Source organism: Paenibacillus sp. J22P165 (genome assembly GCF_059692015.1).
Map to the genome: position 1 here is coordinate 230,685 of NZ_JCAUAP010000006.1, position 230,686 is coordinate 461,370.

The window sequence follows — 230,686 nt, forward strand, 5'->3', positions numbered from 1 at the left end:
AAGAAGTCATTCCTTGGGCATGGGAGTTCCTTACGGATCCGCAATGGATCGGTTTTGATCCAAATCGGATCTCGGTTACGGTTCATGAAGATGACGAGGAAGCATTCGAAATTTGGAACAAGCAAATTGGGATTCCAGAGGAACGTATCTATAAGCTGAAAGAAGATAATTTCTGGGATATTGGTGAAGGGCCATGCGGTCCATGTACGGAAATTTTCTACGATCGCGGCGATAAATACGGTGATTTGTCTGATCCGGAATGCTGGCCAGGCGGCGAGAATGAGCGTTTCCTTGAAGTGTGGAACTTGGTATTCACGCAATTCAACCACAATTCAGATGGCAGCTACACACCGCTTCCAAATAAGAACATTGATACAGGTGCAGGCTTAGAGCGTTTTGCTTCCATTCTGCAAGATGTGGACTCTAACTTCGACACCGACTTGTTCTTACCGATTATTGAGAAGACATGTGAGCTAACTGGTGTTGCTTACCATGTAAATGAAGAGCATGATGTTGCGCTAAAAGTGATTGCTGACCATATTCGTACGGTTGCATTTTCAGTAGGTGATGGTGTACTTCCTTCCAATGAAGGTCGCGGTTATATCATTCGTCGTTTGCTTCGTCGCGCAGTACGTTATGGGAAAGTGCTTGGGTTGGATAAACCGTTCTTGTTCAAGCTAGTGCCAACGGTTGGGGACATCATGGGGGTATATTATCCTGAGGTTGTCGATAAGCGTGAGTTCATTGAGAAGGTTATTCGTACCGAAGAAGAGCGTTTCCATGAGACGTTGAGCGATGGCTTGATCATTCTTGCCGAAATGGTACAGAAAACGCAGCAAGCTGGCACGAATCAAATCAGCGGACCTGACGCATTCAAGCTTTATGATACGTACGGCTTCCCATTTGATTTGACGGAGGATTTCGCGTCAGAGAAAGGGCTGACTGTGGATCGTGCTGGTTTCGATGCTTCCATGCAAGAGCAGCGTGATCGCGCACGTGCAGCAAGTAACAAAGAGGGCGGTATGAAGGTTCAAGGCGGGCCGCTGTCGGAATTAACGATTAAAAGCGAATTTGTTGGATATAATGAATTGGTAGTTACTGCTAATATCGTAGCCATCGTACATGAGAATGAGCTCGTAGAGCTTGTTGGTGTTGGTGAAACTTGCCAAGTCGTTCTAGACCGTACGCCTTTCTATGCAGAGAGCGGTGGTCAAGTTAGCGACCATGGTACAATTCGCAACGATCAGGTAACTTTGCAGGTTGTTGATGTGATGAAAGCTCCACATGGTCAGCATGTACACAAAGTCATCGTTGAGTCCGGTGTACTGCGCCAAGGTGAGGCTGTAGTCGCTACAGTTGCTTCTGCACCACGTACAGATATTATTAAGAACCATACGGCAACACACTTACTGCACAAAGCACTTAAGGAAGTGCTAGGGACGCATGTCAATCAAGCAGGTTCCCTTGTAGAGCCAGATCGCTTGCGTTTTGACTTCTCCCATTTCGGCTCCATCACTAGTGAAGAGCTGCAAGACGTAGAACACCGTGTGAATCAACAAATTTGGAATAGTACGAACGTAGATATTTCCCTCAAAGCAATCGCAGATGCGAAAGCAATGGGCGCAATGGCGCTATTCGGTGAGAAGTACGGCGATATCGTTCGTGTTGTACAAGTTGGCGACTACTCATTAGAGCTTTGTGGTGGCTGTCACGTTCAAAATACAGGCCAAATCGGCTTGTTCAAAATTGTAAGTGAGTCGGGAATTGGTTCCGGCGTACGTCGGATTGAAGCTGTTTCTGGGCGCAGCGCGTATGAGTATTTGGATGGTCAACTGCAATTGTTAAAAGAAGCAGCTGGCTTACTGAAATCGAACATCACGGATGTTCCCAAACGTGTGGATGCTTCTTTGCAGCAAATGAAAGAACTGGCACGTGAGAATGAGTCACTTCGTGGTAAGCTTGGTCGTATTGAGGCTGGTTCGCTTACGGATCAAGTGAAGCAAGTTGCTGGTGTTTCCGTTCTGGCTGCACAAGTCAATGCTGCGGATATGGATTCTCTTCGTAACATCGTTGATGAGATGAAAGGGAAACTGGGGTCGGCAGTCATCGTTCTAGGCGCTGCTACAGAAGATAAAGTGAATCTGGTAGCTGCTGTTACACCTGATCTCGTTTCTAAAGGCTTCCATGCGGGTAAAATTATTAAAGAGGTTGCACAGGCAGTCGGCGGAAGCGGCGGCGGTCGTCCAGATATGGCACAAGCTGGCGGTAAGGATGCAACGAAATTGCAGGCTGCTTTAGCTAGTGTCGAGGGGCTTCTATCCCAATTTGTATAATTATTTTTCTAATGGACAGGAATTTTTAAAACCATAGAGAATATATCACATGTATAACGCAAGTTTTTTACCAAATATTTTACAAGGTCACAAGGAAGTGGGGTGCTCCTGATGAGTTCCATGGACAAAACAATGAAGTTCAATGTGAAGGCGGAAGAGATCGAAACTTCGCCGAAGGATGTGTTGCTGGCGGTGTATGATGCTCTTCAGGAAAAAGGGTATAATCCGATTAACCAGATTGTTGGTTACTTGCTTTCCGGGGATCCTGCCTACATTCCGCGTCATAATAATGCCAGAAGCCTCATTCGTAAACGGGAACGGGATGAACTAATTGAAGAATTAGTTCGTGCTTATCTGGGCCAACACAAATAGAAGAAAAGAGAACCAGCATGAGATGGATGGGCTTGGATTATGGGGATAAAACCATCGGTGTCGCATTAAGCGATGAGCTCGGGTGGACGGCTCAAGGACTTGAAGTCATTCGCCGTAATAAGCCGGGAGAAGACATTGAACGGCTTATACAGATTGTGAATGAATATGGCGTATCGCAGGTTGTTGTCGGGTTGCCGAAGAATATGAATAATACCATTGGGCCCCGCGGCGAGATTGCAATTGCTTTTTCAGAAGAATTAAAACAAAAGATTAGTGTACCAGTACACCTATGGGATGAGCGTTTAACTACGGTAGCCGCTACACGGACGCTTCTAGAAGCAGATGTAAGTCGGAAGAAACGGAAGTTAGTCATTGATAAAATGGCGGCACAGCTTATTCTACAAGGGTATATGGATGCCAATATGAAGAGGTGAATGAACATGTCCAAAGAAGAATTGCGTGAAGAAGAACCAGAAATCATTTACATCCCGGACGATGAAGGCAACGAAGAAGAGTTCGAGGTTATCATGAAATTCGAAGTGGACGGTTCAGATAAGAAATATATGATGGTTGTGCCTACAGATGGCGGAGATGAAGAATCCGATGAAGTGTATGCCTTCCGTTATGAAGAAGACGACGACGGCGAGGACTTGAAGCTTTTCACCATCGATGATGAAGAAGAGTGGAACATTGTTGAAGAAACGTTCAACACCTTAATGGCGGAGTTCGATGAGGAAGAAGAAGCATGAGTTTGACAACGCCTTCTGATGTATTGCGCAAAACTTACGGGGATGATATCCTGTTGTCTGACGACCAAAGTGAGTCGACGGTATATCATCTTCTAAAAGAATTCGTCTATGAGAACCAAACGTATGCAGTTATGCAGTCCGATGCACTGAAGAAGGATGAGGAAGTTGCCCTTTTTCGTGTCATCTCGAACGATGACGGAGAATACGAACTTGTGACCATTGACGATGACGATGAGTGGGAAACAGTTTCGGAGCTTTATGACGAAATGGTTTTTCCTGAGCAAGATGACTTGTGAGAAGAAGATAACCGAGCGGAGATTATCCGCTCGGTTTTGTTGTGCATATGGTTAATGCGAGTAAGGTAACCTACAGCCAAAGACTTAACGAGCGATATTCTTAGGAGGAATCGAAGCGTTGTGAATATGGATGATGAACGAGAAGAATCACAGAGGCCTAAGCGCAGTAAACTAAAGTGGGTATTGCTGAGCATAAGTATCGTTGTGCTACTAGCTCTGGGCACGGCAGCAGGCGTAGGATTGTTTATCGCGAATGCGCTGCAGCCAGTCGATGCAACTGACCAGGAGGTTCGGGTATCGATCCCACAAGGCTCCAGCTCCATACAGATTGCCAATGAATTAGAAACCAAAGGACTTATTAAGAATTCTTCCATTTTCACGTACTATCTAAAATACAAAAAGCAGGGCTCCAAATTTCAGGCTGGTGAGTACGCGATGAAGCCTGGCATGACATTTGTAGAAATGATTGATAAACTTAACAAAGGTGAAGTTGTAAAGGAAGAAATGATTCGCATCACGATTCCTGAAGGTTACACCATCGATCAAATTGCGGCCAAAATGAGTGAGCTGAGTACTTGGAAGAAAGAGACGTTTTTGCAATTAGTTGATGATCCAGCAGGTTTCAAAGTTGATACGACAGCGTCGATTCCAGACAGTAAGAATTTAAGACATCGTTTAGAAGGCTATATCTTCCCTGAAACCTATGAGTTCAAGAAAGGCTCTACGGAAAAGGAATTCGTCGAGCGCTCCTTAGAACAATTAGACAAGATGCTTGCGACGCTTCCTTCTGATTGGAAGGACAAGCTTAAGGCTCGTAATCTTTCCATACATCAAATGCTGACGATTGCTTCCTTAATCGAACGAGAGGTTGTTGTCGATACGGAACGAGCACTTGTATCAGGTGTCATCGTGAACAGAATGAAAATGAACATGCCGCTTCAAATTGATGCGACAGTCCAATATTTATTCGATAAGTCGAAGGATCGTTTACTGGAAAAGGATTTGCAAATTCAAAGTCCATATAATACGTATTTGAATACAGGATTGCCTCCTGGGCCTATTGCAAGTCCTAGTCTAGCCTCTATTAAAGCAGCGATTTATCCAGAAGAAACGAAATATGTTTTCTATGTAACGAAAAAGGATGGAACCATGGGGCATTTATTTGCGGAAACCTTTGAGGAGCACAAGAAGAATATTGCCAATAGTAAGAAGGCGGCGAATTAAGCAAGACGAGCGAATTAAGTTGACAGAAGGTAGGTAAGCATGACGTGAAAAGACCAGAATTAGTCATCAGCTGCGGTTCAATTGCTGAGTTGAAACAAATGATCCTTGCAGGTGCAGATGCTGTTATTATAGGAGAAGATCGCTACGGGCTTCGGTTGCCTGGCGAAGTGAAGCTGAACGAAATTGGAGAAGCAGTTGCTTTCGCACACGAACGGAATGCCAAAGTCTATGTGGCGGTTAACAATATTTTAGATAATCAAACGCTTGAAGGCTTAAAAGATTACTTAACTGCCCTCCAGTCACATGGCGTAGATGCCATCATTTTCGGTGATCCAGCGGTTGTTATGACGGTACGTCAGCTGGCTGTACCATTGCCGTTGCATTGGAATGCCGAGATGACCTCTACCAACTATGCCACTGCTAATTATTGGGGGAAACAAGGCGCAGTACGCGTCGTGTTAGCGAGAGAGTTGAATATGGAGCAAGTATTAGCTTTTAAAGAAAAGGCTGAGATTACTGTAGAAGTACAAGTTCATGGGATTACGAATATTTATCATTCCAAGCGCGAGCTTGTCAAAAACTATATGGCTCATCAAGGGAAAGAAGCAGAAGAAAATCGCTCGAAGGAGCGGGGGCTATTCCTTATTGAGCATGAACGCCGCGACCAACGATATCCCGTCTATGAGGATCGCAATGGTACACACATCATGAGCTCGGAAGATTACTGTATGTTAGAAAATTTGCCGGAGTTCATCGATGGGCATATCGACAGCTTGAAAATTGAAGGATTACTCAAATCCTCACACTACAATGAAACGGTTGTAAGAAGCTATCGTGCCGCGATTGATGCGTATCTTGCGAATCCGGAAGGCTATGAATTTCAGCAAGAATGGCTGGATGCGATTGTTGAACTACAAGATCCTGAGCGTGAGTTGAGTTTCGGATTTTTCTATAAAGAACAGGTATATTGATTGAAAAAGAAAGAAGGTGCTCTCCCAGATGACGACAGCCGTAGAAGCACGAGCCAGGGGTAAGCGTGTAAGACTTGATAAGCCGGAGCTGTTAGCTCCAGCGGGTAATTTAGAGAAGCTGAAATTTGCGATCCATTATGGCGCAGATGCGGTATATATTGGCGGACAGAAATATGGTTTGCGCTCCAACGCGGATAATTTCTCCAAAGAGGAAATGCGTGAAGGCGTCGAATTTGCCAAGCAATACGGAGCTAAGGTATTCGTAGCAACGAACATCTACGCACATAATGAGGATATTGAAGGATTAGATGAGTATTTGCGTGGACTACAGGAAGTTGGTATCTCGGCGATTATTGCCGCAGACCCTATCATCATGGAAACGTGCCGACGTGTTGCCCCTGATTTAGAAGTGCATGTGAGCACACAGCAGTCAGTCATGAACTGGCAAACTGTGCAGTTCTGGAAAGATCAAGGTATCGAACGTGTCGTATTGGCGCGTGAGGTCAGCATGCAGGAAATTGATGAAATTAAGGCGCATGTAGAAGTCGAAATTGAAGCCTTTATTCATGGGGCTATGTGCAGTTCTTACTCAGGCCGTTGTGTCTTGTCCAATCACTTTACAGATCGCGATTCGAACCGCGGCGGTTGCTCGCAATCGTGCCGTTGGAAATATGATTTATTCACAAAGGATCAGCCGCTGGATGCACCTTTGGCGACGGATTTCCCTATGTTTGCCGAAGATGACGATGCCTTTACCATGGGTTCCAAGGATTTGAGTATGATTGACCACATTGCGGATATGATTGAATCGGGTGTGGACAGTTTTAAAATCGAAGGCAGAATGAAGAGTATTCATTATGTGGCTACAGTCGTGAACGCCTATCGCCAAGCGATTGATGCCTATTTCGAGGACCCAGCGCATTTCCAGCTGAATCCGCTCTGGCAGGATGAAATCCATAAAGCAGCGAATCGCCCTTTAAATGATGGATTCTTTTATGAAGCACCAGGTCATGAGGATCATATTTTTGAACCGGAAGATAAGGTTATCGGCTTCGATTTCGTAGGTTTGGTTATGGACTATAACGCAGAAACCGGAGTTGCTCTTATTCAGCAACGAAATCATTTCAAACCAGGCCAAGAGATTGAGTTCTTTGGCCCAGATGGCACGCATTTCAAGCAAACCGTTGGCGTCATTCAAGATGAAGCGGGCCAAGAATTAGCAGCTGCAAGACATCCCTTGCAATTAATTCAACTAGAAACCGTGAAACCTGTAAGAAAATGGGATATGATGCGGAAGAAAACAGGCAAATAGTACCATGGAAGCTTTCTCCAGTGTAGGTTATATTGGAGAAAGCTTCCTTTTTTATGCCTAACATGACGAGATACTTGTTGTTTCGTGTCGAAAATTGTCGTATTGATGGTAAAAATGCCTCAATATGCTTTCACTCACCCCTGAGTAGACGCGATGAAAGTTTTCTCGTGCTTCTAGATCGTTTTATAGAGGATATTGGAAATACATGTCGAAATCAGTTTATGACAAAGCATGTAAACCTTTTCATGAAGAGCGTAAGAAGTAAAAAGGTTAATTAGAAACTAATGGTGGTGAACGAAATGACAAAAAGACTTCAAGGTATCCGCGCTATTTTAAACAAAGTAGTTCAAGCAACTGGACAAGTTCGAAGGGGTCGAACTGTTGAGACTACGAATGGTGGCTCAGCATCACCGAATGGTACATATGCATTCAAAGGTCCGAGCAACATTAAGCTCGAAAATCCAGTGAAATCAGTTGGGATGAAATTATTTCTGATGTTTTTCGTAAGTATCCTGTTTTTCGTACTTACGGTAGGGATGATTTCCTATTCAGTCTCCAAAAGTGTAATTAAGAACAAGGTAGCAGAATCCAGTTTACAAACAGTGACACAAGCAGGACAGAAGTTAGATTTCCTTTATCAAACTTTTGATGATGTCTCACTGCAAATTATGCTTAACAAAGAGCTACAGGAACTTTTAGATAAGGTTCCAAAATTAGAGGCATCCTCCTATGAAGCACTGGATGTTACACGTCAATTAACGGAAAAGTTAAACGTAGTTACGTTCTCTAACAAATCCATCAAAACACTTCATTTGTACCGTCCGGATGGTAAATTGATCGTGATTACAGGCGCTGGCGGCGCTCCTGCGATTGACAATTCAGCTTCAACGGATTGGTTTAAACAAACGGTTGAGAACGCTGGTAAAGTGACATGGTTGGATAGCCAAACCAAAGGTTACTCCAGCAGCTCTACGAATACGTTTGCAATCAGCCGTCTGATGCGCAACACGCTAACGAACTCGTCAACTGCTGTACTAGTCATTGAGCTTAGCACGGATATTTTGACGAAAGAGTTAAGTGGCATGTCGTTAGGCGATGACAGTAATGTCATCATTACGAATGCGGCGAATAAGAATATTGCTGTTAAAGATTTGGCTGACATTGGGAAAGAATCATCCGTACAACTCACGAAAGAGCAACGTGAAGAAGAGCATGGATCATTTATTACGAAGGATGATCACTTAGTAGCTTTCTACAAATCAGCAATTTCGGGATGGAACTTGGTTGGTGATATTCCAGTTAGCGCACTTGTAAAAGATGCGAAGAAAATTTATAACTACACCCTCCTAATCGCATTGTTTGCGGCTATTGCTGCGGTTATTATCGGTATTATCGTTGCTAGAATGATCGGAACGCCACTTATTAATCTGCGTAATCTGATGCAGCAAGGTGCCAAAGGGAAGTTAACCGTTCGTGCCAATTATAAGACGCAAGATGAGATTGGGCAGTTGGGTGCAAGCTTTGATATGATGATGCAGCAGATTACGTCACTTGTTCAGCAAACGAGTACGTCTGCTCAAGCGGTATTTGAGACAGCGCAAGAGTTAACAAATTCCTCAAAGGTTACTGCTACAGCAGCTAGAGAAATTGCGGTAGCGACAGATGAGATTTCCAATGGCGCAGGCGGTTTGGCGACAGAGTCAGAAAAAGGTAATGAGCTGACTCACCATATTGGTATTCAGATGAAGCAAGTAATCGAGGCTAACCTAGAGATGGGAACTGCGGCAGCTGATGTACAAACGTCCAGTGAGCTTGGAACGAAGTATATGTCAGAGCTTATTGCCAAGACGAATTTGACGGAAGAAATGATTCGATCTATGGTGGATAAAGTGGATCGCTTGAAAGAAAGTACGCGTTCGATCCGTAAAATTTTGGATCTTTTGAATAACATTTCGAAGCAAACCAATATCTTGTCTTTGAATGCCACAATTGAAGCGGCACGTGCAGGTACAGCGGGCAAAGGCTTCATGGTTGTTGCGGATGAAATTCGTAAACTTGCTGATCAGTCCAAACAATCCATTGATGTTGTTGGTCAAATTACAGAAACGATTCAAGGCGAAATCGATGAAACCGTTAAAGTTCTTTCAACAGCAACCCCAATCTTCCAAGAGCAGATTATGGCTGTTAAAGAAGCGGATACGATTTTCAAACAAGTAACGAATCATATGGGCGGCTTTATTGTTCAATTAAGTACCGTTAGTGATTCGATTTCTACACTAGAACAATCACAAGTGGTGCTGTCTGATGCGATGACGAATGTCAGTGCAGTTGCCGAGGAATCGTTGGCTACTTCCGAGGAAGTTGCTTCCCTAAGTTCCGAACAGTTGAGTATTAGTGATGGTTTGGTGAAATTGTCGGACAAGCTGGATCAACTGTCCCAATCATTGACTGATACACTATCCAAATTCGAAGTGTAATAGCAAAGCTGAGTCCACTCTCCCTTAGGAGGGTGGATTTTTTGTCTTTTCGCCGTGTAGGGGCAGTTTGATGTGTTGCCAGAATGCCGATACTGGAAGCAGTGACGGTTATTTTGGAAGTTTAAAGGGGTTCATGCTATGAAGGATAATCAATTATCTGCGATGGAAAAAAGACGTATGTTTTTGCTGCTCTTTTTGATCCTACTCTTATTTCTTGGTATTTTAGGTAAGTTATTTTGGATACAAATCGTCGCATCAGAGAGCTACTCATCTCGGGGAATCAATCTGGTGAAAAATTCTGTGATACAGCGACAACGTGCCCTTGTTCTAGAAAGTGGGCGAGGTGAAATTCTGGACCGGAATCTCCAACCTTTGACCGGACAAATTGTGAAAGCATTGGTAGCGTTCCCTATAAACAGCGACTATGCGATGAATCAGCAGGATGTGAGTAAGCTAGCTCATATTTTACAGACAAGTAAAGATAGATGGGTTACTTTTGCACGTAATTTGAAAGAGCCTCAAGTATGGGGAACGCAAGATGGAGGGGAAGCGCTCTCTCTCAGCGCACAGCAAGTAACAGAGATCGATGGGTTGGGGTTAGCGAATGTGAAGGTTGTTGAAATGGAGAATCGCTATCCTGCTGGAATGACCGCGCGACAGCTAGTTGGCTTTATTGGGCAAAATCCCGATCGTGTGATGCAAATCTACGGCTCGGACCTGGACAAAGGGAAGGTTTCGCTGACAACGAAAATTGGCGGGGCTGGACTGGAGAAGTCATTCGACACTTGGCTTCGTGGTGTTGGTGAAACATCTATCTCCTACTTCACAGATGCGGGGAAGAGGCCTCTGGCAGGATTAGACGCACGGATGATTGCTCCGGACAACTCATTTTACCCTGTGAAGTTAATTACGACCTTAGACAGCGGTGTGCAGCAGCAAATAGAAGCACTGATGGATAAGCTCGGGATTCGGGAAGGTGCTGCGGTCGTTCAAGAAGCATCGGATGGCGATGTGATTGCGATGGCAAGCAGGCCCAACTATAATCCCTTGCAAGTCGATCTTGCTAGTAAGAATTGGAGTAATTATACGCTTAAAGCGACGGCACCTGGTTCTATTTTCAAGACTATTGTGGCAGCGGCAGCATTGGATGAGAAAGTGGTTACGCCCACAGAAACGTTTGATTGTGAAGGGGCGCTTGGGAAGTATGGGTTCACTTGCTGGCGGAAAGAGGGGCACGGGCCTTTAACCTTAGAAGAGGGCTTTGCGCAATCGTGCAATATTGTATTTGCCAACGTTATGCAGCGACTAACGGCTTCACAATTAGAGGCGTATGCGAATAAGCTTGGTGTTCTGAATGAAGTGGGTTGGACAGGGAAAACCGACACAAGAGCCGTGTTCGAACAATTCGATGCCGAGGAGACAGGGCAATTATTTGCTGCGCATACCCCTGAGAATGATGAAGGTGTTCTGATGCAAACTGCTATTGGACAACGGGATGTCCGAATGACGCCACTGCAAGCGTCGAATATGGTCGTGACTTTATTGAATGACGGGAAGGGCTTTATGCCTCGTGTTGTGCAAGAAATTCGCTATCAAACGGGGCGTGAGATGGAAGCATTTCCTGTGAAGTCTTTAGCAGCTAAGGAAGGCAAAATTTCAGCCGCAACGAGTCGTACACTCCTCAAATGGATGCGGGAGGTCGTTACGGAAGGAACTGGTCAAGGTTTGCAAAATGCCAAGTGGAAGCTGGCAGGCAAGTCAGGCACAGCGCAAATTCAAAATGGCACCCAAGAGAAGGTGAACCAATGGTTTATCGGCTATGGCCCTGTGGAAAGCCCTAAGTATGCAGTTTCTGTAGTAATCAAAAATACGGACCCGACGGAAAGTAATAAGGCGATTCCTTTATTCAAAGGGATCATGGACATTTTGGCAAGCCAAGGGTTGTCAAACAGCAAATAACAGGTATGATGGAGGATAAGCCTATTTGGCTGCCTACGCTGGAGACACTTATACTAAACTCAGGAGACTTAACCTTATGGCGATCCAACTGCCTTCATCCTTACGAATTCTTGATCGTTCCAATGACCAAGAACCTAGACCTATCCTATATGCTTTTGCTTTAGAAGAACTCTTGTGCCGTGCAATTGGGCAAGCAGCACCGCCCATCTTACATATATGGCGGCACCCGCGCGCCTTCGTTATGGGGCTGAGAGACAGTAGGCTGCCTAATGCAACGCTAGCTGATGAATGGCTGCGAAGCCAAGGCTATGAGACAGCTGTACGCAACTCCGGTGGAGCAGCTGTGCCGCTAGATGCGGGAGTCGTGAATATTTCGTTACTGCTTCCGAAAGAAGCTGGAGATATGGAGCATCGCAAAGATTTTGATCTTATGGTCGGATTGATTCGAGAGGTCATGGCATCTGTTACGGATCGTATTGACCAAGGGGAGATTATAGGTTCTTTCTGCCCAGGGGAATTTGATTTGAGCATTGGAGGGCGGAAATTCTGCGGAATCGCACAGCGCAGACAGCAGCTCGCCATTTCTGTACAAGCATTCCTAATCGTAGAGGGCCGCGGCGAGCAGAAGGCTGCCTTAGCTCGTGGTTTTTATGAGAGGGCTGCAGAAGCAGCTACCAAACAAGACTATCCAATTGTCGTGCAGGAGAGCATGTCGAGCCTTACAGAGTGTTTAGAACTGCCATTAACAGCAGAACAGTTTATTGAGCAGCTGCGTCAAGTGATGAATAGCCGAGGAATACAGCTTAGTCAAGCTGAGGAAATCGCCGGTTATCCCGACGAATCCCAGATTGAAGCGATGATTACGCTGATGAAGGATCGCTATGCCATCTCATCCTAAGAAATAATGCAGTGTTTCTGGCAATTCAACTTGCCAAAACCCCCATATATGCTTGCCAGGCTTCTCTATATAGTGAAGCGTGGCTTTTTTGTCTTGGAGAAAGGTGTGTGTCAGTCTGTTTTCTCGAACAAAATCGAATGTGCCGCGCTCTGTCGTCACATCCGTTTCATCGGTTCCAATGAGCATATATATTTCCAACCAAGATAAGTCGTCCTCTTGCTTGATTCGTTCACGCGTAATGTCGAAAAATGCGCCGGACAAGGATATAACTCGGCAAAAAAGGCTAGGATAATCTAAGGCGAGATGCAAGGAAACTGTTCCTCCAAGTGAATCCCCTGCAAGGATGCGTTCGGATCGCTCGGTTCGGACGGGATAACGACTTTCTACATAAGGGAGGAGCTCTTCTGCGAAGAATTGACAATAAGCATCGTGACGTTCGCCTTCAGGCGCATATTCGGATGTTCGATTCGTATTATTCACATCGACACCTACTACAATGGCAGGTTCCAAATCCTCATCAAGGATCAAACGGGTCATCGTGGTAGCAATCCGACCGAAATTGAAGAACTGTTCACCATCTTGACAGTAAATCACCGGATAGGAGAGCAGCTCGTTATAGCCAGGAGGAAGGTAGATCCGCAGGGGACGATTTTCTCCGAGCAAGCTCGAGGTTACTTCATCTTTTACAATAGTACGCTTATACAAACGGGAGTCATCTGACATTGTGGATCTCCTTGTCTTAGGGAAGGTGTATTATAGCAGTTGTTAATTCTTTGTAAACTGTATTATATATTTTCGTGAACTGTACTATTCATGATCGCGAAAAAAGGTGAGATACCCCGTCGTTGCTGGTGTACAATTCACCAAAACAGGATTATAATAATACTATAACAGAAGTCCAGATAGTAGGCACCAAAATCATATAAGAGGTGAAATGGTATGAGTAAGCCACTTGTCAGCCAAGCAAATTATGAAGTGACCACAGAAAAGGTTGAGCCATTGCAGGTTCTTGCTCCAGACGGCACAATCGTAAATCCCGATAAAATGCCTAAACTTAGCGATGAACAACTAAAAGAATTAATGAGAAGAATGGTCTTTACACGCGTGTGGGATGAAAGAGCAGTAAATCTAGGTCGTCAAGGACGCCTTGGTTTCTATGCTCCTGTTTCCGGTCAAGAAGCATCCATGATTGGTAGCGAATTTGCATTGAATAAAGATGATTTCATCTGCCCAGGATACCGCGACATGCCGCAGCTTGTATGGCACGGTCTTCCGCTATATCAAGCATTCTTGTATTCCCGCGGTCATCAACACGGCGGACAAATTCCGGAAGATGTTCATGTACTTATGCCGCAGATTATTATCGGCGCACAAATTCTTCACGCAACTGGTGTTGCTATGGCATTTAAGAAACGCAACCAACCGCGTGTAGCGATTACTTACACAGGTGACGGCGGAAGCTCAGAAGGTGACTTCTACGAAGGCATGAACTTTGCTGGAGCATTCAAGCTGCCTGTCATTTATTTTGTACAAAACAATGGTTACGCGATTACAACACCTTACTCGAAACAAACAGGAGCGCTTTCTGTTGCACATAAATCCGTTGCTGCGGGTATCAAAGGCGTGCAAGTAGACGGCATGGACGTTCTAGCTGTTGTTCAAGCTGTTACGGAAGCTGCTGAAAGAGGACGCAGAGGCGAAGGCGCTACGTTGATCGAAGCGTTGACATACCGTTTCCGTCCACATTCCTTGGCCGATGATACAACGAAATACCGTACCAAAGACGAAGAGTCCGATTGGGAGCCAAGAGATCCGCTTACACGTATGCGTTTGTTCTTGACGAAAAAAGGCCTTTGGAGCGAAGAAGAAGAAGCTCAAGTAAAAGAAGAAGCGAAAGCTACTGTTGCTGAGCATATCAAAAAAGCAGAAGAGACAGAGAAAATGACAGTCGCTGGTTTGATCGACTCCATGTTCGAAGTAACGCCTTCTCATTTGGAAGAACAAAAAGAATTATACAAATAGAGTGAACGTTCGAAACAAGTTTTCTTACGAAAACATTTAGGAGGCACAGAGTAGTCATGGCACAAATGACAATGATTCAAGCGATAAAAGACGCGATGCGCGTAGAATTAGAAAGAGATCCTAATGTTATTTTGTTCGGTGAAGACGTTGGTAACGTTGGTGGCGTGTTCCGTGCAACAGAAGGTTTACAAAAAGAATTCGGCGAAGAGCGCGTATTCGATACGCCTCTTGCTGAGTCCGCAATCGGCGGACTTGCGGTTGGTTTAGGCGTTCAAGGTTTCCGTCCTATCGCTGAGATCCAATTCGTAGGTTTCATTTACGAAGCACTTGACCAAATCTGCGTACAAGCGGCTCGTATGCGTTACCGTTCCGGTGGTCGTTACAACTCACCAATCGTATTCCGTACGCCATTTGGCGGCGGTGTAAAAGCAGCTGAGCTTCATACTGATGCACTTGAAGGTCTTTTGGTTCAAACGCCAGGGATTAAAGTCGTTGTTCCTTCCAACCCTTACGATGCAAAAGGACTTCTAATCGCAGCAATTCGTGATAATGACCCTGTATTCTTCATGGAGCATTTGAACTTATACCGTGCATTCCGCGGCGAAGTACCAGAAGGTGAATACACAGTAGAACTAGGTAAAGCCAACGTTGTTAAAGAAGGTTCTGATGTTACGATCATTACTTACGGCGCTATGGTTCACACATCCATGAAAGCTGCTGAAGAAATCGAAAAAACAGAAGGTGTAAAAGTCGAAGTTATCGATCTTCGTACACTTCTTCCTTTGGATATTGATACGATTGTGGCATCTATTAAGAAAACAAATCGTGCAATCATCGTTCAAGAAGCGCAAAAAACTTCTGGAGTAGCTGCAGAGGTAATTGCTCAAATTAATGAAAAAGCAATTCTTCATTTGGAAGCGCCAGTTCTGCGTATTTCACCACCAGATACGGTATATCCATTCGCACAAATCGAAGATGCTTGGTTGCCAAGTCCAGCTAGCGTAATCGCTGGAATTAAGAAAGTACTCGAATTTTAATTCACCCAGTCGAAGGTACAGGAGGTCGTACACGTGGCATTGTTTGAATACAAGTTCCCAGAGCTTGGTGAAGGCATACATGAAGGCGAGATCGTGAAAATGTTAGTTAAAGCGGGTGATACCGTAACTGACGAAACGATTCTTATGGAAGTACAGAATGATAAAGCAGTCGTTGAAGTTCCTTGTCCTGTCGAAGGTAAGGTTGTCAGCGTTGCTGTCAAAGATGGACAAGTCTGCACAATCGGTGAACTCGTTATGACGATTGAAGTGACTGGCGAGATGCCTGCAGCTTCGATGCATCACGGTTCCAGCCACGCGGCTCCAGCCGTGGCGGTAGCAACACCACCTGCTGCAGCACCAGCTCCGGCAGCAGCGGTAGCAGCGCCTGCACCTGCGGCAGCTGCTCCAGCACCAGCGCCGTCATCAGTTGGCGCTGGCCGTGAAGTGCTTGCGACGCCTAGCGTTCGCAAGCTTGCAAGAGAAAAAGGCATCACACTCGCAGAGGTGACGCCTACAGGTAAGCACGGCCGCGTAACACGCGAGGACGTGGAAGGCTTTGGCGGAGCTGGCACAGCCGCAGCTCCGGCAGCAAGCGAAGCAGCTCCAGCAGCAGCTGCAGCTGGTGAAACAGCACCTGCTGCTGCAGCGCAGCAGGTAGTCGTAGGCGATCGCGTCGAAGAACGGATTCCGTTCAAAGGCATCCGTAAAATCATCGCGAACGCGATGGTTAAATCCGTGTACACGGCTCCGCACGTGACATTGATGGATGAGATCGACGTGTCGGCACTTGTCGCTCTTCGTGAGCGTACGAAGCCTCTCGCAGAGAAAAAAGGCGTGAAACTGACTTACCTTCCTTTCATCGTGAAAGCATTGGTTGCAGCTTGCCGTCAATTCCCGGTTATGAACGCAATGATCGACGAAGAGAAGCAAGAAATCGTCTACAAAAAGTACTACAACATCGGGATCGCAACAGATACAGACAACGGCTTGCTCGTTCCTGTTATCCATGATGCTGACCGTAAAAATGTATGGTCCGTCGCAGCAGCGATTAAAGATTTGGCTGTTCGTGGTCGCGAAGGCAAATTGTCTCCGAACGAAATGAAAGGCGGCACTATTTCCATCACGAACATCGGTTCTGTTGGCGGTATGTTCTTCACACCAGTCATCAACTTCCCAGAAGTTGCGATCTTGGGTGCAGGCCGTATTACGCAGAAGCCAGTTGTGAAAAACGGAGAAATCGCTGTTGGACACGTTATGGCGCTTTCCTTGAGTTTCGATCACCGTATCGTAGACGGAGCGACAGCACAAAGCTTCTTGAACTACATCAAACAGCTTCTGGCTGATCCAGAGCTTCTCGTCTTGGAGGTGTAAGAACATGGTAGTGGGAGATGCTTCTCTAGATATAGATTTGTTAGTTATCGGTGCAGGCCCTGGCGGTTACGTTGCCGCCATCCGGGCTGCACAACTTGGCCAAAGCGTTCTTATTGTTGATAAAGACGCTTGGGGCGGCGTGTGTTTGAACCGCGGCTGTATCCCATCCAAGGCTTTGATCTCAGCAGCGCATACGTATGAGCACGCTCAGCATGCGGACAGCATCGGGATCTCCGTAGAGAACGTGAAAGTGGACTTTGCGAAGGTACAAGCTTGGAAAAACAGCATTGTTGCCAAACAAACTGGCGGCGTTAGCGCATTGTTGAAAGGCAACAAGATTCAAACTTTCCAAGGTGAAGCCATGTTCATCAATGAGCATGAAGCACGTGTGTTCAATGATGCTGAGGCACCTCGTTACCGCTTTAAGAACTGTATTATCGCAACGGGCTCCCGTCCGATTGAGTTGAAAGCTTTCCCTTACGGCGGAAGAATCATCTCCTCGACAGAAGCTTTGAACTTGCCAGAAATTCCGAAAAGCATGGTCGTTATCGGCGGTGGCTATATCGGAATCGAGCTTGGTCAAACGTACGCGAAATTCGGTACGAAAGTAACGGTGTTGGAAGGTTCTGATCACGTGCTTCCAGGTTTCGAAAAAGAATTGACGAAGCTGGTTGCTAAGAACTTAGAGAAAGTTGGCGTAGAGGTTCACACCGAAGCGTTAGCACAATCCTGCACGAAAACGGACAACGATGTTACGGTCACGTTCACGGTTAAAGGGGAAGAAAAACAAGTCACTGCGGATTACGTTCTCGTAACTGTAGGTCGTCGTCCGAATACAGATGGCGAGCTTGGACTAGACCTGATTAACTTGAAAATGACGGATCGCGGTTTGATCGAAGTCGATAACCAAGGCAGAACAAGCATTCCTCACATTTTCGCAATTGGTGATGTGGTTCCTGGTCTATCCTTGGCACACAAAGCTTCCTATGAAGCAAAAGTGGCGGCTGAAGCGATTGCGGGTCAGACAAGTATCGTTGATTACAAAGCAATGCCTGCTGTTGTTTTCTCCGATCCGGAGATTGCTGGTGTAGGTCTAAGCGAGACCGAAGCAAAAGCGCAAGGTATCAATGTTACCATTGGTAAATTCCCTTACGCGGCTAACGGACGTGCGAACTCTTTGAACGCTGCTCAAGGCTTTGTGAAGCTTGTTGGCGATAAAGAAACAGGTCAATTGCTTGGTGGTCAAATCGTTGGTCCAGAAGCATCAAACTTAATTGGTGAGCTTGCTCTTGCAGTTGAGATGGGTGCTAATCTGGAGGACATCGCGCTTACCATTCATGCACATCCAACATTGACTGAAATGATCATGGATGCTGCAGAAGGTGCACTTGGACACCCGATTCACCAACTTGGCAAATAAGTTGTAGTTTCTTACGGTATTTATGCCTTTAGATAAAAGTCCCGAGAGTTTGGCTGCAAAGCCACTCTACGGGACTATTTTTATACGTTAGGAAATATGGATACGTGGATTGACGCCCCGAATCGACTGCTTATATAATTTGTAGAGCAAGTCATGGAAGTTAAAACGTTGGGAGCGTTGAACATGCCTACATCGAAACCAATTGTCATCGGTCACCGCGGCGCGGCTGGGGAAGCCCCAGAGAATACACTAGCTTCTTTTGCATTAGCTTTGGAGCAAGGGGCTCAAGCCATTGAACTGGATGTTCATCTCACGAGTGATGGAAAGATCGTCGTTTGTCATGATGGGACTTTGAATCGAACTACGAATGGTTCAGGGTTAATTGCTCATCAACCATGGGAAGACATTCAGAAACTAGACGCAGGAGCTTGGTTTTCGGAGAAGTTCATAGGGGAACGCATACCGCTGTTGAGTGAAGTATTTGATTTAGTGCCGAAGGGTACGCTGATTAATGTGGAAGTGAAGGATGCTTACGAAGGACGCATGGAGAGTGCACTTCTGGCGTTCTTGCGAGAGACTGATGACCGGTACGAAGATGTCGTAGTTTCTTCTTTTGATCATAAAGTGATTCAGCGCTTAAAGCGGGCAGAACCAGCGTTGAAGGTGGGCCTGCTGTATGCAGCAAATCTCATTGACCATGCGGGCTATGCCAAATTGCTTGAGGTCGATGTCTACTCCCTGCATCCCCATTATCATTCGTTTGATGAAGCGGATATTGCTAAGGCAACGACAGCGGGGTTGGCGGTCTATCCCTATACGGTGAATGAACTTTCAGACTATCAAACGATGATTAGAGCCGGCGTCACGGGCATTATTACCGATTATCCTGGCCGATTGAAAGCATATTTGAATACATAAAAAGGTATTTCTTACGACATAGCAAGAATAAATGGGACCGAAGCATACACATGCCGAGGTCTTATTTCTTTTTCCCGCATACAATGAACTATTGACAGACTCGCGAGAGATACCAATAGGGGGAATTCCCATGATCAAATGGATGTTCGTTGCGTTAGTAAGGCTTTTACTTCCGTGCTTGCGTCTGTTTGTGCTGCTTGCTTTTAAGGTGAAAGTAACAGGGATGGACAGTCTCGTGCTGACGGGAAAAACTGTGCTTATTCCGAATCATGTGTCGTTGTTGGATGCGGTGCTGCTCGCCTTGATTTTGCCTAAAGATGTGGCCTTTGTTGTGAATACGACTATTGCGAAGCGATTTGCCTGGGTGCTCCATTTCAGGGCTCATATCACGGTGGATCCTTTGAATCCCTATTCCGTTCGTACAATGTTGAAAACAATCCAAAGTGAAACGCCGCTTGTTATTTTTCCAGAGGGACGTATTTCTACTACAGGTGGCATGATGAAAATATATGGAGGTATCGGGTATCTTGCTCTCCGCTCTCAAGCGCGTATCGTGCCAATTGCGATCGAAGGCTTGGAGTATTCGAAGTTTTCTTATCTGCGCGGAAAAATAAAACAACACTGGTTTCCACAGGTGAGCATAACGTTTGGTGAAGCTTTTCAAGTTCCGATGGGGGATGACCGGTTCACACGCAAAGTTCAAAAGGAGCAAGCGACGGAGGCGGTCCGCAACAAGTTATTGAGTCATTTGCTGGAAAGCCGACTTCAGCCAGAGGTTAACTTATTTAATGAACTGCTGTCGGCTGCGCATAAAAATGGTCAATCCACCGTCATTTGTGAAGACGTCTTAAGCCATTCTGCGTTAACTTATCGGAAGCTGCTGTTAACTAGCTATACACTTGCGGTTCCGTTAGGGAAGCTTCTGCAAGGACAGAAGCGTGTAGCCGTACTGCTGCCTAATGCCGCGGGGCATGTAGTGACGTTATTTGCTTTATATCGATTAGGCATCACACCTGCGATATTGAATTACTCTGCCGGTAGGCAGGCGATGCTGGATGCTTGTGAAACGGCTGAAGTGAGCATTGTGCTGACATCGAAGGCGTTCATAGAGAAAGCGGGTCTTTCGGATTTTATCCATACAGCAAGTAGTTCATATCGGCTTATATATCTTGAAGATGTCAAGGAAGCGCTAACTTTACCAGAGAAAGTGCATGGTTTGTTTGACTTTTTGCAGCGGAAAAAAGGGCCTGTGGGTGCTGGTCAGAATGAAGTTGTTCTCTTCACTTCAGGCAGTGAAAGTAAACCGAAGGGTGTCGTTCTGACACATCGTAATATATACGCAAATTTACAGCAGGCGAGGCTTGTTATCGCATTTAATAGCTCAGATAGCGTGCTCGGCAGCATGCCGATGTTTCACTCATTTGGGTTAACAGCAGGGACGATGCTCCCGATACTTTCGGGGGTTAAGCTGGTTTTATACCCTAATCCGTTGCACTACAAAGTGATTCCAGAGCTCGTGTATGATCGGAATATTACAATACTATTCGGCACGTCAACGTTTCTAGGTGCGTATGCGAGAACGGCGCATCCTTATGATTTTGCCCATTCGTTACGTTATGTGGTAGCAGGTGCTGAGAAGCTGAAAGAGGAAGTGCGTCAAATTTGGCAGGATAAATTCGGGATTCGCATTTTGGAGGGCTATGGTACAACGGAGACTACCCCTGTTATCTCTTTGAACACACCGATGTACACAAAGAAAGGCTCAGTCGGAAAATTACTGCCAGGTATGGACGCTGTGGTGGAAGAAGTGGAAGGAATTGCGACAGGTGGCCATTTGCTCGTTAGAGGTCCAAATGTGATGAAAGGGTATTTGATTCATAGTAAGGGCTTCGTTCCTGCTTCGGAGTGGTATAGCACCGGGGATATTGTTTCCTTGGATGATCAAGGGTACTTGTTCATTCAAGCGCGTTTGCAGTCTTTTGCTAAAATTGGTGGCGAAAAAGTTTCGCTTCTTATGGTGGAAGAGCTGGTGTCGAAGGTTTTGATGTCATCTGCAGTTTGTGCTGCGGTGCATGTGCCTGATCGGCGAAAAGGTGAGCGAATTATTGTGTTTCATACCAGTAAAGTGAGTCCTCATGAAGCGCTTCGTGAGTCGATGAGACAAGAGGGGCAACCCGCCATGTATATGCCTTCTGAGTTTCGTTATATCGAGAAGCTGCCCTTATTGGGGAGTGGGAAGATTGATTATGTGACGTTAAAGCAATGGGCTCTGAAGAGCGGAGTTGCCAATATAGATGAAGATAAACCCACAGTTTAAGCTGTGGGTTTTGCACGGATGACGGTAATGGCTGCAGGAATGAGTTCGATTTGAAGCGGAGTGGAGCCCGCGAATTCCCCGTCGGCTTGGACAAGCAATGGCTTCTCAGTCTGAATGGAGATGGATTTTCCTTTATAAAAAGATACGGCGGGATGCTTAGTATGCTTCCCTTGATATACAGTGAAAAGAACAGGCAGGAGGCGGAAGCGACCTTTGCTTTGAATCACAACAACATCGGCCATACCGTCCGTTGGACTTGCTGTTGGACAAATTTGAATGGCACCTCCGTAAAAAGGAATATTCGCTACCGCTGCCAGCCACATGTCAGGCAGCTCTGTTAGGCTGCCGTCGACTTTTAGCCATGCTGTGGAAGGTTGATAGGTTGCAAACACACGCAGGATAGAGATGAAATAAGAGAGCTTACCTAATCCGAAGCGATTAAGGAGTTTTTTGTAGCTAGCCTCGTTCGTAATTTTGGCAACCATGCCGTCAAAGCCTGCACCAATGCTATTGACAGCCACTTGATTAGGAATGGCGTGAAGAAGATCAATTTGCACCGTGGAAGGTGTGTTTAATGCAATCTGAAGAGCTTCGAGCGTATGATTCGGTATACCGTAGGCCTTCGCGAAATCATTCCCAGTCCCTGCTGGAATCACGGCGATAGAGCAGATTGGTGGGTGGGACTTATTCTGAAGCTGCCACACGCCGCCTGCTGCTTCATGAACGGTGCCATCTCCGCCAATAATGATAATCCGTTCTACATGATGTTCTTGGATCAAAGATATAGCATGCCGGGTCGCTTCGCCAGCTTTGGTCGTCAATTTTGCTACAAATGAGATTTGATGCGCTTGCAGGTAGGATTGGACTTCTCCCCAGATGTTAGCTCCTCTGCCATTGCCTGAAAGCGGGTTCACAATGATTCCGATGGATGACATGTGCATTTGCCCCTTATCTTTTGATTAAAGTGGTAGAGTTTGGTAGATGGAAGGCGTATTCTAGTAAGCTTTATACGAATTTTCCTTTACATAAGAGAGACTGTTTTGTAAAATAAACCATAGGTAAATTAATTTTTACTTATGTTAGGTTTAATGCCATGAGCAAGAATGTTGTTGATTTACACTCGGGGGGAGAATGGGTAAACTTGAAATTCAAATCGAAATTGAACAGCATGCATAGTACAGGAAAGCTCAACGTCAACTTGTCCATCCTTCGTAATCTGAAACTACGTTTTAAATTGTTATTTATGAACGCAATTGCTATCTTATTCTTATTAATTGTTGGGATTACTGGTTATCATTATATGGACAAGATGTCTAGTAATTCTACTAGAATGTACGAGGAAAGTCTGCTATCTGTCAAATGGATTAATCAATTAAAAACAAATTTCAATGAAACCGAGTCTAATTTACTAGAAATGATGCTGTCAACGGATGTGAAGTATAAGGCTAAGCTTAAAGCGAAGCTTGATGAGAACTCCGGTACAAATAAAGATTTAGTTACGAAAATCGCGGGCATCGCCCTGAATGCGGAAGAGGCTGAGGCTTTCAAAAGCTTTGAGGAGCTTAATCTGAAATATCGTGAAGTCGTGACCAAGACCATAGATCAAGCTACGCTAAACAATCAAGTGGCATATCAAGTATACAACAATGAAGTATCTCCTCAAGGGGATAAGACCGTTGAAGCACTAGATAAACTCGTTGGGCTCAAGGAATCTGCTGCGGAACAATTCCAAAAATCGAGCAGCTCCGATTCTGCGACTTCGCATTGGGTTATTATTTTAACGATTATCGTTGCGATTGTTGTGATGACTTTGGGTGCGTTAACGTTGAACATGCTCATTTCGACACCTATTCGTAAGCTGCAAGAAAGTATGGAAAAGGCAGCCAGTGGTGATTTATCGGTTAACATGGACTACCCTTATGGGGATGAGGTTGGTAAATTAACGAATTCCTTTAATGTAATGACGGGGAGCTTGCGCAGCTTAGTTATGCAAATCTCAGATAATGCGCTAACCCTTTCCGCGAGCTCAGAAGAGCTTCTGGCAAGCTCGGAACAAAGCTCATTGGCAGCTAAGCAGGTTGCAACGTCGAGTCAGCAGTTGTCGGAGGATTTTGATAAACAATTTGCTGGTGTGACGCAAGCGAATGAGGCTGTTGGTCTGATGCTAACTAGTACGAAGCAGATTGATGAGTCTGCGCAAGTGGTTGCCACACTCGTGAATCAGGCTACTAGAGCCGCGAAGAACGGTAAGCAATCGGTCGTTTCGATCGCGGGGCAGATGTCGGAGATTTCAGACGCGGTTCGTGACGTTAATGTGGTGATTGAAGCTTTGGGGAAAAACGCACACAAAATCGGTGAAATCGTCAATGTTATTAATGAGATTTCGACACAGACGAATCTGCTTTCCTTGAATGCAGCGATTGAAGCGGCACGCGCGGGGGAAGCTGGACGGGGGTTCGCAGTCGTTGCTGGGGAAGTTCGTAAGCTTGCTGAGCAGTCATCGACTTCGGCGCGTAATATTACGGAGCTGGTATCCTCGATCCAGCGGCAGATCAATCAAGCTGTGAGCTCCATGCATACAGGTGCTGGGAAAGTGCAAGAGGGATTGACGATTTCGGAGGAAGCGCAAGAATCGTTTGTACATATCGAGACTTCGGTCGAGAAAGTAAATTCCAAAGTGGAAGATGTGAATCGAAATATTCACCAACTCGTAGATGCGAACCTGCGGATTGAGCAGGTGATGCGTATTGTGAGCTCGGTTTCGGAAACTGGAATCTCCGTTAGCCAAGAGACGTCTGCCGCGAGTCAGCAGCAAATGTCGACCACGGAGGAGATTGAAAATTCCGCGAAGTCCCTGGCAGGACTAGCGGAGGAATTGCAAATTTCGCTGCAGAAATTTAAGGTGTAATTGGGGAACCCGCGGGCATTGTGCTTGCGGGTTTTTGGGTTGTCGTGATGAGACGTCAGAATACGACGTCTCGGAGGTGAATGTGCGGTGGAGTGACGCTGAGCGGTAGATAATCGTCGTCTCGGTAGGTGGAAGTGAGTTGGAGTAGCTAGTTGGTAGTACGAGACGTCGGAATTCGACGTCTCGGAGATGAAGATGCGGTAGAGTGACGCTGAGCGGTAGATAATCGTCGTCTCGGTAGGTGGAAGTGAGTTGGAGTAGCTAGTTGATAGTCTGAGAAGTCGGAATACGACGTCTCGGAGATGAAGATGAGGTGGAGTTACGCTGAGCAGTCGATAATCGTCGTCTGAGTAGGCGGAAGTGAGTTGGAGTAGCTAATTGGTAGTCTGAGACGTTGGAATATGACGTCTCGGAGGTGATGGAGCGGTGGTGTGACGCTGAGAGGTTAATAATCGACGTCTCGGTAGGCGAAAGTGAGTTGGAGTAGCTAGTTGGTAGTCTGAGACGTCAGAATACGACGTCTCGGAGGTGAATGCGAAGTAGATTGAAGCTGAGCGGTAGATAATCGTCGTCTCGGTAGGCGGAAGTGAGTTGGAGTAGCTAGTTGGTAGATCGAGACGTCCGAATATGACGTCTCGGAGGTGAAGGTGCAAGTGAAGCTGAGTGACGAAAGAGCTATTACACACACCGTATATCACCTGCGTATTGACATACTTGTACGACTGGTATATACTATTAAAGTTGATTGAAATGAAACCATATAAACACTTCATATTTAGCCTCAATTTACCCCACACGAACGATTAGCGAGAAGAAAGTAACCCCCTCTCCTTGTTTGTTTTTCTCCCAATGCGCAGTCCATCAGCTCATTTATGGTAAACCCGAGGCAACGTAAGTGTTTCGGCAGTAAGTGTTTGTAACGCAATTCGCACTGGCGCGGTCATTGGAGCCGCAAGGATGGAAGAGAGGTAGGGCTTTCATTGTTTTGATTCCAACACATGAATTACGCAATTTCATAGAGATCAATTGATTTTAGATAATCGTTTTCGTGCTGATTTGGTGCGGGAACGATTTTTTTGCTGTTGATGCGCACAGGGTGAACAGCCATTTTGCAGTTTTTTGACAGAAATCATCAAACTGCTGGTGAAGCGTGCTCTCATCCTTTACAATAAAATCAAATCAACCAGAGGTTTGGGAGTATTGAATTTTGCGAGGATTGAATTTTGTAAGTTTTGAATTGTAAGTATTGAATGATGAACAATTACATAGAGAAAGAGGCGTAGTTAGCGATGTCCGAACAAAGCTTTATGCTAAAGGCAACCTGGACAGGCGGTCTTGATGGCATAGGTCACATACAAGCGGAGGGCCTCCAAGCGCCAATTTCCGTACCTAGTCCATTTGACGGTCCCGGTGTGGGGACGAACCCCGAAGAATTGCTGCTCGGTGCCGCGGCGACCTGTTATATCATTACTCTTGGCACGATGCTCCAACGAGAAGGGATCCTATCCCTAGAGCTCAACTCCCTGATCTACGTCCATAATCGGCCTACGATGAAAGTAAATGCGATCGTTCATCGTCCACTCATCACTGTCCCGTCGGATACGACAGAAGTGCAATTGGATAAAATAAACAAAGCTGCATCCCGTGCTGAACAGACCTGTATGATTAGCAAAGCACTGCGCGGCAATGTCGCGATAAGCGTGGAGCCTGAGATTCGTTTTGTTTAATTGTCCAACTCTATCCAGAAAGAGAGCGGTGCAGCGATGAATTTGAACAAAAAAGTATTTATCGGTTTTTTGCTTTTTATTATCATCCCTTTATTCGTCCTCGGGTCCGCGGTATACACGGTCTCTCAACAACTAATTGAGAAGAAGTATGGTGATTTAACAGAAGTAACGCTGCAAGCGATCTCACGAAATATTTATTACATGTTCAAGGAAGCGAACTATTTCTCTGATTTCTGGATGGTGAAAGATAGCATTCAAGGGATTTATCGCACGATAGATTCAGCAAAACCGAACGCCGACCCTCTTTCCTCCTATGATTTGAATACGTTTGATACGCTGCTTCGCGGCTCGATCCTTACGTACTCCCCAGTACAGTCAGTTGTTATCTACAACAATGCAGGCAAATCTTTCAGTGCAGGGAGAACGAGTGGGAATGCGATTCCATGGGCGACGATTCAGCAAAGTGTGGCCTTCAAGCATATTCAAGAGCTGAACGGCAGTCCGCTTTGGATGGGACCATCCGAATTCAAAGAGTTCGGTTCAGGACGTGGGGAGTTTTATCAAGCGCGGATGGTGAAAGACTTTTGGACGATGGATAATCTCGGCTATATGCTGTTGAAATTTAAATTTAATGAGCTCGATCAAATTTTCAAATCCTTCAATACGAATGAACAAAGCTCCAAGCGTTATCTGTTGATAAATAAAAATGGACTCATTTTTTACGATAATAAGCAAAGTTTAGAAGGAGCCAATATCCTGCAATTAACCCAAGGTAAATTAGATCTTGGACTCAACAATTACAGCTTTCAGGCTCCTTTTCAAAATGAAAAAAGCCTCATTTCCTTGTATCATTTGAATATTAATCAGATGGGTGTTCAGGACTGGAGTGTTGTGTCCGTCACCTCGTGGAAATATGTCGCTGGGGAAATTGAGACGATTATGAAACTGGTAGCAGGAATTACGTTTATTTGTTTATTCTTTGCGCTCGTCTATAACCTTGTCTTCGTAAGACGGATTATTCAATTGATTCTTCGCATGCTCTCTTCTATGAAGAAAGTAGAGCGAGGGGATTTGACTACACGGATGGAAGTGAGCGGCAAGGACGAGACAACTGCGCTGGCAAGAGGTTTTAACAGTCTAGTCGTACGTGTCGAGGATCTACTCGACGAGGTGAAGCGACAGCAGGACCGGAAGAATAAGGCGGAACTCATGCTGCTGCAAGCGCAGATTAAACCTCATTTTTTATTTAACACACTCGAGTCGATCAATGTGCTGGCTATCCAAAACCAAGGGAAGAAAGTTAGTCAAATGGTCATTCGTCTTGGGAATTTGCTGCGGATCGGGATGGAAAACCGGGAAGAAATTACGCTGAAACAAGAGCTTGAGCATTTGCGCAGTTATTTGGAAATCCAAGAGTTCCGCTTTGAGGATCAGTTCCAATATACGATTGAAGCGCCGCCAGAGCTGCTCCATGAGGAGGTTTTGAAGCTGACGCTTCAGCCGCTTGTCGAGAATAGTTTGCAGCATGGTTTTGAACCTATTGATTATATGGGCTTGATTACGATAAAGGTCGTGGACGAAGGAGAGCGTATTGGGTTGTATGTGACGGATAACGGCATCGGCATAAGTAATGAGAAATTAACGAAATTCCATTATAAAACAGAGCTGGAGACGCCTTTTCATGAAATTCTCGAATCGAATGAAGAGCGTAGAGGGCTTGGGGTAAGCAATGTAGCGGATCGTGTTCGAATTCAATATGGGGAGCATTATGGCATGTTTATTTGTTCGCTCGAAGGTCATGGCACGACGATGAAGGTTGTCATTCCGAAAAGGAAGGGGAATATCACATGAGACTGAAAGCCATATTGGCAGATGATGAGCCGAACATTTTACGCAATTTGCAGGCGGTCATCTCCTGGGAAGAACTCGAAATTGATATTGTAGGCACAGCCAAAAACGGTCTGGAGGCTCTAGAACTTTGCGTGCAGCATATCCCTGACATCGTGATGAGTGATATACGGATGCCGCAAATGGACGGGATTACTTTTATCCATAAGCTCAGAGAAATTAATGAAGACTGCACCGTTCTGATGGTGACGGGGTATCAGGATTTTGAATATGTGCGTTCACTTCTAAGAGTGGGTGTCAGTGATTATATTCTGAAGCCGATCAATTACGAAGAGCTTGAGAACTCGATCCGTAGATTGGCTGTTGAAATCCGAGCTAAAAAACAGAACGAGCAAGAAGAACTGCTCAAATTGGGGAAGCTGAGAAGCTTGGCCTATGAGAAGATTCTGCAAGATATTCTGTTAGACTATACCGATATTACGGCGAGCACAAGGCTTCCCATTGATCAAGGAGATTTGGATACACTGAGATATGTGTTCGCTATGATTGACGTCGATCATTACTCTCAGAAGTCACTGCTTTGGACAGAGCAAGAACGGAAGTTGTGGAACTTTGCCGTGCGCAATGTCTTGCAAGATTCCTTGGCAGAGGAAGAATCACAGTTTACTGTTTTGCAAATGCGTGAAGGGGAATGGTCGCTGCTGATGGCGTGGGAGGGTGCTGAGCATGATTCTGTAGCGTTGAAGCTGAGCGAAGTCGCAGCCAAACTGCAACACAATGTTCTTCAGTCTGTGAAGCTAGGGATCAGCGTAGGCTATTTTCCTGGACCTGTTGGATTGCAACAACTCGCGGACACTTATCGAAAGCTGCAACGTTTCATGCAACTGAATTTAGATAAGCAGCAATCTGTGCTTCCTTACAAAGAGGTGAGAGAATCTGCTGATGCGAACAGCTCACTTTGGTTTTTGGTGGAGGAAATTGTAACCGGACTGAAGCAGTTGAACCGTCCCAAAACGGAAGATGCGTTGGATCGCCTCAAATTACTGCTGGAAGGTCTGTCAGAAGGCTCAATCGCCAGAGCTTATCAGATGCTGCACTATCTTATCTTGCATGTCCTGCGTGAGCTGCGTGAAATGAATGCCCTCGATAGTGGAGAGGAAGAGCAGATTTGGCGTGAACTGGATAAAAGCGAAAGCATTTCGCATCTCCTGCAGGTTATGGTACAGCTTGTATCAATCGGGCTGGAGGGTACGAATAAGAAAAAGAATAGTGAGCTGCTGATGGCTGCGGCCAAAGAGTATGTACGTACGAATTATTCGACGGATTTTGGCATTGAGGATATTGCAGGCAGTCTAGGGATTAGCTCTAGCTATTTCAGTTTGTTATTTAAACAACATTTTGGGGAAACCTTTGTGGAACATGTTACGAAGCATCGGATGGAGCAGGCGAAATCCTTGTTGTTGCATAGTGACAAAAGCATTACGGATATTGGGAAATGCGTAGGCTATATTGAAAGACGTTATTTTACGAAAGTATTTCAAAAGTTCACAGGTGAAATTCCTTCTGAGTATCGTGATAAACGTAAGGAAGGGAACTAGAGGAATTTGCCCCTAGATTAGGAATTTATCTATCTTTAGTACATATAAGGGTTCAATTATACTTAAAAGGTAAGCGTAAAGGAGAACCTAGTTGATGAGAAAACGAACACTGATGTTTAGCGCTGGTGCCGTAGCTCTCACGCTCACATTGTCAGCTTGCAGTATGTTTAATGACAATTCGGATGCACAGAGTGATACGGCGGGCGGTAAAGCGGGACAGAACGCACCCATTCTGCTAACTATCCGGCATACACAGGTGAAAGATACACAGAAGAAGCGTCTGGCCATGCTGCAGGAGGTTGTGAAAGCGACCGAAGCGAAGGTGCCTGGCTTGACGATTACGCTGGATGGCGTTGAGGATAAGGTGAATCGTTTCGAAAAGCTGCGAGCAGAAATGGCTGCGGGCAATCCGCCAGAAGTCTTTGATCTGTTCGGTGGCACGGATACGAAGGATTATGTGAAGGCGAATCGGTTGCTCGACCTCACTCCTATTCTGCAAGAGCTAGGCTTAACGGATAAGTTTTATAGTTTTGATGAATTCACGGTGAATGGCAAAATCTATGGGATTCCCATGGCTGGTTATGTGGAAGGCTTGTATTATAACAAAAAGATTTTGGCCGATCAGGGGATCCAAGTGCCTCAAACGTGGGATGAACTTGTCGCAGCAGCGGCGAAGCTGAAAGCTGCCAAAATCACTCCTTTTGCCATGGCAGCCAAGGATTCATGGGTTATTAATATGATGATAAATACCATGTGGGTGCGTACAGCAGGAGCGGATTCGATAGAGGGCTTCCTGAATGGAAGCAAGCATTGGACGGACCCCGATGTATTGAAAGCTTTTGAACAGTATCAGTCGCTCATTCAGAAGGACTACTTCCAAGATGGCAGTCTAGCGCTTGCCTATGCGGAACAGCAGAATACATTCAGCAGCGGAGGCGCGGCTTTCATGTTTGATGGCAGCTGGGCGAATACGCCGCTCTTGGATCCTGAGAAATCTGTGATTGCTCAGCATGTTGGCTTCATGAACTTCCCTTCCATGGGGGGACCTGGTGATGGATTTATCAATGGTGGTTGGTCAAATGCCTATGGCTTCTCTCATAAGGTCACGCCAGAGCAACTGATTGCGATCAAAGAATTTATTAAGCAAATGTACACCGAATCCATGCAGAAAAGGCAGCTCGTTGAAGAGGGAATGCCGCCTGCTATGAAGCTGCAAGATACGAATCAAGTGAATCCCTTGATTACTGAAATTTTGAATGTATTTGCGAAAAGTAAAGGAACCTTCCCTGCCTTCGATTCCCGTATTCAGACAAAGGTTCGTGAAAAGCTTGAGCGCGGGATGCAGGAGTTGCTTGGGGGAAGAACAGATCCGGCCTCGTTGATGGCGGACTTACAGAAACAGCAGGAGGCTTCGAATAAAGAAGAAACCCATTCCAAATAGTAGTAGGATGACATATGAACAAAATGGGAAGAAATGCATGGGCCTACACACTCTTTACTTTACCGACACTGTTCATGTTCGCGATATTTTTCATCTATCCCATGATCATGTCGCTTCGTTACGGTTTCACATCGTGGAACGGCATATCCCATGCAAAGTTTAATGGGCTGGACAATTTCATTGATGCTTTTCGAGATCCTTATTTTTGGATTGCTGTGCGTAATAATCTGTCTTTCATCGGTTTCTCCATCGGGATTCAAATTCCCATCATACTTGTCATTGCGCTGCTGGTGAGTCGCATAAAGCGTTGGATCGGGTTTTATAAAACGATGATTTTCCTGCCTACGATTCTGTCGACTGCAGTGATAGGCGTGCTCTGGGAATTTATTTATCATCCTCAGGCTGGACTCTTAAACCAAGCTTTGGAGGCGATCGGTTTAAAAGAGTGGCAGCATGCCTGGCTGGCTGATGGGGCGACGGCGATGCTCGCTATTTTAGTCACAAATGCTTGGCAATGGATGGGCTTTTACGTGGTACTTGTGGTATCGGCAATCTACGCCATTCCGAAACATTTGGTAGAAGCCGCCCAACTGGATGGAGCTGGAAGCTTCAGACAAGCATGGTATGTGATTCTACCGCTGCTAAGACCAGTTATTCTCGTGATGATGCTCCTATCTATTACGGGTGGCATGAAAGCGATGGATATTGTGGTGGTCATGACGGGTGGAAATCCATATGGCATCACGGAAGTTATGGCATCCTATATGATAAAAAAAGCGTATCGAATTGGCGAGTATGGCTATGCGAACAGCATTGCTGTGCTGATCCTACTCTTTACAGCCTTGTTAACATCCCTTTTTGGCTGGCTTACAAGAAAACAGGAGGAGGTGCGATTATGAGAGGAAGCCTCCTTCGTCGTGTGTTTCCACATGCGATTCTATTAATTTACATAGGGTTAATTTTATTTCCACTCGGATGGACGCTGAATTCGTCTTTTAAAACGAATAAAGAAATCATATCGGCCCCATGGTCCTTTCCGACGGATTTCTTAGTATCGAATTATTGGAACGCCTGGACAGGTGCGCATGTGGGGCAATATTTTATGAATAGTGTGATCAATTCAACGGTTTCAGCTGTTATCTCCCTTGCTTTAGGGACGGCAACGGCCTATGCACTAACGCGGATGTCATTTCCAAGGCTTAGTCTCGTTCTGAAAAGGATTTTGATCCTGGCCCTGCTTGTACCCGCGGCTTCGTTATTAGTTCCCCTCTACATGCTGATGCGGAATTTACACTTATACAATACCCCACTTGCGCTCATTTTGCCGTATGTCACCCTAGGATTGCCTTGGACCGTGTTCATGGTGAGCAGCTTCCTTACCTCGATCCCGAATGAATTGGAAGAAGCGGGCATCATAGATGGGCTTTCCATTTACGGGCTTTTGTGGCGACTGATCGTCCCGATCTCCATGCCGTCCCTGTTTACCGTATTTATGCTGAACTTTCTGACGAGTTGGAATGAATTCATCATGGCTAATTTGTTCTTGACCAAAGAGAAACTCCGGACGCTGCCAGTCAGTATGGTCGCCTTCTATGATCAATTGAATATGAACTATGGCTCTCTATGCGCGGCGATCATGATCAGCATGATTCCTGTAGTTGTGATGTATCTCCTTTTACAAAAAGGCATTATGGAAAATATGAAAGCTTAATTTAATCACTCATGGAGCGTGAATACACATGTCATCAGAACGAACTACGAACAATAAACCACTTACTTTACGTCAAAAGGTAGGACAACTCTTTGCATGTGGTTTTGATGCCCTAACACCTAATTCGCACATTAAGCAATTGATCGAGCAATATGGGATTGGTGGCGTTATTTATTTCCGTCGGAATGTGACGGATGCGCATCAGCTTGCTCAGCTGTCAGCAGATTTGCAAGAAATCAGTTTGAAAAGCGGCGGCCAACCGTTATTTATTTCTGTGGATCAAGAAGGCGGAATGGTGTCACGGGTAGAAAAAGGAGCAACGTTACTGCCAGGGAATATGGCATTGGGCGCTGCCTTTGCACCATCTGGCGTGTATGCCAGCGCGAAAGTGATGGGGAAAGAGCTTCGTCAAATGGGCGTGAACATGAACTTGGCTCCTTGCTTAGATATTAACAATAATCCACTTAATCCGGTCATTGGGGTTCGCTCGTATGGTGAAACGGCGGCAATTGTGGGGGATATGGGTACCCATGCGGTCAAAGGCTTGCAAGACATGGGCGTTATCGCAACAGTGAAACATTTCCCTGGACATGGGGATACAACTGCGGATTCTCATCATGATTTGCCCGTTGTACCACATAGCATGGAGCGACTGATGGAGCTGGAATTAGCGCCATTCATCAAGGCGATAGAGGGCGGCGTAGATGCGATCATGTCTGCGCATGTCGTGTTTGAAGCTTTGGAAAATAGCAGTGTGCCTTCCACATTGTCATATAAGATCCTAACAGAGTTACTGCGCGGCGAGCTTGGATTCAAAGGGCTTATCGTGACGGATTGCTTGGAGATGAAAGCCATTTCCGAAGGCGTTGGCGTAGCAGAAGGGGCTGTACGTGCGTTAGAAGCGGGAGCGGATATTTTGCTCGTTAGTCATGAGTTAGAGCGTCAGATTGCTGCAATGGAAGCGGTCATTGCCGCTGTGGAAAGTGGGCGTGTTTCTGAAGCACGCATTGATGAGTCGGTACTGCGTATTATGACGTATAAATATAAGCGTGACATTCGTTTTGATACACTAACACCGATTCCGGAGGGGCCGATCTCGACACCTGAGCATCAGGAGTTAGCGAAAGAACTGAGTCGTAAAAGCATCACCAAAGTCAAGGATGAAGTTGGCAAGAACCTGCAAATTAACGATAAAACGTGTGTGATTTGGACAGAAGTCCAATCGGGGACGGAAATCGATGAGGTTGTTGATCGCGAGGGAACTCTGGGCAGCGTGTTGTCCGAGTTGACTGGGGAGCCGGTTCGTGAAGTTTATTTAGGGCTCCAACCGAGTTATGAGGATATTGCAGAGATGATCAAGCTTTGTGAAAACGTAGAGCAAGTCGTTATTGTCACCTACAATGCAACATTCTCCTTAGGTCAAACCGCGCTGGTCAGAGCCTTGGCCAAATTGGAAGGGCTGCATCTGATTGTAGCAGCAGGGCGTAATCCATATGATTTGCTTGAATTCCCAGAAGTGAAAACGTACTATGCTTGTTATGAGAATCGCCCACTAGCAATGGTTTCTCTAGCTAATGTGTTGCTGGGACGTGAAGTGGCAGTTGGACGGTTACCTGTGACTTTATCTGAGCAATATCCGATTGGTTGGAGACAAGAGTAGGGGAAAATAAATATACAGAATTTATATCTAGTAACTTTCTTCATCTGCTTGTAAAATCAGTAAGGCTTGTGAAACTTTTACGCTACTTTCACGTAGGAACTATGCGCGCATTTCACGGTTCACAAGCGACCTATTTTACAAAGGGGTGTTTTCTTACTCATGAGTCTTGCAAATGCTCAATCAGAGCCAACAATGCGATCGTTTTTTAGCAATCGATTCGTTCAAACGATTATGCTTTCAGGTGTTCTCCTACAAATTGGAATATGGATACGTAATTTCGCAATTCTGCTCTATGTAACAGATATGACGAATAATGATCCTTACTCTTTATCTCTCATTTCTGTTGCTGAGTTTGCGCCGATCTTTATCTTCTCTTTTATTGGCGGGGCGTTCGCTGATCGGTGGCGGCCTAAGCTGACCATGGTCTGGTGCGATTTACTTAGCGCAGCTTCGGTGTTTGTTATTTTGATTACCTTGTATATGGGATCTTGGAAGGCAATTTTCTTTGCTACTTTAGTATCTTCTATACTTTCGCAATTCTCACAACCTTCTAATATGAAGCTATTTAAAGTACATGTTCCTGCTTCACAAATGCAAATGGGAATGTCCATGTTTCAGTCCATGATGGCGATATTCATGATTCTCGGACCTATGCTGGGCTCATTCATCTATTATCGCTTTGGGATCGAAGTGGCGGTGGCGATCATGGGAGCTTGCTTCTTACTCTCAGCCTTTGTACTTACCTTCCTTCCTAAGGATCGCAAAGATGATGCGTCATCCGAGCCGCGGACAACGCATATCTTCACAGAAATGGGTCAAGGCTTCCGTTATGTGATGAAGAACAGAATGCTTGTCATTCTTGGTGGATGTTTTGCTGCAGCAGGTTTGGCGGTTGGATTAATAAGTCCGTTAGGGATCTTCCTTGTAACAGAGCATCTGGGCTTAGAGAAAGCGAGCCTACAGTGGTTCATGGTAGCCAATGGGGCCGCTATGATCGTCGGCGGTGGCATTACAATGGCTTTTGCCAAAAAAATAACCCCGCAAGCGATGCTCACAGTCGGTATGGCAGTTAGCGCACTGACTTTTGCCATGATAGGGATGACTCACTTGGTGTGGTTAGCTCTTCTCATGCAGTTCGTCTCGGGTCTTGTGATGCCAGCCATCCAGATCGGGATTAGTACGTTGATCCTTGGGAATACCGAGGAGTCTTTCGTCGGACGTGTAAATGGTATTCTAACACCGCTCTTTATGGGGTCCATGGTCATTACCATGAGTTTGGCCGGGACGATCAAGGCAGCATTCTCACTAGAATCGATCTACCTGACGTCAGCGTTACTATTTGTAATCGGTGTGCTTATTATGGTGCCTTCTCTAAAAATGAAGTCGGCTCCAATTCCACAGACGAGCAGTGAACTGAAATAAGGATGAACAATAAAAAAGCGATATCTCTTGGCCAGATGGCTAAGGATATCGCTTTTTGCATTAAAGAAATGGCGCTCCCGATTCTTTGAAGGCCAGCTTCATTTCAGGCGTGATGGAGGAGTCGCTAATGATGCCGACGGCTTCTTGAACTTCACCAATCACAAATAGGGAGCTTCGGCTAAACTTGGAGTGATCTGCTACGAGATACGTTTCCATGGATTGTTTCATCATCCGGCGATTCGTCTCGGCTTCTAGTTCATTGTAGATCATCATGCCGCGAGAAAGGGAGATGCCGTCACAGCCCATGAACGTTTTGCGGATGCTGAGGTTCTCAAGTGTGGCATTGGCCAAAGGGCCGGATAGTTCAAAGGTTTGTGTGCGAATCACACCACCTGTCAAAATCAGCTGCAACCCTGGAGTGCCGATGAGCTCGTAAGCAATGTTCACGGCATTGGTAATGACGGTTAAGTTTTTGAATTGGTTCAGCTTTTTGGCGATAAAGGTTGTTGTCGTTCCGCCGGTTAAGCCGATAATATCGCCATCTTCGATGTATCGAAGAGCTTTGTCAGCGATTTCTTTCTTCTCGTCGGTGTAGAGGTCCATTTTATTAAAGAAAGGGACTTCCACTTTCAAACTCTCCAGTACAGCCCCGCCAAAGGTGCGGATACAGCGCTTCTCTTGCTCAAGAATTTCTAAATCTCGACGTGCTGTTGCTTCAGAGACATTGAATTGTTTCACAATATCCGTCAAGGCAATGGAGCCTTTATCTTTGATAGCGTGCATGATGGCATCTCGGCGAACATCGGTCTTTCCCATGGTACCCCCTAACAGCTTTCTGTCTGGAAAGCTAAGTAACAATTCTATGTAAACATGCTTATTCTGCCAAAAATAATACTTCTTACATCTTATCATGGGAACGAATGGTCGTCCATCTGATCCTGCGTGTAACAGCCGTTTATAGCGGTGTTTTTGCTTGAAGTGAGCATTTCTAGCAAAGCAGAGAAAAACAGAGAAAAGCAGGCATCCGTATGAAAGGGAATGCCTGCTTTCGTTCTTAGTGCGTATGCTCATTTTTTGGCTGCGAGCCAATTCGCTAATGCTTCGATATCTTCTGCTTTCAACTTGTCTTTGAAAGGCGGCATTTCGACTTTGCCGTTCATGATCTGCGCGGCGATTTGATCTTTCGATCTGCGCGAACCGACTTTCGTCAGGTTCGGACCGTAGTCACCCGTAAGGCCAGCGCCATGGCAGGCTAAGCAGTTGTCTTTGTACAGCAGCTCGGCCTTCGCGCTGGTGCTAGGCGTGGTGCTTGCCGTCGCCTCCGGCTTGACGGTAGGCACAGGGGAAGGCGATGGCGTCGCGCTTGCAGGGGCCGGCGTTGTTGTTGACTTCACCGGAGTTGGCGTAGGCGATGGTGAAGGTGTTGCCGCCGCTTGCGGTTGCGGCGAAGTGCTGGCAGCAGGCGGCGGGGTTGCCGTCGCCGCAGCTAGAGCCGACACTTGTGGAGTCGGCGTAGCAGATGCAACCGCCGTCGTTACAGGTGACGGCGAGGTGATGACAGCGGCTGGGGAGCTGGCCGCTGGTTCGGCAACTTTCTCGCTGCACCCTGTGGCAGCGAGTAGGATTATTCCACAAATGCTGATATGTATCCATTTGTTCAAAGCAATCCAACTCCTTATCGTAGATTCTACTTTAGGTAACGTTGGAAAATGGCTTTTGGTTTTCTCCTTATAGAATATGTCACAAAAATGAGTGGGAAAAGCCCAGCAAAGCCCTAGGTACCACGGGCTTGCTGGGCTGTACTCGTTGCGCTGGAAGGGCAACCGCGAGCTACACTGTAGCTCCGGTCAGATCAAGCCAGGCCAGCTCCTGTGCCGAAAGCACAAGCTCTGCGCCATCGCGGCAAGAGACCATCTCGGCCTCTGTGCGCGCTCCGATCAGCGCGCACGCCGGGAACGGCTGGCTTAGCACGTAAGCGAGCGCGATTTGAATCGCGCTGACGCCTTTCTCCTGCGCGAGCTCCTTTGCGCGCTGCAGTCGTGTCCAGTTCGCGTCGCTGTAGAATACGCGAACAAGATCAGCGTTATCGCGGACTTCCGGCGAGAAGCGGCCCGTGAAGAAACCGCGCGCTTGTGAAGACCAGGACAGCAGTGGAAACTGCTGCGCTTCGTGCCAGCGCAACGTTTCCTCGTCTGCGGATACACAGCCCGCCCAGAATGGCTCATTTGGCTTAGCGAGACTGAGGTTAGGCGAGCTGAAGCTAAAGCCGACAAGGCCATGCTTCGCGGCATAGTCATTCGCTTCTTGCAAACGCTGATGCGTCCAGTTCGAACCGCCGAAGGCACGAATACGGCCAGCTTCTAGATGCTCATTCAGCGCTTCAACAATGACACCGACAGGAGTTGCAGGGTCATCCCGATGTAAACCGTACAAATCGATATAGTCCGTGCGCATCCGATCTAGACTTGTCAGGAGGTCGTGGCGAATAGCTTCCGCATTCACACGTGGACCATTTTGATCATGGTGAGCGCCTTTCGTGAAGATCACCATTTCTTCTCTTTTACCCGTTTCTTCCAACCAAATGCCGATTGCTTGCTCGCTTTGCCCACCGCAATAAACGTGTGCAGTATCAATGGTGTTCCCGCCAATTGCGAGATAATGTTGAAGGATATCACTTACCTCTTGCTTGTTGTCCAATCTAAAAAAATCAGAGCCCATCACTAACGAAGATACCGGTTTATCTAATCCTTTAATTTGAATATGTTTCATGAGTTCCCCAGCCTCTCGATTAAATTAGTATGAAAGTTTCACGCGTGAACGTTCTGTTGCAGATTGCAAGCAGGCGTCGATTACTCGCATATTTAAAATAGCGTCTTGAGCAGGGAAACGCAGAGCTTTCTCACCCCATGCTGCATAAGCCATGTCGTCAGCTTGCAGGGAGTATTGGTTAAGGAATGGCACTTTTTCCTCGCGCTGCTCATTGCCAACAAAAACTTGGAAATGACCGGATTCTTCCGTTGGTGTTACAAAAGCCGAAGGAATAACGATGCGACCTTTTGAACCGAGAATCTCTAGCGTGTTACGGAACGAAGCCCACATCCCACAGTCAAATGTAAGAGCAACATTGCCGCTGAACTCCACAAGTCCGGACATCATCATGTCGACGTTATCATGTTCGGGGGAGAAGAAGGCATGCGTGGTAACAGCTTCAGGCTCACGCTCTAGCAGAAATCTAGCCGCACTTAACGGGTAGCAGCCAACATCATAAACCGAGCCGCCGCCCCACTCGCGGACATAACGAACGTTTTTGCTATCATTGGGATTGCTGAACGTAAACGCGCCGTGAATACCACGAATATCTCCGATTTCTCCGGATTGTATGATGGCTTTCACACGCTCGTAGCGAGGGTGGTGGCGATACATGAAAGCTTCGGCAAACAGCACGTCGGCTTCTTCACTGGCTGTTACCATTTCTTGAACTTCGGCTGTCGTCAAAGCGGCAGGCTTTTCGCAGAGCACATGCTTACCAGCTTGAGCTGCTCGGATTGTCCACTCTTTATGTAAATGGTTCGGGAGTGGAATATAGATAGCGTCGATCTCGGGATCGGCGATTAATTCTTCGTAGCTTCCATAAGCTTTCGGGATATCAAGACGAGTTGCAACCTCTTGTGATTTTTCCAAGTTGCGGCTTGCGATTGCGCTTACAACACCTGTTTGCGATTGCTGAATCCCTGGAATACAGGCACGGATGGCAATGCCCGCACATCCCAATATTCCCCAACGTAGTTTAGTCATGATCGTATTTCTCCTTTTTTTAAGCGGAATGTGTGACGTTATATTGCTATTATAAAATGAGTTATTTAAAATGAATATAACAATATATTGAATAGACTATCGTAATATTGTCATTAGAAAAGAGGCCTGATTAGATGCGTCGTCATGTCATGTTACCTACCTTACAGCAATCTTCTTACTTCCTATTCCCAGAATCCGTAGGTTGGTATCGCGAAGAATCCAATCATGAAGTGGAGCGCCCAGAGGGCTTGTGGTCGACGTATAGTTTGCATTTTGTCATCGCAGGGAAGGGGTACGTGGAACTTGAAGGGCAGCTGTACACCTTGCAGAAGGGAGATGCCTTCTTATTTCCGCCCTATCAAGAGCAGCGTTATTACAGTTCGAAAGATGATCCGTGGGATATTCGCTGGGTGCATTTTTATGGGGATCAGATTAAGGAATTTCTGTTGGAGAAAGGTTTCTTGCGCAATCTGTGGACGTTAAAACGAAGTGCTGAGCTGGAGAAAGCGTTCAACGAACTGCTTTTAGAAGCCGAACATTACCAAATTCTTCGTCCTACACAATTGAGTACATTGAATTATATGATTTTATGTGAATTCATGAGCTATGCCACCCCGTTAACGGTCAATCGCGGAACGGAATCCGTGGATCGGATCCTAGCTTTACTTCCAGAGATGCAGAGCAGAGCATGTGAGCCTTTTAATCTGGAGGAGTGGGCGGAGCTAACAGGAGTGAGTACGTACTATTTTTGCAAAATATTCCGCAAAGCGACCTCGATGACACCCCTCTCGTTCATTACGCTCTGTCGAATTCAATTCGCGAAGCAGCGGTTAATTGAGAAAGAAAATTGGCCTATAAAGGATATCGCGATGGAAGCGGGCTATACCTCTGCGAGCTATTTCAATCAGCGATTTCATGAGCATGAAGGGATGACACCGAGTGAGTTTCGCAGCCTCTATATGAAAGGTATGTTTAGTTAAAAGAGCGAGCCGCATCGCGCGGTACTAGAAAAAGTTAGTACTTTTGAAAGGCAGGGATGCACGGTACCCTTAGTCTGTAGAGACGAAAAGGGGGCTGTGCACATGCAAAGTAAAGCGAGTAAAAAGGTTTTTAGAACCAATTGGATTTTGCATGGGATGATGGTGATCTGGTTTGGTGCTTGGGGATGGTTAGCCATTAGTCCTCATAGCCGAGGGGATTGGGTATTGGAAAATCTATTGATTTGGGCAGCATTACTTGGCATTGTGGCTACGTATAGGTTGTTTACTTTTTCAAATCTTACTTATGGATTACTTGCTAGCTTCTTGTTACTGCACAGCATTGGAGCCCATTTTTCGTACAATGGAACTTGGTTCGATCCTTGGTTGCGCAACATATTCGGTTCTGAACGCGATCATTTCGATCGCCTTGTTCATTGGTGTTTTGGGTTACTATGCGCCTATCCTATTTATGAAGGCATGGAAGCGTGGACGAAGCTTGGGAGAAGATGGATTTATGTGATGACGTGTGTTATCGTGTTGGCTATGGGTGCGTTCTATGAGCTTATCGAAATGTGGGTAGCGAAGATTGTAGCTCCAGAAATCGGTACGTTATTTGTCGGTGCACAAGGGGATCCTTGGGATGCGCAGCATGATATGGAGCTTGCCTTATACGGGGCGATCATCGCGATGTTGGTGACTGCATGCAGCAAGCGATGGAAAGCTAAAACTAATCCTAGTGATGTTGGGGAGGCAAAATTGTAAGATGGCAAAGTTGGTTTATATCGGTTCCTACACAAATGAAGAGCATCCGGAGGGCATTTCTTTATATAGCTTTAATGGTCAAAATGGAGAGATGACGCTGGTTGAAAGGTATAGCGATTTACCTAATGCTTCGTTCTTAGAGGTGAACAAAGAAGGAACGGTTCTATACGCTGTGAGTGAAACTGAAACGTACGAGGGTCGTTTTGGCGGCTCTGCTGCAGCGTACGCGATTGAAGCAGGCACAGGGAGATTGAGCCGAATCAATCAACAACCGGCAGATGGTTCTGCACCCTGCTATATCAGCTTGGATGCCACGAACCGCAAAGTGTATGTGGCGAATTATTTAAGCGGTGATGTGACTGTGTTCCCTGTAGAAGCGGGCGGCGGTTTGGGTGAACATTCACAACTGATGAAGCATGAAGGTGAACTTGGACCGCAAGCGGATCGCCAAGAAGCGCCGCACGCACACTCGATTGTTCCGTCTCCGGACAATCGGTTTGCGGTTGCAGCCGATCTCGGCCTGGATCGGCTGATTGTGAGCCGCATTGACGCGGAGAGCGGCGATCTGCTGCCGCACGGCACAGCGGCTTTGAAGCCGGGCGCGGGCCCGCGGCATTTGGTGTTTAACGCGAACAGTACTTACGTGTACGCAATCAATGAGCTGGACAGCACCGTCACGTTGCTGTCTTATGATGCGGCCGCGGGCCGTTTGGCCGCGGTCCAGACCTTGTCGACGCTGCCGGAGGACTTCGGAGGCGTCAGCTATTGTGCGGACATCCACCTCTCCGAGGATGGCCGTTTCTTGTATGCCTCGAACCGCGGACACGATAGTATCGCGGTTTATGGGGTTGACCGAGACAGCGGCACGCTGACGGTCGTGGGTTGGCACTCGACGCGGGGGCGGACGCCGCGGAACTTCGCCCTTTCGCCGCAGGACGAGTTCCTGCTTACGGCGAATCAGGATTCGAACAGCGTTGTTGTCTTCCGCAGGGATGCGGAGACAGGGATGCTGGAAGAAACAGGGCACACGGTAGCGGTATCGCGGCCGGTGTGCGTGAGGTTTTTGTAGTTAAAAGAAGGTGCAGGTAGTTCCTGCACCTTCTTTTTTTATGTTCACGCGCTGTTAGGCTGGTCAGGCTGGAATCTACTCAAATTTCCGCTAAAAATTAGTTGCAGATGCAACGTATTCGGCGTAAACTAAATTAGTGGCAAGTGCAACGATTCGGCAGGTTAGTTTGATTTCAGGAGGGGTTGCGATGATAGAAACGCGAAATTCGATACCGAGGTGGGTCTCGCTGATTTACCGGTACGGGCAGATGTACATCGGTGACCACTTAAAGGAGTTCGAGATCGGCAGAGGTCAGCATATTTTCCTCAATGCGCTCTATAAAGAGGATGGTTTGACGCAAGAGGAGCTGTCCGACTATTTGAAAATCGATAAAGGAACGACAGCGAAAGCGCTTAAAAAGCTAGAAGAGCAAGGCTACATAACGCGTAATGTAAGTGAGAAGGATAAGCGATGCAATGAAGTTTTTTTGACGGAAAAAGCTCGTGGCATTAAAGAGGATGTGCGGAAGGTACTGACCGATTGGCGGGAACGTTTGACGTTCGGCATGTCGGATGAAGAGAAGCAGATGGCCCTTATCGTTTTAGAAAAAATGGGTCATAATGCGGCACACTTTGCTGAGGAAGAGGGAGACCTATGAATGTGAGGGCTGCGGGATCTGTATTCATTAATCGTCATTTCCATGCACTGACACACAAAAATTATCGGTATATGTGGTTAGGGCAGTGTGTATCGCTCATCGGTACTTGGATGCAAAATATCGGTCAATCTTGGCTGGTGCTAACGCTAACGGGATCGTCTCTCAAACTTGGGATTGTAGCGGCATGCCAATTTCTACCCATTCTATTATTCTCGTTGTTTGCCGGTATTATTGTTGATAAATTTCCAAAAAAGAAGATTCTTATCGTGACACAAACAGTTTCAATGACACTCGCCTTCGCGTTGGCTACTTTGGTGCTTACGGATACGGTGAAATATGAATATATCCTTGTTCTGGCACTACTTCTGGGCTTAAATAATACCTTGGATATGCCAACAAGACAGTCGTTTAATGTGGAAATCGTAGGTAAAGATGATCTGATGAACGCGATTGCGCTCAACTCGACGACGTTTAACATGGCAAGAATTGTGGGACCTTCCATTGGCGCCGTGATGATGGCGTGGTTGGGGGCTGGCTGGTGCTTTTTGCTGAATGGGTTCAGCTTTCTGGCAGTTCTCTATGGATTAATTCATATTGAGGCAGCGCCTTATGTTCGTAAGATTAGAGCGAAGGAAGGCATTTTGAAGGAAATTAAGGATGGTATCGTTTATATTGCCAAAGATCCCATATTGTCGCCAACTGTCCTGCTTGTGACGGTTATTGGGACGCTTGCTTTTAATTTTAATATTCTCATTCCGGTGTTCACGAAAAATGTGCTGCACATGGGAGAGACGACTTATGGGACGCTAATGTCCTGTTTGGGTGTGGGTTCACTTGCTGGGGCACTTACAATGTCATTCCGCAGTAAGCGGGGACCGAAGCTGAAGGTGAGCATGTTTGCGAGCTGTATGGTCGCTATTTGCTTGATTCTGAATGGGCTCAGCGGCTCAGTCTGGGTGTGTGGAGCACTATTGGCATGTACGGGATTCTTTAATATTTTATTCGCAACGAATAGTAACTCTGCGCTGCAAATGTATGCGAAGGATGAGTATCGCGCCCGTGTTATGAGCGTATATGCGCTTGTATTTGCTGGATCTACGCCGATTGGCAGCTTGTTCTCTGGATTTATTGCAGATCGATTTGGGGCAAATGGGGCATTCGTGGCCTGTGGGGTCCTGACGGGGCTTCTCTGTTTGTTCATTACGTGGAAATATAAGTCGTCGCTCACTACGAAATCGCTTAACGAGCAGGAAGTAGCTTGAAATACGAGTGTAATCGATATTTTATATTATAAAGATTCTATCATTTGGGTTGTCAATTTACTAGGGATTCAGTACAATATGAGCATAAGTTCATGTGTGAGGAGGGATCTTGTGCTGGGGATATTGAAAAAATGGATGCAGAAACCTATGCAGGAACCGAAGCACACTGTGGATTACAAAACGATGGAAATCGACGTTGTCATTAAATGTTTTGTTTCGGATAAGGAGAAACCGTTTCGCGTTATTTTTAAAGTGGAGAAACAGGGATCATTCTTTTCGAAAGATATTTTTGTGAAAAATGTGGATTCTAGAACATCTCATGAGCTCGTTCATAACTTTTCCACACTTGGCATGAACAATGAAGAGTTGAACAAGTATGAAAGCACTGATTATGCTGAATACGGCTTCGCTACGTTGGAAGAAGCCAAGAAAGTGAAAGATACAACCGTCGATTACATACGCTTTCTGATCCGCGAGCATCAACAAGAGACACTTGCCAAAATTTCATAATAAGATACATGCAAAAAAGGGGCCAGCGAACATCATCGCTTAGCTCCTTTTTGTTGTTCTTACGTATGTCTGAACTTAGGCTTCAGCTTTTTGTTGAAGGACAAGTTCTTTCAGACGATATTGGCGAAGCTTAGTAACCGACGTGAATTTGGATTCGGATCCTCGAACTTCAAAAAAAACTTTGCCGTCTTGAATATGTTGGATTTTGCGTGTATTCACATAACAATCCGTGTTTACTTTGAAAAAGCTGCTGTCTGAGGTCATCTCTTGGATTTGCTCTGTATTCAAACGTTTCTTGATATGGTAGTTCTTCCCATGAAAGGAGACCAGGCCATGTTCTCCAACACGGAAATACATGATATCCTTTTCTAAAATAAAATCCTCATACGTATTCTTCACTTCGAGCGCCACATTCATTTTATCTGCCCCCTTTTTAAAATGATAACGCTTACATTACTTGAGACGGTTTTATCTTACCATAATTTGTGAGGTATGTGAAGGCTTTTTAATTTGAAAAAAACCAACATGTTTCGTCCACGAAAGGTGAAACATGTTGGTTTTATGCTGTTTTTGACGAACGAAAGACTATTTCCTCTGAAATAATTTACAGCGGAATGTTACGAGCAACCCATACGCCTGCTGCACCTGCTTGTGCTAATCCCCGCGTTATGCCTGCGCCATCGCCGCCACAGTAGAGGCCTTTGATTTCCGTCTCAAAGCTCTCACTCAGCTTAGGTCGAGCGGAGTAAAACTTCGCTTCAACACCATAGAATAGTGTGTGCTCGGATGCGATACCTGGGGTTACCTTTTCAAGAGCGTGAATCATTTCAATTAAGCTTTTCATTGTATTGTAGGGAAGTACGAGTCCCAGATCCCCAGGAACTGCTTCAGATAACGTAGGTTCCAAGAAGCCTTCGCGAATCCGTTCAGCTGTAGAGCGGCGTCCTCGCATAATATCTCCGAACTTTTGAACGATGACTCCACCACTAGATAAGTCATTCGCGTGCTTACAAATTTCTCTTGCGTACTCGTTCGGCTTATCGAATGGCTCTGTAAATTTGTGTGAAACAAGTAATGCAAAATTGGTATTACTGGATCCAAGTGCAGGATCCTTGTAAGAATGACCATTAGCTGCCATAATGCCGCTGTGATTCTCAACAACAACGTGTCCAGATGGGTTGCTGCAGAACGTCCTTACGCGTGTTCCAACTGACGTGTTATACACGAATTTACCTTCATACAAATGATGATTGATTTCACGCATGACGACATCTGAAGTTTCAACACGAACACCCACATCGACTTGATTGTTGGACATCTTGAGCCGACGTTTCTTGAGAACCTGGGTTAACCAGGCAGAACCGTCTCGGCCAGGCGCCAGCATCACATAATTGCTGTGGAGCTCGGTGCCATCCTTCAATCTAATACCTTGAACGACATTCTTATCTTCTTTCTTCGTTGTGAGGATATCATCGACTTCCGTTTTGAACTGCATATCGATGCGTGTTTTCAAATATTCATAGATGGACTTGAGGATCATGAGGTTTTGCTCCGTGCCCAAATGACGGACTTGAGCGCGCAGCAGCTTCAGACCAGCTGCATAAGAACGTTGTTCAATGTCTTTCACAGCTTCGGTAGTAGGATCGGTAATATTCTCCGTTGCGCCATGCTGCAAATTAATGTGATCGACATAGCGGATCAGTTCCATGACTTTACTCGGTGCCAAATAATCCGTCATCCAGCCACCGAATTCAGTTGTAATGTTAAATTTGCCATCGCTATAAGCGCCTGCTCCGCCAAAACCAGAGGTAATGGAACACGCAGGAAGACAACCGGAGAAGTCCTTCTTACCAGCTGGAGGAGGGCAAAGTTTGATTTTATTTTCAAGAATCGGACAACTGCGTTTATAAATATCGTGGCCTTTGTCAACGAGTAAAATGTTCGCATTCGGATGAAGTAAGGTCATTTCATAACAAGCAAAAATACCGGCAGGTCCTGCACCAACAACGATAAAATCATAAGCTTTCATATCAGTACTCTCCTCGGAACAGTCATATTTGGACGCAAAAAAACCTAGCCACACGGGTATGCAAAAAAGAGCACCCGTCGTAGCTAGGAAGTTATGGCTTCCTCTAGAGACCCCCAAGCCAATTCTTGAGGATATACGAACGTTTCATAGTTATGTGGCTGATTGGTATCGCCTTGACTATCATAATACGAACAATATTAGGTGTCAATGGGATAATGTTCGTTAATTAGATTGGGATTTGTTTCCAAAATTTTCTTTGACTCGTGCGCGGTTTCAAAATATAATTACGTAGTTATCCTTTTAATTTCGTACTCTTTTCACATTAGGGAGGTACTTTGCATTGAAATTTTGGTGGATACTTCTCAAATACATTGTTCCACCTGCATCTTTGGCCTTGTTACTTTTTGCTATTGGGCTTTGGAGTAATTACTCCGAACAGGCAAAGACTGCTGGGGAAAAGTTCATCGCACCTCTATTAGACTTCAAAGTACCCATTATCTTCTCATTTTTAATTTTGTATTATCTTTGTGTCGCATTTTATGACTACAGCAAAGGGATCGTGAACAGGAAAGATGCGGAGTTAGCTCAGAAAGATGAAGAGATGAAAGATGAATTGAGTATCGCCATTAAGCTTAACAAAAAATATTCTGCTTATAGACGAAGTGAATTGTTGTTACATACCATACAATCATTTGTTAATGATCAACCCTATATTCAAGCCATTCAGGTTTATAATTACGAAATTAATCATATTGGTAGTAAAACAAGAGTGAAAATTAAGTATCAGAATGGATTTATTGAAGAAGGCATAGATTTAAATGCGATGGACCAAGCCTATTATTTGCTGGATAAAAGGATGTTTACACACTTCCAGAGCGCGTATGATCGATTGAATGAAGGGGACTTTAATCCCATTGTGGATTTTATTCAAGAGCATGGTGAGCGTTTACGTTTAGTAACCAATCCTACAGATGATGATGTCCTTACTTTTGCCTTTGTAGAACTGGCCCTTGGTCTGATTGAAACACGATACGATTTAAGACTTCATGAAAATTACTTAACCGCGGAACAAACAGTTGCTTTGGAAGAACATAAACGCACTGGGGTCTTAAGAACTATACTATTAAAAGATGACTTTTTCATTTTCAAACATCTTGCAATTGGCTTTAAACAAGGGCGGGTGTATTCGGCTAGGCATCTCAATCTATGGGGAGATAATATCGTGTATCTGATTACCCTACACCCAGACATATTAGTCGATGGGGACTATTACCCTGATATTCGAAGAATAGACGAATTGTTTATGGAAAGATTACGTGGATTACTATATAATGGTTAGACCGACAGATTTTAAGGAGGTAGTGCTGATGCCTAAGATGAATAAGCAGAAGCAGCAATCACAATTCCAACAGCAGCAAAAAAGTATCATTGAACGCCTCAGCAAATTGGGGATTAAAGCTGAAATCGGTCGTAAAGCGCCAAATGCTGAAACGGAGTACTTCTCTGTTGTTGGTAACAGACGAGACGAAGTTATCGTATAAGTTATAGGTATAGAAGGGGGGCCAAGTGGCCCCTCTTTTCTATTTGTATAGGGCAAAGCTTAACTGTCAAAGATGAGAACACCATGTAATAAGGAGTGTTCTCAGACGAAAGAAGACATGCAACGAGATGAGATAATAAGGAAGTTAGAGGGTATTAACATTAAGATGAGTAAGGGGCATAGATTGAAAGACATACGTCCACCTTATTTTTCGATCGTAATGGGAAAAGAGTTAGAACAAAAATAAAGAGTGTACCGACTACAGCTAACCTCCTCGTGAAGAGGAGGTTTTTAGTTAATTTGCCTAGAGAAAATCGTACAGGCACATCTAGGCTTACACCTACATAGACTAATACTACTCTAAATAGCGGAGGCTACCGAAGGCAACATGCTCCGCAATACGCGCAAGGGGGTAGCTGGAATGCCAGGATTGTTTGGTACGATTGCCATGTTGATAAAACAGCTTACATTACTTGTGTCCTACGTCAAGAACAATGCGTTTCCTCAACCACTTACCGAGGCAGAAGAAGAATTACATCTGAGGCTTATGGCAGAAGGCAATGATCATTCTAGGAACAAACTGATTGAGCACAATTTAAGGTTAGTTGCCCATATAGTTAAAAAATTCGACAATACCGGAGAAGATTTGGAGGATTTGATTTCTATTGGGACGATCGGACTAATCAAAGCAATCGAGTCTTTCTCGCCGAATAAGGGCACGAAGCTGGCGACTTTTGCGGCACGATGTATTGAGAATGAGATTCTGATGCATTTGCGCTCCTTAAAGAAAACACGTAAAGACGTATCCTTGCATGACCCGATCGGAACGGATAAAGAGGGGAATGAAATTACGCTAATTGACATCCTCGGCAGTGAGGCAGATGACGTGGTAGATGCGGTTCAGTTGAAAATCGAGAAGAGCAAAATCTATCGGAATCTGGAGATATTGGACGACCGTGAGAAAGAAGTCGTGGTTGGAAGGTTCGGGTTGGAGCTCGGTGGCGAAGAGCGGACACAGCGGGAGATTGCGAAGGAGCTGGGTATTTCGCGTTCCTATGTGTCGCGGATTGAGAAGCGGGCGCTAATGAAGCTGTATCATGAATTTTATAAGGCGAAGCGGTAAAAATTGAATCGCAGACTTCATTCATTTGGCATCAAATAATGGAGGCGAAGACAATGACAGCCTTAATCCAAATGGAACATGTTAGTAAATTTTACAATATGGGTGGAGAAACGATACGGGCGTTGGATGACATATCGCTGGATATCGCACAGGGTGAGTTTGTAGCTATTATGGGGCCGTCAGGTTCAGGAAAGTCCACATTAATGAATATCATCGGGTGTTTGGATATTTCAGATGAAGGTTTGTATGTCCTAGATGGGAAGCAGATTCACTCCCTGAAGGATTCGCAACTGGCTGAGATTCGGAATCGGAAGATTGGGTTTGTTTTTCAGAGCTTCAACTTGCTGCCAAGACTAAGCGCGTATGAAAATGTGGAGTTGCCGTTGATCTATCGGGGATTATCGAGAAAACAACGGGAGCCGCTGGTTATAGAAGCGTTGGAAGCAGTGGATTTGCTGGACCGGAGGAAACACTTTCCTTCTGAGTTGTCCGGTGGACAGCAGCAACGTGTTGCGATTGCGCGAACGTTGGCAGGTGATCCGCCGATTATTTTGGCGGATGAGCCGACGGGGGCGCTGGATTCGAAGACTGGTGCTGAGATCATGGATATTTTCAGACGGCTGAACGATCAGGGGCGGACGATTATTGTGATTACGCATGATCGGCAGGTTGCGGAGCAGGCGAAGCGGGTTGTGCGGTTTCGGGATGGGCGGTTGGTTCATTAATATGAATAATATCGGCCTTACGATAAAAATCGTAGGGCTTTAATCATTCAATAATGATGAGTAAAACGATGCTCTTTTGTTTATATGAAAAATTGGAAGTGAAAACCAGTTTTTTCTCCCCACCTCAATTAAGTAAACTTAGTAAGATAATTAAATGGTGCAACTTTTCCCTACTTATTGAGTCTATAGAACGAATATCATAAAAAGGGAATCCCTTAGAGCCGTCGCTGGTTCATATACACCATTGGATACCTCTGTAGAGAACTCCGCACATGACCTGACATGTTGGACTGTTAACAGTAACATCCAAATGGAACTTTCCTCTGTCCTGTAAATCTTCTTTCAGCCAGTCCGAGGGGAGCGATTTTTTCGTGTTTTACCTAAAAAGTTAACTCGTGCATATTGCCTGCAACGCGTTCAACATCCATGATGCTAGTAAGTGTACTTTCTGACTCATAAATTTATGTATAATAAGTAGTATGGTTGCCCACGGTCTATGATTGGTTGTTTAAAGTGTATGCCTTTAAAGAATCGGTTATCGAAAGCGTATACAAGACGAAGATTAACGAGATGCAGGAGGAGAAAAGGTGAGCCGATATTTACTACGATTGCTATCCTACAGTTTGATCCTCGGTATTCTTCCTGCCGTCCTGATTGGCATTGTCTCCTATACGATTGCATCAGGAGATGTGGAGAATAAAGTGAAAGAGATGAATAAGCAGTGGTTAACCCAAACACAGATGCGGGTTGAACAAATGCTGAAATCCATTGAAAAGTCGGCGACGCAATTTGCCAATTCGACGATTGTCAAATCATCTATGCACGTCGTCTATAGTCCCACCGATTTTGAGTCGGTCCGGGAGCTCTCCAAGGAACTTTATAATCTGCAGTCCAGCGATGCAATTATTACGCAGGCTTACCTGGTAAACCTTGAGCGGAGTTGGGGCTTGAATCTGAATGTCATGAAGCCGCTCAATCAATTTGAGAATCGCAGTGAGTTCATAGATTACGCCAAAAATCCGAAGAGTATCTTGTGGTACACTGGAAAGGTTCTGGCCGGAACGAATGATGATACGGAGGAGCAGGTAGAATCGATCACTCTCGTGCATAAGATTCCGATTTTGCCGCAGACAGATAAACCGCAAGGGCTGCTTGCGGTGCGCATTATCGCTTCCGAAATTCAGGAAGCGCTGGCTTCTTCCGATACCTCGAAACGGAGCTATATTTTGGATCGTTCTGGTGTGAGCATCCTAGGTGGTGATTCCAATAACGCCCGCTATGTGGAGGTGAATCAGGCTGTCGCCAGCCGAGTGGAGTCTGATCCAGAGCGAAAGCCAGGGTTGTTCAATACGGAGCTCGGCGGTGAGGAAGTTGCGGTGCTGTACCGTGCTTCCAGCTATAATAGTTGGATTTATGTATCGGTCGTCTCGATTGGGGAAATGAAGAAGGAGACGCAAAAAATTGCCGATCTGACGCTGATTGTTTGCGCGACAATACTAATTATCGTGCTCGCTGCAGCGCTCTATGGCAGCTCCCGGATGTACAGGCCGATCGGGAATTTATTGGAATTTTCTAGGCGAATTGGCTCTTCGGGGCAAGATCAGCTTTTCTCCGCTAAGCGGGATGAGCTTGAATTTATTAAGATAAGCATGCAATCCCTGGCGGTGTCCAGAGACCGTGTGGAGCAACAGATGTTGGGCCAAGCCAGCCATTTAAAGGAGTTTTTCGTCCTGAAGCTGTTTACTGGGCAGATGACGGAGAACGATTATTTATTCCGTTCCATGTCACAGGGCTTCCCATCCGATTGGAAGAAGCTCGGCGTCCTTGCGCTGCAGATCGACAATTTGCAGGAAACGCGCTATAGCGAAGAAGACCGGGAGCTGTTGCTCTATGCGGTCAGCAATATTGCACAGGAGGTACTTCCTGCCGCCTCCCGTTTTCCGGCGATTACGTTTAATCAATCCCAAGTGACCCTGGTGGCGACGGATGAGGAAGAGACGGAAGAAGCAAGACGGAGATTCTATGAAGCGGCAGAATGTATCAAACGAAATGCCGAAAAAGTGCTGCAGCTGAAAGTGAGCATTGGCATCAGCAATCCGTTCGTACATCTTATTGATACCGTCAAGGCTTACGGAGAGTGCTTAACTGCGCTGAAGGCGAGAATAAGTCTCGGTCCAGAAATTATCGTGCATTATGGGGATATTGAGAATCATCCGGGAACAGACCGTTTTGAATATTCCCATCTGAAGGTGCTGGAAGAGAGGCTGGTTTACGCGATCCGGGAAATGCAGCCAAACAGTGCTTCAGAAATATTTCAGCAATACTTGAATGCTCTGCTCTATAAAGACGGAAGCTTGTATGAGCATCAGACGCTGCTGTTACAGCTTGTGTCCAAACTCCTGCATATTGTGCAGGACCAAGGCATTTCACTTAACAAAGTATTTGAAGATGAGGGAACACTCGCCAAACTACTGCATCTCCAGACGCGCGAAGCCATTATTCATTGGTTCGAAAGCAAACTTTTCGCTCCGCTGATTCAAACGCTCTCGGAAAAGTCTGAAGCTCAATATGTGAATATTGCAGATAAATTGGTTCGCATCATTCAAGAACAGTACGATCGGGAAATTACGCTCGAATCGTGCGCTCAGGTGCTAAATTACCATCCCGTTTATGTCAGCCGTATCTTTAAGCGGGAGATCGGGATGACGTTCAGCGATTATTTGTCGGATTTCCGGATGAAGATGTCCAAGGTCATGCTGGAAACGACTGATTTGAGATTACAGGAAATCAGCGAACGTCTGCAGTACAAGAATATCAGTTCATTTATTCGCAACTATAAGAAGACATACCAGATTACGCCGGGGCAGTACCGGGAGAAGATCATGAAGGGAGGCAAAGAATGAAAAAGCAGTTGGCGTTCTTGCTCAGTATTGTACTTGCTTCAGGGACCCTCACGGCCTGTAATCGCTACGAAAGGAGCTTGGAAAAGCAGCAAGCCGCCGCAGAGCCCTTTTATTTATCTATCGGAGCGACACTGATCGGTGAACTGCCTCCCAAAAACAATGCGGTGGAACAAGCGATCGAAGCCTACACCCATACGAATTTGCAAATTCAATGGATTCCGCTCTCGGCTTATGATGAGAAGGTGCGGCTGATGATCGCGTCCGGCGAGTTGCCCAAGCTAATCAAATTAGGTTATTCACCGACTTACATCGCCACATTGAAAGCTGGGCAGTTCTGGGAATTGGGGCCACTGCTGAAGGATTATCCTAACTTGTCTGCCGTAGACAAACGGTATTATGAGAACATCTCGGTCGACGGCAAAATCTACGGCATCCCCTTGTTCCGCAACCTCGGCCGGGCTGTTATTCAATACCGGAAGGACTGGTTTGAGCACTTGGGTCTGAGATTGCCGGTGACCCTGGAGGATTGGTACCAAGTGATTCGGGCGCTGGCTTTGGACGACCCGGACAGTAACGGAAAGAACGATACATACGGTTTCGTGCTGGAGAAGCGATACAATCAGGATGTCAGCTCCATGCTGACCCGTATTTCTGTTTCCCAGGGCGGACCGAACAAATGGCAGGTCGACAACAGACGTTTTACCCCGGAGTTCATGACACAGCCTTTCTTAGACACGATGAAGCTGTTCCGGAAGCTGTATCAAGAAAAGTTGATCAATTCGGATTTCACGGTGGTGGATACGATAGAAACGGCGAAGATTTACGATTCGGGCCGTGCCGGTCTGCAGATTACCGGCGGCAATGCCCAGACGTGGCAGGATAAGCTGGTGAAGTCTGTACCCGAGGCTGTCGTCGATGTAGCTCCGCTGTCGGGTCCTGCAGGGACGCGACTTCCAGGGGAGCCAGGTAATGCCGGATTTCTTGCGATTCCCAAGGACGCTGCCAAGACCGAGGGAGAAGTTAGAAAGATTCTTGAATTTCTAGATAAGCTCCTCGAGGTGCCGATGCAAACCTTGATTGCTAAAGGGATCGAGAACCGACATTGGAAAGATCAGGGCGCCTATACGGAAGTACTGGATCGTACGCTGGATTTGAAGGAAGTCAAGCCGTATCGCGATATGATGCCCCATTTCGGCGAGGAGGAACTTCCCATTAAGCCAAATCTGCAGCCGGATCTGTTTCGGAAGAATCAACAGATCGGCAAGTCCAACGCTTCGTATATTGTGACGAACCCAGCTCTTTTGCTGGATTCTGTGACCTTTACGGAACGTGGAGACGAGCTCGAGCTCATGATTACGGATGCTGAAACGAAGTTTATTATGGGCATGATTGATGAAGCAGGCTGGAAGGCAGAGCTGGAGAAATGGAAGAAAGCCGGCGGCGATCGGATGATACAGGAATACGAACAGTCTTACAAAGTAGCCGTAAAATAAGAACAAGTGCGATGAAGATCCTTTGGATCTAGCATCGCGCTTTTTTTTTTGCATATCAGCAAGTGCATCTTAAAAGGGGCTCTATGCATTAGTAAACCCTCCTGTCCATAAAAGGACGGCGTAGCCGTTTATTTTATTGCCAGTGGTTGCCTGAAGTACATAGCCAAGTTAACTCGTGTAGATTAACGCTGGATAGCGCTCCGAATGGCACTTGGTTGTGTGCTGCCTATAGCCTGTTACGACGATTAGTACGGATAATGGGCACGTAAGGTAACATTGACACACGGATCAGGAGGTTACGAGATGAAGCAAGACTTAGTCGCCCCGGGAAATGCGGCTGCCATTAAGGAACGCAAGTACAAGCGGAATTCCCTGCTGCAGGATCTCATAAGGGACAAGTGGATGTACCTTATGCTGCTCCCTGGCGTGCTTTACTTTTTTATTTTCAAATATGTGCCCATGTATGGGGTGACGATGGCGTTTCAAGATTATCGGCCGCATCTGGGGTTTTTAGAGAGCCCTTGGGTAGGCTTCAAACACTTTGAGCGATTTTTTAATGAGCCGCAATTCGGCATGCTGTTTCGCAATACGGTCATTCTGGCCGTATATAATTTGTTCTTTTTCTTTCCGATGCCCATTATCCTCGCCCTTATGATGAATGAAGTGAGACGGGCTGCTTTCAAAAACTTCGTACAGACGCTGGTGTACATTCCGCATTTTGTCTCCTGGGTCGTAGTTGTTGGGATCTTCTATATTCTCCTCACAACCGAGAACGGCGTTTTGAATGAGCTTCTCTATCAACTAACGGGGCACAAAATCGCGTTTCTGCTCGAAGCGGAGTGGTTCCGAACCATGATCATTACCCAATCCATTTGGAAAGAGGTAGGCTGGGGAACCGTCATTTTCTTAGCGGCGCTTGCTGGCGTGGATCTGCAGCAATATGAAGCGGCGAGAATTGACGGGGCTGGACGTTGGCGTCAGCTCTGGCATATCACGCTTCCAGCGATTCGAAGTACGATCATTATTTTGTTCATTTTGCGATTGGGCAGCTTTCTGGATTCTGGTTTCGAGCATATCTTCCTCATGCTTACACCGACGAACCGGGAAGTCGGCGAAGTGTTCGACACGTATGTCTATACCAAAGGGATGACCCAAGCCCAATACAGCTACAGCGCAGCGGTAGGTTTATTCAAGTCCTTGGTAGGCTTGGTGCTGGTCCTGGGCTCTAACTGGCTCGCCAAAAAGTTCGGGGAAGAAGGCATCTATTAATCTAATCCCGACCTACTATGAAAGGAGACTCCTTCATGATTCAAGATAAAACGATCGGCAACCGCATCTTCGATATCATTAACTATGCGCTGCTGCTTCTCATCTCACTTCTCTGCGTGCTGCCTTTTGTATATGTATTAGCCGTATCCTTCACAAGTCCCGCTGAGGTTGCGAAGGGAGGCATGATTCTATGGCCCAAGGAATGGTCGCTGGCTTCCTATCGGTACATTTTCTCCACTAATACGTTGTTTCGCAGCATGTTGGTCTCGATCTACATAACGGTTGTTGGAACGCTTATCAATTTGCTATTCACAGCGCTCATGGCGTATCCACTAGCGAAGGCGAACCTTCGTGGACGCCAGTTCATTCTACTGGCCGTGCTGTTTACGATGCTGTTCGGCGGGGGGATGATTCCGACCTATTTTGTCGTCAAGTCGCTGCATTTGACCAACACCTTATGGTCCTTGATGATCCCGAGCGCAATCTCAGCGTTCAATCTGATTGTGCTGAAAAACTTTTTCCAACAGATTCCGGATGGACTTGAAGATTCTGCAAGGATCGATGGCTGCAACGATGTGGGTGTATTGTTCCGAATTGTACTGCCGTTGTCGCTACCGGCGATGGCCACTTTCGGGCTCTTCTACGCGGTCGGTCATTGGAATCAGTTCTTTAACGCCATTTTGTATATTAACGACAACACCAAGTGGCCGATCCAAGTGCTGCTCAGGGAAATCGTCATTCTGGCTTCGAGCAGTATCGGTGACAACACGATTGATACGACAGAAATTCAACCGCTGACGATCCGGATGGCCGTTATCGTATTCGCTACCATTCCAATCTTGCTTGTATATCCGTTTCTTCAAAAACACTTTGCCAAAGGCGTCATGCTGGGCTCTGTCAAAGGTTAGCCTTATACTGCCTGCCGCCTGAACTGCTATGAACCTCCCGAACATCCAAACGATGTGCGTGAGATCACATAGAACTATAATCCGATACCGGAGGGGTACAAGAATGAGGAAAAAAGCATCTTTACTAATGGGCGTCACCCTACTTACATCCGTCGCGCTCACTGCGTGCAGCACAAGCAATGAGCCAGCGTCTGGCAGCAGCAGTCCAGCAGCAAGTGTGGCTGCGAAAGAGGATACGAAGCCGCTTGACTTGTCGATTGTCGTCACACAGGTTGGAGAGATTCCACCGAAAGGCAATACGATGGAAGAAGCGTTGGCCAAATATACGAATACGAATCTGTCTTTTCAATGGATTCCGGCTTCCGCTTACGATGATAAGATCAACGTGATGATCGCTTCCGGCGAACTTCCCAAGCTGATGAAGGTAGGTTATATACCTACGATTATTAGTGCAATGCAAGCAGGAACGTTCTGGGAGCTTGGTCCTTATCTGAAGGATTACAAGAACCTGGCCGCTCAGTCGCAAACGTATTATGACAATATCAAAGTGGACGGCAAGCTGTACGGCCTCCCGATTTTTCGTGGCGTGGGCCGCGCCGTGGTTCACTACCGCAAGGATTGGCTGGATGCAGCGGGTCTGAAGGCACCGAAGACTTTGGATGATTGGTACAACGTGCTGAAGTTCTCGGCAGAGTCCGATCCGGATAAGAACGGGAAGAATGATACTTATGGTTTTATGCTGGATAAAAACTACAACCAAGGTACGGCTTCCACATTGACCCGTCTCAGTGTTTCACAAGGCGGACCGAATAAATGGAAAGTGGATGCGCAAGGCAATTTCACTCCGGAGTTCATGACGGACGAATTCTTTGCAACAATGAAACTGTTCAAACGGTTGTATGACGAAAAGCTGATTAACACGGACTTCGCGGTAACCGATGCGACAATCTTAGATAAAACCTATGAGTCCGGCCGTGTAGCGCTGCGTATTTCCGGCGGGAATGCGCAGAGTATGCAGACGAATCTTGTGAAGGTTGTACCGACTGCGCTTGTTGACGCTACCGGATTGGAAGGCCCATCGGGTGTCCGCGTACCGGCGGAGAGCGGGAATGCAGGCATTCTGGCAATTCCGAAATCTTCCGTGAAAACCGAAGCGGAATTGAAACGCGTACTGACCTTCCTCGATAAGCTACTGGACAAAGAGATGGTTAATCTCATCAATAAAGGGATTGAAGGCAAGCACTACAAGGTAGATGGCAACTTCACCGTTACTCTCGACGCGGATGCCGATCTCAAAGAAGTGAAGCCGTATCGCGATTCGCTGCTCCAACGCGGTGAAGCTTACAACATGGACAAGCCGGCGAAGCAAACAGATCTGTTCCTCAAAAACAACAAGATCGTCAGTGACAATGATAAATACGTTGTTGGAAATCCGGCGCTTACGTTGATTTCCGCTACTTACACGGAACGCGGGAAAGAGCTGGAGCAAACGATTACGGATGCCGAGACGAAATACATTATGGGCAAAATCGACGAAGCGGGTTGGAAAGCCGAAGTCGACAAATGGAAGAAAGCCGGCGGCGACAAGCTGTTGGAAGAGTATAAGGCCGCGTACTTAAAAAATAAAAAGTAAGCATAGCGACAACCAGATCTACAGCTGAAGGCAATTGTATTGTTTTCATCAACCTTTTGTGCATGCAGAGAAAGGAGTTTAGATTGTGGGCAAACGTCGCAAAGTTGCAACTCGAAAAAGTTTCATTCTGATGCTCATAGCATCCTTACTAGTATCCATGGTGAGTACTTTTGCCTTGCCAGAGTCAAAGGTTTCAGCGGAGGAGACGGCCGTATCGGTCGCCGTTCCTTTTCAGGAGTTCAGGATTGTGGGCTCGAATGGCGATAACATCAATATTACAGGCTACAACAACAATGATCCGATTAACGTCTGGCCTACACAAAATCAAGCGAACGAACGCTGGCGTCTGGACACAGCGGACGGCATCAATTATAAGCTCGTCAATATGACGACCCAGAAGCTGCTATCACCGAAGGTGTGGACACTCGCAGGAGAAACCGTGCTCTATGAGGAGGCAGCCAAAGAGGAGCAGCTCTGGCAATTCATACCTGTGGAGCCTCTGAACGAACAGGGCTATGTCCGGTACAAAATTGCGAGCAAAACGGATATTTCTAAAGTTTTGACGCTTGATGCTGACGCACAGCGAGTACGTCTTGAAGCTTATCAAGGTTTAGAAACGCAAAAGTGGCGTTTAGTGAATGAGGGTACGCCCGCATTCCCCGGAGCTGAAGGCGGCGGTATGTACACCACTGGGGGCAGAGGCGGCAATGTCTATGAGGTGACGACGTTGGCTGATTCCGGTCCAGGCTCGCTGCGGGAAGCGGTTGCGCTAAGCAATACTACGATTGTATTCCGGGTCGGCGGCACGATCCATCTGCAATCGCCGCTGAAGATCACTGGCGCGAACTTGACTATTGCCGGACAAACGGCGCCGGGCGAAGGGATCACGGTGTCCGATTATGCTACTTATTTTGAAGCAGATAACCTTATCATGCGCTATATGCGATTCAGGCTTGGAGATCGTTATCCAAGCGAGGACGATGCTTTCGGCGGTCGATACCATAAGAACATCGTCATTGATCACAGCTCATTTAGCTGGTCGGTAGATGAAGTCCTCAGCATGTACGTGAATGAGAATACAACAGTACAGTGGTCGATTGTTTCGGAATGTATGTTGATGACGTCCCATCAAAAAGGCCGTCACGGCTATGCAGGAATTTGGGGCGGCAACAACGCCTCGTTCCATCACAATCTGATTGCGCATAACGTCAGTCGGAATCCACGGTTTGCCGGGTCTCCGAACTTCCCCACGGATATGTATAACAACGTGATTTATGATTGGGGCTTCTTCTCTTCCTATGGTGGGGAGCAGGGACGCTATAACTTGCGCAATAATTACTACAAATATGGGCCGAGCACTTATCGTAACGCTCGCGAGATGGTTTTCCTAGATGTGAGCGCAGATACCCGCCTCTTCGTTGATGGCAACATCATGCATGGTTCCCCAGCGGTAACAGCGGACAATTGGAAGGGTGTCGGGGCTCTAGCGAATCCGGCTTCCAAGCTGAGTTCGCCGGCTGTGATGCCGCAGCCGGTTGCACTTGAGTCGGCGGATGCTGCCTATGCGCATGTGCTGGCACAAGCGGGTGCGATTATGCCTATGCGGGATGCGACGGATGCTCGTATTGTTCAGGACGTTCGGAATGGAACAGGGCGTCACATTAACTCGCAGCGTGAGGTTGGCGGATATCCTGAGTTTACGCAAGCCATCTCGACGCAAGCGGACAGTGATCATGACGGCATGCCGAATGAATGGGAGTTAGCTCAGAAGCTGAACCCGAACGATCCAGCTGACCGCAATGCGATGCATGCATCAGGCTATCGTAACCTGGAAGTCTATCTGAACGGCATCACCGGTAACGGATCGGCGAATCCGACGGCGGCTATCGTGTCTCCTTCGGACAATACACTGGTGACAGCTGGTACTGACGTTGAAATTACAGCAAATGCTGCGGATGCCGACGGTTCCGTGGCGAAAGTGGAATTTTACTTGAACGATGTCAAGTTGGGCGAGGATGCAACCGCTCCGTACGCGTATACGTGGAAAAATGTCCAGGACGGCACGTATTTCCTTACGATCCGCGCCATTGATAACACCGGAACGTCCACGCAGTCTAGCAACGTTGCGGTTCATGTGAATAAACCAGGCAGCACTGCGCCATGGCAGTCCCAGGACATCGGAGCACCGGGGATCGCCGGTCACACGCAATTAGGGGCATCGGCGACAGAGGTTACGGTGAAATCGGCCGGGGATATCTGGGGCGCTGCGGACAACTTTCATTTTGCTTACCAGCCATTGACAGGAAATGGTGAGATTGTGGCCCGCGTTGACAAAGTTACGGCAACTGACGACGAAGCGGAAGCTGGTGTAATGATTCGCGAGAACCTGAGCGCTTCTTCCAAATTTGCGGCGTTGATGGTTTCCTATGTGAAATACGGCAAGCAAAGCATCGTATTCAACCGCACGTCAGAAGGTGGTACGGTGAACCGAGTTGAGCCGGAGGATTTTATCAATACGCCGTATTGGGTGAAGCTCGTTCGATTAGGCGATCAGTTCACCTCGTTAATCTCGGAAAACGGAACGGACTGGTCCGTGATTGACATGACTATGCTTCCGATGGCGGAGACTGTCTATGTCGGTTTGGCAGCAGATGCTGCCAAAGTGGACGACGATGTGAATAAATACAATGCCTCGGATTTCTCACAAGCAGCCGTACATCCGCTGGATAAGGATTTCCCGACAGCGCCTAGCGGTTTGACAGCGACAGCAGGGACCAAGTCTGTCAGCTTAGCTTGGACCGAGATTCCAAGCGCTGCAGCGTATCACATTTATCGCAGCGAAATGCCGGGCGGCCCTTATACGAAGATCGCAGAGGGGATTGCAGCACCGACTTATACGGATTTGAATTTAATTCCAGGCAAGACTTATTACTATGTCGTTACTGCCCAGAATGCTATCGGTACCAGCTTTAACTCTGCGGAGGTAAGCGCAGTTCCAGATGGGGAGCCGGAGACGATCTATTATGTCGACGAGGATTTCGAGACGGAGACGCTGGGTACGACACCTGCGGGTTATACGTTCACGCCGATACCTCAGGATGTCGATCACAAGGTTGTCGTGAGCGATGTACTTACAAGCATGACAGGCAATGCGTCTAAGCAGGCATTAATCCTGTATGACAATGGCGTCGGCAGTACAGAGCTCATCCGTAAATTTGCTCCGCAAACGGGAAAATTCGTCTTAGAGGTCGATATCGCTTCGTCAGGATGGCCGGGCACTTCGAGCGTGCTGAATCTGCAGGATGAGTCCGGCAGCAAGACGGCGCTGTCCTTCCAGCTCCGCAAGCCGACAGCACCTGTTGCAGAAGCGAATTATACCCTTGTGTATAAGAAAAATAACGCTGATTATAAGCTGATCGACCCGCCTGCGAACAATCAATGGCTCAACCTAAAGGTGGTTGCCAATGTCGGAGCGCAAATGGCGGACATTTACATCAATAACAACTTAGTTGAACAAGCGCCGCTGCAAGCGGATCTCCGAACATCAGGCATTGCCCGCATTTCGGCGAAAACGCCGGGAACAGGCAAAGGAACGATGTATTACGACAATTTAAAAGTGTACGTGGAGCCGGTTGAGACGCCAAAAGGTTTGACAGCGACTGCAGGCAACGGCAAAGTGCAACTGGCTTGGTCGGCAGCCGACGGAGCGTCCGCCTATAACGTCAAGCGGAGCACAACGGACGGTGGACCATTTACGACAGTCGCTGCTGGACTCACTGACGTTGCGTACGTCGACGAAACAGTTGTCAACGGTACGACCTACTACTATGTTGTAACAGCGACAGGCGTGACAGGGGAAAGTGCCGTGTCCAATCAAGCAACGGTGACGCCTTCGGTATCGGCCGTGAAACCAGCTGCGCCTGCAGGGTTAACGTCGGCAGGGCGCAATGCGCAGGTGGATCTGGCCTGGGAAGGCGTAACGTATGCGACGAGCCATACGGTTAAAAGAAGCACAAGCCCGACAGGTCCGTGGACCGTTGTGGGCAGCGGCATCACAACAATGTCCTATCGTGACGGTGGTCTTGATAACGAAACGACTTACTACTATGCCGTTTCGGCAACTAGTATCGGAGGTGAAGGGGCAGATTCCGCTGCCATCGCCGCCACACCGTACGACCACCTTGCCACGCCAGTTGTAACGGCACAACCGATGTCACAAGCAGTTAACCTGCAGTGGGGAACGGTAGCTGGCGCTGAGTTCTATATTGTGCAGCGCACTCAGCAGGTGAATGGGCCATTTACGGTCATAGCCGATCATGTAAGAGGAACTTCTTATGTAGGTAGCGCATTAGTGAATGGTTCACCTGTCTATTACAAGGTGATAGCGGCGAATAGCCATGCGAACAGCCTAGCTTCGGATGCGATTGGTGTACGTCCATCGGCCGAAGACGGTACATTGGCTGGTCCGGCGGGCCTAGCTGCAGAACCAGGGAACGGCAGTATCACACTCAGCTGGACATCAGTCCCTAGTGCTGCTTCCTATGCCGTGAAACGAAGCGATTCGCCGGATGGGGCTTTTGCCACCATCGCGCAAGGCTTGACTGCAGCGCGCTTTACGGACACGGGGCTGATCAACGGCAAACCGTATGTGTATCGCGTGACGGCGTTGAATGAAGCTGGGGAAGGGCAAGGCTCCGCCACCGTTCAGGAAGTGCCGGGACCGGTCATTACCGTTGCGGCGGATGGAAGCGGGCAATATACGAAGGTGCAGGACGCCATCAATGCGGTACCGGCGAATAGTGCCACACCAACGATCATTAAGATCAAGAATGGTGTTTATCGTGAAAAGCTGGATATCCCGTCTTCGAAGGTCAAGGTACGGATGATTGGCGAAATCCGAGATGGTACAGTGCTCGTCTACGGGGATGCAGCCAGCACGCTGGATGCGAATGGCAATGCGCTGGGAACGTCTGGCAGCTACAGCTTCCGCGTACAAGCGAGCGATTTCACAGCAGAGCATTTAACGATTCAGAACGATGCCGGCATCACGGCCGGTCAGGCTGTTGCGCTGTACGCGAATGCGGATCGACTTATTTTCCGCGATGTTCAGTTATTAGGCTACCAAGATACTCTCTACGCGAACAACGGACGGCACTATTATGTCGACAGCTATATTGCGGGCACAGTGGACTTCATTTTCGGGAATGCTGCGGCAGTTTTTGAAAACAGTACTATGCACAGCTTAGGCGGCGGCTATGTGACGGCAGCGTCGACGGCGGCAGGAAAGTCAGGCTATGTGTTCCTGAACAGCCGGATTACTGCGGAGCCGGGAATCACCAGCGTTGCGCTGGGCAGACCTTGGCGTGCTGATGCCAACGTCATCTATATTAACAGCTACCTCGGTGAGCATATCGCGCCAACCGGCTGGAATAACTGGGGAAATCCGCTAAACGAGCAAACAGCGCGTTACGGCGAATTCGCCAGCTACGGTCCTGGAGCGAATGCGAAGAGCCGCTTCAGCTGGGCGAAGCAATTGACGCAGGAGGAGGTAGCGCTTTATCTGCCGGCTAACGTGTTTAGCGGCAGCGATGGTTGGAATCCGATCGCGCAGGTAGCGCTGCCGGACGGAAACCGTGAGCTTACGAGTTTAACGGTGAACGGCGTCTCCGTACCTGAATTTTCGCCGATGAAGACGGTGTATCAGATCGATCTTACAGCAGTAGGCACCGTTCCTGTCGTTGCCGCAACAGCATTGTCAGGGGAATCCCGTGTTGACGTGCTTCAAGTGGCAGCAGTGCCGGGAACGGCGGTCGTTCGCGTCACAGCACAAGACGGCAGCGAACGGTCGTATCAAGTTGTCTTTGCGGCACAGGATCAAGAGGCGCCAACAACGAATGACGACGCTCCTGCGGGCTGGGTGAATCTGGAGGTTGTCGTGACACTCTCGACTTCCGATAACTTGTCAGGTGTTTCGGCTACGTATTATGCCATCGATGGAGGTGCTTTGCTAACGCTGAAGGAAGGCGATTCGATCCGCTTCTCGACAGAAGGGAAGCATACGCTGACATATTACAGTGTCGATGCGGCGGGGAATACCGAAGCTGCGCATACGTCCAATGTTTGGATCGATAAAACGCTGCCAACGGTGATCGCATCGGTATACGGGAAGCCGCTAGGCAGTGCCCTCGACATCTCGGACAGTCAGCCATTTGCACTTCAACTGCAGACATCAGACGTTTTGTCAGGCGTGAAGCAGCAATCCGTGACGGTGGATGGGAAGCCTTACGAGCTGGGAACTGCGCTGGTTTGGGCGGGTCAGCTCGGAAACCATGTGATTGAGGTGACGGTTGTGGATAACGCCGGCAATACATTAGCAGAGCAGTATACGGTCAAAGTCGTCACAAGCACGGAGTCGATCCGCAATCTGATCGAGCGCTATCGCCAATCAGGCGATGTGCGCGGGCCGATGCTGGCGCAATTAAGTAACAAATTGGATCAAGCAGAAAGTCAATGGAGGAAGGGACATGGGAATCAGGCGGTGAAGCATTTGCAGGATTTCCTCGGGCATCTGAATAACCAAGCATTGCAGCAGCATGTCTCCGAACAAGCGAAGGAGATTCTCGGCACGGACGTGAATGCCCTGATTGCCAGTTGGACGAAAGGTAGTTAGAGGGAGTGATCAAACTCTGGGGTCCTGATGGGACTCCGGAGTTTCACTTCATGTTATACGTAATAAAGGAGCTGAACTTATGCGAATGTTTCGCAATCCGATTCTGCCAGGATTCTACCCAGATCCTTCGCTTTGTCGTGTTGGTGAAGACTATTACATGGTCACGTCGACTTTTGAATATTTTCCCGGCGTGCCGCTTTTTCATAGTAAGGACTTAGTTAACTGGAGGCAAATCGGGCATGTGCTCGATCGGCCGTCCCAGTTAAATTTGGATGGAATACCTTCGTCACGCGGTATTTATGCGCCGACGATTCGGTATTATAAAGGGATGTTTTACATGATCACGACGTTTGTAGAGAGCGCGACCGGAGCACGGAAAAACTTTTTCGTCACCGCGACTGATCCTGCTGGAGACTGGTCGGAGCCGTATTGGTTAAACGATGCACCTGGTATCGATCCCTCCTTGTTTTTTGACGATGACGGGAAGGTATATTACACCGGAAACCGTGTCCCTCCTGAGGGCCAGCAATATCCGAAGCATATGGAGATCTGGCTGCAGGAGCTGGATCTGGAGACGAAGCAGCTGACGGGTCCGAAGCTGAGCTTGTGGGATGGCGCCCTGAAGCAGATTCACGCGCAGGAAGGACCGCATTTGTACAAAATCAATGGCCAATATTATCTGGTCATTGCCGAAGGGGGAACCGGCTTTACGCATTCCGTAACGATTGCTCGCAGCAACTCTCTCACAGGACCTTATGAGAATTGCAAAATGAACCCGATTCTAACCCATCGGCACCTGGGAAGCCAATACGGTATCGTCAATGTCGGTCACGCCGACCTTGTGGAAACTCAGCATGGCGAATGGTGGATGGTCTGCCTTGCCTCGCGGCCTTATGGGGGACCTTACCGGAATATGGGCCGGGAAACGTTCCTCGTGCCTTTTACGTGGGAGAACGGATGGCCGGTCGTTAATCCCGGTAGGGGCATTATCGAATGGGAGATGCCAAGTCCGAATTTGCCTGAAAAGCGTTGGCCGTCTTTGCCGATCTGCGATCATTTCGACGCACTGGAGCTGGAAGACAGGTGGAACTTTATACGGACGCCGCGTTGGCGATTTTGGAGTCTGACGGAACGTCCTGGGCATCTTCGTTTGAAGCTTAAACATGAGCCGATGACCCAGGAAGTCAATCCGAGCTTTGTCGGCCGAAGGCAGCAGCATATCTCCTATGCTGTACGTACGGCGATGGAATTCACGCCGAAGGAAACGACAGAAACCGCCGGCTTCGTGGCGCTGCAGAATCACAATTTTCAATATCGGTTCGAATGTGCCATGTTGAGCTCTGGTCAAGCTATCGTTCGCGTCATCTGTAGGGAAAATGGCGTTGAAACGGAGCTTGGTTCCAAAGTGATAGTGGCAGGAAAGATGTTCTTGAAGCTCGAAGCCACTGGGCAATCGCTTCGTTTCGATGTTGCGAAAGATGCGGAGAAGTGGGAGACGGTGGTCGAGCAGGCAGATGGGACCGTGTTAAGTACGGATAAAGCAGGCGGCTTCGTCGGGGCGTATATCGGACTGTTTGCCAGCGGGAATGGAGAGGCGAGCTCGAATTACGCGGACTTCGATTATTTTGAATACGTAGGTTTATAGTTAGGGTACACATCTTGGAGATGAGAGAGGAACGATGATGACAACGATGCTGGAGAAGATTGCTGCTCCCAAATGGGAGATGCCGGAAGTGCTGCTTCCGGAAATTCCTGATTTTACAGTGAACTTGACGAATTTCGGGGCGGTAGGCGATGGAAGAACCGACAATACGCAAGCTTTTCGCCAGGCGATTGAGACGTGCGCGCAAGCGGGTGGTGGCAAGGTATTCATTCCGGCAGGAATATGGCTAACGGGGCCGCTTACACTCACGAGTCGATTGGAGCTGCATACGGAGATTGGGGCCGTCGTGCTGTTCAGCAAGCGGTTTGAGGACTACTCGCTGATCGCGTCCACCTTTGAGGGGAAGCCGTCGGTCCGTTGTCAATCTCCGCTTGATGCGGAGGGCGCGGAGCATATTGCGTTGACGGGGCAAGGCGTTTTTGACGGAGGAGGCGAAGCGTGGCGGCCTGTGAAGCGTTGGAAAATGACGGATCTTCAGTGGGAGCGTCTAGTCGACTCTGGCGGTATCGTCGATGAAGCGGACGAGATGTGGTGGCCGTCCAAGGCGGCGATGGCGGGGCGCGCCAATGTCGAGCGGTTGTTACAGGAAGGCCAACAGGATGTGGAGGCTTACTTGCCGTATCGCGATTATTTGCGTCCGAATCTACTTAGCTTCCGGAGATGCAGCCGTATTCTGCTTGAGGGTCCGACGTTTCAGAACTCGGCGGCGTGGAATCTGCATCCGTGGGGGTCTGAACATGTTACCATCCGTCATGTCACAGTGCGGAATCCATGGTTCGCCCAAAACGGCGACGGACTTGACCTAGAGTCCTGCCGCTACGCGATCATCGAAGGGTGTACATTCGACGTAGGGGACGATGCGATCTGCTTGAAATCAGGCAAAGACGCCCCCGGTCGCGCGCTAGGCATACCGTGTGAATACATCACGATCAAGCATTGTACGGTCTATCATGGACATGGCGGCTTCGTCATCGGCAGCGAGATGTCCGGCGGTGTCCGGCGCGTTCACATCAGTGATTGCACGTTCATGGGGACGGATATCGGGCTTCGCTTCAAAAGTGCCCGCGGGCGCGGAGGCGTCGTCGAGGAGATTCTACTCGAACGGATTCGTATGACGGATATTGTCGGAGACGCCATCTCATTCAATCTCTTTTATGCTGGTGTAGAAGGTTCAGGGATCTTGCAGGAAAATCAGTTTGCGGTTACGGAGGAAACTCCGGTGTTCCGCGATATTACGTTTAGGGATATTGATTGTACAGGCGCGGAGCATGCCTTTTTAGTTAATGGACTCGCGGAAATGCCGCTTGAAGGCGTGTCCGTCTACAATTACAACGCGACAGCACGGACGGGCGTCGTGTGCCACAACGCGAAGGATCTTAAACTGGAAGACCTCCGTTTGTATACCGAGGAGGGACCGCTGGTGAAGCTGCACCAGTGCCAGGACGTAGAACTGACGCGTTTAAGCGGAACGGGAGCGCAGGGGCAAGACACGATGCTCGCGGTGTCCTGTAATTTGTCTTCTGGGATCATCTGCCGCGATCCGCTGACAGCACCGACGCTCCGCCGTGTACAGGAAGGGGACGAGGTTCCGACTAAGGTGGTGCAGACTTCAGCTTGGTATGCCGATCTGGGGAATGGGCGGTTTCGTAATCCAATTCTGTACGCAGACTACTCGGACCCGGATATCGTGCGTGTCGGGGAAGATTTCTACATGACGGCTTCCAGCTTTGCCAGCTCACCAGGGCTTCCGGTTCTGCACTCGAAGGATCTCGTGAATTGGACGCTAATCGGGCATGCGGTGGATAGACTTCCTGGGGGCTATGACGATGGCGTTCGGCATGGCGATGGCGTTTGGGCGCCGAGTATCCGATACCATGAGGGGAAATTTTGGATCTTTTTCAGCGCGCCGGATGAGGGCATCTATATGACGACGGCTGTAGATCCTGCGGGGCCGTGGACACCGCTGCATATGGTAAAAGAAGTAAAAGGATGGATAGATCCATGTCCGTTCTGGGACGATGATGGCCGGGCGTATTTGGTTCATGCGTTTGCCAATAGCCGCTGCGGGATCAAACATAAGCTCAAGCTGTGCCGAATGCATCCGGAGGGAACATCGTTGCTTGACGATGGGGAGATCGTCTTCGATGGCACACTGGCGCATCCTACGCTGGAGGGACCGAAGCTTTATAAGCGCAGCGGTTACTATTATATCTTTGCACCGGCAGGGGGCGTACCGACAGGTTGGCAGACCATTTTCCGTTCAAAGCACATTATAGGGCCTTATGAGGATAAAATCGTCCTGCACCAAGGCGAAACGGAAGTAAACGGTCCGCATCAGGGCGGCTACGTCGACCTTGATTCTGGCGAATCGTGGTTCGTTCACTTCCAGGACTGCGAAGCGTACGGGCGAATCGTTCATTTGCAGCCGATGCAGTGGGTTGACGACTGGCCGGTCATGGGTATTGATACGAACGGGGACGGGATCGGCGAACCTGTGCTTGAGCTAGCGAAGCCGAATGTTGGGCGTGAATGGCCGTTTGCCGTTCCGGCGACGAGTGATAACTTCGACAGCCAGGTCCTTGGCTTGCAATGGCAGTGGCAGGGGAATGCTAAGCCGGAATGGTACTCCCTGCATGCGAAGCCAGGGCATTTACGGTTGTATGCGCAGGAGCTTCCGACAGGCGCACGCACGCTGTACCTGGCGCCGAATGTGCTGTGTCAGAAGTTCCCAGCCCCAGTATTTACGGCGACTACGAAGCTGTCGTTTGCTTCAGCGAACCAGAACGAGCTCGCTGGATTAACGATATTCGGTCATGATTATCGTTATCTTGCGTTGCAGCCTGCTTCAAGTGGGATGAAGCTTGTTTTCGTGCAAGGGCGGGGGAGTATGAAGGGATCATCTGAGGAAACACAGGCTGAACGACCGCTTCCGGCCGGTGTGAACACGGTGTACCTCCGCGTCAACGTCATACTGGAAGCCTTATGTACGTTTGAGTATAGCTTAGACGGCAAGTCTTATTTGCCAATTGGCGACCGCTTCGAGGCGGTTCCCGGCGGCTGGGTGGGTGCCAAAGTCGGTCTGTTCTGCATCAGTCAGGGTACGGGAGCTGGCAGCGGTTACGCTGATGTAGATTGGTTACATTATTAACTTTCATGTATGTGTCCTTATTTATTATAACCAATTGTGATGCGCTTAGAAGGAAGGCGAAAGGAACAGATGAACAATAACGTAAATTGGTCAGTGAAAACTGCAAAAACCATTATGAGAAACTCAAATGAACGAGGCTTTCATCCAGAGTTGGAGCAACGTTGGATGTATGTGAATGGTATGACATTAAAAGCTTTGCTTCATGTAAGCGAGCAGACGGGAGATGACTCGTACGAGACTTACGTCAGAAGGCATATGGATTTATTCGTTCAAGAGGACGGTTCGATCCGTACATATACTCTGGAGGACTATAATCTTGACCAAATCAACCAGGGTAAAGTGCTTTTAGCTCTTTGGAAAAATACGTCCGAACAGAAATATGCCAAGGCAGCAGCTAATCTGATTCTTCAACTAAAAGGACACCCTCGAACAAGTGAAGGTGGATTCTGGCATAAAAAGATATATCCGTATCAGATGTGGCTGGACGGTTCCTATATGGCGACACCCTTCATTGCCGAGTACGCGAAGATTTTTGATGTTCCTGAGCTTTTTGATGAGGCGGCAAGACAATTAATGCTTGTAGAAAAGAATACACGTGATGCTCGCACAGGTTTGCTATACCATGGCTGGGATGAAAACCGCGAGCAGAGTTGGTGCGAAGTCACAACAGGGAAATCGAAAAATTTCTGGTGCAGGGGTATGGGCTGGTATGCCATGGCAATCGTAGATGCGCTGGAGCATTTTCCAATCGATCATCCGAAGCGGGGTACACTTATGGGCATTTTCGAAAGGTTGATAGGCGCACTAGAGAAGGTGCAAGATCCAAATACAGGATTGTGGTATCAGGTGTTAGATCGTGGAAAAGATGGATTGAACTATTTGGAGGCATCGGGAAGTAGTATGTTTGTCTATACTGTATCTAAAGGTGTACGATTAAAATATCTTTCAAAGTCATTTAATTCGGTAGCTCAAAAAGGGTATCAAGGTCTTATAAGTGAGCTTGCAGAGGAAGATGATTTAGGTGTACATGTGAACAGCATTTGTCATGGTGCAGGGCTTGGAGGTAGTCCTTATAGAAGTGGTAGCTATGAATATTACCTGCAAGAGGCAGTAGTTAGCGATATATTCATGGGAATGGCGCCTTTTTTGCTGGCAAGTGTAGAGATGGAAAGATTACAAATCGAGTAGCAACCTATGAACCTTACGAGAAATCGTAAGGTTTTGTCACGTTTCAATAGTAACGTTTATTTTGCATCCATTTGCTCAGGAGATAAAGACACAAAATTTATCAACCGAAAGCACAAAAAATATCATGTAAAAGCGCGTCCAATCTCACCATTTACATGCTACAGATAGTGAGGATAAGTTCCCTTGTGTTCATAAAACAATATTGGGCAGCATAGTTGAATGCTTTTTACCTTGCTTCGTGTCCATATCCTCAAAAAATTCGACAATACCGGAGAAGATTTGGAGGATTTGATTTCTATTGGGACGATTGGACTAATCAAAGCAATCGAGTCATTCTCGCCGAATAAGGGTACGAAGCTGGCGACTTTTGCTGCACGATGTATTGAGAATGAGATCCTTATGCATTTGCGCTCCCTGAAAAAAACACGAGAAGATGTGTCTTTGCATGACCCGATCGGAACGGATAAAGAGGGGAATGAAATTACGCTAATTGACATCCTCGGCAGTGAGGCAGATGACGTGGTAGATGCGGTTCAGTTGAAAATCGAGAAGAGCAAAATCTATCGGAATCTGGAGATATTGGACGACCGTGAGAAAGAAGTCGTGGTTGGAAGGTTCGGGTTGGAGCTCGGTGGCGAAGAGCGGACACAGCGGGAGATTGCGAAGGAGCTGGGGATTTCACGTTCGTATGTTTCGCGGATTGAGAAGCGGGCTCTAATGAAGCTGTATCATGAATTTTATAAGGCGAAGCGGTAAAAAAATTGAATCGCAGACTTCATTCATTTGGCATCAAATAATGGAAGCGAAGACAATGACAGCCTTAATCCAAATGGAACATGTTAGTAGTCGCTGGATATCCCACAGGGTGAGTTTGTAGCTATTATGGGGCCATCAGGTTCAGGAAAGTCCACATTGATGAATATCATCGGCTGCTTGGACATTTCAGATGAAGGTTTGTATGTCCTAGATGGGAATCAGATTCACTCCCTGAAGGATTCACAGTTGGCTGAGATTCGGAATCGGAAGATTGGGTTTGTTTTTCAAAGCTTCAACTTGCTGCCAAGATTAAGCGCGTATGAAAATGTGGAGTTGCCGTTGATCTATCGGGGATTATCGAGAAAACAGCGGGAGCCGCTGGTCTTGAAAGCACTAGAAGCGGTGGATTTGCTGGACCGGAGGAAACACTTTCCTTCAGAGTTGTCCGGTGGACAGCAGCAACGTGTTGCGATTGCGCGAACGTTGGCAGGCGATCCACCGATTATATTGGCGGATGAACCTACAGGGGCGCTGGATTCGAAGACTGGTGCGGAGATCATGGATACTTTCAGGCGGCTTAATGAGCAAGGGCGGACGATTATTGTGATTACGCATGATCGGCAGGTTGCGGAGCAGGCGAAGCGGGTTGTTAGGTTTCGGGATGGGAAATTGACTCATTAAAATGGATAATACTAAAAAATTAGCCTTACGATAATTAATCGTAGGGCTTTTAATTTTATATAGCTGGAGGAGCTGCTCTAACTACTTTAAAAGATGTCAGTAAAAGTGTAAAAGCTGCAGAGAAAGTTATTTTAGATAATCTCAATGGTTTTTGCGATTGTTTCACAGCTGGCACCAAAGTATTGACTCAAGACGGTCACAGAGTCGTGGAACATCTATGTAGGTGATGAACTTATTACAACGACGGACGAGCATCCGTTCTGGATTCACAGTAAAGGATGGGTTATTTAGCGTTGGATCCTCCTGGTTGAAAAAGTTGAGGTAGACAAAAAATGTGATCTACGCAGTAATACGGAAAAACGTGATGTTTGCTAGATGTGTGAATTGTGTGAAAGCGAGGCGGCGGTCTATGATGACATCAGCAAACGAGAGGGAGGAAGCAACTAATGATCGAACAAGCAGCGAGTGCTCCAGCAAGTGTTACCCGAAGAAAATGGGATCGCAAACGTTTCAGGCAAAATGTACCGATTATGCTCATGTTTTTGCCGACAATCATTTTTTTCATTATTTTTAAATACTTGCCCATTGGAGGGCTTGTCATTGCGTTTAAAAATTACAACTTTATGGATGGTATCCTCGGCAGTCCCTGGATCGGATTCAAAAATTTCAATGTCCTATTCACTCAGCCACAAATGACGCGCATCCTTCGCAACACCTTTATGCTAAGCTTCCTGCAGGTTGTGGTTGGATTCCCTTTTCCGATTCTACTGGCAATCTTAATGAACGAGGCGCGTAAAATGTGGTTCAAACGGTTCGTGCAGACAGTTGTCTACATGCCGCATTTTCTAAACTGGGTCATTGTTGGCAGCTTTGTGCTTATTATTTTCGCTCAGCAGAACGGCATTTTGAATCACTATGTTGAAAAGATATTCGGCAGTCCGATTCCATTTCTCTATAAGCAAAATTCCTGGATTAGCATTTTTATCGGCAGTTCGGTGTGGAAAGAAATGGGCTGGAACGCAATTATTTATTTGGCAGCGCTAGCCTCGGTGGACCCGTCTTTGTACGAAGCAGCAAGCATAGATGGCGCAGGCAAGCTCAGACAAATTTGGAACATTACGCTGCCAGCGATTATGCCGACGGTTGCCATCATGTTTATTTTGTCCGTAGGACACGTGATGGAGGTTGGCTTCGATCAAGTGTATATGCTGCAAAACGCAGCCGTATCGGATATCGCTGAGGTGATCTCGACTTGGAATTACAAAATGGGCATTAACGGTGGACAATTTAGCTTGGCCGCAGCTATGGGATTGTTTGAATCATTCGTTGCGCTTGTGTTGGTGCTTGGCGCCAATTTCGGAGCAAAGCGTTTTGGCCAGAGCCTGTGGTAGTGAGGAGGGAAGACATGCGGACATCAACATCTGAAAAATTCTTCTATGCTGGCAATTACATCATACTCAGCCTGATCTCGCTGACGTGCATTCTGCCGATGTTTCATCTGTTTGCATTATCGCTAAGCACGAATGATGCGATTACGTCTGGTTTCGTGAAATTTTGGCCGGTAGGCTGGAATTTTGAAACGTATCACAAGCTATTCACGGGCACGCGTATCGTGGAGGCGTTTCAAAATAGTGTGAAGCTGACGGTCGTCGGCACCTTAGGAAGTATGATCTTCACTGTACTCTGCGCATACCCGCTTTCACGCAAATATATGTACGGTCGTCGTTTCTTCTCAATCGTGATTTTGTTTACGATGATTTTCAATGGTGGTTTGATCCCTACGTACTTGGTTGTGAAGTCGCTCGGCCTCGTGAATACGTATTGGGCAATCTGGCTGCCAGGCATCATCAATGTGTACAACATGCTGGTGATGAGAACGTTTTTCTCCGGAGTTCCAGAGGAAATTGAAGAGGCAGCCCGCATCGATGGCAGCAGCGAACTGCGCTTGCTGGTGCAAATTATATTACCGCTTTCCATGCCGGTTATTGCTGCTATTACGCTGTTCTATGCTGTTGCCTACTGGAACGTATTCTTCAGCATGATGATCTACATGAACGATTCCGGGAAAGCCAATCTGGCTGTGCTAATTCAGAAAATGGTTCAAAGCCAGCAACTGTTGCAGCAAATATCCAATACATCGTCAGAGGATTTGAACTCGATTACACCAGAGTCGATCAAAGCTGCAGGTGTGTTCGTACTCATATTACCGATGCTAGTCGTCTATCCGTTTCTGCAAAAGTATTTTGTAAAGGGTGTCATGATCGGTTCTGTGAAAGGATAGGGAATTTTTACCTTGCAGCTATGTCCTAAAGGACTGCTGATAGATTATAATTCACTAAGGAGGTCAAGTAGATGAAAAAGAAAACCCTTACATCCGCAACGGTAGCCATTGCACTCATGACAACGATGGCGGTAGGCTGCTCGAAGAACGACGACACTAAAACCAATTCTGAGGCAAGCGTGAGCAAAGAACCTGCTGCAACGACAGAGGCTAAGAAGTCCCTGAACCTCAGCATGTCTTTCTATGACCGCGGCACCATTCCGCCAGAAGTTGGCAAGCCCGAGGAAAATCTGTGGACGAAGTACCTTGCAGAAAAAACGAACGTCAAACTGCAAATAGTACCCGTACCACGCAGTGAATCCGTACAGAAGCTGAATACGTTGGTAGCGTCAGGCTCTCCACCTGATCTGATTATGGAGTACGACGGAATCTTCCGGACACAGTTGTATACGCAAAAATTGCTTATGCCGATTGACGATGCGATCGATAAATATAGTAAGACGTATAAAGAATTGTTGACAAAATTCCCGCTATTGAAGAAGCTCGCCACCCGCGAAGATGGCAAAATGTACGATTTTGGCCGTGTGCTTGGCTATGTGCCGTATCATTACGTGCTTGTACGTCAAGATTGGCTCGATAAGCTGCATCTGCAAGTTCCTAAGACGACAGATGAGCTCTATCAAGTGGCGAAGGCTTTCGCCACACAGGATCCAGATGGTAACGGTAAAAACGATACGTTCGGACTCAATCTGAGTACGACGGTGCCGAGCGACGATGGCTGGGTCAATTATATGTTCCAGAACGTCGACTGGGTACTGGCTGATGGCAAATGGACGAAAGATTGGGATCGCGCGGAAGTTGCGGCTTCGTTTAAGAAGAAGCTGTTCGACGAGGGGATTGTAGACAAAGATTTCTTAACAGACAAGAACGGCAAGAAAGCGGAGCAGGATTTTGTTACAGGCAAAACCGGATTTTACGGCTCCGGAGGCAATTTGAAAGCGCTTTACACGTTGTATCAGACGCTGCGCAAAAATGTGCCTGATGCAAAGCTAGTGCCAATTGCGCTGCCGGGCAGCCAGTTCGGCCAGTTTACACCTGATTTTAACGCTCCTGTGCAGTTAACAGGTGTCATGTATACGAAAACAAAGGATCCCGAAGCTGCTGTGAAAATGGTAGACTTCCTGAGCTCGCAGGATTGGATAAAAACGACGTATTCTGGTATCGAAGGTACACACACTAAAACAGTAGACGGCAAAGCGGTTGCGATCGATCCAGACAAAAATAAGAAGGAGCTTGATTGGCTGGGAGACTACCGGATGCTGGGCGGTCAGTATGTGTATAACGAGTTTGACACAACAATGAAGAGCTTCGATCAGAGCAAACCGTTTGACAAAGAGTTTTATGATCTTGGCAAGAACTTATTCAGTATGTACATCACGAAAGATCGTCCACTGGCACGTATTACCTTGCCTGGATTCTTCCCTACACTGCCTGCGGATATGAACTTGGTTCAGAAGAACTTGCTGGATGCGAGCGGCAACCCGATTAAGGACGTGTGGAGCAAAGCAATCGTAAGCGGAAGCTCTTATAGTGTAGCTCAAGCGAAACAAGATGCGCAGAATATTTGGAAAAAATCGGATGGGGATAAGTTGGAAACGTGGTATCGCGATTGGTACACGAAAAATAAAGATTCAATGATCAGTCAGAAAGATCTGGTTAGCATGAACTTTAATTAAGCAGGATGCGAGACTGTCGGTGGTTGTCCCTCCGACAGTCTTGCCCTATAAAGGGGACAAGAGAGCATGAGACGCAAGGGACGCACCTGGTTCTACCGACTGGTTACAACGTATTTGCCAATCGTATACTTGCTGGCGTTTGTTTTGTTTTTCATTTTCTTTATGATCATCAGCCAGCTGTCGCAGAAGCAGACACTGCGAGCGAATGAAGCATTTACAAGGTATGCCCAGATGCAGCTTGACGCGCTCATGTCTAACATAGATCAAACGGTTCTAACGCAAACGCTGGACAGCAAAGTATTCAATCAGTATTTATTTAATATGTATGAAGACGGCAGTAATCCGTATTTACAGCGGAGCGAAGTGTCGGAACAGTTTCGGCAGGTTAAATCCAATTTTCCGCTTATCCAATCTATCAATTTTTATAAAAATTTGGATATGAGCGTGCTAGGCATCGATTTATTTCAGCCATTCGGCACGTTTGGCGACAGTGCTTTCATCGGAGAAGAATTCAATAAGCAAATGATTTCGGAATGGACGGGTCTCAGAACCTATAAAGAATTCCCGAATTCCTACGATAAGAGTGTGGTTTCCTTAGTCAAAAAAGTGCCGCTTCTCTCTGATCCGAAAGGCGTTTTGATTGTCAATCTGGATGCCGTGCTGCTGGACAGATGGTTCCAGACGGTGACGGATGGAGCAATCTCCTCGATCCGTTTGGAAGATCAGTCTGGGAATCGAATTGCTGAGAGCAAGGATCCTCTTCGTCACGGCATCATGACAGTGACGTCGCCAGTGACAGGGTGGAAAATTGAAAGTGGCATTAAAGAGACGTATCATTATGCGATTTTTTCGGATATGTATTACAGCTGGATCATCCTAGGAATAGCTATGGTGCTTGCGGCGTCAATCGGGATTATTTATTTGTCCAAACGCAATGCCCGGCCGGTCGATGCCAGCATGGCTCGAATTCTCGAGTTTCTACAGGGCAAGCAGCCAGGGGCGGTAAGCTCAGAGTTGATTCCTTATGTCGATGCGGCTGTGGATAGCATTATCGATTATGCAAACCGTTATCAATCGGAAAGCAAATCGAATCTGCCCTACCGGCAAAAGCATTTTTTCACAGAGTTGCTGATGGGTGAACGTACCATCGACAACGAGGAGCTTGCCGAAGAGCGCAGGCTGTTTGGGATAGGTGGCGACTGGCAAGTCTATTCGGTAGCGCTGTTGGAGATTGATCGAATGACAGATTTTGCAGGGGGCTATTCGCAGCGCGATCAATATTTACTGAAGTTCGTATTGACTAACGCGTTATCGGAGACAGCTGGGGAAGCGGGAGTGAACTGCTGGAGCGAGTGGCAGAACAATGATCGGCTCGGCATCCTGTTCGGCGCCTCGGAGCAGGTGAGTCTCGAAGCAACTCGTGATGTTTGCGAGCGCATCCGAGCCTGGGTCGAAGCTAATCTATCATTCACGATCACGATTGGTATTGGTGACGTTACGCATCAGGCTAGCGGGATCCGTCTGTCGTGTGAGCATGCGGATCAAGCATTGCAGTTCCGATCGGCGCTCGGTCGCAACCGAGTTATCGATTACTCAGAGACGGCTCGACGCGCCGAAACTGAGTTATTCGACATGTTGCAACTCATTCGTAATTTGGTTACTTCGTTCAAGAGCGGCAGCGACGATTGGGAGAAGCAACTTCGCTTCCTATTTACGGCGATTGATAAAGGGTTATACACCCATGATGAGCTAAAAAATCTGTTCAACTATTTACTATATACGTTCACGAGAGAGTTATCGGAATTCCCTCAGGAGTACTCCGAGGTATGGAGATTGGAAGGCATGTCCCCGATTTCCAAAGCAATCGATTCATTTGAAACGGTAGTTGAGCTGCGCCAGTTGATCGAAGACAGTCTGCGCCGATTATCTGAAAGGTGGAAGCAGCTTCGCGAAACGCGGAGCCAGCGGCAAATTATTCATGATGTGAAAGATTTCATTGAGGTGCAGTACAACAATTCCGAGCTTTCCTTGCAGCTATTGAGCGACACATTCAACATTAGCAAGAATTATGTTTCCAGGCTATTCAAAGACGAAACTGGTGCTAATTTCATCGATTACTTGACTGAACTTCGCATGCAGCATGCCAAAAGATTGTTGGAAGATACGAATCTCTCTATTCAGGAGATTGCGGTTCAGGTCGGATATGAACATTATTTTACATTTAATAGGGCGTTTAAGAAGCTAACAGGATTCCCGCCAAGCGATTACCGCAAGGGAATATAACGAGGATGTATTAGTAAAGGAGATTCTGCAACTGACGGTGCCGGCGGGACGACTCATGATGAGCTACGGCTAAATAAGATATTTGGTTTAGTGGGATAGAAATCCTTGCACCAGAACCACTTGATGTATCATCGAGAGGGTAATTAGGAGATCGTATACAAAAAAATGACTATAATGAATGTCCAAATACACATTCATTATAGTCATTTTAATTTATTACGAATGATTTCGTTACTTCGTAGTTTTCCAAGCGTCAATTTGCTTTTGCATTTCAGCGATGATTTTATCGGATCCTGCTGTTTTAAGTTTTGCTACAAATTCGTTGTACTTTTCTTCTGTCGTTACACCTAAGTCAATCGCTCTGGCATACTCATCAAATACGGCACTCGTCTTTCCGATTTCAGATTTAACGGGTTCTGCATCAAAGGAGAATCCTAATAATTTGGAAGGGACAGCGGATGCATTTACTTTTTTAGTATCCTCCCAGACGGTTTTAGGCATTCCCTTTTCAACATTAGCCAGATAATTGGATGCAAACATCCATGGTACATTCGGATTATATCCTTTTTGGCCATCTCCTGGAATCATAAAGCCATCCGCATCGATTTTGAAGTGCTTATCTTTAACACCGAAGTTCAAGAGATTGTAGAGGTCTTTATCTGTGTTCAAAAGCTCAAGGAGCATCATAGCTCTTTCTGGGTTCTTAGAATTTCTGTTGATAGCCTGCATCGTAGCGATGATTCCGCCTGTTGTCAGATGCGCTGTGCCTGAAGGGACTTCAACATACGGTTCTCCGCCTAAAGAGGAACTCAGGTTTTCGCCACCCGGTTTGAAGGCTCCACCGATATTTATGGCCCATTTACCGGCTTTTCCATCTGTCCATTCATCCGTTTTCTTGGAAATCCGTTCTTTGGAGTTCAGATACCCTTTGGCATTCCAATCTCTCATCGTTGCTGCGAATTTTTTAACTTGTGCGCTCTCGAACTGATTAATGACTTTAAGGTTTCCATCTGTGTATTCTACAGCACCAGGCACGTTGATACCTGCGATGGTTTCAAAAGTGAAAGCATCCGTGAATTGCACCATCCCTGAAATAAAAGATTTCTGTGGATTGTCTTTGATGACACTTTGAAGGAAAGGCTCTAATAAGTTTAAGGAGTCCGCGTTAATTTTGCCGTTGATGGCATTGAGATCTAGCTTGTATTTATCGACGAGTGCTTTCGGGATCATGACAGATGGTGTTCTGGCCGAAATTTGTTCATTGACGAATCCGTAAATTTTACCTTTTACTTTGGTGGCATCCCAGAATGATTTCGGAACGGAACCAAACGATTTCGGTGCATATTTAGCAAGTAGGTCATCTAGAGGTAGAAATGCCCCTTTAGCTACGTTTTGCGTATAATTGTTAATCCAGTTTGCTGAAAATGCGATATCATAGGGCTCGCCCGAAGCAATCACAACTTGCATTTTCTGATCATACTCACCGAAGCCTATTGGTTTAAAATCAACCGTAGCATTGAGTTTGGATTTCAACACTTTATTCACTTCTGCAAAAACTTGATCCTGGTCAGCTTGTGGAAAATTGCCTGGGAAATACCATGTTAGTTTTACCTCGGGTAGGGTAGCGGGTGTTGCTACAGTAGCAGTCCCGGCTGGTGTGACCGATGGGCTTGCAGATGGTGTGGGACTGCTTCCACATGCGGCTAATAGCATGCTGGATAGGAGAAGGATCGTGCTAACGGTCATGCCTGCTTTTCCTAATCTGAATCCTTTTAACATGTCTTAAATCCTCCCTTTTAGTTAAAGCCTTGTTATATCTTAAAATGGACATGGATCCATGTTTAAGCTATCCTTTTACTGCACCAACCGTGAGTCCTTTTACAAAGTACTTTTGAAAAAATGGAAATACAGCAAGCATAGGACCAGCTGCAAGTATTGCCATAGCCATACGAGCTGACTCGGAGGGAAGAACGGAGTTCTTGACCCCCGGAGGAATTTGATTTGTTGAACTTGTTAGGAATTGAATATTGTTCATCATTCTGTAAAGCATGAATTGCAAGGGAACCAAATTCTCTTTTTCGATATAAAGTAAGCTTAGCCACCAGTCATTCCAATAGTGCAACAGCATGAATAATGCGACTGTAGCAAGACCTGGTTTGGAAAGCGGAAGAATAATTTGAATGAAAATACGGAATTCACTAGCGCCGTCGATCATACAGGATTCGATAAGGCTAAAGGGTATCTTTTGCATAAACGAGCGTAAAATTAAGATGAACCAAGGAATGGCTAGGTAAGGTAAAATCAAGACCCAGATTGTATTTTTTAAATGCAGATAATTGGACATTAAGATGTAAGTAGGAACTAATCCGCCATTAAACAGCATTGTGAAAAACACATAAAAACTAAGTGAACTTTTGAACTTGTAGTCTTCTCGCGACAGCACATAGGAGATACCTGCCATAACTAAGACGGAAACAAATGTACCGAAGAAGCTAACAAACAAAGAAATTTTGAAAGCGCTTAATAATTGTTTGGGCTGATATAGAATATATTGATAAGCAGTTGTATCGAACAGTTTGGGGATCAAGCGGTATCCGTTTTTGATGATGTCAACTTCACTGCTCAATGAAACGGAAATAACCGAGATCAGAGGGATAATACAGGTGAGACCAAATAATATGAATATTAAATTGATTAGGATTTGTGGTAAATTTTTTTTGAGTAACATGGGCTCACCTCCTAAAATAATTTGTTTTCGTCATTTACTTTTTTAACGATAAAATTGCTCAAAAGAACGATGACGAATCCCATTGTGGATTGAAAGAGGCCTACGGCAGAAGACATGCCGATATCACCAGAGACCTTAAGCATGCGGTAGACATACGTATCAATAACTTGCGTAACGGGGAATAGTTGGCCAATCTCCCGAGGTATGAAGAAGAATAATCCGAAATCTGAGTAAAATATTTTCCCTACAGATAGCAGCGTCATGATCGTGATTAAAGGCATAAGCAAAGGAATCGTTATGTTACGGACCATTTGGAATTTGGATGCGCCATCAATGGCTGCGGCTTCGAAATACTCTTGTGAAATTCCCAGAATTCCGGCGTAAAAAATAATGCTGACATAACCAATTCCTTTCCAAATATTAATAAATGTTAGTAGGAAAGGCCAAACCCATGTATGGGTATAAAAATCAAAGCTGCCCATTCCAGCTTTCTCCATCCAAGATGTAATAACACCGTAGGGTCCGATAAATGAATAGGTCATATAGGCTACAATGATCCAGGAGAAGAAGTACGGGAAGAAGAAAATGGTTTGATACGTTTTTAATAACGTTCTGCTTACTACTTCATTTAATAGAATAGCGAAAACAACGGAAAGGAAAGTCCCGATAGCAATAAATACGATATTGTAAGCAAGTGTATTTCGTACAACTAACCAGGCATCATTAGAAGTGAAGAAGAATTTAAAATTGTCAAAACCGACCCACGGACTGTGAAAGATACCATCTATATAATTGATGTTTTTAAAAGCGATAAAGATGCCACCCATAGGAAGATAGGAAAAAACAAAGATGATAAGAATGGCTGGAAGCGCTAACAAAGTTAATTGCAAATTCTTTTTAAAATGACGTGAACGTAGGATGTTTTTGCTCATCTTAGTGTTAACTCCTTTGATCAGATTCGATACCTTAATACTAGCTACTCACAAGAAATAGTACAATTGCTGATATGATTCATGAGTTCTGTATGGAGCCAAATAGAAGTTCTCAATCGATGTTTTTGTACTAAAAATGGGTATTTAATTGCTTTTATACGTTTTGAATTGATTCATTTTAATCCGATGTGTTACTCTTTGGAGAAGAGGAGTGGTTGAAATGCTCAAGAAATTTATACTGAAAAATCCTTTTCAGCTGTTCCTAACTATTCTATTACCCTTCTTATTAAGCACATTGGTTTTACTTTTTGTACAATCGTCTTTCTTAAGCCGGAATTTCGAGAATTTTGCTTTGGATATGGTTTATAGTCAACAAAAAACGGATCTCCAAAACACGAGTAGAAATGTAAGCGTTATCGCCCAATCGGCCAAGTCAGTCTCAACTACAGCTTTTTTCGATGATACGATCAAAGACCTCCTATACTCCGATGTGCCTTCGGAAGACTTTGCTAAATATCAGCTCAAATTGGAAGCGTATAAAAATATATATCCCTTTTTAAAATCGATTTATATCTATAATGGTAACAAAATGCATGTTATTCCCAGCACTGGTTTTATTTATAATCGTTTCACCTTTGAGGATAAAGGGATATTTCCGATTTTGGATGACATTGAGCACCATAAATCACATAGCATAGTGCTGAGACGAATTCCTAACGTTCTCTACGGTATAGCCTCTGACCAGAAAGAAATTTATGTATATTCCTATCTTTTCTTTGATTCTCAAGTTTCAAGCGGCAAAGTAAGTGAAGCCATCATTCTAAATATTTCGGAAGAAGCCGTCAGTAACAGTATTAACTCCTCTGATCATAAAAACGAAAACCGTATTTTTATCGTCAATCAAGATGGTCAGTTGATGTCCAGTGATGATAAGCATCCCTTGCTGAGTGATCTTAATGGGGATGACTATATTAAAGTCATTAATGCTTCCAAGGAACCAAGTGGAACCTTGCGCATGGATGTAGAGGGCGTAGATTCATTTATTACGTATGCAGCCACAGATGCTTTTGATTGGAAATTAATCAGCATTACACCTTACCAAGACATCGTTCAAGATATAGAGAAAATGAGGAAAAAGACGTATCTCCTTGTTCTTTGTTTCATTATTGGAAGCATGTTGCTCTCGTTCTATTTTTCTAGAAGGCTGTATGCTCCGATCCTATTGGTTATTCAAAACTTCAAGGTGTTGGAGTCGGAGAAGCGGAATGAGTTCTACTATAGAAAACAAAACTTCTTACGAAAAATGGTACTCTCAGGCGATATCATCTCCGGAGATACCCTGCATTCCCGATTTGCGACCTATAAAGTAGATCTCGAACCTTCCCATTCCTATATACTTCTCTTAGTGAAATTAGATCGATTCTCTGAATTTTGTGCTAATTATAATCTGGGTGATCGAAATTTACTTAAATTCGGGATGGTTAATATCATTTCGGAAGTGGTTTCAAAGGCCTATAAACATGAATGTATTGAGGTAGAGGAAGATCAGATTTTAGTATTGATCCAATACAGATCTGAAACGTTATATCCTTCAGAGAATGAAGTACTCGTCGCCATTGCGAAAGAGATTCAACTAAACACACAACAGTTTTTACATATCGCGACATCCATCACATACGGTGAAGTGTTTGAGACCTTATATTCGTTGAATTTTCAATACTTAAAAACACTTGATTTATCCTATTACAGATTGATCTTGGGTCACCAGTGTATCATCTTTCATGAGAACATCAAGTATGTGACAGAAGACTTCAAATATCCGCAGGATCTTGAGAAAGAACTGACAGATACCTTGATTCAAGGGCAGTTCATCGAGGCCAAACAAGCCTTATCTGACATGATTAGGAGTGCTTCAAAATATAGTTTTACGATTCTCAATTCGGTACTCATTCGTATGCTGTTATCCATTCGTCACGCGATTGAAGTGGTAGAAGCGAATCAATCGCTAAAAGTGAATTTTAATTTCAATGCCTATCTGGCTAATCTTCAAAAGATGGAGACATTAGAAGATATTCAAGCGGATTTCTATCAGTTGTTTGATAATCTGTCCATGGAATTGGACGCCAAGAAAGAAAACAAATACATCAAGTTGCTTGATGATGTGAATCAAATCATGCACGAAGATTTTGCAAATCTTGCCCTATCCTTGGATACCATTGCTGAAAAAGTTCATTTATCTCCCTCTTACCTAGGCAAACTGTATAAAAAGCATCGACTCATCTCAGTAACCGATTATATGAATAACGTACGGCTTGCTTATGCTAGTGACCAGATTGCTTCCACCGAAGAGACCATTAATAACATTATGGAAAAGTCAGGGTTCACAAGTCGCAGTCATTTTTTCACACTATTTAAGAAGGCATATGGCGTGACACCTAATCAATATAGAAGTAATGCCAAAAAATCCGTACCTGTGGAATGATCGCAGGTGCGTTTTTTTTGCTAAAACACTAATTTAAGTACAAATGTATAAATTCAGTACTTCTCTTTTCCACTGTAGCGTACTTATGGAAACTCTTAGGAATTGTTCTCTATTTCATGACTGATACAATAATAAATGAGATAGAAATGGAGAAGAAAGTGGGAATGACATGAGATATTCAACTTTCGGGAACACAGGGCTAAGCGTATCTATATTGGGCTTGGGGGGCGCTCCACTTGCTGGTGATTTTGGTAAGACAGACGAAAATGAAGTACAGGCGCTCATTCATGAAGCGCTGGATTCAGGCATTAATTTCATTGATACAGCTCCTTTATATGGAAGCGGAGAATCGGAGCGTCGAATTGGTAAAGCGCTCGCAGGACGTAGGGATCAAGTTATTCTTGCCTCCAAAGCGACTAGATCTGATAGGAGCTATGATTACGACGCGACTATTCGTTCCGTGGAAGATAGCTTACAGAGGCTGCAAATGGATTATATCGATATATTACAAATACATGATGTGGAAAAGCAGTCTTATGATCTCATCATGAATGAGACAATTCCAGCGTTAGATAAGTTAAGGCAGGACGGTAAAATTCGCTATCTGGGTGTAACGACGAGGAATCTACCCCTACTTATGAGTTACATGATAACGGATCGGTTCGATTCGATTCAATTTTATGCACGATATATGCTTATTGATCATACGGCGAAGGATGAAGTGATTCCGCTAGCAAAGGTGAAAAATATGGGTGTTATAAACGGAAGTGTCCTTGGGCTTGGGATCTTGGCAGATGCTCCTGCACATTTTATCGATGCGGATATTCGGTTAAAATCTCTAAATCGGATGGCAAAGTTAGCGTTCTTACGAAAGACAGAGCCACGCGGACTCATCGAACCTGCGATGAGATTTAGCTTAAGCAATCCGAATATTCATGTGACACTTACGGGGACATCTTCGCGGAGCTCACTTCGTACTAATTTGTCCTTCTGTGATGGGAGAGGGCTAGAGGCAGAAGAACAGCAACAGGTATTTGATTTATTCCAAGATCAACCATTGCTCGACTAAGTGAAACTTAATTGAAAGGGGAAACGTGACATGATCTCATCTCAAAATGATAAGGCAATGCCATTTGTTGGTGCCTCGGTACGTGTAACTCCGCCGCAGTGGGCGATGCAGGAGCAGCTTCTTTTTGAAACATTGAATAAAGCAGCTAAGGAATTCGTGGACAGATATACACATCCGGATGGTACCCTTATTTGGTTCGAGCATTGGCCGGGTATGGACGGATCCGACGATCCGTATGAAGGGTTTATGAATTTGGCTCTTTTGTATGTGCTTGGAGGGAGCAGCGAGTTGCACGAAATATCCCGTAAAATATGGGATGGTATTACCTGGCAGTGGACGGAATATGGGCAAATCCATCGTGAATTTGATGCGTATTACGACTGGATGCATCACGGCGAAGGTTACTTGTATCTGTACTTCCTTGGCTTGGCAGGACCATCAACGCTGAAGGATCGCCAACGTGCGAAGAATTTTGCGGCGATGTACACGGGAGACGACCCAGAGGCTCCAAACTATGATAAACAATTGAAGCTGATTCGATCTCCGCTGAATGGCAGCAAAGGCCCAAGGTTTGTGGTGTCTGAAGAAGATTGGAGCACGCATCGGGGAATTTTGGATGATTATCTAGCCCCTTATGAAGATATCCCAGGTGTAGACTTCCAAAGTCTCAAATGTCATTGGAGCGATGATAAGGTCTATCAGCATCTGATTTCCATGATGAACGAGCGAATGAATCGTGGTGATGTGCCGCTTAACTTGAATGCAACGGGGCTAGTTACCCATGCTTTTATGTTTACTGGTGATGAGAGCTTGAAGAACTGGGTAATCGACTATGTGAATGCCTGGCAAGAGCGAACTCGCTTGAATGGGGGAATTATTCCCGACAACGTTGGGCTGAATGGACAAATTGGGGAATACAATGATGGGAAATGGTGGGGCGGTTACTATGGCTGGAGATGGCCTCATGGGTTCATGACGATTATTGAACCGCTTACGAACGCCTGTATGAATCGTGTCCTGCTCACGGGTGACTTACAGGGGCTCCAGCTGGCGAGGGAACAGCTCGACAGAAACTGGGAGCTCCGCATAGAGCAAGATGGGAAATGGGTTGTGCCTTACAAGTGTTTCGACAGTGGTTGGTCTGATTATCGCGGGGCAATGCCCAAGTACCCAATCTACCTCTGGTCGATGTCCATGGCGGACGAGGATTTAGAACGAATCGAACGCATCCCGAAAGACCATGACTGGAATGAGGTTATCGTACCTGCGTTCTCTGGTAGAGATCCGAAAACGGGTAGAGAGACCAAGCATTATATCGGTAATACACAGCCGTGGTATCAATATATACGTGGATATTTGCCGGATTATCCTGAGCGCATATTAGAAGCAAATTATGAGATGATTGGCAATCAACTAGCTAAAATGCGTGCACCAGAAGGTGATCCCTACAGCTGGGCAGAGCATTATAACGAAGGCATATACTCCGCCATACATATTTGGCAGGAAATGTGCCCGCTCTATTTCGAAGGTCTTGTTCAGCTTACACTTGGCGGACCTATGCATATTTCTCATGGGGGATTGCAGCATGGGCGAGTTCGATATTTTGATGCTGGAGCGAAGAGACCGGGATTGCCGACTGGCGTATCTGCCTTGGTGGAAAAGCTGACTCCGGATTCAGTGACCGTTCAGTTGGTTAATACGAACCCGTTTGAGGAGAGGGAGCTCATTATTCAAGCTGGCGTTTTTGGTGAACATCAGTTTGGAATCGGAGAGATTGTGAATGAGAACGGCGAAAAGACTGGAACCGTGGACGTGAATGGGAAGTGGTTGCATGTTTCATTGCCAGCGGGAACAGGAATCACATTACGTATAGCCATGAATCGCTACGTAAATAGTCCAACGTATGATCTGCCATGGCCGAATCTGGTTGACCAATCCATCATTTTCGGTCGAGGGGTGTAAGGTCAGTCGCTGTTAGATCGACTGACCTTCATTAGTGAATCAATCTTGCTGTTTAGTATCTTCCCTTTGGAATGTTGGCCCATTTGACTAACCATTCTTCATAGGACTGAGCGGTATCCGGTGCTTCCGCACTCTTGGCAATGAAACCCTGTGCCTTGCCACTTACGGTAGCAGTTGGCGTAGCTTCATAACGGATATCCATAGACCATCGGACGGCATCGGTATGATTAGAGAGAGCTCGATGTGGTAGTAGTTGGTTAAAACAAAGCACATCACCAGGCTCCATTTCAATCGAGATGCCTTTTAGTTGCAGCGCGTCTTTTTTACTTAAGCCCAGAAAATCCGTCGCTTCATCGACGACTCCTTCCAATAGCGTATCTGTAAAAAATCCAGGAGCCACTTGTAAGCAACTGTTCGCTTCCGTCACTTTTTGAAGTGGCATCCACATCGAAACAATATGAACATGCTCAGCATCGCGATAATATTGGGCGTCCTGATGCCAGGGTGTATCCGTCCACTTTTGATCAGGAAGTTTGGGTCTCGCATTAAAAATACCGTGTGCAGAGATTTCGGATGTACCGAGAAGATCGGAACCGATATCTAGTAGTACGGGATGTTTAAGGAACTCGAACATAGGAATACCGACAAGGTCCCTTCGGGGGCTCCGGATATACTTTGGTTTTCCAGCAGCATTCCAAAGCTCGACAAGCCTGTGTTGGAAATCTAGATCTGTCCGTTTGTCGTGGATCAGCCCTTGTTCGAGCCAAGAATCAACTAATTCGTCGACCCACTGCGAAAGAATCTCTGTAGCTAATTGCAGTAGTGGTTGTGGAATCAGACCTTTGGCATGCAAGTAATTGTTTTTTTTATAAAATGAGATCTGTTCATCTGAAAGTATAATCGCCATGTGTTGTTTTCTCCCCTTTTAAGTTTTATTACTCTCATGATAGCAACCATCTGTCTTCGTGAACACGACAGTATGACGATGAATTCGGTTGAAATTTAACCTTTTGTAGTTAACATTTGTTACTTATAAAGGAGTGTATGGATCGTTATGAATCAACCCTTTACCCTACAAGAAATCAAACCTACGGTTAAACTAGGTCAGTGCCATTTTAAAATTGTAAAGCCCACGTGGTCCTATCAAATACATGATCATGCGGGATTTGAGCTATTGTATTGTCAAAATGGACATGTGATTGAATGGATTCATGGGGATTCAGTAGAAATGAATACGGGGGATTGGTTACTGATTGGTCCAGGGGTTAGGCATAGCACGATTAATCATTCGAAGGTTGACTTTGCCTATTTCTCTATGCATTTCGACATCGAAGATATTGAAATCAGAAACTACCTAATAGATATTAATTATGCCTTCATGGAAGGTCCCGTACACAAATTACAGGATTTATTTCAGCATCTCCAAGTACAATTTGTATCTCATCAAAAGCTACTTATCCAATCAACACTTTTATTATTGTTACACGAGGCCATACAAGTTGTTGAATTCCCGAATAATCACATTCAGATAAATAAGAAAAAGTTAAATGCGCAGGAGATTGAAATGGCTTGTACGATTGAAGGCAAGCTAGGCGAATTCCCACACCGCACGATAACCATTAATCAAATCTCCAAGGAGCTTTTCATAAGCAGAAGTCATTGCAACGAAATATTTAAAAAAGTATATGGCATTGCGCCTCGGCAGTATCTCAGCATGTTGAAGTTAAAGAAGGCAGAGGAACTCATTATTCAATCTGATCTATCTTTGGATGAAATAAGTGAAAAACTGGGGTTTTCGTGTACAGGTAGCTTCAGTCGACAATTTCGCCGTTGGAGCCAACTTTCCCCGTCCCAATTCAGAAAAAAGAAAGCGCTATCATTTTTTGATGAATAAGGAGGCGAAACAATGTCTAATGTGTATAAGAAAAGGGATTATACGCTCACCGGACCGGAAAACAAGCGAGCTCAGGAAAGAGGCTTAGTAGCAGCAGATTGGTATACGAGTCCCATTCCACGTCAGCGTCTTAAGGAGCTAATGAAGCGTAAAGATGGACCCGCAATTCGGGATACGATCATTATGTTTGCATGGCTCATAGTGACAGGTTTACTTGCCTATTATTCATGGGGAACTTGGTGGGCGATACCGGCGTTTGCCCTATATGGAATTAGTTATGCTTCTACGGCCGACTCTAGATGGCACGAATGCGGCCATGGGACAGCATTCAAGACAGCTTGGATGAATGATGTTCTGTATCAAATCGCCTCATTTATGGACCTAAGACCGCCAACCCCTTGGCGCTGGAGTCATGTGCGTCATCACACGGATACGTATATTGTCGGTCGCGATCCGGAAATTGCTATGACTAGACCACCCGTATGGCGGATCATTTTTGGAGAAATCGTGCATGTCTATGGCGGCTCAAGAGATCTCAAAAGCATTATCTTACACAGTCTCGGGAAGCTAACTATGGCTGAAGAAGATTACGTGCCAAAATCAGAATATACAAAAGCTATTTGGATTTCACGAATATGGCTGCTGATCTTACTAGGTATGATTGTTTGGTCAATTCAGATTGATAGTTTGTTACCGCTCATGTTTGTGGGTCTTCCCACCTTTTATGGTCCTATTCTCCTTCTTTTAGTAGGATTGGCTCAGCATTTGGGTTTACATGAAGACGTTCTGGATCATCGCTTAAATACACGGACGATTTATTTGAATCCCTTTTTTAAATTCCTATACTGGAATATGAATTATCACATTGAGCATCACATGTTTCCAATGGTTCCCTATCACGCGTTACCAGCGTTGCATAAAGAGTTGATGTTTGATTATCCGGCACCAAGTCCGAGTCTTTGGGCTGCACTGAAAGAGGTTATTACTGCACTGATTAAACAGAAGAAAGACCCGCATTATGTGGTGGATCGTCCTCTTCCTAGTACAGCGAGACCTTATTACTACGGCGTTAAAGCCGAGAAGGCTGCAACTTCGTTAGTGAGCGATGAGCCCGAAGCAATGATTAACTAAATAACTAAATCTAATCTTACTTGGAGGTACGTATGCAGCATTTAGATGGTTGGATTGAAGTATGTGAAGTTGATGCAATTGATGAGGAAGATGTTATTCGCTTTGATCAGGGAGATCGCACGTTTGCTATTTATCGTACAGCCAAAAGCAAATATTATGCGACAGATGGATTTTGCACCCATGAGAAGATTCATCTGGCAGAGGGGCTAGTGATGGGTAATCTCATCGAGTGTCCTAAACATAATGGTCGATTTGACTATACAACGGGTGAGGCGAAGCGTAAGCCGGTATGCGTCAATTTGAAAACGTACCCTGTAAAGTTAGAAGAAAATAAGATTCTCATTAAGTTGGATTGATGAGTGAAAAGAAGAGGTGATCATGTGGAAGATTTATGTGGAAAAACGGCATTAGTAACAGGATCAACGAGTGGTATTGGGAGGGCCGCGGCTATTGAGCTTGCGCGTCATGGGGTAAAGGTAGCCGTACATGGCATGAATGAAGAACGAGGCAATCAGGTTGTAGAGGAAATCAAAGTTTTTGGCGGAGATGCTATATTTGTAAGGAAAAATCTAGCACTTTCTGAGGCTCCGCGGGAGATTATCCAACAAGTTGTTGGTATGTGGGGCGGGCTTGATATCCTTATAAATAATGCGGCGCTTATTTGTAATAAACCAATAGAAAACCTCCAACATGAAGACTGGGACTCTTTGTTTGCTGTGAATGTGAAAGCTCCTTTTTTTCTAACGCAGGAAGCGCTGCCATGGTTAAAGAAAAACGGTACTGGTGTTGTTATTAATGTCAGTTCGATTAACCGCCTAGTGAATTCACACGACAATCTCGTGTACGATACAATGAAGGCAGCGTTAAACCATATGACCCGTGGACTGTCTCTTGATTTACGCGCGGCGAACATCAGAGTAAATGCGATCATGCCGGGAGGCACAGCAACGCCGCTGTTAAATGAATGGTTGATAAAGGCGAAATATTCACCAGAAAAAATCGAGAAAATCTTTCAAGAAGCACCGAACTTAGCCACTCCCGAGCAGATTTCAAATGTAATTGTGTTTTTGGCAAGTAAACGGTCAGCATGGATTAATGGTGCGGAAATTCCAGTTGACGGAGGATATTTTATAGGTGACTAAATACAGGAAGTGAAACGATTCGGGCGGAACAGGCACGCTTTACGTGGACAACGTGAAAATTACGAACTAGATGATGAATGAAGCTGAGGCGATGCATGCTTCAATTTGCGATACTGGCTAGGCGTGAGCCCAGTCTTTTTTTTGAACACACGGTAGAAATGTGTCATATGGTTAAAGCCAGCTAGAGATGCAATTTCCTCCATGCTTTGGCTGGTCTCAAGTAGTAAGCGGAGTGCTTCCTTCAAGCGCAGCTCAGTCACATATTCCACAAAGGAGCGACCTGTAAGCAGCTTGAACATGGTTGAGAAATAATTAACGGCCATGGTCGCTTCTGCAGCCGCTTCGCTAAGCTTGATGTCTTGGCAATAGTTAGCTTCAATAAACGCAATCGCTTTATCGAAATGACTGCGGTTCGCCTGCACATGCCGTTTATCATCACGATGGGACATGAAGGCGGCGTATTCTCGTCCAGCTACGACAAGCAGCTTCTGAATCAGGGATTTGATGATAAGTGTGAAGCCTTCTTCCCTTGCGGAGAATTCTGCGTTCATCTCATGGATGAGCCCTTCAATGGTTTGCTGGCCTTGGAACGAGAGGTTCAGCTTAGGCAGCAAGCTATCATTTAATTGCACAAAAGGATGGATAAAAGCAAACTTCACAAAGCTATCCATATCGCTTAAGCCGAGTAAGGAACTGTCCAATAAATAAGGCATGAAATCCATATGCACGAGCTCAATATCCTTATCCATAAACAACTCAAAGTCATGCTCATAATGAGGGGGAATCGAAAAAAGGTCACCCTTGACGAGCGTGGCTTTTTGATGTTGAACGACATGGACACAGCTCCCTTTCTGGACATAACAGATTTGGAAGTAGTCATGGGCATGGAGCCCGACTTGCTGCAGCTGCGTTTTATTTTTCACGGTAAGGTTAAAAGGGAAATCGGGGTTCATATTTTGTTCCACGGTGTAATAGCGCATTGGGTCTGACTCACTTTCTGTTAAGTTGCCTCCATCATCATTCAAAAACGGAAGAAAGTCTACTTTTTTCTGAAAAATCAGGATGGGGAACGTCCTTGAAATGGATTATAGTTGGGGTGATTATCAGAGAAAGTTAACTTAGGAGGGTCAAAACAAGATGTCTAGATTTTCGTATGGCACAGTGTTGAAAATACAAAGGGAATTTACGCTGGCGGATATCCGCCAATCGCTCCAAAGTATGAAAGAAATTGGCATGAATACGGTTGTGATTTGGCCAGCCATTTATTGGTGGGAGGATCGCACGCTGCCGCATTATCCGTTTCATACAGGCCGTAAAATTCTGGAAATAGCCGAAGATTTGGATATGAAAATCATTATGGAACTGGAAGGCCAGGTTACCTTCCTTGAATATATGCCAGATTTCGTAATGCGACCTGAGTACTTCGCCGTTGATCCTGATGGGCATTTCACCAACAAAGGGACAGGTTATGGGGTGATGAATTACAGCCATCCGGAAGTGCGGATGCTGATTCATAAGACATTTTCAGAAGCGGCTTCCCACTATAAGGATTACTCCTCGTTGTATGGCTATGATATTTACAATGAAACACGGTTTGAGTCGTATGATTGCTTTACACTCCAGGCGTTCCGAGAATGGTTAAAAGAGAAATATGGCACAATCGGCAATCTGAATGATATCTGGGAAAAAACGTACTACGACTGGTCACAAATTCAATTCTCGAATTGGATGTGGGCGAGTGTTATGCCGGTTGTTGACTATAACCAATTTAAGAAAGCGTACATGGGCATGATCCTGAAAGACTGGGCAGCTGTGATCAAAGCGGTCGATCCTCATCACCCAACTATCGCGGATAATGTATATGCCTCCGTTTCGAAGGATGAACACTACGCGTTGCCGCAGGATGATTGGAATGTGGCTGAAAATGTGGATGAATTCGGGATTTCCCTGTATCCGAAGAATGATGCAGTGGGATTGTCCCCCTCTCAGCGTTGGCAAACACTTTCGGGTGTGCACTCGGCCTCTCGTGAGGGGAGATTTTGGATTTCGGAGCTTCAAAGCCATAATGTTGCCATGTTTAATCCCTTCTCTGTCGTTCGTCCCTATCATCTGCGGTGGTGGTGCTGGGAAGCGATTTCCCACGGTGCCAAAGGAATTATTTATTGGAAATGGGACCCCTTCACCAAAGGTGTGCAGACGATGGGGCGCGGGCTTGTAGACACGCGTGGGAACTATTCCGTCCGTGCACTTGAAGCGGGTTCAATTGCTAAGATTATTCAAAGTCACGAAAGAGAATTCACTACGTATGACCGTGAGCTCCCTAAAGTTGCGATTTTATACGATAAGCTCAATCATGATTTTACAAAAGCCTACTCACGCAATCATGGCCAAAAGCTATCCGACTCCATCTATTTGGATTCGTTGGCTGGCATGTACGATGCGCTATGGGAGGAAGGAATTCCAGCTGATTATCTCATTCCAGAAGAGATTATCGATGGCACGGTGAACGTGTACAAGGCCCTATTTATTTCTAGTCAAGTGAATGTCAGCCATGAACTCGCTGCGGCGCTCCAAAAATATGCGGAGCAAGGGGGCGTTGTCGTCTGTGATGGACGTTTCGGAGCTGTGGATAACACAGGTTTGGTGCATCAGGTGTTGCCATTTGGGCAGAAGAATGAGGTGTTGGGTTATACCTTTGAAGATATTGACCCTGAAGAATTGGACATTCGTTATGGGAAAACAGATACAGTCCTGAACGGTTATTATGAAAGACAGATACTGCAAGTCTACAATGAGGATGTTGAGATACTAGGCAAATTTGCTAATGGAGATCCAGCTATACTCTGTACGCCACATGGCGAAGGCTCGATTATAACTATAGCCACCTTCTTGTGGTATGGGTATTTTATGGAGAAGCAAGAGAGTGTCAGAGCTTTTGTGCGGGAGCTTGCGGATACGCATGGGTTAAGGCTTCATCGTGCGAATTCATTCGGACTGAAGATAACAACGTTACGTGGTGAGGATGGGCTGTTGCTATTCATCATGAATTATGGTGCAGAGTCCATATCTTCCGAAGTAAGCTTAGTAGACATTGCAGCTGAGCAGTGTGAAATCAAAGATTTGTATGCAGATACAACTTTACGATTAGAAGCTATACATGGTGAACTGACGTTTCCTGTCACGGTTGCGGGTCATGATGTACGTGTATGTAAGGTTAGTTTCGAGTAAGTAAAGGAAGGGGCTTTGATGGTCTTATGAATATAGATAACAGAGAAGCGTTACATCAAAAGGTGCTGAAGCTGTTCTCTTCTCGCGTGTGGAGGACGTATTTCGGAGGTAAAGAGCTGGAGAGATGGCAGAGGAAGAGCGAGCCGCAAGACGGTGAGCTGCCGGAAGATTGGATTGCCTCTACCGTTAGAGCCCGTAACCCAGGTCGCGAGTCCATCATGGACGAAGGTCTTAGTTATGTACAGTTGGAGAACGAAGATCCTGTGCTATTGAAAGACCTTATCGATTGTGACCCCGCTGCATTTCTTGGAGAAGGGCATGTAGCCAAATTCGGCAATCAAACCGGGGTCCTTGTGAAAATGATTGATTCGCTCAGCCGCTTAACGATTCAAGTGCATCCGGATAAACAGTTTGCCAAAGACATCTTAGATTCTGATTTTGGTAAAACTGAATCGTGGTATATCCTAGGTGGCCGCACGGTTAATGGGGAGCCGCCGCATGTATTCTTCGGCTTCAAGCCAGGTGTGACGAGAGAGCATTGGGAGAAGCTGTTCCACGAGCAGAACATCCCCGGGATGCTAGAGGCGCTGCACAAAATCGAAGTGAAGCCTGGTGATGTGTTCTTTATTGAAGGAGGCGTTCCTCATGCGATTGGGGCGGGATGCTTCTTGGTCGAAGTTCAGGAGCCAACGGATTACACCCTTCGTACGGAGCGGACAACACCAGAGGGGCGTGTGATCACCGATTTACTTATTCATCAAGGAGCAGGTTTCAAAGCGCTATTTGATTGTTTCCATTATGACAGCTACTCCGAAGCAGACACGCTAAAGCAATGGCGCCGAGAGCCACAATCCATCTATCAGAGCGTGGGGGCAGAGGAATCCATTCTTATCGGCGAAGATGCGACAAAGCTCTTCGGGATGAATCGGCTACGCGTACGTACCTCCTACGCGCCTAAGCCGCGAAACACGTTCGTGATAGCGATCGTTGTTGCAGGAGCTGGGTCCATATCTACTGGCGTAGATCATAATGCAGAACGTGTGCAGTCCATTGCACGCGGAGATTTCTTGTTTATTCCAGCTTCTGTTGGAGAAGTAAAATGGTCTGCGGAAGCCCATTCAGAATTAGAAGTTGTGCTCTGCTTTCCACCACAATCCAATTAATAAATGAGCGACAACTTACGGTACTCACGGGGCGAAATACCTTCCCATTTATGAAAGACCCGAGAGAAATAATGAAGGTCATCGTAGCCAACGGTCTGCCCGATATATTCAACGGTCCATTCGGATTCACGGAGAAGGCGTTTGGCTTCGCGGTGACGAAGCATTTGTACATATTTATTGGGGGAGGAGCCTGTGACGGCTTTGAATTGTTTGGCCAAGTAATCTTCGTTGACATTCACGCGGGCAGCAAGTGACGAATTGGAGCAATCTTCCCCATAGTGATCGGATAGCCACTTCGTTAATTCTATAATTCTTCCTCCATACAATGTATGGGCTGTCTGTGTCATATTGAACTGAGATCGAAAAAGCCCAATGATGACCTGCCCCATGAGTCCTTTGCAAATAACGTCATAACCTGGATTCCGTTCGTTCCACTCATGAATGATGCCTTCCATTTGTTCAATCATCTGTGGGGTAGGTAGAATAACAGGTCGAGCGCTTAGTGGTTCAAAACCTTGGATAACGGGTTCCCTGCAAAAAAGAAGGGGATTTACGGTTTCGTCATCCACAATAATATCTTGATCAATCAAAATTTCAAGCTCGTCAAAAAAATCAAAATGAATGCCTAGAAATTCAGCCTCTGGCTGGGTTTCTATTTGAATAAAATGCGAAATACCAGATGAGATAAACAGCATCTGTCCTTTCTTCAACGGATAGCGATGCTCGCCAAGGTAAGCGACGATACTTCCTGTTTGGACATAAAGGAGTTCGAAATCATAGATTCGACGCTCGGCATACTCATAGCCATTGCGGGTTGTATGAAGTTTGGCCCAATGTACACTAGGAGAAATATCGCTAAATTGAGCTGGGAGTTGAAGTGGGAAGATCATGTCGGAAAAGTCCAATAAGTTATCTCCTTTCTGCAAATCTATTGCGATAACTCCATGATATCATTGATATATGAGATGTTCAATTGGATGAATGGAGTGAGCAATGTGAGCGAAAAAGTTCAAGTTAATGATGAATTTTCAGAGAGTTATACCCTGGGGAAAGACGTGATCGACGCCTATGCGAGAGAGGGACACACTTTGATTCGGGGATTAGCGAGTGCGCGTATGATTAATGAATACCGCCCTAAGATTCAGGAAGTTGTGAAGAGATTAAACCGGGAGTCCCGTCCACTTGGGGAAAGAGATACGTATGGGAAAGCTTTTCTGCAGATTCAGAATATTTGGGAACAAGACGAATTCATCTGTAGATTCGTATTTGCTAGACGCTTTGCCAAAGTGGCTGCTGAGTTGATGGGCGTAGGTGGCGTTCGTATGTATCATGATCAAGCGCTTTTCAAAGAGCCAGGTGGCGGCCATACCCCTTGGCATCAAGATCAGATCTACTGGCCAGTCGATACGGACAAAACAATCACACTTTGGATGCCACTAGTGGACATTCCACAAGAGGTGGGATCTATGACATTTGCATCTGGATCTCAAGAGAGAGGCTATATTAGCCGACTGGAAATTTCGGATCAATCTCACAAAACATTAAGTGATTACATCGAAAGTGAGGGTCTGCTGCAAGTCAATTATGGCGCGATGCAAGCAGGAGATGCGACATTCCATGCGGGATGGACGTTGCACAGCGCTCCTGGGAATCCAACGGCACTCACGCGCGAAGTGATGACGATCATCTATGTAGCAGATGGGACGTGTGTTCTCGAACCCGATACGAATGCGCGTAGGACAGATCTGCATAAATGGATGCCTGGCTTGAAGGCGGGAGATACGATTGCTAGTCCTCTGAATCCATTGATGTATCGAGATGAGGATAATTAATTTCACAATGTCTATACAAAGAAAGAAGCTGGCACTGATGTGGATCAGATGTCAGCTTGTTTTCTTTTCACGGTATTCAGTGGGCGAGCAACCGACAAGTCGTTTGAACAATCGATTGAAATGACGATAGTTCGGAAAGCCAACATCTTGAGCGATTTCAAATGTTTTACGGTCTGAGGCAAGAAGGAGCATCTTCGCTCGTTCAACACGCTGATTCGTGACGAAAGGCGTTAGCGGCTCGCCCGCTATTTTTTTGAAAACTTGACCAAAGTAATTTGCACTATAGTTAATACTTTCTGCCAGTTCCTCCAGGAGGTAGTTGCGTTCGGGGTGCTCTTTAATCGTTTGAACAATGGCTGCAACCGCTCGATCAATCGAAGGTCCATGCCCCATCTTATCTGTTAAGGTGTTCGTATAAGACATGCATGTCTCATACAAGGAGCGAAAAGTTTGACGATCCTTCAGCGCCTCCATCAGGAAGGTGTCGGATTCTCCATCACCATAAGTGTGAGGCTCTTTCGCGCGAAGGAATGTCCTCAGATCAGCCATCACCTCAGCGAATAAATCACGGACTTGAGAGGGTGACCATTTATGAGCAGCAGCTTCTCGATAGAAGATTGAAGCGGTGCTATCGTTTATCCATGATGAGGTTCCACGAAGTAATCCTTGGAGCAAGCGGTCCTTCCAAATCGCGCGAGTTTCTGTGGACAAATGTGTGTAATGGAAGTGTGCATCAATGGAGGAGAAGGGGATCCTTGCAACCCACTGTTCCCCATAATAAAACAAATCGCGCTCCCGGTACGTACGTTTGATCCAGGGTAATAAGGTTGTTAGCTCAACTTGCTTTGACGTATACAAATGAAGAACATAGCTCCCCATCTTCAAAAAGCGATTCAGGATGTCGGCGATTTGACGACTGGCATCTTCTTCCAAGCTTCGCACACCTCGGCACATAAGGAGAAAGCGCCCCTTGTCGAAAGCAATAATACAGCTTGGACCCCATAAGCTAACAAATTCTCTTAGCACATTGACTGCGGCGAATTGCCAAAGCTTGAGCTCCTCTGACATGTGCAAGGAGAAGCGAAGTGAACTGCGATCGAACTCGATCCAGAAGAGAGAGTGGGGGCCGGCTTGCGTCTCGTAACCAGATAAATCAAGATGCTGCAGCCACTCCTTTTCATGTCCAAGCAGCATGTCGAGAAAATGGTTCCTTTCTATATCCAGCTCATGGATTCGCAATCTTTTTTCCATGTCCTCCCTAGCGGCTCGAGCTTCTGACTCATTCAATATGGCAGGTAGCACATTCTCCATGGTACGTGTCAGCAGATCCTCATCAAGTAGGCAGCGCTCCTTTAATAAATAGGAGCATGCGCCTAATTCAATGGCTTGCTGCGCATAATGAAAATCCTCGTGACACGTCAGAATAATGGCATAGGGGGGATTTGCGAACGAGCGTTTTACGTCACGAAGCATCTCTAATCCGTCTTTCACAGGCATTGTAATATCCGTAACAATCAGGGCTGGGTGCTTCTCTTTGATAAGCAGATAACCTTCTTCACCATTGTCAGCTTCCCCGACGATTTCAAATAGATCGCTGCGTTTGTGAAGCATTTGCCGGAAAACTTGACGGGCTGGTGGCTCATCTTCGATTAAAACCACGCTGATTTTGGACATTGTGGGGTCTCCTCCTTCAAGTTTTGTATGGGAATTGGAAGCGAAACAAGGTGCCTTTGCCTGGAGAACTCTCAATATGGTAAGTAGATGGATGACCGTAAACGAGTCCTATACGTTCCCACACATTGCGAAGTCCAATGTTCTCAACACCCTGTTCTTTGGTCAGCAGAAGTCGAATTTGGTTGATACTGCCTTCGTCCATGCCTTTGCCGTTATCGGAAACTTCGAGAATGACAGCTTCGCGATCACCGGTCGCATAGACGCGAATACATAGAAGCCCTAGAATTTGCTTTAAGGGAAGTACACCATGAAACAGTGCATTTTCGATTAGGGGTTGAAGCAGCAATTTAGGAGTGGGCATGTCCATTAACCCTTCCCCGATTTCAATCTGTAAGGTAAGCGGCCGCTCATAACGAAGTTCAAGCATATGCATGTAATCACGTACGTACTCGATTTCCTTCGATAGTGGGACGAGCTGCTCGAAATTTTCCATAGAGTAACGCAACAGTGAGATTAAGCTACCCATCAGTGATTTGATTTTGGCATTTTCCCCAAGGTGTGCGAACATCAGAATCGTATTCAGACTGTTATACAGGAAATGGGGATTGATTTGGGATTGCAGTGCTTTAATTTCAGTGCGCCGTTTTAAATCAGCTGTTACCTTTAATTCAGCAACGAGTGTTTGCAGTCGAGATGACATCGTATTGAGTACATGGCTGAGTTCGCCAATTTCATTTGAAGTGCGTATCGTCGTAACGGCTCGGAAATCGCCTTGTTTAATACGATCAATATGCCTGCGTACGGCATAAAGGGGAAGGTATAAATAATACGCGAAGCCGAGCACGAAGATGAAGCCTATCACGCCAAGCAGAATGACTAAATAGCGGACATACTGCCGTATTCGGTCTGTATCCTCAGTCAATGCATGCTGTGGTATTTCTGAAATGAGTAGAGTAGCATCATAATCACTGGACTGCTGGACGGACAGAAGGGATTGATGGAACTGAAATTGGGCTGGCTTGTTCCTGTTCATCCATTCTGACAATACTATGGCAGTTTGTGCAGCAATATCATCTTTTGAACCCAGCCGTGTTGAAGCAAGAACAGCACCATGGCCAGTAGTAATCGTGAAGAAGCCTTTATTATCCTTCTCGACATTATCGATTAAACTATGAAATAAGTCTTTCTTAATGGAGATGAGCAGGCTGCCCTTGGCATCCAGCCAAGTATCAAAGGGAATACGTCTCTGGTAGTAGACATGCTCTTCATCGGAATCTAGATATATCCAAGATTTGCCCGATCGTAAGAACGCTTTGGCGGTATCGTGATAGAGAAGCTTATTGTCATAATCGACATTCCGTGATGTCGTAATCAATTGATCGTTCCATAGACTGTATAGCGCAAGGTCATTGTTACTGCGAAGTAGGGAAGTTGCAATATCCAGTGTTGCACTCGCTTCATTCACACGGATGACATCGCTGGAAAGGCTGCCCGTCGTCGTTAATGCGGCAAGCACCGACGGTGTGGATCCGTACTGATTGCCAATGGCTTGAATCTGCGACATCGTCGTTTCGATTCGTTCCATAAGCCCTCTGACCACTTGATCATTGATGCGGTTAACCTGCTTACGAATGGCAGCATCGGCGGCTTTCTGCGTACTTCCAGCAAGTATGAGCAAGGGAATGAGCAGCACGGCAAGCATGAATAAGAGAACACGAACGAAGAAGCTTCTTTTGACAAAAGTTAGAAAACGCAAGCTGTGCACCTCCTGGAAGTTTTCGATAGAAAACTAGCTTCGTAAGCATTTCCTGACTTTATTATAACCTACTTGTGGAGCGAATTAGGTGTTCTTTTGATAGGATTCACAGATCGGGTACACAGTTCGAGGGTTACGCCATGTTAGAAGCGTTTGCATTCCTCTTATAATGACAAGGTAAGTGATAACCAAGAGATGAGAGGGGAAGATTACATGGTTTTAAAAAAAGGAATGACGATCTTAGCAGCGACGATGCTGCTTAGCAGTATAGCTGCTGGTTGCTCATCTTCAAGCAGTACACCGAGCGCTACCCCAGGAAGTTCGACAGCATCAAGTACAACAGCGGCAACGTCGGCACCAACTACACTGAAGGTGCTTGCTATTATTTTCGGACAGCTGCCGAATTCAGAGAACAACGCAGCGAAGGCTGATATCGAGAAGCGAGGCAACGTCAAGCTCGATATTGATTTCGTTCCATCGGACGCGTATTCCGACAAGCTCAGTGTCGCTCTCACCTCAGGAGCAAAGTACGATCTCGTACTATTCACGGATCCCTTTGATAAGTATCAAAGCTTTGTCAAAAGCGGCGCGTTTCAGGATTTAACCTCTTTTATCAAAGGGAAAAAGAATCTCGAATTCATTCCTGAGCAAACGTGGAAAAACATGGAGAGTAGCGGCAAGCGTTTCGGAGTTCCAAGACCGCGTGGCTTATACGGTGGCGGTGAAGCGAATGTCATTATGCGTAAAGACTGGCTGGATAAGTACAACTTGCCTGTTCCACAAACGTTGGATGAGTTGACGAATGCCCTGAAAGTATTTAAAGAGAAGGATCCGGCTGGAAGTGGGAAGACGATTCCTCTCGTCATTAACAATCAACCAGATGCTTATACACAAATCCCACCATTTGGGATGGTTAATCCAATCGCTTTCGCTTTCGGAGTTCCGAATAGCTTTAAGGTTGATGGCGCAAAGGCTATCGCAAGCTTCCAAGCTCCGCAATACAAAAACTATCTAGATTGGCTCCGCACCGCTTACGCAGATAAGTTAATTGATAAGGATGCGCCTGTTCAGAAGGCGGCGCCGGCTCAAGATAAATTTTTCGCAGGCGTAGCAGGTGCTTATGTTGGCCAGGTTCAGCATATTGATCCAGCGGGCATCAATGTCAATAAGCTAGTGAAGACAGATCCTGCCGCCAAAATCGTAGCCATCCCTTCGATCACAGGACCTAATGGCAATAAAGGTGCAGCGGTTGTGTCTGGTTATTACGGCATTTGGGTCGTGCCTCAAGGCGTGGAGAAAGCTAAGGTATCGAAGATTGTTGATTTCTTGGATTTCACAGCTTCAGAAGAAAATGACGCATTCTTCCAAACTGGTGTTGTTGGTGTTCACTCAAACGGCCTCAAGAATGGGATTGCGGAGCGTACACCTGAGCAAACGAAAGCTTTTGCAAGTGATCGTATTGATTTGTTCGTCATGGAAAATCGCTACGATCCGTATTACTATGCGAAAACGATCATCGATCCTGATGTGCTGAAAGCAAGTAGAGCAACTTTAGAAGCAATCTCCAAAATTGGTGTCGTCAACCCGTTCCTCCCGTATATCTCGACAACGGCTGGCAAAAATCCGGATCATAGCAAGCCACTAGCCGCCGCCGCAACGAAATATGTGCTTGGTGAAGGTGACTACAGCCTTGTTCAGAAAGAAATTGATGCATGGTCTGCAGGGACTGGTGGAGCTATTCTCAAAGAATACATGGAACAATATTCGAAAGATCATCCATAAAGCTTAGTTTCATATTAGACAGATAGGTGGAATTCGGATGGGAAATACGATGAAACGATCGTTGCCGTTGTATGCGTTCGCGCTGCCTGGCATGCTGTATTTTCTTGTTTTCAAATATTTTCCGGTATGGGGGCTGTTACTCGCTTTTCAGGATTACAGCCCTTTCCGGGGTTTTTTCAATAGCGAGTGGGTAGGTCTTGCCAACTTTAAGGAGCTTTTTGCTAAAGCGGATTTTCTAATACTCCTTCGAAATACATTGCTATTAAGCTTGTATAATCTCGTGTTTTATTTCCCATTTGTGATTGTGCTAGCACTATTATTGAATGATTTACGATTCAAGCTGTATAAAAAGCTGGTGCAATCTGTTCTCTATTTGCCCCATTTTGTATCCTGGGTCATTATTGCAGGCATCACATTGATTTTCTTTAGTCCTTCCGGTGTCATCAATCATGCCCTGAATGATTGGGGCAGTAACGATATTCCTTTTCTCCTTTCCGAACATTGGTTCCGGCCGATGATGGTGTTGCAGCATATATGGCGCGATATGGGGTGGGGCACGATTATTTTACTCGCAGCTCTGGCGGGTATTAATCCTGAATTATACGATGCAGCCGATGTGGATGGCGCTGGTAAACTTCGCAGTATGTGGAATGTGACATTGCCAGGCATTCGCAGCACAATTGTCGTGCTTGTACTCCTTCAATTGGGCACAGCGCTAGATTCCAATTTCCATCAAATTTTTCTAGCGGATAATCCACTTGTCCATAAGGTTGCCAATGTATTTGATTTATACGTCTATCAAGTCGGGTTAGTGCAAGGCAATTTCTCCATGGCGACAACGGTGGGTCTCTTCAAATCAGTTGTTAGTCTCATTCTCGTCGTAGGGGCCAATTATGTGGCCAAGTTGCTCGGCGAGGATGGCATTTTTTAAAAGGGGGCGGAACATGAAATCACTCAAACTTTACGATTTAGCGCTTTCCGCTTTGCTTTTTATTTTCTGCTCCTTCGTCATTATTCCATTTCTGTATATGCTGGCTGTTTCGTTTAGCTTTGCTGCAGATTCGGAGGGCGGCGCTTTTTTCTTACTTCCACCAAGATGGACAATGGATGCCTACAAATATTTGTTCTCAACACCTGTCTTCATGAAGTCGGTTGGCAATACAGTTCTAATTACGTTCGTAGGAACGCTGCTTGGCGTAGCCGTTTCTATCTTGCTCGCGTATGCCTTATCTAAAAAAGAGCTCAAAGGGCGCAATGTCATGATGTCGCTCATCTTCTTAACCTTAGTGTTTCAGGTGGGGATCATCCCTAATTATCTTGTAGTGAAATCACTCGGACTGTTGGAGTCGTATTGGGCCGTTATGCTGCCCGTGCTTACGAATGCGTTCACGATTCTCATTATGAAAACCTTTTTCCAAGGGCTTCCGCCAAGTTTGGATGAGGCTGCTCGGATGGATGGCGCAGGAGAGACGCGGATTCTATGGTCGATCGTGATTCCACTCTCCACGCCTATCATTGCGACGTTTACTATTTTTTTCATGGTCGACAGGTGGAACGAGTTTTTCCATGCGATCATTTATTTGAAATCGGAGAAATGGCCGCTGCAAGCGCTGTTGAGGCAAATGGTTGTCGTCGGCTCCTCACAGACGGGGTCAGACGCTTCAACGGAAGCGATGTCACAGAATTTAGGACTCAATGTGAAAATGGCTGCCATTCTGCTCGCTATGTTGCCACTCGTGGCTTCCTATCCCTTTTTCCAAAAGTTCTTTGAGAAGGGCGCTACGCTAGGTTCAGTCAAGGAATAATTCCAAGTGCCGAGAAAGGCGATATTCCGTTCCAATGTGAACGAAATATCGCCTTTTTGATTTATTTTTTTACATGATTAAAAACCTAAATATCCCCTCATATAGCCCAAAGATTTCCCTATATCCACATTAGATTCGATTAGCTAAAATAGTAAAAGGTAAACACAATATCCGTTTGGAATATAATGTAAAATTTGGAGAGGGGGAGTTATGTGTTTCGAAAAATGCGGAACTCACTTCAATGGAAGCTAATCGTGATGATAACTCTGATCCTATTATTTGTGATTACGGCTATAGGAAGTATTAGCTATTACAAAAGCTTGAAAGCAATTAACTCAGATGTGGTCCGATTTAGTAACCAAATTTTAATTCAGGCCAAAAATAATTTGAGTCGCTATATTGATGACAATGAACAATTTTTCCAGACGCTCGGAAGCAGCAGTGAGTATCATGATTGGTTGAGTGTTAGTGCAGGAAGAGATTACTATATTTATCAATATTATAAAAATATGTCTTCCAAAATCATCGAACCATTTGTTGAGTATCACCCAGAAACGCTAGCCATTGTTTTTTATAGTGACCGTGGATACCAGAGTGTGTTCCGCAATCCCAACGAACTGGATTATGTCCTTAATCCAAACTATTCCATGAAGGATATGCCATGGTTTAAGGAAATACCTTTTTCTGGAAAAATGTCTAGATTTGTTTCTTTTAATTCGAGCTATTCCGATCGGATCGGATTACCTACGAAGCTGCCCGTCTTAACCTATGTGCAGAAATATAGCTTTGCCGGTGAAACCGGGTATCTACAAGTCGATATTTCGTTGATGCCAACGCAAGCTATATTAGATGCAATTGAGTTGGGAGCGAATGGGGAGACTTTAATTGTCGATGAAGCTGGCACTATTCTAACCGCACCTCGAGTGGAGCGTGTTGGTGCGCATATTAAACCAGAACTTCAAAATCTACTGAATGATCATACATCTGGTTCCTTTTACCGTAAAGAAACGAAGCAAATGATCGTATATCAGGACATTCCTCGCACCAATTGGAAAGTTATTGCAATGGTCCCTTATAGTGATTTGGCTAGCAGTATATCAAGTATCCGAAATTGGACGGCATTGATGATCATCATCGGTATTGTTGCCGCCAGCATATTAGTATTTCTGGTAGCGGCTTCTATTACAAAACGGTTAAAGGAACTTCGAAGGACCATAGGGATGACGCAGATGGGGAGGCTCGATATTCGGATTGAGGTGAAGGGTACGGATGAAGTAGCAGAGGTAGGTGCTGCTTACAATAATTTACTTGATCGAATAGACACTTACATTCACCAACTAGCGGAATCTAAGACTGTACAGCAGCATGCCATCTTATCGGCACTTCAATCTCAAATTAATTCCCACTTTCTTTATAATGCACTTGAATCTATTAATTCAATGGCGAATTTGGCAAGACACCAAGGTATTCAGGACACAACAATTGCACTTTCGAACATGCTGCGTTATACGTCTAACTACCATGAAGTGCTCGTTTTTTTGGAAAATGAGATGGAGCATCTGTCCGATTATATTCATATTATGACTATCCTTTACCGTAATGAGATTCAATTTCACCTCGACATTGACGAGAACGTAAGGAAAACAAGCTGCCTGAAAGCGATCGTCCAGCCATTTGTGGAAAACAGTATTAAGCATGGCTACGAGACAACGGCTGAGCCTATGGAGGTCAGAATTGCGGCCCGAATGGAAGGCGAAAAGCATGTGCGAATTGACATATGGGATAACGGACTTGGTTTCACTGAGGACAAGCTAAAAGAGCTGCAAACGTTGCTAACTTACGAACGTCCGGTTCAGGAGTTCATGCAACTGTCCCGTGTTGGCGTGCTTAATGTGCATTATCGGCTCAAAACTTTTTACAAAGAATCTCTTTCTGGTGTTACAATCAACCATTCAAATACGGGAGGAGCACACATTTCAATTATATTCCCTTATAAAATCAAGGAGGTGACTGCTCTATGATCCGTGTATTGTTAGTTGATGATGCTCCGCTCATACGTGAAAGTTTAACGCAATCCGTGGAGGAATTTAAAGATACCATCGTTGTCGCAGGTTGTGCGGCGAATGGGCAAAAGGCATTGGAATGGTTGGAAACCCATTATGCCGATTTGTGCATAACGGATATTCGAATGCCCGTTATGGATGGACTAACTTTGATTGAACATATTAATAAACGTTTTCCTTGGATGATGACTATGGTGGTATCCAGCTATGATGATTTTGAATATGCCAAGCAAAGCATTCAACTGCAAGCACTTGATTACATTCTAAAGCCGGTCAACCGAGAACTGCTAAATAAAGCGTTAGGGAGAGTTGAGGAACGAATGAATCAGGAGCAAAGTCGTGATGCGGATTCCTTTCTACTCAAGAAGCTCCCTCAACATCGGGTCTGGATGGAGCGCTGGCTAGAACAGATCCGCACACTGCAAACGGAAACCATGCCCCTGTTAATTGTAGAGACGATGGAACTACTGGAAAGTTGGGTGGATGGCAAATATCATTTGCTCAATGCGCTATCTAACGCTTGGCTTCAAACGCTTATTGAGGAACTCACGGAAGTCAAGATTCATTTGGAGCTGGATGAGGGCGAGGATTTGGGCCTAGGGGATAAAAAACTGTCGTTAGCATCCATAAGGAGCTATTTTCGACTATGCGCTGTGCGCAGGCTGGAGGAGGGAGCTTATCACATCGTAGAGGCGATGCGGGGGGTGAGGGATCATCAAAAGGTGCGGAAGGTAGAACAGATCAAGACATACATCCAGCAGCATTTTGCTGAAAATATAAATCTGCAGGAGCTTGCACAGGTCATTGACGTGAACAAGTCTTATATGTGCACTTTGTTTAAGCACGAAACCGGGATAACGGTACTGAACTATATCATTGCGCAAAGGATGGCGTACGCCAGAAATCAATTGCTGAGTACGGATTTGAAGGTATACGAAATTGCAAGTAAAACCGGCTATGAAGATGTTGTCTATTTTTCACAAATATTTAAAAAAATGTACGGTCTTAGCCCGCTCGATTATAAAAAGAGAATGAAGTCTTGATCAGGTTAATGAGGTTAATCAGCTTCTAATTCACGCGTTGTTAAACAAAAGTAGCCCTTGATCCTTTCAGTAGAGAGATCACGGGCTTTATTTATTTGTATGCCTTAAAACGAAATATTCTCTAATAAAATATAAATATTCACTGCTACAAGCCTCTGGTTGTTACGTTCTATAATAATGGTAACAGAGAAACAGCCATTCGTAGACGAAGGAGAGTGAGGGATGGATGAACCAAGCAGGCTTATCGCAATCATCCGTAAGAGAGACAGTAGATACGATTAAGAAGATTAAAAAGGAGCCCTTAACGCGGTATATATATAAGAATTGGCCGTTATATGTCATGCTCATACCGGTATTCCTATATTTCATTACATTTAAGTATGTGCCTTTGCTAGGGAGTGTCATTGTTTTTCAGAATTACAATATTTTTAACGGTTTTTTTGATAGTGAATGGGTGGGATTACGTTGGTTTCACATCTTGTTCGAACAACCTCATTTCTTTCGGATATTCAGGAATACATTAATTATTTCCTTATATCAAATTGTGTTTGCATTCCCGGCGCCGATCATTCTGGCTCTTCTATTAAATGAGATTCGAAGATCCTCTTTTAAGCGGACTGTGCAGACCGTTGTGTATCTTCCTCATTTTCTATCTTGGGCGTTGGTGTACGGACTAGCCTATATGATGCTTTCCCAACAGACAGGGATGGTCAATCAACTGCTTTCCTATTTCGACGTGGGTCCCTTTAGCTTTCTACAGTCGGCATCTTATTTCCGATCAGTCGTTGTGGGAGCGGGGGTATGGAAAGAGATGGGATGGAGTACGATCATCTTCTTGGCTACACTTACAGGAATATCCCCTTCCTTGTACGAAGCTTCCAAAATTGATGGAGCCAGCCGCTGGAAGCAACTCTGGCATGTGACCATGCCTGGAATGCTGCCAACCGTTGTCATCCTACTGCTGCTCAAAATTGGGAATGTGCTTGATGTCGGATTTGAACAAATTTATATTTTCTTGAATCCCATCTCGTATTCCGTAGGGGAAGTTTTGGACACGTATTCTTATCGCATCGGTATTCTAAATGGACAATTCAGCATTACAACAGCCATTGGACTATTCAAGTCCATCATCGGGTTTGTGTTGCTTATCAGTGTAAATAAGGTTAGTAACAAACTAACAGGCGAAGGTTTATTTTAACAAATGATGCCAAGTTTGCTAATGTAAAGATCTCAGGAGGTAGTCAATTGCCTATCAAATTATCACGTAGCGAGCGGTTATTCGATATATGCAACATCGTGCTGCTCAGCATAGTCAGTCTTATTACACTCATTCCACTGTTACATGTTGTTGCAGGCTCATTCAGCTCTGCGCAGGCCATCCTTCACAATCGCGTTACGATCTGGCCAGTAGAACCGACGCTAGAGCATTTCAATCTTGTTATTCAGACGCCGAGCTTTTGGCATGCTGCCTGGATGACAGTTAAAGTAGTTGTTATCGGCACAGCGGTTAATATGTTTCTTACTATACTGGGTTCATATCCCCTATCTAAGAAAACGATACGCGGGCGCAAATGGATCTTGATGTTCATTGTGTTTACGATGGTGTTTCAGGCTCCAATGATACCTACTTATTTGATTGTAAAGTCTTTAGGACTTTTGAATACGTTCTGGGCGCTTATTCTTCCGGGCGCTATCTCAGCTTTTAATATGATTCTCTGCATGACCTTCTTCCGGTCCATTCCCGATGAGCTGTTTGAAGCAGCAAAGGTTGACGGGATGGGCGAGTTCCGAATTGTTTGGAAAATCGTAGTTCCTTTATCCAAGCCGATCATGGTCACTCTTCTCTTGTTTTATGCTGTTGGACATTGGAATGCCTACATGGGGCCACTATTGTACATTAATGACCGTAATATGCAAACGCTTCAGATGTATCTGTATTCTCTGATATCGATGGGGAACAGCAACGATATTGCTGCTGCGGCTTCCTCGGAAGCAAGTATTACCTTGGTTCCGGCAGCTATTGAAATGGCTACCATCGTATTGGCGACAGCCCCCATTGTGCTCATGTACCCATTTTTGCAAAACTACTTTATCAAAGGCGCCACATTAGGTTCAGTCAAAGAATAAGCCATCTATCGTTATGAGAGGCATAAAGCCTACATATATAGCTTCACTGTTAAATAATAAGGAGGTTTATCACAATGAAATTCATTAAAAAAGGGGTTCCAATCGTTTCGGCAGCAGCTATTATTATTGCTTTGACAGGCTGTGCTTCGAATACTTCAGAACCGCAAACAACTCAAGCTGCTGAAGCAACCACAACGAAACCAGCAAAGATTCGGATTTTCACATCCGATTTCTCCCAACCCGTTCCTGGTGGCAAGGCCATGGATGATCCTACACTGAAATATGCAGCGCAGAAAACAAATACAGATTTGGATATTGTATTCCTTCCCCATGGTCAGTACGATCAACAGCTGCAAACCAAGTATGCTTCAGGCGATGTAGCCGATGTGGTTATGGGCTGGGGCGTTGGCGGGGATCTATATGATAACAATCAATTGATAACGCTCAATGAGTATATTGATAAATATGGTCAAAATCTTAAAAAAGCAATCCCGCAAGCATCTTGGGACGCAGTTACTCGGAATGGGAAAATATATGCCATTCCTGAATCGGCGAACGGCAATGTGACAGAAAACCGCGTGTTATTTGTCCGCAAGGACTGGATGGATAAAGTAGGCATCAAAGACGCGCCGAAAACGCCTGAGGAGCTTCTCACGATGCTTCGTGCCTTCCGGGACAAGGATCCCAACGGCAATGGCAAGAAAGATGAAATTCCTTTTTCAGGAAGAGAAGCATTGTCTTGGGTAGAAAATATATTGGGCATGTATGGCCAAAATCAATATACCGCTAAATTTGAAAACAATGAATTTATACCAGGTTATCTTACTAGTAATATGAAACAAGGTCTTGGCTTTCTCCGCCAGATGATGGACGAGAAGCTCATAGACAGCGAATTCATGACAAACAAAAGAAATATTTGGGAACAGAAAATTCAGCAAGGTCTAGTAGGTGTATGGAATCATGATCCGGCTCTGGCATGGGATTGGCAGGATCGTTTGAACAAGTCATTGCCTGGGCAAGGGGCTAACGTTATCGCGATCCCGACACCGAAAGCTCCTGGCGTTGAGAACGTAGGATTTAAACGAGGGGCGAACAATAAGGTTTATTTAGTTACCAAGAATGCTAAGGATCCGGCAGCGGTTATTAAGTTCTTCGACTGGTTGGTAACGCAAGAGGGGCAGGAATTTGTTAACTTTGGGATACCGGGAGATACCGTTACCAAAAACGGTGGACAAATCGTATACGACAAGCAAAAGGATACGGACAATAAGACAGCTAGCTGGCGACCTCTTGTCTTAAACCTTGTCGGATTCAATGAAGAAATTCTTAGAGTCAAGCTTGGTAACGATGAAGCGTTGGCTAAGCAAAAAGCAGCTTTCGAGGTTGCACGAAATGAATCTATTCCTGACTTAGCGGAAGGAATGCCGACGATTAAATCGAATCAACCTGAAATTCAGGATTTTGGATCATTTAGCTCCCCACTATTCTTAGAAACGGCGGCAAAAATTATTTTAGGTGAAAAGCCCGTTGATTCGTTCGATGATTATGTGAAAAAATACAGATCACTTGGCGGCAACGAAGTCATCCGTCAAGCAACAGAATGGTATAACACGAAAAAGAAATAATTGCTTTGGTTAGGTAAACAGTAAAGAGAGTGTAAGAGAACTAAAGTCTCTTGCACTCCTGTTTTTTAAATTGTTGAGAAAGGGGATTGATGGATGTGTTTTCCAATATGTCTAAAACATGCTGGTCCAGAATTCTAATTGTTTGCTTACTTGTTTTTAACTTGAGTGGAGTTTTCTCGATCGGTTCTAAGGTTGTTTCGGCATCAGATGCGCTGATAACAAGTGAGGCAGATGCTTACGTAGATGCAGGGAGTGGCAATATTGCCACACAGACTCAGAACTTTAATTTTAATGAATTGCGATTAAAGGAGGATACTAATAATCAAACAAGCACTCCGTATACGAGAAGGGCATATATTCGTTTTGATTTGAGTAGTGTTCCGGCACCATCTGCTATTACCCAGGCTAAACTGAGGATATACGTAAATGCTGGTTCTGCCGTTGGTGTTAATGTTTACGGTATATCTAATGACGCGTGGATTGAAAGCGCTATTAATTGGGTGAATAAGCCTGACACGGGGAACTTACTTAGTCAAATGACGCTCGGAAACCTAGAAGGATATTACGAACTGGACGTAACGGATTATATTAAGGCTGAAAAGAGTGCAGATGGTAAAGCATCCCTTGCGTTTATGGCGACAGCGAACGTTAGCCGTACTATTTATTCTAAGGAGGCTTCCAGTATAGCTCAAAGGCCTGTGCTCGTCGTAACGTCAGACAGTACGGCCCCTGTCTATCAGAATTCCGTTGTGGATGCAACCTATCGGAACGTAACCTTGTCCTTTAATGAGCCATTATTTAATAATCGGACGGGTTCCATTAAAGATGCCGTGTATGTATCATCGGACGGTAATTCGTATCTTCCATTAGGTAGCGGAGATACCGCAAATCTGAACGGTAACTTGTTGGAAGTCAGTTTACTGGAACCACTAAATGGATTTGCCAATAAATTGAAGGTGCAGGCAAATTCCTTGCATGATGCTGCAGGTAATGTCATATCCACAGAAATTGTAACTGGTGCTCTTAGAGGACTACCAAACGGAATTGAGCCTGTTCTTATACAAACCTTATTAGGGAGTAGCGGGAAAGTCGTCAACTTGGTATTCGATCGGGAGATCAGTCGTACCGGTTCTTTGGATCATTTAAAGTCACATATACAGATTTCGACGGATGGAGGTTCGACGTATCACAGCCTTCTAGAAGCGGATCAAGTAAACGTTGCTGGTACCCACTTGGAGATCTCTTTAAGTGAAGCACTTACCGGAAGCAGCAATCGGATAAAAGTAGCAGCCGGAACACTTCAATCCATTGATTCGGGAGCTTTAACGAGCTCAGATACGATTTCCAATGTACTAAAAGGTTTGGAATCTCGTCGATCATTGGCCATACAAGCTGATGCGAAAGTGGATAGTGGGGCAAGTAATCTAACCACGAACTACGGCTCCGAGAGCTCAATGATTCTTAAAGAAGGGGGAGCCACCTTCAATCGACGTATTTTCATGAAATTCAATGCATCTGATGTCGGGATTATTAATACAGCCAAGTTGCGTTTGTATTTCACGGATGCTGGTACAGCTCCTGAATCATTGAAGATTTATGCGGTCAATAATGACAATTGGTCGGAGAACAGTATCACATATGCCTCTCAGCCTGCGTATTCAAACATGATTAATTCCACAAATGTAGGAGTCACTAATGGCTGGTATGAGTGGGATGTGACCACATATTTGCAAGAGCAAAGTCTAACGGATGGCATGGCTTCCTTTATGCTAATGGGGACCTCATCGATCAATCGTTACGTATCAAGTAAAGAAAGCGGTGCTCTAGCCCCACAGCTCATCATCGATTATGACACAGCTGCACCAGTCATTTCGGAGAGCCAAGTGAGTAATGAAAACAAAACAATAACGTTAAACTTCAATGAAAATATTTACAATCATACGGCAACGAATGCGGACCTGAAAGCCAGAATCCTCCTTTCGCAAAATAACGAAGCGTACGCCGCATTGAGTGGGCAGGATACGGTCTCTATAAACGGGAATAAACTAGTCATTTCCTTGCAGGACAGATTGAATTCAGCGGGGGCCCAGATTTCAATACTTGGCAGTACTTTACAAGATGGTTTAAATAACGTAGCTACAGAAGCTGTAGAGACAGGAACATTAACCTATGATGTTAATTCACCTTTACTAACAAACACGGTTCAACTCGATCCCACGAATACAATATTGACGGTGAATGCGAACGAACCCTTATTCAGCAATATGTCTGACAACACAGCGCTCAAAGCAACTGTTCAATTTTCTAATGACGGGATTAACTTTCACGCAATGGGAAGTGGCGACTCGGTTACTGTCACTGGTGGATCTCTGATTGTTACTATGGCGTCCCCTTTGATTGGCAATACGAACAGGGTGAAGGTTTCATCTAGTGCTTTGAAGGATGTATCTGGGAATATCGCAGCGACTGAATACATGTCATCTCCTATTCATGCAGACGCTTCCAGCCCACAGCTACAATCCTATTATGTGACTAATTTTAATAAAAAAGTGACGATTGTGTTTGATGAAGGTATCTTAAACAACATGCCGAGTGAGGCTGCATTGAAAGCTTCCGTGGAGATCTCCAGAAATGGAGGGGGGAATTACGTTTCGCTAGACGAGCAGGATAAAGTTACACTAAGCGGACGTACGCTTACTGTTCAATTGTCCGATGCATTGACAGGAGGTACTAATCGCTTCCGTCTCGCAGCAGGAACGGTGAAAGACCCAGCCAATAATGCAACTGCGGATATTATTGAGACTGGTGATATCAGTGCGTTAGCCATCGTTTACCCTTATGCACCTCCCAATGAAGAATCGCTTTATTATGCCATGATCGATTCGAAAGACATCACATTCAGCAATGCAGCCGCAGCTCTAGGCTCTACGGCAGAAGCAACAACGTCAGGTGCTTTAGCTACGCTTACAATGGCGATTGCTTCGGGAGACAGGAACCCGGATTATATCGACAGATATGTCAGCTCCATTCGAAAAATGCTTACTACCAAATTGAATATGCCTAACCTGATGGGAGGTCTCGATTCAAGATCACAGTCTCAGATGGTGTACGCGGTTGCAATGATGTGGAATGATTCGGAAATTATGAATCAATTCACTACGGATGAGAAATCCAAGCTAATCACATTTTTGAAAGCTGGGTTAATCAGTACGGCGTACACGCTAAGCGATTTTGACCAGTACGATAATACGAGACCTGGGGACAGAATTGGTGTAAACGGAGATACGAATGTATGGAATGGAGGTAATACGAATCACTCTGAACCTAATATGACTATCTTTTATGCGGCTTCCTTGGCATTAGGACTGGAGAATGTTAAACCAATCCTACAGTCGTTCGATCTTCAGACATTTATTAATGAGTTGGACAGTCAGGGACTGACTGCGATTAAGGAGTGTTTTGCTGCAACAACTACGTTTGGTTCGTTATCTGCTAAAGCGACAATGATGCAAAACATTTTGAAAAGCAATAAGTGGTCCTTCAAAGGAGTAACTTTGGAAGAATATCTGTCCAATCCTATGAAGCTCTATGAGGCGACTCAAAGCTACATGTGGTCACTTGTAGCCGAAGATGGCGACTATATGGGTTCTGCTGGTATGGCACAGGAATTCAACTCCACGGACGCTGCTGGAAACCGCCAAAGTGCAACTTATGTTGTATTGGGTATTGATCCTTCCTTATTGAATAGAATATTGCTTGATTACTATGGTTTCTGGCATGCTCCTGGTAACGAAGCAATGGCCGAGGAAATTGATGGTTGGCAAAAGGTGGGGGTTTCCGATTATTACGCTAAAGTAATTAACGGGTACTACACACAGTCGTGGATGGGGACTCATGTTGAATATTTAACAACGTTCAGGTATTTCCTGGATACAATGGTATCCTTGGGATTGTTAAATCCATCTATTTTTAACGATACGTTCAATTATGAGTCAGGTGACCTCGTTTCTGATCAATGGCAACAGCATAGCGGGAATTGGAGCGTAGTGAATGATTCGATCATTCCATTTAATACAAAGGTACCGTTAACTAGTGCAGCTGGAGCTACAGCCATTGATCCTCATGAAAAAATATTGAAGCAGACGGATATGGCCGGAACGTCATTGATCTATTCGGAGAAATCGTTTCAAGACGTAAGCTATATGGCATGGGTCAAGGCACAGCAATTTGGTGAATTTGGTTTGTTAGGAAGAGTAGTGGATGCCGATCATTATTATCTGTTGTCCTATGATGGCAGCAAAATTGCCATAAAGAAAAACAATGGCGGTGTCATAACAACGCTTCAGGAAGCAGCTTATTCATTGAAACAGGGAGACTCTTATCGGTTCCGCGGAGTGTTCACTGGCAACCAAATTGATTTTTATATCAATGGTCAAAAGCTGTTAAGCACAACAGATGCAAGCCAAGCCATTTTAAAAGGTTCAATTGGCTTATTCACAAACCATGCGGAAGTGAAGTTTGATGGAGTATTGGTACAGAACTCTATCCCACCCGTTACGCATATCAATGAATCCAAGGTTGGAAATGGCCAGGTTCAACTCTGGTTTGAAGATGTAGAAGGCGCGATGGTATACCGTGTGAAATACGGGACTCAGCCTGGCATTTATACGAACACGGTAAACACATCCAAGCATTCGCCTGTTATCACGGGGCTTACCAACAATGTCCCTTATTATTTTGTGGTAACGGCAGAAACCTCTGTCGGCGAGAGTGCGAATTCCAACGAGATAATGGTAACGCCAAGAGTTCCCACGGCAACGGTTCCAGTGTTGAACAGCTTAGTGGCTGAAGGAAATAGCGTATTCGTTAATTTCACAATGGATGCAATCAATACTTCTTATGTCATCAGAATCGGTACCGCTTCCGGTAAATATACGCAAAGTATTGCAGACGTTCCCGGTTCGGGATATGCGATTACGCTACCTGCTTCTCAAATTCCCTACTACATAGTCGTTACTGGAGAGAACGAATTTGGGGAAAGCAGCCCTTCGAATGAACAGCGTGTGGTAGGCAATGGTGATAAATTGTTTAGTGATGACTATAACGACGGGGAATTCTCTTCCGATTGGATACTATCCAACGGGAATTATAGCTTCACTGAAACGGATGGCAACAAGCGGATTATCGCAGAAGGAAACAATCCGGACCGGATGTGGATGAATCAAGGTTCCGAATGGATGGATTACAAAGTGTCCGCCCAAATTGAATTACCGCCGCAGAATGTAACAGCAACGCTTATGGAAGCTTATCTTCTGGGAAGAACAACCAATGCAAACAATTATTATCTGGTAGGGTATAAGAAAGATTGGACCACGGGTCAGGAGATGGCTGTAATCAGGAAAAAAGAAAATGGCATCCTTACAGTTATTAAAGAACAGGCTTTTTCGCTTTCTGCTGGTGAGCATTTGTTTGAAGCGGAGTTCGTTGGAGACATCATTCGTTTGCGCATAGACGGCGCACAAGCTGTTGAGGCGCAAGACGCGGGTCTTGCAAAAGGCACGGCAGGGATACTTGCTTCAAATGCTCATGTTCAATTTGATGATTTTAAGATTGAGCTATTGAATGGATTAATGCCTCCTGTAGTTACGTTAGCTGATCCAACGGAAAACGAGATTAAGGTTTTGTTCGATCCGGTTGATGGGGCAGTCGCATACCGAATTAAGTATGGAGAGGAGCCTGGGACGTACACTGGGCAAATTACTGTAACTTCCATTACACCTAATGGCGTCGTGATCCCAGGTTTGTTAACCGGGAAAACCTATTATGTAACGGTAAGTGCAGTTAGCTCTTTGTTTGAGAGCACTAATGCAACTCCTGTATCGATTACCACACTAGGTACAGAGTCTGAATCCGGTGAGAATCCAGCTTCAGGTAGTGAAGATGCTGATCAAGGCAGCTTAATAAAAGAAACTGATACTGTAGCGATAGAGCAAAATAGGATAGAGGTACAACCGCAGATACGATTGAAACTGCCTTACGAGCTTCCACTATTGGTGAGGACGGGGTAAAGTCTGTCATCATTCAAATTCAGCATGTGGATGGCGTCAATGAATATGTTCAACAGCTTCCATCACAGCTATTTCAGGCGGAGGGGCTTCATTTTAATCTGATAATTCATACAGAGATAGCTGATTTGACGGTTCCGAACACTATGTTTAAACAAGCGGACCTTGCTGGTACAGACAATATTGCGCTTACTTTTAAAGTCGCTGACAAGAATTTACTGCCTGATAAAAATCGCATTAAAATTGGTGACAAAAAGGTTATTGATGTAAATATTGAGCTAGATGGTAAGGTGTTTGAATGGACAAATAAAAGGGGGAATGTTCAAATCTCTATGGATTACTCCCCTACTGCCGAGGAATTGCGGAATCCAGAACATATCGTGGTATGGTATTTGAACAACCATGGAGATATGGTGAAGGTATCATCCGGCAGATATAACTTGTCTACAGGCAAAGTGTCATTCACAACCAGTCATTTAAGTACGTATGCTGTAGGTTATGAAATGAAAGCTTTTACGGACCTATCTGATTTCAATTGGGCAAAAAAACAGATCGAAATTCTGGCTTCTAAGGGTATTATTAACGGCATATCGGAAACGGATTTTGCTCCAAAATCCCTTATTACACGGGCCGACTTCTTGTCGCTGCTCGTTCGGACTCTAGACTTAGATGCTGATGTCACTACAGGTTTCGCAGATGTCCAGATGACTGATTACTATTATCAGGCGATTGGAATTGCGAGATCACTCGGTATTGCCCAAGGCTCAGGAGACAACATATTTAATCCATCTGCACCGATTACACGCCAAGATATGGTCGTTTTAACGACAAGAGCACTTCAAATCGCGGGTTATGAGTTGGGCGCGGGAAACACAGCGGATATGAACATGTATACGGATGCCTCGGATATCGCGGGTTATGCTGCTTCAAGTGTATCGCTGCTTGTGGGTAATGGCTTGATTGAAGGGGATGAGTCGAATAAACTCCATCCTCACACCAATACGCTCCGAGCGGAGGCTGCTGTACTGCTCTATCGGATTTATAACCAAATTCACTAAGTTGTATCGGGGCTTCTGAGGGATGTTCGGAGGGGGCCCTTTCTCTAGAGATAAATATAGCTGGCTAATTACTACCTATTATGATTAACATAGAGATTACTAACATCGTGAATAGTTGTATTTAACCACTTGAGGTAAGGTGCCCCCATGAATTCAGAACAAATTCGATATATTCTACAAGTAGCCACAGAACAATCAATACGAAAAGCAGCAAATAAGTTACATATAACTGCCTCAGCCATTAGTCAATCCATTCAATCATTAGAAAACGAACTAGGAATAACCATATTCCAACGAACTAGCAAAGGAACAATTCCAACACTTGAAGGCGAAATCGTACTATCAAAACTTTTGGATATAAAAGCTAAATATATAGAATTATACGAAGAAATTAATCGTGCAAAAAATGGGGATTATTTGAAATTGAGGATATCGTATTCTAATACATTTGGACATATCATTAAACAAGCGTTAGTTTCTTTCAAAAAGGAATTTAAAGATATCCAAATAGAGCTCCTAGAAAAATTACCTCAGCAGATTTGCGAAGAAATTACAACCAATAGCATCGATCTTGCTTTTATTCCTGAAGAAAAAGAATTAATGAATCGGAATCTTGATATTGAAACGCTATATACAAGCCATTTTTGCATTTGCGTTGGAAGAGAGTCTCGTTTTCGCTTTAAAGAATATTTAACATGGAAGGATTTAAGAAACGAATCCATCATTGTTCTCGACTCTATCTCTCATAAAGAAATGATCAAAAGAGCAAATTTAGATGGGAATTCGATTTATGTAACGGTGACCGTTACTGAACCAATGGGTGAGTTTATAATGAAATCGAATGCCTTTACAATTATGGACAATTTCACAGTAAAGGGCCATGATCACATTATTAATGGAACTCTAATTCAAATTCCATATAAAAATCCAGATTTTTTATATAGAGATATTTGGGCCGTTCATTGCAATACGAATCTAACCAGCTATACTAAGGCATTCTCAAAACATTTACGTGCTCAATTTGATTAAAAAGAGTAAGCACTTCGTGGGACAGCCCCTTTATTAATTCACTAACAGAATTCATGGGGCACCTTACCTCAAGTGGATAAATAAAACTGTACACAGTGTTAATAATATCTGGGTTGAACCTACTCATTTAAATAATATAATTACAAGATGATGGAGAAGTCTGCTTTATCATCCATTTATTATATATAAATTTAGTTTCATGAAAAAGCTGAACCGCTTCTCGAAACGGTACAATCGGCCTGTTAAGCATCTATGCTCATATAAATGATTTTGACAACATGAGAGAAATGAGGAATACAGCTTGGATGAGAATATCCATGATTACGAGAAAGCTAGCCTGAGTTTGGAGTTTGAAAGTAGACAAAAATATCTCGACGAACTTAGGCAGCAACTGGAAGTTTTGAAGGATCCTACAAACAAAATCAGCTCTAATGAGCTGATCGAACAATCGAGAGAATGGTACCGTATCGGCCATACCATCAAAGGAACCGCCCCGATTCTGGGAATGGTTCGCATGGGAAGAGTAGCTGCCCAATTCGCCGAATGCTGGGAATGGAGCTACGAAACGAATTACTTATCAGGAAACGACGTTCAAAGTCAGTTTCAGGATTGCTACATGGTCAGCCGCTCCATTTTATATGAGCTTGAAATGGAATTTGAAGCCAGCTGCAAGGAACTTCTGTTGGAACAAAAGCAAGCACCGCTCAAGGAGGTCCTCCCCTCTCAACTCTTAGGCAGCAGATTGCTGGTTGTAGATGATGACCGTGTGTTACGGTCTTATTTGGCTCGCAAGCTTAGGCTTGAGGGTTATAACGTAGATGAGGCCTCGAACGTGGAAACTGCAATTAAGCTGCTGAAAGAGAATGACTATCAGTTAATTACGCTTGATCTTATGATGCATCCGCAGAGCGGATATGAAATATTCGAGGTGCTGAAAGAAGATCCAATGATTAAATGGCTTCCCATGCTTGTGTTGTCCGGCCGCAATGATATGAAAGATGTCGTCCGATGCTTTCGAATGGGGGCTGACGATTTCGTCACCAAACCATTTCGCTATGAAGATCTAAGCGCGCGGATTCAACGGATGCTACTGCGTCACATGGAGTTTGCGCTCATGGCGTTTAACGATCCGTTGACCGGAATTCATAATCGGCGGTATTTCGACATGCAGCTTCAAGTAGAAGTAAACCGTGCACAAAGATACAATGAGCCGTTGACGCTTGTCATCATTGATATTGATTTCTTTAAAGCCATTAACGATAAACATGGTCATCCAGCTGGCGATCTCGTGCTGCAGAAATTCAGTCACTTGCTGCAAAGCTGCTTGCGAAACACCGATATACTGGCGCGCGTTGGTGGTGAAGAGTTTGCTGTCATTTTGCCGGGGATTACCGATCTTGAAGCGGAAAAAATCATGAATCGCATCTTGCAACGCGTCCGAAGAGAGCCGATTGCCCAACACGATTTTTTTGACTATTTTATTACTTTTTCGGCAGGCATCTCGTCCTGGAATTCAAACAAGTCTGTTCAGAACTGGTTTCAAGTCGCGGATTATACATTGTACAAAGCGAAATGCAACGGGCGGAATCGTGTTGTTCGAACATCCTACGGGATGACGAGAGAAAATCCGGCTGACTTGGAACTTCAATCCGAAAAGTCCAAAACAATATTGATTGCTGACGATGACCGTCTGCTCCGTACGATGATTGCCGATCAATTCAGGAAGAAGCCCTACAAGCTGATCGAAGCGCAAGACGGAGAAACTGCTTATCGGATCTTAGTCGAGGATCAGCCAGATGTTTGTATCTTGGACTGCATTATGCCGGGGATGAGCGGATTTGAAGTGCTCGATAGATTGAGAACGGAAGGCACACGTGCTGCAAAAACCCAAATCATGCTCCTATCCGGAAGAAGCAGCGAAGAGGATGTACATAGGGGGCTGGAACTTGGTGCAGATGCGTATATGTTTAAACCATTCTCCTTAATTGATGTGGAAATGAAAGTGAGCAAGATGTTGTTCGCCGCACGAAGTCATTAATTGTTCTTCTTTGCGACGACTAATAATCCGATTAATTTGTCTAAGCTATTCCGCTTGCACTAGGCTACCTAGGTTATTAATCTTGACTTGAACGAGATAGTGAACTTTTAATTTAGGATAATAATCGCTTCGCCACTTTGCAAGATTCTCGAATGGGAGTTTGCTGCGGAAATGATTCCCCAGACCCATCGGATCGGCACCTGCTTGAATTAGCTTGTTTGTGACACCCTCCAAGTCTTTCAAGAATAACTCTTCGAGATCGGACTCATGCTCGCTTTTAGGCTTCTCGATTCTCGATTCCGATAGGCTCGTCTGCAAGCTGAGCTTGCCTACCAATTCCGGACCGTTTTCCGTCACTCGGCTGCTCCAGTGCATATGGGCGGATCGAATGGTGAGGCTTGCGCTTTCCAGCACTTCGACGTCCGCGCCGTAAAAGCGGTTGGTGATCACGTTTACGACCAGCGTCTCTTTATCGCTCAGCCGGCCGATCATTTTACCTTTCTTCAGCAAGGCGGATCCATCGAACTCGAGCACCGTCTCACGGCCCGGCTTAATGATCGGGAGCAAGAGGTCCTGTGTATAAGATTGTGTCGAGGAGAAGGACTCCATTAAGCTGGCCTTCGCCGTTTTGGGAGTCCATCCGGCGCGTTTGTTCGCGAACTTGTAGAAAGTCGTGATGTCGCTCGTAATAGCCTTCTTCGTATTGCTCAACAATTCTTCCATGTCGCTGTCTGTTACGGCAAGCAATGTCTTTGGAGGGAATGCCGTAGCTCGGATCGCATTAGCCAATGCGTCTTGCAGTCCTTCCCGGGCGAGCTCTTGGCTGACGACTATTAGCTGTATGCTAAGTAAATCGATGTAATTCTCGATATCAGTACGAATGTTGTCAATGCCTTCGCTGATCGTAGAGGCTTCCCGAGAGACGACTTTGACGTTCAGCTGCCGTTCTGCTGGAATCGGGATCTGCAGCGAAACTTTATACTTCTTCTCCTGCCCTTTGGAAACGCCCATTATTACGGGTACAGTACGCTGATTGATATCATGATAATCCCAGCATCCTGTTGTAATTAGGCCGCATCCGAGCCAGACGGCGAGGAGACATATCCCTGTTCGCACTCGCTTACACACGTGGTTTTCCTCCGATCTTTACCCGATTGCGGTAATAAAAGCTGACCATCGAAAGGATGAATAGTAAGCAGAAACGCAACGGCCCTCCCGAGAGCAATAACCGTTCTAAATCTTCCAAACTGGGAACGAAATACGCGAAGACTATCGCAAATGCTCCCACGAATACTGGATTTGTAATCAGTCTTGGGACGAAGGAAGAATGATGGGCAAGCTGTCTTGTTACCCATAGCAGACCGCTGATATTAATCAACGTGCTGAACATGGTGGCCATGATGTAGAACAGGGACATCCGATCGAAGAAAAACCAATTTACTCGAACCGTGTCCAACAGCACGATCATGGGAAATCGGAGATTGTCCGCGACTTCTTGGCCGAATGCGCTGATCGGAAGATAGACGTTCAACAGATATAAGAAGAGCGAAACGACCCATGCCCCCCATAGCCAGCGCTTTTCGGATTCGGCATAAGGCCCGAAGAAGCCGATCAGGCCGAAGACATTTACGAAAATTGAGAACGCCGGCAGAATTCCCGGTTCATCCATGAAGTCCAATGTTGGCTTGATCGGAAAAATCAGGTCCAGATTCGCGTAATTTATGGCGGAAAAGATGGTTAAGGACAAAAGGGGGAGCCCGAAGCTGCCAATCACGAGTGAAAGCCGCAGCAGCGAATCGCGCTCGGCGTAAGAAATACTTAGCGCGGTTGCGATCAGCAGCACTAACAATACCCATAACGGAGTCTGAGGTAAATACAGGATGCTGAGAATTTGGGCATGTCCGCGGATCATGATCCCGATGGCAAACATATTGCTGAATATGAAAGGCCAAACCAAGCCTAAGCGAAACCATGATCCGGACTGTTGGAGCTTGGTAAGCAGATTGGTCTTATCGGCGCGAAAGCCTCCGATGAACAGACGCAGCATCAAGCCTTGAACCAGCCATCCGATGATGATGACGAACCAATGACCGCTGGGTTGGGATTGAATAATGCTTTTTGGGAACACGAATATTAACAATCCGAACTGTAGCACAAGAAAGAAGGTCGCGACACTGATTCCTCGGATCATTCTGTTCACTCCTTTTTCCCAATGGGCTCGAATGGAATCATTGGATGCCGCATTAGCGTAGCCGAGCTGACGAGCGAGAGTAATATATAGAATCCGCAAACGATGCCGAGCGGACCGAACAACGAAGCAAAGAATAGCATGATATAACGCCATAACCGGATGACGAGAGTAAAGTGATACCCAATGACGGTAAAATTGGCGATGGTAGAAGCTGCGATGATGATAATCAACAGACTGCTGACGAGACTCGCTTCGACGACAGCCTGTCCGAGAATAATGCCGCCGACCATGGTCATCGCTGGACCGATGCTCTTCGGAAGCCGAACGAGCGCTTCGAACAACATCTCGATAATGAAAAGCAGAATGAGCGCTTCCGTCAAGGAGGGGTAAGGAACGCCGACTCGGCTCAACGCGATGGAATAGATGAGCTCGATTTTCATGACGTCCGGATTCACAGATATGAGAGCAACATAAGACGCTGGCGCGCAGATGGCGATGAGTACGCCTAGAATACGGAACGTAACGATCATGAACGCGGTAGCGGGCGTATATTCGCGGTCGGTATCCGCGATGAACAGGTCAGGTAGCTCCACGGGAATGACGATGGCTTCCGGATAGCCATCGACAAGCAGTACAATTCGGCCTTTTTTCAGGAAAAAAGCGACCTCGTGTGGCGACTCCGTCTTGACGAACGATGGAAGGGGACTCCATCTTGTCGTACTGCGTAGCCAGCGGGAGACTTGCTGAAGCGAAGCGAACGGCTTGTTCGCATTCGCTTGCAGCGACTTCTCGATCTCGGTTACTAGCGCCGGATCTGCCGCGTTTGTCAATGAAAGCACGAGAATTCTTCTCTTCTCGCGTGAACCGATGTCGACATTCGCCTGCTTTAAATCCGGGGAACGAAGCTCGCTCCGGATCAGACCGAGATTGGTCGTCAGGTTTTCGATGAAACCGGTTTGCGATGAGATGAGAATGTTCTGATTGTTCGTCGTGCCGACCGGGCGATACAGCTGCTGCACTTCCGACTGCACCCAGGCTGCGCCTGTTCCTTCTGGCTGCAGAATCAGGGTCTTGCCTTCAAGAAGGCCTTGGACAAGATCCCCTCGCGGTGCTTCTGCGCCAAGCACTCCGAGCAGATCCTCCCAATTCGACGCGTCTTCTCGTCCGGCTTCCGACAGGCGTCGAGCTGTTGCTGCAACATCCACCAGACTGGTCAAAGCGATCATTTCTAACGGGATCCCGCGTATCTGAAGGGGCTGAATGTGGAAGTCTAATGCGTGCCCCAGTTGCTCAACGATCTGTTTTCGCTGCGTCTTGCTGATCTTTACAAGCATTTCCATCACCTGAGCTTTAGTATTGGCAATCGTAACCAGAAATATGTAAAAAAAAGGCATAAGAATACGGATGTCGAAGGAGAAGCGACTTCGTTGATTTGTGTGATTTACGTTGATGTGTACTTAGTTGGTCAGAGTGAAATTGCATATCATAATCAAGGCATAAATTTGGAGTGGTACAGCGTAAGAGGTTAAAGTCTTTCGTCTCTGTTATTTGGAGACAAAAGACCTTTTTGCGTTTCGTCCTAATTGGAATGGATCAACTGAAGATACTCACGAAAGGAATGACATACATGAGATGTTGAGAGATAGGCGAGAGGGTTTCTGAAACAGTGGAGATGATTGATATGACGCTAGATGAAGTGAGGGTTATACAGACTGTTCAGCCGCTCGTGCGCCAGTATATTGGGGATATTGTGGACGGTTTTTACCAAACGATCACAGGGGGAGAATCGCTCCAAGCGATCATTACAAGCAGCAGTACGGTCGAACGGCTCAGGCAAACGCTGAAGTCGCATCTGATCAAGAAAAAGCCAGCAAACCCTTGTGTTTGCTGGCTTTCTTCATTTCAAAACCAATTTGTCACCAAACATCGGTTTCTTTATCGGCAACCGGTCACAACGGCCAGAAGATCCTTGATGCTACTCAGTCTAATATTTTAATCAAATTGAGCACGTAAATGTTTTGAGAATGCCTTGGTATAGCTGGATAGATTCGTATTGCAATGAACGGCCCAAATATCTCTATATAATAAATCAGGATTTTTATATGGAATTAGAATTAAAGTTCCATTAAGAATGTGATCATGGCCTTTCATTGTAAAATTGTCGAAAATTGTAAAGGCATTCGATGTCATCATAAACTCACCCATTGGTTCAGTAACGGTTACCGTTACATAAATCGGATTCCGATCTAGATTTGCTCTTTTGAACATTTCTTTATGAGAGCTAGATTCAAGAACAATGATGGATTCGTTTCTTAAATCCTTCCATGTTAAATATTCTTTAAATCGAAAACGAGACTTTTTTCCAACGCAAATGCACAGATAGCTTGTATATAGCGTTTCAATATCAAGATTCCGATTCATTAATTCTTGTTGTTCACCAATAAAAGCAAGATCGATGCTATTGGTTGTAATTTCTTCACAAATCTGCTGAGGCAATTTTTCTAGGAGCTCTATTTGGATATCTTTAAATTCCTTTTTGAAAGAAACTAACGCTTGTTTAATGATATGTCCAAATGTATTAGAATACGATATCCTCAATTTCAAATTATTCCCATTTTTTGCGAGATTAATTTCTTCGTATAATTCTAAATATTTTGTTTTCATTTCTATAAGTTTTGACAGTACGATTTCGCCTTCAAGTGTTGGAATTGTTCCTTTGCTAGTTCGTTGGAATATGGTTATTCCTAGTTCGTTTTCTAATGATTGAATGGATTGACTAATGGCTGAGGCAGTTATATGTAATTTATCTGCTGCTTTTCGTATTGATTGTTCTGTGGCTACTTGTAGAATATATCGGATCTGTTCTGAATTCATAGGGTCACCTTACCTCAAGTGGTTAAATAAAACTATACACTGTGTTAACAATCTCTAGATTGATCATACTCATTTTAATAATGTAATGTTCATGATACTGGAGAAATAGTTAAGAGGACGTTCCCTCTAATTTTAGACAGCTTATTTTCAGCAGCTTAAAGAATTATCCATATTATATATGTAAAGGTCGAATGTGTATACGGATGATTATTTGGGAGCAGAGCCCGCAACATATTGATTTACCGCAATCACCGACAGTATTCTTGACGACACCTGATTTATTAAAATGGAACTCTACAAAGTCCAAAATGCAGTGCTGACGGGTGGAAATAGTGGAAATCCAGATGCTCCTAAGGAGTACTCGTCAAATATATAGATATAAAACAATAACTAACATGAGGAGTTGATTCATATGAAGATTACAACTTGGCTTAAGGCAACAAGTGGTGTTTTTATTTTATTATCGATTTTGAATATGGGGAGTATTTATCTACTTCATAGCAGTGTGGCGCAAGAACGATCCGCTGTGAATAAACAAGCTATATTCAAGCAATTAGGGATCGATTTAGCAAATACCTCGGACTATTTAACAAACGAAGCAAGAGCTTATACGCAGTTTGGAGATAAAATTCACTCTGACAACTACTGGACAGAAGTTAACGAAACCAAAACAAGAGATCGCGTCTTGGTTTAATTGACTACATTGGGTGCACCGAAAGAAGAACTGGATTACATTGCAAAGGCAAAACAAAATTCAGATATCCTTGTCGCAACGGAAGATGCAGCTATGAAAGCTGTGGAAAGCAAGGATTTTACTAAAGCTCGGCAGCTCATGTTTGAATGCAACTATGACTTAAACAAAAAAGTCATTATGGAATCTCTACAACAGTTTCAGCAAATTACGAGACGAGGAACAGTTATTGAGCAAGGTGCAATAACTTCTGTGCAAAATACGCTTGATGCCTACCGTGCAATTGAAGAAATGTCCAAGGGTGTGCAGCGGGTTGCGGAATCTGCAGAGGATCTTTCCGAAGCAGCATTTAATACAGAGCAAGACGCTCAAGATGGGGTAGGTTACATTCAGCAAGTCAATTCTCAGATGGCTCAAATCGGACACTCCGTTAGTGATACGGTAACTATTGTGGAACAGCTAAAAGAAAGATCAGCTCATATTGAAAATATTGTTTCCACGATATCTGAAATATCAAGGCAAACAAATTTGCTTTCACTGAATGCATCAATTGAATCGGCAAGAGCTGGAGAACATGGCAGAGGGTTTTCTGTTGTCGCAAATGAAATTCGTAAACTGGCCGAGCATTCCTCCGCGTCGGCAAAGCAAATAACGGTACTTTTAGTGGGTATCAAAAATGATTCGCTTGAAACAGAACGAGCGATGCAACAAGTGACAGAAGAGGTGTTAAACGGTCAAAAAAGGATAGAAGACACAATCGTATCATTTGAAAGTATTTTGAAATCAAGCCAGCGAGTGGCAGAGCAAGTCCAAGAAGTTTCTGCTGTTAGCGAGCAAATGGCGGCTGGCTCAGAAGAAATTGCTGCTTCCGTTGCTGATATGGCATCTGTTGCTGAAGAATCACTTAAAGGAGTAAAAAGTGTTAACGATATGACGGTAAAGCAAAATATCTTAGTTAAAGAGGTTTCAGCCTTTACCGAATTACTCAGCAAAGATTCCCGGAACTTAGAAAAACTTGTTATGAAATTTAAAGTATAGGCGCTCGAGTCGATGTTATTTAGAAATATGCGAGAATGGACATGTCCATCTTGCAGCACAAAACATGATCAGAATTAGAACAGACTATGAACAGATCAAATGAAAAGAGGGATCGTCAAATGATATTGAAACGAGATAGAATCTCTGTAGAAGACGCACAAGGACTAATTGAAAAAGAAAGGGTGAAATTTGATAAGTACATACTATGGGGTGATCCAGTAGAGGGGGAAATCTTTGTTCACCTTCCAACTGGGGGAGTACATATTGTAAAGGTTGCAGATTGTAATGAGCAGTTGGTCTTTTGTATTTACAGCAATGAAGATAGAGAATTCAAATATGAAGAATGTTTTCCCTTATTAAGTACAGGTAATCTCATTGAGCTGCTATCACTCGATTTGACTTTCGAATTTAGGACAACAGGGAATAACAAATGGCGTGCCTTTCTGGATCATGAACATTTTGAAAGTGAGAAAGGCCAAGATTTAGTTGCCTTTTTGTGGTCACTTTTAAGGAAAAGACTCAATGGAGAGGTTGTGGGCGGTAGCTGCTATTAAGTCATTTCCGAACAGAGAGTACCTAGTGGTTGTAGCTGGACAATGGAGACCTGCGGGAAGCTTTAACGCATTTTGCAGGGAGTGACTACCAACTACAGAGGACCCGGCGACGATTTTTAAAATAGTTAGAAAACAGCCGGGAACCGTGCAATCGTTCATCGATGAAAATGCATTATCCGGAGAAGAGTTCACCTACCTGGTGACCGCGCTTGATGTACGATATGTTTTTACAAACATGTTATCACGGCGAAAAGATGTATATTGAGTAAGTTCTAGTATGTGGATATGCTCGGAAGATTCAACCACTATGGGGAATTCCCAGCTTAAACAGAGTATTGGTATGTTATAAAAACTCCTTATAGCATTAAATGAGGAGCATAGGAGAAGTTTTGGTTATTTTAAAAATATGATTAGGAGGTCTACGTTTGAAAGTACAAGTAGGTATATTGGAAGGTGAGCGAGTTAAACTTATTCCGCTAACTCGTGAGCACACAATGGATTTATACACTTTTGAGTTATTGCTTTGACGTGTTAAATAGCATTTCAACCTTAATTTTATTGGTTCCAATCTTTACGCTACTGAGAACATTGTGAAGGGAAGTAATACTTATTAAATTGGACGATCTATCACGAGCTATATTTAAAGATAAAATCGAAAGCTGCTTAGTGTATAAAGATGATTCTGTGGTCTTTGAATACTATAGAAACCGTAAAATGAAGGACAAACAGCATAAGGTATACTCCATCACGAAGAGTATCTTATCAGCCTTGTATGGGATTGCGATTCAAAAAGGATATATTAAAAATGAAAATGTCCCAATAGCAGACTTTTTTGAAGATATGGAGGATGCGAAAAAAGAAATTACGATTAAACATTTACTAATGATGTCATCTGGGTTGAGATGGCAAGGGAATAAAGCAATGATACCAGCGAAAAATTGGGTGAGGTTTACGCTGGATCAACCGCTTGTGTCCGAACCTGGAATGGTAATGAAATATAGCTGTGGCAGCTCTCAAGTATTAAGTGCAATTCTGCAACGAGCAACCGGAATGGATACAGTTGCATTTGCGAAAAAGTATTTATTTACACCATTAGCCATTCATAATTTTAATTGGCATCATGATGCACAAGGTGTGGCAATTGGCGGCTTTGGCTTAACAATAAAGAGTGAAGATATGTTGAAATTTGGATTGTTGTATTTAAACAACGGAGAATGGGATTCGAAAGCTCTTATTCCTGTTGATTGGATTCGTGAATCAACAGCAATTCACATGAGTAATCTCGAGGGACCGTCGTATGGTTTTCACTGGTGGATACTAAATGATGATAGCGGTGAAACGGGTAGAACATATTTCGCTAGAGGAATGGGCGGTCAGTACATCATTGTAAATAAGGATAAGCGCATTGTTACTGTTTTTACAAGCAACACACAAAGTGATCGAACAAGTCCAATGGAATACTTTCGAAATTATATATTAAAGTGACTGGTACATACCGAAGTTCCCTCGCCGCCTTAATATGGTGATAAATGTACGGTATTCTTAGCGAGTCAATTTCATGGGGGATAATATTATGAATAATCTAACAATCGAATTGTGCGAACGTAAAAACAAATTTATCATCAATAACCTGTACCCCCTGTACTTACACGATTTAGCGGGAATTCGGAATGTACTGCCAAATAAATATGGTGTTTTCGAGGATGATGAAAAATATCATACACTTGAACAACAGATGCCTGTATTTGATATATGGTGGGAAAGAGAGGGGGTTTTGTTTCCTTATCTATTAAAAGTCGACGGATTACCTGCAGGATTTATCTTGGTTGCAACGCCACCCTATTTGTTTGATAATTGTGACTTTATGATAAACGAAATATTTATTCTAAGACCCTACAGAGGTAAAGGAGTAGGCGGAAACTCCGTAAGAGAAGTCTTCAATTTACATCGTGGAAAATGGATGCTCTTTACTACACCAACGGAAAAGAATTTGGATACTATAAGTTTCTGGAGAAAAACATTATCTGGGTATACAAATAATCAATTTACCGAAGAAGATAAAGAACTGAATGATGTCGGGTTCTCTAAAGTTTTTAAATTCAATAATTAAGTTGGATACATGATAGTTCAAATACTTTGGAAAAGTATTCCACCAACCAAATGATTATTTAAGAATTGACTACCGGTCATTAAACCCTTGACTTCCCACATCAAATCATATATCCTACTTACATCATACGATTTCAATGCAAGACACATTCCCTACGAGGTGTTTTATGAGTGTAGCAGGTTTTCAACAGGCATAACTTAAGAAAATAACATTCTATTCTATAGGTGAAGCGGGATACCGTTTCTAAAAAATCCTATATGATAGTTTTATTTAAGTTACCTATGAAGAACCCTGCGAATACATCATGAACCATGACTCGAACAGAGGAAGTAAACTGCGGCTTTGGACACAAATCCCTTGTCAGCTGTAGGCTTTTCTCTATGTGTAACGTCATGTAAATTGAGTGTAATGAGCTGTGGGTCTCCCGCAGCTTTTTTTGCGCTTATTTGGGCATAAACGTTGAAATCTTATGGTGCAGGGATCTTCATCATGATCACCCAATCGTGAGGAGAATGCAAAGATGAATCCAAGTACAAAGGACAAATTACAATATAACGAATTGAAGACACTCGTCCAAAGCTATTGTGTAAGCAGTCTGGGCAAGCAACTGATCGATCAGCTAGAACCAAGTTTAAACCTCAAAGTAGTGAAGCAACGTCTCCTTGAAACAACGGAAGCCCGCGCGATTCTGGATACCGAGGGACATGTGCCGCTGCTGGGGATTTCGAATATTAAACTCATGATGGAGAAGCTGGACAAAGGGATGGTACTGGATCCCTCCGAACTGATTGCCATTGCTGATTTTCTCCGGGGTTGCCGGAAAGTCAAGAAGTTCATGACCGAGAAGGAATTCTACGCTCCTAAGATAAGTGCTTATGCCAACTCCATGTGGGATTTCCAGAACATTGAAGATGCAATTCACCAAGCTATTAAAGGGAATCGGGTGGACTCCGGGGCGAGTAAAGAGCTCAGACGAATCCGCAAGCATATTGATATTGCCGAGGCTAAGATTGAGGAGCAGCTGCAAAAGTTTCTGAAGAACAGCGCGAACAAGGAGGTTATTCAGGAGTTTTTTGTCAGCAAAAAAAATGACCGCTTCACTATCCCGATTAAAGCTGCCTATAAGCATCAAGTGGCTGGAACGATTGTCGAAATATCTTCCAAGGGATCGACTGTGTTTATGGAGCCGTTAACTGTTGCCAAGTATAACTCAGAGCTTTCGGGACTCAAGATGGAGGAGGGGATGGAGGAGCTTCAGATTCTGTCGGCTCTATCGGATTTAGTCGCAAATCAAACCCAGCCGATAACGGTCAATATTGATTTGATTAGTCTGTACGATATGATTTTCGCCAAAGGGAAATTTAGCAAAAGCATGGATGGAATCGCACCTAAAGTGAACGACCACGGGTCGATTAAGTTGGTCCGATGCAGACATCCCTTATTGTCCGGAGGTGCGGTTCCGCTGGATTTTGAAATTGGCGATAGATATCGCAGTTTGGTTATTACGGGTCCGAATGCGGGGGGCAAGACGGTTGTCCTGAAGACGGTAGGTTTGATCGTGCTGGCTGTGATGTCCGGATTTCACATCGCGGCGGATGCGTCTACCGAAGTGGCTGTGTTTGATCGTATGTTCGTTGATATCGGGGATAATCAGAGCCTGGAGAATGCGCTTAGTACCTTTTCGTCCCATATGAAAAATATAGCCGAAATCATGCGACAAGCGAATCGGAATACGTTGTTGTTGTTTGATGAGATTGGCAGCGGAACGGAACCCAATGAGGGTGCGGCACTGGCTATTGCGATTCTGGAAGAATTTTACCAAATGGGTTGTATGACGGTTGCGACCACGCACTATGGAGAGATTAAGGAATTTTCAGAACGGCATCCGGATTTCATGAACGCAGCCATGGCATTCGACAACGAGACCTTAGAGCCGCAATATAAGCTACTGATTGGGCAATCGGGCGAGAGCAATGCGCTATGGATCTCGAAAAAGATGGAGTTGAAAGATGAGGTATTGAGGCGGGCGAAGCTGTATATGAAGAGTAAGAACTATCGGTTGGATCTCCTTCATGAAAGTAAAGTGATGAAGAAGCCGGTAGTGGCACATACGGATGAAACGGAAGTTGTACTTGAGGAGTACGGGATGGGTGATCGTGTGCGGTTATTAGAGCATGATGAACCCGCGATCGTATACAAAGGCCGAGATAGCTTCAACCATATGACGGTTTTATTTGAAGGGCAGCTCGTAGAGGTGCATGCTAAGCGGGTATCCTTAGAACTACGAGCCAGCGAGTTGTATCCTACGGGATATGATCTGAATACGCTGTTCACCAGCTATAAAGACCGCAAGTTTCAGCACGACATGGAGCGTGGCTCGAAGAAGGCGTTGCGGCAAGTGCAGAAGGAAATACGGAAGCAACGGGAGTGAAAGGATCGTAGCTTTGAGGCGTTTCCATCAAGACCATCATGTAAATGATGATCCTAAGTTAGACGGACACAGTGGAATAGAGATGCTTGCGCAGTTAGGCGGCGTCTATGATGGAGGAATATGCAGCGGCCAAATCACGACGAAGGAGACCTTAAATAGACAGTAAGAAAACCCTCCCTCTGTTCAAACAGATGGAGGATTTATTTTTGAGTCTCTTAAAAAAAGGATCACAAAACCGTCAGTACAGTCATTTTACGATATGTTGGAAATTGCGATTTACCTATATAATGGAGAGTGGATAACCCGATAGGAGGAATCGTGAATTAAAATGGTTCGAAAAAAAACATTGCAATTCAAATTCATTCTTGGTTTTTTTATCGTTACGGCTCCATTGATCTTTTTTCTGTTTTACAATAATTTTTATTCGATGAATGTCGTTCGAAATGAAGTGTCGCAGTCTTACTATGATCTTCTAGAATCCAAAGTTACCTTGCTGGATCAAACGTTGGAAGATACGAGCAATTATATTTTACGTCTAGGCACTAGTGATTTTTCCTATACCAATTTGATTCCGCTTACATTGTACCCCATGGATAGCGGCGAATATTTCATGGCCAAACAATGGTTTTTACGAAAATTCAAGGATGATCTTAGTATTTATAAAGGGATTGATACGTTTTTTGTCTATTCGAAGAAAAATAATGATATGATCACGCAACAGAATACCTATGAAGATGTGCAAAAATTCGAAGGCGTTTTACATTCATTTTTTCAAGACAATAAGCATATTGATTTTCTCAACTGGCAGATCATGTCTTGGGAACAAAAAAACTATTTGGTACGCGTCATCGAAATCAGTCCAAAGGAAATTAATCGAGAGCTTTATGTTGGTGCAGTGATTGATATCGAAAGCTTTTTGCGACCGCTTCAATTGCCTAACCGTGGACGAACTTGGAAAGAACTTCTACTTATGTCCAATGACGGGGCGCCGCTGCTGCCAACATCCTTATCGATGGAAAATGTCAATGAAATTGTTAAAAAAATGAATCATGCTGACTCGAAATATGTATCTTTCTCCAATGCCGCAAGCGGGACCAAGTATTTGCTTGTTGGGTTCCCATTTAAGTTCGCGACAATGAGTCTCTCGGTCATCATTCCTGAAAAGGTTTTACTTCAAAAGCTGCTTTATTTTCAACGTCTGCTCTTTTTGATTCCCTTAGGATTGCTCATTGTACTCATTTTTTATCTATTATTTGTAAAGCAAGTTGTTTTGCTACCAATGAATATCCTCATTAAAGGGATGCGCCGAATTACCCGTGGGGATCTGGATGTTAGACTAGAAGATAATTCGACCACAGAATTTTCCTTTTTAATCGAAACATTCAACAAAATGTCCTCCCAAATTCATACGTTGAAAATTAATGTATACGAAGAAATGCTTAAAGCGCAAAAAGCTGAATTCAATCATCTACAGACCCAAATTAACCCGCATTTTTATTTGAATTCCTTAAATATCATTTTCAGCCTATCCATGCTAGAAAAAAATAACTTAGTTCAAGAAATGACCAAACATTTGGCTAATTATTTTCGCTTTATTACTCGGGCGCATCGGGATACGATTTTACTTTCCGAAGAGCTTGGACATATCGAGCATTATTTAGAAATTCAAAAGCTGCGTTTTCCCAATAAATTGTTGTTTGATATATCCATGCCAGAGGCGTATTCGCAGCATAGCGTGCTTCCCTTAATGATTCAACCTTTTGTGGAGAATGCCATTATTCACGGGATGGATAAAGGAAAGGCCATCTTTCATATTGAAATAAAGGTACAGCCATCGGCAGGCTCACCAGACTGTTATGAGGTACTCATTATCGATAACGGAAAGGGAATTCCAGCGGATAAGTTGCACATGTTTCAAACGGGTCAATATACGGAGGGATCTGGTTCAGGCCATAACCATCTTGGCATTTGGAACGTCCACCATCGTCTACGAATAAAGTACGGCTCACAAGTGAAAATTTTGTTCGATAATGGTGTTGAGAAGGGAACCATCATCCGCTTAATCATTCCTATTCAACTGGTCGCAGCAGATCAAGGAGGCATATTGGATGAATAATTTGCTTATTGTCGATGATGAAGTGTATGCCGTAGAGGCACTTTTGAAAGGGATTCCTTGGTCTGAACTGGGGTATAGTGGCATTTATTGTGCGTACGATGCCGATGAGGCTATGGAAATTATGCGTACGGTAAACATAGATATTATGCTTAGCGATATTGAGATGCCCGGGAGTAACGGACTTGAATTGGTTGATTGGGTGAAAGAACACTACCCGCTAATTGTGACTGTCTTCTTGACAGGACACGCGGATTTCGCTTATGCACAGCAGGCTGTTCGTTTAGGAAGTTTCGAATATTTACTGAAGCCCATTGATATGGGTCAATTGCAGCAAGTGATGCTTAAAGCGCTAGACAGACTTAAGGAAGTGAAGAAGGTAGATCAATTTGATGAAACCTACCAAACGTATGTGAAGTTGTGGGAAAAGCAGAAGCCGCTGCTGACGGAGCGGTTTTGGCAAGACATTCTATCTCAGCGTGTCATTCCGAATGCGGAGAACCTGAAAGAATTGCTGCCATCCTATAATCTCTCATTTGATCCGGATACGCTGATTTTGCCAATTTTACTTAGTGTAGAACTTTGGAATAAAGAGTTTAGCTTGCGTGATGAAGAAATTATGGAGTATGCGCTTCGCAACGCCGCGGCGGAAATGTTCTTTCAATTCATGCCAGGGGATGTTATTCAAGATCGGAACGGCATTCATCTCATTTTGATCCATTTGACAGCGCATACAGACCTGCAATTGAACGAATTACACTCGATTTGTTATAAGTATATTGAAGCATGCGCACAATTATTTTATTGCAGCTTGTCTTGTTACGTGGGGAAGCCTGTTCATATCAAGGAGTTAAGTGAGAATTATCATGCATTACTTGATTTGGAAGCATGCAATATTACCAATTTGAAGGTTGTTCAATTTCAACAAGGGCAGCCAGCGAATCCTTCGGATCAGAAAAAATCAACTGTTGTGATTGATTGGGTTGACTGGGCAGTATTATTTGAACTTGGTAAAAAAGAAGAGCTCTTGAACCGAATGGAAGCCGTCTTGACAGGGCTTCAAGATCAGACGATCACTTCCGAAACGATAGACGTTTTGTATCATTCGGTGCTGCAAATGGTTTATCAGGTATCACATAAAAGAGGTTGGTCCGTAAAGGAGTTCATCGGTTCCAAAAAGTGGGTTGGGGAAGCATCAGCTACGCGCTCAATTGTTCAATTTAAATTGTGGGCATCACGTATTATCACAGCTGGGGTCGACTATATTCATTGCCAAGAGCTGGATAATTCCTCATTAATCGAAAAAATCAAACAATATGTGCATGCCAACTTAAAGGATGCGACCAGAGAAAGCATTGCCTCCTATGTTTACTTGAATTCTGCCTATTTATCACGGCTGTTCAAAAAAGAAACAGGGCAAACCTTGATGGATTTTATCATCTATGCCAAAATGATGAAAGTCAAAACCATGCTGACCGAATCGAATCTTAAAATAAGTGAAATCTGCGAAGCTATGGGTTATGATAACTTCTCTCATTTTGCCAAAATGTTCAAGAAACAAGTCGGGATTAGTCCACAAGAATTTCGCAAGCATTACCAAAATATAGGTTAACTCCGTAGATAAACCCTTGAATGAATGTCTTAATTCATCCAAGGGTTTATCTATGTTTACATGAAGATTTCTTATAGATATTGATTGTCATAAAACCGTCAGGGAGGTCATTTTACTTCGTAGGAACCTTGATTTCTCACCTTTATAATAAGGGTAACAGAGATGTTCGACTATAGAGGGAGGTGATTACGATGTTTCAAAAATCGAGAAAAGGATCATTGTTGAGAAATATCTTTAAGGAACGATACCTACTTCTCATGTTGTTACCGGGGACCATCTACTTAATTTTCAACAATTACATTCCAATGTTCGGAACGGTTGTTGCGTTCAAAAGCATTAATTATGCGTTGGGTTTTTGGAAAAGTCCATGGGTAGGTTACGACAATTTTAAATTTTTGTTTAATTCAAGTGATGCATGGGTGATCACCCGAAACACAATCTTGTACAATCTTGTATTTATTGCATCAACCTTAGTGTTTTCGGTTGCCTTCGCAATTTTATTGAATGAATTAAAAAATCGCTACTTTGCTAATCTGTACCAAAGTGTGATGTTTCTCCCGTATTTTTTATCGGCTGTCATTGTTGGATACTTGGGTTTCTCATTTCTGAGTGAGGAGTTTGGGTTTCTAAATAGGAATATTCTAGCTCCTTTGGGTATTGACCCGATTTCCTGGTACAGTGAGCCTAAATATTGGCCCTATATTTTACCCATTGTCCATATTTGGAAAAACATTGGTTACTCAACCGTTATCTATCTTGCGGCAATCGCAGGTATTGATAAAGAGTATTATGAAGCTGCCATTACGGATGGCGCTACGAAATGGCAACTAACGAAGAACATCACACTTCCCGCCATCAAGCCGATGATGATCATTCTAACCCTGCTAGCGATCGGTCACATCTTAAATGCCGATTTCGGATTATTTTATCAATTGCCTTTGGATGCAGGGGCCTTATACTCGACGACAAATGTCATTGACACCTACGTGTATCGCGCATTGCTCCGCTTAGGGGATACAGGGATGTCATCAGCTGCAGGATTATACCAAGCTGTAGTCGGTTTTGTACTAGTTTTAAGCGTGAATTATCTGGTTCGTAAAATAGATAAACAAAACGCACTCTTTTAGTAAAGGGGAAAGGAGATTATGAGCTTGGATACATCTATGGCTGCGGAAAAGCGTGTACATGATGCAACTGGCATAAAAAGGAAATATAAAGATCCGCTTGCGATTAGTAACAAAACAAACGTCATGCTTAACTTCTTTTTCCTGTTCTACAGTTGCTTAAGTCTCATGCCGGTGTTACTCGTTGTATCTGTTTCGTTCTCGGATGAAAAATGGGTAGCGCTGGAAGGATACAAGTTAATTCCTCACAAATTCAGCTTAGCTGCTTATCAATATCTCTGGTTTGATATACAGAATATAATAACCGCTTATGGGATCTCCATTCTCGTAACCGTTGTAGGCACAATTACTGGGTTATTAATCACGGCACTCTTTGCTTATCCATTATCAAGAAATGACTTTCGTTATCGTGGATTGTTCTCCTTCATCATTTTCTTTACCATGATTTTCGACGGCGGTCTTGTTCCCTGGTATTTGGTGTTTGCCAATATTCTTCATATGAAAGATACGATATTTGCTTTGATTATCCCAGGATTATTGATGAATGCCTTCTTCGTCATCGTCATGAGAACATTTTTCCAAACGACGATCCATCCCTCAATTATTGAATCGGCAAGTATAGATGGGGCAAGTGAAGGTAGAATTTTTGCGCAAATTGTGTTGCCGTTATCTCTTCCTGTTCTTGCGACGATTGGCTTGTTCTACTCCCTTGGTTATTGGAATGGTTGGTATAACAGTCTAATCTTTATTAACAATGACAAAATCATCAATCTCCAGTACATGATGTATAAGGTCTTAATCAATCTACAGTTTTTAATATCGAATGCGCAGGTCGCCTCTGGTATCAGTTCATCCGAAATCGCCAAGGTGCCGAATGAAACGGTTCGAATGGCCATGTGTATTATTGGAACGGGCCCGATGATATTCGCGTACCCTTTTTTTCAAAAGTATTTTGTAAAAGGATTGACCGTTGGTGCTGTAAAAGGCTAATTCCAGTTAAACGCTGGTTAGTATATAGTAGACATATACTTAGGAGGTCAAGTATGAAAAATACGAGAAAAACAGTCCAATTATCCATGGCAACCTTTCTTTCGTTATCCGTACTCATGACAGGCTGCAGTACTAAGAAAGAAGAAGTAATCGCAAGTGCAACACCTGTCGCGAGTGAGAAAGTAGAAACGGTCCAGCCGTCCAAGAAACCTGAGTTGGCTCCGTATACGATCAAGATGGTCGTTCCAGGTTCAGGTGCGCCTAAAGATCTAGCGCTGGTGAACCAAGAAGTAAGTAAATACTTGAAGGATAAGATCAATGCCTCCTTTGAATTATCCGTGATCGATTGGGGAAGCTGGCAGGATAAAGTCAATTTAAAGTTTGCCTCAAGTGAACCCTTTGATTTGTTACAAACCATGAACTGGGATAATTTTGGCACGAAAATTCAGCAAGGTAATATTATTGACTTGACGGCACTCATTGAAAAAAATGCACCGGATCTCAAAAAAGTAATTAATCCAGTCTTGTTGGATGGATCTAAGGTGAATGGCAAACAGTACGGTTTACCGATTAATAAAGAGATAGCTAGTCAAGCAGGGTTTATGTTGCGCAAAGATTTGGTGGATAAATACCAAATTGACCTTACTAAAATTAAAAAAGTGGAAGACCTAGAGCCCATATATCAAATGATTAAAGACAAAGAGCCTGGTGTGACTCCCTTATATTTGAATAAAGATACGAGCATCGACTGGGTACTGAACCCGTTGAATTATGAGGATTTAGGCGATAGCAGTCCTGGTTCAGTAGTGAGAGGGGCAAAAGATTACAAAGTTGTTAACGCCTTTGAAACCCAAAAAGCAAAAGATCAAATGGATTTAGCCCGCAAGTGGTATTTGGCCGGTTACGTCAATAAAGATGCTGCAACCATTGGGGATACGACAGGGGCTTTAAAGGCTGGAAAGGCATTCTCGTATGTCCAACAGCTTAAGCCTGGTAAAGATGCTGAGGATAGTTTGGCTTCCGGTGTTCATTGGGTACAAGTAGAATTAACCAAGCCGATCGTTAGAACTTCCGATACGACGGGATCCATGACTTCAATGTCTAGAACTTCGAAAGACCCAGATCGCGCGATGATGTTTTTGAATTTACTTTATACGGACAAATATTTAGTTAATTTGCTCGCTTTCGGAATCGAAGGAAAGCACTTTGTTAAAAAGAGCGACAATATTATTGACTTCCCTGCTGGCTTAGACGGTACAACATCAGGTTATGTTTTGAATGGCGCTTGGATGTTCGGTAACCAATTTAATGATTATCTGTGGGCAAATGAAAACCCGAAAAAGTGGGATAATTTCAAAAAGTTCAATGAATCTGCCGAAACAGCAAGTGTACTCGGATTTATTTTTAACCCAGAACCTGTGAAAAATGAGATTGCCGCCTTTAATAATGCGAAAAAAGAGTTTGAACCTGGTTTATTCTCAGGTACCGTTGATCCCAAAGAATATTTACCTAAATATATCAGTAAATTAAAAGCAATTGGTGTGGATAAAATTATTGCCGAAAAGCAAAAACAACTGGACGAGTGGGTCAAAACGAAGAAGTAAGACTGAATCACATTGTATAGTTAGAGGTGAGCTCATATGTTGGAGAAGGTATTAAGTTCCGAACAAATTGAACAGTTTAAGGAGCTTGGCTGGGTAAAGGTAAGCGGAGCCTTCCCACGAGAAACAGCGCTAGCTTGCCAACAGTTCCTATGGGGAAAGCTCCGCGAGAGAGGAGTTCATCAAGAGGATCCTTCAACTTGGAATAAACCCATGATTTATATCCAGGAAGCATATCGCAGTCCTGAGTTTGACCAGTGCAATACGGCACGGATGGCGGATGCGATTGAGGATTTGATTGGATGGGATCGATGGCAAGATCGCGGTGTGTATGGGATCGATGAGGTTCAATCGACGTGGGGCTGGTGGCCGGTCAACTTTGCACTTGGGGCTGACAGAGAGTGGGATGTTCCTACAGATGGTTGGCATTGGGATGGTATTCATTTCCGCCATTATGTCGATAGCCCTGAGCAAGGACTCCTATGTCTATGCATATTTTCGGAAATAGGTCCTCATGGTGGCGGAACGTTAGTGCTGGAAGGCTCACATAAGCTGGTAGCTCGGTTTCTATCTGAGCATCCAGAGGGGATGGAATCGCAAGCAGCGATTGATAGCTTAAATAGGCAGCATCCGTACTTGTCGGAATTGACGGGACTAACGAAGTCAGCGGATGAAAGTGCAGGCAGCCGAATTGATAAATTTATGAACACGAGGCATACAGATGCTGATGGTATCGAATTGCGGGTTGTTGAGACGACAGCATCCGCAGGAGATATCATTCTATGTCATCCTTTTCTTTACCACACAGCATCACAGAATCACAGTGGAATTCCACGCTTCATGTGCAATAAGACTACGCCGTTAAAAGAGCGAATGAATCTGACTCGAAGTCAGGAAGTCGATTATACGCCTTTAGAAATGAGTATTCGGAATTCATTGGGTCTTTGAATCTAATAAAGATCATCCTTGATCAAGGAAAATAAATGTATTAGTTGAAAAATAAAGTTCGTTAGTGGGTGTTCACTTTTGTGAACACCTCTTTTTTTTATTTGAGGTTCGTTATTAGTTAATGAGGAGACCGTGAAAGTAAAGATATAGACTGGCGGCCGGCATTAATGGGCAGGAAAATTTGCACATATCGCGAATACCATCTAAACGGCTTTAAAAGGAGGTGCTCTACGATGCTCTTAAAGTTTTTTGTTCCCCTTATATGTTTTTTCACAATACTCTCTTCCGTCCTATTGGGAAAAGTAACAAACATTTGGATGGTAATTATATTCGGTTCGCTCTTTGCATTATGTGTAGCGCTTCACAATAAATACCCAAGATTACATAGATTACAGATTGTGTTTCTTCTTATTTTTCATTGGTATAGTCATTTGAATTGGTGTTTGATTTTTTACTACATCTTAATTCTACTTTCTGCTCAAAAGAAACAGACTTACAATCAAAAGTTACCTATCGCATTTACGTATATCTTACTTTACTCTACGATCCGTTTAGCCTATCAACCAATAAATACTTACAATTTATTGGTTGTAGTGTATGATTTTATTGGTGCAGCTTTAATCGTGCTACTCTATCATTATTTCCTCAACTTAGAATTGGAAAAGATAAGATTGAAGGAGAAAAATGTTTTTTTAGAAACACATGACCCTCTCACAGAGCTTTTGAATTATAAAGGTTATATCAATACCCTTCAAGATCTAATAAACAAACAATATAACTTTGTTTTGATATTAATCGATTTCCAAGACTTTAAGTCCGTAAATAATCAAAGCATCAGTAATGGAAACGAGGTATTAGTAAATATCTCGCTACTTTTGAAAAGAGTGTTCTCAAATGCATTTACGATCTCCCGTTATGCAGGAGATCGGTTTGCAATTACAATCCCATCAAAAGAAAACATTATTCATGATATTGATGAATTACTGAGTTCAAATGTATTAGGATATCAGGTTACACATAGCAGTACGCAATTTCCACAAGAGTCAGCTTTGAAAGATGAACTAATCACGATAGCAGAAGAAAAATTGTTTCAAAATAAACGAAATGTTTGGTTAAAACGTGAAGAGAGCTTATTCCGTTCTGAGAAAATGAGAGCAGTGGGGGAATTGGCGGCAGGAATGGCCCATGAAATACGCAATCCGCTTACAACAATTAAAGGGTTTATGCAATTATCGACTCAAAATGGATATGATATTGGACCTTGGTTTGAAATCATTATGAGTGAAATTACACGGATGAATGAACTAACATCAGAATTCTTACAGTTCTCGAAACCAAATATTAGTAATATGAAACCTGAATTTGTAAGTAGTTGTTTAGATAGACTACTCTTCTTAACTGAATCAGATGCAGTTTCCCGTGGACATAAAATAGTTCTCGAGACTGCTGCAGACTCCTTATGTGTATATATTGATCGAGATAAAATGGTCCAAGTATTAATAAACCTTGTAAGGAATGGCTTAGAAGCAATGAATGAACCGGGGACTATTTATATTCGCTCTAAACGTGAAGACAATTATGCTGTTGTTGAAATTGAGGATACTGGACAAGGCATATCATTGGCAGAACAGGCAAAGATACTCCAACCCTTCTATACGACAAAAGACAATGGTACTGGTCTTGGGTTATCCATTTGTCAAAAAATTGCACAGGACCACGGTGGAAGTTTGGACTTTCAAAGTGTCGTCGGAAGCGGGTCGGTATTTAGATTTATATTGCCAGTTTATCATGAGCTCAATTAATGTATTTAACCTTGATTGGCTTAGTGCCATTCAAGGTTTTTTTTTTGGTTATATTAGATAGTTGAGCATTTAGTTAACTTATTAGTTAACTAATAAACTTTTTTATTGACAATAAAGTTGTTATTTAGCATAATATGACCAATAGTACATGTTTTATATATTCATTAGTTAATTTATAAGTTAATCTAAAGGAGAGATGGCAAAACATGACGAGCACACATAAGTATGTTAAAAATTACCCGCGACCGCAATGGATACGTGACGAATGGCAATTGCTAAATGGGGAGTGGAGCTTCCGCTTCGATGATTCGTTCGAGGGAGAACGAAACAATTGGTACAGCAATCTCTATGCGGATCGGACAATTCAAGTTCCATTTACATACGAGACTAAGGCAAGCGGAATCGGCGAGGAGAACTTCCATCCATGCGTTTGGTACGAACGAATCGTGCCTATACCGGCAGAAACAAATGGTAAACGTGTAATGCTTCATTTTCAAGCTGTCGACTATTTAACTAAACTTTGGGTGAATGGCACTTATATCGGCTCGCATGAGGGCGGATACTCAGCGTTCTCTTTTGATATTACGGATGCAGTTGAGTTAGGTGGTAATAACCGCATTACTGTCCGAGTTGAGGATGGCAACAGCACGATGCAGCCGCGAGGTAAGCAGCGCTGGATCGATAAGAACTATGGATGCTGGTATGTACAGACGACGGGTATCTGGCAGTCTGTATGGCTAGAATACGTCGACACTTGCTATGTAAGTAGTGCGAAGATTACGCCGAAGTTGGAGGAAGCATCCGTTTCGTTCGAATACGAACTGGGAAGTACCGTTCGATCATTCGAAGGATTGACGCTGCTGACAATTGTAAGATACGATGGCAAGCTGATTCGCTCGACCGAAATGAACGTAGATAGGAAGTTCGTGAAAGTGGATTTAAGCGTTATGAACGATGTCGGCGAATGGAAGGTACATGCTTGGCATCCCAATCATCCGAATTTGTACGATGTGGAAGTGGTTCTGAAGAAGGACGGCAAGCCAGTCGACACTGTTTACACCTATTTCGGTATGCGCCGCATTCAGATAAAGGGAAATCGAATCCTCCTCAATAACCATCCGTTTTATCAACGTCTGCTACTAGATCAAGGGTATTGGGAAGATACTCATCTGACACCGCCTAACGAGGAAGCTCTTATTGAAGATATCGAGAAAACATTAGCCCTTGGATTTAACGGTGTACGTAAGCATCAAAAACTGGAAGATCCGAGGTTCTTGTACTGGGCGGATCGCAAAGGGCTTTTGGTATGGTCGGAATTCGCATCCACGTATGAGTTTGGAGATGATGCCGTACAACGATTCACGAAGGAATGGACCGAAGTTGTGCGTCAGTATTATAATCATCCGAGCATTGTCACATGGGTGCCGTTCAATGAATCGTGGGGCATTTCAAGCATCTCTACGGACCGGAAACAGCAGCAGTTCACCGAATCGATCTATCATTTGACAAAAGCGTATGACCAAATGCGGCCAGTCGTTGTAAATGACGGTTGGGAGCACACGGTTTCGGATATTATAACGCTGCATGATTACGAGGAGCTAGGGTCCGTACTCGAAGCTCGTTACAAGAATCCAGAAGTACTACTTAGCAATGAAGTTGCTCATGACAAACATCGATATCCTTTTGCTAATGGATACAGCTACAAGGGGCAGCCGGTCATCATCAGTGAGTACGGCGGTATTGCGTTCAAGAGCGAAGAGGGTTGGGGTTATGGCAATCAAGTGAAGAATGAAGAAGAATTTTTGGCGCGGTATGAAAGCATCACGCAAGCTATTAAAAACTTAGAATACGTTAGCGGGTTCTGTTATACCCAGCTAACCGACGTGCAGCAAGAAGTGAATGGCTTGTTAACGATTCAACGTGAACCCAAGATAGAGATGGAGAAAATTAAAAAAATCAACTTACAATAGAAGAAGATTTGTAAACTTTTAAAGAGTGAATGAAAATAGAGCAGTTTGCCAAGCGGCAGCTGCTTTTTTTTAATGTTATGAAGCTGTATGAGCACGATATACCTAAAGAAAGCAGGAAGTAATACACTCCTTCGATAGAACTTTCAAAAATATGGATAGAAAAGTTCGATCCACGCTACACGGTGACGAACTGTTGATATATAGTTAGCTTATGAAATTAAATCCGATTATGCCTATTGGTATAAATGGTTAATGGGGAGTGACTATCATGTCCAAGAGACAACTCAAGCTGGGAGCTAATTTAAACGGAGTCGGAAATAGTATATCCTTTTGGCGGCACCCCGAAGTGCCAACCAATGCGAGTGTTAATTTAGCGTTCTATAAAGAGCAGGCCCTGAAGGCTGAGCAGGGAAAATTCGATCTCTTGTTTATCGCCGATGGTTTGTTTATTAATGAAAAGTCCAATCCGCATTTTCTGAATCGTTTTGAGCCGCTAACTTTGCTTTCAGCCTTAAGTGAAGCAACAACTCATATCGGTTTAGTTGCAACCTTGTCTACTTCCTACAGCGAACCGTTCACGGTGGCCAGGCAATTTGCTTCCATTGATCATCTTAGTGGAGGAAGAGCAGGCTGGAATGTAGTCACATCCCCTTTGGAGGGCTCGGCGCTTAACTTCGGCAAAGGCGACCATCCTCATCATTCGCTGCGTTACGAGATTGCTGAGGAGCATCTTGAGGTTGTGAAAGGGCTTTGGGACTCGTGGGAGGATGACGCTTTTGTCCGAGACAAAACTAGCGGTGTATTCTTCGATCCCACCAAGCTGCACACTCTGCACCATAAGGGCAAACACTTTGCTGTTCAAGGGCCACTGAATGTTGCTCGTTCCAAACAAGGGTACCCGGTCGTGTTCCAAGCAGGGTCCTCAGATTCTGGTAAAGATCTTGCTGCCAAGTCGGCGGACGCGATTTATACGGGTCACGAGACATTCGAGCAAGCGCGTGCTTTTTATCAGGATGTAAAAAGCAGAGCAGCAGCTTATGGTCGTCAGCCAGATGACATTCTAATTTTCCCAGGCATTGGTCCGATTGTAGCCAGAACGGAAGAAGAAGCAGAGCGTAAATATCAGGAAATTGTCGAACTTGTTACCATAGAACAGGCACTGAATTATTTAGGGCGTTATTTTGAGCATTATGACTTCTCGCAGCATGCATTGGATGAGCTGTTTCCAGAACTCGGCGACTTTGGCAGTAACAGCTTCCGCAGTACGACAGACAGCATTAAGCGAGAAGCCAAGGAACAAGGGCTTACACTTCGACAGGTTGCGCTGCGGGCATCCACGCCGAGAAGCGGTTTCATAGGGACACCGGAGAAGGTAGCTGATCTTATCCAGCAATGGTTTGAGGGCGGCGCAGCGGATGGCTTCAATATTAGGACCGTCGTACCGAACGGGCTTTCCGATTTCGTCGATCTAGTTGTGCCTCTGCTGCAGGAACGCGGAATTTTCCGTAAAGAGTATGAAAGTGATACGCTGCGGGGCAATCTGGGGTTAAACATTCCACTCAATCGCTATATAAAGCAGTCCGAGGTGGCACAAGGGAAATAGCATTGACCGCTAGAGAGGAGATCGTATACCTTGAAATTTGCTTTATTTAGTCTAATGATGAATATACCGAATGCTATCAGTGGAGAAATATTGACGACCCAACAGAAGTTTGAGAACGTTTTGAAACAGGCAGTATTTGCTGAAGAATTAGGCTTTGATGCTTATGGTGTGGGGGAGCGGCATGGTGCACCTTTTATTTCATCCTCGCCACCCGTCGTTCTGACCGCGATTGCTGCCAGAACCTCACGCATCCGCTTACTAACAACGGTTACTGTTCTAAGCGTGCTCGATCCAGTGCGTGTTGCTGAGGACTATGCCACACTCGATCATCTTTCAGGTGGTAGACTCGAGTTGATCATCGGAAAAGGCAACGACCCCAGGCATTATCCTTTGTTTGGAATTAAGGAAGAGGAACAGTGGGAATCTCTCGCGGAACGTTATGCACTCCTGAAGCGTTTGTGGAACGAAGAGAACGTAACCTGGCAGGGTCGCTACCGTTCGTCATTGGACCATGTGACGATACAGCCCAGACCTTTGCAACATCCAATCCCCGTATGGCATGGCAGTGCATCAAGTACATTGTCAACGGAGTTGGCAGCGAAATATGGTGAACCCATTTTCTCATCGAATACGTTTCACCCACAAGTAAAATACAAAGCGTTAATCGATCATTATCGTGAGCGATTAGCCTTTTATGGCCATGATCCACAGCAAGCCATTATTGGATCTGGATTTGGTAGTTTATATTTGGCTAACACAACGGAAGAAGCAATTCAACGCTATCGACCCTATTACGATGCATTTCATGCAACAGCAGCGTCGAAGATCAACAACTCACCGTTCAAAGATTTAGAGGACAATGTGAAGAATGGACCTGTTCTAATTGGCAGTCCAGATCAAGTGATCGAGAAGATACTGAACTATCATGAAGCCTATGGGCACGAAGTTGTCAGCATAAGTGTAGATGGCTTGAGCGAAGCGGAGCAGCGTGAGCAAATTGAGCGTTTTGCTAACGAGGTTGCACCTGTTCTGCGCCGAGAGATTCCAAGTACAGTATGGAATCATTCACCGGTGGGTGGCTTAACGGTTTGAAAACCATTTCTGGAGGGATATCGTATTTAAATCGCGATTGGATCGATGAATTTTGGGATCCCACCCCGAATGGGAAGGCGAAGGGAAAGCACTTTCTGAGGTCGATGAAGACGTAAGGAAAGCGTTATTTGATTATTTAAAGGAACAGCGCCCGCAAGCGCGTGAGTTGGAAAAGACAGCAATCCTCCAAATTATACGTTCTATTCTCGGATAGAGTCAGATCATCATAGCTACTCATGGCCCTTACAGCATCGGCTGTAAGGTTTTCTCATGCTTGGATGTTACAAAAGAGGTGACGAATGGAACGCTATTGGAAACGCAATCTACATATGTTATGGATGGGGTTATTTATTAGTCATATTGCCTATACACTCTCTGTACCGTTTTTTCCAATATTCTTACAGAATGACCTAGGCATTCAGAATAGGCTAGAATTGTGGTCAGGCATCTCCATTTCCATTAGCTTCCTCATTAGTGGTTTGTGTGCACCCTTCTGGGGGGCGTTAGCAGATAAATTTGGGAAGAAACCTATGTTAATTCGTTCAGGTATAGGCTTAGCTTTGGCCCATTTTGCCAATTATTTTGTATATGATTTATTCACTTTCATTCTTGTTCGGATATTTCAAGGACTTATGGCAGGCTTTGGCCCTGCTTCCATTGCTTTGGTTGGTACGAATACACCGGAGAAGCACGTCGGATACGCACTTGGTGTGATTTCAACGTCGACGGCAGCCGGGGGAATTATTGGACCGCTTGTCGGAGGTGTACTAAGTCATTGGATGGGATTGCGAATGTGCTTCGTTGCTTCGGGTCTCATTACCATCATTTCTGCGCTTATTGTACTAGTGGGTGTTAAGGAGGTTCACAAGCAACATGATGAAGCTCGTATAAGTGTCATCCAGGATATTAAACATGCAGCACGTAACACCCAACTGATAGGGGTATTTGGCTTAACTTTATTAGTCTCTACTTCAGTAATGATTCTGGAGCCACTGCTGACGCTCTATGTCGTGCAAATCGGTGGGAGTGTAGATAAAGCTACGCTTAGCTCGGGGATTGTTTTCTCAGCAGTTGGCGTAGCTACGGTCATTATGGGACCACGTTGGGGGATCATTGGCGGTCGAATTGGTTATGAGAAGGTATTGTTCATTGGATTGTTAGGCGGTGGCATTGGCAATTTACTGCAGCTCGGTGCTCATCATCTTATTGGCTTTGGAATCCTGCGTTTCAGTTATGGCTTGTTTTTTGCTGCTGTATTCCCAGCGCTGAATGCGCTTATCGTCAAATATGCAGAAGCTGATTTCCGTGGAAGGGCTGTGAGCTTAAACCAATCGTCGAGTCAATTTGGCATTGTGATTGGTCCTTTGCTAGGTGGGTTCTTGGGTGGGTGGCTGGGAATTCAATTCGTATTCCTGTTGACTGGAGTAACTCTTCTTGGTGCCGCATGGAATCGAAAGATGTTAAATGCGAAACGTACGGATCAGAAGTTGCTGGGGTAAAGATATTTTAAATAAGCCATTACGTCAAAAACCGTGCCCTGATCAGGGGCACGGTTTTTCAATCTATTTTAAAGCATCTTGAACAAGTTTATTTAAAAGGGATCATCACTCTTTATATTTTCCTGGAGTGACGCCTTCGTACTTTTTAAAACTGCGTATCAACGCATTACTGTTTAAATACCCTACTTTGACAGCCGCGTCGGAGATATTGAGTTTTTCGTCCCTTAATAATACTTTCGCTTTTTCCAGCCTTACCTTATTGATATAATCCGGCAAGGTTTCTCCGGTTTGTTCTTTGAAAAGCTTGGACATATAGCTTGGAGAAATCCCCAGATGTTCTGAAATCATCGCTACATTTAAGGTAACTTCTACATAGTGGCTGTTAACGAACTTAATGATATTCCTACTCAATTCGTAATAACGATTACCTGTTTTTGACTGTATGCGCTTACTTACCGATGACAATGTGTTGGTAATTTCTTCCTGTAGTTCCACTAAGGTTTCACATTCAAATAATTTTTCTACAGGCTCATCAACAGAAATTTCTTTTACTGTTTTTACAACTGTACTTGCAAGATCAAACATAAAATACCTTGTCATTTCAGCAGTGGGGGTGCTGTCAATAAAGTTAGAGTGAATAATGTCGTCAAGTAATTGCTTTCCTTTTTCAAACTCTCCAGATTTGATACAATTCACTAACTTTTGCTCTTTTTCAAGCGGATAGACATAATCTCTGACATTATATTTCAGACTTTGGAAGGGGATGATCTTTCCGTTACCGGCAATTAACTTGTATTCTAGGGCTTGGGCGGCTTCCTGATAGGCTTCTTGCATGCCATGGATACCCGAATGAGCATCACTGATGGAAACTGTAAGAGTCATATTGTAATATTTTCCAAAAAACTTTTGCAGCTCTTCTGTAAGGTTGACCATTTCTTGCACATGATCTTCCGCTTCAAGATCCTGCAGGTTTACTAGGAATACTATTTTCTCATCAATCTCTGTGGTGAAATTCTGATACCTTTGTCCCAAGAGTTCCTCAAAAACATTGGTGATTACAAAGCTAGGGAGCTTAGACTTTGCTTCAAAATCATCTCCAATTCCTAAGGAAATAAGCTTGCCCCTATCCTCTATGGATAGGAGCACTACGATAAAATCACTGGATTTAAACTGCATGTCAAGCGCGTAAAATGCATTGTGATGTACAGATATATTCCCAAACTTCCCTTTTAAAAGCTTTTGCAGAAAATCCGCTCGCACTACACTGTTTTGCTGTTTCAGTTTCAGGTTGATATGTTCCTTTTCTTGAAGTGCATCTTGGATTGCCTCATAAATAAACTGATATTCATTACTGGATCTGTCATAGGCGTTCTTAATTTTCCCATGTTGGACGATACGGATAAGATTACGAACCGGATTATAATTACGCCATGTAAGTAAAACCGATACGGCTCCTCCAAAAATTAAACATAGAATAATGCTTGCAATCATTAGTTTTTCTGCAAACTCACTTTTTTCCATCACAATCTCACGCGGAACAATGGAAACATACTTTAGGTTGGATACATCGGATTTCGTATAGGAAATGATGAACGAATCCTTTCCTTGTCCTTTTACCAGCATACTATCGCTACGCGTAAGCTCATCCACCTGTAAGATATCCGATAAATGATAAGAAGCAGTCGATGCAAGAAGGTTATTATCATTGTCTAAAATGAAGATACTTCCATACTGTGCCGATTGTAAATTTTGAATCATTTCTGTAAATCGTTCTTTTTTTAACTGGATAACGATTGTGGCAAGAGACTCCTTCTCCGAATTTGATATTGGAATTGAACGCATGTAAGCGAGCGCTCCTGGATTCTCATTTGAGCTTGTCTTATTGTCTTTTGAGATATACCTACCGCTGTATGTATGTTGAAGAGTATCTATCCATTGTTCATACCTTAGCCCATCTTTGACAAGAAAAGAGTACATATAAGTACTCCTTGAAGCTGCCGACGAAGATATCACAGCATCCAAGTTTTTAAAGTACACATAAAAATCATCGATGTAGCCATTCGTTATATTCATCCTTTTGAAATCTTTTACGATCTGAGCAACCTCATACTGCTTGTTATTCCAGTTTGTTTCCTGCGAAGTGGCCAGCATTTCAATATCCGGGTTAAAGGCAATGTCAAAACTTAAGCGCTCCGCATCCTTTAAGATATTGTCCATATTCAGCTGGACTTGCTTCAGCATAGCCAGATTTGCCCTGCTTGTTTCTTGCTCAATCGTCCTTACAGTAACAAAATAAACGATTCCAGTGAAAATGATAGGAATTAACAGAATCAATATATAAGATAAAATTTGGGTGTAAATGATACTATTTCTAGTGTTCAAGACACGCTTTATGTTCATGAGCTCCCCCTCATTCTTATGACTAGTGAGTTCAGGTATGTAAATTCCGCAAGTTCCTAAATAGTATACTACTATACAATACGAATGAAATTCCATAATTTTCCCAAAAAGCTTTATAAGACCATCAATGGCGTACAACTAGGAGCGAGCCGGTGAACCTTCTGGATCCATCGATTTTACACCGCTTTTTGTTTTTTGATGATGATTTTCCCATATTTAATATTGAATTTGGGGATATTCGATACGCATTCTGTTGGATGGAGATTGATTTACGTTTCATAGAAATACTACACTTACCCTAGCAATTGTAATTGTTGTTGAAGTTTGCAAGCATGCACCAAGTTACAATTACGTGTAGCAAAAATATGAAAATTGAGGGGAGAAAAAATGTTGAAAAGTAAAAAGGTTTTTAATAGGATGACTACGGGTTCCCTCTTAATCGTACTTTTGACATCTGCGGTGATGTCAGGATGTGTAGGAGAAGACAAAAAAGCTGAGCAAACGAATTCGACTCCAACGGGTACTGCAATAAAATTGCCTTTTGAGAAGCCGGTAAAATTCCGCGTCTGGGATCCTTTAATGAGCACTGCGCTTCCAATTATGAAGAACTATGCCGAGTCAGAGCTAAATAAAGAGTTGCAGAAGAGACTGAATGTTACGATTGAGTATATTCATCCTACAGAAGGATCGGCGAAAGAACAGTTTAACCTGATGCTTACATCCGGCGACATACCAGATTTTATTGTGGGCACCTTTGGGGATTATCCGGGTGGAAGGCAAAAGGCTTTCGAGGATGGCATACTCGTTGACGTAAAGAATGAAATCCCCAAGTATGCACCAGATCTGGCCAAAATCTATGAAGCCTATCCCGATCTGTTAATGGATGTAGAGACAGAGGAAGGAAAACAGTTCGGTGCCCCATTCCTCAAAGGTGATCAAAGTATCTTCACCTTCTTTGGAGGTTTTCTTCGTAAGGACTGGTTGACTGAACTGGGACTGCCTGTGCCGGAAACTATCGACGAATTCTATACGGTAATGAAAGCTTTCAAAGAAAAGAAGGGGGCAACGGCACCTTTTACCGGAAATGTCGGAAATATTAAAGGAACCTACTTTACCGGAGCATGGGGTATTAATCAAGATCACTTCATTGAAAATGGTAAGGTCGTATATGGGGCAACTGACCCCAGGTTTAAGGAATATACCAAGACCATGGTGAAATGGTATAAGGATGGCATATTAGACCCCGAATTGGCTACGAATAATGGAAAAACGATTGATGCCAAAATTACCGCAAATCAAGCTGGCGCAACTCTTGGAAATACCGGTTCAGGCCTTGGAAAATATTTGCCGTTGATGAAGAGCAAGGATCCCAAATTTGACTTGGTCGCTGTGCCGTACCTCGTACGTAACAAGGGTGACTTCAATCCCTTTATGCCTAAGGATGGACCTACCGTTAACAATGGAACATGGAATATTACCAGTGCAGCTAAGAATATTCCAGAAGCACTGGCATTCCTGAATTATGGATACACGAAGGAAGGCTCTATGCTCTATAACTTCGGTATTGAAGGTGTAAGTTATAAGATGGAGAATGGCTATCCGAAATATACGGATCTAGTTACGAATAATCCTAACGGACAGCCCTTTGCAACTATGGGGCAAATGTATACACGCGCTTTGAAGGATGGCCCTTTCGTACAAGACAAGAGGTATTTTGAGCAGTATATGGTCTTACCGCAGCAACAAGAGTCGCTGAAAGTCTGGACCAAATATGCTGACCAAGTCACCAAAGCCAACAAGAACTATAGAGGAAACTTGACGCCGGAGGAAGTTTCTCAGATCACTAGCAAGCAAAATGAAATTAACACGTATAAGGACGAAATGTTCCTGAAGTGGCTTATGGGTAAAGAGGATGTAGATGCCACCTGGGACAAATATGTGGAGCAAATCAAAAAACTGGGAATTGAAGATATCAACAAAGTTAGACAGAATGCCTATGATCGTTTCATTAAGAAATTCCCTCAGGCATTAAATCCGCAATCGTTTAATATCAGCGACATCTTTAAATAGTTCTAGTGAAATGGGGGAGGGGGATTTCCCCCATTTCACTTTATAGGGAGGTTCTCATAGTGCCAGAGGTAAAGATACAGCCGCAACCTTTGATATACAATAAACCAAGCCTCATTCAGGCCATAAAAAAAGATTATAAGAAAAATAAATGGTTGATCTTGATGGCCCTGCCCGTTGTAGCTTGGTATATCTTGTTTCACTACGTTCCAATGTATGGTGTTATCATCGCATTTAAACAATTTAGTCCCGTAAAAGGAATCTGGGGCAGTACCTGGGTAGGACTAAAACATTTTCATGATTTCTTCAACAGTTTCTCCGCATGGAGAGTCATCCAAAATACGTTATTGATCAATTTCTATCAGCTCCTCTTTGGTTTTCCAGCACCCATTATTCTGGCACTATTGCTGAATGAAGTGAAAAGTAAGTATTTTAAAAAGACGATCCAAACCGTTACTTATCTACCGCACTTTGTTTCCACGGTGGTTATCTGTGGTATGATTATCGACTTCTTTGCAAAAAGCGGTCTAATCAATGATATCATTGCCTTTTTTGGTGGCTCACGCACCATGTTCCTTGTGGAAGCAGAATGGTTCCGTACCATCTATGTAAGCACAGGTATTTGGCAGGGCGTAGGTTGGGGTTCAATTATCTATCTCGCTGCCCTGTCCGCTATCGACACGGAGCTATATGAGGCGGTAACCATCGACGGAGCTGGGAGGTGGAGACAGTTTATTCATATCACGCTACCGGGAATTGCTCCCACAATCGTGATCCTATTAATCATGAATTTTGGCCATATGATGAGTGAAGGATATGAAAAAATCATATTACTTTATAATCCGAGTACGTATGAAACAGCGGATATCATTTCATCCTATGTATACCGGCGCGGATTGGTGGAGGCCAATTATAGCTTTAGTGCAGCAGTGGGGCTATTTAACTCTTTGGTGAACCTGATTTTAATCGTAACAGCAAACTATGTTAGCCGGAAGGTTAATGAAACCAGCCTGTGGTAAGGAGTGGAATATATGGTTGTCAAAAAGACAGTCGGGGATTACATTTTCGATTCGATGACTGTTATTGTATTAATCGCACTGGCTGTAATAACAGCCTATCCGTTTGTTTATGTTGCTTTTGCATCCTTGAGCAGTGCAGATGAGCTTACAGCCCATAGCGGCTTGCTCCTAAAGCCATTAGCATTTAGCCTCGATGCTTATAAAGCTGTGTTAAATAATCCAATGATTTATTCCGGGTATATGAATACGCTATTCATTGTCGTGGTGGGAACGACCTACAATATTATCATGACATCTATGGGAGCTTTTGTTCTCTCTAGGAAAAATTTCTTCTGGAGAAAGCCGATCACCATCTTGATTGTCTTCACCATGTTTTTCGGTGGCGGGCTGATTCCCAGTTTCTTGTTAGTCAAGGATCTCGGTTTAATGAATTCAATATGGGCTTTGATCATTCCTGGAGCAATAGGTACCTGGAATCTGATTATCATGAGAACGGCGTTTCAGGGAATTCCCGAAAGCTTGGTAGAATCTGCCTATATCGATGGTGCACATGATTTTACAATATTATTTAGAATCATTATCCCACTGGCTTTGCCAACTATTGCCGTTATGGTGCTGTATTATGGGGTAGGCCACTGGAATGCGTGGTTTGGCGCCATGATCTACTTAAGAAATAGAGAATTATGGCCATTGCAGTTGGTGTTGAGGGAAATCCTGATTTCCAACAGTACGGATGAAATGATGACCGGAACAGTAGCTCAGGACAGAGCAGCAATCGGAGAAACGATAAAGTATGCAACAATTATGGTTGCTACACTCCCTATCTTGGCAGCATATCCCTTCTTGCAGAAGTATTTTGTTAAGGGAGTAATGGTTGGAGCGCTCAAAGGTTAAACGTGACAATTATAGTGAAAAGCGAATAAAGATTTCCCTATATTTTTAATTTATTACAAAAATCATTTAATATAGTACATTTTAATGTTTGAGCCGAAACGTATAATTACATACATGAGACAATCAAGAAAGTGAAAATGAAAGCGGTTTAATTCAGGTGAAGGAATAGGGTCGGATAGCCATTCTCCCCGTTCCAATGATTCCAAGGAGGACTGCAGATGGTCAATAAAAAGTTCAGATTTTTGTTCATTTGGCTCACGGTGCTGCTGATGCTACCGCTGCCGCAATGGAGTAATCCCGTTGCAGCAAATCAAGTGTCGTCGGAACCAATTACGAATTCAGTGTCAGATTTCTACAATGTTATCATGCAGGCGGGAGCCGACCCTTGGGTATACAAGCATAAGGACGGATATTACTACAACGTCTTTGTCAACGCTAGCGGTATCATGATCCGTAGATCGAAGACGATCACCGGCATTGATGCGGGCGAGAGGAGCCTAGCCTGGACACCGGTTCAGGGTACGAACTACAGCTCCAATGTTTGGGCGCCAGAAATGCACTATCTCAAAGATACGGATGGTAATTACAAATGGTATATTTACTTCGCAGCTGACAACGGAACCAACGCAAACCATCGCATGTACGTGCTGGAGAACACCAGTGAGAATCCAATGACCGGAAGCTGGGTATTCGAAGGAAAAATTACCGATTCCACTGACCGCTGGGCAATTGACGGCACTGTGATGACGATAAATGAGAAACACTATTTCATCTGGTCCGGGTGGGAGGAAACGGACGGGAGTTTCCAAAATTTATACATAGCTGAGATGAGCGATCCACGGACGATCAGCTCGGGGCGTGTATTGATATCGACACCTGAGCATGATTGGGAATCGTCTCCGGGCAGGATTAATGAAGGCCCCGAAGTCACGATACATGGCAACACCATTAACCTGGTCTATTCCGCAAACGGAAGCTGGACAGACAGTTACTGCCTCGGACTGATCAATGCCAAGATTGGCGACGATTTGATGAACCCCAACTCCTGGGTAAAACAGGACAAGCCCATTTTCTCCAGCGCCAACGGCGTATTCGGACCAGGTCACCACAGTCTCACCACCTCTCCCGACGGCACTGAGGACTGGATTATCTACCATTCCGCCCGCTGGCCAGGATCAGGGTGGACGCGTAATGTCCGCACTCAGAAATTCACCTGGAATGCAGACGGAACTCCGAACCTGGGCGAGCCCGTCGATCCAAACAAACCGATTGCCACTCCTTCAGGGGAGCCGGTACGTCAGCGCTATGAGGCGGAGGCAGCCCTGTTGGTGAAAGATCCCAACAGTGGAACAGGTCCCGCTATCTGGCGGGAAAGTACCGCTTCCGATGGGAAGAAGATCGCCAATATCAAGAACGCCAATGATTATGCCCAGTTTACTGTCAACGTGCCACGGTCGGGGTTTTATGTGCTGTCCGTGCGCAATGCCAACGGCTCCTCGAATGGGGCGGATGCTTCCCATATTTTGTCGGTCAACGGTAGTTCCGGTGCCAAGTTAAATATCGTGTATTCCGACTGGAATCGCTGGGGGGCATCCACGGCAAAAGTCTATCTTAAGCAAGGCGACAATAGCATCCGCTTCGGGGCGGGTATCAACCTTGCCCAAATTGACAGTATGGATGTAACCCAGCTTGAAGTTGAATCAGAATTTCTATTCGATTCTCCAGGGTACACGCTGGGGTTGGGTGAAAGTCGCAGTTTACCTGTTTATATGGTAACAGGCACGTCCAATTCACTTATTGAAAGCGGAGTTTCCTTCAGTTCTTCCAATAAGGAGATTGCTGATATTGTTGGAACTGGGATTAAGGGGCTCAAGGCGGGCAGTGCCACGATCACTGCGACATATAACGGGAAAACGACTACAACCACGGTTACTGTTGCCTCTGAACCTAAGTATGTGCAGTCTATCGCTATCAGCGGATTAGACAACGTCTTGAACAGCGGTCTGACGAAGCAATTGCAGTTAACAGCAGGCTACAACACCTATGAAATTCGGGATGTGACGGCTGGTGCCACGTATTCCAGCAGCAACTCCGGCGTGGCTAAGGTAACAGTCAACGGTCAGGTAAATGAAACATATCCGGGGGAAACAGAGCTTAAAGCTGAATACGGTGGCAAGGAAGCAAAATTCAACTTGACGGTAACGCCTAATCCGTCTCAGGTTCCTCAGATTCTTACGCAAGTAAAGACTCCCTCCGGTGTCACACCTAAATTTCCCGGCGTTGTGGACGTGGTTTACAAGGGGGAGAGTGGCATTGCTGAGGTAAGTTGGAAGCTGGAGGGAATTAGCTTCAACTCGCTTGGCCCTGTTCAAGTGCCTGTCATATTGACACTGAATGGTGAGAAGATTTCTGCTGCCGTTTCCGTGGAGGTTGTCCCAGGATGGGGCCTTGATGAAATTGTGAATCAAGTTCACAGCAGGATAGACAATTTCTCATACCCTCTAGGTGAAGGCTTGGGTAACTATAGTCAATCTGCATTTAATTCCCTTCTGGCCAAGCTGAGGCATGTGGAGGAAATATCCGCAGACGCGAGTCTGACGGAAGAGCAGTTTAACCAGGAGCGGAGTTCCCTTACTCAAGTGGAAGCAGATCTGTTAGGTTCGCTTAACAGTACACAGGATGGTGTATTTTATAACGCTTACCGAGATTTCTCCGGCGATGAGACGGGCAAGTACCCTTTCGGGATTAATATCGAAGATCTGACCAATGGCGCTACCGCCACTGTGCAGGCAGAGAACGGGAATAAATTCCTTCGGCTGACCACCATGGCTACTTCGGGCAAGGCGAACCTGTTCCTGCCATATGCAGGTGAGGTAAAGGCTGACTCGGATCAGCGCATCGTCATCGAATATCGGGCCAGATTAAACACCAGCTTTCAGTATGCCAATGGCGCGATGATGAGAAATGACAGCGGTACTAGCAATTATTCCATGGTTACGGCTTTTGATACGGGTAAAATTGTCGTGCAAAATGGAGCGTCTACGAAGGTCAAAGTCAAAGACTATCAAACCAATACATGGTACAAAATCAAGATGGTGGCCAACTGGGGCAACAAGACCTATTCCGTCTATATCGACGATGTTTTGGTGGCTACTGACTACAATTTCCGCCACACAGGGGGCAGCAAGTTGACTGGCCAACGGTTCGGTATCGACGGCTACGCCAACGCCTCCATCGACTTTGACGACTTCAAAGCCATGGTTATCGGAGGGCCGATGGTTGCGCCTAAGGATCTTAAAGGAATCAATGAAACAGCGGTTGGAGCAAATGATGGACGCATCACCGGTGTGAACCCATCCATGGAATGGTCCCATGACAATGGGGGTACCTGGTCCAATGTGGCAGGGGATACCATCGCGAATCTGCAGCCCGGGATTTATTGGGTTCGATACCGTGAGACGAATACCCATACAGCCAGTCCTCATGTGGTGTTGACCCTTACGGGCTTCAATCAACCTCCTGCCAGTCCTGACGGAGGAATTGTTTCGGAAACGGGGAAAGCTGGCGATTTCCCTTTAGCGGCTTACGGATCGGCAGCAGCCATTTGGGTTGACCCTGCGGAGGAAGCCTCGGTCAGACGCGTGGTGAAAGACCTGAAGGAGGACGTCAAGCGGGTCACCAATCTGGACTCCTTTGTGAGCAGTGCGGCTACCCTTCCCGCAGGTCCTGTGGTGATCGTTGGAACACTGGATAGAAGCGCTCAAATCAAGGCGCTAGTTGACGAAGGGAAAATCACTGAAAGTGAAGTAAACGCTATCAAAGATAGATGGGAAGCCTACTTAATCAAGGTGGTAGACGAAAATACCCTAGTCATAGCAGGATCGGATTCTCGCGGATCCATCTTTGGCGTATACGAGCTCTCGGAAAGAATGGGTGTTAACCCCTGGTATTTTTTTGCTGATGCAGCCATCAAAACGAAGAATGCAGTCTATGTAGCTGCTGGTACCTCCGTCAAAGATATGCCCGATGTGCGGTACCGTGGGGTTTTCCTCAATGATGAGGAGAAGCTCAGCCGTTGGGCATCCGAGGTGTTTAAAGACCCTGACACGATGGGGCCGAAAACGTATGCTAAAATCTTCGAGCTCATTTTGCGGCTGAAAGGCAACTACATCTGGGCTGCCATGCACGTCAATTCAATTAACAATGTACCGGGCAATATTGATCTGGTGAAGGAATATGGCATCGTGCTGGGCTCTAGTCACCCCGATATGCTCCTGCGAACGAACTCCCACGAGTGGGATGAGTGGAAAATGAACTATGCCGGACAGAAAGGTGTTAATCCCGACACGATCCAATATGACTACACCATAAGCAAGGAGGCTGTGCTTCAGTACTGGCGGGAAAACATTGAACGCCATAAAGACACCGATGCGCAATGGACACTGGGTATGCGGGGCATACATGATGAGGCCTTTAATGTAAAGAATCTCATGGAACCTACCTATAATTACTTGGGTATTGATCTGGAGGAGCGGAAAGCCGGTCTCATGAATGAGATTATCCGTGATCAGCAGCTCTTGCTTAAGGAAATACTGGGTCAGGACAAATATGCGAAGTCCTTCCAGGCGTTTATTCCTTATAAGGAAGTCTTGCCTATCTATAATCACCCCAGATTTGATCTGCCCGAGAATGTGACAGTAATCTGGACCGACGATAATCACGGAATCATGCGGGGGATGCCTGACGCTGCAGAACGCACACGCGATGCTGGACATGGGTTATACTACCACGCTTCCTACTGGGCTCCTGTCGACCAAAGCTATTTGTGGCTCAGCTCAATCCCCCTTGCCTTAATGGGTGAGGAGCTCGGCAAGTCCTGGGAGCATCATATCCAACAGTCCTGGATACTGAATGTTGGCGATATCAAGCCGCAGGAAGCCGAGATGACCTACTTTATCCGTTATGGATGGGACGTAGAGAAGTACAAAAATCAACCGGATCAATTTCTGAAAGACTGGAGTGGTGAACATTTCGGCAGTCCGTATAGCAGCGAGGTTGCTGATATTCTCACTACTTTCTACCATCATGCCAACGTTCGCAAGCTTGAGCATATGAAGGATGGTTTATTTAACCAGACTCAGTATGGGGATGAGAGCTCCAAGCGGATGGCCGTGTATCAGAATTTATTTAACCGCACTGCGGCTATTTATCAAGCGCTGCCTGCTACGCAGAAGTTGGCCTTCTATGAACTGGTGCAATCCAAAATTAACTGGGCGTACTACGTCAATAAGGCCTACTATTATGCGGATAAAAGCAATCTGGCCTTCGATCAAGGCAGAATGGCTTCCGCCGACGCTATGCTCAAACATTCTCAGGAAGCTGATCTGGCGAAGAAAGCGGAAATTGCGCGTTACAGCACGATGGCAGATGGCAAGTGGAAGGGATTCATTGATCCCGAGAATGCGTCGCCCCCTGTCATTAACCAGCTTCCCCCTGGCACGCCAGCGCTGGTGCTGGGCGAACCGTCTTTAGGTGTGATTGTACAAGGTGAGACAGCGCCTCAGGGGAACACGAAGCTTGTATTTTCTCCTTATAATCAGGATGGTAAATTCATCGACGTTTTCAATAAGGGAGCTGGCACTGTCAATTGGACTGCCGCTGCCGATCAGCCTTGGGTAAAGCTCTCTTCCTCAGCCGGAACTGTCAATGACGAGACACGTCTTTGGGTTACGATTGATCAGATGGAAGCACACAAAGGCGCAACCGCAACGATTTCGATTACCGATACTGCGACCAACACCATCAAGACCATTCAGGTGGCGATTGAGAATCCGACAATAGCCCTGTCCGCAATCACTGGATACGCAGAGGCTGACGGCTATGTATCTATTGAAACCGAGCATTACAGCCGGTTGAATACGAATGGAGATAAGACTTGGCAAATTATCCATGACGCGGGCCGTGCTTTTGGTGGTGATGTAGTGCGTGCTTATGCGCCTGACCTGAACGCTGTAGATGAGTCTGCGATAAGCTCAACTGCCCCCAGCCTGGAGTATGACATCAACCTTACCTCGACGGGTCAGTTCCCGTTGGAGATATACAGGATCCCCACGCTGAACGCGAAGGGAAAGGTGCGTTTTGCCGTATCTGTGGATGGTGGAACCCCGATTGTAGTGGAATCGGCAGCGGTCGATGAAGGGCAAGGCACCATTTGGGTGAGCAATCTCTTCCACATGATTGAGAAGCATGTTGTGAATCTGCCCGTGCTGTCAGCTGGAAAACATACCGTCAAGCTGTGGATGGTGGATAGCTTCATAATGATTGACAAGATGGTGCTGTACACGGGTCCAGAGGGTGTCATTTCCACCGAGCTTGGTCCAGACGAGAGTTATCATCATGAATTCAATACAGAGTTTAACTCGGGCACCGATGCTCTGCCCCGAATCTCAACAGCAGCCGAACCGAAAAACATCCCGGCTGGCTGGGGAGCGGGCGATTTTGTTGAAGTGGATGGAAAGGTAAGCCTTGAGGCCGAGTTCGCCATGGAACATGATCTTGCATCTGAAAGCCAGATTACAGCTGATATGAAAGCGTACACGGTTTCCAAACAGGATAAGGCTGCCCAGTTAGCAGGGAAAATTCCCAATGCCTGGCGCCTCACGCAATCAGACACCGGCATGGCAATGCGCCTTCCCGATCGGGGCGGACAGTGGTCAGAGAATGCCGAATTCCCTGTGTATAGTCCGGAATTGACGTACAAAATCAATTTTAGCAACACAGGTGCTTATAACGTCTGGGTGCGCTGGCGATATGTAGATAACGCTTCCGACTCCATTCGTGGTGGTCTTGATGGTAGTCTCGGGAACTTCTCGACTGATGTTTTTTTCTCCAATAATATGGATGAGAAATGGCACTGGAAAAACGTGGGCAAGATTAACGTCGCCACAACCGCCGAGCATTCCTTCAGCCTGTGGATGCGCGAGGACGGTCTGTATGTAGACCGTATCTACCTTACGAATAGTAGTGAGACCCCAACAGATGCCCTTTGGAAACCCTCTCTCAGGAACGAGAGCACTGTGGGACAAAGGCTTCAGGAAACTGTGAACGCAAAGCGCGCCGGGATGGCCGGAATCTCTTATCCATTAGGTGATGCTCTCGGTCGTTACCGTCAGGATGCCTATGACTCCGTTATGGGTGCTCTGAACGCAGCGGATGCCTTGGCTAAGAGTGGTACCGCTACAGTGCAGCAAGCCGATGAAGCCCTAAACGCCATTACTGCCGCCGAAACAGCTCTGAACAACGCTCTTGTCCTTACACAGAATGGCATGAGCTATCATGCATACAGAGATTTTTCCGGTGATGAGGCGGGCAAATATCCTTACGGCTTTAATATCGAAGGGATGACCAATGGCGCTACGGCTACTGTACAAGAAGAGGACGGGAATCAATTCCTGCGTCTGACGACAACGGCTACTGCCGGTAAGGCCGATCTATTCCTGCCGTATACAGGCGAAGTAAAGGCAGCTGCGGATCAGCGTATCGTCATCGAATACCGCTCCAGGTTTAACGGTAACTTTCAATATGCCAATGGCGCCATGGTGAGAAACGACAGCGGCACTAACAATTATGCCATGGTGACTGCTTTTGAGAATGCAAGTGGCGTGCATCAGATTAAAGTGCATAAGGGCACATCCAATGCAGATAAAGTTAGTGTTAAATCGTTTAATTACAATCAATGGCACACATTTAAAATGGTGGCCAACTGGGACGCCCGGACTTATACCGTCTATATGGACAATGATTCTGTCCCGGTAGCTACTGACTTTAACTTCCGCAACACAGGCGGCAGCAAGTTGACTGGACAGCGGTTTGGATTGGATAACATACCTAACGGTTCAATCGACTTCGATGACTTTAAGGTTAGTATTATTAATCCTTCTAACCCGGTTACTCCAAATGCCCCCGAGGGACTCGGGAAAATTAATGAAACAGCGGTAGGCGCCAATGATGGTCGTATCATCGGCGTAGATAGCTCCATGGAATGGTCCTCGGACTATGGTAACACTTGGTCAAGTATCGAGGGGAATACCATCCTGAATTTGCCGCCCGGGACTTATTGGGTTCGATACCGAGAAACCAATACCCATAAAGCCAGTGCCCAAATAGAGCTGAACATTCTGCGCTTTAGTCTGCCAGGCAATGTCACGGGCGTAAGCTTGGACAAAACCAATGCCCATCTGTATACCAACTATGGAAGCCTTGCTGTTCAGCTTACTGCATGGATAGAGCCTGTTGGCGCCATCAATAAGGCTGTAACGTGGAATACTTCGAATTCTGTCGTAGCTTCTGTATACGACGGTCTCGTAACAGCGCATTCCGCAGGCGTAGCCATAATCAAGGTAACGACCGTAGATGGTGGTTACTCCGATACGAGCACAGTGACAGTTAGTGTGTACAGTGGCCCTGACCATCCAGGAAATCCACCTGTCCATGTCACAGGTGTAAGTTTGGACAAAACCAATGCTCAGCTGTATACCAACTATGGAAGCTCCACCGTCCAGCTCACTGCAATTGTGCAACCTGTTGAAGCGACTAACAAGAACGTAACATGGAGCACGTCAAACCCGAATGTAGCTACGGTGGACGAAAACGGTCTCGTGAATGTCCACACCCCCGGCATGGCTGTGATTACGGCGACCACGGCAGACGGCATTTACACAGCGACTTGCATTGTGACTACGACGATATATGATCAAGATGCCAGCCCTTACGACGGACATGACGGTTCCACCGTCCCAACTGCATCTGCCACTATAATTAAGAACGATGACGGAAGTACGAGCACTATACTCACCGACCAAACGACCGGAACGTTGACCGAGACCACAACTTGGCCAAACGGAGACCATAAAGTCGTAACAAAAGAAAGCAATGGCACAGTTACGGAAGTCTTCAGTGGGCAGAATGGAAGCAAGCGTGAGGTCGTGACGAGGTCAGACGGAAGCAGCCGCTCTGTCGTCACCGATATGAAGAGGGTCATTGTTGAGACCATCACGTCTTCCCATGGGGAAGTAACAGCCGACGTTCATCTGCCCGAAGGAGTTGCACAATCGCGGATTACGATTCCCGTCAAGCATGCCTCTGCCACCACAGTTGCCTTTATTGTGAGGAAAGACGGATCTAGGCAAATCATTGGGACCTCTGTTCTAACAGAAGATGGATTGAGTTTCATAGCCTCGGGAGATATGACGGTAAAACTGATAGACAATAAGATCACTTTCAGGGATGTTCCTGACAACTATTGGGCTGCCGAGGCAATTGCCTTTAGTGCCAGTCGTGAGCTATTCCTTGGAACGGAGCAAAGGGTTTTTGCCCCCGATGCATCCATGAGCCGTGCAATGTTATTCACCGTATTGGCCCGGTTGGACGGCGCACAGGCTGAAGGCGGCGCAAATTGGTACAGCAACGCACAAGATTGGGCTGTGGCTGCCGGAATCAGCGACGGTAGCGCTCCGGAGGCTGCCATAACCCGGGAGCAGTTAATTACTCTTTTACATCGGTACGCCGGACAATCTGCTGCGAACGGCAACAGCAAAAGCTTTGTGGACAGCAACGATATTTCTGCTTGGGCAAGTGAAGCCATGAGGTGGGCTGTGGCGACGGGGATCCTGAATGGCAAGCCAGGGAACCTTCTGGAGCCAGCCAGTGTTGTCTCTCGAGCTGAAGTATCAGCAGTGCTTGCGCGCTTTATCGCTTGGAGAAGTAACAAGTAATTCAATAAATTGGAACCAATATCTTGGCCCTAAGTAACGATAAAACCTACCTAATCAACGCTCCCGTCCTTGAAAGACGGGAGCGTTGATTATTTTCCTGCTAGTTATCATTGTTAAGTTTTGCAGATTTCATATTCGATGATGCCAACAATCCGTCTCACCTCTATTTCCCGGGTAATGTCCCAGGGGCTAACCGCCACTATCTTGTCTCTGCCTGCTTATGAAGCAAATTAATTGTGCATGGATGTTGAGATTTATTGTAGAATAGACTTTAAAAAAGTTTATATCAATCTCTTTGTACAGGCTGGGGGACATTTAGTAATGGATAAAAGCATTCGCAGCAAGTTTCTACCATTTAAACGCAACCTAACCAGAGGTCACTTTTCTCGGAAGAGCTTTGCAATTGTACTTTTGATGGCCAGTCTTCCTACAGCTTTGCTTGCTGTGGCAACTTATTTCGTAGGCGTCTCCCAAATTGAACGAGAGGTTAACCGAACACATCAACTCCGGCAGCAGTATATGGCGGAGAAGCTGAACGATCAGCTGCTCCAGCTTGAAAAAATGGTGACGATGTGGAAGTTTAATCCGATTTTTCAAAATAAACTTGGCGATATGACGATGAAGGATTTTCAAAGTAATATTGTTCAGTCTCAGGATTTGGCCAAGACCTTGCTAATCATGAGTAATTCAAGCCCTTTGCTTCGAGAGGTACGGATGTATTTGCCAGACAGTGAGATTTTTCTATCCTCACTCAACACGAAATTCGTAGTTCCAATTACGGAATCTGAAATTGATTTTTTTCGTTCGCTTTTCATCAAAGATATGGAGCATTATTGGACCTATGCTGGTGGCTATTTATCCCTGGTTCAGCTAGTGCCTGAAACAGCGCCTTATGGGTATTTGCTTGCGCAATTTGATGCGAGTGCCATTAATCAATTAATTAGCCCAGATCCTAACTTGCAAGCAACGGCGTTTATTCTGAAAGCCAACGGAGACTGGTTGGACTCAAATGAGACACCTGAGTTGGAAACACACGCATTTAAGAGTTACTTAAGAGATGAAGTGAACAAGTATCAAAACAAGCAAGGTTCTTTTTTCAGCAATTGGAAAGGCGAGAAATATGCAGTAACATACGGTTTCATCGACCGAACCGGCTGGATGTATGTGTCAGCCGAGCCCATATCGAAACTTACGCAGCCGATTGTCAATGCCTCAAGGATTTTGTTAATGCTTGGCTGCATGGGTATCTTTATAGCTGTTGGTCTATCTTGGATGGCATCCAAAAGGCTGAATCAGCCTATGAATCGGCTTGTTCAATTATTCAGATCCACGAAGAAAGAATTTCCACAGCATGAAGTTGGCGATGAGTTCGAATTTATCGAGCGGCAATGGAAGTTTTTAAACAGTGAAAGCAAAATTTTACATGAACGTATGGAGAGCCACTTCGTTACATTAAGGGAATTTTTTCTGTTTCAATTGTTGAACGACCATCTCTATTTGTCAGAAGATAATTTGCGTACACGGATGGAGCAATACGGGTGGGACCTCGAAGGCAAACGGCTTGCGCTTGTTGTTATTCGCCTGCTCGGTTTTTCCAGGCTTCAGGGCCGGTTTGATAACGGGGATGAGCAGTTAGTCACCTTTGCAGCAGTCAATGTCATCAGTGAGATTGCGGAGAATCAATTTGAACAGGCAGAAGTCATAAGTGGTCAAGACTTTTCGGTTAGCTTGCTCTTGATGCTTCCTGAAGAATATGCCGACAACGGAAAGATCCATGCATTCAGTGAAGATGTGGTACGTACACTAACGACCATCCTGCAAATGAATATTTTGGTCGGAATAGCGAAGCCGATAAGCCGACTATCTGAACTTCCACTTGCTTTCCAAGAGGTGAACCAGTCATTCCGTCATCGAAATATTCAGGAATCAAACCAAATCTTGGATTTAGAGCAGCTCACCATTAATGAGCCTTCCATACCGTACCCTTTTGCAGCTGAGAAGGAACTGATGCGCTGTATACGTTCAGGAGACAGCGAGGAGACAAAGGATGCTCTCAGTCATTTTATGACTGAAATGACTGTCGTTATGGAGACGGAAATGGCCTTGCGGTTGGGGATGAACCAATTACTGGGCACTTTTCTTAACCAGATTCTATTGGCAGGCTATAGCCCTATAACTTTGTACCGTACGGATCTTTATGAAGAACTAGGCAGGATGCGTGAACCTCATGAAATGGCTCGTTGGTTTAGAGATAAAATTAACATTTATCTCAAAGCTGTAGAGGAAACCGTGACGAAGACGCAGGTGCACCTCATGAAGGAGACGATCGATACGGTAGTTGGGTTGTTGGAGGAAAATTACACAGAGGATGTATCACTCGAATGGTATGCGGAACGATTCGGCATCAGCATTTACAAGCTCAGCGCAGGCTTTAAAGAAGTGATTGGCGTTAATTTCATAGACTACTTAACCCGTTTGCGAATCAATAAGTCCAAGGAACTTCTGCTTCACTCCACCGAAAAGGTAAATGATATTGCATACCGTGTCGGCTATCAGCCCTCCTACTATTATCGTGTCTTTAAAAAGCACGAGGGTATTACACCGACGCAATACCGGGAGATTCACAAGGGAAGTATGTAAGTATTCCAAAAAGGGACAGCTTAAGTGCACTGATTCAATTCAGTGCACTTTTTTTGCGCTTTATTTGGATTGTGTACATTTTTTTGCAGCGAGTGCACATTTTTGTGAGGGGAAAAAAGTTCATGTTCCATAAAAGTTTGATGTTGTACAACAGTGGACTTTAAGGGTATCGTAATCTCACAACCTGGATGGAGGAGGAAGTTGATTCGATGGCATATGTGTCTGTAGATAAGCAATCATCGGTGAAACCATCATCGGTAAAGCCGTCATCACTCAGAAGGCAATCGTTAAAAAAATATGTGTGGCTTTACTTTTTGGCGGCCCCTGGCGTTCTGTATTTTATTATTTTTCATTATGTCCCCATGTGGGGCGTGATGCTCGCCTTTCAAGAGTACAGTCCGTACCAAGGCTTTTTTAAAAGCGAATGGGTTGGCTTTGAGCATTTCCAACGATTTTTCGCCGAACCAACTTTTTTTCAGCTTCTTAAAAATACACTCTTACTCAGTCTTTACAATTTGTTTTTTTTCTTCCCGTTTACGATTTTATTGGCATTGTTACTGAATGAAGTACACTCGGTTATGTATAAACGGTTTATACAGACTGTCGTTTATTTGCCCCATTTCGTATCATGGGTCATCATTGTAGGCATTTCGTTTATTTTCTTCGGTCCGTCAGGCGTGATTAATCACTATTTGGACATCTTGTTTGACAAAAACCTACCGTTTTTAATGAGTAACGAATGGTTTCGTCCCTTAATCGTCCTGCAGCATATATGGAAAGACGCCGGTTGGGGAACGATTATTCTTCTGGCAGCGCTGGCAGGCATTAATCCGGAACTCTATGAAGCTGTTAAGGTTGACGGGGCAAACCGTATGCAACGCATTTGGTATATTACGCTGCCCGGGATTCGAAGCACGATCGTCATTCTTTTGATTCTTCGCCTAGGATCGGTCATGGACTCTAACTTTCAACAAGTGTTTCTGATGTGGAACAATTTCAACGAAGGTGTTTCGAATGTGTTTGATCTTTACGTGTATAAGGTTGGTTTACAACGTTTTGAATTCAGCTTCAGTATCGCAGTAGGGTTGTTTAATTCGATTGTCGGCTTGATCCTCATGCTGATTGCGAACTACGCGGCTAAGCTGTTTAAAGAAGAGGGGATTTTTTAATAAAAACATGGAGGGGGGAACCTATGAATCAGCAGAGATTCTCACTGTTTGCTATTTGTAATGCTTTGTTTTTGCTGGGACTTAGCCTAGCGGTTATCGTTCCGTTTCTTTATATGTTGGCTGTATCGCTCAGTCCAGCATCTGAATCTTTGGGTGGAAAATTTTTCTTGATTCCAAAAGAATTTACGATTGAGGCATATCGGTATTTATTTTCGACGGCCCGCTTTACCCATAGTATCGTCAACACCATCTATATTACATTTGTAGGCACAATCTTCAATGTGACGATTTCGATTATGCTGGCTTATGCGATTTCAAAGAAAATGATGCCCGGAAGAAAATACATCTTATACATGATCCTATTTACAATGGTTTTTAACGGGGGATTAATTCCATCTTATTTGCTGGTTAAATGGCTTGGCTTATTAGACAGCTACTGGGCGCTGATTTTGCCGGGAGCGACGAACGCTTTTACCATTCTTGTTATGAAGACATTCTTTCAGAGTTTGCCTGAGTCTCTGGAAGAAGCGGCGCGCATTGATGGGGCAGGTGAGATTCGAACGCTTTGGTCGGTAGTCATTCCACTTTCCATGCCGATCATTGCAACCTTCTCTCTATTCTTCATGGTGTCGCATTGGAATTCGTTTTTTGGAGCTGTTATTTATATAAATGATAGCTCAAAATGGCCTATTCAAGTGCTTCTTCGTTTGATGGTCATTGCCGGTGATGCGAATATCGCCTCCGAGAACGCACTTAATTTTGAATTGGTCGGTAAGGTAGGGGATAATGTAAAAATGGCGGCGATCCTTATCGCCATGGTTCCGATTGTAACTGTCTACCCCTTCTTGCAAAAGCACTTCGCGAAGGGGGCGATGCTTGGTTCGATTAAAGAATAGACGAGGGTACCTGCACCGAAATTATATGAGGGGAGTTATTTTCAATGAAACCTAAAAAGGTAATGATGACGGTTCTTGCTTTAGCTTTAAGTGTAGGTGTAGCAACTGCTTGTTCAACTGGGGGCAATGAAAGTTCAAGCAGCCCTAAAGCGGAGGCCAACAAAAAGTCTGCCGAGCCAACAACGATTAAAGCATTGGCGATTTTGTCGGGCGGTGAGCCTCCCGTATTGGAAAACAGCCAAGCCTTGAAAGAAATAGAAAAGAAAGCAAATGTTAAGTTGAATGTAGAGTTTATTCCCGGTGATGTCTATCCGGATAAAGTGAACATCGCTATTGCTTCAGGAAGCCAGTATGATCTCATACTGCTAACTGACGGCAAAGACAGCAAATATGAAAAGCTGGTTAAGCAAGGGGCATTCCACAATCTGACTTCGGTCGTTAAAGGGATGAAGAATTTACAAAAAATTCCTCAGTACTCCTGGGACAATACGTCAGTAAAGGGTGAACTGTACGGTATTCCAAGACCGCGTCCACTAATGGCAGGAGGCAATGCCAACATTTTCATCCGCAAAGACTGGTTAGATACATATAATCTTCCTGTGCCGAAAACCGTTGATGAATTCACGAATGCGCTGAAAGTATTCAAAGAAAAAGATCCTGCTGGTGGTGGCAAAACCATTCCGCTTGTAGCGGGGCCGTACACGAGTCCATTGTTCAGTTCCATGAACCCGCTTGCTTTCGCTATGGGAGTTCCGAATACCTATAAAGTCGATGGGAATAAAGCATCTATTTATTTCCAAGATCCTGGCTATAAAAAGTTTTTGGATTGGATTCGTATGGCTACGGAGAATGGCTTGATTGACAAGGATGCTCCTGTACAAAAAGGTGGAGCGGCTTTGGATAAATTCCTTTCTGGTGCTGCTGGTGCGTTTGTGAACAACGTTAGCATTATGAATGAAAATAACATCGCCAAGATGCGTAAAACGGATCCGAAGGCGGAATTGGTAGGTATCCCTTATCTTCAAGGGCCAGAAGGCCAAAAAGGCGTTCAGAAAATTGAAGGATACTTTGGGATTTGGGTAGTGCCTTCCAATGTGAGCAAAGATAAAGTGCAAAAAATTGTGGAGTTCTTGGATTGGTCTGCTTCGGACGAAGCAACGAGCATTGGCAAAGCTGGTGTTCAAGGCATTCACTACAACAGCTTTAATAAAGATTTGGGTTTAGCAGAACGTACGGACGAACAAAAGAAATTGTATGACAAAGAAAGACCAAGTCTATTAATTTTGCAAAATGAGTACACCAAATATACGTATGCAGACTCCCAAGTTTCCGAAATAAATAAAGCGCAGAAGGGCATTCTAGACTCTTTTGATAATATCGGCGTAGAGAATCCGTTCATTGCATATTTGTCTGACACGGGAGGCAAAAATCCAGATCATGCGAAAAAAATTACGGATGCAGCGGTGAAATACGTATTAAATCAAGGTAAATGGGAAGCCGTACAGGCTGAAATCGATGCATGGAGTAGTGGCATCGGCACTCAAATCTTGAAAGAGTATTTGGACCAATATAACGAAAATAAGAAAAAATAATTGAAAGCCGGAAATGGGATCCGATTCCGTTTCCGGCTTTATACATAGGAGAGAAATTCACATGAAGCAGCTGACAGCAATTTTAATTGGCGCAGGCGCCCGAGGTGCGACCTACGCACAGTACGCACTCGATTATCCGCATGAATTGAAGATAGTTTCCGTCGCGGAACTTAATCCGGAAAGGCTGGCCAAATTTGCTGAAAAGCATAACATTCCGGCGGAGCGTCAATATAGGTCATGGGAGCAGATTCTCGAAGAGGAACAGATGGCCGATATCGCCATTATCGCAACACAGGATCGCATGCATGTTGAGCCGACAGTACAAGCATTAAAGAAAAAATATCATGTTCTACTTGAGAAACCGATGTCACCGGAACCAGCAGAATGCATCGAAATGGAGTCGGCCGCCAAGAAGAACGACCGGCTGCTTACGATCTGTCATGTGCTCAGATATACGCCTTTTTGGTCAGCAATGAAGCGACTCCTTATGGAAGGACGCATTGGCGAGGTTGTGTCTATACAGCTTAACGAGAATGTAGGTTACTGGCACATGGCTCACAGCTTTGTGCGGGGAAATTGGAACAATGCTGACACGTCGAGCCCGATGATTTTAGCTAAATCCTGTCACGACATGGATGTCTTATCCTGGCTGATGGATCAGCCCTGCCTGCGCGTTAGTTCTTACGGTTCTCTAAAGCATTTCCACGCCGGCAACGCACCAGAAGGTTCTTCGGATACTTGTCTGAGCTGTGCTGTGGAGTCAAGCTGTCCTTATTCAGCCCCGCGTTTTTATTTAGGCGAAGGGAAAAATTGGGCTCGTCATTTTACCGAAGAGCTTACGCGCGAGAACATCGTAAAGGGGCTAAAAGAAACCAATTACGGTCGATGTGTTTATAAGAGTGATAACAATGTCGTCGATCATCAAGTCGTTAACATGGAATTTGAGGGCGGCGCTACGGCAACATTTAGTATGTGCGGGTTCACTCGGCATCAGGAACGTCGTATTCAGATTATGGGGACAAAGGGCGAAATTCGTGGTGAGGAAGGCCAAATTACGGTCATGGATTTCGTTACTCACGAAAACACTATGATTCAAATCCCGGAACAGACGACGGGCCATGGTGGAGGGGACAGCGGCATTGTTCGCAGCTTGCTCAAAGAAGTACGCGGTTATAACGGAAGCGAAAGCCTTACGTCTGCATCAGCTTCGGTTCGCAGCCATCTGATGGCGTTTGCAGCGGAACAGTCACGATTACATCATGGTCAATCGATTGAACTCGACGATTTTTATAAGAAGTTATTAGTCCAGGTGTAATAGCGATAATCAGAATCAGTGGGGATAGAGAAGAGGGAGAGAAGTGCGATCTATAGCATACGAGAATGCCTCGAGCAGCTGGAATGAGGCTTTACCGCTCGGCAACGGGCATTTTGGAGGCATGGTATTTTTTGAGGATCATAAGCTAACAACGGTGTTAAATCATTATGAGATTTACTATCAAAAGCTTCATCGTTACAGCAAGAAATATCGGAATGGGGAAACCCGTGATTTTCATCGGCAATACGGTTACACGTTTGATGAATTAAAACAAAAAGCAAATGAGAAGTATCGAAATCCGGATCAGGGTCCATTTTTTCTCTACGGAGATGCCCTATCCAGCAATAGCATGTATAGAAAGTACGGCAAGCCATCCGGCGGAACATCCCATTATCCTACAGGGGAAATGCAGTTGTTTCCGTCCGAGGAATTGGCAGATCCAGACCGTTATTCACTTCGGTTAGACATTGAACAGGCAGACGTTCATTTACATATCGAAAAAGGTGATGATGAGTTAAACGTACACACGTTCATTACGCATGAAAGCGACTATGTTGTAACGAAAATCAAGCAAACGAAGGCGGATTTGTTGAAATCGGTATCCATGACTGTTCCTTTCCGAAGATACGTCGATATGAACGTTCAATATCATCAGCTCGATGAGACGACGTTTTATTATCAGGGTTCGTTCTACCCTGACGGCGAAGATAAGGAGCAATACGAACCATTTTCCTTCCTTGTCCTGATGAAAGTAATTGGCGCAAAGGGGAATGCCGAATTCACGGAAGAATCCGTTCGTGTTCACCTTCGCGATGCCGGGCAGGAGATGACACTTCTGACAACGGTTGTGACGGAAGAAGAAACGAAAGACTTGCTTGCAGCTGCGCTAGAAAGATTGCGTGTATCCATCTCACAAGTAACCGAGATGACTGTGAGGCACCAAGAACATTGGAGAGGCTTCTGGCAGCGTTCATCCATTAGCTTACCCGATAAAATGATCGAGGATTTATGGTACATCAATTTGTATGCAATCGCTTGCAGCAGCGGCAAAGGCGGCAGAATGAAGGAGCAGGCCTGCGGACTGAACGGATTATGGGACATTAAGCAGCCGACGAAGTGGGGCAGCATGTGGTATTGGGATGTGAACATTCAAGCTGCTTTCTGGCCACTCTACACGGCGAATCACCTCGAAGTAGCGGAGGCATTCAACGACGGATTACTGTCGCACACGGCTCTAGCTGAGCAAATGGCGAAGCAATTTTACCAGCTGGAAGGTGTTGCTGGGGACTACCCGCACGCTTTGTATTTAAGCATCTGGCCTTGGTGTGCGCAGTTTTTATGGGACTATTATAGGTACAGCATGGACATGGTTTTTTTGCGTGAAAACGCCTATCCGCTATTTAAGAAGATTATTCAATTTTTTGAAGGCTATCTGCAGTACGATGCTGACAAAGGGCAGTATGATGTTTTTCCAGACATTTCGCCGGAACAGGGGCCTTTGACAAGAAACTCGACATGCACACTGTCGACGGTTAACTATTTGCTGAAAATCGCGATTGAAGCGAATGTCCAGCTTGGTGAAGAGGAGGCTGACCGACAAAGGTGGACCGAATTGGCAGACGGATTGGCGCCATACCCGACCACTGTTTCAAGCAAGTACGGTGACGTTCTTTTGGATTCAGAATGGGCGCCTGCCGATCTGCATTTACGGCATCCGTCCTTGCTTATGCCGATTTATCCCATTGGGGAAATGAACAAGTATAGCGATGAAACGCTACGGAAGCGGGCAGAGAACACACTCCGCTATGCAGAGGAGAGTACGGAATTCGGCATGTTTCAGTTTGGTTGGCTTTCCTGTGCTGCTTCCAGGCTGGGCAAAGGTAATACGGCTCTCCGACTGCTGTATGAACAAGGAATCGACTTGTCATTAAGGAGCAATGGACTGTTTGCCGAGGAAACAGAGCGATGGATGAACTATTGCAATATTACGAACGAGCCTTTATATCATCCCTTCATGATGGAAGCGTCTGGAGAAATGGTAGCTGCGGTTAACGAGATGCTGCTGCAAAGCTATCATGGCTTTATTGAGGTATTTCCTGCCGTACCTTCAGGTGAACCAGAACTAGGACGGATGGTCGGCCTGTATGAGCACGATGTCGACAAGAAAGTGTATACCTACGAGAAGTGGAATGATTGTGCATTTCAAGGTTTACTGGCAGCAGGGGCATTTGAGATTAGCGCAAGTAGGGAACAGGGACGCACCATGTGGGTTAAAATCAAGAGCAAAGCTGGAAAACGTGCCGTTGTGCTAAATCCGTTCGGCGTGGACACGAAGGTCACGGTATGGCGCTCGGAGGGTTTATCGTGGGTAGAGGAGGAGCAGCAGGAGGGCAAGTATATTTCGTTTGATACCGTAAAAAACGGAGAGTATGCCATTTACCCGCAGTCTCACTATTTGCAGCCTGACTGCACCTTATCCGAAACGAATCGTGCAGCTGCTAGGAATGTGACTGGTCCTCGTGTTCATGAAGCGCACACACATCGGAGAGTGTTTCTCGGCAAGGACCAAGAAACCCACTATTACCAAACACTTGATCACTTCACGTTCGATTATTATTCCGGCAACTATCGGGAGTCAAGATTAGCCGCATACCGGCTGGATTTCGGCGTCCATTCAGATGTGCTGAACAAAGATTACTTTAGCGTGCTGCCCAGACAGGTTCATATGGACGGCGTCATCGGTCAAACGTTCCGTAAAATCTCACCGGAAACAGAGTTCACACCTTATTCTGGCATCGGCTGGGAGAAGGCGGGCGAGCTCATTGCCGTTGATCGCGTAGAGCCAGATGGTCTGCGAAGAGACTTTATCGGAGGCGCGGGTGAGTCCGTCTTTATCATGGAGCTACCGAAAGGAAGATATGATTTGCTGTTCGTGTCTGGAGACCATGACTTGCCTTCTTATACAGAGATAGAAATCGAAGGGCAAAGCGTGTGGAGGCCGGAAAAGGTGCTGAAAGCGGGCGAATATGCGACGGATATTTTGCCAGTGATGATGAGGAAAGACGGGTATGTGAGAATACATTTCCGCACGCGTGATGATTTGCAGTGGAGAATCAATGTGCTCATTATGAATAAAAATTACACCTATTTATAAAAACGTAAGAGAGGTTCGTTAATATGACTAGTAAACCTGTAAACAGCCAATCTTCAGAGCCGATTCAATTCTATGTCTCCCCAAAAGGAGGAACGGATGCAACAGGTGAGCAGCATGATCCTGCTTCGATTTTGAGGGCTCAGGAGTTAGTTAGGCATGCGGCGAAAAACATGACAGCCGATATTGAAGTCATCCTAGAGGGCGGAACGTACTATTTCGATCAAACTTTGCTATTCACCAGAGAAGATTCAGGTAAAGATGGCTTCAATATTATCTGGAAGGCGAGAGACCTAAACAATAAACCTATTTTTTCAGGCGGAAAACAGCTGGATCGAAAATGGGCATTACATGATTCGGAGAAACACATCTATAAGCTGGAAATAAATGATGATGGCTTTATTACTCGTGATCTATATGTAAATGGGGAACGATGTGTATTAGCAAGAAGCAGAAACAGTGTGATTGGTTTGGAATTTGATACGATTCAAGCGGCTTATGAGGCTACCCTGCCTGGAGGCAGCGGGACAACGGCGGGATTAGGTCTGCGTGGGACGGTTGCGGATGCTGTTCGACAATATGGAGATATCAGCCAGTTGGAAGCTGTAAGAAATGTTCGTTGGAGACATTTCGTCGTTCCCGTTGAAAAGGTAGAGAATGATATCGTTTATATGTCACAAACGGCTTGGAGAAATGCTTCCACGACCGATCGTGTACACTATGACTGGAATGGAGCCTCATGGCGAAAGTACGGCGGAGGGGTCGATTATTTTCAAAATGCATACGCATTATTAGATCAACCAGGCGAATTTTATCTGGATTATTTGGAACATGTCTTGTATTACATCCCAAGAGTAGGACAAAACATGGATACTGCCGAAGTGATAGCTCCTTTTTTGGAGAAAATCATGGTGCTGGAAGGCAGGAATTTAAGTGAAGTGACAACGCCTCAACCGGGCAGAGAAAAGGGCGGTATTGGTTCTGAAAAAATAAGACATCTGATATTTGATGGTATTGTGTTTCAGCACAATACATTTTTGAGACCGGGGACAAGCGATGGATATGTGTGTACACAAGCCGGACATACCTTAACGGGGCCGGAAGAGGAGGGGCCACGCTCTGACCCGTGGGGAAGTTATGCTGCTCCTCCGCATGGCGCGGTGTATGTTCATTCAGGTGATCATATCCAATTTATGAATTGCGAATTCTCCAAGATTGGAAGCACGGCATTAATGATTACAAATGGCAGTCGTAACAGTATCATTCATAATAATGTGTTTACCGATCTATCAGGTGGAGCCATCTATCTTGGAGATGCGAAACATACAAGCGATACTGCGACGGATCCGCATCAAGTGGGGCCTCACTTTTCAAAAACAGGCTTACTTGAGCCTCCCATCGTTCCGCTGGAAGAACGTGAGTTGTCCTACAATAACACGATTTCCAAGAACCTGGTTGAATGGACGGGGAAACAATTTAGCGATACAGTGGCCATATGGACCGGATATGAAATGAATTTAAAACTTGTGCATAATACGATTCAGCATGTGTCCTACACGGGAATTAACGTGGGTTGGGGTTGGCGTGAAACTGGCCGTGAGAGCCATATGTGCAATAACTATATTGCCTATAATCGCATTACTGACTATTTGCGCAAAGAAGCGGATATGCATGATGGCGGCGGGCTGTATATGATCAATGCAATGCCGGGAACGATTGTCGAGTACAATTATTTTAATAACAAAACGGGGACAGGCAATGCGGTTTATTTTGATGCAGGCTTAGATTATGTGGTATTACGTCACAACGTGATGACCAATATTCATCACAAATGGGTTTCTGCCAATGGAATAAGTAATCACCGAGGTATGGTAGCTTATGATAATTACACAGAAAAAGGCTATGAAATAGGTTTACATCATCATACCTTTGACGGTGAGTACACGATTATGGGTGACAATTATATTCAGATGAAAGTGCTTCCGCAGGAAGCGATTCAAATTGCCAGACAGGCAGGTCATGCTGCGCCTTACGAGGAGAGTACACTGGATCTGTTAAACGTTCACCTCGTAGATCCTAACAAGATTCCTTTCGTAAAAGATACTTCAACAAGATTTAATAAGTCTGTTCCTAACGTTATTTCATGGGATATTTTTACGTACGGGGCCGAGATATCCTTTGTTTGCTTGGATGGTCAAGCGGTTGCAGCAGGTTCATATCGACTTCTAGATAAAAAGCTGGTCAGAAATGCATTTCTTGCTTCAGATCAAATCAGTGCGTACCTGGCTTCAATGGGGGAAACGAACCCATGGTATCCGCATGTCAAGGCAACCCTGGCATGCATGAAAGATGAGCCTTCCATTGTTGATGGAAAAGCTCTTTTGTTTAATCACAATAATGTGAGAGACACGATCGAAATCGGCAACCATACCGTTACGATAGGATTTACGAATGGGATGGAATTGGTCGTTGATCTAGAGGTTTTTGAAGAAGATAGATAAGGTCACGAATATCTCTGAAATACGATGCGAAGCCATTGGGTGGCTTCGCATTTGTAAGTAACCCTCTAAGAGGATGATTGCACAGGCAGATTGATTTGTTTCGCATTTTGGGACCGAATAAATTGTAAAGAAGTAAACGGTGTTTCAATTGTTCCGTTGCCAATATGGAGCAAATCGGAAACAGTATTGATCTCAGTATCATTCACAGATAGGATCACGTCCAGCACCTTTAGCCCCACCAAGTGCTGCCAACTACCTTCAACGACAGATTCCAGCAGGACGCCGCCATCTCGTGGCAATCCGAATGCAGAAACCGCCCCTTGTCCCACAATATTTTTAATGGTACAGCTACCCCACGAATGGAGGTTGGTATCTCTCGTTGACTCATCGCCTTGAGGAACAGGGATTTTGGGTGATTTCACAATGGCTCTCAGCGCCTGAGATCGCACCCCAAACTGATCCATAGGGAAGTTACGAAAGCCAAGCTGCAGCGCTGGCGAAGATTCTGCAACGGTATAGTCGAGTGAATCGGGATTAACAAACATGGCGTTCCCTATAAGCGAGTGAGCGTCCCGATGACTTAATTGTTGAAGCGATTCGGCCGCATGCACCTCCGTAGCTTCCGGGTTGTGTAAGAGGTTGGCTTCGCACGTCTCACCCCAAGGCATGGGTACTCGAATGGGCTTATAGTTTTTAAAGACAATATTGTTTCGGAAAATATCTTGACTTCCTTCATACCAAACGTGGGGATGGAACGTATTGCCCACCATGATGTTATTTTCGCACGTTCGGTAAAATCCTTCCCGTAGTTTGATGCCTCCGGATAGGCACAAATTATTATAAATATGGTAATAACTAGAGCCGTCATCCAAATCGATATCCCAGCCATAATCACAATGCCAGCGGTTGTTACGCAGAATATTAGGTTTGAGCATATCCAACAGGGGTAATGTGCTTCGTTGTTTATCAGGGTCTATATTGAGCTGGTTTAAGTTCATATCCGATAAGCCCCAATAGCGATCTCTCCCCCAGGAATTGAATGCCCCATGATCACCCGTTTCAAGTACGGTGTCAAACACATCGCAGTGTTCAATAAGATGACCACCCCAAGTACCTTCCGAGATGTTAATACCCGCGCGGGGCACTTCGTAGATACTACAATGGCGTACCGTGATCTCATAAGCCATAGAGATTTGCACCGCTGCAGTTTGTTTCTCGATTCGTCCACTGCGATAGATTAAGCAATCTTCAACCAAACAATTCGCAGGGAAGTTTTCGGTTTTAGGACCTGGTACGAGTTCGATATCACTTAGCTGCTGTCTTTGACTATATTCAAATAATGGACTACGTACAGCTTCAGGATCTCCAACAAACGCTACACCGTTCGCACCTGCCTCCGAGATGTGGCAGTCTCTAATCGTAATTCCCTTATTAAAATTATTGACAAATATCGCATTCCCGCCTGTCTGATCGAGATGGCAGCCTTCTATTGTGCAGTCTTTGGCACCGTCAAAGAAGATAGCCCCGCCTCGGTAAATGGTCCAGTCACTGCGAAGCAGTGGTTCGCGAGTGTCCATAAATGTACGGGCAGCATGAGTCAGCGTACATCCCTTTACATGAATCTGTTCCACCGGACGATCCTGGGTACCGCTAAACGAAATAAGTTGTTTTAGTCGAACGCCTTCAACTGTAGCTTGAGTTAAATCCATATCTGCATGGGGATACACATAAAGCATGCTTGATGTGGTGTCCAAGTACCATTCGCCAGGAGAATCAAGCTCTTCAAAGATGTTCTCGACAAACTTAAATTTGACATGCATAGCTAATTGCCGATTGTTTTGCCAACCACCTTCATAGTTCAAAGAACCGTTAGCATCTTTGCTAAGGATTTTGTAATGGTAACCGCCCCACATACGGCTTTGCATCGCATGGAGATAACCGCCTTCTGGCTTGTTCCATCGGGCTACCCGTTCAGGGTGCGTGCAATCCTCAGCATATCCGTTAAAAATACGTTCATTTTCATTGAACTTAGGGTACCTGGCCATGATCATCTTGCGTCCGTTCACGAAGAGTTGGTCCGTTTTCGTCCCTTCAGGTAGACGGGCTTTCATAATACCGTTGTGATAAGGTGACCAAGTGAGGTTCAGACTCATCCCTCCGCTTAAGATTACTTTTTCACCTGGATATGCGGTGTATACAACGGGGGAGAGGGCAGTGCCGGAATCTTCTGCGGTAAATTGAAGCGTTTTATTCAAATAATAGGTGCCTTCCCTTAAAAAAACATGAATGGGTCCTCTGAGTGTTTTGCTTCTAAGCAACGCTCTAATTTCGAATTGAGCTTTCTCCAAAGTGGCAAATGGCTTGTCCAGAGACCCCTCATAATCATCCGAACCTTGAAGTGAAACATAGTAAGTTTGAGCTTCATCCGATAGTGTTGTCATAGCCTACATCCTTTCAGCTTTTCGATAAGTTCATTATAAAAAAGTTGAATCCAATCGTATAGGAAGGATAGTCATACCTTTAGGGACAAAAGTCAGATTGAATGTTCGATCCTAGGTAATTCGATCTGTTATCATGTAAATATTATTTTTTAGGATGTGTGTTAACCATGGAACATAGGAATCAGCAATGGCTCAAATCTTACTTCAACGCCTTACAAACAGAAGTCCTAGTGGTTAACCATTCGCAAATCTCTTCAAGCTGGGAAAATCGTAATGTAACACCACCTTTCAGTGTTCTCTATCTCATTGAAGATGGGGAGGGGTGGTTTCGAATTAATGGACATGAGTTTCAGCCCACAGCTGGCGATCTCGTGATTCTCCCTGCGGGGACCGTACACTCCTATTCAACTTCAGCTATAAAACCATATCGTAAATATTGGTGCCATTTTACAGCCAAGGTCGGTGAGCTGCACCTATTTCATTTGTTGAATATGCCTTATTGTTTTCGGGTGTCCGACCGTGAGAGCTTGGCCGACAAATTTAAGATGATGATCGATAGCTACAATAGCCAAGAGGTCTATGCGCCATTAAAAACCAATGCCCTTATGCTCGAAATTTTGATGGCTATTTTGCTTCAAAATGATGCTGAACGTGTACGTTTTTCGGCTACTCCGGCCGTACATAAGCTGAAAGAGATATTCCAGTATATCGATAAGCATTTAGCGGAAGATGTAACTGTGGAACATTTAGCAAGTATGGCTGGCTATAATCCCAAATACTTTATTTCTTTCTTCAAATCGAATGTAGGGATACCTCCAATTCGGTATATGAACAAAACCAGAGTTGAAAAGGCGAAGCATCTGCTATTAACGACAGATTTAGAACTAACCGAAATTTCTCGCCAAATCGGACTGGAGCCTCACTATTTTTCTAGGGTATTTAAACAATACACAAACATTACGCCAATCAGCTTTCGTACGATGAATAAATTGTATTATCAGCAGTGAGATAAGGACGAGGGACTGATCAACTGCGATTTTATTTCTGAAGGAGCTATTAGATGAAGCCGAATATTTTGTTAATTTCTGTTGATCAAATGCGAGGCGATTGCTTAAGTATCCTGAACCATCCGGTGGTAGACACGCCTAATCTGGATCAATTGGCGCGCACTGGCGTGCTGTTTCGAAACGCTTACTCCGCGACGCCAAGTTGTATCCCTGCAAGAGCAGCGATGCTTACGGGCATGAGCCAACGAAGTCACGGCAGAGTCGGCTATCAAGAGCATGTGCCGTGGGACTACGAGCATACGCTACCCTCGGTGCTGTCCGCAGCTGGATATCATACACAATGTGTCGGCAAAATGCATGTATCACCTGCGCGCAATTTATGCGGTTTTCACAATGTGATTCTGCATGACGGCTACTTGCACTATAATCGGATGCGCACAAAGACGACTTCAGCCGAATTCTTTGACAACTGCGATGATTATCTCCCTTGGCTCCGTGAGCGGGCGGGGTCGACAAGCGATCTACTGGATTTGGGTCTTGATTGCAATGCCTCCACGATGGCTAGGCCTTGGCATTTGTCCGAGTCGCTGCACCCGACGAATTGGGTAGTTACCCAATCGATTGATTTCTTGCGCCGTCGGGATCCTCGGAAACCCTTTTTTCTTAGCATGTCATTCGTTCGTCCTCACCCGCCGTTCGATCCACCGCAAGCTTTTCTCGATATGTACCTGAATGCGGATATACCAGATCCGGCAATTGGAGAATGGGTGGACGATCATGATGTAGAGCGAAGCGGCTTAGACCCCATTACCTACAAAGGTATTGTTCCTAAAAACAGGCTGAAACTGGCGAGAGCTGCGTACTATGCTTTAATTACACATGTCGACCATCAGATCGGTAGATTTATGCAAGCCATGCATGAGTACGATGTACTCAGCAATACAGTGATTCTCTTCGTATCCGATCACGGCGAACTATTAGGTGACCATCATTTATTTCGTAAGGCGATGCCATATGAAGGCAGTGTGAAGGTACCTTTTATATTAGCTGATCCGGGAGGAATGCTGAAACTGGACAAAAATTCGATGAGAAATCAAGTCGTCGAAATCAGGGACATTATGCCGACTTTGCTGGAGGCGGCCGGTGTGCCAATTCCTGAAACGGTCGATGGCATGAGTGTAATCCCGTTGGCAAAAGGAGAAAGCATCACCTGGCGCGAAGTCCTGCATGGCGAACACATGTTTAGAGAGATGTCGAACCATTACATGACAGACGGTGTCCAAAAATATATCTGGTTCTCACAAACAGGGGGAGAACAGTTGTTCGATTTAAGCGACGATCCTCAAGAACTCAAAAATTTGGTTGACGATACGCGGTATAAGGCCAGTCTGAAGAACTGGCGTGAACGACTCGTAGCTGAATTAGCAGACCGAGAGGAAGGTTACAGTGATGGAAAACAACTCATTGCTGGCAAGACTCCGCAAACGGTGCTCCAGATAGTCCATGAGCACGCGGGAAAGAAATAAAAAGCAGGGGAATTCCTGCTTTTTTTCGTTTTACCTTGCTTCGTGTTCATATCCTCAACAAATTCGACATAGGCCGGGATAGATTCATTAAAGATCTATCCCGTTGTATGGAACTTCAAAAAGAAGAACTTTCAAGTCTGAATTGTCCAGGCGTAATGTTCTCGAATTTTTTAAATACTTTGAAAAAGTGCCGTGGGTTTTCGTAACCAACTTGCTCTGCAATCGTGTTGATCGGCCATTCCGGATTCTCTTGCATAATTTGTTTGGCTTTGGTAAGTCGAAAGGTATGTAAGTAGTGAAGGAAGGTCAGCCCCATCTCTTTTCTGAACAACATGCTGATGTAATTAGGGTGCATGTGCACATGATCGGCAACCGCATCGAGCGATAAATCCAGCTTGTAGTTTTGTTCCACAAAAGCAACGATTTTATCAATGGTATGTAAGTTCGGCTGGTGGTGATTGGTCGTTCGTGTATATTGAATGAGTTGTGAGATGATCTCGGAGATCTGAGAGTTTGTATGTAAAATGCTATTCGATACGAATACATTCGTTCCTGAATGTGCACCCCAGATGGCATCAGGCGTTAGACCAACCCGTTGCAAATAAACACCAATACAGATAAGAAACTGCTCGCGAAGCTTGCTATTGCCTTCGGTATTGTTAGGGAAATGAGGCAGTATGGAAAGCACATCCTTTTCAATCTGTTCGCTAGTAAGCTGATTGTCAATGGATTGTTCAATGTATTGGACAAGATGATCAAAGTGATGATGGTCATGTTCTGATGCTGGTTGATAGAACGTTAATGGGTTCGAGGAAAAGTAGCGATTAAATAGCATCGCAGCAATTGCCTCAACATAAAGATCGTGCATTCGTTCGATATTTTTCTTCTGTACACTAACGCCAACGGAATAATCGTTGACTTGCATCCCAGTGATATCAAACATTGCGTCACAGGCAAGCTGCAACTCTTCATCAGTCGGTATCGCTTCGCAATTTGCCAACAGAATGGTTTGCCGCAAGAAGCGGGAATGAAAAATATACATTTTGTGAGGAATGTTCATTTGTTGAGTACCCATGACAGTGAGACTTTCAGCTGTTACAAGCGGTACATGCTCATTTGCTTGGGCTACGATTAACATCGTAAATGGAGCTGGAAACAGGGTGTGCAACTGTTCAGGCTTTAGCGGCAAGTCATCCAACTGTGTATTGAATAGGATGTGTTCTTTGAGCAGTTGTACATCATGCGCGATGATTCGCTGCTGTTCCTCCTGAATGGTTTTTGCTATTTTAACCAGTACGGTAATGAGCTCGTCCTTATTAATCGGCTTCAATAAATAGTCGATGACGTGGCAGCGCAGCGCTTGTCTGGCATAAGCAAAATCGTCATAACCGGTTAGAATAACGAATCGGTTGCAAAGATTCAGAGTTTGTATTTCCTTAATCAGTGTGAGTCCGTCCATTTCAGGCATATGAATATCCGTAAGGATTAAATCAGGCTGAAAGGCGGCTAACTTCTGCATGGCATCAATGCCATCCGCAGCGCCAACGATTTCGATAAACGGTGTTTGTGCCCTCTCGATCATACGGATAATCCCATTTAAGATGATGGGTTCATCATCCACTACCATCAGCTTCATGGTGTTGCCCCCTTAGCTAACTTGAGTATACATGTGGTCCCCTCATGTAGCTTACTCTCTAGTTGAATTCCGGAGCGTTCACCAAAAAACATTTTTACACGTTCGTTTACATTCATAATCCCGAGACCTCCGCCACTTTTCTGCAAACGATGGACATCCATGGTACCGCTTAATACGCCTTGGAGAAGTATAAGTCGTTCTACCTCAATGCCAATACCCGTATCTACAACGCTAATATACATGAACGCTGTATCTTCCCAAATGCGGATTGAAAGTGAACCTTGTTTTCGTACATTTGCAATCCCGTGAACAATACTATTTTCAATGATCGGTTGCAGCATGTAGTGGGGACATTGAAAATGATCGATAGCCGCGTCAATCTCATACGTTACTTTCAGCCGATCAGCTAATCTAATTTGCTGGATTTTGATATAGTCTTTAACATTTTCCACTTCTTCTCGCAGCGAAGTCTCGTTCTTCGTTCCAGATAAGCTATAACGGAATAGTTTGCCTAAGGTATAGGACATCTCAGCTGCTTCGGGGTCATCATTGGCTTCAGCGATCATGCGGATCGATTCAAGTGTATTGTAAAGAAAGTGGGGCTTGATTTGCGCCTGCATCATGAGATAGGCTGATTCTTTTCGCAGCATTTCCGAGCGATGGACCGTATTAACTAACTCATCCATGCGCCTGATCATCGCATTATAAGAAGAAGTTAAATGCCCGACTTCGTCCTTGTTAATTTCTCCGCGATAGAGAGGGAAATGATTCTCGTCAACTTGCCGCATATGCTTGGAAAGCTTCAGAATGCGCTTCGTAATCGAACTGGCGATCAGATAGTAGATACCGGAAAGTAATAATAAAAGGAGGGAGACGATTAATACGAGAATATACTTGTTTTTTTTGATCCCAATAAAGACGTTGTCTACTTGCTCCATCATCACAAACTGAAGCTTAAGGTTATCCGAATAAAAGGATTCAATCAGCAACTTATTTCCATTAACGGCATGATACGCGTATTTGGCATTAGGTTGAAAGGCTTGAGCAAGTAAGGACTTCTCGGATTCTTTGGACAAGGGGATTTTCTGAATATGAGAAATGACCTGGTTATCCTGATCAAGCACATAAAAATTGCTTCTGTTATTTAAATTAAGCGATTCCAATAAGGGTTTCATGAAATTAGAGGTTACTTTGATATCAAGAAGACCGATGTCCTGCTCAAAATTACGATTTCCAATTTTGTGGAAATAATGAAGATTGATGTCTGGATCGGTGCCATTCGTAAAGGTTAGCCATTTACCTACACCTAGCGGAAGCCTCTTAATGCTTTCGTCCAGCTTGAACTCGTCCATCTTGGCCATTTCTGGCCTGAAAATCATCCCATTCTGCTGCTCCATATAGATGGTCATCCCGTCAATCATGCGATTCGATGACAAAATATATGAAAATAAAGGTCGGATATAGGTCAAGAAATTGGAGACCTGATCAAAATCGCTCCGATAGTTCCCACTTAAATAGGCAATCGTGTTCGAATTATTTTGAAATAGCTGATAGGCAGTTTCGATTTGTACCGTACTTACATTGACGTTATTCAGGACCTGATTCACAATTTTTTGTCTGCCTTGCGCATACTCTTCGAGGAAGCTATTGTAGTTCTGATTATAAAGGAACAGGCCGAATGAAATAATCGGAATGAAGATGATGAAGATGTAGCCTATTGCCATCTTTTTCACAATCGACAAGTTCTGATAGCTGAAAGCAAGCTTCAGTTTCACGAATCACACCACCTTATAAACGGACACTACCTGCTTAAAAATGATCACTATAATTATGGAACCTACTCCGTTATTATTGGAATTGTAAGCGCTTAAAACAAGCGGATAGTCACTGCATCGAGGGGGAGTACCATGAGTATAGCACTTAAAATGGTAAAGAAAAACTGGCAACTCTATCTGATTATTCTGCCGTCACTTGTTTATTTGATCATTTTTAAATACATACCGATGGTTGGCGTACAAATCGCTTTTAAAAACTTTATGGTCACAAAAGGAATATGGGGAAGTGATTGGATTGGTTTCAAGCATTTTGTGGACTTTTTCCATCTGCCCATTTTTTGGAGGGTGATTAAAAATACGGCATTGCTCAGCCTTTACTCACTTCTTGTTGGCTTTCCGGCACCGATCATACTTGCTCTAGCTTTAAATGAACTGAAAAATGGAATCTTTAAAAGGGCAGTACAGTTAGTCACCTTTGCACCATATTTCATTTCAACGGTTATCATGGTCTCGATCATTATGCTGTTCCTTTCTCCACAGCTCGGCTTCGTTCATCTCTTAGCGGATAAGTTTGGTTTTCCAGCGGAGAATATCATGTCTAAGCCGGCGTATTTCAAAACCGTTTATGTCCTTTCGGACGTATGGCAGTTTACAGGATATGCCTCGGTCATTTATATTGCCGCTCTAGCAGGGGTAGACCCGCACTTGTATGAGGCAGCGAAAGTAGACGGTGCGTCACGGTTTCAACGGATGATCAATATTGATTTGCCGAGCCTTATGCCGACGGCGGTGATCTTACTCATTCTGAATGCTGGTCAAATTATGAACGTTGGATTCGAAAAGGTGTACCTGATGCAAAATGCGATAAATGTTGGAGCGTCCGAGGTCATATCAACATATGTTTACAAAATGGGCTTGGTCGGAGCGAATTTCAGTTTCTCTGCAGCTGTCGGACTTTTTAATTCGGTTGTCAATTTATTACTGCTCATTGTAGTTAACTATGTGGCTAAGAAAAATTCCGAGACAAGCTTGTGGTAGGAGGCAAATGAAATGGTGAATTCCGAGCAAACCGTGCTTCTCAACGCGAGAAAGCCGCCAACACGCATTCTTGAAAATAGTGTCGATAGAATGTACTTGTTCTTTGTCTATGTATTTCTCGTTATTTGTTTAATCATTGTGGCTTATCCGCTCATTTATATCATTAGTTCATCATTCAGCTCATCATCAGCTGTGATCTCAGGCAAAGTGTGGTTGTTCCCTGTTGAGCCTACCCTACGAGGTTACAAAGCCGTATTTCAAAATCCGCAAATCTTGACGGGTTACGGGAATTCTTTGTTCTATCTCTTCTTCGGGACGCTGATTAGCGTGACGTTGACGATAACAGCGGCTTACCCGCTTTCACGCAAAAGCTTTTATGGACGCAACGTCATCACTGCACTATTTATTTTTACCATGCTGTTCAACGGGGGCTTGATTCCCTATTATTTGACAGTTAAAGGAATGGGGTTGCTGGACACCAGATGGGCGATGATTATTCCTGGTGCCATCTCGGTATGGCAAGTTATTCTGGCGAGGACGTTTTTCCAAACATCGATACCTTCGGAACTAACGGAGGCGGCACATTTGGATGGATGCAGCGATTTTAAGTTTCTACTCCGTATTGTCATCCCACTGTCCAAACCGATCATTGCCGTTCTCGTGCTTATGTATGCGATTGGTTATTGGAACTCCTATTTTGAAGCGTTGATTTTCTTGAAATCGGCCAAATTGTATCCTTTGCAGCTTATTTTACGCAACATTCTAATCCTGAACTCCATTGATCCAACGATGATAAAGGATGTCAAAGAACTTGCGGATCGGCAAGGCTTAAAGGAACTTCTTAAATATTCACTGATCGTCGTAGCGAGCGCGCCTGTTCTCATGTTATATCCGTTTGTACAAAAGCATTTTGTGAAAGGACTTTTGATTGGTTCACTGAAAGGTTGAAACGAGGTACACATTGAGGGGAGGGATGCCGGGAAGCTTGTTAAGGCTGTGTCCACATGGAAATTGAATAGCTATGAATAACAAGGAGGGTTTACGCATGGTAAATAAAGGAACAAGAAAAACTTGGTTATCGGCGGTCCTGATTTTATTTATAACATTGCCTGTAGTGGGCTGCACGTCCAATGATGATCCCCAAGGTAGCGCTAATCCAACAGGGACTGCAAGCTCCGATGGTGGAAAAGGCGTTAATGCAACTGGCTTTCCGATTTCCAAAAATAAAATTACAATGAGTGCTTTCGCGCCACAATCTGCGAACATTGCGGATTTAAATACGAATTGGTTTACCAAATATTTGGAAGGAAAGACGAATATTCATTTGAACTGGCAGCTAGTGCCTGGAGAAACAGCGGCATTGAATGAGAAAAAGCAGTTGCTGCTAGCAAGTGGCGACTATCCCGACATTTTCATGCAAGGTAATTTAACGAAAGAGGAACAGTTACTTTACGGTCAGCAAGGCGTCCTTCTCCCGTTAAATAAGTTAATCGATCAATACGCACCGAATATTAAGAAAGCATTCAAAGACATTTCGTATTTGGAGAAGGCGATTACTGCGCCTGACGGCAACATTTATGCGATACCTTCCGTGAATGAATGCTATCACTGCCAGTTTTCTGCCAAAATGTGGGTAAATACGAAGTGGTTGCAAAAACTGGGCCTTAGCGCACCGAAAACGACCGATGATTTCTACAACATGCTCAAAGCGTTTAAAGAAAAGGATCCAAATGGGAATGGCAAAGCAGATGAAATTGCCTTCACGGGTTCACCGACAGGTTGGCATACGGATATAGAGACATTCGTCATGAATGCGTTCGTCTATTTCAATGCGGACAACAATTATTTCATGATGAACGGTGGCAAGTTGGCAACATCAGTCGACCAACCAGGCTTCAAAAAAGGTCTGCAATTCTTGAACAAACTATATGCGGAAGGCTTGATAGATAAGGAAGCATTTACGCAAAAATCGGATGCGCTTTCCCAAAAAGGGAATAGTCCTGGTGTAGCGATCGCTGGCGCGATTCCAGCAGGCTGGTTCGGCGAATTCACAGATGCCTCGCCAACGGCAACGCGACACAAAGACTATGATCCGATTGCACCGCTTACGGGTCCAGATGGAGCGTCTTTCGCGCCTCACTACATTGGCATCGGGAACTCGGTATTTGCTGTGACGAATAAAAACAAAAATCCAGAAGCAGCCATTCGTCTAGCTGATTATCTGTACACAGATGAGGGCACGACACTGTCCAACTTTGGGGAGGAAGGCCGCAACTGGGTGAAAGCGGATGCGAATGATAAAAACACACGCGGAACCGCTGCCAAGTTCAAGGTGAAAGAAACGACTTATGGTGTAGGTCAGGTGCAAAATGACCATTGGAATCAAATGGGGCCGGGCCTTCGTTCCTCCGAATATCGAGAAACTGCCTATGCAGCTAGCCAGGACATCTATACGATGGATGGTTTAGAAACTCGTCTGTACAAAGCTACCAAAGAATTGTATGAAGGACACCAACCGAAAGAAGAGTTCCCGACGGATATTTTCTTAACGAACGATCAGGCTAATCAAGTGAAACAATTGAAGCCGATTATTACAGATTACGTCAAACAGTCTATGCTGCAGTTCATCATGGGAGCCAAAAACATGGATAAAGATTGGGACGCTTATGTGAAAGGCCTGAAAGATTCCGGCATGGATCAATTCATCAAAATCTATCAAGATGCCTACGATAAAGTGTATAAAAAGTAATGGCAGGTAACGATTCTCGAAATTGGAGGGAAAACATGAACAAGCGTTGGGAGCGAACAGATTGGTTCCGGGAAGCACGATTCGGCATGTTTATTCACTGGGGATTGTATGCAATCCCCGCTCGGGGGGAGTGGGTCCGAAGCGTCGAGAAACTGAGTAACGAAGAGTACGAACCCTACTTCCGAGAGTTTCGACCGGACCGCTACGACCCGCGGGCTTGGGCAAAGGCAGCAAAGGCGGCGGGTCAGCAGTATGCAGTTCTAACGACGAAGCATCATGATGGCTTCTGTTTATTTGACAGCGAGTTTACGGACTACAAAGCGACCAACACACCTGCACATCGGGATTTGATCAAGGAATATGTAGAAGCCTTTCGCGATGAAGGATTGAAGGTTGGCTTTTATTATTCACTAATTGATTGGCATCACGATGATTATCCGGCCTATGGGGATCGCATTCATCCGATGAGAGATAATGAAACTTATGCAAACCGGTCCATTCAATTCGAGCGTTATGTGGATTGTTTACATGCCCAAGTAAAAGAATTAATTACAAATTATGGTAAAATTGATGTGATGTGGTTCGATTTCTCCTACGACGATATGACGGGTGAGAAGTGGAGGGCAACGGAGCTTGTAAACATGATTCGGTCTCTGCAACCAGACATTATTATTGATAACCGACTTGGCGGAGATATTAAAAAGGCAGAACCAGAGGTATATGCCGGTGACTTTTATTCCCCTGAGCAAATCGTTCCTCCCGGCGGTATTGTTGACGAAAACGGACTAAACGTACCATGGGAAGCCTGTATTACGCTCAACGACAATTGGGGCTATCATGCGAAGGATTTTGCCTATAAATCACCGAAACAGGTCGTTCGGGCTTTAGTCGAATGCATCAGTAAGAACGGCAATATGCTTCTCAATGTCGGACCAGATGCTCGAGGAGAAATTCCAGCTGAGTCCCTTCAAATATTGACGTTGGTTGGTGACTGGATGCGACGCAACAGTGAAAGTATTTATGGATGCGGAGCATCCTCACTTCCGAAGCCTGAATGGGGACGCTATACGCAAAATGGCAATATGTTATATGCCCACGTATTTGATCGCGGCATCGGACCGATTTATTTCCAGGGGCTAAAGGGGAAAATCAAAAAGGCGAGACTCCTCGCAGACGGCTCGGAACTGAAGGTGTCCACACCATGGATGGCGGAGCATTATTCGGATACCGAAAGTGGTGCCTTCATTCATTTGACGGGTGCCGAACTACCGGATGATATGGACACTGTCATCGCGCTCGAAATCGAATAAGTGGCAGAGGTGAATCAACGTTGAAAATCGGTCTTAGCACATATAGCTTACTGGGTGTCTTAAAAACAGGGGAAATGACTGTCCTTGACGTCATTCAGTGGATTGCAGATCATGGCGGAGAGCATATGGAAATCGTCCCTTATGGGTTCACACTGATTGATCAACCCGAGCTAGCAGCCGCAGCCCGATTGAAGGCGAAGGAAGCTGGCATCGAACTATCCAATTATTCGATGCCGGCGAACTTCGTTCAGGAGACGGAAGAGGCTTTCGAAGCGGAGATAGCGCGAGTTAAGCAGCATGTTGATTTGGTGAATAGGCTCGGCATGAATCATATGCGGCATGATGTGACTGCTTTTACCTTACCGTCTGACAAGATGACGATTCAATGGTTCGAAGCGAACTTACACGCGATGGTAAGAGGGAGTCGGCTCATTGCCGATTATGCAGCGCAGTACGGGATCACTACTACGATAGAAAACCACGGCTTTAGCGTACAGGCTAGTGACCGTGTACAGCGCGTACTAACGGAGGTAGATCGGTCTAACTTCAAGACGACGCTGGATATCGGCAATTTTATGTGTGTGGATGAGCAGCCGCTTATCGGGGTGCGTAAGAATTTGCCCTATGCGTCACTGATCCATGTGAAGGATTTTTATTTCAGACCGTACGATGAGCATCCTGGCGAAGGCGCATGGTTTACAACAGCGAATGGCAACTATTTAAGAGGTGCAATCGTCGGTCAAGGCGATATCGACATGCGTCGAATTATGAAGCTCATAAAGGATTCGGGCTACGATGGTTATCTTACCATTGAATTTGAAGGCATGGAGGATTGCAGATCTGCCTCGAAGATTGCGATGGACAACGCAAGACGGTTGTGGCAGGAGGCGTAGGGAGGTACGAAGCTACGAATGACGAATGCGGCATTGCTTGTGGAAGAATGGCGTGGACATCTAGTGGAATGCGAATTTTGGGGACATGTGGTTGGGATCAACCTGCAGGGTGACATCCGATATCAAGTTGGAGATCCCTATCATGTATCTTATTTACGATCAGCAGCAAAGCCTTTCCAGGCGATTCCCTTTTTTCGCAGACAACTGCATAAGAAATATGATCTAACCTTGGAGGAACAGGCTGTTCTGACAGCATCGCATCGAGGTCAGGCGTTTCATGTGAACGCTTTGGAAGCATTGCTAGATAAGCTTGGTTTAAATGAAGGGCAATTGGTTTGTGGAGCATCCTTTCCACTGCATACGCCAAGCCATTATCGGCTGCTTCAAGATGGACATCAGGAGAGGAAGCTCTATCATAACTGTTCAGGGAAGCACGTAGGATTGCTTGCAGTATGTCAGGCAGAAGGATATCCGCTTCAAGGATATGAAAAGGATGACCACCCGCTGCAGCAGGAGTTACGAGCGATCATAGGCGAAATGGCAGGTCTCCAAGGGGATCGCATACTGCTTGGCATAGACGGCTGTGGCCTTCCTGTATATGCGATGCCTTTGTACCATGCAGCGCAAGCGTTTCTGAAGCTCGCACGTCCCGAAATGATTGAGGATACTGCCACTTCAGTTGCTGTGCATGACTTGACCATAGCGATGAATAACTGTCCAGATTGGGTATCCGGAACAGGACTCATCTGTCCAGCGTTGCTTCGGGACGCGAATATTGCTGCGAAAGGTGGAGCCAAAGGCATATATTGCTTTGCGCTGAAACGAGAGGGATTGGCTTTTGCTTTAAAGGTTGCAGATGGAAGTGAAGACAAGTGGGCGTATGTCGTGGCTGCCATTCTTACTCAAATTGGATATCAGGATGAGACTACAATTGCACGTCTCCGTAAGTTGTGTCCAGATGAAATTCGCAATAGCTTAGGGGCTGTAGTTGGTCGGCATCGAATCGGATTTCAACTGGAATAAAAGGAATGGATGTACGACTCTCTAGCTTGGTAGGAACTGCTGATAAGTGGTATCAGCAGTTTTTTTGTATGCAAAAGTCGTAAAAGTGTGGTCATGTTCAACCCGTATGACTACGTAAATTCTGGCGATATTGGCTTGGAGTGAAGCCTTCATGCTTTTTAAAAATCCGATTGAAATAGGAGGGCTGATAACCGACTTGAATAGCAATATCATTGATTTTCATGTCCGTTTCAGCCAACAGATGCCGTGATTTCTCCAGACGTAAATTAGTCAGGTAATCAATGAAATTGACACCAGTTTGCAATTTGAATACCTTACTTAATGTGTAAGGATTGATTCCCACCGTGTCCGCACACCATTCCAAGGATAAGTCATCATTGGCATACAGCTCTTGTAACAAGTTTATGATTTTATCTACAGCGTAGCCTGTTTTTTCCTCTTGGGAAGAGCGTAACGCTGCGATTTCCTTCCAATACGGCCGTATGACTTTGGTCAACGCCCATCTCTGCATCGCTTTAGGCTCTCTAAGCTGAGCCCATTGTTCATAAAGGCCATCCATTTCTTGTGAACCGTAGCCCCATTTCAGCAAAGCATGAAACAAGCTGCCAAGAAATTGCATCATGCCTTGGCGGACATACATTTCCTTGCCCTCTGCTTCCAATTCTACTTCTAGACTGCTAAACAAGCGGTGGGTTTCGATCTCATCACCCATTCGGATGGATTGCAGCAACTCCCGTTCCAATTCGAATGGATACGTGAATCCCGTATGCGGCTTGGGAAGAAGCTCCTCCATGTCGAGTATTTGGTTTTGCGCGTCCAAATCCCGGAAAGTCAGCGCCTGACGGGCTTCTTCAAAGGCTTCTGGAACGCCTTGAGCGGAGGCTGTCGACTTTCCAATGACTTGGGTTACATTTAGTTTAAGTAGTTCACTCATCTTGGTCTTAATTTCTTCAGCAAGCCGGTACAGCTCGCCCCTTAGTTGCTGAGACTCCCATTCGGCCGGAAATAAAACAATCAAACCCATAGTAATATTTTGGAAGTTGATAACGCTGCCTTCCAAGCCTATTTCCTGCTCAAACAGCTCCGATACGATATTGGATGCTGAAAACGAAACGAGATGCTCGTCCCCTTCAAGGAAACGGCCATTTTGAGTCAAGTCATGAAGGCGGAATAGCATTACGCTATAGTGTTTTCCCTCCGGCTGCCAGCCAAAACTTATCATCCGTTCACGAAGCTGCTTTTCAGACAAGGAATTCAAGTGTCCCTGAAGCAACTGAAGTAGGAAGCCTTCACGCAGATAAGGAAGCTGTTCGTTGATTCGCTGCTTAAGAGAAAGAGACTCGGAGGTCATGTGCCACCACCGATTTTCAATGATATGCACTTCATCGCCATGATCCACTATCGCTGTATCTCGGACACCGCCGAAAATTCGAACGAGCCGCTTAATCGGTTCGTAAAGCTGGCGGGAGGCGAGCCAGGAGAGAATACCCGCCAGAGTCAAAGTAATGAGGCTAATCCCAATGATCAACCTGGACAGGAAGGCGACGGGCTTCGTTAACTGCGTAAGCGAAGTAGCTGTGACATAAATCCAAGGCGAATTCGTTCGGTTGAACTTTTCATAGGAAAGAGAGTATTTCTCTCCAATGGATTGAAATATGAAAGCATCGGTTTTTTTGTGATCTCTTAAAGATTCCATTAACAAAGATTTTTGTGTAGGATCTGTTGCACCCGATTTACCGCTCTTGATGGATAGTACCCAATCTCCAGCTTCATGATATAGATAAGAATCGACTTGGTTTTGACTGCCGACACCCCTCATTTGTTGGGCAAGTCGATTCTGATCCAAATAAAGAATCAGTGAGCCTTCGGGCTTCCCGGAAGCATGCGGTAGCTTATGTACAAGAGCAATGCCCGTCCGGTTTCCAGCCAATGGCGGCAAATCATTTGTCCAGAAAAGATTCTGTTTAGACTGCATTAATGAAGCAAAGGAGGCTTGGTTTGGTTGGCCATCAAGTGATGAAATGCCTTCCTCACTTGAGATAAGTGTCTTGTTATCAGATAAGTACAGATAGACTCGTTCAATTAACGGGTTCGATCCTCTGACAGTTGCTAAGGTACGATACAACTGCCAAACTTGGTCATATTGGCGTTTAAAGTCAAGCTGCTTGAGTTCATTATCAAAGGCAGGGTCGAAAGCCCATTGCGCCGTAAGAGTTTCCATCTGAGTGAAATAATTATCCAACACTTTGGTTGCTTGGCTCACCTGCAACTGATTGGATAGGTTCACTTCCTTTTCGATTCGAGATACGCCAAAATAGTAGATGCCGATACCGATCAAGATGGTAGGCAGACAGCTAATCATTAGGACGATCAGTAGACTTTTCCGATATAGAGAGCTGTGAGCTCTCGTCTCTTTTTTCATGCGGTATAGCATAGGGTACACCTCGCTCTGTAAGCGTATTCAATTACTTCAATAATTCTAGCACCGTTCACCAGTAATAGCTAGCTAACTATGGCACTGGCAAAAAAATGTGGATGTGCAAAAAAGTGCTGTTTCGAAATTCCTCTCCCAAGCTTGGAGAATGTACAGGGGAAAACGGAAAGTTGGATGTAATTACGTTGGAATTCACTCGCAACAGACTTAAAAAATCCCTGACAGCAGCAGCTGCCAGGGATTTTTGTCTCAATACCATAATTCTAAGTACGGAAGTCCTGAAGAGGCTTCACGTGTGTTGATTATGGCATGTCTGGTATCGTCACCGTTATCACTCGAGTAACGTTGTTCGCGAATTAAAGCAAACGATAGTAAGCTGTCCGGATGTTTTCTAACATACTCAGTAACATCGACTCGCATGATTTGACTGACGCCATCCGCTGACAGATGCCCGACAGGAAAAGCACCAACACCTACCCCGATCATTGCGGAAGTCGCAGGGTTTAGATTCGGAGCGTTGTTCCACGTCAAGGTAGATTCACTCCAGCTATCGTTGCTAATCCCATAGGTGTGGAAGTTCATATCCGTACTGTCGATAGGATTGTATCCGGTCACTCTTAGTACGGCTCTCTTAACAGTAGCCAAATTAATGCCAGACGTATTGAATTTGATGTAACTAACTCGATTATTGTTGGTGGACGCAGAATCGCGTTTAACTCTCATGGATGTCTCTGAACCAAAATTAGTGTTTGCACTTGCGCCACCTTGTACTTGGGCATCAGCGACAGCTGCAAGTTTGGACTCATTTAATAGTGTTCCTTTAGGCACTGTGATCAACCAGACGCTTTGTTTCGGGTGGGTTAAGGTTAGCGATTTGGAGGCTGGCATTTTAATGACCTGAGTGACTTCACCCCAATGGTCCTCACTGATTTCTTCTACTGTAACGACAGAATCAGTAGAGATCCCAACAGCGCTCATGTTGAATGTGGTCGTGTAATCTGTCGTCGTATTAGGATTGATGGCCAAAATATAATAATTATTGGTAGTGGGGTCGTAAGAGGTATAAGCGGCATAATCACTATGAGCAGAATTAGACAAAGTTTTATAGCGGTCTTTTTCGCCTTTGAAACCTTTGGCTGCGAATCGGACGACTTCTCCTGAACGTGTGACGCCTCCAATATCATAGGATCCAGAGTTCCACACGTAATTGAAGCCCGTACCCTGATAACCGTGGGCATCTGAGTAGGTATTGCTAAATTTAAAGGCTAACATACCTTTCACGTCACGAAGCATGGATTTTCCATAAATTAATGCCATATCCGTAACGGTTCCCATATCACTTAAATTGTAACTAGCATTGAGATCGAAAGTACCTGTGCTGTAGCGGTTGAACTCGGTATAATAAATTGGCAAAGCGGTGGCAGTTGGGGAGAACTGGATCATTTTGTTCTTAATCATATCAAGCTCATTGTAATAATCAGATCCAGTCATGTTGTATTTATGCGTACCAAAAATGTTGAAAATATCATAATTAACCGTATTGCCACGGTAATCCTTCCGAATGTTCATCATTGCTTTTTGACCCCAACCATACTGGTCATCACGGTTATCGGCATCCGGATCTGCGATCATATGATAGTCACCTGAGCTGCTTTGAGCATGGGTCAATACAGGAGCGCTAATTTGAGCGGTCAGCGACTTTCCATACAGGGCGTTAACATCCGCAATCGCGCAGCGAATTGCATCCGAAGAGAAACGAAGCATTTCAATGTAAGTGTCCTGGGTCAAATCGATATTGCTGCCATGATCGGGCTCATTAAATATCTCATACATCTTAACGTCATAATTTTTGGCCATATGGTAAGCCATTGCATAATCGAACTGCCACAGCTCCCAGCGGTCGCTCCAAGTGCCTGAACCGTTCCATAGTGTAGGATTCATTACTGCCAAAACATCTACGTTGAGGTTTTTTAATTCGCTCAGCATATAGTTCAGCTTAGACTGATTCGTTCCACTAGTCGTATAATTTTGAAAACGATCCTGAAAGACTGGCCAATTGATGTACGTTGTACTTTCTGGATTTGCTCGCAGGAGCGATTTCCGGGAATCAAAGGATGCTAGGTCAGTCACACCGTCACCATATGGTGCCATGTCATCCGTTGGTTCATAGTTACCCATGGACGTCCATATTCGGTAAGCATTTACGCCGGAATAATCTACCCAGGACGAAGTATTGCTGTTTGGCAAATAGTGTCCCTGATTATAACCGATATGCAGTGGGGTTTTACCCGCAATTTCGTTGTAAACCGTGACATCAGCTGAGGCTGCTGACGCAGTAGTCGGTCGAATCATGATAGTTGGCAGCAATAAGCTGAAGATAAATAGGGCTGGCACTACTTTTTTCATCTTTAACATTCGACTTCACTCCTCAAATTAATTAATTCCATTATTAAAGCGCTTACAATAAAATAGGGCTAGCCTCGCTCACTCGACTCCTTTCCAGTATACATGCTTACTATTGTTTGAGAATTCAACTATAAATAGCAGACTCAGCAACTTCAATCACACATTTTTGCCGAATGATACATTTTTGCAATCTGCTAGCTATGCCAAAAAAATTCCTACCGGCAAAAATGTGCAACAATGTGGGGGAGTCCCTATAAAATCTCACAAAATAAATGGCAAAAAAGTGAGGTTGCAGGAAATCATCGCCACGATTACGATAAATCCAAGAAACCAACGGCTAACCAAGCCGACATAGAGGAGAGTATTGAGAATGAGCCAACAGTCCGGAATTACCAATCAGAGTTTGCCGGCTCCGGTTTCCGCTAAGCTGACTAGTAAGCGGGTAAAACGTTCCGCTTTCTGGCATAATTTACGGCGTGACAAATATTTGTATCTGCTTGCGTCGCCAGCCATTTTATACTTTATTGTGTATAAATACGTTCCTATGTTTTGGCTGATCATTGCTTTCCAGAAATATTCTCCGATGCTCGGGATCTTCAAGAGTAAATGGGTTGGTTTTGAACATTTCGTTAGGTTCTTCTCAACACCAGACTTCTGGACTTTGTTCCGCAATACGATGGCGATTTCGTTCTTAAAGTTATTTTTCTTTTTTCCAATTCCAATCATTCTTTCTCTACTATTAAATGAGCTTCGCAGCACAAGGTATAAAAGAATCATTCAATCGGTCATTTATTTACCCCATTTCCTCGCTTGGGTCATTATCTCAGGAATTACGTTTCTGATGCTTTCTCATTCAGAGGGGGTTGTTAATAAAATATTCACTGCATTCGGGTGGGAAAAATTCGACTTTCTGACGAATGCCGACATTTTCTGGGGATTAATTGTAGGTCAGACGATTTGGAAAGAATGTGGTTGGGGGACAATCATCTTTCTGGCAGCGATTGCAGGTGTTGATCCTCAGCTTTATGAAGCAGCTAAGATGGATGGAGCAAACCGTTTTCGCCAAATGTGGCACGTCACACTACCTGCAATTAAATCCGTTATCGTTATCCTGCTTATTCTTAGGCTGGGCGACATCATGGATGTAGGTTTCGAGCATATCTACCTGATGCTGAACGGTGCAGTCAGTTCTGTGGGCGACGTGTTCGACACTTATGTTTTTAGAGCGGGTGTTCAGCATGGACAGTTTAGCTATAGCACGGCGATTGGATTGTTTAAATCACTCGTAGGATTAATCCTAGTTATTATTGCGAACAAAATTGCCAAAAAGGTCGGCGAGGAAGGCGTTTACTAACGTCCATCTATCGGAAAGGAGCACATACCATGAAACGAAGCTTAAGTGATAAAATCTTTGATTACATCAATGTTATTGGATTGGGAGTCATCGGTTTGATTTGCGTGTTCCCGATCTACTACGTGTTCGTCGTGTCATTCACAGAGCCTGCTGAGTATTATCGAGGCGGTCTCATCCTGTTTCCTTCAGAATGGTCGCTAAAATCCTATCAATTTCTACTCTCAACTAAGGCATTTCCAAGGGCTATCCAAGTAAGCGTCTTTCTAGCAACAGTAGGAACTTTCCTCTCTTTGTTGGTCACATCCGCTTTCTCCTATGCGCTTTCGAGAAAAAGACTGATGGGCAGAAGACTATTAATGCTAATGATTTTAATGACCATGTTGTTTAGCCCAGGACTTATTCCTCACTACTTGGTTGTCAAGGAGACGGGTCTTCTTAATAGCATATGGTCACTTATCATTCCTGGTATCACAAGTGCCTGGTATGTACTGTTAATGAAGGGCTTCTTCGATAGCATTCCAGTCTCCTTGGAAGAAGCGGCTGTCATTGACGGCGCCTCAGACATCGGGGTTTGGTGGCGAATTATTCTCCCCCTTTCTTTACCTGCGTTAGCTGCATTTGGCTTGTTCTACGCCGTGCATTATTGGAATACGTACTTCAACGCAGTTATGTATATCAATGATTTCAAAAAAGTACCGCTGCAGGTTCTCCTGCGAAACTTACTGGTCGACCCGTCAACTGCTGGCGGTGGTGAAATGGGACAGTCGGCGAATTCGGAAATGAGGCTTCCGACAGAGACGCTCAAGATGGCGGCTGTTGTTATCGCCACAGTTCCTATCATGATGGTGTACCCATTCCTTCAAAAGCATTTTGCTAAAGGAGCCATGGTTGGTTCCGTGAAGGAATGATAGCATACATATAAAGTCATTAGTCAAGAAAGATGCAACTATTATGAGGAGGTCTTCTAGATGAAAAGCAAAAAAGCTTTACTATCCGTGTTGGCACCGACATTATTTCTGTCGACTGTGCTGATGGCATGCGGAGGAACATCAACGGAAAGCACCAAAGCAAGTGTAGAGGATACAAAGCCAGTTGATATCAGTATATTTACGACCTTCTTCGGCACCGAACCTCCAGGTGAAGATAATGTAATTAAAAAAGAAATTGAAAAACGAACCAATACAAAGCTGAATATTTCTTGGACAGGTACTGAAGCTGAGCAAAAAGCCAATGTCATGCTCGCATCCGGAGACGTCCCTGACCTTATGTTTATCAGCAATATCACGACTCCACAGTTTACATCCATGGTTAGTCAAGGGGCTTTTTGGGATGTAACACCTTTTTTGAAAGATTACCCTAATTTAATGAAGTTCCCTGAAGATACTTGGATCTATACCCGGATTAACGGTAAAAATTTCGGTATTCCTCGTGTCCGTCCTACTGAAGGCGGAAGCTTTCCATATGTGCGCAAAGACTGGCTGGATAAGCTGGGTCTCAAAGTACCTCAAAATATGGATGAAGTGTATACGGTATTGAAAGCGTTCGTAGAAAAGGATCCTGACGGTAATGGCAAAGCGGATACGGTTGGTATGGTCGGCCTTGCAAGCGAAACGAGTATGAACACATTAGCATGGGTTGAAAACGTGTACAATAAGGCATTCGGTGAATATGCCATGGTGGACGGCAAGCTCGTTAATAAAAACATACTGCCAGGAACGCGTGAAGCTCTTGTCTGGCTGAACAAAGCCTACAATGAAAAGCTGATTCCTCAAGACTTTGCCGTGCTGAAATCGGCTCAAGCTTCTTCCATGATGAAATCAAACAAAGGTGGCATGTACTATGGTCCGCCAGAAGCTGCGTGGCCAGATGTGGAGGATCTTAGAAAATTAGGTATCAAAGAAGCAGATACATTACCGTTAATTTCTCTGAACGGGGTTACCTTCAGAGACGCAGGATTCTTCGGTGTGTACGCGATTCCTAAAACCGTGCCTGAAGCCAAGCTTAAGAAAATTCTGAGATTCATGGATTACGGCGCTTCGGATGAGGGTTCGACACTAGCGAATTTTGGCATTAAGGACACTCATTTCAAAGAGGAGAACGGAATCAAAATTGCGACTCCGCAAGCAACCAAAGACGTGGTGTCCTCACAAACTTTTGGTCAGATCTTCCAAAGTTACGACAAGTACTTCCGTGCTTACCGTGTAGGTATGGATGCGCAAACCTTCGAACGCAATAAGAAAATTATTGACGAGCGTGCTAAGGTGAGCGTACCGGATTTAGGTAAAGGATTGTTCTCGGAAACCGATGAGAAGCTGGGAGCCGATTATATCAAGAAGTTCATCGCTCTAAAAGTGAAAATTATTATGGGTAAAGAGCCGATTACGGCTTGGGATACGTATATCACTCAGCTTAAGAACGATGCTAACTTTAAAAAGATTGAAAATGAGATCAATGAATCTTATAAAGTCCGTATAGGTAAGAAATAATTTTTAACGATTGTAATTACGGAAGACGTCCCGCTTTTGGAGCTTAACTGCTGCGGAGCGGGACTTCTTTTTACACAAAATTAGGTTCTTGGAGGGATTACCGTGGCGTTGTCTGAAATAACAACTTTCAGTGATATAGAGAATAAACTTTCTAATTTTATTGCAAGGCAGGAACATACAGATACAATTTCATGTATCGGTGTGAATCGTGATAGCTATTTAGACTTGGTTCAAGGGAATGTTGATTTTTTTAAAATCCATCAGGATGAGCGGGGAGCCATCATTGATCCCGTTATCGGAGGCGAGAGACAGTATTCAACGCCTTGTTTTGCCGCGACCGCAGCTTCTTTGGTGAAATTTCGGGAGAGAGAAGATCTGCTGGAGCCTTCCTGCCGAGCCTTGACCTACAGTTTGGAATGCTTAATAGAAGGTAATGCGAAGTGCAATAACCACGGTAATTTCTATATGACACAGGTTGTGCATGCCTATATATGGCTTCAAGATATCGTAAAACCGACGTTGGTGGAACAGTGGAAGGAGATGTTCGGACGTATCAAGTCGGAAGTCGCTTATAAGCAGGCTTTTCATAACTGGTCTGTAGTCGCGCAGGCTGGTGAAGTGATGCGTTTGGAGCAGCGTCTTGGCGGTAATCTGGAAGAGATCGATGACAATATGGACATTCAGCTTCCCCTGGTGACGGATTTAGGTATGTATGTAGATCCGAATGGTCCTCTGTCCTATGACTTATTCTCTCGTTTGTTTTTCCAGATGATGCTCAATCACGGTTATAACGGGCGACACAAAGATTTTTTGGAAGACGCTTCTTTAAAAGGGGCTATCACATCTTTGTTCATGCAAAGTCCAACGGGCGAAATTCTGCTTGGTGGCCGCAGTGCGCAGCATCAATGGAATGAAGCGGAGCAATGTTACATATTCGAAACCTATGCGAAGCAGTATGCGTGTCAAGGCAACCATGCTATGGCAGGGGCGTTTAAGCGAGCGGCCAAGCTTTCGTTGGCTTCCATCGCACGTTGGCAAAGGCCAAGCGGAGAGCTCAATATCGTACGCAACTGGTTTGACCCTAGCGAGCGGGTCGGTTACGAAGGATATTCGTTCCACTCGCAGTACAACCTGTTATGCGCCTTCATGCTGGCGGCTTGCTATTGGCAAGCGGATGATTCCATTCAAGAGAAAGCATGCCCTGCTGAAACTGGCGGATTCGCCCTTTGGCTAGAGCCACATTTTCGCAAGCTCGTATTAAACGGTGGCGGTTACTATGCGGTCATTCAGACTAAAGGGGAAAAAGATTACAATCCCACAGGTATTATCCGTATTCAGAAGCGTGGAATGACGTTGCCGGTAGGGCCAGCAGATATGGTTCCCATTGCGAAAAACCCGGAAGGCGGAGCTATTTCTTATGCGATTAGCACGCATTATCGTGACAAATGGCAGCGTACAGCTGACATGACGCGTGGTGAGCTGGATGAAGTAAAAGTCGAAATTTTAGAAGAGAGCCCTCACCGAGTGGTAGCACAATTAACGTATATCGGAGGTATATCTGTTAATATTTGGAAAAGAAGATTGACCCTTGATTCCAGCGGGGTAACCGTGGAGGACGAAAGCTCAATGAATTTTCATGAGGAAATTCCGATTATGCTGTTTGATGGTCGGGACGAATCCCGAGTCACACTTTCTAGCCGAGAGTCTCACGTACAGCTGCGAGACGAAATACAGCAAGTAACGATTCTTGAGTCAGAAGATTCAGGATTGGCCTTGACCGAGCGAAGCGGCTTGTCGCGCAATGGGAAACTTGGTTCTTTGCAGTATGCAACGAAAGGGAAAAAGACGTCTTACCGAGTGACTTTAAGCAAAGCATAAACCAACACTATAAGACGAGGAGAGAGAAAAATATGACGCAAACAAGTACAGAAACAAAGACATGGATCGACGAAGCTTGGGAACGCACTGTACAGAAGGTAGAAAGAACGAGCCGTCGAATCGGGGGAACCTTCCCGCATATTACATTGAATGGGCAATATGATAAGATGGCGCCACAGTGGTGGACTAGCGGCTTCTGGCCAGGCCTTCTGTGGCTGATGTACCGCGAAACTGGAGATGAAAAATTGAAGGAGTATGCGGCTTCATGTGAGGAACAGTTAGATTCCGTTCTGCACGGTTTTAACCAATTAAGCCATGATATTGGGTTTATGTGGAGTCTATCGGCAGTAGCTCAGTATAAGCTGACAGGAAATGAGGAGTCAAAAAGACGCGGGATGATTGCTGCAAGCCACTTAGCTGGACGCTTTAATCTCAAAGGGAATTTTATCCGCGCTTGGCAGGACAGCAAAACAGAAAGTCGTGCGGGTTGGGCAATCATTGACTGCACGATGAATTTGCCCATCCTTTACTGGGCGTCGGAAACGCTGAACGATCCTCGCTTCAAATATATCGCTATGGCACATGCGGATACGGTAGTGAGGGAATTTGTGCGTGAAGACGGCTCCGTTCGTCACATCGTCTGTTTTGATCCAAACACGGGTGAACGCGTGAATGTGCTTGGCGGACAGGGGTATTCGGCAGATTCTGCATGGTCACGTGGCAATGCCTGGGCGCTTCATGGGCTTGCTCTTTCCTACCGCTACACGAAGGAGCAAGTATACTTGGACGCTGTAAAACGGGTAGCTCACTTTTTCATATCCGCGTTGCCTGAGACACATGTGCCATTCTGGGACTTTCGCGCACCTAAGGAAGAGCAGGACTGTGTCGATACTTCGGCTGCAGCTTGTGCAGCCAGCGGTCTTTTGGAAATTGCTAACTGGGTTCCTGAACTTGAAGCTTCCCTTTACCGGGATGCGGCCGAACGTATTATGAAATCTCTGTACGAAAATTACGGGGCGTGGGATAGCCAAGAAGAAGGTTTGGTCACTCATGGCACTATCTATAGAAATTCTGAACGATATCCGGATCATGTTTCGATCATCTACGGCGATTACTTCTTCGTGGAGGCCTTGACGAAGTTGAAAGGCAGGAGTGAAGTCCTATGGTAGAAAAAATGAAGGAAGAGCAGAATGTGGTCAGTCACGCGGGCTGGATGAATGAAGCCTGGGAGCAAGTCCTGAATAAAGTCGGCAAGACGAGCAAGCAGATCGGTGTAAGCTTCCCGCATGCTTCCAAGGACGGGGTCTATGACTCCATGCCTGCGGCATGGTGGACAGGAGGATTTTGGCCTGGTTTATTGTGGCTCATTTATCGGGAAACAGGAGATGAGTCCCTCAAACGTATTGCGACAGAAACGGAAGATCGGATGGACGAGACACTGCGTGAATTTTACAAGATAGATCATGACGCAGGGTTTATATGGAGCCTTACTTCCGTAGCGCAGTTCAAGTTGCTCAACAGTGAGGAATCGAAACGCAGAGGACTCATAGCCGCAAGTCATCTTGCGGCGAGATTCAATATGCGCGGAAGTTTCATCCGTGCTTGGAACGACAAGCCGGAGTCTATTCGAACCGGTTGGTCTATTATTGATACAATGATGAATCTGCCGCTTCTGTTCTGGGCATCTGAGACATTGAAGGATCCACGATTTGCCCAAATTGCGATGGCGCATGCGGATATGGTGCTTGAACATTTTATTCGTCCGGACGGTTCGGTTCGTCATATTGTTCATTTTGATCCGGAAACGGGTGAGGTTGTGTTGGTCAAAGGAGGGCAGGGCTATTCACCAGATTCCGCTTGGTCACGCGGAGCTGCTTGGGCACTTCATGGTATGATTTTAACCTACCGGTATACAAAAGAACCTCGTTATTTGCTAGGTGCCAAACGGGTGGCCCATTTCTATTTGGCCAATCTTCCCGAGGATTATGTGCCACACTGGGATTTCAGGGCCCCGGTAGCGACACCTCCGGGTCTTGACACGTCTGCTGCCGCTTGTGCGGCAAGCGGTTTGCTTGAAATAGCTAATGCCGTTGAGCCTCTAGAGGCTGATTTGTATCGGAATGCTGCGGTTCGAACGGTAAAGTCGCTGTATGAGAATTACGGTTCGTGGGGAGATGACGAGGAACAAGGATTAATCCGAATGGGAACCGTTAATTTCAATTCTGGAAGATATGTGAATCTCCCTCTTATCTATGGGGATTACTTCTTTGTGGAAGCACTTGCGAAATTGAGAGGTCAAGAGCAGTTGTTCTGGTAACTTCTATCGTTCAAGATAAGGCGGTTGCTTATGAGTGATACTCGTGCTTCAATTGCACTTGTTCGGGGAGCAGTCTATATTCCGGCTCGTGCCTACAATGCTTATCAGATGTGGAGAGATTACGACCCCAGCATTATTGAAAGGGATCTTAGCTTTGCCGTTAGATTAAACGTCAATGCGCTGCGGATCTGGCTATCCTACGAGTATTGGCTTGAGAACCCGGAAGCGCTGCAAATCGCTTTTAGGCACTTGCTGCAAGCTTCTTCTAGCACCGGTATCCGACTAATGCCTTGCTTATTTGAAGGCTGCGGCATCGCACCGATCTTGGATGCGTTGACTAACACGGACCCTTTAACAGCGGTTTGCGTTCATTCACCGGAAAGAGACATTTTTGAAAGTCCGACCCGTTACAAGGAGACTGCCAACTTCGTGGAGTGGTTCATGTCACAATTCGCAAACGACTCACGGCTGTTGGCTATCGAAATAATGAATGAACCTTCTGATCTAGATAGGCTGCGATTTTCCAGAGAGATGATGAAGACTGCGCTGCAAGGCAAAGGAAGTATTCCTTTGACGATAGGCTGCGCCAATTTGGAAGATCATTTGTATTTTATGGATCTCGAAGTCGATATTTTGCAAAACCATTTGAACTTTCCCTCTTCCCGCGAAGAGATTGTGCTGAGGTTGAACAAGATGAAGCTGGCCGAGGAGATACTTGGCAAGCCGTGCTGGTTAACGGAGTGGCAGAGAATCCGCACGGGTCCAAGAGGTCCAGGTGGTGCTATGCCTGTTGAAGGGGAGTGGCAACCGGCCTATGCTGAGTATGCGGCGTTGCTAGATGAATTTGGGATGTCAGGCTTTTGTTGGTCACTGATGCTGAAACCAGCGTATCTGCCGGGTCAGCGTAAGAAGGGCGTGCTGAATGGCTTTTTTCACGAAGACGGAGCTCTTTGGAGCTTGGAAGATGCCCGTACTGTCTCAGGAAATCCGAATTTGCAGGGAGAAGAACGACGGGAATGGCCGAGGTTTATCAAATGAAACTTAAAAACAGCTTTGGATAGAGTTAAAACTCTATTCAAAGCTGTTTTTCTTCAGCATTTATCCAATGATTATGTGACTAATGATTATGTCTTACCATCCTGGGGTTTTATATTGGTTTAAATTCTGAAGCGCTTTTGCAACTGCATAAGCTACTTCATTTCTCCCAAAATCTTTTTTCGCAAGATACATCATATCAAAGTTATACAGTCCTGCGGAATAAACAAAGTCCAAACTCTCCTTCGCCCATGGAGAAGCATTCATAGATTTATATGAATGATCTAACGAAATCCTTCCCTCTAACGCTCTCTTTAAAATGACGGCCAATTGCTCTCCCGTAATATTTCCGTCTGGATCGAACTTTTCCTCAGTTATTCCCTGTATTAATCCAATTTGATAGAGGTGGAAAATGTACTTGAACCCCCAATGTCCATCAATATCCTTGAATGTACTCACTTTATTAGATTCCGTACCATGAAATAGAGGCTTGAAAATCTTAGCTACCTCTGCTCTTGTAATCGTTCCATTTGGCTTAAAAGAACCATCTGGGTAGCCGTCAATGATTCCGTCCATATAAAGCTTATAGATCTCATCACGACCGAACACATCCGGTTTCATATCAACAAAGTGCTCCGGAACCGTCACTGAAACTTCTGGGCTTGCACCAGATAAATACTTTATTCTATACGTGTAAATGCCGGGTAGAAGATTCTTTTCACTATAAGTGTTGGAATATTTGCCTACAAGTACCCATTCATTTTTATTATTTTTCTTTTCAAGTAAAACATCATAACCTGTAAATTTTAAACTAACACCTTTAACCTCCTTGTCATAAGAAAATGAAGTGATCTCAGGGTAATTAGTAGTATTAGTCTTACTATTTGAATTGTCTATCGAAGCATGATTTGAAGTGCTGCTACTCTTACTATTTACAGTAATAAGAATTGTAACGTCCTTTCCTTTGTATGAAGCCGTAGCGTAAGTTCCTCCTTCTATTAAACCAACTATGAGATTTCCGTTTGTCGTTGTTGCTACTGATGGCGTATAAATTTTCCAGGACACGTTAGGTGTTACATCCGATGCGGAACCATCATTATAAAATGCAGTAACTATTATTTTAGTAGGATTCCCTTGAACGATATTGACATGATTAGCATCGATTCGTTCCAGAATAGGCGTGTAGGCTTCTACCCGAGGAAAAGAAAGTGGCAGAGTAGCCAAGATCATAGAAAAAGCTATTATTACGCATAGTACTAAATTTCTTATCTTCATGATTAAACTCCAATCTAATCTAAAGGTGATGGACATATTATAGCTGAATATCTTCTGCTCGTCTGCACGGTTGCTGTCATTCTTCATCATTTCATATACGGCTTATGGGAAGGATTGGTAGGGGGGATTAGAATAGCGCAGAGAGTGAACCGAATCCGGGCGGAGTAAAAAAATGGTAATTGGATATATTGAATATAAATCCAATTCTCAATCGTCTGATCATGGTTAGTTTGATCAGAAGGAAGGTAGTGTACGCCATGTGGATGGAAACCATAAAAGATTTCTTGCAGATCGCAGGAAGGATTGTGACGATTTACCCCCTTATGTTGATTGTTGGACTATTTATGGGGAAACGCTCCCTAGGTGAATTGCCTGTATTTGATTTTCTGGTCATCCTCTCCTTGGGCTCCGTCGTTGGCGCTGATATCGCCGAACCGAACATTAGCCATCTCCATATTGGAATAGCCATTGTATTAATCGGTCTGCTGCAACGCATTGTCTCTATATTAGCTATTAAATCAAGGAAATTCGGAAAACTAATCTCGTTCGAACCAACAACCGTGATTCATCAAGGAAACTTGTTGGTCAATAACCTCAAGAATGTACGTTATTCAATCGATAATATCCTTCAAATGTTGCGAGAGAAGGATGTTTTTCATCTCCCGGATGTCGATCTTGCCATACTAGAGGCAAACGGGAAATTGACCGTGTACAAGAAGGGGCCGAAATCTGCACCGACCCTCGAAGATTTAGGGATAGCCAAGAGGCAAATCGATTTGTCCTATCCATTAATCGTAGAAGGGACCTTATACAATGAAACGCTATCTTATATCAAGAAGGACGCGTTCTGGCTGGAGTCGCAATTGCAAGCGAAAGGAGTTTGCCAAGACGATATCTTCTATGCTTCCGTTGATGATAATGGCATCATTTACATTTCCGATAAAACTTTTTTAGATCCTCCGCCTATTCGACACTAGAGCGAAGTTTAGAGCTCTAGGGAACTTAGAACGGTCATTGTCAACAATTTATGGGCTGTCTCCTAGAGAGACAGCCCTATTTGGCCTTAGCTAACATTGCATGATTATGAAGACTTAGCATGAAGGATAGCGGTCTCGATATAGGTTCTCAAAGTCTTGATGAACGTGCGCATGGCGTATCCGACATATCTGTCACTGCGGTAGATCAGATAAATGTCTTGAGAAGGCGTAGGATTCCTCAGTTGCACGACTTTAATGTCTTTATTATGAAGATTATCCAGTAGCAATCGAGGGAGAACACAGTTACCAACGCCACTCTGTACCATCTGGAGGAGGGAAGATAACGTTGTCATCACCATATGGGGCTGTAGTGTAAACCCATTCTCCATGCAAAAACGGTCGATCAGTTTGCGGCACTGATGGTCTGGTGGGAACAGGACCATTTTCAAAGATTGCAGCTTGTTTAAGGGGATGAAGCTCTCTGTGGCAAGGGGATCATGGATACTTACCGCTAATGAAAACTCCTCGTGAAATAAGGGGATTGACGTAAGATGTTCATCAATAACAGGTCCAATAGTTACGCCAACATCAATGCTGCGGTCTAAAACTTGTTCTGTTACTTTCATGGTTTCCAGAAGGGATAACGAGATGGTGGGATAGGTCTCATGGAAGTTCAGTAGCAAGGCATTAAACATGAGATCCGCGTCACCGGGCAAGACACCAATGGATAGTGATCCGCCTTGCATCTGCTTCAGATCGGCAATGGCTTCACTCGCTTGCTGCAGATGCTTAAACACGGCAGCACCATGTTCATGAAGGATGGCTCCGGCTTCTGTAAGGACAATTTTTTTCCCCACACGATCGAACAATAGAACGCCTATCTCTTCTTCCAATCTCCTTATCTGCTGGCTGATGTTAGGTGCGCTGACTCCCATTTTTTCGGCTGCTCTCGTGAAGTGAAGCTCATCACAAATCGCCATAAAATATTGTAGTTGTTTTAATTCCATAGCTCATACCCACTTTCAATGCCATCGCTGAATACAGATGTAATGATAATTGTCACGCCATCTTCTTTTGCTGTCAATAATAATCGTTAACTTACACTTAACGTTCCGGTAAGGCCCACTGCATTGATAGTACTTTTCATGAGACCTATACTAGGAATATATCAAGCGCTTTTCATTACAAATGGAGGAAATTTATTGCGTTAACTAATAAACCTTAATGAGGAGGATTCTTTCATGGAGAATTTCGTAGGCTCAGTCCCATCCCGAACTGGTGAAGTGTTTGATGCTTTTAGGAAGGCTTTTGAAACAGGAGATACCGTTGATTTTCTTAAAAAGGTTACCGAAGAGTTTCATTTCTTCGTTCCACTCCCACTTGAGGGGTGGAATCACGAACAACAAGGCAAAGAGAGGTTCGAGGAATTGATCAAGTTCGAACGCTCCGTATTGCAAGTAAAACTAACCCCGCTCATCTTGCTTGAGAATGAGGACAATGGCATGGTGGTATTTCGCGCGGAAGGTTCGTTGAGTGGCCAACCTTATCAGAATGAGCTTTCTGTTCTCTTCGCGTATGAGGCAGAGCAGGTCCGCTTCTTCCGAGAATATGTAGGTATGCCGTTAAAAAACTACGAGACCGTGTAAATAACTGATTGTAGTCTTAGCAAGATAGTTAGGAAATGAATATATACGGATAATTCGCAAATAAGTTACGATACGTCCGTGCTCAAGAACCTTGTTAGGTTTTCCTGACGAAGGTTCTTCTTTTATTTAACGGAATAAGGAAAAGATCGTGGTCGAACATGTTGGACGTGAATGCCTATGGAAAGTGAGGGGGGATTAGCATGGGAATTTCACGGGGGTGCAGACCGGTCATCGTCGGTACCGATTGGTGGACGGACAGTGACGATGTAGTCGCGATGCGCGTGCTCGTTTGGGCGGAGCAACAAGGCATGGTGAAGATCGCTGCGATCGGGATGAGCGCATGCATGGCGTATTCGGCAGCATCGCTGGAAGCTTTTTTGACGGCGGAGGGCAGGCCGGGGGTGCGGATCGGCATCGATATTGAGGCTACAGATTTCGGCAAAGTGCCGAAGTACCAGAAAAATATGGCGGAACGCTTAAACGGAGCCAAGCGGAACGAGGACTGTGAAGATGCGGTAAGAATGTACCGTCGTACGCTTTTTGAGATGCCGAACAAGCTTGACCTCATCGAGATTGGCTACCAGCAAGTGCTGGCCGCTCTGCTGCAGAGCCCCGGGGACGACTTGTCACCGCTGACGGGCTTGGAGTTGGTGACACTGAAGGTGAACAAGCTGTGGGTGATGGCTGGGCACTGGGAGAATGAGGGGAGCGGTGTGGAAAATAATTTCGCCCGTAACCGACGCTCCATCGTCGCCGGGCATCATGTCTGTGCACACTGGCCGACTCCGATCACGTTCCTAGGCTGGGAGGTGTCGGACAAGATTTTGACGGGCGGTACGCTACCGGAGGACGACAACGTTGCACTGGCGCTGCGCGACCACGGATTCCCGAACGGCCGCAGCTCGTGGGACCCGATGCTCGTGCTGCTCGCCTGCGTCGGAGACGAGGAAGAGGCCGGCTATCGGACCGTCGTGGGCACTGCCCACGTCGATGCGGATTCCGGCAGGAACTCGTTCGACGTGCATGCAGATGGGAAGCATGCTTACGTAGTGAAGGTGCATCCGGACGAGGTGTATCGAGAGGAGATCGACCGGATATTGGAGAGTTGCGTGCGATCGGATTGATAAGGTGTAGTGATAATGGGGGAGGTCGCCAAATAGGCGGCTTTAATAGCTAAATGGTTAGGTAATGAATATATACGGATAATTCTCAAACACGTTACGATACTTTCGTGTTCATGAATCTTACTGCTGTTCATGTTAAAGGTTCTACGCTATTAAAACTAATAAAGAAAGGATCGTGGTCGAACATGTTGGATGTGAAGGCTTATGGAGCTGTCGGGGATCGATCTAAACTGGACAGCGCAGCATTTCAGGCAGCCATAGATGAATGTCACTGGAATGGCGGAGGGACGGTGAACGTTCCGGTTGGCGACTATACGATTGGAAGTATAGAGATGAAGAGCGGGGTACTGCTTCATTTGGAAATAGGGGCTACGCTTTGGGCATCACCCCAACGTGCCGATTACCGAGAAGATTGGTCAGGCGTGGACGAGAGCAAGATTTTAATTAAAGCGACGAATGCTGAGTCGTTCGGTATTACGGGCAAAGGCACGATTCGAGGGTTCGGCACAGAGAAGTTCGGTTCCTGGTGGGGGGTACCAAAGCATCCTGAACTACGGGTATGCACCATGCTCTTAGATGATTGCCGCTCGGTCACGTTGGAAGATATCTGTATTCGGGACAGCGCGTTTTGGACTATTCATTTGAAGCATTGCGATACCGTTCATATTAACCGAATTTCCATTCACAATTATCGTTATCACTTGAATACAGATGGCATCGTACCAGATGGCTGTCGAAATGTATTTATTAAGGATTGTCACCTATCGACTGGGGACGATTGCATTCCTATTAAGAGCACGGAAAATCGAGCTTGCGGGCCCATTTTCGTGACGAATTGCATCTTGGAGTCCCCGAATACAGCCATTAAGTTTGGAACGGAGATTTATGGGACGATTAGCGATGTCTATATTAGTCACTGCACCATTAAATCAGCGATTGGGATCGGTATCTTCGTCAAAGACGGAGGAACCGTGGAGAGAGTGCAAATGAGTGGGATCACAATTGAATCGGCAGATCTGTACGATATCAAGCCGGTGGTTCCCGTGTTCATTGATATTGAGAAACGGCATGCTGATTCCAAGTTGGGGAGTGTGCGAGATATTGTTTTCCGCGATCTCTTTATAAGCACGCGAAGCTCCATTGTTGTGCAAGGAGCACCGGATAGTCGAATTGACAACCTATCGTTTCAACAAATCACGATGCGCATTACAGGTTATACGCCTTTCGGCAATCGCTACAAACCTGTCACGGGCAGGCGGACGCTTAAAGAGCAACGAGATACGGAATTCATGATTAAGCCTGCTTATATGACGATTGCGTATGTAACAAATTTACGACTTGATCATATTCAAGTTTTCGATTGCACAGAGGTGGCTGGACACAAGCGTCATGACATATGCCTCGCGTATTCGACGAGTGTTACCTACAATTACACATCAGTGGAAGCTGGAGGTCACGAGCAATGGATCGGATAAAGGACGAAGTGTTGAAAGCAGAACGAATAACAAAGCAAGATGGCCATTATTTTTTCGGTTATTATGACACGCCGGCTTGGAGCGGGAATGATCGGTATCATCTCTGCCATAGAGTAGCCTTTTGTGATCGGCTCCCACGCGCGGAAGATCGGGCTGAACTTGGTTATATCGATTTAGGGAACAACATCTTCACAGCTATAGGAGAAACAACAGCGTGGAACTTCCAGCAGGGGAGCATGCTGCAATGGCATCCTGCTTATCCGGAGGATACGGTTATTTATAATGTACGGAAAGGCAGCACCTATGAAGGCGTTGTGCTGAATTTGACAACGGGCAAGTCACATTCATTGGAGAGGCCGGTAGCCAATGTCGATCCGACTGGACGCTATGCAGTAAGCATCAATTTCCCCCGTATGTACGATTTCCGTTCCGGATATGGCTATGCTGGCGAATCTGACGGTTACGCGAACGCATTATATCCGCACGACGACGGCATCTATCTGATCGATTTGTTGTCAGGAAAGAGTCAGCTGACAATTTCTTTACAGCATCTATGGGAATTTACCAAATCGTATTTTCAAGGTGAGGATAGAAAAATATTGATCAACCATATCACCTTTAATACGGACGGCTCCCGTCTTGTCGCTCTGGTGCGCTGTTTCCCTGATAAAGATAAGATATGGAAAACGGCTGTCGTGACGATGAATAGGGACGGTTCCGATCTATTCCTGCTTGCCGACTATGGGTATGCATCGCATTATCATTGGCGGGACAGCGAGCAATTAGCTATCCATGCAGGTGAATTGGCGACCAATCCTGAGGGAGAGCAGCTATATGTGTGGAAAGACAAGAAGAGTGAGGTATCGACGATAGATAAATCCTTTTTTCTAAAAGATGGACATTGCAGCTACTCCCCAGATCGACGATACATGCTCTACGACAGTTATCCTGACGAGGATTCATATCGACATTTGTATATCTATAATCTACAAACACAAAAGGGAATCAAACTCGGCTCGTATTTTTCGCTGCCTGAACTAGAAGGTGATATCCGCTGTGATTTACATCCACGCTGGAATCGAGAGGGCACGTGTATCTCATTCGATTCGACGCATGAAGGACAACGACACGTCTATCGGATGGATTTGGCTTCCATTCTAACGAATGATAATTAGGCTAACTAATGATAATCGAGTTAGAAACAGTGATATCTGGAAGGTAGTTTAGCAAAGAGGATATACCGATAATCGCTAAGCCGGTTATAGTGAGGTTGCAAGCGCTTAATCATAAGACAAGGTGGTGTTATAAGCAGTGCGATTGGAGCTAGGTAAATATCGATGGCTATATCTCATGATGATTCCTGGTATTTTATATTTTATTATTTTTCGATACTTGCCGATGTTCGGTAACATGATCGCTTTTCAAGATTATCAACCGTTTCTCGGATTTTCGGGTAGTCATTGGGTTGGATTCAAGCATTTCCACAGGTTGTTTACGGAAGATACGTTTCTTATATTGCTCCGAAACACATTGATGTTGTTCGTGTATGGATTTATATTTGCTTTTCCAATTCCTATCCTTCTCGCACTTATGTTAAATGAAGTCCGCAAGCAGTTTTTCAAGCGATTTATTCAGACGGTTATTTATATACCACATTTTCTTTCTTGGGTCGTTGTGGTCTCACTGTCTTACCTCATGCTGACGACCGAAGGCGGGATCGTTAACAATGTATTGGTATCGCTTGGCGGCAATAAAATTAACTTTATGCTCGACGCTGGATGGTTCCGCCCGTTATATACAATTCAGTCTATCTGGCATGATGCAGGGTGGGGTACGATTATTTATCTAGCTGCCATAGCCGGTGTGGACACGAGTCTTTATGAGGCAGCAGAGATCGACGGAGCGAGCAGACTACGCCAAATTTGGCATATTACCTTGCCAGGCATACGCAATGTCGTTGTCATTCTGCTCATCCTTAAAGTAGGGGATATCATGGATCTTAGCTTCGATCATGTGTTTCTGATGTCGAATGCGATGAATCGAGGTGTGGCGGATGTGTTCGATACTTACGTCTATAATGTCGGAATTCTAGGCGGTCAATTTAGCTACAGCACAGCAGTCGGTCTATTTAAATCGGTAGCGGGCTTAATTATGGTGTTTTTCGCAAACCGCTTAGCCAAACAGTTCGGAGAAGAGGGTATATGGTAATGGAACAAACGAAACCGACAACGGCAGGAAGCGTATCTGTGCCACTCATCACATCCCATAAGCGCTCGGGAAGCAAGCTATTCGATGGGATTAACTATGTGCTGTTACTTCTTTATGCACTGGTTTGTTTTATTCCGATTTTGCATGTCTTCGCGACTTCTATAGCGGCTTCTTCTCAGCTGGCAGCACATCCGTTTCTTCTTATCCCGACACAATTTAGCTTAGATGGATTCCGGTTTATTTTCTCCTCCAACACTTTGCCGCAAAGTCTCCTGAACACGATTTTCATTACCGTGATAGGGACCGCGCTTAATGTCATTGTGACATCGCTAATCGCTTATCCGCTATCAAGAAAATATTTAAAAGTCCGAAATCCGATTATGCTGATGATCTTGTTCACTATGCTGTTCAGTGGCGGACTAATTCCTAATTTCTTACTGGTAAAATCGATGGGGCTGCTAAATTCATACTGGTCGTTATGGCTTACTGGGCTAGTAAGTCCGTTCATTTTAATCATCCTAAAAAGCTTCTTTCAGGCACTCCCAGATGAATTGGAGGAATCAGCGAAGATCGATGGCGCGAGCGACCCCATAATTCTGTTTCGCATCATTCTGCCATTGTCGCTACCGGCCATTGCCACGATTTCTCTTTTCTATGCGGTGGGTCATTGGAATACTTTCCTATCTGCGATTCTGTATATGAACGATCAGTCCAAATGGCCGATTCAGGTTCTGCTCCGGCAAATCGTGACGGTCAGCACAGCTGGGATCGGGGATGATGAATTCACCTATATTCCGCCTTCAAACATCGTTCGTGCGGCTGTCATCGTAGTGGCGACGCTTCCAATCTTACTCTTATATCCGTTTCTGCAGAAATATTTTACCAAGGGCGTTTTACTCGGTTCGGTTAAAGGATGATGTAGCTACTACCTTCGGGATGCAGTTCGTCATTATTTAATATATAATTTTAATAGAAAGAGGGTATTGGTAAAAATGAAAACGGTTACTACTCAAAGCAAGAGAGCTATGCTCGTTCTAGTACTAAGCACTGCGCTATTGGCGGCATGCAGCGATGGAACTAAAAGTGGGGATACGCCGAAAGCAACTTCGGGATCCACCACAACTTCGACAGCGGGAACGACTAGTGCCAAACCAGCTGTTGCGGTGGATATCTCCATGATGGCCATGTACACCTCGCCTAATGCACCAGCAGCCGACAGTGATGTCATGAAGAAACTGATGGAGGTTACCAACTCGAAGTTAAACATCAACTGGGTGCCGAACGCGGCATACAATGACAAGCTGACCGCCTCCCTCGCGGCGGCAGATTTGCCGATGATCGTAGTTGCCGATCTCAATCTACCAGCAGTTACTAGTGCCGTCGATGCGGGTGTGTTCTGGGATTTATCGCCATATCTAAAAGATTACCCTAATTTAAAGCGCCTTGACGCTGGTGTCCTGAATAATGCTTCATATAAAGGAAAAACCTACGGCATCTACCGTTCTCGAGATAAAGCGAGAAGCGCCATCTTTATTCGTAAGGACTGGCTGGACAATATGGGGCTTAAAGTGCCGTCTACGCCGCAGGAGTTGTTAAGTACAGCAATCGCTTTCGGAACTGGGGACCCTGACAAGAATGGAAAGAACGATACGACCGGATGGGTCATGGATAATGGTGGATCGGATTTTAAAGCCTTAATGACATGGTTCGGTGGACCAAACGAATGGGCAGAAGATGGCGGGAAATTGGTTCCGGCAGTATTAACGGCACAATATACAGACGCCCTGAATGCCATGAAAAAGTTATATGACGAGCATGGCGTTAACCAGGATTTCCTACTCGTTGATTCAAACAAGAAGAACGAAATCTTCTATGGCGGCAAAGCAGGCATTTATTATCAAGTTTCGGATTCGACTCGGGAAAAGTCGGTTCAGAAAAATGATCCGAAGGCGCAAGTGGCCATGATTAACCAAATTACAGGTCCTGCTGGTATCAAGTCACGAGGTGAAGCCGGCTTTAACTTGATGATGATGATTCCAAAGAAAGTCGTAAAGACAGAGGAACAACTGCGCCAAGTATTAGGTTTTATTGATAAATTGGGCAGTAAAGAAGCGCAGCTTCTGATGAACTATGGCATCGAAGGGGTGCACTATACGTTGGACGGCGACAAAGTCGTGTGGAAGGATCAAGATGGCTTCACCAAGTCGACTGGCGCAGGTCCAGGTATCTATAACATGAATATTTTGACTGATCTGTTGCCGCAATTAAAATCGGACGATCCGCAAGTCGCCAGAGTAACAGAAATCCGCAAGGAGAATGAGAAGGTTGCTGTGTTCAATCCTGCGGCACCTTTTAAATCAGCAACCTATATCACACTCGGCAAGACGTTGGATCAAACAATCAACGACGCTCAAAGCAAATTTATTCTCGGCGAGCTTGACGCAGCAGGATGGAAAAAAGCGGTTGAGCAATGGAAGAGCAGCGGCGGCACGAAGTATATGGATGAAATAAACGCTGCTTATCAGGCGGCTAAGAAGTAGCAATTAACCAACTAGCGAACAATGCCTGGGCTTTCTTTATATCGTTTACTGGAGATAGCCCCAGTCGTCTTAACGGAGGAGTAGCGATGAAGTCTTCAAATGGATCGGGAAGAATGCGCATGAACATTGGGGTGTCTCGATACTTTACCAAGCTGCTGGCGATCAGTATATTGCTGGGTGCTATTCCGGTTATTACGCTGGGGTTACTTTCTTATGTCATTTCCTCCAATTCGATTAAAGAGAAAGTGATCCGTGGCAACGATTTGATCTTGTCTCAGATTCATCTGCGAACGGAAAGGGAATTAAGTCTGGTCGATAAGATGATGAATCAATTAATGTACTCCACGCTAGTTGCCCAGACGATAAACAAAGCCGTTACCCAACACGACTTTCAGGCTGTGGGGCAAATTCAGCAGGAAATTGCTTTTATGCAGTCCTATGAGCTTGGGATCTCGGATGTCGTGCTCGTCAATCTTCAAAAAAATTGGCTGATCAGTAGTGGCGGCCGTTTTAACAGTTTCGCATACTATTCGGATCCAGCGCTTTTTTCTCGCTATACGGATACAGGCCAGCAATTTAATCGGTATTACCTATCCGACAAAACCGTCACGGTCGTTGAAAGACTGCCACTGCATTCCCCGAATCCAATTGCCTTGTTACTCGTCGACATTTCGCTTGATGACCTTAATGCCATCCTTGCCAGAAATAAAGAGTTCGGCGAAATGTTCATTATGGACGAAGATCATAAATTTGTAGCTGGAACGAGCACGGATTCGCAATTAAAAGGGGCACTTGACTTCGTTGTGGCCCAAACAGCCAATCTTGAAAATGATAAGGCAGTTACTGCCCAATTGAACGGCAAGCCGTCCGTTATTATTCCTTACCGTTCGAGCTATAACAATTGGTTGTATTTATCGGTTATTTCGTTAGACGATATTTCGAAGGACTCAAGGGAAATTGGTCGGTACACGATTTATATTTGCACAGGCATTTTAATTCTCACCTTTCTGGTGTCACTCTACAGCTCAAGGGTTATTTATTCGCCTATCAAAAGATGGTATGGCGTGCTCCGCGATTTAGTGTCGGGCACTGACAAAGGAAACGAGATTGATATCATCAGCGGAAAGTTGAAGTCACTGCTTCACTTGCGGCAGCAAATGAGCGAACAGTTGAAGCAGTTTTTTGTCACCAAGCTCCTGCTCGGCGAATGGCGTCGTAATGAAATCGAAGAGATGATGAGGAGTTACAATTACCCAACCAATCTGAAGCACTATATGGTGTTTGTATCGGAGATTGATTCACTGGAAGGGACCAGTTATACAGAGAAAGATCGCTATCTGTTAATGTTTGCAATCAGCAATATTGCAGGTGAGATCGTTCCAGCCCATGAGCGCTTTGAATCAGTCGTAATTAACCATTCGCAAGTGTTGATCATTGGCAGTGAGGGGGCCGACCCTCAGGAGGCTCGACTTCTGGCTTTTGAACGGGCGATGGCCATTCAGCAAAAGGTAAGAGAGTTTTTGCGCTTGCCGTTAAGCATCGGTGTAAGCAGGGTACGTACAGATTTAAAAGAAATACCGAAGGCTTATTTAGAAGGATTGGAAGCTCTAAAATACCGAATTCGCTATGAGCAAGAATCGCTTCTTTTCTTTGATGAAGTTCAGCCTAACCGAGAGCTACCTCCGATTTTTCCATTGCAGATGGAGAATGACCTGATCGACTCGATTAAACTAGGCAATGAAGATGAGATCCGGCAGAAGCTTAGCGGTTTTCTTCAGGAAATTTACAAGAATGCGGCTAACCATCGGGATTACCAAATCTTTGTGGCGAGGCTTCTGACCGATCTCCTTCGTCTTCATCAGGAAATTGGTGGTGTCATGCCATACGACGGTACAGTTTCATTATTTGAAAAATTGTTTGAAATAAAGACGATTCCGGAAATTGAAGGCTGGTTTATGCACATGCTGATCACGCCTTTAGTCAAGTTGATTAGCGAGCAAAAAGACAGGGCGCATCATCGCATCTCCAAAGAAGTCTGTACGATGATTAACAAAGAAGCTGAAACCAATCTTACCTTGGAACTATGCGCTGAACGGCTAAACTATCATCCTGTCTATGTCAGCCGTGTGTTTCGACAAGAAATGGGCATTAATTTCGGCGAGTATCTGGCTAATGTTCGTCTTGGAATCGCGAAACGATGGTTACGGGAAACAGATATGACGATTAATGAGATCGCGCAGAAGCTGCATTTTAGCAATTCCGGCAATTTTATTCGCTCATTTAAAAGTTCGGAGAGCATCACACCTGGCAAGTATCGAGATCAAACGAAACAGTAAAGTACCGCCGGAGGAGGTGGTTGCTGAATGTAAATGACCCATTTGAAAAGGAGGTATAGTGTTGGATAAATTGTTTGTTGTAGGAGACAGCATATCCATCGATTACGGGATCTACTTGGCGCCAATGCTCGAAGGAGGAATGATTTATGATCGCAAGAAGGATCGAGATTCCATCAATGAAAACCAAGATCTCCCCGAGGCGATGAGAGGTGCAAACGGTGGGGACAGCGGTATGGTACTTCAATATTTAACATATCTCGTTGCTCATCGCTTGTTCGATCATAGCATACTGTTGCTTAATTGTGGTTTGCACGATATGAAACGAAATGGTTCGACTGGCGAGCTGCAAGTACCATTAGAGCAGTATGAAATCAACTTACAGGCTATCCTACAACTCATGCAGCCTCTGCCTGTTCGAATCGTTTGGGTGAGAACCACGCCTGTCGATGATGCTATCCATAAGGAACAGATGAAGAAATTTGTACGGTTTAATCGCGACGTCATTCACTACAATGAAGTTGCCGATCGAATTATGGATGAGGCTGGCGTCCAATCCATCGATTTGTACAGCTATACACTAAGCCTAGGAAATGGCTACAAGCTGTTCTGCGACCACGTGCACTACAACACGGAGATTCGCATGCGGCAGGCTGCATTCATTGCCGGCTGCTTGCACAACCTACGATAACGAAGCTCATAACGCGCAAAACGTACGAATCTGTTAGGGTCCATCACAAAGGAGGAACTACTGAATGAGTAACGTGTTGAAAAGTCGATTATGCAAGCTCATCCTGTTTTGCTTGGTATTGGGGTATATCCCGTTCGGAATGGCGAAGCCTGCTGCAGCCTATGGGAATGGAAATCTGCTGAACGGTGGGTTCGAAAGTGCAACAGGTTCAGGCATACTAGTCTTCGACGGCTGGAAGATCGATTCGACAGGGGCGAAGGCGACAAACGGCAGTCCGGCGGGTTCAACTTATGCCCGTTCAGGCAACAATGCTTTGAAGGTATCGGCAGGTTCGGGCAGCCAAAAGACGCCGGCACAGCAATTCGTGTCCGTCATTCCAGGTCAGAGCTACAACCTTTCCTTTTATTTAAATGTAACGGCTTGTACGAACTCGGCATCTTCGACGGGAATGGTCGTTCGGTTTTATGACAAGGCAGGGCCAGATAACTTCTATACAACCGGTTCCACGACAGTCGGTTCGGATGTCATCGTTGGATCGGTTACGGGGACGACGACGTCTGGATACACATTGTATCAAAATAACTTCACTGTGCCCGCGAACGCCAAATATATGCGGATCTACGTGTTTTCCAGCAGTGCTGTCAGCGGCAGCATGACCGCTTATGTCGATGATATCAGCCTCGTGCAAACCGGCGGTACGGCACCGAGCTCCGTGACAGGCGTCACTTTGAATAAGGCGTCGACGTCCATTGAGAAGGCGGCTACAGAGACGCTTATCGCTACTGTAGCTCCTTCCGGAGCACCGCAGGCAGTCGTCTGGAGCAGCAGCAATTCCTCGGTCGCTACGGTTGATGCCAACACAGGGCTTGTCACAGCGGTGAATACCGGAATTGCGACCATCGCAGCCACGTCTACGACAACTACGCCGCCGAGCACAACCCCTGCGGTATTCACCGCTTCAGCTCAAGTGACGGTGACGGCAGGAATGCCTACAGCAGTTTACGGGTTGACGCTGACGCCATCTTTTAACTCCATTAGTGCTTACATTGCAGGTGGGCGAGACGATCTGACTCGTCATCTGTTCTACAAAAAGACAGCGGACACGGTGTGGAAGAATGCACTGGATCCCATTTATATTCCAGGCAAGGAGATTTTCTCAGGCAGTATTGTGAGGTTAGATGAGAATACGTCCTACGATGTCAAGTCGGATGTGTACTATGGAAGTACACTCATCAAATCGGAGACAGGAACCGTCCAAACCTGGACCTCCACCCCCGTGATCGCGCAGACGATTTCCTTATCCAGCTTGTATTCGAGCGGCGGATTGGTCATCAACGGGCTGACCGGAACGAACAACGGATGGATCAAAATTGTTAACGATACGGGTCTCACGATCGATGCTGGTACGCTAACTCAGCATGCGGTAACGGTTACAAATACGGTTTATACGATTCTGGATGGCTTCATTGTCAAAGGTGGCAGCAAAAATGGAATCTACCTGAACAGCACGGATCACGATGTCCGGATTACAAATGCGGATATTTCCGGTTGGGGGCGCACGGCAGTCGATACCGTGCATACAGCTGCACAGTTGGCCTATATCAATAAAAGTGATGTAGGTTATGGCACACCGATCGATGCGCAGGGAGATATGCTGGAAGGTGATGCCGGCTTCCGGATTGAGGATGCAAAGAACATCGTTGTAGAACGCAGCTATGTACATGAGCCGAGGGGTTATGCCAACCCGTGGGGAGGTGTCACCTCGGATGGGCAAGTGTATAGCAATTCTCACCCACAAGGACCCGAGGCGATGTATCTTCGAAGTGCAGGCGGTATGGTGGTCAGATATAACGATTTCATCGGAACGGATGAGTATCACCGCTTCAATGACGTCATCAGCGGTTATTACAATAATCAAGAGAGCGGCGGCTTTTATAAGGATGCAGATATTTACGGCAATTTCTTCGGATATGCCAACGATGATAGTGTCGAATTTGACGGCGGACAGTCCAATATTCGGGTGTTCGATAATCGGTTTGAGATGAGCTATTCCGGTACCAGCTTCGCACCGAACATGGTGGGTCCTAGCTATGCATTCAATAATGTGTTTCATAATTTGAACGATTATCGAAGAACAGGTACGGGCTCGGTAGTTAAATTAGGCGGCAACAGCAGTACCGTGTACAAAGGTGAGACTTGGTTCTTCAACAATACGATTTATGCCGTTCCCAAAGCAATTACTGGCAGCAGTACGCCGAAGAACTGGTACGGAGGCACCCGGAATAATCTCATTGTAGTGATGAGAGATCTCATCAAGGGCTCGTCTAAATTTTACAACATTGAGGATAATAATCCGTCCGTGAATCCCGGCACGAATTTCGATTATGATGCGCTCGGACGCAGTACGGATGGGGATGGATCCGGGGATATTTATGCCAATCCGGGAGCAGAAGCACACGGATTGTTCAAAATTGGCAAAATGACGAATCCGGATGCAGGTGTTTTTACACCGACGACTTCTGGCATCAATACGGCTAGGGAAGTTGACGTTGTAGATAAAGGAACAATTGTAGACAACTTTTCAAATATGTATTCTGGCACTGCTCCTGATATCGGTGCTTTTGAGCAAGGGGCGAGCAGCTTGTTCCCGAAACGGCCGATCCCATTCCAATCAGATAAGTATTTGGTTAGTATCCCTGAAACAAGCAACTCAGCTACGTTTACGATTTCAACAGGTACACTCAGCGGATCCGGCAGTTATACGATTCGACGTAATGCGGAAGAAGATTGGTACTCGGTTACGCCTTCAACGGGAACCTTCGGAAGCAACAGTTCCGTAACGTTTACGGTTAATGTGGACCGCACGAAAGCTTCATTTAACCGGGCTGTCGAGTACTCGACTCTATTTGTGAGGCTGACCAATGGATACTCGGTACCGATTACCATCAAAGCAGAGAATAGCGCTGTTACAGTACCGCTAGGGCAAACGATTCAACTAAACTCTACGAAGCCATTCACGAGCACTTCGAATCTGAATGCCGATTGGATATCCAGCAGTTCGGCGGCTACGATTACCTCATCGTCGGTGATTGACGTAGCGTCCGTTAACGTCGCTGGCATGTATGCGGGTACAGCGACAATCACGGCAAATAGCTCGGTTAATGGTGTCAACCAAGCAGAGTACAGAGTGCGCGTGCCGGCGATGCTAGGTGATCTGCAAGTGAATGGGCAGGCAGTTGCGGGGTTCAATTCGGGTACGTATAGCTACAATGTCGTACTGCCAGCAGGCTCCGGCGTACCGACGGTGTCGGCGTCATCGCTGGATGCCAGCTCAGCATCGCCTTCTACGATTGCGTATGACTTACCGGCGAGTTTGCCGGGCACTGCAGTCGTAACGGTGACGTCTTCCGATGGAACGACGAGCAATACGTATACGCTTCAGTTTACCGTATCGTCTGGCTCTGGCTCAGTATCCCCTGTGGGGTACTGGAAGCTTGATGAAACATCGGGAACCGTCGCATCGGATTCCTCAGGCCATCTTTTGAATGGAACCTTGATTAATGGCCCTGTTTGGACAGCAGGCAAGATTGGAGCCAGCTTGGATTTCGACGGAGCGAACGATGAAGTCGATCTGGGAACTCCCACTGAACTGCAATTTACGGGTGCCATGTCTCTGGCCGCTTGGGTCTATATAGACAGCTTCGCAAATGATGGCAGAATCATCTCCAAGGAGAACGGCTCCAATTCCAGGTCATGGAGCCTGTATATGAATGCTGCAGGCAAAGGTGTCTTCCAGATCGCAACCAGTGCAACTTCTTCTATAAATGTGGTGACGGCAGGGACGCTGCCGGTTGGCGAATGGGTCCATCTGGCGGGCGTATTCGAGCCGGGAACTGCGTTAAGGCTCTATGTCAACGGCGCGTTAAGCAGCTCCAATCTGAGTTCAATTCCGTCTACGCAATATAACAACAGTCAACATGTGTTTATAGGAAGACGCCCGGATTTTTCGAATGCCTTTAACGGTAAGATTGACGAAGTATATGCTTTTAACAATGCATTAACGAGTACGGATATTGCTGCGCTTGCGGGTAATTAGGAGACAGCGTAGCAAATCATAATGGTTTTCCACCTATGGGGCTCCAACCGCGCCAGTTGTTTAGGTGTCGTGCAACGCATCGAAGCTGGCGCGAGAGTTCCAAGCAAGGAATCTCTATGATTAGAAACAAATAAACAAGGAGTGGAAAGCTATGAAAGGCGATGTCTATTACTCAACGATAACCAAAAAGCAAGACGAGTTGACGGGTGCCGAGGTGATACAGCTCACCGACAATTCCGGCGATACGTATCATCCTTATTTCACTAAAACATTAATTGATTCTGACAATAATTACATTCTTCTGGCATCTAATCGTTCAGGTTCCATGCAATTATACACACTAAGGTTCAAAGACGGCCAGATGGTGCAAATCACCGATCAGGAGGGAGTAATTCCTTTCAGTTCCGTACTTGATGCCTGGCATCATATTGTTTATTATTTTGCAGATCGCACGTTAATGCGTGTTCGCCTTGATAATCTAGAAACCGAGGAGCTCATGGAAATCCCACGAGGCTTTCATCCCAGCGATCTATCTGTCGATAATGCTGGGAAATATCTCGCTTTTTCGTATGTGGAGCATATGGAGCTATGTACGGATAGTGGTGGTACTTATTCAACACACAGAGAAAAACACTTCCGCAGACCAAGGAGCGTTGTCATCCGCTTTGATATTGAAAAAAAAGCTCCCTATGTGGTATGGGGAGAAGGACAGTATATCTCGCATGTGAATATAAGCCCGGTCGATCCGAATTTGATTTTGTTTTGCCATGAAGGTCCCTGGCTTCAGGTTCAGAGAATGTGGACGGCACGCATAGATCATGACAAGGTGTATCCGTTAGTGGATCAGAAGATAGGGTTGGAACGGATCGGACATGAATTTTTTACCGCGAGCGGAAGGGTTGGTGCCCAGTATTCATCTAGGGAGCGGGTCGGCGACGAATTTTTGTTGCATGGCGATATTTTCATAAATACAGACGGTTCGAAAGAGAGAAGATATTATTACCCTTATACTCGTCCTTCCCATGTACAGATGAACTATCAGGAAACGATGGGTGTCGGTGATCGTGCGCACATTCGCGAAGTGATGAAGGATAGCGGGAACTATATGTCCTTGTTAAAATACGAAGGGGACTCGATAGAAGTCGGCCTTCTCTGTGCGCATGGCACTTCCTGGGGCAGCCAGATGTCACATCCGCATCCCATCTTTACCCGAAATGACGAGCATATCTTGTTCTCCTCCGACAGAGGCGGCAAATCCAATGTCTACATGACTAGCGTAGATTGGGATAAAACGTTGAAGAGTGATAAGCGAATAGCAAGGTAAAACCAAAAGCGACTGGCATTACGAATAACGATTACAGGGGAATGTCCAGCTCAGCTGCCTTGCTTCGGATGAAATCGGCCGAGTCGTGAATGAGGTCCTTGATCACGGCCCCAGTATCATATACCATGCGCGGGCTCGTGATGATAATTTCCCGAAAATTATTCTGTATAAATCTAATAGGAAGACTCCTGTTCGTTACAACGTACAGGAGTCTTCTTTTCTTTAACATTTTCTTTGTAGCCGATTGTCTCATGAAAAAATACTATCTTCCTATATTCAAAACAGCAGCAGTGAACTTACAATTTGAAGTAATTGAAAGATGAAGCCTCTCTGTGTCATACTTGTAACGTTTGGTTAACTTCAATGAATTTCAGATCCGGAGGCACGCTGTTTATGTTCACTTTTATTCGTAAATCTCTTCGCTGGAAACTAATTGCCGCTACCTCCACTTTAATGTTGCTCGTCATTACCTTAATTGGATTGATTAGTTATTATGAGAGTTCAAAGACCATTCGTCATGAGATTGAACAATTCAGTAATCAGATTATTGAACAGGCGAATCTGAATTTAAATCGGTATTTGGCTGACTATGAATATGGCTTTGTCTTGGCAGGTACGAGCTTTGAATATCAAAAATGGCTGCTCGCGGAAGCGGGAAATGTGTTCGAGAATCATCAGCGGTACCGAGAGATTGAGCAGAAATATATTCTCCCTTTTGTGAATCAGCATCCGGAGATTATTTCAATGACTTTTTATAATCTGAATGGCAATGAGATTCATTACCGCAGTGCGCAGAACGTGCTTAAGCTGGATTACTCGATGACCAAGGAAACGTGGTTTAACCGCGTTCAGCTGTCCAACCAGATTGATATCTTTGTCTCCAAAAGTGACGCCTATTTCAATGGCAATCGCGATATTGATGGGCTTCCTATTATTACGATGGTTAAGCGTTTTCAATTTTATAATGGAGGAGGCTACGTCAAAATGGATATCTCACTCGAGCCCATTAAAAAAATCCTCCAGAAGATTATGCTTAGCCAGAAAAGTGTGGCACTGATTAGCGACAGCAAGGGGCAGATTATCGGTTCCCCGCAAGAAGCAGATATCTTGACGATGCTGAATCCTTATATCATTAAACAACTGCAGTCTTCGCCAAGCGGCAGCTTTTTGACGGAAAACTCAAAGGAGATGCTCGTATTTCAGACCATTCCGTATACGGGGTGGAAGTCTATTATTCGAGTTCCTTATCCCGAAATTGCTAGCGGGATCTATCGCATGCGGAATGTGACCGTGTTCATTGCTATCGTAAGCGTGGCTATCTCCATCTTGCTCATCCTTTTTATATCCGCCTCTTTTACGAGAGGAT

Annotated in this window: 157 protein-coding genes, 2 pseudogenes and 1 riboswitch (2 of these 160 only partly in view); of the genes and pseudogenes, 131 read left to right on the forward strand and 28 right to left on the reverse strand. The window is 45.0% G+C overall.

The genetic code is table 11. The features are described 5' to 3' along the window. The 11 genes from alaS to AC58QM_RS16290 all read left to right on the forward strand — a co-directional run. Positions 1 to 2,333 carry the 3' portion of an alanine--tRNA ligase gene (alaS, locus tag AC58QM_RS16240; protein ID WP_497285645.1) on the forward strand. Its footprint begins 295 nt before the window's first position, so the window shows 2,333 of its 2,628 coding nt (coding positions 296-2,628); the start codon falls outside the window, past its left edge; its stop codon occupies positions 2,331 to 2,333. 111 nt (positions 2,334 to 2,444) lie between these two features. Further along, positions 2,445 to 2,705 (forward strand): IreB family regulatory phosphoprotein, encoded by a 261-nt coding sequence (locus AC58QM_RS16245; RefSeq protein WP_028555746.1) that lies wholly within the window; start codon positions 2,445 to 2,447, stop codon positions 2,703 to 2,705. 17 nt (positions 2,706 to 2,722) lie between these two features. Next, a complete protein-coding gene (gene ruvX, locus AC58QM_RS16250; protein ID WP_068665576.1) occupies positions 2,723 to 3,139 on the forward strand; it encodes a Holliday junction resolvase RuvX in 417 nt (138 codons plus the stop codon). Positions 3,140 to 3,145: 6 nt separating this feature from the next. Further along, on the forward strand, positions 3,146 to 3,454 hold the full coding sequence (locus tag AC58QM_RS16255) for a DUF1292 domain-containing protein (protein ID WP_056610485.1): 309 nt from the start codon (positions 3,146 to 3,148) through the stop codon (positions 3,452 to 3,454). Then, a complete protein-coding gene (locus AC58QM_RS16260) occupies positions 3,451 to 3,750 on the forward strand; it encodes a DUF1292 domain-containing protein (protein WP_310502734.1) in 300 nt (99 codons plus the stop codon). Before AC58QM_RS16255 ends, AC58QM_RS16260 begins: the two co-directional genes overlap by 4 nt. A 126-nt stretch (positions 3,751 to 3,876) precedes the next feature. Next, positions 3,877 to 4,974, forward strand: a complete 1,098-nt coding sequence (mltG, locus tag AC58QM_RS16265) for an endolytic transglycosylase MltG (RefSeq protein WP_497286039.1) — start codon at positions 3,877 to 3,879, stop codon at positions 4,972 to 4,974. 44 nt (positions 4,975 to 5,018) lie between these two features. Further along, entirely contained in the window at positions 5,019 to 5,945 is a 927-nt protein-coding gene (locus tag AC58QM_RS16270) for a peptidase U32 family protein (protein ID WP_497285647.1), read from the forward strand. 28 nt (positions 5,946 to 5,973) lie between these two features. Continuing rightward, positions 5,974 to 7,257: a peptidase U32 family protein gene (locus AC58QM_RS16275; protein ID WP_497285649.1), complete on the forward strand. Its 1,284-nt coding sequence runs from the start codon at positions 5,974 to 5,976 to the stop codon at positions 7,255 to 7,257. Positions 7,258 to 7,556: 299 nt separating this feature from the next. Further along, positions 7,557 to 9,734 (forward strand): methyl-accepting chemotaxis protein, encoded by a 2,178-nt coding sequence (locus AC58QM_RS16280; RefSeq protein WP_497285650.1) that lies wholly within the window; start codon positions 7,557 to 7,559, stop codon positions 9,732 to 9,734. 138 nt (positions 9,735 to 9,872) lie between these two features. Further along, positions 9,873 to 11,693 (forward strand): peptidoglycan D,D-transpeptidase FtsI family protein, encoded by a 1,821-nt coding sequence (locus AC58QM_RS16285; RefSeq protein WP_497285652.1) that lies wholly within the window; start codon positions 9,873 to 9,875, stop codon positions 11,691 to 11,693. Positions 11,694 to 11,769: 76 nt separating this feature from the next. Continuing rightward, positions 11,770 to 12,591, forward strand: coding sequence for a lipoate--protein ligase family protein (locus AC58QM_RS16290; RefSeq protein WP_497285653.1), 822 nt, complete (start codon positions 11,770 to 11,772; stop codon positions 12,589 to 12,591). Here AC58QM_RS16290 and AC58QM_RS16295 read toward each other — a convergent pair. Then, positions 12,583 to 13,314, reverse strand: a complete 732-nt coding sequence (locus AC58QM_RS16295) for an alpha/beta hydrolase (RefSeq protein WP_497285655.1) — start codon at positions 13,312 to 13,314, stop codon at positions 12,583 to 12,585. The two genes, AC58QM_RS16290 and AC58QM_RS16295, sit on opposite strands and share 9 nt — an antisense overlap. A 216-nt stretch (positions 13,315 to 13,530) precedes the next feature. Between AC58QM_RS16295 and pdhA the strand changes: the two genes are divergently transcribed. The 6 genes from pdhA (at position 13,531) to AC58QM_RS16325 (ending at position 21,676) form a co-directional block, all read left to right on the forward strand. After that, positions 13,531 to 14,613 carry a pyruvate dehydrogenase (acetyl-transferring) E1 component subunit alpha gene (gene pdhA, locus AC58QM_RS16300; protein ID WP_310502727.1) on the forward strand — a complete coding sequence of 361 codons (1,083 nt, stop codon included), beginning with the start codon at positions 13,531 to 13,533 and terminating at the stop codon, positions 14,611 to 14,613. Between the two features lie 56 nt (positions 14,614 to 14,669). Beyond that, positions 14,670 to 15,650: an alpha-ketoacid dehydrogenase subunit beta gene (locus AC58QM_RS16305; protein WP_056610497.1), complete on the forward strand. Its 981-nt coding sequence runs from the start codon at positions 14,670 to 14,672 to the stop codon at positions 15,648 to 15,650. Positions 15,651 to 15,683: 33 nt separating this feature from the next. Next, entirely contained in the window at positions 15,684 to 17,021 is a 1,338-nt protein-coding gene (locus AC58QM_RS16310; protein WP_497285657.1) for a dihydrolipoamide acetyltransferase family protein, read from the forward strand. Between the two features lie 4 nt (positions 17,022 to 17,025). After that, positions 17,026 to 18,441 (forward strand): dihydrolipoyl dehydrogenase, encoded by a 1,416-nt coding sequence (gene lpdA / locus AC58QM_RS16315; RefSeq protein ID WP_497285659.1) that lies wholly within the window; start codon positions 17,026 to 17,028, stop codon positions 18,439 to 18,441. Between the two features lie 183 nt (positions 18,442 to 18,624). Then, positions 18,625 to 19,359, forward strand: a complete 735-nt coding sequence (locus AC58QM_RS16320; RefSeq protein WP_497285661.1) for a glycerophosphodiester phosphodiesterase — start codon at positions 18,625 to 18,627, stop codon at positions 19,357 to 19,359. 130 nt (positions 19,360 to 19,489) lie between these two features. Beyond that, entirely contained in the window at positions 19,490 to 21,676 is a 2,187-nt protein-coding gene (locus tag AC58QM_RS16325) for an AMP-binding protein (protein ID WP_497285663.1), read from the forward strand. Here AC58QM_RS16325 and AC58QM_RS16330 read toward each other — a convergent pair. After that, positions 21,673 to 22,611, reverse strand: a complete 939-nt coding sequence (locus tag AC58QM_RS16330; RefSeq protein WP_497285665.1) for a diacylglycerol/lipid kinase family protein — start codon at positions 22,609 to 22,611, stop codon at positions 21,673 to 21,675. The genes AC58QM_RS16325 and AC58QM_RS16330 overlap by 4 nt on opposite strands. Positions 22,612 to 22,817: 206 nt before the next feature. Between AC58QM_RS16330 and AC58QM_RS16335 the strand changes: the two genes are divergently transcribed. The 9 genes from AC58QM_RS16335 (at position 22,818) to AC58QM_RS16375 (ending at position 35,991) form a co-directional block, all read left to right on the forward strand. Next, positions 22,818 to 24,584: a methyl-accepting chemotaxis protein gene (locus AC58QM_RS16335; RefSeq protein WP_497285667.1), complete on the forward strand. Its 1,767-nt coding sequence runs from the start codon at positions 22,818 to 22,820 to the stop codon at positions 24,582 to 24,584. 1,289 nt (positions 24,585 to 25,873) lie between these two features. Continuing rightward, positions 25,874 to 26,311: an OsmC family protein gene (locus AC58QM_RS16340; RefSeq protein WP_497285669.1), complete on the forward strand. Its 438-nt coding sequence runs from the start codon at positions 25,874 to 25,876 to the stop codon at positions 26,309 to 26,311. 36 nt (positions 26,312 to 26,347) lie between these two features. Continuing rightward, positions 26,348 to 28,162, forward strand: a complete 1,815-nt coding sequence (locus tag AC58QM_RS16345; protein WP_497285670.1) for a cache domain-containing sensor histidine kinase — start codon at positions 26,348 to 26,350, stop codon at positions 28,160 to 28,162. Then, positions 28,159 to 29,757 (forward strand): response regulator transcription factor, encoded by a 1,599-nt coding sequence (locus tag AC58QM_RS16350; RefSeq protein WP_497285672.1) that lies wholly within the window; start codon positions 28,159 to 28,161, stop codon positions 29,755 to 29,757. The genes AC58QM_RS16345 and AC58QM_RS16350 overlap by 4 nt, the downstream gene beginning before the upstream one ends. A gap of 94 nt (positions 29,758 to 29,851) precedes the next feature. Beyond that, positions 29,852 to 31,198, forward strand: coding sequence for an extracellular solute-binding protein (locus AC58QM_RS16355; protein ID WP_497285674.1), 1,347 nt, complete (start codon positions 29,852 to 29,854; stop codon positions 31,196 to 31,198). A gap of 14 nt (positions 31,199 to 31,212) precedes the next feature. Beyond that, on the forward strand, positions 31,213 to 32,097 hold the full coding sequence (locus AC58QM_RS16360; protein WP_497285676.1) for a carbohydrate ABC transporter permease: 885 nt from the start codon (positions 31,213 to 31,215) through the stop codon (positions 32,095 to 32,097). After that, entirely contained in the window at positions 32,094 to 32,909 is an 816-nt protein-coding gene (locus AC58QM_RS16365) for a carbohydrate ABC transporter permease (RefSeq protein ID WP_497285678.1), read from the forward strand. Before AC58QM_RS16360 ends, AC58QM_RS16365 begins: the two co-directional genes overlap by 4 nt. 28 nt (positions 32,910 to 32,937) lie before the next feature. Continuing rightward, positions 32,938 to 34,569 carry a beta-N-acetylhexosaminidase gene (gene nagZ / locus AC58QM_RS16370; protein ID WP_497285679.1) on the forward strand — a complete coding sequence of 544 codons (1,632 nt, stop codon included), beginning with the start codon at positions 32,938 to 32,940 and terminating at the stop codon, positions 34,567 to 34,569. 159 nt (positions 34,570 to 34,728) lie between these two features. Beyond that, complete coding sequence (locus tag AC58QM_RS16375; protein WP_497285681.1) at positions 34,729 to 35,991, forward strand: MFS transporter; 1,263 nt, start codon at positions 34,729 to 34,731, stop codon at positions 35,989 to 35,991. A 60-nt stretch (positions 35,992 to 36,051) separates the two neighbouring features. Here AC58QM_RS16375 and AC58QM_RS16380 read toward each other — a convergent pair whose 3' ends face one another. From AC58QM_RS16380 to AC58QM_RS16395, 4 genes are all read right to left on the reverse strand, one after another. Further along, positions 36,052 to 36,807, reverse strand: coding sequence for a DeoR/GlpR family DNA-binding transcription regulator (locus AC58QM_RS16380; protein ID WP_310502840.1), 756 nt, complete (start codon positions 36,805 to 36,807; stop codon positions 36,052 to 36,054). Between the two features lie 251 nt (positions 36,808 to 37,058). Then, positions 37,059 to 37,652, reverse strand: a complete 594-nt coding sequence (locus AC58QM_RS16385; RefSeq protein WP_497285683.1) for a c-type cytochrome — start codon at positions 37,650 to 37,652, stop codon at positions 37,059 to 37,061. Positions 37,653 to 37,821: 169 nt separating this feature from the next. Next, positions 37,822 to 38,760: an aldo/keto reductase gene (locus tag AC58QM_RS16390; protein WP_497285685.1), complete on the reverse strand. Its 939-nt coding sequence runs from the start codon at positions 38,758 to 38,760 to the stop codon at positions 37,822 to 37,824. A 24-nt stretch (positions 38,761 to 38,784) separates the two neighbouring features. After that, on the reverse strand, positions 38,785 to 39,786 hold the full coding sequence (locus tag AC58QM_RS16395; protein WP_497285687.1) for a Gfo/Idh/MocA family protein: 1,002 nt from the start codon (positions 39,784 to 39,786) through the stop codon (positions 38,785 to 38,787). A 134-nt stretch (positions 39,787 to 39,920) separates the two neighbouring features. Between AC58QM_RS16395 and AC58QM_RS16400 the strand changes: the two genes are divergently transcribed. The 6 genes from AC58QM_RS16400 (at position 39,921) to AC58QM_RS16425 (ending at position 45,006) form a co-directional block, all read left to right on the forward strand. Beyond that, entirely contained in the window at positions 39,921 to 40,766 is an 846-nt protein-coding gene (locus AC58QM_RS16400; RefSeq protein WP_497285689.1) for a helix-turn-helix transcriptional regulator, read from the forward strand. A gap of 102 nt (positions 40,767 to 40,868) precedes the next feature. Continuing rightward, on the forward strand, positions 40,869 to 41,528 hold the full coding sequence (locus AC58QM_RS16405) for a DUF2238 domain-containing protein (protein ID WP_497285691.1): 660 nt from the start codon (positions 40,869 to 40,871) through the stop codon (positions 41,526 to 41,528). 1 nt (position 41,529) lies between these two features. Continuing rightward, positions 41,530 to 42,597, forward strand: coding sequence for a lactonase family protein (locus AC58QM_RS16410; protein WP_497285692.1), 1,068 nt, complete (start codon positions 41,530 to 41,532; stop codon positions 42,595 to 42,597). Between the two features lie 187 nt (positions 42,598 to 42,784). Then, on the forward strand, positions 42,785 to 43,234 hold the full coding sequence (locus AC58QM_RS16415; RefSeq protein ID WP_497285693.1) for a MarR family winged helix-turn-helix transcriptional regulator: 450 nt from the start codon (positions 42,785 to 42,787) through the stop codon (positions 43,232 to 43,234). Then, the gene (locus tag AC58QM_RS16420; RefSeq protein WP_497285695.1) at positions 43,231 to 44,496 is read left to right on the forward strand and encodes an MFS transporter; all 1,266 of its coding nucleotides are present in this window, start codon (positions 43,231 to 43,233) and stop codon (positions 44,494 to 44,496) included. Before AC58QM_RS16415 ends, AC58QM_RS16420 begins: the two co-directional genes overlap by 4 nt. A 111-nt stretch (positions 44,497 to 44,607) precedes the next feature. After that, on the forward strand, positions 44,608 to 45,006 hold the full coding sequence (locus AC58QM_RS16425) for a hypothetical protein (RefSeq protein WP_497285697.1): 399 nt from the start codon (positions 44,608 to 44,610) through the stop codon (positions 45,004 to 45,006). 75 nt (positions 45,007 to 45,081) lie between these two features. On the opposite strand, the gene AC58QM_RS16430 is transcribed toward AC58QM_RS16425, so the two are convergent. Together AC58QM_RS16430 and AC58QM_RS16435 are read right to left on the reverse strand one after the other, a co-directional pair. After that, a complete protein-coding gene (locus AC58QM_RS16430; RefSeq protein ID WP_497285698.1) occupies positions 45,082 to 45,423 on the reverse strand; it encodes a LytTR family transcriptional regulator DNA-binding domain-containing protein in 342 nt (113 codons plus the stop codon). A 187-nt stretch (positions 45,424 to 45,610) separates the two neighbouring features. Further along, on the reverse strand, positions 45,611 to 47,035 hold the full coding sequence (locus tag AC58QM_RS16435; RefSeq protein ID WP_497285700.1) for an NAD(P)/FAD-dependent oxidoreductase: 1,425 nt from the start codon (positions 47,033 to 47,035) through the stop codon (positions 45,611 to 45,613). A gap of 60 nt (positions 47,036 to 47,095) precedes the next feature. Next, positions 47,096 to 47,194: riboswitch (purine riboswitch) on the reverse strand. A gap of 181 nt (positions 47,195 to 47,375) precedes the next feature. On the opposite strand from AC58QM_RS16435, the gene AC58QM_RS16440 reads away from it, so the two are divergent. From AC58QM_RS16440 to AC58QM_RS16535, 20 genes and pseudogenes are all read left to right on the forward strand, one after another. Next, complete coding sequence (locus AC58QM_RS16440; RefSeq protein ID WP_497285702.1) at positions 47,376 to 48,374, forward strand: hypothetical protein; 999 nt, start codon at positions 47,376 to 47,378, stop codon at positions 48,372 to 48,374. Between the two features lie 28 nt (positions 48,375 to 48,402). Continuing rightward, on the forward strand, positions 48,403 to 48,576 hold the full coding sequence (locus AC58QM_RS16445; protein ID WP_497285704.1) for a hypothetical protein: 174 nt from the start codon (positions 48,403 to 48,405) through the stop codon (positions 48,574 to 48,576). Positions 48,577 to 48,996: 420 nt separating this feature from the next. Beyond that, positions 48,997 to 49,698: an RNA polymerase sporulation sigma factor SigK gene (gene sigK / locus AC58QM_RS16450; RefSeq protein ID WP_310502826.1), complete on the forward strand. Its 702-nt coding sequence runs from the start codon at positions 48,997 to 48,999 to the stop codon at positions 49,696 to 49,698. 53 nt (positions 49,699 to 49,751) lie between these two features. Continuing rightward, positions 49,752 to 50,423, forward strand: a complete 672-nt coding sequence (locus AC58QM_RS16455; protein ID WP_497285706.1) for an ABC transporter ATP-binding protein — start codon at positions 49,752 to 49,754, stop codon at positions 50,421 to 50,423. A gap of 587 nt (positions 50,424 to 51,010) precedes the next feature. After that, positions 51,011 to 53,326: a helix-turn-helix domain-containing protein gene (locus AC58QM_RS16460; RefSeq protein ID WP_497285707.1), complete on the forward strand. Its 2,316-nt coding sequence runs from the start codon at positions 51,011 to 51,013 to the stop codon at positions 53,324 to 53,326. Continuing rightward, the gene (locus tag AC58QM_RS16465; protein ID WP_497285709.1) at positions 53,323 to 54,819 is read left to right on the forward strand and encodes an extracellular solute-binding protein; all 1,497 of its coding nucleotides are present in this window, start codon (positions 53,323 to 53,325) and stop codon (positions 54,817 to 54,819) included. Before AC58QM_RS16460 ends, AC58QM_RS16465 begins: the two co-directional genes overlap by 4 nt. 303 nt (positions 54,820 to 55,122) lie before the next feature. Further along, complete coding sequence (locus AC58QM_RS16470; protein WP_497285711.1) at positions 55,123 to 56,088, forward strand: ABC transporter permease; 966 nt, start codon at positions 55,123 to 55,125, stop codon at positions 56,086 to 56,088. Between the two features lie 35 nt (positions 56,089 to 56,123). Next, positions 56,124 to 56,996, forward strand: a complete 873-nt coding sequence (locus tag AC58QM_RS16475; protein WP_497285713.1) for a carbohydrate ABC transporter permease — start codon at positions 56,124 to 56,126, stop codon at positions 56,994 to 56,996. A 103-nt stretch (positions 56,997 to 57,099) separates the two neighbouring features. Further along, positions 57,100 to 58,629 carry an extracellular solute-binding protein gene (locus tag AC58QM_RS16480; RefSeq protein ID WP_497285715.1) on the forward strand — a complete coding sequence of 510 codons (1,530 nt, stop codon included), beginning with the start codon at positions 57,100 to 57,102 and terminating at the stop codon, positions 58,627 to 58,629. 85 nt (positions 58,630 to 58,714) lie between these two features. Then, positions 58,715 to 65,299 (forward strand): pectinesterase family protein, encoded by a 6,585-nt coding sequence (locus tag AC58QM_RS16485; RefSeq protein WP_497285717.1) that lies wholly within the window; start codon positions 58,715 to 58,717, stop codon positions 65,297 to 65,299. A gap of 79 nt (positions 65,300 to 65,378) precedes the next feature. Continuing rightward, positions 65,379 to 66,944, forward strand: coding sequence for a glycoside hydrolase family 43 protein (locus AC58QM_RS16490; RefSeq protein ID WP_497285719.1), 1,566 nt, complete (start codon positions 65,379 to 65,381; stop codon positions 66,942 to 66,944). A gap of 79 nt (positions 66,945 to 67,023) precedes the next feature. Then, positions 67,024 to 68,322 (forward strand): annotated as a pseudogene (locus AC58QM_RS16495) (glycoside hydrolase family 28 protein); the annotation flags it as partial. A 237-nt stretch (positions 68,323 to 68,559) separates the two neighbouring features. Further along, positions 68,560 to 70,110, forward strand: coding sequence for a glycoside hydrolase family 43 protein (locus AC58QM_RS16500; RefSeq protein ID WP_497286041.1), 1,551 nt, complete (start codon positions 68,560 to 68,562; stop codon positions 70,108 to 70,110). Positions 70,111 to 70,179: 69 nt separating this feature from the next. Beyond that, a complete protein-coding gene (locus AC58QM_RS16505; protein ID WP_497285721.1) occupies positions 70,180 to 71,298 on the forward strand; it encodes a glycoside hydrolase family 88/105 protein in 1,119 nt (372 codons plus the stop codon). 234 nt (positions 71,299 to 71,532) lie between these two features. Beyond that, a pseudogene (gene sigK / locus AC58QM_RS16510) lies at positions 71,533 to 72,054 on the forward strand (RNA polymerase sporulation sigma factor SigK); the annotation flags it as partial. Between the two features lie 99 nt (positions 72,055 to 72,153). After that, on the forward strand, positions 72,154 to 72,735 hold the full coding sequence (locus AC58QM_RS16515) for an ABC transporter ATP-binding protein (RefSeq protein ID WP_497286043.1): 582 nt from the start codon (positions 72,154 to 72,156) through the stop codon (positions 72,733 to 72,735). 446 nt (positions 72,736 to 73,181) lie between these two features. Further along, positions 73,182 to 74,126: an ABC transporter permease gene (locus AC58QM_RS16520; RefSeq protein WP_497285723.1), complete on the forward strand. Its 945-nt coding sequence runs from the start codon at positions 73,182 to 73,184 to the stop codon at positions 74,124 to 74,126. 14 nt (positions 74,127 to 74,140) lie between these two features. After that, the gene (locus AC58QM_RS16525) at positions 74,141 to 75,016 is read left to right on the forward strand and encodes a carbohydrate ABC transporter permease (protein WP_497285725.1); all 876 of its coding nucleotides are present in this window, start codon (positions 74,141 to 74,143) and stop codon (positions 75,014 to 75,016) included. 71 nt (positions 75,017 to 75,087) lie between these two features. Continuing rightward, positions 75,088 to 76,752, forward strand: coding sequence for an extracellular solute-binding protein (locus AC58QM_RS16530; RefSeq protein ID WP_497285726.1), 1,665 nt, complete (start codon positions 75,088 to 75,090; stop codon positions 76,750 to 76,752). Positions 76,753 to 76,818: 66 nt separating this feature from the next. Further along, positions 76,819 to 79,035 carry a helix-turn-helix domain-containing protein gene (locus AC58QM_RS16535; RefSeq protein ID WP_497285728.1) on the forward strand — a complete coding sequence of 739 codons (2,217 nt, stop codon included), beginning with the start codon at positions 76,819 to 76,821 and terminating at the stop codon, positions 79,033 to 79,035. A gap of 231 nt (positions 79,036 to 79,266) precedes the next feature. On the opposite strand, the gene AC58QM_RS16540 is transcribed toward AC58QM_RS16535, so the two are convergent. The 3 genes from AC58QM_RS16540 to AC58QM_RS16550 all read right to left on the reverse strand — a co-directional run bounded on the left by AC58QM_RS16540 (position 79,267) and on the right by AC58QM_RS16550 (position 82,695). Further along, positions 79,267 to 80,814: an ABC transporter substrate-binding protein gene (locus tag AC58QM_RS16540; protein ID WP_497285730.1), complete on the reverse strand. Its 1,548-nt coding sequence runs from the start codon at positions 80,812 to 80,814 to the stop codon at positions 79,267 to 79,269. A gap of 67 nt (positions 80,815 to 80,881) precedes the next feature. Beyond that, complete coding sequence (locus tag AC58QM_RS16545; protein ID WP_497285732.1) at positions 80,882 to 81,763, reverse strand: carbohydrate ABC transporter permease; 882 nt, start codon at positions 81,761 to 81,763, stop codon at positions 80,882 to 80,884. An 11-nt stretch (positions 81,764 to 81,774) separates the two neighbouring features. Next, the gene (locus AC58QM_RS16550; protein ID WP_497285734.1) at positions 81,775 to 82,695 is read right to left on the reverse strand and encodes an ABC transporter permease; all 921 of its coding nucleotides are present in this window, start codon (positions 82,693 to 82,695) and stop codon (positions 81,775 to 81,777) included. 220 nt (positions 82,696 to 82,915) lie between these two features. Here AC58QM_RS16550 and AC58QM_RS16555 point away from each other — a divergent pair, with 220 nt between their 5' ends. The 3 genes from AC58QM_RS16555 (at position 82,916) to AC58QM_RS16565 (ending at position 88,208) form a co-directional block, all read left to right on the forward strand. Beyond that, positions 82,916 to 85,177 (forward strand): AraC family transcriptional regulator, encoded by a 2,262-nt coding sequence (locus AC58QM_RS16555; RefSeq protein WP_497285736.1) that lies wholly within the window; start codon positions 82,916 to 82,918, stop codon positions 85,175 to 85,177. A 169-nt stretch (positions 85,178 to 85,346) separates the two neighbouring features. Continuing rightward, a complete protein-coding gene (locus tag AC58QM_RS16560) occupies positions 85,347 to 86,246 on the forward strand; it encodes an aldo/keto reductase (RefSeq protein WP_497285738.1) in 900 nt (299 codons plus the stop codon). A 30-nt stretch (positions 86,247 to 86,276) separates the two neighbouring features. Further along, a complete protein-coding gene (locus AC58QM_RS16565; RefSeq protein WP_497285739.1) occupies positions 86,277 to 88,208 on the forward strand; it encodes a DUF8034 domain-containing protein in 1,932 nt (643 codons plus the stop codon). A gap of 52 nt (positions 88,209 to 88,260) precedes the next feature. On the opposite strand, the gene AC58QM_RS16570 is transcribed toward AC58QM_RS16565, so the two are convergent. Next, a complete protein-coding gene (locus tag AC58QM_RS16570; RefSeq protein WP_497285741.1) occupies positions 88,261 to 89,115 on the reverse strand; it encodes a phytanoyl-CoA dioxygenase family protein in 855 nt (284 codons plus the stop codon). Between the two features lie 147 nt (positions 89,116 to 89,262). On the opposite strand from AC58QM_RS16570, the gene AC58QM_RS16575 reads away from it, so the two are divergent. From AC58QM_RS16575 to AC58QM_RS16590, 4 genes are read left to right on the forward strand one after another with little or no spacing between them, the layout of a single operon-like run. After that, the gene (locus AC58QM_RS16575) at positions 89,263 to 90,102 is read left to right on the forward strand and encodes a helix-turn-helix transcriptional regulator (protein ID WP_497285743.1); all 840 of its coding nucleotides are present in this window, start codon (positions 89,263 to 89,265) and stop codon (positions 90,100 to 90,102) included. Positions 90,103 to 90,114: 12 nt separating this feature from the next. Further along, a complete protein-coding gene (locus AC58QM_RS16580; RefSeq protein ID WP_497285745.1) occupies positions 90,115 to 91,233 on the forward strand; it encodes a fatty acid desaturase family protein in 1,119 nt (372 codons plus the stop codon). 32 nt (positions 91,234 to 91,265) lie between these two features. Further along, a complete protein-coding gene (locus AC58QM_RS16585; protein WP_497285747.1) occupies positions 91,266 to 91,589 on the forward strand; it encodes a MocE family 2Fe-2S type ferredoxin in 324 nt (107 codons plus the stop codon). A 24-nt stretch (positions 91,590 to 91,613) separates the two neighbouring features. Beyond that, on the forward strand, positions 91,614 to 92,375 hold the full coding sequence (locus AC58QM_RS16590; protein WP_497285749.1) for an SDR family NAD(P)-dependent oxidoreductase: 762 nt from the start codon (positions 91,614 to 91,616) through the stop codon (positions 92,373 to 92,375). Between the two features lie 59 nt (positions 92,376 to 92,434). On the opposite strand, the gene AC58QM_RS16595 is transcribed toward AC58QM_RS16590, so the two are convergent. Then, positions 92,435 to 93,355, reverse strand: coding sequence for a helix-turn-helix domain-containing protein (locus tag AC58QM_RS16595; protein ID WP_497285751.1), 921 nt, complete (start codon positions 93,353 to 93,355; stop codon positions 92,435 to 92,437). A 157-nt stretch (positions 93,356 to 93,512) separates the two neighbouring features. On the opposite strand from AC58QM_RS16595, the gene AC58QM_RS16600 reads away from it, so the two are divergent. Both AC58QM_RS16600 and AC58QM_RS16605 read left to right on the forward strand, forming a co-directional pair. Then, positions 93,513 to 95,603, forward strand: a complete 2,091-nt coding sequence (locus tag AC58QM_RS16600) for a beta-galactosidase (RefSeq protein ID WP_497285753.1) — start codon at positions 93,513 to 93,515, stop codon at positions 95,601 to 95,603. A 26-nt stretch (positions 95,604 to 95,629) separates the two neighbouring features. Then, complete coding sequence (locus tag AC58QM_RS16605; RefSeq protein WP_497285755.1) at positions 95,630 to 96,766, forward strand: type I phosphomannose isomerase catalytic subunit; 1,137 nt, start codon at positions 95,630 to 95,632, stop codon at positions 96,764 to 96,766. Here the strand turns inward: AC58QM_RS16605 and AC58QM_RS16610 are convergent. Beyond that, complete coding sequence (locus AC58QM_RS16610; protein ID WP_497285757.1) at positions 96,763 to 97,671, reverse strand: helix-turn-helix domain-containing protein; 909 nt, start codon at positions 97,669 to 97,671, stop codon at positions 96,763 to 96,765. The two genes, AC58QM_RS16605 and AC58QM_RS16610, sit on opposite strands and share 4 nt — an antisense overlap. Positions 97,672 to 97,761: 90 nt before the next feature. On the opposite strand from AC58QM_RS16610, the gene AC58QM_RS16615 reads away from it, so the two are divergent. After that, a complete protein-coding gene (locus tag AC58QM_RS16615) occupies positions 97,762 to 98,598 on the forward strand; it encodes a phytanoyl-CoA dioxygenase family protein (protein WP_497285759.1) in 837 nt (278 codons plus the stop codon). 51 nt (positions 98,599 to 98,649) lie between these two features. On the opposite strand, the gene AC58QM_RS16620 is transcribed toward AC58QM_RS16615, so the two are convergent. Then, complete coding sequence (locus AC58QM_RS16620) at positions 98,650 to 100,272, reverse strand: response regulator transcription factor (protein WP_497285761.1); 1,623 nt, start codon at positions 100,270 to 100,272, stop codon at positions 98,650 to 98,652. 16 nt (positions 100,273 to 100,288) lie between these two features. Continuing rightward, positions 100,289 to 102,028, reverse strand: coding sequence for a cache domain-containing sensor histidine kinase (locus AC58QM_RS16625; RefSeq protein WP_497285763.1), 1,740 nt, complete (start codon positions 102,026 to 102,028; stop codon positions 100,289 to 100,291). A 213-nt stretch (positions 102,029 to 102,241) separates the two neighbouring features. On the opposite strand from AC58QM_RS16625, the gene AC58QM_RS16630 reads away from it, so the two are divergent. From AC58QM_RS16630 to AC58QM_RS16685, 12 genes are all read left to right on the forward strand, one after another. Continuing rightward, positions 102,242 to 103,810: an extracellular solute-binding protein gene (locus AC58QM_RS16630; protein WP_497285765.1), complete on the forward strand. Its 1,569-nt coding sequence runs from the start codon at positions 102,242 to 102,244 to the stop codon at positions 103,808 to 103,810. Positions 103,811 to 103,847: 37 nt separating this feature from the next. Beyond that, a complete protein-coding gene (locus AC58QM_RS16635; RefSeq protein WP_497285767.1) occupies positions 103,848 to 104,741 on the forward strand; it encodes an ABC transporter permease in 894 nt (297 codons plus the stop codon). A 13-nt stretch (positions 104,742 to 104,754) separates the two neighbouring features. After that, a complete protein-coding gene (locus AC58QM_RS16640; protein ID WP_497285769.1) occupies positions 104,755 to 105,615 on the forward strand; it encodes a carbohydrate ABC transporter permease in 861 nt (286 codons plus the stop codon). Positions 105,616 to 105,827: 212 nt separating this feature from the next. After that, the gene (locus tag AC58QM_RS16645) at positions 105,828 to 107,636 is read left to right on the forward strand and encodes a sensor histidine kinase (protein WP_497285771.1); all 1,809 of its coding nucleotides are present in this window, start codon (positions 105,828 to 105,830) and stop codon (positions 107,634 to 107,636) included. Continuing rightward, the gene (locus AC58QM_RS16650) at positions 107,633 to 108,721 is read left to right on the forward strand and encodes a response regulator transcription factor (RefSeq protein ID WP_497285773.1); all 1,089 of its coding nucleotides are present in this window, start codon (positions 107,633 to 107,635) and stop codon (positions 108,719 to 108,721) included. Before AC58QM_RS16645 ends, AC58QM_RS16650 begins: the two co-directional genes overlap by 4 nt. A 226-nt stretch (positions 108,722 to 108,947) precedes the next feature. Continuing rightward, on the forward strand, positions 108,948 to 109,919 hold the full coding sequence (locus AC58QM_RS16655) for an ABC transporter permease (protein ID WP_497285775.1): 972 nt from the start codon (positions 108,948 to 108,950) through the stop codon (positions 109,917 to 109,919). Positions 109,920 to 109,966: 47 nt separating this feature from the next. Continuing rightward, a complete protein-coding gene (locus tag AC58QM_RS16660) occupies positions 109,967 to 110,848 on the forward strand; it encodes a carbohydrate ABC transporter permease (protein ID WP_497285777.1) in 882 nt (293 codons plus the stop codon). 74 nt (positions 110,849 to 110,922) lie between these two features. After that, positions 110,923 to 112,473, forward strand: coding sequence for an extracellular solute-binding protein (locus AC58QM_RS16665; RefSeq protein WP_497285779.1), 1,551 nt, complete (start codon positions 110,923 to 110,925; stop codon positions 112,471 to 112,473). Between the two features lie 107 nt (positions 112,474 to 112,580). Next, entirely contained in the window at positions 112,581 to 118,541 is a 5,961-nt protein-coding gene (locus AC58QM_RS16670) for a fibronectin type III domain-containing protein (RefSeq protein ID WP_497285780.1), read from the forward strand. A gap of 125 nt (positions 118,542 to 118,666) precedes the next feature. Further along, a complete protein-coding gene (locus AC58QM_RS16675) occupies positions 118,667 to 119,596 on the forward strand; it encodes an S-layer homology domain-containing protein (RefSeq protein WP_497285782.1) in 930 nt (309 codons plus the stop codon). A 147-nt stretch (positions 119,597 to 119,743) separates the two neighbouring features. Beyond that, positions 119,744 to 120,625: a LysR family transcriptional regulator gene (locus tag AC58QM_RS16680; RefSeq protein ID WP_497285784.1), complete on the forward strand. Its 882-nt coding sequence runs from the start codon at positions 119,744 to 119,746 to the stop codon at positions 120,623 to 120,625. A 301-nt stretch (positions 120,626 to 120,926) separates the two neighbouring features. Further along, positions 120,927 to 122,663 (forward strand): response regulator, encoded by a 1,737-nt coding sequence (locus tag AC58QM_RS16685; protein ID WP_497285786.1) that lies wholly within the window; start codon positions 120,927 to 120,929, stop codon positions 122,661 to 122,663. Positions 122,664 to 122,708: 45 nt separating this feature from the next. Here AC58QM_RS16685 and AC58QM_RS16690 read toward each other — a convergent pair whose 3' ends face one another. From AC58QM_RS16690 to AC58QM_RS16700, 3 genes are read right to left on the reverse strand one after another with little or no spacing between them, the layout of a single operon-like run. Continuing rightward, entirely contained in the window at positions 122,709 to 123,791 is a 1,083-nt protein-coding gene (locus tag AC58QM_RS16690) for a Ger(x)C family spore germination protein (protein ID WP_497285788.1), read from the reverse strand. After that, positions 123,784 to 124,854, reverse strand: coding sequence for a GerAB/ArcD/ProY family transporter (locus tag AC58QM_RS16695; RefSeq protein ID WP_497285790.1), 1,071 nt, complete (start codon positions 124,852 to 124,854; stop codon positions 123,784 to 123,786). The genes AC58QM_RS16690 and AC58QM_RS16695 overlap by 8 nt, the downstream gene beginning before the upstream one ends. 5 nt (positions 124,855 to 124,859) lie before the next feature. Then, positions 124,860 to 126,188 carry a spore germination protein gene (locus AC58QM_RS16700; protein ID WP_497285791.1) on the reverse strand — a complete coding sequence of 443 codons (1,329 nt, stop codon included), beginning with the start codon at positions 126,186 to 126,188 and terminating at the stop codon, positions 124,860 to 124,862. 308 nt (positions 126,189 to 126,496) lie between these two features. On the opposite strand from AC58QM_RS16700, the gene AC58QM_RS16705 reads away from it, so the two are divergent. Continuing rightward, entirely contained in the window at positions 126,497 to 126,850 is a 354-nt protein-coding gene (locus AC58QM_RS16705; protein ID WP_497286045.1) for a protoglobin domain-containing protein, read from the forward strand. Here the strand turns inward: AC58QM_RS16705 and AC58QM_RS16710 are convergent. Further along, positions 126,847 to 127,728, reverse strand: a complete 882-nt coding sequence (locus AC58QM_RS16710) for a LysR family transcriptional regulator (protein WP_497285793.1) — start codon at positions 127,726 to 127,728, stop codon at positions 126,847 to 126,849. The genes AC58QM_RS16705 and AC58QM_RS16710 overlap by 4 nt on opposite strands. 412 nt (positions 127,729 to 128,140) lie before the next feature. Between AC58QM_RS16710 and AC58QM_RS16715 the strand changes: the two genes are divergently transcribed. The 17 genes from AC58QM_RS16715 to AC58QM_RS16795 all read left to right on the forward strand — a co-directional run bounded on the left by AC58QM_RS16715 (position 128,141) and on the right by AC58QM_RS16795 (position 150,906). Next, complete coding sequence (locus AC58QM_RS16715; protein ID WP_497285794.1) at positions 128,141 to 128,422, forward strand: hypothetical protein; 282 nt, start codon at positions 128,141 to 128,143, stop codon at positions 128,420 to 128,422. A gap of 9 nt (positions 128,423 to 128,431) precedes the next feature. Further along, positions 128,432 to 129,457, forward strand: coding sequence for a methyl-accepting chemotaxis protein (locus tag AC58QM_RS16720; protein ID WP_497285796.1), 1,026 nt, complete (start codon positions 128,432 to 128,434; stop codon positions 129,455 to 129,457). A 119-nt stretch (positions 129,458 to 129,576) separates the two neighbouring features. After that, the gene (locus tag AC58QM_RS16725) at positions 129,577 to 130,011 is read left to right on the forward strand and encodes a hypothetical protein (protein WP_497285798.1); all 435 of its coding nucleotides are present in this window, start codon (positions 129,577 to 129,579) and stop codon (positions 130,009 to 130,011) included. A 615-nt stretch (positions 130,012 to 130,626) separates the two neighbouring features. Beyond that, complete coding sequence (locus tag AC58QM_RS16730) at positions 130,627 to 131,496, forward strand: serine hydrolase domain-containing protein (RefSeq protein WP_497285800.1); 870 nt, start codon at positions 130,627 to 130,629, stop codon at positions 131,494 to 131,496. Between the two features lie 88 nt (positions 131,497 to 131,584). Continuing rightward, positions 131,585 to 132,121, forward strand: coding sequence for a GNAT family N-acetyltransferase (locus AC58QM_RS16735; protein ID WP_497285802.1), 537 nt, complete (start codon positions 131,585 to 131,587; stop codon positions 132,119 to 132,121). A 520-nt stretch (positions 132,122 to 132,641) separates the two neighbouring features. Next, entirely contained in the window at positions 132,642 to 134,552 is a 1,911-nt protein-coding gene (locus AC58QM_RS16740; RefSeq protein ID WP_497285804.1) for an endonuclease MutS2, read from the forward strand. A 328-nt stretch (positions 134,553 to 134,880) separates the two neighbouring features. Further along, entirely contained in the window at positions 134,881 to 136,668 is a 1,788-nt protein-coding gene (locus AC58QM_RS16745) for a sensor histidine kinase (RefSeq protein ID WP_497285805.1), read from the forward strand. Then, positions 136,661 to 138,277: a response regulator transcription factor gene (locus AC58QM_RS16750; RefSeq protein ID WP_497285807.1), complete on the forward strand. Its 1,617-nt coding sequence runs from the start codon at positions 136,661 to 136,663 to the stop codon at positions 138,275 to 138,277. The genes AC58QM_RS16745 and AC58QM_RS16750 overlap by 8 nt, the downstream gene beginning before the upstream one ends. Positions 138,278 to 138,468: 191 nt before the next feature. Beyond that, on the forward strand, positions 138,469 to 139,404 hold the full coding sequence (locus tag AC58QM_RS16755) for an ABC transporter permease (RefSeq protein ID WP_497285809.1): 936 nt from the start codon (positions 138,469 to 138,471) through the stop codon (positions 139,402 to 139,404). Positions 139,405 to 139,428: 24 nt separating this feature from the next. Continuing rightward, complete coding sequence (locus AC58QM_RS16760) at positions 139,429 to 140,391, forward strand: carbohydrate ABC transporter permease (RefSeq protein WP_497285811.1); 963 nt, start codon at positions 139,429 to 139,431, stop codon at positions 140,389 to 140,391. Between the two features lie 53 nt (positions 140,392 to 140,444). Beyond that, entirely contained in the window at positions 140,445 to 141,995 is a 1,551-nt protein-coding gene (locus AC58QM_RS16765) for an ABC transporter substrate-binding protein (RefSeq protein WP_497285813.1), read from the forward strand. A gap of 36 nt (positions 141,996 to 142,031) precedes the next feature. After that, complete coding sequence (locus AC58QM_RS16770; RefSeq protein WP_497285815.1) at positions 142,032 to 142,940, forward strand: phytanoyl-CoA dioxygenase family protein; 909 nt, start codon at positions 142,032 to 142,034, stop codon at positions 142,938 to 142,940. 233 nt (positions 142,941 to 143,173) lie between these two features. Continuing rightward, entirely contained in the window at positions 143,174 to 144,742 is a 1,569-nt protein-coding gene (locus AC58QM_RS16775) for a sensor histidine kinase (RefSeq protein ID WP_497285817.1), read from the forward strand. Between the two features lie 206 nt (positions 144,743 to 144,948). Continuing rightward, positions 144,949 to 146,712 (forward strand): glycoside hydrolase family 2 protein, encoded by a 1,764-nt coding sequence (locus tag AC58QM_RS16780; protein WP_497285819.1) that lies wholly within the window; start codon positions 144,949 to 144,951, stop codon positions 146,710 to 146,712. Between the two features lie 268 nt (positions 146,713 to 146,980). Further along, complete coding sequence (locus tag AC58QM_RS16785) at positions 146,981 to 148,315, forward strand: LLM class flavin-dependent oxidoreductase (protein WP_497285821.1); 1,335 nt, start codon at positions 146,981 to 146,983, stop codon at positions 148,313 to 148,315. Between the two features lie 30 nt (positions 148,316 to 148,345). Further along, a complete protein-coding gene (locus AC58QM_RS16790) occupies positions 148,346 to 149,407 on the forward strand; it encodes an LLM class flavin-dependent oxidoreductase (protein ID WP_497285823.1) in 1,062 nt (353 codons plus the stop codon). A gap of 299 nt (positions 149,408 to 149,706) precedes the next feature. After that, positions 149,707 to 150,906: an MFS transporter gene (locus AC58QM_RS16795; protein WP_497285825.1), complete on the forward strand. Its 1,200-nt coding sequence runs from the start codon at positions 149,707 to 149,709 to the stop codon at positions 150,904 to 150,906. A gap of 105 nt (positions 150,907 to 151,011) precedes the next feature. Here the strand turns inward: AC58QM_RS16795 and AC58QM_RS16800 are convergent, their stop codons facing one another. After that, a complete protein-coding gene (locus tag AC58QM_RS16800) occupies positions 151,012 to 153,306 on the reverse strand; it encodes a helix-turn-helix domain-containing protein (protein WP_497285826.1) in 2,295 nt (764 codons plus the stop codon). Between the two features lie 387 nt (positions 153,307 to 153,693). On the opposite strand from AC58QM_RS16800, the gene AC58QM_RS16805 reads away from it, so the two are divergent. The 11 genes from AC58QM_RS16805 to AC58QM_RS16855 all read left to right on the forward strand — a co-directional run bounded on the left by AC58QM_RS16805 (position 153,694) and on the right by AC58QM_RS16855 (position 180,323). Continuing rightward, on the forward strand, positions 153,694 to 155,376 hold the full coding sequence (locus tag AC58QM_RS16805) for a type 2 periplasmic-binding domain-containing protein (RefSeq protein WP_497285828.1): 1,683 nt from the start codon (positions 153,694 to 153,696) through the stop codon (positions 155,374 to 155,376). 59 nt (positions 155,377 to 155,435) lie between these two features. After that, a complete protein-coding gene (locus tag AC58QM_RS16810; RefSeq protein WP_497285830.1) occupies positions 155,436 to 156,392 on the forward strand; it encodes an ABC transporter permease in 957 nt (318 codons plus the stop codon). 12 nt (positions 156,393 to 156,404) lie between these two features. Next, complete coding sequence (locus tag AC58QM_RS16815) at positions 156,405 to 157,286, forward strand: carbohydrate ABC transporter permease (protein WP_497285832.1); 882 nt, start codon at positions 156,405 to 156,407, stop codon at positions 157,284 to 157,286. A gap of 218 nt (positions 157,287 to 157,504) precedes the next feature. Then, on the forward strand, positions 157,505 to 167,059 hold the full coding sequence (locus tag AC58QM_RS16820) for a glycosyl hydrolase 115 family protein (protein ID WP_497285833.1): 9,555 nt from the start codon (positions 157,505 to 157,507) through the stop codon (positions 167,057 to 167,059). Positions 167,060 to 167,380: 321 nt separating this feature from the next. Continuing rightward, positions 167,381 to 169,699, forward strand: a complete 2,319-nt coding sequence (locus AC58QM_RS16825) for a helix-turn-helix domain-containing protein (protein WP_497285835.1) — start codon at positions 167,381 to 167,383, stop codon at positions 169,697 to 169,699. A 209-nt stretch (positions 169,700 to 169,908) separates the two neighbouring features. Next, positions 169,909 to 170,868, forward strand: a complete 960-nt coding sequence (locus tag AC58QM_RS16830) for an ABC transporter permease (RefSeq protein WP_497285837.1) — start codon at positions 169,909 to 169,911, stop codon at positions 170,866 to 170,868. 23 nt (positions 170,869 to 170,891) lie between these two features. After that, a complete protein-coding gene (locus tag AC58QM_RS16835) occupies positions 170,892 to 171,764 on the forward strand; it encodes a carbohydrate ABC transporter permease (RefSeq protein ID WP_497285839.1) in 873 nt (290 codons plus the stop codon). A gap of 44 nt (positions 171,765 to 171,808) precedes the next feature. Next, positions 171,809 to 173,356 carry an extracellular solute-binding protein gene (locus AC58QM_RS16840; protein WP_497285841.1) on the forward strand — a complete coding sequence of 516 codons (1,548 nt, stop codon included), beginning with the start codon at positions 171,809 to 171,811 and terminating at the stop codon, positions 173,354 to 173,356. A gap of 61 nt (positions 173,357 to 173,417) precedes the next feature. Next, a complete protein-coding gene (locus AC58QM_RS16845) occupies positions 173,418 to 174,671 on the forward strand; it encodes a Gfo/Idh/MocA family protein (RefSeq protein ID WP_497285842.1) in 1,254 nt (417 codons plus the stop codon). Between the two features lie 43 nt (positions 174,672 to 174,714). After that, the gene (locus tag AC58QM_RS16850; protein WP_497285844.1) at positions 174,715 to 177,825 is read left to right on the forward strand and encodes a glycosyl hydrolase family 95 catalytic domain-containing protein; all 3,111 of its coding nucleotides are present in this window, start codon (positions 174,715 to 174,717) and stop codon (positions 177,823 to 177,825) included. 23 nt (positions 177,826 to 177,848) lie between these two features. Beyond that, positions 177,849 to 180,323, forward strand: coding sequence for a right-handed parallel beta-helix repeat-containing protein (locus AC58QM_RS16855; RefSeq protein ID WP_497285846.1), 2,475 nt, complete (start codon positions 177,849 to 177,851; stop codon positions 180,321 to 180,323). A gap of 65 nt (positions 180,324 to 180,388) precedes the next feature. On the opposite strand, the gene AC58QM_RS16860 is transcribed toward AC58QM_RS16855, so the two are convergent. Next, positions 180,389 to 182,764, reverse strand: coding sequence for a right-handed parallel beta-helix repeat-containing protein (locus AC58QM_RS16860; RefSeq protein ID WP_497285848.1), 2,376 nt, complete (start codon positions 182,762 to 182,764; stop codon positions 180,389 to 180,391). A gap of 167 nt (positions 182,765 to 182,931) precedes the next feature. On the opposite strand from AC58QM_RS16860, the gene AC58QM_RS16865 reads away from it, so the two are divergent. Then, entirely contained in the window at positions 182,932 to 183,771 is an 840-nt protein-coding gene (locus AC58QM_RS16865) for an AraC family transcriptional regulator (protein WP_497285850.1), read from the forward strand. Positions 183,772 to 183,824: 53 nt separating this feature from the next. Continuing rightward, complete coding sequence (locus AC58QM_RS16870; protein ID WP_497285852.1) at positions 183,825 to 185,297, forward strand: arylsulfatase; 1,473 nt, start codon at positions 183,825 to 183,827, stop codon at positions 185,295 to 185,297. Between the two features lie 115 nt (positions 185,298 to 185,412). On the opposite strand, the gene AC58QM_RS16875 is transcribed toward AC58QM_RS16870, so the two are convergent. Both AC58QM_RS16875 and AC58QM_RS16880 read right to left on the reverse strand, forming a co-directional pair. Beyond that, the gene (locus AC58QM_RS16875) at positions 185,413 to 186,933 is read right to left on the reverse strand and encodes a response regulator (RefSeq protein WP_497285854.1); all 1,521 of its coding nucleotides are present in this window, start codon (positions 186,931 to 186,933) and stop codon (positions 185,413 to 185,415) included. Beyond that, complete coding sequence (locus AC58QM_RS16880; protein WP_497285855.1) at positions 186,930 to 188,708, reverse strand: sensor histidine kinase; 1,779 nt, start codon at positions 188,706 to 188,708, stop codon at positions 186,930 to 186,932. Before AC58QM_RS16880 ends, AC58QM_RS16875 begins: the two co-directional genes overlap by 4 nt. Positions 188,709 to 188,840: 132 nt before the next feature. Here AC58QM_RS16880 and AC58QM_RS16885 point away from each other — a divergent pair, with 132 nt between their 5' ends. From AC58QM_RS16885 to AC58QM_RS16910, 6 genes are all read left to right on the forward strand, one after another. Next, on the forward strand, positions 188,841 to 189,746 hold the full coding sequence (locus AC58QM_RS16885) for an ABC transporter permease (protein WP_497285857.1): 906 nt from the start codon (positions 188,841 to 188,843) through the stop codon (positions 189,744 to 189,746). Between the two features lie 12 nt (positions 189,747 to 189,758). Continuing rightward, a complete protein-coding gene (locus AC58QM_RS16890) occupies positions 189,759 to 190,694 on the forward strand; it encodes a carbohydrate ABC transporter permease (protein ID WP_497285859.1) in 936 nt (311 codons plus the stop codon). 97 nt (positions 190,695 to 190,791) lie between these two features. Continuing rightward, complete coding sequence (locus tag AC58QM_RS16895) at positions 190,792 to 192,495, forward strand: ABC transporter substrate-binding protein (protein WP_497285861.1); 1,704 nt, start codon at positions 190,792 to 190,794, stop codon at positions 192,493 to 192,495. A gap of 35 nt (positions 192,496 to 192,530) precedes the next feature. Continuing rightward, positions 192,531 to 193,805, forward strand: coding sequence for an alpha-L-fucosidase (locus AC58QM_RS16900; protein WP_497285862.1), 1,275 nt, complete (start codon positions 192,531 to 192,533; stop codon positions 193,803 to 193,805). A 20-nt stretch (positions 193,806 to 193,825) separates the two neighbouring features. Next, entirely contained in the window at positions 193,826 to 194,698 is an 873-nt protein-coding gene (locus tag AC58QM_RS16905) for a sugar phosphate isomerase/epimerase family protein (RefSeq protein WP_497285864.1), read from the forward strand. Positions 194,699 to 194,716: 18 nt separating this feature from the next. After that, positions 194,717 to 195,721, forward strand: a complete 1,005-nt coding sequence (locus tag AC58QM_RS16910; protein WP_497285866.1) for an asparaginase — start codon at positions 194,717 to 194,719, stop codon at positions 195,719 to 195,721. A 97-nt stretch (positions 195,722 to 195,818) separates the two neighbouring features. Here AC58QM_RS16910 and AC58QM_RS16915 read toward each other — a convergent pair whose 3' ends face one another. Beyond that, complete coding sequence (locus AC58QM_RS16915) at positions 195,819 to 198,155, reverse strand: helix-turn-helix domain-containing protein (protein WP_497285868.1); 2,337 nt, start codon at positions 198,153 to 198,155, stop codon at positions 195,819 to 195,821. Between the two features lie 249 nt (positions 198,156 to 198,404). Continuing rightward, positions 198,405 to 200,570 (reverse strand): CBM96 family carbohydrate-binding protein, encoded by a 2,166-nt coding sequence (locus AC58QM_RS16920; protein WP_497285870.1) that lies wholly within the window; start codon positions 200,568 to 200,570, stop codon positions 198,405 to 198,407. A gap of 361 nt (positions 200,571 to 200,931) precedes the next feature. Here AC58QM_RS16920 and AC58QM_RS16925 point away from each other — a divergent pair, with 361 nt between their 5' ends. The 7 genes from AC58QM_RS16925 to AC58QM_RS16955 all read left to right on the forward strand — a co-directional run bounded on the left by AC58QM_RS16925 (position 200,932) and on the right by AC58QM_RS16955 (position 209,634). Beyond that, entirely contained in the window at positions 200,932 to 201,915 is a 984-nt protein-coding gene (locus tag AC58QM_RS16925) for an ABC transporter permease (protein ID WP_497285872.1), read from the forward strand. Between the two features lie 29 nt (positions 201,916 to 201,944). Beyond that, the gene (locus AC58QM_RS16930; protein WP_497285873.1) at positions 201,945 to 202,823 is read left to right on the forward strand and encodes a carbohydrate ABC transporter permease; all 879 of its coding nucleotides are present in this window, start codon (positions 201,945 to 201,947) and stop codon (positions 202,821 to 202,823) included. 60 nt (positions 202,824 to 202,883) lie between these two features. Next, a complete protein-coding gene (locus tag AC58QM_RS16935) occupies positions 202,884 to 204,401 on the forward strand; it encodes a type 2 periplasmic-binding domain-containing protein (RefSeq protein ID WP_497285875.1) in 1,518 nt (505 codons plus the stop codon). A 102-nt stretch (positions 204,402 to 204,503) separates the two neighbouring features. Then, positions 204,504 to 206,279, forward strand: a complete 1,776-nt coding sequence (locus AC58QM_RS16940; RefSeq protein ID WP_497285877.1) for a hypothetical protein — start codon at positions 204,504 to 204,506, stop codon at positions 206,277 to 206,279. A 32-nt stretch (positions 206,280 to 206,311) separates the two neighbouring features. Beyond that, positions 206,312 to 207,448, forward strand: a complete 1,137-nt coding sequence (locus tag AC58QM_RS16945; protein ID WP_497285879.1) for a glycoside hydrolase family 88 protein — start codon at positions 206,312 to 206,314, stop codon at positions 207,446 to 207,448. After that, the gene (locus AC58QM_RS16950; RefSeq protein ID WP_497285881.1) at positions 207,442 to 208,596 is read left to right on the forward strand and encodes a glycoside hydrolase family 88 protein; all 1,155 of its coding nucleotides are present in this window, start codon (positions 207,442 to 207,444) and stop codon (positions 208,594 to 208,596) included. Before AC58QM_RS16945 ends, AC58QM_RS16950 begins: the two co-directional genes overlap by 7 nt. A gap of 30 nt (positions 208,597 to 208,626) precedes the next feature. Then, positions 208,627 to 209,634 carry a glycoside hydrolase 5 family protein gene (locus tag AC58QM_RS16955; RefSeq protein WP_497285883.1) on the forward strand — a complete coding sequence of 336 codons (1,008 nt, stop codon included), beginning with the start codon at positions 208,627 to 208,629 and terminating at the stop codon, positions 209,632 to 209,634. A gap of 93 nt (positions 209,635 to 209,727) precedes the next feature. On the opposite strand, the gene AC58QM_RS16960 is transcribed toward AC58QM_RS16955, so the two are convergent. Next, positions 209,728 to 210,906 (reverse strand): S-layer homology domain-containing protein, encoded by a 1,179-nt coding sequence (locus AC58QM_RS16960; protein ID WP_497285884.1) that lies wholly within the window; start codon positions 210,904 to 210,906, stop codon positions 209,728 to 209,730. A gap of 263 nt (positions 210,907 to 211,169) precedes the next feature. On the opposite strand from AC58QM_RS16960, the gene AC58QM_RS16965 reads away from it, so the two are divergent. Beyond that, on the forward strand, positions 211,170 to 211,883 hold the full coding sequence (locus AC58QM_RS16965; RefSeq protein WP_497286047.1) for a DUF421 domain-containing protein: 714 nt from the start codon (positions 211,170 to 211,172) through the stop codon (positions 211,881 to 211,883). A gap of 104 nt (positions 211,884 to 211,987) precedes the next feature. Here AC58QM_RS16965 and AC58QM_RS16970 read toward each other — a convergent pair whose 3' ends face one another. After that, the gene (locus tag AC58QM_RS16970; protein ID WP_497285886.1) at positions 211,988 to 212,890 is read right to left on the reverse strand and encodes a LysR family transcriptional regulator; all 903 of its coding nucleotides are present in this window, start codon (positions 212,888 to 212,890) and stop codon (positions 211,988 to 211,990) included. A 234-nt stretch (positions 212,891 to 213,124) separates the two neighbouring features. Here AC58QM_RS16970 and AC58QM_RS16975 point away from each other — a divergent pair, with 234 nt between their 5' ends. The 12 genes from AC58QM_RS16975 to AC58QM_RS17030 form a co-directional block, all read left to right on the forward strand. Continuing rightward, positions 213,125 to 213,529 (forward strand): nuclear transport factor 2-like protein, encoded by a 405-nt coding sequence (locus AC58QM_RS16975; protein ID WP_497285888.1) that lies wholly within the window; start codon positions 213,125 to 213,127, stop codon positions 213,527 to 213,529. A 200-nt stretch (positions 213,530 to 213,729) separates the two neighbouring features. Continuing rightward, a complete protein-coding gene (locus AC58QM_RS16980) occupies positions 213,730 to 214,653 on the forward strand; it encodes a nucleoside hydrolase (RefSeq protein WP_497285890.1) in 924 nt (307 codons plus the stop codon). Between the two features lie 185 nt (positions 214,654 to 214,838). Continuing rightward, positions 214,839 to 216,128: a glycoside hydrolase family 28 protein gene (locus AC58QM_RS16985; RefSeq protein ID WP_497285892.1), complete on the forward strand. Its 1,290-nt coding sequence runs from the start codon at positions 214,839 to 214,841 to the stop codon at positions 216,126 to 216,128. Further along, positions 216,116 to 217,303 (forward strand): TolB-like translocation protein, encoded by a 1,188-nt coding sequence (locus tag AC58QM_RS16990; RefSeq protein WP_497285893.1) that lies wholly within the window; start codon positions 216,116 to 216,118, stop codon positions 217,301 to 217,303. Before AC58QM_RS16985 ends, AC58QM_RS16990 begins: the two co-directional genes overlap by 13 nt. Before the next feature lie 136 nt (positions 217,304 to 217,439). Continuing rightward, positions 217,440 to 218,336 (forward strand): ABC transporter permease, encoded by an 897-nt coding sequence (locus tag AC58QM_RS16995; protein ID WP_497285895.1) that lies wholly within the window; start codon positions 217,440 to 217,442, stop codon positions 218,334 to 218,336. Then, positions 218,336 to 219,253 (forward strand): carbohydrate ABC transporter permease, encoded by a 918-nt coding sequence (locus AC58QM_RS17000; RefSeq protein WP_497285897.1) that lies wholly within the window; start codon positions 218,336 to 218,338, stop codon positions 219,251 to 219,253. Before AC58QM_RS16995 ends, AC58QM_RS17000 begins: the two co-directional genes overlap by 1 nt. Positions 219,254 to 219,328: 75 nt before the next feature. Beyond that, complete coding sequence (locus AC58QM_RS17005; protein ID WP_497285899.1) at positions 219,329 to 220,876, forward strand: extracellular solute-binding protein; 1,548 nt, start codon at positions 219,329 to 219,331, stop codon at positions 220,874 to 220,876. A gap of 86 nt (positions 220,877 to 220,962) precedes the next feature. Then, positions 220,963 to 223,212, forward strand: coding sequence for a helix-turn-helix domain-containing protein (locus tag AC58QM_RS17010; protein ID WP_497285901.1), 2,250 nt, complete (start codon positions 220,963 to 220,965; stop codon positions 223,210 to 223,212). 61 nt (positions 223,213 to 223,273) lie between these two features. Then, positions 223,274 to 223,900 carry an SGNH/GDSL hydrolase family protein gene (locus AC58QM_RS17015; protein ID WP_497285903.1) on the forward strand — a complete coding sequence of 209 codons (627 nt, stop codon included), beginning with the start codon at positions 223,274 to 223,276 and terminating at the stop codon, positions 223,898 to 223,900. A 64-nt stretch (positions 223,901 to 223,964) separates the two neighbouring features. Next, positions 223,965 to 227,996 (forward strand): LamG-like jellyroll fold domain-containing protein, encoded by a 4,032-nt coding sequence (locus tag AC58QM_RS17020; RefSeq protein ID WP_497285905.1) that lies wholly within the window; start codon positions 223,965 to 223,967, stop codon positions 227,994 to 227,996. Positions 227,997 to 228,147: 151 nt separating this feature from the next. Beyond that, entirely contained in the window at positions 228,148 to 229,320 is a 1,173-nt protein-coding gene (locus AC58QM_RS17025; RefSeq protein WP_497285906.1) for an oligogalacturonate lyase family protein, read from the forward strand. A gap of 393 nt (positions 229,321 to 229,713) precedes the next feature. After that, a protein-coding gene (locus tag AC58QM_RS17030; protein WP_497285908.1) for a sensor histidine kinase crosses the window boundary here: on the forward strand, positions 229,714 to 230,686 show its 5' portion. 833 nt of this gene lie beyond the right edge of the window; the window shows 973 of its 1,806 coding nt (coding positions 1-973); it begins with the start codon at positions 229,714 to 229,716; its stop codon lies off the right edge, out of view.

Coding starts and splice junctions, on each gene's coding strand:
- AC58QM_RS16245 (WP_028555746.1), top strand. CDS start 2,445: ATGAGTTCCATGGACAAAACAATGAAGTTCAATGTGAAGGCGGAAGAG.
- ruvX (WP_068665576.1), top strand. CDS start 2,723: ATGAGATGGATGGGCTTGGATTATGGGGATAAAACCATCGGTGTCGCA.
- AC58QM_RS16255 (WP_056610485.1), top strand. CDS start 3,146: ATGTCCAAAGAAGAATTGCGTGAAGAAGAACCAGAAATCATTTACATC.
- AC58QM_RS16260 (WP_310502734.1), top strand. CDS start 3,451: ATGAGTTTGACAACGCCTTCTGATGTATTGCGCAAAACTTACGGGGAT.
- mltG (WP_497286039.1), top strand. CDS start 3,877: ATGGATGATGAACGAGAAGAATCACAGAGGCCTAAGCGCAGTAAACTA.
- AC58QM_RS16275 (WP_497285649.1), top strand. CDS start 5,974: ATGACGACAGCCGTAGAAGCACGAGCCAGGGGTAAGCGTGTAAGACTT.
- AC58QM_RS16280 (WP_497285650.1), top strand. CDS start 7,557: ATGACAAAAAGACTTCAAGGTATCCGCGCTATTTTAAACAAAGTAGTT.
- AC58QM_RS16285 (WP_497285652.1), top strand. CDS start 9,873: ATGAAGGATAATCAATTATCTGCGATGGAAAAAAGACGTATGTTTTTG.
- AC58QM_RS16290 (WP_497285653.1), top strand. CDS start 11,770: ATGGCGATCCAACTGCCTTCATCCTTACGAATTCTTGATCGTTCCAAT.
- AC58QM_RS16295 (WP_497285655.1), bottom strand. CDS start 13,314: ATGTCAGATGACTCCCGTTTGTATAAGCGTACTATTGTAAAAGATGAA.
- pdhA (WP_310502727.1), top strand. CDS start 13,531: ATGAGTAAGCCACTTGTCAGCCAAGCAAATTATGAAGTGACCACAGAA.
- AC58QM_RS16305 (WP_056610497.1), top strand. CDS start 14,670: ATGGCACAAATGACAATGATTCAAGCGATAAAAGACGCGATGCGCGTA.
- lpdA (WP_497285659.1), top strand. CDS start 17,026: ATGGTAGTGGGAGATGCTTCTCTAGATATAGATTTGTTAGTTATCGGT.
- AC58QM_RS16320 (WP_497285661.1), top strand. CDS start 18,625: ATGCCTACATCGAAACCAATTGTCATCGGTCACCGCGGCGCGGCTGGG.
- AC58QM_RS16325 (WP_497285663.1), top strand. CDS start 19,490: ATGATCAAATGGATGTTCGTTGCGTTAGTAAGGCTTTTACTTCCGTGC.
- AC58QM_RS16330 (WP_497285665.1), bottom strand. CDS start 22,611: ATGTCATCCATCGGAATCATTGTGAACCCGCTTTCAGGCAATGGCAGA.
- AC58QM_RS16340 (WP_497285669.1), top strand. CDS start 25,874: ATGTCCGAACAAAGCTTTATGCTAAAGGCAACCTGGACAGGCGGTCTT.
- AC58QM_RS16345 (WP_497285670.1), top strand. CDS start 26,348: ATGAATTTGAACAAAAAAGTATTTATCGGTTTTTTGCTTTTTATTATC.
- AC58QM_RS16350 (WP_497285672.1), top strand. CDS start 28,159: ATGAGACTGAAAGCCATATTGGCAGATGATGAGCCGAACATTTTACGC.
- AC58QM_RS16355 (WP_497285674.1), top strand. CDS start 29,852: ATGAGAAAACGAACACTGATGTTTAGCGCTGGTGCCGTAGCTCTCACG.
- AC58QM_RS16360 (WP_497285676.1), top strand. CDS start 31,213: ATGAACAAAATGGGAAGAAATGCATGGGCCTACACACTCTTTACTTTA.
- AC58QM_RS16365 (WP_497285678.1), top strand. CDS start 32,094: ATGAGAGGAAGCCTCCTTCGTCGTGTGTTTCCACATGCGATTCTATTA.
- nagZ (WP_497285679.1), top strand. CDS start 32,938: ATGTCATCAGAACGAACTACGAACAATAAACCACTTACTTTACGTCAA.
- AC58QM_RS16375 (WP_497285681.1), top strand. CDS start 34,729: ATGAGTCTTGCAAATGCTCAATCAGAGCCAACAATGCGATCGTTTTTT.
- AC58QM_RS16380 (WP_310502840.1), bottom strand. CDS start 36,807: ATGGGAAAGACCGATGTTCGCCGAGATGCCATCATGCACGCTATCAAA.
- AC58QM_RS16390 (WP_497285685.1), bottom strand. CDS start 38,760: ATGAAACATATTCAAATTAAAGGATTAGATAAACCGGTATCTTCGTTA.
- AC58QM_RS16395 (WP_497285687.1), bottom strand. CDS start 39,786: ATGACTAAACTACGTTGGGGAATATTGGGATGTGCGGGCATTGCCATC.
- AC58QM_RS16400 (WP_497285689.1), top strand. CDS start 39,921: ATGCGTCGTCATGTCATGTTACCTACCTTACAGCAATCTTCTTACTTC.
- AC58QM_RS16405 (WP_497285691.1), top strand. CDS start 40,869: ATGCAAAGTAAAGCGAGTAAAAAGGTTTTTAGAACCAATTGGATTTTG.
- AC58QM_RS16410 (WP_497285692.1), top strand. CDS start 41,530: ATGGCAAAGTTGGTTTATATCGGTTCCTACACAAATGAAGAGCATCCG.
- AC58QM_RS16415 (WP_497285693.1), top strand. CDS start 42,785: ATGATAGAAACGCGAAATTCGATACCGAGGTGGGTCTCGCTGATTTAC.
- AC58QM_RS16420 (WP_497285695.1), top strand. CDS start 43,231: ATGAATGTGAGGGCTGCGGGATCTGTATTCATTAATCGTCATTTCCAT.
- AC58QM_RS16430 (WP_497285698.1), bottom strand. CDS start 45,423: ATGAATGTGGCGCTCGAAGTGAAGAATACGTATGAGGATTTTATTTTA.
- AC58QM_RS16435 (WP_497285700.1), bottom strand. CDS start 47,035: ATGAAAGCTTATGATTTTATCGTTGTTGGTGCAGGACCTGCCGGTATT.
- AC58QM_RS16445 (WP_497285704.1), top strand. CDS start 48,403: ATGCCTAAGATGAATAAGCAGAAGCAGCAATCACAATTCCAACAGCAG.
- sigK (WP_310502826.1), top strand. CDS start 48,997: ATGCCAGGATTGTTTGGTACGATTGCCATGTTGATAAAACAGCTTACA.
- AC58QM_RS16455 (WP_497285706.1), top strand. CDS start 49,752: ATGACAGCCTTAATCCAAATGGAACATGTTAGTAAATTTTACAATATG.
- AC58QM_RS16465 (WP_497285709.1), top strand. CDS start 53,323: ATGAAAAAGCAGTTGGCGTTCTTGCTCAGTATTGTACTTGCTTCAGGG.
- AC58QM_RS16470 (WP_497285711.1), top strand. CDS start 55,123: ATGAAGCAAGACTTAGTCGCCCCGGGAAATGCGGCTGCCATTAAGGAA.
- AC58QM_RS16475 (WP_497285713.1), top strand. CDS start 56,124: ATGATTCAAGATAAAACGATCGGCAACCGCATCTTCGATATCATTAAC.
- AC58QM_RS16480 (WP_497285715.1), top strand. CDS start 57,100: ATGAGGAAAAAAGCATCTTTACTAATGGGCGTCACCCTACTTACATCC.
- AC58QM_RS16490 (WP_497285719.1), top strand. CDS start 65,379: ATGCGAATGTTTCGCAATCCGATTCTGCCAGGATTCTACCCAGATCCT.
- AC58QM_RS16505 (WP_497285721.1), top strand. CDS start 70,180: ATGAACAATAACGTAAATTGGTCAGTGAAAACTGCAAAAACCATTATG.
- AC58QM_RS16520 (WP_497285723.1), top strand. CDS start 73,182: ATGATCGAACAAGCAGCGAGTGCTCCAGCAAGTGTTACCCGAAGAAAA.
- AC58QM_RS16525 (WP_497285725.1), top strand. CDS start 74,141: ATGCGGACATCAACATCTGAAAAATTCTTCTATGCTGGCAATTACATC.
- AC58QM_RS16530 (WP_497285726.1), top strand. CDS start 75,088: ATGAAAAAGAAAACCCTTACATCCGCAACGGTAGCCATTGCACTCATG.
- AC58QM_RS16535 (WP_497285728.1), top strand. CDS start 76,819: ATGAGACGCAAGGGACGCACCTGGTTCTACCGACTGGTTACAACGTAT.
- AC58QM_RS16540 (WP_497285730.1), bottom strand. CDS start 80,814: ATGTTAAAAGGATTCAGATTAGGAAAAGCAGGCATGACCGTTAGCACG.
- AC58QM_RS16545 (WP_497285732.1), bottom strand. CDS start 81,763: ATGTTACTCAAAAAAAATTTACCACAAATCCTAATCAATTTAATATTC.
- AC58QM_RS16550 (WP_497285734.1), bottom strand. CDS start 82,695: ATGAGCAAAAACATCCTACGTTCACGTCATTTTAAAAAGAATTTGCAA.
- AC58QM_RS16555 (WP_497285736.1), top strand. CDS start 82,916: ATGCTCAAGAAATTTATACTGAAAAATCCTTTTCAGCTGTTCCTAACT.
- AC58QM_RS16560 (WP_497285738.1), top strand. CDS start 85,347: ATGAGATATTCAACTTTCGGGAACACAGGGCTAAGCGTATCTATATTG.
- AC58QM_RS16565 (WP_497285739.1), top strand. CDS start 86,277: ATGATCTCATCTCAAAATGATAAGGCAATGCCATTTGTTGGTGCCTCG.
- AC58QM_RS16570 (WP_497285741.1), bottom strand. CDS start 89,115: ATGGCGATTATACTTTCAGATGAACAGATCTCATTTTATAAAAAAAAC.
- AC58QM_RS16575 (WP_497285743.1), top strand. CDS start 89,263: ATGAATCAACCCTTTACCCTACAAGAAATCAAACCTACGGTTAAACTA.
- AC58QM_RS16580 (WP_497285745.1), top strand. CDS start 90,115: ATGTCTAATGTGTATAAGAAAAGGGATTATACGCTCACCGGACCGGAA.
- AC58QM_RS16585 (WP_497285747.1), top strand. CDS start 91,266: ATGCAGCATTTAGATGGTTGGATTGAAGTATGTGAAGTTGATGCAATT.
- AC58QM_RS16595 (WP_497285751.1), bottom strand. CDS start 93,355: ATGCGCTATTACACCGTGGAACAAAATATGAACCCCGATTTCCCTTTT.
- AC58QM_RS16600 (WP_497285753.1), top strand. CDS start 93,513: ATGTCTAGATTTTCGTATGGCACAGTGTTGAAAATACAAAGGGAATTT.
- AC58QM_RS16605 (WP_497285755.1), top strand. CDS start 95,630: ATGAATATAGATAACAGAGAAGCGTTACATCAAAAGGTGCTGAAGCTG.
- AC58QM_RS16620 (WP_497285761.1), bottom strand. CDS start 100,272: ATGTCCAAAATCAGCGTGGTTTTAATCGAAGATGAGCCACCAGCCCGT.
- AC58QM_RS16630 (WP_497285765.1), top strand. CDS start 102,242: ATGGTTTTAAAAAAAGGAATGACGATCTTAGCAGCGACGATGCTGCTT.
- AC58QM_RS16635 (WP_497285767.1), top strand. CDS start 103,848: ATGGGAAATACGATGAAACGATCGTTGCCGTTGTATGCGTTCGCGCTG.
- AC58QM_RS16640 (WP_497285769.1), top strand. CDS start 104,755: ATGAAATCACTCAAACTTTACGATTTAGCGCTTTCCGCTTTGCTTTTT.
- AC58QM_RS16650 (WP_497285773.1), top strand. CDS start 107,633: ATGATCCGTGTATTGTTAGTTGATGATGCTCCGCTCATACGTGAAAGT.
- AC58QM_RS16655 (WP_497285775.1), top strand. CDS start 108,948: ATGAACCAAGCAGGCTTATCGCAATCATCCGTAAGAGAGACAGTAGAT.
- AC58QM_RS16665 (WP_497285779.1), top strand. CDS start 110,923: ATGAAATTCATTAAAAAAGGGGTTCCAATCGTTTCGGCAGCAGCTATT.
- AC58QM_RS16670 (WP_497285780.1), top strand. CDS start 112,581: ATGTCTAAAACATGCTGGTCCAGAATTCTAATTGTTTGCTTACTTGTT.
- AC58QM_RS16680 (WP_497285784.1), top strand. CDS start 119,744: ATGAATTCAGAACAAATTCGATATATTCTACAAGTAGCCACAGAACAA.
- AC58QM_RS16695 (WP_497285790.1), bottom strand. CDS start 124,854: ATGATCCGAGGAATCAGTGTCGCGACCTTCTTTCTTGTGCTACAGTTC.
- AC58QM_RS16700 (WP_497285791.1), bottom strand. CDS start 126,188: ATGCTTGTAAAGATCAGCAAGACGCAGCGAAAACAGATCGTTGAGCAA.
- AC58QM_RS16710 (WP_497285793.1), bottom strand. CDS start 127,728: ATGAATTCAGAACAGATCCGATATATTCTACAAGTAGCCACAGAACAA.
- AC58QM_RS16715 (WP_497285794.1), top strand. CDS start 128,141: ATGAAGATTACAACTTGGCTTAAGGCAACAAGTGGTGTTTTTATTTTA.
- AC58QM_RS16725 (WP_497285798.1), top strand. CDS start 129,577: ATGATATTGAAACGAGATAGAATCTCTGTAGAAGACGCACAAGGACTA.
- AC58QM_RS16735 (WP_497285802.1), top strand. CDS start 131,585: ATGAATAATCTAACAATCGAATTGTGCGAACGTAAAAACAAATTTATC.
- AC58QM_RS16740 (WP_497285804.1), top strand. CDS start 132,642: ATGAATCCAAGTACAAAGGACAAATTACAATATAACGAATTGAAGACA.
- AC58QM_RS16745 (WP_497285805.1), top strand. CDS start 134,881: ATGGTTCGAAAAAAAACATTGCAATTCAAATTCATTCTTGGTTTTTTT.
- AC58QM_RS16750 (WP_497285807.1), top strand. CDS start 136,661: ATGAATAATTTGCTTATTGTCGATGATGAAGTGTATGCCGTAGAGGCA.
- AC58QM_RS16755 (WP_497285809.1), top strand. CDS start 138,469: ATGTTTCAAAAATCGAGAAAAGGATCATTGTTGAGAAATATCTTTAAG.
- AC58QM_RS16765 (WP_497285813.1), top strand. CDS start 140,445: ATGAAAAATACGAGAAAAACAGTCCAATTATCCATGGCAACCTTTCTT.
- AC58QM_RS16770 (WP_497285815.1), top strand. CDS start 142,032: ATGTTGGAGAAGGTATTAAGTTCCGAACAAATTGAACAGTTTAAGGAG.
- AC58QM_RS16775 (WP_497285817.1), top strand. CDS start 143,174: ATGCTCTTAAAGTTTTTTGTTCCCCTTATATGTTTTTTCACAATACTC.
- AC58QM_RS16780 (WP_497285819.1), top strand. CDS start 144,949: ATGACGAGCACACATAAGTATGTTAAAAATTACCCGCGACCGCAATGG.
- AC58QM_RS16785 (WP_497285821.1), top strand. CDS start 146,981: ATGTCCAAGAGACAACTCAAGCTGGGAGCTAATTTAAACGGAGTCGGA.
- AC58QM_RS16795 (WP_497285825.1), top strand. CDS start 149,707: ATGGAACGCTATTGGAAACGCAATCTACATATGTTATGGATGGGGTTA.
- AC58QM_RS16800 (WP_497285826.1), bottom strand. CDS start 153,306: ATGAACATAAAGCGTGTCTTGAACACTAGAAATAGTATCATTTACACC.
- AC58QM_RS16805 (WP_497285828.1), top strand. CDS start 153,694: ATGTTGAAAAGTAAAAAGGTTTTTAATAGGATGACTACGGGTTCCCTC.
- AC58QM_RS16815 (WP_497285832.1), top strand. CDS start 156,405: ATGGTTGTCAAAAAGACAGTCGGGGATTACATTTTCGATTCGATGACT.
- AC58QM_RS16820 (WP_497285833.1), top strand. CDS start 157,505: ATGGTCAATAAAAAGTTCAGATTTTTGTTCATTTGGCTCACGGTGCTG.
- AC58QM_RS16825 (WP_497285835.1), top strand. CDS start 167,381: ATGGATAAAAGCATTCGCAGCAAGTTTCTACCATTTAAACGCAACCTA.
- AC58QM_RS16830 (WP_497285837.1), top strand. CDS start 169,909: ATGGCATATGTGTCTGTAGATAAGCAATCATCGGTGAAACCATCATCG.
- AC58QM_RS16835 (WP_497285839.1), top strand. CDS start 170,892: ATGAATCAGCAGAGATTCTCACTGTTTGCTATTTGTAATGCTTTGTTT.
- AC58QM_RS16840 (WP_497285841.1), top strand. CDS start 171,809: ATGAAACCTAAAAAGGTAATGATGACGGTTCTTGCTTTAGCTTTAAGT.
- AC58QM_RS16845 (WP_497285842.1), top strand. CDS start 173,418: ATGAAGCAGCTGACAGCAATTTTAATTGGCGCAGGCGCCCGAGGTGCG.
- AC58QM_RS16855 (WP_497285846.1), top strand. CDS start 177,849: ATGACTAGTAAACCTGTAAACAGCCAATCTTCAGAGCCGATTCAATTC.
- AC58QM_RS16860 (WP_497285848.1), bottom strand. CDS start 182,764: ATGACAACACTATCGGATGAAGCTCAAACTTACTATGTTTCACTTCAA.
- AC58QM_RS16865 (WP_497285850.1), top strand. CDS start 182,932: ATGGAACATAGGAATCAGCAATGGCTCAAATCTTACTTCAACGCCTTA.
- AC58QM_RS16870 (WP_497285852.1), top strand. CDS start 183,825: ATGAAGCCGAATATTTTGTTAATTTCTGTTGATCAAATGCGAGGCGAT.
- AC58QM_RS16875 (WP_497285854.1), bottom strand. CDS start 186,933: ATGAAGCTGATGGTAGTGGATGATGAACCCATCATCTTAAATGGGATT.
- AC58QM_RS16885 (WP_497285857.1), top strand. CDS start 188,841: ATGAGTATAGCACTTAAAATGGTAAAGAAAAACTGGCAACTCTATCTG.
- AC58QM_RS16890 (WP_497285859.1), top strand. CDS start 189,759: ATGGTGAATTCCGAGCAAACCGTGCTTCTCAACGCGAGAAAGCCGCCA.
- AC58QM_RS16895 (WP_497285861.1), top strand. CDS start 190,792: ATGGTAAATAAAGGAACAAGAAAAACTTGGTTATCGGCGGTCCTGATT.
- AC58QM_RS16900 (WP_497285862.1), top strand. CDS start 192,531: ATGAACAAGCGTTGGGAGCGAACAGATTGGTTCCGGGAAGCACGATTC.
- AC58QM_RS16910 (WP_497285866.1), top strand. CDS start 194,717: ATGACGAATGCGGCATTGCTTGTGGAAGAATGGCGTGGACATCTAGTG.
- AC58QM_RS16915 (WP_497285868.1), bottom strand. CDS start 198,155: ATGCTATACCGCATGAAAAAAGAGACGAGAGCTCACAGCTCTCTATAT.
- AC58QM_RS16920 (WP_497285870.1), bottom strand. CDS start 200,570: ATGTTAAAGATGAAAAAAGTAGTGCCAGCCCTATTTATCTTCAGCTTA.
- AC58QM_RS16925 (WP_497285872.1), top strand. CDS start 200,932: ATGAGCCAACAGTCCGGAATTACCAATCAGAGTTTGCCGGCTCCGGTT.
- AC58QM_RS16930 (WP_497285873.1), top strand. CDS start 201,945: ATGAAACGAAGCTTAAGTGATAAAATCTTTGATTACATCAATGTTATT.
- AC58QM_RS16935 (WP_497285875.1), top strand. CDS start 202,884: ATGAAAAGCAAAAAAGCTTTACTATCCGTGTTGGCACCGACATTATTT.
- AC58QM_RS16945 (WP_497285879.1), top strand. CDS start 206,312: ATGACGCAAACAAGTACAGAAACAAAGACATGGATCGACGAAGCTTGG.
- AC58QM_RS16950 (WP_497285881.1), top strand. CDS start 207,442: ATGGTAGAAAAAATGAAGGAAGAGCAGAATGTGGTCAGTCACGCGGGC.
- AC58QM_RS16955 (WP_497285883.1), top strand. CDS start 208,627: ATGAGTGATACTCGTGCTTCAATTGCACTTGTTCGGGGAGCAGTCTAT.
- AC58QM_RS16960 (WP_497285884.1), bottom strand. CDS start 210,906: ATGAAGATAAGAAATTTAGTACTATGCGTAATAATAGCTTTTTCTATG.
- AC58QM_RS16965 (WP_497286047.1), top strand. CDS start 211,170: ATGGAAACCATAAAAGATTTCTTGCAGATCGCAGGAAGGATTGTGACG.
- AC58QM_RS16970 (WP_497285886.1), bottom strand. CDS start 212,890: ATGGAATTAAAACAACTACAATATTTTATGGCGATTTGTGATGAGCTT.
- AC58QM_RS16975 (WP_497285888.1), top strand. CDS start 213,125: ATGGAGAATTTCGTAGGCTCAGTCCCATCCCGAACTGGTGAAGTGTTT.
- AC58QM_RS16980 (WP_497285890.1), top strand. CDS start 213,730: ATGGGAATTTCACGGGGGTGCAGACCGGTCATCGTCGGTACCGATTGG.
- AC58QM_RS16985 (WP_497285892.1), top strand. CDS start 214,839: ATGTTGGATGTGAAGGCTTATGGAGCTGTCGGGGATCGATCTAAACTG.
- AC58QM_RS16990 (WP_497285893.1), top strand. CDS start 216,116: ATGGATCGGATAAAGGACGAAGTGTTGAAAGCAGAACGAATAACAAAG.
- AC58QM_RS17000 (WP_497285897.1), top strand. CDS start 218,336: ATGGAACAAACGAAACCGACAACGGCAGGAAGCGTATCTGTGCCACTC.
- AC58QM_RS17005 (WP_497285899.1), top strand. CDS start 219,329: ATGAAAACGGTTACTACTCAAAGCAAGAGAGCTATGCTCGTTCTAGTA.
- AC58QM_RS17010 (WP_497285901.1), top strand. CDS start 220,963: ATGAAGTCTTCAAATGGATCGGGAAGAATGCGCATGAACATTGGGGTG.
- AC58QM_RS17020 (WP_497285905.1), top strand. CDS start 223,965: ATGAGTAACGTGTTGAAAAGTCGATTATGCAAGCTCATCCTGTTTTGC.
- AC58QM_RS17025 (WP_497285906.1), top strand. CDS start 228,148: ATGAAAGGCGATGTCTATTACTCAACGATAACCAAAAAGCAAGACGAG.